At 38.9% G+C, this 230,686-nt stretch carries 227 protein-coding genes, 8 tRNA genes, 3 rRNA genes and 3 pseudogenes (1 of these 241 cut by a window edge); 132 read left to right on the forward strand and 109 right to left on the reverse strand.

The window, feature by feature from the left end:
• The 11 genes from BN2458_RS00300 to BN2458_RS00350 all read right to left on the reverse strand — a co-directional run.
• Nucleotides 1-205, reverse strand: partial view of a DNA-deoxyinosine glycosylase gene (locus BN2458_RS00300; protein WP_034342724.1) — the 5' end (the start) only. The gene continues 401 nt to the left of window position 1, outside the view; 205 of the gene's 606 nt are visible here — the first part of the coding sequence; the start codon lies at nucleotides 203-205; the stop codon falls past the left edge of the window.
• A 19-nt stretch (nucleotides 206-224) separates the two neighbouring features.
• On the reverse strand, nucleotides 225-3,068 hold the full coding sequence (locus tag BN2458_RS00305; RefSeq protein ID WP_034342726.1) for a DEAD/DEAH box helicase family protein: 2,844 nt from the start codon (nucleotides 3,066-3,068) through the stop codon (nucleotides 225-227).
• Complete coding sequence (locus BN2458_RS00310) at nucleotides 3,061-4,062, reverse strand: virulence RhuM family protein (RefSeq protein ID WP_034342729.1); 1,002 nt, start codon at nucleotides 4,060-4,062, stop codon at nucleotides 3,061-3,063. Before BN2458_RS00310 ends, BN2458_RS00305 begins: the two co-directional genes overlap by 8 nt.
• A gap of 9 nt (nucleotides 4,063-4,071) precedes the next feature.
• Nucleotides 4,072-4,629, reverse strand: coding sequence for a DUF1643 domain-containing protein (locus tag BN2458_RS00315; RefSeq protein ID WP_052082101.1), 558 nt, complete (start codon nucleotides 4,627-4,629; stop codon nucleotides 4,072-4,074).
• A 2-nt stretch (nucleotides 4,630-4,631) separates the two neighbouring features.
• Nucleotides 4,632-5,354 carry a DUF4145 domain-containing protein gene (locus tag BN2458_RS00320; protein ID WP_034342732.1) on the reverse strand — a complete coding sequence of 241 codons (723 nt, stop codon included), beginning with the start codon at nucleotides 5,352-5,354 and terminating at the stop codon, nucleotides 4,632-4,634.
• Between the two features lie 3 nt (nucleotides 5,355-5,357).
• The gene (locus BN2458_RS00325) at nucleotides 5,358-8,018 is read right to left on the reverse strand and encodes a site-specific DNA-methyltransferase (RefSeq protein ID WP_034342735.1); all 2,661 of its coding nucleotides are present in this window, start codon (nucleotides 8,016-8,018) and stop codon (nucleotides 5,358-5,360) included.
• Between the two features lie 93 nt (nucleotides 8,019-8,111).
• A complete protein-coding gene (locus BN2458_RS00330) occupies nucleotides 8,112-8,576 on the reverse strand; it encodes a restriction endonuclease (protein ID WP_011115936.1) in 465 nt (154 codons plus the stop codon).
• 56 nt (nucleotides 8,577-8,632) lie between these two features.
• On the reverse strand, nucleotides 8,633-10,216 hold the full coding sequence (locus BN2458_RS00335) for a saccharopine dehydrogenase family protein (protein WP_058122005.1): 1,584 nt from the start codon (nucleotides 10,214-10,216) through the stop codon (nucleotides 8,633-8,635).
• A gap of 262 nt (nucleotides 10,217-10,478) precedes the next feature.
• Nucleotides 10,479-10,934: a thioredoxin-dependent thiol peroxidase gene (gene bcp / locus BN2458_RS00340; protein ID WP_034342099.1), complete on the reverse strand. Its 456-nt coding sequence runs from the start codon at nucleotides 10,932-10,934 to the stop codon at nucleotides 10,479-10,481.
• Between the two features lie 116 nt (nucleotides 10,935-11,050).
• On the reverse strand, nucleotides 11,051-11,992 hold the full coding sequence (locus tag BN2458_RS00345) for a tetraacyldisaccharide 4'-kinase (protein ID WP_052082027.1): 942 nt from the start codon (nucleotides 11,990-11,992) through the stop codon (nucleotides 11,051-11,053).
• 21 nt (nucleotides 11,993-12,013) lie between these two features.
• Nucleotides 12,014-12,862: an NAD+ synthase gene (locus tag BN2458_RS00350; protein WP_034325869.1), complete on the reverse strand. Its 849-nt coding sequence runs from the start codon at nucleotides 12,860-12,862 to the stop codon at nucleotides 12,014-12,016.
• Between the two features lie 200 nt (nucleotides 12,863-13,062).
• Between BN2458_RS00350 and petA the strand changes: the two genes are divergently transcribed.
• From petA to BN2458_RS00365, 3 genes are read left to right on the forward strand one after another with little or no spacing between them, the layout of a single operon-like run.
• Nucleotides 13,063-13,569 (forward strand): ubiquinol-cytochrome c reductase iron-sulfur subunit, encoded by a 507-nt coding sequence (petA, locus tag BN2458_RS00355; RefSeq protein WP_034325870.1) that lies wholly within the window; start codon nucleotides 13,063-13,065, stop codon nucleotides 13,567-13,569.
• A 9-nt stretch (nucleotides 13,570-13,578) separates the two neighbouring features.
• Nucleotides 13,579-14,808 (forward strand): cytochrome b, encoded by a 1,230-nt coding sequence (locus BN2458_RS00360; RefSeq protein ID WP_058122006.1) that lies wholly within the window; start codon nucleotides 13,579-13,581, stop codon nucleotides 14,806-14,808.
• A gap of 1 nt (nucleotide 14,809) precedes the next feature.
• Complete coding sequence (locus BN2458_RS00365) at nucleotides 14,810-15,916, forward strand: c-type cytochrome (protein WP_034325871.1); 1,107 nt, start codon at nucleotides 14,810-14,812, stop codon at nucleotides 15,914-15,916.
• 376 nt (nucleotides 15,917-16,292) lie between these two features.
• Here the strand turns inward: BN2458_RS00365 and flgG are convergent, their stop codons facing one another.
• Nucleotides 16,293-17,081, reverse strand: a complete 789-nt coding sequence (flgG, locus tag BN2458_RS00370) for a flagellar basal-body rod protein FlgG (RefSeq protein ID WP_034325896.1) — start codon at nucleotides 17,079-17,081, stop codon at nucleotides 16,293-16,295.
• Nucleotides 17,082-17,223: 142 nt separating this feature from the next.
• Here flgG and BN2458_RS00375 point away from each other — a divergent pair, with 142 nt between their 5' ends.
• The 11 genes from BN2458_RS00375 to BN2458_RS00420 all read left to right on the forward strand — a co-directional run bounded on the left by BN2458_RS00375 (nucleotide 17,224) and on the right by BN2458_RS00420 (nucleotide 26,119).
• A complete protein-coding gene (locus tag BN2458_RS00375; protein WP_034325872.1) occupies nucleotides 17,224-17,847 on the forward strand; it encodes a trimeric intracellular cation channel family protein in 624 nt (207 codons plus the stop codon).
• Between the two features lie 68 nt (nucleotides 17,848-17,915).
• Complete coding sequence (locus tag BN2458_RS00380; RefSeq protein WP_052082028.1) at nucleotides 17,916-19,703, forward strand: DNA polymerase III subunit gamma/tau; 1,788 nt, start codon at nucleotides 17,916-17,918, stop codon at nucleotides 19,701-19,703.
• Entirely contained in the window at nucleotides 19,696-20,118 is a 423-nt protein-coding gene (tsaE, locus tag BN2458_RS00385) for a tRNA (adenosine(37)-N6)-threonylcarbamoyltransferase complex ATPase subunit type 1 TsaE (RefSeq protein WP_034342105.1), read from the forward strand. Before BN2458_RS00380 ends, tsaE begins: the two co-directional genes overlap by 8 nt.
• On the forward strand, nucleotides 20,115-20,837 hold the full coding sequence (gene lptB / locus BN2458_RS00390) for an LPS export ABC transporter ATP-binding protein (protein ID WP_034325874.1): 723 nt from the start codon (nucleotides 20,115-20,117) through the stop codon (nucleotides 20,835-20,837). Before tsaE ends, lptB begins: the two co-directional genes overlap by 4 nt.
• Nucleotides 20,834-22,129, forward strand: coding sequence for an RNA polymerase factor sigma-54 (locus BN2458_RS00395; RefSeq protein WP_034325875.1), 1,296 nt, complete (start codon nucleotides 20,834-20,836; stop codon nucleotides 22,127-22,129). Before lptB ends, BN2458_RS00395 begins: the two co-directional genes overlap by 4 nt.
• A gap of 40 nt (nucleotides 22,130-22,169) precedes the next feature.
• Nucleotides 22,170-23,240 carry an A/G-specific adenine glycosylase gene (gene mutY / locus BN2458_RS00400; protein WP_034342544.1) on the forward strand — a complete coding sequence of 357 codons (1,071 nt, stop codon included), beginning with the start codon at nucleotides 22,170-22,172 and terminating at the stop codon, nucleotides 23,238-23,240.
• 70 nt (nucleotides 23,241-23,310) lie between these two features.
• Complete coding sequence (locus BN2458_RS10525; RefSeq protein ID WP_268902965.1) at nucleotides 23,311-23,445, forward strand: hypothetical protein; 135 nt, start codon at nucleotides 23,311-23,313, stop codon at nucleotides 23,443-23,445.
• A 171-nt stretch (nucleotides 23,446-23,616) separates the two neighbouring features.
• A complete protein-coding gene (locus BN2458_RS10200; protein ID WP_231944798.1) occupies nucleotides 23,617-24,327 on the forward strand; it encodes a hypothetical protein in 711 nt (236 codons plus the stop codon).
• Nucleotides 24,328-24,340: 13 nt separating this feature from the next.
• Entirely contained in the window at nucleotides 24,341-24,796 is a 456-nt protein-coding gene (locus BN2458_RS00410; protein WP_231944799.1) for a hypothetical protein, read from the forward strand.
• A gap of 29 nt (nucleotides 24,797-24,825) precedes the next feature.
• Nucleotides 24,826-25,608, forward strand: coding sequence for a hypothetical protein (locus tag BN2458_RS00415; RefSeq protein WP_034342109.1), 783 nt, complete (start codon nucleotides 24,826-24,828; stop codon nucleotides 25,606-25,608).
• Nucleotides 25,609-25,738: 130 nt separating this feature from the next.
• On the forward strand, nucleotides 25,739-26,119 hold the full coding sequence (locus BN2458_RS00420) for a toxin-antitoxin system YwqK family antitoxin (protein ID WP_052082029.1): 381 nt from the start codon (nucleotides 25,739-25,741) through the stop codon (nucleotides 26,117-26,119).
• 192 nt (nucleotides 26,120-26,311) lie between these two features.
• On the opposite strand, the gene gdhA is transcribed toward BN2458_RS00420, so the two are convergent.
• The 4 genes from gdhA to BN2458_RS00440 form a co-directional block, all read right to left on the reverse strand.
• Entirely contained in the window at nucleotides 26,312-27,664 is a 1,353-nt protein-coding gene (gene gdhA, locus BN2458_RS00425; RefSeq protein ID WP_034342111.1) for an NADP-specific glutamate dehydrogenase, read from the reverse strand.
• A gap of 99 nt (nucleotides 27,665-27,763) precedes the next feature.
• Nucleotides 27,764-28,384 (reverse strand): recombination protein RecO, encoded by a 621-nt coding sequence (gene recO / locus BN2458_RS00430; RefSeq protein ID WP_034325881.1) that lies wholly within the window; start codon nucleotides 28,382-28,384, stop codon nucleotides 27,764-27,766.
• A 9-nt stretch (nucleotides 28,385-28,393) separates the two neighbouring features.
• The gene (locus BN2458_RS00435; protein WP_034325882.1) at nucleotides 28,394-28,966 is read right to left on the reverse strand and encodes a DedA family protein; all 573 of its coding nucleotides are present in this window, start codon (nucleotides 28,964-28,966) and stop codon (nucleotides 28,394-28,396) included.
• 123 nt (nucleotides 28,967-29,089) lie between these two features.
• Nucleotides 29,090-29,737 (reverse strand): ABC transporter ATP-binding protein, encoded by a 648-nt coding sequence (locus BN2458_RS00440; protein WP_034325904.1) that lies wholly within the window; start codon nucleotides 29,735-29,737, stop codon nucleotides 29,090-29,092.
• 276 nt (nucleotides 29,738-30,013) lie between these two features.
• Between BN2458_RS00440 and BN2458_RS00445 the strand changes: the two genes are divergently transcribed.
• Nucleotides 30,014-30,391, forward strand: a complete 378-nt coding sequence (locus BN2458_RS00445; protein ID WP_197631362.1) for a phosphoribosyltransferase — start codon at nucleotides 30,014-30,016, stop codon at nucleotides 30,389-30,391.
• Between the two features lie 82 nt (nucleotides 30,392-30,473).
• Here BN2458_RS00445 and BN2458_RS00450 read toward each other — a convergent pair whose 3' ends face one another.
• The 3 genes from BN2458_RS00450 to BN2458_RS00460 are packed head-to-tail and all read right to left on the reverse strand — an operon-like array spanning nucleotide 30,474 to nucleotide 34,443.
• A complete protein-coding gene (locus BN2458_RS00450) occupies nucleotides 30,474-31,691 on the reverse strand; it encodes a GDSL-type esterase/lipase family protein (protein ID WP_034325883.1) in 1,218 nt (405 codons plus the stop codon).
• On the reverse strand, nucleotides 31,688-33,031 hold the full coding sequence (locus tag BN2458_RS00455; RefSeq protein WP_064504546.1) for an SGNH/GDSL hydrolase family protein: 1,344 nt from the start codon (nucleotides 33,029-33,031) through the stop codon (nucleotides 31,688-31,690). The genes BN2458_RS00450 and BN2458_RS00455 overlap by 4 nt, the downstream gene beginning before the upstream one ends.
• Nucleotides 33,031-34,443: an MBOAT family O-acyltransferase gene (locus BN2458_RS00460; RefSeq protein WP_034325884.1), complete on the reverse strand. Its 1,413-nt coding sequence runs from the start codon at nucleotides 34,441-34,443 to the stop codon at nucleotides 33,031-33,033. Before BN2458_RS00460 ends, BN2458_RS00455 begins: the two co-directional genes overlap by 1 nt.
• Nucleotides 34,444-34,819: 376 nt before the next feature.
• On the opposite strand from BN2458_RS00460, the gene BN2458_RS00465 reads away from it, so the two are divergent.
• From BN2458_RS00465 to BN2458_RS00490, 6 genes are all read left to right on the forward strand, one after another.
• Nucleotides 34,820-35,647, forward strand: coding sequence for an inositol monophosphatase family protein (locus BN2458_RS00465; protein ID WP_034325885.1), 828 nt, complete (start codon nucleotides 34,820-34,822; stop codon nucleotides 35,645-35,647).
• 3 nt (nucleotides 35,648-35,650) lie between these two features.
• Complete coding sequence (gene accD, locus BN2458_RS00470) at nucleotides 35,651-36,538, forward strand: acetyl-CoA carboxylase, carboxyltransferase subunit beta (protein ID WP_034325886.1); 888 nt, start codon at nucleotides 35,651-35,653, stop codon at nucleotides 36,536-36,538.
• Entirely contained in the window at nucleotides 36,510-36,968 is a 459-nt protein-coding gene (locus tag BN2458_RS00475; RefSeq protein ID WP_034325887.1) for a 23S rRNA (pseudouridine(1915)-N(3))-methyltransferase RlmH, read from the forward strand. Before accD ends, BN2458_RS00475 begins: the two co-directional genes overlap by 29 nt.
• 8 nt (nucleotides 36,969-36,976) lie before the next feature.
• Nucleotides 36,977-37,309 carry a TraR/DksA C4-type zinc finger protein gene (locus BN2458_RS00480; RefSeq protein WP_058122007.1) on the forward strand — a complete coding sequence of 111 codons (333 nt, stop codon included), beginning with the start codon at nucleotides 36,977-36,979 and terminating at the stop codon, nucleotides 37,307-37,309.
• Entirely contained in the window at nucleotides 37,309-38,340 is a 1,032-nt protein-coding gene (locus BN2458_RS00485) for a hypothetical protein (RefSeq protein WP_034325889.1), read from the forward strand. Before BN2458_RS00480 ends, BN2458_RS00485 begins: the two co-directional genes overlap by 1 nt.
• A gap of 149 nt (nucleotides 38,341-38,489) precedes the next feature.
• On the forward strand, nucleotides 38,490-39,380 hold the full coding sequence (locus BN2458_RS00490) for a J domain-containing protein (RefSeq protein ID WP_034325890.1): 891 nt from the start codon (nucleotides 38,490-38,492) through the stop codon (nucleotides 39,378-39,380).
• Nucleotides 39,381-40,372: 992 nt separating this feature from the next.
• Here BN2458_RS00490 and BN2458_RS10205 read toward each other — a convergent pair.
• From BN2458_RS10205 to BN2458_RS00505, 4 genes and pseudogenes are all read right to left on the reverse strand, one after another.
• Nucleotides 40,373-41,374, reverse strand: a pseudogene (locus tag BN2458_RS10205) (methyl-accepting chemotaxis protein); the annotation flags it as partial.
• Nucleotides 41,375-41,621: 247 nt separating this feature from the next.
• Nucleotides 41,622-42,359 (reverse strand): cache domain-containing protein, encoded by a 738-nt coding sequence (locus tag BN2458_RS10210; protein WP_034343742.1) that lies wholly within the window; start codon nucleotides 42,357-42,359, stop codon nucleotides 41,622-41,624.
• Nucleotides 42,360-42,454: 95 nt separating this feature from the next.
• A complete protein-coding gene (locus tag BN2458_RS00500) occupies nucleotides 42,455-43,540 on the reverse strand; it encodes an SAM-dependent methyltransferase (RefSeq protein WP_231944800.1) in 1,086 nt (361 codons plus the stop codon).
• 27 nt (nucleotides 43,541-43,567) lie between these two features.
• Nucleotides 43,568-44,767 (reverse strand): aspartate aminotransferase family protein, encoded by a 1,200-nt coding sequence (locus BN2458_RS00505; protein WP_034328109.1) that lies wholly within the window; start codon nucleotides 44,765-44,767, stop codon nucleotides 43,568-43,570.
• Nucleotides 44,768-44,912: 145 nt separating this feature from the next.
• Here BN2458_RS00505 and BN2458_RS00510 point away from each other — a divergent pair, with 145 nt between their 5' ends.
• From BN2458_RS00510 to BN2458_RS10225, 5 genes are all read left to right on the forward strand, one after another.
• The gene (locus tag BN2458_RS00510) at nucleotides 44,913-45,479 is read left to right on the forward strand and encodes a hypothetical protein (RefSeq protein WP_138109714.1); all 567 of its coding nucleotides are present in this window, start codon (nucleotides 44,913-44,915) and stop codon (nucleotides 45,477-45,479) included.
• A gap of 211 nt (nucleotides 45,480-45,690) precedes the next feature.
• A tRNA-Met gene (locus BN2458_RS00515) sits at nucleotides 45,691-45,767 on the forward strand.
• Nucleotides 45,768-45,787: 20 nt separating this feature from the next.
• Nucleotides 45,788-46,006, forward strand: coding sequence for a glycosyltransferase family 2 protein (locus BN2458_RS10215; protein WP_052099910.1), 219 nt, complete (start codon nucleotides 45,788-45,790; stop codon nucleotides 46,004-46,006).
• Between the two features lie 65 nt (nucleotides 46,007-46,071).
• Nucleotides 46,072-46,245, forward strand: coding sequence for a glycosyltransferase family protein (locus BN2458_RS10220; protein WP_231944801.1), 174 nt, complete (start codon nucleotides 46,072-46,074; stop codon nucleotides 46,243-46,245).
• A gap of 11 nt (nucleotides 46,246-46,256) precedes the next feature.
• Nucleotides 46,257-46,697 (forward strand): hypothetical protein, encoded by a 441-nt coding sequence (locus tag BN2458_RS10225; protein WP_231944802.1) that lies wholly within the window; start codon nucleotides 46,257-46,259, stop codon nucleotides 46,695-46,697.
• A 53-nt stretch (nucleotides 46,698-46,750) separates the two neighbouring features.
• Here BN2458_RS10225 and BN2458_RS00525 read toward each other — a convergent pair whose 3' ends face one another.
• Complete coding sequence (locus BN2458_RS00525) at nucleotides 46,751-46,993, reverse strand: hypothetical protein (RefSeq protein ID WP_231944803.1); 243 nt, start codon at nucleotides 46,991-46,993, stop codon at nucleotides 46,751-46,753.
• A 308-nt stretch (nucleotides 46,994-47,301) separates the two neighbouring features.
• On the opposite strand from BN2458_RS00525, the gene BN2458_RS00530 reads away from it, so the two are divergent.
• From BN2458_RS00530 to BN2458_RS00565, 8 genes are all read left to right on the forward strand, one after another.
• Nucleotides 47,302-48,507 (forward strand): NAD(P)/FAD-dependent oxidoreductase, encoded by a 1,206-nt coding sequence (locus BN2458_RS00530; protein ID WP_034328108.1) that lies wholly within the window; start codon nucleotides 47,302-47,304, stop codon nucleotides 48,505-48,507.
• Between the two features lie 142 nt (nucleotides 48,508-48,649).
• Nucleotides 48,650-49,660 carry a phosphoribosylformylglycinamidine cyclo-ligase gene (gene purM, locus BN2458_RS00535; RefSeq protein WP_231944804.1) on the forward strand — a complete coding sequence of 337 codons (1,011 nt, stop codon included), beginning with the start codon at nucleotides 48,650-48,652 and terminating at the stop codon, nucleotides 49,658-49,660.
• A gap of 27 nt (nucleotides 49,661-49,687) precedes the next feature.
• Complete coding sequence (locus BN2458_RS00540) at nucleotides 49,688-50,515, forward strand: SH3 domain-containing protein (RefSeq protein WP_034343745.1); 828 nt, start codon at nucleotides 49,688-49,690, stop codon at nucleotides 50,513-50,515.
• Nucleotides 50,443-51,351 carry a shikimate dehydrogenase gene (locus BN2458_RS00545; RefSeq protein ID WP_231944805.1) on the forward strand — a complete coding sequence of 303 codons (909 nt, stop codon included), beginning with the start codon at nucleotides 50,443-50,445 and terminating at the stop codon, nucleotides 51,349-51,351. The genes BN2458_RS00540 and BN2458_RS00545 overlap by 73 nt, the downstream gene beginning before the upstream one ends.
• A gap of 114 nt (nucleotides 51,352-51,465) precedes the next feature.
• Nucleotides 51,466-51,744 carry an Asp-tRNA(Asn)/Glu-tRNA(Gln) amidotransferase subunit GatC gene (gatC, locus tag BN2458_RS00550; RefSeq protein ID WP_034328104.1) on the forward strand — a complete coding sequence of 93 codons (279 nt, stop codon included), beginning with the start codon at nucleotides 51,466-51,468 and terminating at the stop codon, nucleotides 51,742-51,744.
• Nucleotides 51,741-52,457: a uracil-DNA glycosylase gene (gene ung, locus BN2458_RS00555; protein WP_034328102.1), complete on the forward strand. Its 717-nt coding sequence runs from the start codon at nucleotides 51,741-51,743 to the stop codon at nucleotides 52,455-52,457. Before gatC ends, ung begins: the two co-directional genes overlap by 4 nt.
• A gap of 1,587 nt (nucleotides 52,458-54,044) precedes the next feature.
• Complete coding sequence (locus BN2458_RS10675) at nucleotides 54,045-54,239, forward strand: hypothetical protein (protein WP_407081059.1); 195 nt, start codon at nucleotides 54,045-54,047, stop codon at nucleotides 54,237-54,239.
• On the forward strand, nucleotides 54,217-55,347 hold the full coding sequence (locus tag BN2458_RS00565; RefSeq protein WP_052082210.1) for a hypothetical protein: 1,131 nt from the start codon (nucleotides 54,217-54,219) through the stop codon (nucleotides 55,345-55,347). The genes BN2458_RS10675 and BN2458_RS00565 overlap by 23 nt, the downstream gene beginning before the upstream one ends.
• A 17-nt stretch (nucleotides 55,348-55,364) precedes the next feature.
• Here the strand turns inward: BN2458_RS00565 and BN2458_RS00570 are convergent, their stop codons facing one another.
• From BN2458_RS00570 to BN2458_RS00585, 4 genes are all read right to left on the reverse strand, one after another.
• Nucleotides 55,365-55,727, reverse strand: a complete 363-nt coding sequence (locus BN2458_RS00570) for a hypothetical protein (RefSeq protein WP_034343749.1) — start codon at nucleotides 55,725-55,727, stop codon at nucleotides 55,365-55,367.
• Nucleotides 55,728-55,749: 22 nt separating this feature from the next.
• On the reverse strand, nucleotides 55,750-56,598 hold the full coding sequence (locus tag BN2458_RS00575; protein WP_034343752.1) for a Fic family protein: 849 nt from the start codon (nucleotides 56,596-56,598) through the stop codon (nucleotides 55,750-55,752).
• A gap of 39 nt (nucleotides 56,599-56,637) precedes the next feature.
• A complete protein-coding gene (locus BN2458_RS00580; RefSeq protein ID WP_034343755.1) occupies nucleotides 56,638-56,874 on the reverse strand; it encodes a hypothetical protein in 237 nt (78 codons plus the stop codon).
• A gap of 70 nt (nucleotides 56,875-56,944) precedes the next feature.
• Nucleotides 56,945-58,654 (reverse strand): cation:proton antiporter domain-containing protein, encoded by a 1,710-nt coding sequence (locus tag BN2458_RS00585; protein ID WP_034328050.1) that lies wholly within the window; start codon nucleotides 58,652-58,654, stop codon nucleotides 56,945-56,947.
• Between the two features lie 171 nt (nucleotides 58,655-58,825).
• Here BN2458_RS00585 and BN2458_RS00590 point away from each other — a divergent pair, with 171 nt between their 5' ends.
• Complete coding sequence (locus BN2458_RS00590; RefSeq protein WP_034328044.1) at nucleotides 58,826-60,136, forward strand: metallophosphoesterase; 1,311 nt, start codon at nucleotides 58,826-58,828, stop codon at nucleotides 60,134-60,136.
• 310 nt (nucleotides 60,137-60,446) lie between these two features.
• Nucleotides 60,447-61,664: a malic enzyme-like NAD(P)-binding protein gene (locus BN2458_RS00595; RefSeq protein ID WP_034328042.1), complete on the forward strand. Its 1,218-nt coding sequence runs from the start codon at nucleotides 60,447-60,449 to the stop codon at nucleotides 61,662-61,664.
• Between the two features lie 233 nt (nucleotides 61,665-61,897).
• Here the strand turns inward: BN2458_RS00595 and BN2458_RS00600 are convergent, their stop codons facing one another.
• The 4 genes from BN2458_RS00600 to rpsB all read right to left on the reverse strand — a co-directional run bounded on the left by BN2458_RS00600 (nucleotide 61,898) and on the right by rpsB (nucleotide 65,558).
• On the reverse strand, nucleotides 61,898-62,797 hold the full coding sequence (locus tag BN2458_RS00600) for a hypothetical protein (protein ID WP_231944806.1): 900 nt from the start codon (nucleotides 62,795-62,797) through the stop codon (nucleotides 61,898-61,900).
• 185 nt (nucleotides 62,798-62,982) lie between these two features.
• A complete protein-coding gene (locus tag BN2458_RS00610) occupies nucleotides 62,983-63,675 on the reverse strand; it encodes a hypothetical protein (protein ID WP_052082211.1) in 693 nt (230 codons plus the stop codon).
• Nucleotides 63,676-63,694: 19 nt separating this feature from the next.
• Nucleotides 63,695-64,762: a translation elongation factor Ts gene (gene tsf / locus BN2458_RS00615; protein ID WP_034328041.1), complete on the reverse strand. Its 1,068-nt coding sequence runs from the start codon at nucleotides 64,760-64,762 to the stop codon at nucleotides 63,695-63,697.
• 1 nt (nucleotide 64,763) lies between these two features.
• Nucleotides 64,764-65,558, reverse strand: coding sequence for a 30S ribosomal protein S2 (rpsB, locus tag BN2458_RS00620; protein WP_034328040.1), 795 nt, complete (start codon nucleotides 65,556-65,558; stop codon nucleotides 64,764-64,766).
• Nucleotides 65,559-65,980: 422 nt separating this feature from the next.
• Between rpsB and flhF the strand changes: the two genes are divergently transcribed.
• Genes flhF through fliY form a run of 6 tightly spaced genes read left to right on the forward strand, consistent with a single transcriptional unit; the run spans nucleotide 65,981 to nucleotide 71,334 of the window.
• On the forward strand, nucleotides 65,981-67,477 hold the full coding sequence (gene flhF, locus BN2458_RS00625) for a flagellar biosynthesis protein FlhF (RefSeq protein WP_034343805.1): 1,497 nt from the start codon (nucleotides 65,981-65,983) through the stop codon (nucleotides 67,475-67,477).
• Nucleotides 67,478-67,494: 17 nt separating this feature from the next.
• Nucleotides 67,495-68,367, forward strand: a complete 873-nt coding sequence (locus tag BN2458_RS00630) for a MinD/ParA family protein (protein ID WP_034328037.1) — start codon at nucleotides 67,495-67,497, stop codon at nucleotides 68,365-68,367.
• A 21-nt stretch (nucleotides 68,368-68,388) separates the two neighbouring features.
• Nucleotides 68,389-68,730: a hypothetical protein gene (locus tag BN2458_RS00635; RefSeq protein ID WP_034328036.1), complete on the forward strand. Its 342-nt coding sequence runs from the start codon at nucleotides 68,389-68,391 to the stop codon at nucleotides 68,728-68,730.
• Nucleotides 68,731-68,739: 9 nt separating this feature from the next.
• Nucleotides 68,740-69,447, forward strand: a complete 708-nt coding sequence (locus tag BN2458_RS00640; RefSeq protein ID WP_034328035.1) for an RNA polymerase sigma factor FliA — start codon at nucleotides 68,740-68,742, stop codon at nucleotides 69,445-69,447.
• On the forward strand, nucleotides 69,440-70,501 hold the full coding sequence (fliM, locus tag BN2458_RS00645; RefSeq protein WP_034343757.1) for a flagellar motor switch protein FliM: 1,062 nt from the start codon (nucleotides 69,440-69,442) through the stop codon (nucleotides 70,499-70,501). The genes BN2458_RS00640 and fliM overlap by 8 nt, the downstream gene beginning before the upstream one ends.
• Nucleotides 70,498-71,334: a flagellar motor switch protein FliY gene (gene fliY / locus BN2458_RS00650; protein WP_034343760.1), complete on the forward strand. Its 837-nt coding sequence runs from the start codon at nucleotides 70,498-70,500 to the stop codon at nucleotides 71,332-71,334. The genes fliM and fliY overlap by 4 nt, the downstream gene beginning before the upstream one ends.
• A 392-nt stretch (nucleotides 71,335-71,726) precedes the next feature.
• Here fliY and BN2458_RS00655 read toward each other — a convergent pair whose 3' ends face one another.
• The gene (locus BN2458_RS00655; RefSeq protein WP_034328519.1) at nucleotides 71,727-71,936 is read right to left on the reverse strand and encodes a YgaP family membrane protein; all 210 of its coding nucleotides are present in this window, start codon (nucleotides 71,934-71,936) and stop codon (nucleotides 71,727-71,729) included.
• Between the two features lie 100 nt (nucleotides 71,937-72,036).
• On the opposite strand from BN2458_RS00655, the gene BN2458_RS00660 reads away from it, so the two are divergent.
• The 3 genes from BN2458_RS00660 to BN2458_RS00670 all read left to right on the forward strand — a co-directional run bounded on the left by BN2458_RS00660 (nucleotide 72,037) and on the right by BN2458_RS00670 (nucleotide 74,363).
• Nucleotides 72,037-72,681 carry a Crp/Fnr family transcriptional regulator gene (locus tag BN2458_RS00660; protein ID WP_034328513.1) on the forward strand — a complete coding sequence of 215 codons (645 nt, stop codon included), beginning with the start codon at nucleotides 72,037-72,039 and terminating at the stop codon, nucleotides 72,679-72,681.
• Complete coding sequence (locus BN2458_RS00665) at nucleotides 72,671-73,414, forward strand: hypothetical protein (RefSeq protein ID WP_034328510.1); 744 nt, start codon at nucleotides 72,671-72,673, stop codon at nucleotides 73,412-73,414. Before BN2458_RS00660 ends, BN2458_RS00665 begins: the two co-directional genes overlap by 11 nt.
• A 373-nt stretch (nucleotides 73,415-73,787) precedes the next feature.
• The gene (locus BN2458_RS00670; RefSeq protein WP_034343762.1) at nucleotides 73,788-74,363 is read left to right on the forward strand and encodes a hypothetical protein; all 576 of its coding nucleotides are present in this window, start codon (nucleotides 73,788-73,790) and stop codon (nucleotides 74,361-74,363) included.
• Here BN2458_RS00670 and BN2458_RS00675 read toward each other — a convergent pair.
• Together BN2458_RS00675 and ccoS are read right to left on the reverse strand one after the other, a co-directional pair.
• Nucleotides 74,360-75,331 carry an NAD(P)-binding domain-containing protein gene (locus BN2458_RS00675; RefSeq protein ID WP_034343765.1) on the reverse strand — a complete coding sequence of 324 codons (972 nt, stop codon included), beginning with the start codon at nucleotides 75,329-75,331 and terminating at the stop codon, nucleotides 74,360-74,362. The genes BN2458_RS00670 and BN2458_RS00675 overlap by 4 nt on opposite strands.
• Nucleotides 75,324-75,548 carry a cbb3-type cytochrome oxidase assembly protein CcoS gene (ccoS, locus tag BN2458_RS00680; protein WP_034343767.1) on the reverse strand — a complete coding sequence of 75 codons (225 nt, stop codon included), beginning with the start codon at nucleotides 75,546-75,548 and terminating at the stop codon, nucleotides 75,324-75,326. Before ccoS ends, BN2458_RS00675 begins: the two co-directional genes overlap by 8 nt.
• 149 nt (nucleotides 75,549-75,697) lie before the next feature.
• Here ccoS and BN2458_RS00685 point away from each other — a divergent pair, with 149 nt between their 5' ends.
• Nucleotides 75,698-77,371, forward strand: coding sequence for a methyl-accepting chemotaxis protein (locus BN2458_RS00685; protein WP_231944807.1), 1,674 nt, complete (start codon nucleotides 75,698-75,700; stop codon nucleotides 77,369-77,371).
• Nucleotides 77,372-77,434: 63 nt separating this feature from the next.
• Nucleotides 77,435-78,049: an ATP-dependent dethiobiotin synthetase BioD gene (bioD, locus tag BN2458_RS00690; RefSeq protein WP_034326665.1), complete on the forward strand. Its 615-nt coding sequence runs from the start codon at nucleotides 77,435-77,437 to the stop codon at nucleotides 78,047-78,049.
• Between the two features lie 9 nt (nucleotides 78,050-78,058).
• Here the strand turns inward: bioD and BN2458_RS09800 are convergent, their stop codons facing one another.
• Nucleotides 78,059-78,208, reverse strand: a complete 150-nt coding sequence (locus tag BN2458_RS09800; protein ID WP_156407266.1) for a hypothetical protein — start codon at nucleotides 78,206-78,208, stop codon at nucleotides 78,059-78,061.
• A 72-nt stretch (nucleotides 78,209-78,280) separates the two neighbouring features.
• Here BN2458_RS09800 and BN2458_RS00695 point away from each other — a divergent pair, with 72 nt between their 5' ends.
• The gene (locus tag BN2458_RS00695) at nucleotides 78,281-80,860 is read left to right on the forward strand and encodes an ATP-dependent Clp protease ATP-binding subunit (RefSeq protein WP_034343771.1); all 2,580 of its coding nucleotides are present in this window, start codon (nucleotides 78,281-78,283) and stop codon (nucleotides 80,858-80,860) included.
• Nucleotides 80,861-80,897: 37 nt separating this feature from the next.
• On the opposite strand, the gene BN2458_RS00700 is transcribed toward BN2458_RS00695, so the two are convergent.
• Nucleotides 80,898-82,214, reverse strand: coding sequence for an adenosylmethionine--8-amino-7-oxononanoate transaminase (locus BN2458_RS00700; protein WP_034326660.1), 1,317 nt, complete (start codon nucleotides 82,212-82,214; stop codon nucleotides 80,898-80,900).
• A gap of 107 nt (nucleotides 82,215-82,321) precedes the next feature.
• Here BN2458_RS00700 and BN2458_RS00705 point away from each other — a divergent pair, with 107 nt between their 5' ends.
• From BN2458_RS00705 to BN2458_RS00715, 3 genes are read left to right on the forward strand one after another with little or no spacing between them, the layout of a single operon-like run.
• The gene (locus BN2458_RS00705; RefSeq protein ID WP_034326658.1) at nucleotides 82,322-83,464 is read left to right on the forward strand and encodes an aminotransferase class I/II-fold pyridoxal phosphate-dependent enzyme; all 1,143 of its coding nucleotides are present in this window, start codon (nucleotides 82,322-82,324) and stop codon (nucleotides 83,462-83,464) included.
• Complete coding sequence (locus tag BN2458_RS00710) at nucleotides 83,461-84,180, forward strand: pimeloyl-ACP methyl esterase BioG family protein (RefSeq protein WP_034326656.1); 720 nt, start codon at nucleotides 83,461-83,463, stop codon at nucleotides 84,178-84,180. Before BN2458_RS00705 ends, BN2458_RS00710 begins: the two co-directional genes overlap by 4 nt.
• The gene (locus BN2458_RS00715; protein ID WP_034326653.1) at nucleotides 84,168-84,890 is read left to right on the forward strand and encodes a methyltransferase; all 723 of its coding nucleotides are present in this window, start codon (nucleotides 84,168-84,170) and stop codon (nucleotides 84,888-84,890) included. The genes BN2458_RS00710 and BN2458_RS00715 overlap by 13 nt, the downstream gene beginning before the upstream one ends.
• Nucleotides 84,891-84,894: 4 nt before the next feature.
• Here the strand turns inward: BN2458_RS00715 and BN2458_RS00720 are convergent, their stop codons facing one another.
• Nucleotides 84,895-86,016, reverse strand: a complete 1,122-nt coding sequence (locus BN2458_RS00720; RefSeq protein ID WP_034326651.1) for an ABC transporter permease — start codon at nucleotides 86,014-86,016, stop codon at nucleotides 84,895-84,897.
• On the reverse strand, nucleotides 86,013-88,088 hold the full coding sequence (gene glyS, locus BN2458_RS00725) for a glycine--tRNA ligase subunit beta (protein WP_034343772.1): 2,076 nt from the start codon (nucleotides 88,086-88,088) through the stop codon (nucleotides 86,013-86,015). Before glyS ends, BN2458_RS00720 begins: the two co-directional genes overlap by 4 nt.
• 99 nt (nucleotides 88,089-88,187) lie before the next feature.
• On the opposite strand from glyS, the gene BN2458_RS00730 reads away from it, so the two are divergent.
• Nucleotides 88,188-88,913 carry a hypothetical protein gene (locus tag BN2458_RS00730; protein WP_231944808.1) on the forward strand — a complete coding sequence of 242 codons (726 nt, stop codon included), beginning with the start codon at nucleotides 88,188-88,190 and terminating at the stop codon, nucleotides 88,911-88,913.
• Nucleotides 88,914-89,148: 235 nt separating this feature from the next.
• On the opposite strand, the gene BN2458_RS00735 is transcribed toward BN2458_RS00730, so the two are convergent.
• The 8 genes from BN2458_RS00735 to hemH are packed head-to-tail and all read right to left on the reverse strand — an operon-like array spanning nucleotide 89,149 to nucleotide 99,465.
• Entirely contained in the window at nucleotides 89,149-89,880 is a 732-nt protein-coding gene (locus BN2458_RS00735; RefSeq protein ID WP_052082213.1) for a di-trans,poly-cis-decaprenylcistransferase, read from the reverse strand.
• Nucleotides 89,877-90,356, reverse strand: coding sequence for an acyltransferase (locus BN2458_RS00740; RefSeq protein ID WP_034326646.1), 480 nt, complete (start codon nucleotides 90,354-90,356; stop codon nucleotides 89,877-89,879). The genes BN2458_RS00735 and BN2458_RS00740 overlap by 4 nt, the downstream gene beginning before the upstream one ends.
• Nucleotide 90,357: 1 nt before the next feature.
• Complete coding sequence (locus tag BN2458_RS00745) at nucleotides 90,358-92,049, reverse strand: N-6 DNA methylase (RefSeq protein WP_034326644.1); 1,692 nt, start codon at nucleotides 92,047-92,049, stop codon at nucleotides 90,358-90,360.
• Nucleotides 92,050-92,077: 28 nt separating this feature from the next.
• Complete coding sequence (locus tag BN2458_RS00750; protein WP_034326642.1) at nucleotides 92,078-92,908, reverse strand: flagellar hook-basal body protein; 831 nt, start codon at nucleotides 92,906-92,908, stop codon at nucleotides 92,078-92,080.
• A gap of 54 nt (nucleotides 92,909-92,962) precedes the next feature.
• The gene (locus BN2458_RS00755; protein WP_034343773.1) at nucleotides 92,963-95,008 is read right to left on the reverse strand and encodes a translocation/assembly module TamB domain-containing protein; all 2,046 of its coding nucleotides are present in this window, start codon (nucleotides 95,006-95,008) and stop codon (nucleotides 92,963-92,965) included.
• 17 nt (nucleotides 95,009-95,025) lie between these two features.
• Nucleotides 95,026-97,950 (reverse strand): cytochrome c biogenesis protein CcsA, encoded by a 2,925-nt coding sequence (gene ccsA, locus BN2458_RS00760; RefSeq protein ID WP_058122008.1) that lies wholly within the window; start codon nucleotides 97,948-97,950, stop codon nucleotides 95,026-95,028.
• Nucleotides 97,950-98,537, reverse strand: a complete 588-nt coding sequence (locus tag BN2458_RS00765; protein WP_034343300.1) for a SoxW family protein — start codon at nucleotides 98,535-98,537, stop codon at nucleotides 97,950-97,952. Before BN2458_RS00765 ends, ccsA begins: the two co-directional genes overlap by 1 nt.
• Entirely contained in the window at nucleotides 98,521-99,465 is a 945-nt protein-coding gene (gene hemH, locus BN2458_RS00770; protein WP_034343400.1) for a ferrochelatase, read from the reverse strand. The genes BN2458_RS00765 and hemH overlap by 17 nt, the downstream gene beginning before the upstream one ends.
• Nucleotides 99,466-99,578: 113 nt before the next feature.
• Between hemH and BN2458_RS00775 the strand changes: the two genes are divergently transcribed.
• The 6 genes from BN2458_RS00775 to BN2458_RS00800 all read left to right on the forward strand — a co-directional run bounded on the left by BN2458_RS00775 (nucleotide 99,579) and on the right by BN2458_RS00800 (nucleotide 106,664).
• Nucleotides 99,579-100,007: a hypothetical protein gene (locus tag BN2458_RS00775; protein ID WP_034326631.1), complete on the forward strand. Its 429-nt coding sequence runs from the start codon at nucleotides 99,579-99,581 to the stop codon at nucleotides 100,005-100,007.
• The gene (locus BN2458_RS00780) at nucleotides 100,007-100,849 is read left to right on the forward strand and encodes a 16S rRNA (uracil(1498)-N(3))-methyltransferase (RefSeq protein ID WP_034326629.1); all 843 of its coding nucleotides are present in this window, start codon (nucleotides 100,007-100,009) and stop codon (nucleotides 100,847-100,849) included. Before BN2458_RS00775 ends, BN2458_RS00780 begins: the two co-directional genes overlap by 1 nt.
• 45 nt (nucleotides 100,850-100,894) lie before the next feature.
• On the forward strand, nucleotides 100,895-101,743 hold the full coding sequence (locus BN2458_RS00785) for a prephenate dehydrogenase (protein WP_034326672.1): 849 nt from the start codon (nucleotides 100,895-100,897) through the stop codon (nucleotides 101,741-101,743).
• A 242-nt stretch (nucleotides 101,744-101,985) separates the two neighbouring features.
• Nucleotides 101,986-104,220, forward strand: coding sequence for an outer membrane protein assembly factor BamA (gene bamA / locus BN2458_RS00790; protein WP_034326626.1), 2,235 nt, complete (start codon nucleotides 101,986-101,988; stop codon nucleotides 104,218-104,220).
• Nucleotides 104,221-104,268: 48 nt separating this feature from the next.
• Nucleotides 104,269-105,333, forward strand: a complete 1,065-nt coding sequence (locus tag BN2458_RS00795; protein WP_034326624.1) for a dehypoxanthine futalosine cyclase — start codon at nucleotides 104,269-104,271, stop codon at nucleotides 105,331-105,333.
• 53 nt (nucleotides 105,334-105,386) lie between these two features.
• On the forward strand, nucleotides 105,387-106,664 hold the full coding sequence (locus BN2458_RS00800) for a M16 family metallopeptidase (RefSeq protein ID WP_052082159.1): 1,278 nt from the start codon (nucleotides 105,387-105,389) through the stop codon (nucleotides 106,662-106,664).
• A gap of 108 nt (nucleotides 106,665-106,772) precedes the next feature.
• Here the strand turns inward: BN2458_RS00800 and BN2458_RS00805 are convergent, their stop codons facing one another.
• Nucleotides 106,773-107,753 carry a Gfo/Idh/MocA family protein gene (locus tag BN2458_RS00805; RefSeq protein ID WP_058122009.1) on the reverse strand — a complete coding sequence of 327 codons (981 nt, stop codon included), beginning with the start codon at nucleotides 107,751-107,753 and terminating at the stop codon, nucleotides 106,773-106,775.
• Nucleotides 107,754-107,793: 40 nt separating this feature from the next.
• Between BN2458_RS00805 and BN2458_RS00810 the strand changes: the two genes are divergently transcribed.
• Entirely contained in the window at nucleotides 107,794-108,003 is a 210-nt protein-coding gene (locus tag BN2458_RS00810) for a hypothetical protein (protein WP_034326620.1), read from the forward strand.
• Nucleotides 108,004-108,142: 139 nt separating this feature from the next.
• Here BN2458_RS00810 and BN2458_RS00815 read toward each other — a convergent pair whose 3' ends face one another.
• Nucleotides 108,143-108,520, reverse strand: coding sequence for a hypothetical protein (locus BN2458_RS00815; protein WP_034343307.1), 378 nt, complete (start codon nucleotides 108,518-108,520; stop codon nucleotides 108,143-108,145).
• Nucleotides 108,521-108,703: 183 nt separating this feature from the next.
• Between BN2458_RS00815 and BN2458_RS00820 the strand changes: the two genes are divergently transcribed.
• The 22 genes from BN2458_RS00820 (at nucleotide 108,704) to BN2458_RS00915 (ending at nucleotide 128,236) form a co-directional block, all read left to right on the forward strand.
• Nucleotides 108,704-108,883 (forward strand): hypothetical protein, encoded by a 180-nt coding sequence (locus tag BN2458_RS00820; RefSeq protein ID WP_034328402.1) that lies wholly within the window; start codon nucleotides 108,704-108,706, stop codon nucleotides 108,881-108,883.
• A gap of 19 nt (nucleotides 108,884-108,902) precedes the next feature.
• The gene (locus BN2458_RS00825; RefSeq protein ID WP_034328400.1) at nucleotides 108,903-109,610 is read left to right on the forward strand and encodes an indole-3-glycerol-phosphate synthase; all 708 of its coding nucleotides are present in this window, start codon (nucleotides 108,903-108,905) and stop codon (nucleotides 109,608-109,610) included.
• A gap of 80 nt (nucleotides 109,611-109,690) precedes the next feature.
• Nucleotides 109,691-109,942, forward strand: coding sequence for a YfhL family 4Fe-4S dicluster ferredoxin (locus tag BN2458_RS00830; protein WP_034328399.1), 252 nt, complete (start codon nucleotides 109,691-109,693; stop codon nucleotides 109,940-109,942).
• 5 nt (nucleotides 109,943-109,947) lie between these two features.
• On the forward strand, nucleotides 109,948-111,420 hold the full coding sequence (locus BN2458_RS00835) for a Ppx/GppA phosphatase family protein (protein WP_034343981.1): 1,473 nt from the start codon (nucleotides 109,948-109,950) through the stop codon (nucleotides 111,418-111,420).
• 9 nt (nucleotides 111,421-111,429) lie between these two features.
• Nucleotides 111,430-112,527: a lipopolysaccharide heptosyltransferase I gene (gene waaC / locus BN2458_RS00840; protein WP_231944809.1), complete on the forward strand. Its 1,098-nt coding sequence runs from the start codon at nucleotides 111,430-111,432 to the stop codon at nucleotides 112,525-112,527.
• Complete coding sequence (locus BN2458_RS00845) at nucleotides 112,524-113,438, forward strand: lipid A biosynthesis lauroyl acyltransferase (RefSeq protein ID WP_034342154.1); 915 nt, start codon at nucleotides 112,524-112,526, stop codon at nucleotides 113,436-113,438. The genes waaC and BN2458_RS00845 overlap by 4 nt, the downstream gene beginning before the upstream one ends.
• A 742-nt stretch (nucleotides 113,439-114,180) precedes the next feature.
• Nucleotides 114,181-115,835 (forward strand): 16S ribosomal RNA (locus tag BN2458_RS00850).
• 126 nt (nucleotides 115,836-115,961) lie between these two features.
• Nucleotides 115,962-116,038, forward strand: a tRNA-Ile gene (locus BN2458_RS00855).
• Between the two features lie 169 nt (nucleotides 116,039-116,207).
• Nucleotides 116,208-116,283: transfer RNA gene (locus tag BN2458_RS00860), tRNA-Ala, on the forward strand.
• Nucleotides 116,284-116,641: 358 nt separating this feature from the next.
• A 23S ribosomal RNA gene (locus tag BN2458_RS00865) occupies nucleotides 116,642-119,524 on the forward strand.
• A gap of 525 nt (nucleotides 119,525-120,049) precedes the next feature.
• Nucleotides 120,050-120,165: ribosomal RNA gene (rrf, locus tag BN2458_RS00870) — 5S ribosomal RNA — on the forward strand.
• The 16S, 23S and 5S rRNA genes sit together here with 2 tRNA genes alongside, the layout of an rRNA operon.
• 576 nt (nucleotides 120,166-120,741) lie before the next feature.
• Complete coding sequence (locus BN2458_RS00875) at nucleotides 120,742-121,776, forward strand: O-antigen ligase family protein (RefSeq protein WP_034342156.1); 1,035 nt, start codon at nucleotides 120,742-120,744, stop codon at nucleotides 121,774-121,776.
• Nucleotides 121,760-122,443 (forward strand): glycosyltransferase, encoded by a 684-nt coding sequence (locus tag BN2458_RS10635; RefSeq protein ID WP_320409762.1) that lies wholly within the window; start codon nucleotides 121,760-121,762, stop codon nucleotides 122,441-122,443. Before BN2458_RS00875 ends, BN2458_RS10635 begins: the two co-directional genes overlap by 17 nt.
• A complete protein-coding gene (locus BN2458_RS10640; protein ID WP_320409763.1) occupies nucleotides 122,349-122,852 on the forward strand; it encodes a glycosyltransferase in 504 nt (167 codons plus the stop codon). The genes BN2458_RS10635 and BN2458_RS10640 overlap by 95 nt, the downstream gene beginning before the upstream one ends.
• Nucleotides 122,842-123,165, forward strand: a complete 324-nt coding sequence (locus BN2458_RS09620; RefSeq protein ID WP_058122010.1) for a glycosyltransferase family 2 protein — start codon at nucleotides 122,842-122,844, stop codon at nucleotides 123,163-123,165. The genes BN2458_RS10640 and BN2458_RS09620 overlap by 11 nt, the downstream gene beginning before the upstream one ends.
• Nucleotides 123,137-123,598, forward strand: a complete 462-nt coding sequence (locus tag BN2458_RS09625) for a hypothetical protein (protein ID WP_156407267.1) — start codon at nucleotides 123,137-123,139, stop codon at nucleotides 123,596-123,598. The genes BN2458_RS09620 and BN2458_RS09625 overlap by 29 nt, the downstream gene beginning before the upstream one ends.
• A gap of 7 nt (nucleotides 123,599-123,605) precedes the next feature.
• Nucleotides 123,606-123,887 carry a hypothetical protein gene (locus BN2458_RS09630; RefSeq protein WP_138117648.1) on the forward strand — a complete coding sequence of 94 codons (282 nt, stop codon included), beginning with the start codon at nucleotides 123,606-123,608 and terminating at the stop codon, nucleotides 123,885-123,887.
• Nucleotides 123,859-124,011: a hypothetical protein gene (locus BN2458_RS10100; RefSeq protein WP_162845599.1), complete on the forward strand. Its 153-nt coding sequence runs from the start codon at nucleotides 123,859-123,861 to the stop codon at nucleotides 124,009-124,011. Before BN2458_RS09630 ends, BN2458_RS10100 begins: the two co-directional genes overlap by 29 nt.
• Nucleotides 124,012-124,020: 9 nt before the next feature.
• Nucleotides 124,021-126,255 (forward strand): DDE-type integrase/transposase/recombinase, encoded by a 2,235-nt coding sequence (locus tag BN2458_RS00900; RefSeq protein WP_052082052.1) that lies wholly within the window; start codon nucleotides 124,021-124,023, stop codon nucleotides 126,253-126,255.
• Between the two features lie 128 nt (nucleotides 126,256-126,383).
• Nucleotides 126,384-126,563 carry a hypothetical protein gene (locus BN2458_RS00905; RefSeq protein WP_034328419.1) on the forward strand — a complete coding sequence of 60 codons (180 nt, stop codon included), beginning with the start codon at nucleotides 126,384-126,386 and terminating at the stop codon, nucleotides 126,561-126,563.
• Nucleotides 126,526-127,677, forward strand: a complete 1,152-nt coding sequence (locus tag BN2458_RS00910) for a phage head morphogenesis protein (protein WP_081951357.1) — start codon at nucleotides 126,526-126,528, stop codon at nucleotides 127,675-127,677. Before BN2458_RS00905 ends, BN2458_RS00910 begins: the two co-directional genes overlap by 38 nt.
• 97 nt (nucleotides 127,678-127,774) lie before the next feature.
• Nucleotides 127,775-128,236 (forward strand): phage virion morphogenesis protein, encoded by a 462-nt coding sequence (locus BN2458_RS00915; RefSeq protein WP_034342240.1) that lies wholly within the window; start codon nucleotides 127,775-127,777, stop codon nucleotides 128,234-128,236.
• 3 nt (nucleotides 128,237-128,239) lie between these two features.
• Here the strand turns inward: BN2458_RS00915 and BN2458_RS00920 are convergent, their stop codons facing one another.
• Together BN2458_RS00920 and BN2458_RS00925 are read right to left on the reverse strand one after the other, a co-directional pair.
• Nucleotides 128,240-128,881, reverse strand: coding sequence for a S24 family peptidase (locus tag BN2458_RS00920; RefSeq protein WP_034342238.1), 642 nt, complete (start codon nucleotides 128,879-128,881; stop codon nucleotides 128,240-128,242).
• A 480-nt stretch (nucleotides 128,882-129,361) separates the two neighbouring features.
• A complete protein-coding gene (locus BN2458_RS00925) occupies nucleotides 129,362-129,541 on the reverse strand; it encodes a hypothetical protein (RefSeq protein ID WP_034328551.1) in 180 nt (59 codons plus the stop codon).
• A gap of 242 nt (nucleotides 129,542-129,783) precedes the next feature.
• On the opposite strand from BN2458_RS00925, the gene BN2458_RS00930 reads away from it, so the two are divergent.
• The 3 genes from BN2458_RS00930 to BN2458_RS00940 all read left to right on the forward strand — a co-directional run bounded on the left by BN2458_RS00930 (nucleotide 129,784) and on the right by BN2458_RS00940 (nucleotide 135,006).
• Nucleotides 129,784-131,961, forward strand: a complete 2,178-nt coding sequence (locus BN2458_RS00930) for a TonB-dependent receptor domain-containing protein (protein WP_231944871.1) — start codon at nucleotides 129,784-129,786, stop codon at nucleotides 131,959-131,961.
• Nucleotides 131,962-132,059: 98 nt separating this feature from the next.
• The gene (gene aspA, locus BN2458_RS00935; RefSeq protein WP_034325964.1) at nucleotides 132,060-133,499 is read left to right on the forward strand and encodes an aspartate ammonia-lyase; all 1,440 of its coding nucleotides are present in this window, start codon (nucleotides 132,060-132,062) and stop codon (nucleotides 133,497-133,499) included.
• A 154-nt stretch (nucleotides 133,500-133,653) separates the two neighbouring features.
• The gene (locus tag BN2458_RS00940; RefSeq protein ID WP_407081053.1) at nucleotides 133,654-135,006 is read left to right on the forward strand and encodes an anaerobic C4-dicarboxylate transporter; all 1,353 of its coding nucleotides are present in this window, start codon (nucleotides 133,654-133,656) and stop codon (nucleotides 135,004-135,006) included.
• 245 nt (nucleotides 135,007-135,251) lie between these two features.
• On the opposite strand, the gene BN2458_RS00945 is transcribed toward BN2458_RS00940, so the two are convergent.
• From BN2458_RS00945 to BN2458_RS01000, 11 genes are all read right to left on the reverse strand, one after another.
• Nucleotides 135,252-136,097 (reverse strand): HDOD domain-containing protein, encoded by an 846-nt coding sequence (locus BN2458_RS00945; protein WP_034325962.1) that lies wholly within the window; start codon nucleotides 136,095-136,097, stop codon nucleotides 135,252-135,254.
• A 124-nt stretch (nucleotides 136,098-136,221) separates the two neighbouring features.
• Complete coding sequence (locus BN2458_RS00950) at nucleotides 136,222-137,523, reverse strand: (Fe-S)-binding protein (protein ID WP_034325961.1); 1,302 nt, start codon at nucleotides 137,521-137,523, stop codon at nucleotides 136,222-136,224.
• 8 nt (nucleotides 137,524-137,531) lie between these two features.
• On the reverse strand, nucleotides 137,532-138,908 hold the full coding sequence (hemN, locus tag BN2458_RS00955) for an oxygen-independent coproporphyrinogen III oxidase (RefSeq protein WP_034325960.1): 1,377 nt from the start codon (nucleotides 138,906-138,908) through the stop codon (nucleotides 137,532-137,534).
• Nucleotides 138,909-138,920: 12 nt separating this feature from the next.
• Nucleotides 138,921-139,352, reverse strand: a complete 432-nt coding sequence (locus BN2458_RS00960; RefSeq protein WP_034325959.1) for a DUF2603 domain-containing protein — start codon at nucleotides 139,350-139,352, stop codon at nucleotides 138,921-138,923.
• Nucleotide 139,353: 1 nt separating this feature from the next.
• Complete coding sequence (gene argF, locus BN2458_RS00965; protein WP_034325958.1) at nucleotides 139,354-140,325, reverse strand: ornithine carbamoyltransferase; 972 nt, start codon at nucleotides 140,323-140,325, stop codon at nucleotides 139,354-139,356.
• 71 nt (nucleotides 140,326-140,396) lie between these two features.
• On the reverse strand, nucleotides 140,397-140,957 hold the full coding sequence (locus BN2458_RS00970) for an HP0838 family lipoprotein (RefSeq protein WP_034325957.1): 561 nt from the start codon (nucleotides 140,955-140,957) through the stop codon (nucleotides 140,397-140,399).
• 15 nt (nucleotides 140,958-140,972) lie between these two features.
• Nucleotides 140,973-141,542: an LPP20 family lipoprotein gene (locus BN2458_RS00975; protein ID WP_320409765.1), complete on the reverse strand. Its 570-nt coding sequence runs from the start codon at nucleotides 141,540-141,542 to the stop codon at nucleotides 140,973-140,975.
• A gap of 1,001 nt (nucleotides 141,543-142,543) precedes the next feature.
• Nucleotides 142,544-143,308: a MotE family protein gene (locus BN2458_RS00985; protein ID WP_034325954.1), complete on the reverse strand. Its 765-nt coding sequence runs from the start codon at nucleotides 143,306-143,308 to the stop codon at nucleotides 142,544-142,546.
• On the reverse strand, nucleotides 143,305-143,733 hold the full coding sequence (locus tag BN2458_RS00990; protein ID WP_034342230.1) for a flagellar export protein FliJ: 429 nt from the start codon (nucleotides 143,731-143,733) through the stop codon (nucleotides 143,305-143,307). Before BN2458_RS00990 ends, BN2458_RS00985 begins: the two co-directional genes overlap by 4 nt.
• 3 nt (nucleotides 143,734-143,736) lie before the next feature.
• Complete coding sequence (locus BN2458_RS00995) at nucleotides 143,737-144,978, reverse strand: adenylosuccinate synthase (protein WP_034342227.1); 1,242 nt, start codon at nucleotides 144,976-144,978, stop codon at nucleotides 143,737-143,739.
• A 32-nt stretch (nucleotides 144,979-145,010) separates the two neighbouring features.
• Nucleotides 145,011-145,850, reverse strand: coding sequence for an ATP phosphoribosyltransferase regulatory subunit (locus BN2458_RS01000; protein ID WP_034342224.1), 840 nt, complete (start codon nucleotides 145,848-145,850; stop codon nucleotides 145,011-145,013).
• A 139-nt stretch (nucleotides 145,851-145,989) separates the two neighbouring features.
• Here BN2458_RS01000 and mnmA point away from each other — a divergent pair, with 139 nt between their 5' ends.
• Nucleotides 145,990-147,027 (forward strand): tRNA 2-thiouridine(34) synthase MnmA, encoded by a 1,038-nt coding sequence (mnmA, locus tag BN2458_RS01005; protein WP_231944810.1) that lies wholly within the window; start codon nucleotides 145,990-145,992, stop codon nucleotides 147,025-147,027.
• Between the two features lie 117 nt (nucleotides 147,028-147,144).
• Here mnmA and BN2458_RS01010 read toward each other — a convergent pair whose 3' ends face one another.
• Nucleotides 147,145-148,206 (reverse strand): ankyrin repeat domain-containing protein, encoded by a 1,062-nt coding sequence (locus BN2458_RS01010; protein WP_231944811.1) that lies wholly within the window; start codon nucleotides 148,204-148,206, stop codon nucleotides 147,145-147,147.
• A 17-nt stretch (nucleotides 148,207-148,223) separates the two neighbouring features.
• Nucleotides 148,224-149,603, reverse strand: a complete 1,380-nt coding sequence (gene gltX, locus BN2458_RS01015; RefSeq protein WP_034342222.1) for a glutamate--tRNA ligase — start codon at nucleotides 149,601-149,603, stop codon at nucleotides 148,224-148,226.
• A 131-nt stretch (nucleotides 149,604-149,734) separates the two neighbouring features.
• Between gltX and murG the strand changes: the two genes are divergently transcribed.
• On the forward strand, nucleotides 149,735-150,790 hold the full coding sequence (murG, locus tag BN2458_RS01020) for an undecaprenyldiphospho-muramoylpentapeptide beta-N-acetylglucosaminyltransferase (RefSeq protein WP_034325949.1): 1,056 nt from the start codon (nucleotides 149,735-149,737) through the stop codon (nucleotides 150,788-150,790).
• A 56-nt stretch (nucleotides 150,791-150,846) separates the two neighbouring features.
• On the opposite strand, the gene BN2458_RS01025 is transcribed toward murG, so the two are convergent.
• Together BN2458_RS01025 and BN2458_RS01030 are read right to left on the reverse strand one after the other, a co-directional pair.
• A complete protein-coding gene (locus BN2458_RS01025; RefSeq protein WP_034325948.1) occupies nucleotides 150,847-151,458 on the reverse strand; it encodes a LysE/ArgO family amino acid transporter in 612 nt (203 codons plus the stop codon).
• A gap of 37 nt (nucleotides 151,459-151,495) precedes the next feature.
• Nucleotides 151,496-152,587 (reverse strand): CapA family protein, encoded by a 1,092-nt coding sequence (locus BN2458_RS01030; RefSeq protein WP_034325947.1) that lies wholly within the window; start codon nucleotides 152,585-152,587, stop codon nucleotides 151,496-151,498.
• A 90-nt stretch (nucleotides 152,588-152,677) separates the two neighbouring features.
• Between BN2458_RS01030 and BN2458_RS09805 the strand changes: the two genes are divergently transcribed.
• From BN2458_RS09805 to BN2458_RS01055, 6 genes are all read left to right on the forward strand, one after another.
• Nucleotides 152,678-152,753, forward strand: a tRNA-Glu gene (locus BN2458_RS09805).
• A gap of 38 nt (nucleotides 152,754-152,791) precedes the next feature.
• Nucleotides 152,792-153,550, forward strand: coding sequence for an exodeoxyribonuclease III (locus BN2458_RS01035; RefSeq protein ID WP_034325946.1), 759 nt, complete (start codon nucleotides 152,792-152,794; stop codon nucleotides 153,548-153,550).
• A 9-nt stretch (nucleotides 153,551-153,559) separates the two neighbouring features.
• A complete protein-coding gene (locus BN2458_RS01040; RefSeq protein ID WP_034325945.1) occupies nucleotides 153,560-154,183 on the forward strand; it encodes a uracil-DNA glycosylase family protein in 624 nt (207 codons plus the stop codon).
• Complete coding sequence (locus tag BN2458_RS01045) at nucleotides 154,180-155,400, forward strand: hypothetical protein (RefSeq protein ID WP_034325944.1); 1,221 nt, start codon at nucleotides 154,180-154,182, stop codon at nucleotides 155,398-155,400. Before BN2458_RS01040 ends, BN2458_RS01045 begins: the two co-directional genes overlap by 4 nt.
• Nucleotides 155,393-155,773 (forward strand): YkgJ family cysteine cluster protein, encoded by a 381-nt coding sequence (locus BN2458_RS01050; RefSeq protein WP_034325943.1) that lies wholly within the window; start codon nucleotides 155,393-155,395, stop codon nucleotides 155,771-155,773. The genes BN2458_RS01045 and BN2458_RS01050 overlap by 8 nt, the downstream gene beginning before the upstream one ends.
• Nucleotides 155,770-157,056, forward strand: a complete 1,287-nt coding sequence (locus BN2458_RS01055) for a tetratricopeptide repeat protein (protein WP_034343867.1) — start codon at nucleotides 155,770-155,772, stop codon at nucleotides 157,054-157,056. The genes BN2458_RS01050 and BN2458_RS01055 overlap by 4 nt, the downstream gene beginning before the upstream one ends.
• Before the next feature lie 134 nt (nucleotides 157,057-157,190).
• On the opposite strand, the gene BN2458_RS01060 is transcribed toward BN2458_RS01055, so the two are convergent.
• From BN2458_RS01060 to BN2458_RS10240, 6 genes are all read right to left on the reverse strand, one after another.
• On the reverse strand, nucleotides 157,191-159,209 hold the full coding sequence (locus BN2458_RS01060; RefSeq protein ID WP_081951513.1) for a 6-hydroxymethylpterin diphosphokinase MptE-like protein: 2,019 nt from the start codon (nucleotides 159,207-159,209) through the stop codon (nucleotides 157,191-157,193).
• Between the two features lie 5 nt (nucleotides 159,210-159,214).
• A complete protein-coding gene (locus BN2458_RS01065; RefSeq protein WP_034343865.1) occupies nucleotides 159,215-160,270 on the reverse strand; it encodes a M24 family metallopeptidase in 1,056 nt (351 codons plus the stop codon).
• A 3-nt stretch (nucleotides 160,271-160,273) separates the two neighbouring features.
• On the reverse strand, nucleotides 160,274-160,750 hold the full coding sequence (aroQ, locus tag BN2458_RS01070) for a type II 3-dehydroquinate dehydratase (RefSeq protein WP_034343864.1): 477 nt from the start codon (nucleotides 160,748-160,750) through the stop codon (nucleotides 160,274-160,276).
• Between the two features lie 119 nt (nucleotides 160,751-160,869).
• Nucleotides 160,870-161,616: a hypothetical protein gene (locus BN2458_RS01075; protein ID WP_034343862.1), complete on the reverse strand. Its 747-nt coding sequence runs from the start codon at nucleotides 161,614-161,616 to the stop codon at nucleotides 160,870-160,872.
• 3 nt (nucleotides 161,617-161,619) lie between these two features.
• Entirely contained in the window at nucleotides 161,620-162,471 is an 852-nt protein-coding gene (locus tag BN2458_RS10235) for a hypothetical protein (RefSeq protein ID WP_034343861.1), read from the reverse strand.
• Entirely contained in the window at nucleotides 162,461-163,384 is a 924-nt protein-coding gene (locus BN2458_RS10240) for a hypothetical protein (RefSeq protein WP_034343860.1), read from the reverse strand. The genes BN2458_RS10235 and BN2458_RS10240 overlap by 11 nt, the downstream gene beginning before the upstream one ends.
• A gap of 96 nt (nucleotides 163,385-163,480) precedes the next feature.
• Between BN2458_RS10240 and BN2458_RS01090 the strand changes: the two genes are divergently transcribed.
• The gene (locus BN2458_RS01090; protein ID WP_034325936.1) at nucleotides 163,481-163,726 is read left to right on the forward strand and encodes a helix-turn-helix domain-containing protein; all 246 of its coding nucleotides are present in this window, start codon (nucleotides 163,481-163,483) and stop codon (nucleotides 163,724-163,726) included.
• Nucleotides 163,727-163,872: 146 nt separating this feature from the next.
• On the opposite strand, the gene BN2458_RS01095 is transcribed toward BN2458_RS01090, so the two are convergent.
• The 8 genes from BN2458_RS01095 to ffh form a co-directional block, all read right to left on the reverse strand.
• Nucleotides 163,873-166,359, reverse strand: coding sequence for a molybdopterin guanine dinucleotide-containing S/N-oxide reductase (locus tag BN2458_RS01095; protein ID WP_034343858.1), 2,487 nt, complete (start codon nucleotides 166,357-166,359; stop codon nucleotides 163,873-163,875).
• A complete protein-coding gene (locus BN2458_RS01100; RefSeq protein WP_034343857.1) occupies nucleotides 166,359-166,952 on the reverse strand; it encodes a heme-binding protein in 594 nt (197 codons plus the stop codon). Before BN2458_RS01100 ends, BN2458_RS01095 begins: the two co-directional genes overlap by 1 nt.
• Nucleotides 166,953-167,443: 491 nt before the next feature.
• On the reverse strand, nucleotides 167,444-167,800 hold the full coding sequence (gene rplS / locus BN2458_RS01105) for a 50S ribosomal protein L19 (protein WP_034325933.1): 357 nt from the start codon (nucleotides 167,798-167,800) through the stop codon (nucleotides 167,444-167,446).
• Nucleotides 167,772-168,521 carry a tRNA (guanosine(37)-N1)-methyltransferase TrmD gene (gene trmD / locus BN2458_RS01110; RefSeq protein WP_034325932.1) on the reverse strand — a complete coding sequence of 250 codons (750 nt, stop codon included), beginning with the start codon at nucleotides 168,519-168,521 and terminating at the stop codon, nucleotides 167,772-167,774. Before trmD ends, rplS begins: the two co-directional genes overlap by 29 nt.
• Nucleotides 168,522-168,525: 4 nt before the next feature.
• Nucleotides 168,526-169,068: a ribosome maturation factor RimM gene (rimM, locus tag BN2458_RS01115; RefSeq protein ID WP_034325930.1), complete on the reverse strand. Its 543-nt coding sequence runs from the start codon at nucleotides 169,066-169,068 to the stop codon at nucleotides 168,526-168,528.
• Between the two features lie 45 nt (nucleotides 169,069-169,113).
• The gene (locus BN2458_RS01120; RefSeq protein ID WP_034325929.1) at nucleotides 169,114-169,353 is read right to left on the reverse strand and encodes a KH domain-containing protein; all 240 of its coding nucleotides are present in this window, start codon (nucleotides 169,351-169,353) and stop codon (nucleotides 169,114-169,116) included.
• 27 nt (nucleotides 169,354-169,380) lie between these two features.
• Nucleotides 169,381-169,611: a 30S ribosomal protein S16 gene (gene rpsP, locus BN2458_RS01125; RefSeq protein WP_034325928.1), complete on the reverse strand. Its 231-nt coding sequence runs from the start codon at nucleotides 169,609-169,611 to the stop codon at nucleotides 169,381-169,383.
• A gap of 66 nt (nucleotides 169,612-169,677) precedes the next feature.
• Nucleotides 169,678-171,021 carry a signal recognition particle protein gene (ffh, locus tag BN2458_RS01130; protein ID WP_034325968.1) on the reverse strand — a complete coding sequence of 448 codons (1,344 nt, stop codon included), beginning with the start codon at nucleotides 171,019-171,021 and terminating at the stop codon, nucleotides 169,678-169,680.
• Nucleotides 171,022-171,169: 148 nt separating this feature from the next.
• Between ffh and BN2458_RS01135 the strand changes: the two genes are divergently transcribed.
• A complete protein-coding gene (locus tag BN2458_RS01135) occupies nucleotides 171,170-171,595 on the forward strand; it encodes a Fur family transcriptional regulator (RefSeq protein WP_034325927.1) in 426 nt (141 codons plus the stop codon).
• Between the two features lie 259 nt (nucleotides 171,596-171,854).
• On the opposite strand, the gene BN2458_RS01140 is transcribed toward BN2458_RS01135, so the two are convergent.
• The 5 genes from BN2458_RS01140 to BN2458_RS01160 all read right to left on the reverse strand — a co-directional run bounded on the left by BN2458_RS01140 (nucleotide 171,855) and on the right by BN2458_RS01160 (nucleotide 174,110).
• Nucleotides 171,855-172,187, reverse strand: a complete 333-nt coding sequence (locus BN2458_RS01140) for a hypothetical protein (RefSeq protein WP_138117646.1) — start codon at nucleotides 172,185-172,187, stop codon at nucleotides 171,855-171,857.
• 117 nt (nucleotides 172,188-172,304) lie between these two features.
• A complete protein-coding gene (locus BN2458_RS01145; protein ID WP_034343854.1) occupies nucleotides 172,305-172,568 on the reverse strand; it encodes a hypothetical protein in 264 nt (87 codons plus the stop codon).
• A gap of 144 nt (nucleotides 172,569-172,712) precedes the next feature.
• A complete protein-coding gene (locus BN2458_RS01150; RefSeq protein WP_034343852.1) occupies nucleotides 172,713-173,105 on the reverse strand; it encodes a hypothetical protein in 393 nt (130 codons plus the stop codon).
• Nucleotides 173,106-173,801 carry an ion transporter gene (locus BN2458_RS01155; RefSeq protein WP_052082222.1) on the reverse strand — a complete coding sequence of 232 codons (696 nt, stop codon included), beginning with the start codon at nucleotides 173,799-173,801 and terminating at the stop codon, nucleotides 173,106-173,108.
• A 12-nt stretch (nucleotides 173,802-173,813) separates the two neighbouring features.
• Nucleotides 173,814-174,110 carry a hypothetical protein gene (locus BN2458_RS01160; RefSeq protein WP_034343850.1) on the reverse strand — a complete coding sequence of 99 codons (297 nt, stop codon included), beginning with the start codon at nucleotides 174,108-174,110 and terminating at the stop codon, nucleotides 173,814-173,816.
• A gap of 135 nt (nucleotides 174,111-174,245) precedes the next feature.
• Between BN2458_RS01160 and BN2458_RS01165 the strand changes: the two genes are divergently transcribed.
• Entirely contained in the window at nucleotides 174,246-174,650 is a 405-nt protein-coding gene (locus tag BN2458_RS01165; protein WP_034343849.1) for a helix-turn-helix domain-containing protein, read from the forward strand.
• A 44-nt stretch (nucleotides 174,651-174,694) separates the two neighbouring features.
• On the opposite strand, the gene BN2458_RS01170 is transcribed toward BN2458_RS01165, so the two are convergent.
• From BN2458_RS01170 to BN2458_RS01190, 5 genes are all read right to left on the reverse strand, one after another.
• Nucleotides 174,695-174,771 (reverse strand) — tRNA-Asp (locus tag BN2458_RS01170).
• A 50-nt stretch (nucleotides 174,772-174,821) separates the two neighbouring features.
• Nucleotides 174,822-174,897, reverse strand: a tRNA-Val gene (locus BN2458_RS01175).
• Between the two features lie 25 nt (nucleotides 174,898-174,922).
• Nucleotides 174,923-174,997, reverse strand: a tRNA-Glu gene (locus BN2458_RS01180).
• Between the two features lie 13 nt (nucleotides 174,998-175,010).
• Nucleotides 175,011-175,086: transfer RNA gene (locus BN2458_RS01185), tRNA-Lys, on the reverse strand.
• A gap of 271 nt (nucleotides 175,087-175,357) precedes the next feature.
• Nucleotides 175,358-175,864 (reverse strand): CinA family protein, encoded by a 507-nt coding sequence (locus BN2458_RS01190; RefSeq protein ID WP_034325922.1) that lies wholly within the window; start codon nucleotides 175,862-175,864, stop codon nucleotides 175,358-175,360.
• Between the two features lie 90 nt (nucleotides 175,865-175,954).
• Here BN2458_RS01190 and ppk2 point away from each other — a divergent pair, with 90 nt between their 5' ends.
• A complete protein-coding gene (ppk2, locus tag BN2458_RS01195) occupies nucleotides 175,955-177,058 on the forward strand; it encodes a polyphosphate kinase 2 (protein WP_034325921.1) in 1,104 nt (367 codons plus the stop codon).
• 193 nt (nucleotides 177,059-177,251) lie between these two features.
• Here ppk2 and BN2458_RS10530 read toward each other — a convergent pair whose 3' ends face one another.
• A complete protein-coding gene (locus BN2458_RS10530) occupies nucleotides 177,252-177,383 on the reverse strand; it encodes a hypothetical protein (RefSeq protein ID WP_268902964.1) in 132 nt (43 codons plus the stop codon).
• Nucleotides 177,384-177,543: 160 nt separating this feature from the next.
• Nucleotides 177,544-178,026, reverse strand: coding sequence for a hypothetical protein (locus tag BN2458_RS01200; protein WP_034325919.1), 483 nt, complete (start codon nucleotides 178,024-178,026; stop codon nucleotides 177,544-177,546).
• A 175-nt stretch (nucleotides 178,027-178,201) separates the two neighbouring features.
• On the opposite strand from BN2458_RS01200, the gene BN2458_RS01205 reads away from it, so the two are divergent.
• The 3 genes from BN2458_RS01205 to BN2458_RS01215 are packed head-to-tail and all read left to right on the forward strand — an operon-like array spanning nucleotide 178,202 to nucleotide 179,631.
• Entirely contained in the window at nucleotides 178,202-178,531 is a 330-nt protein-coding gene (locus tag BN2458_RS01205; RefSeq protein ID WP_034325918.1) for a rhodanese-like domain-containing protein, read from the forward strand.
• A 37-nt stretch (nucleotides 178,532-178,568) separates the two neighbouring features.
• A complete protein-coding gene (gene plsY / locus BN2458_RS01210) occupies nucleotides 178,569-179,243 on the forward strand; it encodes a glycerol-3-phosphate 1-O-acyltransferase PlsY (protein WP_034325917.1) in 675 nt (224 codons plus the stop codon).
• A 46-nt stretch (nucleotides 179,244-179,289) separates the two neighbouring features.
• A complete protein-coding gene (locus BN2458_RS01215; protein WP_034325916.1) occupies nucleotides 179,290-179,631 on the forward strand; it encodes a dihydroneopterin aldolase in 342 nt (113 codons plus the stop codon).
• An 18-nt stretch (nucleotides 179,632-179,649) separates the two neighbouring features.
• Here the strand turns inward: BN2458_RS01215 and BN2458_RS01220 are convergent, their stop codons facing one another.
• From BN2458_RS01220 to BN2458_RS01230, 3 genes are all read right to left on the reverse strand, one after another.
• Nucleotides 179,650-180,669 carry an MBL fold metallo-hydrolase gene (locus BN2458_RS01220; protein ID WP_052082221.1) on the reverse strand — a complete coding sequence of 340 codons (1,020 nt, stop codon included), beginning with the start codon at nucleotides 180,667-180,669 and terminating at the stop codon, nucleotides 179,650-179,652.
• Nucleotides 180,670-180,796: 127 nt separating this feature from the next.
• The gene (locus tag BN2458_RS01225) at nucleotides 180,797-181,456 is read right to left on the reverse strand and encodes a rhodanese-like domain-containing protein (RefSeq protein WP_034325915.1); all 660 of its coding nucleotides are present in this window, start codon (nucleotides 181,454-181,456) and stop codon (nucleotides 180,797-180,799) included.
• A gap of 15 nt (nucleotides 181,457-181,471) precedes the next feature.
• Nucleotides 181,472-184,261: a valine--tRNA ligase gene (locus BN2458_RS01230; RefSeq protein WP_034343847.1), complete on the reverse strand. Its 2,790-nt coding sequence runs from the start codon at nucleotides 184,259-184,261 to the stop codon at nucleotides 181,472-181,474.
• A 71-nt stretch (nucleotides 184,262-184,332) separates the two neighbouring features.
• On the opposite strand from BN2458_RS01230, the gene fliW reads away from it, so the two are divergent.
• The 19 genes from fliW (at nucleotide 184,333) to BN2458_RS01325 (ending at nucleotide 203,958) form a co-directional block, all read left to right on the forward strand.
• Nucleotides 184,333-184,755: a flagellar assembly protein FliW gene (fliW, locus tag BN2458_RS01235; protein ID WP_034325913.1), complete on the forward strand. Its 423-nt coding sequence runs from the start codon at nucleotides 184,333-184,335 to the stop codon at nucleotides 184,753-184,755.
• A 14-nt stretch (nucleotides 184,756-184,769) separates the two neighbouring features.
• On the forward strand, nucleotides 184,770-186,800 hold the full coding sequence (locus tag BN2458_RS01240; RefSeq protein WP_034325912.1) for an ATP-dependent helicase: 2,031 nt from the start codon (nucleotides 184,770-184,772) through the stop codon (nucleotides 186,798-186,800).
• Between the two features lie 93 nt (nucleotides 186,801-186,893).
• Nucleotides 186,894-187,604 (forward strand): UMP kinase, encoded by a 711-nt coding sequence (gene pyrH, locus BN2458_RS01245; protein ID WP_034343844.1) that lies wholly within the window; start codon nucleotides 186,894-186,896, stop codon nucleotides 187,602-187,604.
• Between the two features lie 69 nt (nucleotides 187,605-187,673).
• Nucleotides 187,674-187,898: a DNA-directed RNA polymerase subunit omega gene (locus BN2458_RS01250; protein ID WP_034325910.1), complete on the forward strand. Its 225-nt coding sequence runs from the start codon at nucleotides 187,674-187,676 to the stop codon at nucleotides 187,896-187,898.
• Nucleotides 187,899-187,907: 9 nt separating this feature from the next.
• The gene (locus BN2458_RS01255; protein ID WP_034343842.1) at nucleotides 187,908-190,067 is read left to right on the forward strand and encodes a RelA/SpoT family protein; all 2,160 of its coding nucleotides are present in this window, start codon (nucleotides 187,908-187,910) and stop codon (nucleotides 190,065-190,067) included.
• A gap of 2 nt (nucleotides 190,068-190,069) precedes the next feature.
• Entirely contained in the window at nucleotides 190,070-191,278 is a 1,209-nt protein-coding gene (gene tyrS / locus BN2458_RS01260; protein WP_034343839.1) for a tyrosine--tRNA ligase, read from the forward strand.
• Between the two features lie 9 nt (nucleotides 191,279-191,287).
• Nucleotides 191,288-192,373 (forward strand): nitronate monooxygenase, encoded by a 1,086-nt coding sequence (locus tag BN2458_RS01265; protein WP_034343837.1) that lies wholly within the window; start codon nucleotides 191,288-191,290, stop codon nucleotides 192,371-192,373.
• 8 nt (nucleotides 192,374-192,381) lie between these two features.
• Nucleotides 192,382-193,575: an N-acetylmuramoyl-L-alanine amidase family protein gene (locus BN2458_RS01270; protein ID WP_173644073.1), complete on the forward strand. Its 1,194-nt coding sequence runs from the start codon at nucleotides 192,382-192,384 to the stop codon at nucleotides 193,573-193,575.
• A gap of 17 nt (nucleotides 193,576-193,592) precedes the next feature.
• Nucleotides 193,593-194,447 (forward strand): hypothetical protein, encoded by an 855-nt coding sequence (locus BN2458_RS01275; protein ID WP_034343834.1) that lies wholly within the window; start codon nucleotides 193,593-193,595, stop codon nucleotides 194,445-194,447.
• 2 nt (nucleotides 194,448-194,449) lie between these two features.
• A complete protein-coding gene (gene hisA / locus BN2458_RS01280) occupies nucleotides 194,450-195,166 on the forward strand; it encodes a 1-(5-phosphoribosyl)-5-[(5-phosphoribosylamino)methylideneamino]imidazole-4-carboxamide isomerase (RefSeq protein WP_034328025.1) in 717 nt (238 codons plus the stop codon).
• 104 nt (nucleotides 195,167-195,270) lie between these two features.
• Nucleotides 195,271-195,645, forward strand: a complete 375-nt coding sequence (locus BN2458_RS01285; RefSeq protein ID WP_034328024.1) for a chemotaxis response regulator CheY — start codon at nucleotides 195,271-195,273, stop codon at nucleotides 195,643-195,645.
• Nucleotides 195,646-195,662: 17 nt separating this feature from the next.
• The gene (locus BN2458_RS01290; protein ID WP_173644074.1) at nucleotides 195,663-196,700 is read left to right on the forward strand and encodes a 50S ribosomal protein L11 methyltransferase; all 1,038 of its coding nucleotides are present in this window, start codon (nucleotides 195,663-195,665) and stop codon (nucleotides 196,698-196,700) included.
• A gap of 16 nt (nucleotides 196,701-196,716) precedes the next feature.
• Complete coding sequence (gene ftsH, locus BN2458_RS01295) at nucleotides 196,717-198,621, forward strand: ATP-dependent zinc metalloprotease FtsH (protein ID WP_034328022.1); 1,905 nt, start codon at nucleotides 196,717-196,719, stop codon at nucleotides 198,619-198,621.
• A gap of 17 nt (nucleotides 198,622-198,638) precedes the next feature.
• A complete protein-coding gene (locus tag BN2458_RS01300) occupies nucleotides 198,639-199,277 on the forward strand; it encodes a phosphatidylserine decarboxylase (protein ID WP_034328021.1) in 639 nt (212 codons plus the stop codon).
• Entirely contained in the window at nucleotides 199,267-199,995 is a 729-nt protein-coding gene (gene pssA / locus BN2458_RS01305) for a CDP-diacylglycerol--serine O-phosphatidyltransferase (RefSeq protein WP_034343828.1), read from the forward strand. Before BN2458_RS01300 ends, pssA begins: the two co-directional genes overlap by 11 nt.
• A gap of 58 nt (nucleotides 199,996-200,053) precedes the next feature.
• The gene (locus tag BN2458_RS01310; RefSeq protein ID WP_034328019.1) at nucleotides 200,054-201,019 is read left to right on the forward strand and encodes a chemotaxis protein; all 966 of its coding nucleotides are present in this window, start codon (nucleotides 200,054-200,056) and stop codon (nucleotides 201,017-201,019) included.
• 8 nt (nucleotides 201,020-201,027) lie between these two features.
• The gene (nspC, locus tag BN2458_RS01315; RefSeq protein WP_407081054.1) at nucleotides 201,028-202,239 is read left to right on the forward strand and encodes a carboxynorspermidine decarboxylase; all 1,212 of its coding nucleotides are present in this window, start codon (nucleotides 201,028-201,030) and stop codon (nucleotides 202,237-202,239) included.
• Between the two features lies 1 nt (nucleotide 202,240).
• A complete protein-coding gene (locus BN2458_RS01320; RefSeq protein WP_058122011.1) occupies nucleotides 202,241-203,227 on the forward strand; it encodes a tRNA dihydrouridine synthase in 987 nt (328 codons plus the stop codon).
• Nucleotides 203,227-203,958 carry a tetratricopeptide repeat protein gene (locus BN2458_RS01325; RefSeq protein WP_034328014.1) on the forward strand — a complete coding sequence of 244 codons (732 nt, stop codon included), beginning with the start codon at nucleotides 203,227-203,229 and terminating at the stop codon, nucleotides 203,956-203,958. Before BN2458_RS01320 ends, BN2458_RS01325 begins: the two co-directional genes overlap by 1 nt.
• A gap of 43 nt (nucleotides 203,959-204,001) precedes the next feature.
• On the opposite strand, the gene BN2458_RS01330 is transcribed toward BN2458_RS01325, so the two are convergent.
• Nucleotides 204,002-204,733: an alpha-1,2-fucosyltransferase gene (locus tag BN2458_RS01330; RefSeq protein ID WP_156407268.1), complete on the reverse strand. Its 732-nt coding sequence runs from the start codon at nucleotides 204,731-204,733 to the stop codon at nucleotides 204,002-204,004.
• 49 nt (nucleotides 204,734-204,782) lie between these two features.
• Nucleotides 204,783-204,980 (reverse strand): hypothetical protein, encoded by a 198-nt coding sequence (locus tag BN2458_RS10135; RefSeq protein ID WP_058122012.1) that lies wholly within the window; start codon nucleotides 204,978-204,980, stop codon nucleotides 204,783-204,785.
• Nucleotides 204,981-205,069: 89 nt separating this feature from the next.
• On the opposite strand from BN2458_RS10135, the gene BN2458_RS01340 reads away from it, so the two are divergent.
• Nucleotides 205,070-205,714, forward strand: coding sequence for a hypothetical protein (locus BN2458_RS01340; protein WP_058122013.1), 645 nt, complete (start codon nucleotides 205,070-205,072; stop codon nucleotides 205,712-205,714).
• A gap of 305 nt (nucleotides 205,715-206,019) precedes the next feature.
• Here the strand turns inward: BN2458_RS01340 and BN2458_RS01345 are convergent, their stop codons facing one another.
• Entirely contained in the window at nucleotides 206,020-207,042 is a 1,023-nt protein-coding gene (locus tag BN2458_RS01345) for a cytochrome-c peroxidase (protein ID WP_034342399.1), read from the reverse strand.
• Nucleotides 207,043-207,309: 267 nt separating this feature from the next.
• Complete coding sequence (glmS, locus tag BN2458_RS01350) at nucleotides 207,310-209,106, reverse strand: glutamine--fructose-6-phosphate transaminase (isomerizing) (RefSeq protein ID WP_058122014.1); 1,797 nt, start codon at nucleotides 209,104-209,106, stop codon at nucleotides 207,310-207,312.
• Nucleotides 209,107-209,213: 107 nt separating this feature from the next.
• Here glmS and BN2458_RS01355 point away from each other — a divergent pair, with 107 nt between their 5' ends.
• The 8 genes from BN2458_RS01355 to BN2458_RS01395 all read left to right on the forward strand — a co-directional run bounded on the left by BN2458_RS01355 (nucleotide 209,214) and on the right by BN2458_RS01395 (nucleotide 217,711).
• Nucleotides 209,214-210,059, forward strand: coding sequence for a phospholipase A (locus BN2458_RS01355; RefSeq protein ID WP_034342647.1), 846 nt, complete (start codon nucleotides 209,214-209,216; stop codon nucleotides 210,057-210,059).
• A 226-nt stretch (nucleotides 210,060-210,285) separates the two neighbouring features.
• Nucleotides 210,286-212,553, forward strand: coding sequence for a 5-methyltetrahydropteroyltriglutamate--homocysteine S-methyltransferase (metE, locus tag BN2458_RS01365; protein WP_058122015.1), 2,268 nt, complete (start codon nucleotides 210,286-210,288; stop codon nucleotides 212,551-212,553).
• A gap of 35 nt (nucleotides 212,554-212,588) precedes the next feature.
• Nucleotides 212,589-213,494 carry a methylenetetrahydrofolate reductase gene (locus BN2458_RS01370; protein ID WP_034342717.1) on the forward strand — a complete coding sequence of 302 codons (906 nt, stop codon included), beginning with the start codon at nucleotides 212,589-212,591 and terminating at the stop codon, nucleotides 213,492-213,494.
• A gap of 80 nt (nucleotides 213,495-213,574) precedes the next feature.
• Nucleotides 213,575-215,293, forward strand: a complete 1,719-nt coding sequence (ilvD, locus tag BN2458_RS01375; protein WP_034342714.1) for a dihydroxy-acid dehydratase — start codon at nucleotides 213,575-213,577, stop codon at nucleotides 215,291-215,293.
• Nucleotide 215,294: 1 nt separating this feature from the next.
• Nucleotides 215,295-215,576 (forward strand): hypothetical protein, encoded by a 282-nt coding sequence (locus tag BN2458_RS01380; RefSeq protein ID WP_058122016.1) that lies wholly within the window; start codon nucleotides 215,295-215,297, stop codon nucleotides 215,574-215,576.
• A 68-nt stretch (nucleotides 215,577-215,644) separates the two neighbouring features.
• Nucleotides 215,645-215,893 carry a hypothetical protein gene (locus tag BN2458_RS01385; RefSeq protein ID WP_156407269.1) on the forward strand — a complete coding sequence of 83 codons (249 nt, stop codon included), beginning with the start codon at nucleotides 215,645-215,647 and terminating at the stop codon, nucleotides 215,891-215,893.
• Nucleotides 215,894-215,901: 8 nt separating this feature from the next.
• Complete coding sequence (locus tag BN2458_RS01390) at nucleotides 215,902-216,525, forward strand: hypothetical protein (protein ID WP_034343977.1); 624 nt, start codon at nucleotides 215,902-215,904, stop codon at nucleotides 216,523-216,525.
• The gene (locus BN2458_RS01395) at nucleotides 216,515-217,711 is read left to right on the forward strand and encodes an Eco57I restriction-modification methylase domain-containing protein (RefSeq protein ID WP_034343978.1); all 1,197 of its coding nucleotides are present in this window, start codon (nucleotides 216,515-216,517) and stop codon (nucleotides 217,709-217,711) included. The genes BN2458_RS01390 and BN2458_RS01395 overlap by 11 nt, the downstream gene beginning before the upstream one ends.
• Before the next feature lie 229 nt (nucleotides 217,712-217,940).
• Here BN2458_RS01395 and cysK read toward each other — a convergent pair whose 3' ends face one another.
• Nucleotides 217,941-218,843 carry a cysteine synthase A gene (gene cysK / locus BN2458_RS01400; protein ID WP_011115689.1) on the reverse strand — a complete coding sequence of 301 codons (903 nt, stop codon included), beginning with the start codon at nucleotides 218,841-218,843 and terminating at the stop codon, nucleotides 217,941-217,943.
• Nucleotides 218,844-218,930: 87 nt separating this feature from the next.
• On the opposite strand from cysK, the gene BN2458_RS01405 reads away from it, so the two are divergent.
• Nucleotides 218,931-219,248: a TonB family protein gene (locus tag BN2458_RS01405; RefSeq protein ID WP_034343979.1), complete on the forward strand. Its 318-nt coding sequence runs from the start codon at nucleotides 218,931-218,933 to the stop codon at nucleotides 219,246-219,248.
• A 255-nt stretch (nucleotides 219,249-219,503) separates the two neighbouring features.
• The gene (locus tag BN2458_RS01410) at nucleotides 219,504-220,526 is read left to right on the forward strand and encodes a BspA family leucine-rich repeat surface protein (RefSeq protein ID WP_052082048.1); all 1,023 of its coding nucleotides are present in this window, start codon (nucleotides 219,504-219,506) and stop codon (nucleotides 220,524-220,526) included.
• Nucleotides 220,527-220,965: 439 nt separating this feature from the next.
• Here BN2458_RS01410 and BN2458_RS01415 read toward each other — a convergent pair.
• The 3 genes and pseudogenes from BN2458_RS01415 to BN2458_RS10680 all read right to left on the reverse strand — a co-directional run.
• A pseudogene (locus BN2458_RS01415) lies at nucleotides 220,966-221,292 on the reverse strand (dihydroxy-acid dehydratase); the annotation flags it as partial.
• Nucleotides 221,293-221,347: 55 nt separating this feature from the next.
• Nucleotides 221,348-222,739, reverse strand: coding sequence for a sodium-dependent transporter (locus BN2458_RS01420; protein ID WP_058122018.1), 1,392 nt, complete (start codon nucleotides 222,737-222,739; stop codon nucleotides 221,348-221,350).
• A gap of 87 nt (nucleotides 222,740-222,826) precedes the next feature.
• A pseudogene (locus BN2458_RS10680) lies at nucleotides 222,827-223,137 on the reverse strand (GtrA family protein).
• A gap of 123 nt (nucleotides 223,138-223,260) precedes the next feature.
• Here BN2458_RS10680 and BN2458_RS01425 point away from each other — a divergent pair.
• Genes BN2458_RS01425 through BN2458_RS01435 form a run of 3 tightly spaced genes read left to right on the forward strand, consistent with a single transcriptional unit; the run spans nucleotide 223,261 to nucleotide 227,982 of the window.
• Nucleotides 223,261-224,154: a BspA family leucine-rich repeat surface protein gene (locus BN2458_RS01425; RefSeq protein WP_161594474.1), complete on the forward strand. Its 894-nt coding sequence runs from the start codon at nucleotides 223,261-223,263 to the stop codon at nucleotides 224,152-224,154.
• Complete coding sequence (locus BN2458_RS01430; protein ID WP_058122019.1) at nucleotides 224,155-225,945, forward strand: BspA family leucine-rich repeat surface protein; 1,791 nt, start codon at nucleotides 224,155-224,157, stop codon at nucleotides 225,943-225,945.
• A complete protein-coding gene (locus BN2458_RS01435; protein WP_052082185.1) occupies nucleotides 225,946-227,982 on the forward strand; it encodes a BspA family leucine-rich repeat surface protein in 2,037 nt (678 codons plus the stop codon). It begins immediately after the preceding gene.
• Here the strand turns inward: BN2458_RS01435 and BN2458_RS01440 are convergent.
• From BN2458_RS01440 to hypA, 6 genes are all read right to left on the reverse strand, one after another.
• Complete coding sequence (locus BN2458_RS01440) at nucleotides 227,971-228,156, reverse strand: hypothetical protein (protein WP_034343508.1); 186 nt, start codon at nucleotides 228,154-228,156, stop codon at nucleotides 227,971-227,973. The genes BN2458_RS01435 and BN2458_RS01440 overlap by 12 nt on opposite strands.
• A gap of 164 nt (nucleotides 228,157-228,320) precedes the next feature.
• Nucleotides 228,321-228,482, reverse strand: coding sequence for a glycosyltransferase (locus BN2458_RS10685; RefSeq protein ID WP_082628724.1), 162 nt, complete (start codon nucleotides 228,480-228,482; stop codon nucleotides 228,321-228,323).
• A complete protein-coding gene (locus BN2458_RS09815; RefSeq protein WP_156407270.1) occupies nucleotides 228,457-228,600 on the reverse strand; it encodes a hypothetical protein in 144 nt (47 codons plus the stop codon). Before BN2458_RS09815 ends, BN2458_RS10685 begins: the two co-directional genes overlap by 26 nt.
• 36 nt (nucleotides 228,601-228,636) lie before the next feature.
• A complete protein-coding gene (gene lpxB, locus BN2458_RS01445) occupies nucleotides 228,637-229,782 on the reverse strand; it encodes a lipid-A-disaccharide synthase (RefSeq protein ID WP_034343498.1) in 1,146 nt (381 codons plus the stop codon).
• Entirely contained in the window at nucleotides 229,775-230,266 is a 492-nt protein-coding gene (locus BN2458_RS01450; protein WP_064504548.1) for a hypothetical protein, read from the reverse strand. Before BN2458_RS01450 ends, lpxB begins: the two co-directional genes overlap by 8 nt.
• Before the next feature lie 13 nt (nucleotides 230,267-230,279).
• Nucleotides 230,280-230,684 (reverse strand): hydrogenase/urease nickel incorporation protein HypA, encoded by a 405-nt coding sequence (hypA, locus tag BN2458_RS01455; RefSeq protein ID WP_052082182.1) that lies wholly within the window; start codon nucleotides 230,682-230,684, stop codon nucleotides 230,280-230,282.
• Nucleotides 230,685-230,686: the final 2 nt, after the last annotated feature.

Here is a 230,686-nt window from a genome sequence, read left to right on the forward strand (position 1 = left end):
GCCGATATTGTTCTTCGCTTGGTTTTGTAGATTTTAAATATATCGCCTCATCATCAAACAATGCTCCCAAAACCTTCCAAAAGCGATTCTGTGGGTGCGCATAATAGAATCCCATTTCCCGCGAAGCAACAGAGGGAAAAGAACCGAGAATGAGAACTTTAGAATCTCTATCGATAGTGCTAGGCGCGAAAGGGTGGAGGAGCATTCGGGCATTCCTAATATTATTATATAAACAATTCCGCAATAGTAGATTTGATATGATTTTGCATATTTGAAATAGGGTAATTTTGTTTATTATAGTAAAACAAAAATACTTCAATAGGAAGATTATCAAAATGAAGCGAATTTTTCTCAAAAATATCTTTAAAGCCACGCAGCTTATAGCGCGCATTTGCCTCAAGCCTCAATCCTTTTGGGTCTATAAAAATAATTTTATATTCCTTGCTTTGCTTATGCCTTAGCCAAAAGATAAAATCAGGATAAAACTTCCTATACGCTTGATTTTGTGAATCAAAATAAGGAATGTAAATAGAATCTACATTTTCTACAATCTTGCTAAAGCACCATTCATATTGCTTTAATGCGTTATTATTTTCTTGCAAATATTTTTGTAAATCTTGCAAAAATTCTCTCTCGCTTGGCTCTCTAATAGCATAAACAATTCTGCTATCATTGTTGTTATCAATCACTAAAGGACTATAATAATGCTCTTGCAAACTAGAATCTAAAACATATCCATAGACTTCGGCTCTTTTTTCATTCTGTTGTGCTTGCAAGATTGTCTCTATGTATTCTTTTGGCACTCCCTTAGATTCTAAATCCTCTCTTTCCTCCATAGTTTTTGCTTCTACAATCTCTTTTATTTTTGCATTCATCTCTTCTACAATACTAAAATCAAGCGTGGAGCTAAACTTTTCAAAATGGCAAATTTCATCTTGTAAGCTTTCAAATCTATCAAATTTTTGTTGTGCAGAATGAAAGAAAGTATCCAAAGTCCTTAAGACATTTTTCGCCTCAAGCTGCTTGGTATCTCCGATAATTTTAATAGAATCTTCTTGTGTTTTATCATTCATTTTTTCCTGTATTTTCCTAAGCGTAGAATATCCTAAGTCCCTCGCTTTAAGATTTGTCTGCAATAACAAAACATCTACATCAAAGGATTCTATATAATCTTGGATGGCATTAAAGTCGCTTTGGGAGATATGGTAGATTCTCTGCATTTCTCCAGAATCTCTATATTTTGGCACAAGGAGAGGTTGAAAGGTTTTGTTTCTTTTAAAGCCATTTAGGGGGTGATTTTGAATAAATTCTTCAATCCCCTCTAAAATCCCCTTAATCGCTTCTTTTTGGCTTGCCATAATAAAGAGTGTTTCGATACCCAAACTTCCCTTACACAGACTCTCTTTTTGGTGATAGTCTAACACATCACATTTTGCAAGCCTTTTTCTCACTCCCTTGAAAGGCTCAATTCGCACACCTCTACCAATAGTTTGCAAAACATATTTCTTTGCATTTTTGCTACCAATATTAACAAAGCAAATCATATTCACGCGGTTACTATCCCAACCCTCACTAAAAACTTTACTCCCCATCATAATTTGTATGGGCGAGTCGCTATGATTAATATCTTGAAAATATCCATTGGTAATATCTTCTCCACTCTCAATACCCAAGTTACTTAGATATTGCTTCTCCCATTCTCGAATACTTCCAATATTTAAAAGTAAAAAGGGCTCTTTAGCATTTTTGGACTTAAAGACAATTTCTTTGGTATTGCCCTTTATCCTACACGCCTCAATCATAGAACTTTGCGAGGCATAAAACATTTCTTTCCTTAAAGTCTTAGAATCCATTGTTAGAATAAGCTCTAAAAATTCCTCATCTAAGCTTAGATTTTTATCAAAATACAAGTTTTGATTTTGTGAAAGATTCTCATAGAGATTTTGTGCTAAAGGCGTAATGTCTCTATCTTCTTTTAAAATCTGTAAAATCGCCTCAAAGTAAAGCTTTATCCCCGCATCTTGCGTATTGACTTTATCCGCAACAGCAATAATTAGCGGTTGATGATAGGCAAGTTTTAAGTTCTTGCTAAACTCTTGCATTATGTTTTCTCTATGCTTTTTCATCGCACAAAAGAGTATAAAACTCTCTAAGATTTTTACGATTTGCTCCTCATTTTTTTCTTTATCCCTAAAGGATTTTAAATCAGAATCCAACACCGCGATATTTTTGCCATAGCCTTGAAGATTAAATCGTTCTAAATTATAATTAAACGCACAAGTTTGCAAATCAAAATTATCACTAAAGGTTGCAGAGAAATTAAAAATAAAGCCCTTGTTAGATTCGCCATTACCCTCTGCAAGCTCTCTTATATAGCCTTTGCGCACAGAATCTTTACTATCGCCCTTATGCGCCTCATCAAGTAGCACGATCCACCCCTCATCTCTTAAAAAGTTCTTATAATTTAATCTCTTCGCCTTAGAATCCTTGCCGACATTTTCGCTCGTATCTAGTAAATCACTGCGTCCGATAAAGACGATATTCTCATCAAAGAGTGAAGTGCCATAATTCACGCTTTCATAGTCTTTTAAATCCTTATAAGCAATCGTTTTGCTCTGATATGCGTTATATTCTTTGATATGCGCCTTAAACTGCTCTAAAATCTTATCATTTGGCACAAGCAACATTATGGGTTTGGCAGGCAAAGTTTTCAGCGCAAACAAATCGTGCAAAAGCGCGATAAACTTTATCATCACGATACTTTTGCCGCTCCCCGTTGCCATCCAAAAACTTGCTGTGTTGATTTGCTCTTTTGTTATGCCCTCTAATCCACACTCTAAATAATTTTGGTAAAGAGAATCGGGGCTTTGTGTATAGAGGCTTAAAGCAGCAATTGCGCTTTTAAGGGCTGCGATTTGATATTCTTGCAAAGAAATGCTATGAGAAAAGCTACCAAATTCAAGGGAGGCAAAAAGGGATTCAAAGTTTTGAATCTTTGGCGCAAGGATTTCTTTAAGAATCAATTTTTTCTCTAAAGTTGCTTTTTGTGCGGATTTTGTTTTACTCATTTGCTTTTCCTTTTCTCAAGGCTTTTGTTTGTGCATTAAATTCCTCATAGGCGATTTCTATTTCTTCTTTTGTTTTTTGTTTGTAAAGATTGTATTCTTTATGTGCCTTTTCTAGGGCTTTTTGATGAGAGATTTTCCCCGCACCTTGCAACACTTCCCGCCCACTAAATTTTAAAAACTCATTGAGTTTTTCTAAATGCTCTTGCATACTTTTTTGCTCACGATTGAGCGCACTAAGCTCTGCAAATTCAAAATACGCTGTAACGATTCTATTTAATGCCTCTAATTCCTCTTGATTTAAATAATTTTTAGCAATCTCGCTTTCTTTTTTGGTAGGCATTTTGCCCTTAAAATTTGTAAGCCCCATATTAATTTTATCAGAATCTGCCCTTTGAAAGATAATCTCACTCGCTGTCCGTCCGTGTGCGGAATAATGCAGTTTGTTTTGAATAGTTTTAAAAAGCTCTTGGACTTGCGAAGAATCTTTATCGTAATCTACGGCAGTGCTAAAAATCTTTAACACTTGGGCGTGCATTCTTGCTTCACTAGAGCGAATATCTCTAAGTCGCTCTAAAAGCTCATCAAAATAATCTTGTTTTTGCCCCTTTAACCGCTCATCATCAAGCACAAAGCCCTTGACAAGGTATTCTTTTAAGATTTTACTTGCCCATTGGCGAAACTGCGTGGCTCTTTTGGAATTGACGCGATAGCCCACAGAGATAATCATATCAAGGTTGTAATACAATGTCTCATAAGTTTTGCCATCATTTGCAGTATGTGCAATTTTTGCACATACTGAATTTTCCACTAATTCACCCTCTTCAAAAATATTTTTGATATGCTTAGTAATCACACTTCTATCTTTATCAAAAAGCTCGGCAATCTGCCTTTGCGTAAGCCATAAGGTTTCATTTTCTAATCTTATGTTAATAGCGGGATTATTTGCACTATCTTGATAGATAATGATTGGATTTGTTTGCTTATCTTGTTTCATTGCGTGCCTTTATTTTGTATGGCATGAAAGAGATTTAACATATTGATTCTTTGCGATATAAGAATGAATGTCAAAAATTTTTAATTCAGAATTAAATGGTATATATCTTGCTAATGGGTGTCTTGGATTTCCTTTTTTCGTCAAATCCTTTAAATAAAACCATTTTCTATGCTTACCTAATTTATTTACAATATCTAATAATATTTGCGGTAGATATTCCCTCATATAAAAACTATTCCCCCAACAAGCAAGGACATCGCTATTAGGATATTTTTTAGAAACATTTTCTATATGTCGCAGATTTTCATTATGATAACAATCTGCCAACTTATAAGGAATATCTTTTGGATATGGTGAAATTTTAGAGCAAAGATTTATCATCATAAAACCATCATAGCCATTGTATTGAATGATTTTTTGAATTTTTGCTATTGTTTTATCGCTTCTTTGATTTGTTGCATTACTAGGATTTATGCCAATACAGATTAAAGGATTCTTACCATTATTTCCTAGCACAAACCTACATTTATCATTATATTCATAAGTATCAAATAGTATTTTTTGCATGGTTATTTCTCCCTATTTTCTCTTTTTGAACTTTCAGGTAAAAGGCTATAAATTTCCTCAATTTCTTTTTTATCGCTTAAAATATTTTTAGCAATATAATTAACAATTTTAAATAAAGCTATGGCTATCTCATGATTATCTTTTAGGACAAGTTCATTAGGGTGAACGGCATTGTTACCAATCACTCGTACAGAATCTAAAGCCTTTTGCAGAGTTTCATCAATTTTTTTATTATCAATCAAACTTTTAATTGCCTTATCAAGATTCTTATCCTCCCCTAAATGTATCATTAATTTTTGCAAAGCTAAACGCAACAAAGCACAAGCCCCTCGTGGAGAATCTTGCACAATATTTGAAGCCTCTTCATAATCTACTTTTATCTCATCGGGCAAGTCTTTGTTTGGTGGAGGCGTTAAATGAGCTTTGGGATATACCATTTTTTCATTTATCCAAATACTGATTTCATTGCAACTTTGGCAGATTGCAAATGAATTTCCATATGTTGCATAAATATTCATAATTTCTTGTATATTTTCTATATATCCTGCATAATATTCAGAATATTTTTCAAAATATTCTTTTAAATTATTTAGGGCAGTTTTCGTAATATCTGTTTTCTCTTTAAGCACACTAGGAATAACAAAAACCATTTGTGCTAACACTCCACAATGCGGACAAGTAAATGATGATTCGTTAAATTTTGGTTCTTTAAATATAGTATTCATTCCCTACTCCCACCATATTAGGTTTTTTAGTTTTGGGTATTTTGCCAAATCAATAGAATCTAGGTTTAGAATCTCGCCATTATCAAACTCGCAAGATTCTATGCCCTTAGAATCTAAAAATAATCGCTTGATTTTCCACCCCATTAAATTTGCCATAGTGTGAAAAATATCAAACTCCTCTCTATACTCTGTGTGCATATCAAGGCACACACTCTCGCCCTTATGTAGCTTATCAATGAGTTTGCGGGATTTGCGATAGTCGAGTATCGATTCGGCTTTGGCATAGTCTTTACCTTTGTAGTTATTTTTGTTTTCTACCTTTTGAGGCTCTTTACACTCAAGCACATATTCACAATGGCTCAAAGCCTCTTCATAGGATTCTAATTCATAGTAGCGAAATGCAATATTTAAAGGCTTTACTTGCTTATCATCTTTTAATTTTCCATTTTTCCATTCGCTACTAAAGGCTACTTTTTTAATGCGTGGGAGTATCACATTATAGAAATGCTCCCCTTGCTCTACTAGCACAAATTTACGATTTGTACCCTCACGATTAAGCTCTAAAACTGCGTGAGCAGTAGTGCCACTCCCACCAAAAAAATCTAAAATTACAGAATCTTCCTTACTTGCCAAATAAATAGAATCTTTTACGGTGTGAATGGATTTTGGGTAGTCAAATTCGTTGTTTGGGAGGATATTTGTAAGAATTTTTGAACCATAATCCCCAGCAATATAAGTAGATTCATCCCAAATGGTTTTAAATCTTACTTCAACAATAGGCTTTTTAATGCTTATTATCCCATCTTTATCTCTTTCAATTTTTAAATTTTTCCATATGGATTCTATACTCTGTCTCGCATAAGTCCATTTTCTCTCTATACCATTAGAATCTATTGGATAAACTTCAATTATTCCATCATCTCTAGCAACATTTGCGGTTGGGTGAAAATCATCTTTACACACTTCACCAAAACCGATAATTTTAGAATCTTTTACATAGATAGGGTAAAAACAATTTTTAGCAGTATGTCTTTCAGACTCTCCGCCCCAATTTCTCAAATGGTCGTATTTCCATTTATTTTTTGGAATAGGCTTATTATTAGAAACCATTTTTTCGGGCGATAAAAAATAGGCAAATTCATTATTTTGAGCAATAAAACCACCTTGAATACCCTTTGGGTTATGCATAACGCTCACACAAGTTTTTTCATATTCATAAAAAATATCACTTAAGAGTAATCCTAAATTTTCTTGCTCATTTTCATCAATAGCACAAGTGAGAATCCCTCTTTGACTTAAAAATTCCTTACCTAATCTTAAACGATTTTCCATCATACTAAGCCAAGTAGAATCTTTAAAATTATTTTTATAAATAATTTCACTTGCAGGAGCATTATAAGGCGGGTCAATATAGATTAAATCCACTTTGCCTTGATATTTTGGCATTAGGGAATTGAGAGCTTGAAAATTATCCGCTTTAATCAGTTCGCCATTCAACACAGATTCTAAATCTTCAAAACTGCTTAGAATCTTGTATTTTGTCTCTTTGGTAAAGTGCTTTGTATCAAGGGGGAGATAGCGGTATTTGTCATTACTCAATAAATCTTCTTTGTTAAAATCCTCATCAACGAGATTTAATTCTTGCCATTCTTTGATTTGAGCCTCAAAGCCTTTGTCGTTTATTATGGAATCCATAAGATTTGGATTAAGCTTATCCACACTAAAAACATACTCTGTCTTTTTTGCAAATTTGGGCTTTAGCCATACAGCCTTTAGCTCATTTTCAAAATCACCTATAAGCTTAATCACCTCATAAGCGATATTTTTAATGCGTTGCAAATGTGCGATAATCTCTGGATTCCACTCTTGAATTGCACTTTCTTTATAAAGATAGCCAAACATCCACAAATCAAACTGCTCTTTTAAAAAGGCAGTCGCATTTTTATGGATAAAGAAATCTATTTCGCTTTGCTTTTTATAGCTTCTAAAGATTTTTTTCAATTCCTCTTCATTGATTTTGATTTTAGAATCTTTAAGGATTGTATTTTGTTTTAAAGTCTTTAAAAACTCCTCGCTAAACTCATTAGAATTTTGTTTAAAGACATTATTGAGATTTGGGAATAAGTCTTTTTGGTTGCTTACCTTGATAAGAATCTGTGCTTTGTCCTCATCATTTATTTCAACATTTACAAATTTAAAAATAATTTTGTTTTTCGTGTTATCGGCGTTTTGCTTATATTCACTCGCATCAAATATGACTTCATAACTTTGCTTTTCATTGCTTAAGGTAAGGCTTTGGTAAAGCGTGTCGGATTTGACATAATAGAGATTTTGTGTTTTGTAGAATAGGCTTGTGTCTTTGGAGTTGCTATATACTTTGGCGTAGATGTTTTTATAAGCAGGAGTATCACTAAAAAATGGTGTGCCGCTCTCATTTAAATAGCTATCAAAGAAAGTATAGAGTTTGTTATAAATATCGTGAGATTGTAGCTCTCCCTCAATTTGTGAATCTAAGTAGGCTTTGATATGGGCGAAATACTGCTCTTTGATTTTTAGCAGATTGCTAAAGCCACTTTTAGCAATATTCCCTTGATGAAAATCCTTGATTTTCACGCCCAAATAGCAATCCTCTAGCTTGCTGTAAAATGCTTTTTTGTAATCCATATATAACACTCCCTTATGCCTTTACTTTGCTGTATTTTAGCGATATTGGGCTTAATTTCTTATTGGATTGTTTTTTGAATTTGAGTGCAAGTTTTACGCAAAATAAGGAATAATCTTATACTCCATATCGTTTTCTTCCAAAAATTTTTTTACCCCATAATCCACATTTTCACAACTCGTTACAAACACTCGGCGAACACTTCTTTTAGCAAAAATCTTTTGATTTTGCTCTAAGTATGCTGTACAATCGCCTAAAAAGATTCTTAAATGCTCCTGCTTCACTTGCGAACGCTCCCAATTCTTGCACTGAATCAAAAGTGCCTCTTTACCTTTATATGCAATGATGTCAATGCCTTTATCGCGCCGACCCTCCTTAAGTCCTTTAGGATATACCTTGTAACCCTGCTGTTTATAATGCCTAACAATTTGCAATTCGTATTTATCGCCTTTTTGTTTATTATGTCGTGCATTATTAGAATCTTTATTCTCTCTGTAAGCATACATCGTGCGCTTTTTAGAAAAGAACACATAACGTAATAATTTAAACAATACACCCACAAATGTCTCCTTATTCCTCTAAATACTCAAATGCCACAAACACCATTAAGTAAGTTTCACCCTCTCCCATCTTCTAGCACTTTTGCTTCTCCATTAGATTCTATTTCCAACACGACATAAGGCAGCCCTTGCTTGTTTAGCTCACTCATAAAGAAGTCGGGGTCGTTTTGTTCCATATTCCACACACCACTGCCATTTTGAGAATCCACACCTTGCGCCTCACCGCCCTGTGGCATATCCTTGTTTGCCTCCAAACGCTCGGCATTGTAAGATCCCTTTAAATCCGCAAATTCTAGGGTTGTAGATGAATTTTTGAGGTTGTGCGAGGTAAGCGAATGAGGTGTATTAGACATACTCCGCAATGAAGTGTCCGATGCACTCCTCAAAAAGTCGCTACAAACCGAATTTGCTCCTACGCCCCATTTGCCCTCGCATATCAACTTCGCCCCAATCATCGCAGGCACACCTGTCGTATAGCTCACACCTTGCGCATTTACCTCCGCATAGCATTTCTCGTGCTCACATACATTATAGATATAAATCGTGCGCTCCTTGCCCTCTTTCACGCCCTTAATGTAGCAGCCGATATTTGTCTTGCCCTTTGTGCGTGAAGCTAGACTTGCAGGGTCGGGCAAAAGTGTCTTTAACACTTCTATTGGCACGATTTTTTGCCCCTTGTGTTCCACAGAATCCACGCGCAAAAGCCCTACATTCTCCAAACACTTCATATGCGTGAGGTAACTCTCGCCAAAAGTCATAAAAAAGCGGATTCTTTTTAAGCCCCTAATATTACGCACAAGCGATTCTAGCTCCTCGTGATAAAGCAAATAGCTGTTTTTCACACCCACTTCGGGATAATCCCACTCTTTCATCAGCGCAAGGGGTGGAATATCGCGCCACTCACCATTAAAATATGGCTCATTTTTCAAATCTTGCGTGTTAGATTCCAATTTAAAATGCTTCTCTTTAGCCTCAAATTTGCGATAAATGCTATCGTGCGAGAGGTCAAAGTTTTGTGCATATTGACTTTGAGAATCTTTCACCCAAAATCGTGCTTTAGAGCTGACTTCACGCAAGTTTATCTCGGGATTAAAATTTGTCGCAAAGGCGTATCCGTGGTCTCCTGCGTTGCAATCCAAAATATCAATGCTATGAATCTCATCAAAATAATGCTTCTGCGCATACGCACAAAAGACATTCGTAACACCCGGGTCAAAGCCACTGCCAAGCAGTGCGTAAATCCCCGCTTCTTTGTAGCGCGTGTCATACGCCCACTGCTCTTTATACTCAAAATGCGCGGAATCGGGGTGTTCGTAGTTTGCAGTGTCTAAATAATGCGTCTTTGTGCGCAAACACGCCTCCATAATGCTCAAGTCCTGATAGGGAAGCGCGACATTCACCACGACTTTTGGGCGGTATTTATTAATCAAAGCCACAAGGGATTCCACATTATCTGCATCAACTGCATCAATCTCAATTTCGCCTAAACCCTTAGCGCGGATAGAATCTGCGATTGCCTTGCATTTACTAAGTGTGCGTGAAGCCAAAATAATGCGTGAAAACACTTCGCGATTTTGCGCCATTTTGTGCGCGACAACACCCCCTACACCACCTGCTCCGATTTGTAAAACAACTGCCATAATTAACTCCTAGATAACCCCACGCTCCTAGCCCAAGCGCGAAAGCTTCAAGCTAGATAGGTAGGCAAAATAAGCACCATTATAACATTTATCTTAAGATTTGTGGTATCGCTGATTGTCTTAAGCCACAAATGCTAAGCGCGTTTAGATTCTATAAAATGCATTCAAAAAGCCGAGTAGATAGAAACACAAATACACGCCACACACCCATTGGCTAGAGCTTGTCACATAGATTCTATAAATTTCGCAAAATTTATAGAATCTAAAGTCCCTCAAGCACTTTTTGGGCGTGTCCTTTGGCGCGGACATTATAAAAGCTTTGCGCTATAAGTCCATTTTCATCAATCACAAATGTGCTGCGAATAATGCCCTGCACCTCCTTGCCATACATCATTTTTGTGCCATACACACCATAGGCACTTGCCACGCTTTTATCGCTATCGCTTAGGAGTAGAATCTTAAGATTTTGCTTACTGATAAAATTTTGGTGGCATTTGGGGCTATCAGGGCTTATGCCAACCACCACTGCACCCTTGGCACCAAACTCATCAAGCAACGCACTAAACTCTTGCGCCTCAATCGTGCAGCCGGGCGTATTGTCCTTAGGGTAGAAATACACAATCACCTTTTTACCCAGCAAATCGCATAAAGCTATTTCTGTCTCATCAGCACCTTTTAGCCTAAATTGTGGTGCTTTATCGCCTTTTTGTAGTTGCATTATCACTCCTTAAATTTATGATGAAATTGCGCTTAGATTCTAGCATTATGAAATCCATTTTAAGAATCTTAAGGGCGATTTTGGATTAAAATCAAATCCTTTACAAATGCGAGATTTTATAGAATCTGCCCTCGAGTCTTTTTCTCATCAGCATTGCTCTTAAAGTCGCGCACATAGCTTTTTATACGCTCCATAATATCCTCTGCAATCACGAGCCTTAGCCTCATCACGCTTAGGTTGAAGCCAGATTCTAAAAGTTTTACCTCATCTTTGCTCGTTACAAGTAAAGAAGTGGCATTGTATTTCTCTATCATTTGTGATAAAAATGCCTTATCAAAAGTTGAATGATCCCTCAATGTGATTTTACCCACGACAGAGGGCAAAAATTCATCAAGCCTTGCGGGATTGGCAATAGCTGTCAAAAGGAGCATTCTCTCGCTTGGATTTTCTATATGCACCTCACGCGTGTAGTCTATGCCCTCACGCACAAGCAAATCCGCCTCTTTGTAGGCACTAGGTAGCTCACGATACATACCGCTTGGCAGACAGAGCTTAAAATAGGGCTGCAAAAGTGGCACGAGCGCAATATTGAGCTTACTAAACTTAAAACGGAATCCATCGTCTAAAAACACCACTTTCGCACCCATTGCTATGGCTTTCTCTATGGCTTCGCGCCTATCTTTACTCACAATCACACTCGCGTTTTTAAGCTCCCGCGCTAAAAGATAGGGTTCATCGCCAGATTCTGTTTGTGAGGCGCGTATTTCGCCCCATTCACTCACTACGACAAGCCCCTTTGAATCGCGTTTATAGCCTCTTGAGACAATCGCCACCTTTTCAAAATGCCTCGCCACCTCGATGATAAAGGGCGTCTTGCCACTGCCCCCTACAATGAGATTCCCAACGCTCACTATTGGCAAAGGGAAGTGATGAAATCGGGCAAATTTTCTTCTCGCATATGCCCCTATACCATAGAGCAAAGAAATGGGTAAAAGCAGTATCGCTAGGGTTTTTTGCCATATATTTGGCTGATAAAAATACACATCAATCCACCGCATTGTTTTTCCTTGTTTTAGATTCTATATTTGCGCTTTAGAATCTACTTCAAAATCGCCGCTAAAGATAAGAGGCATAGCGCGTTTAAAGGCATTGTTCCATACACGCGCACTTAAAGCTTCTACCATTTCTTTTTCAAAACCCTCTTCACAAAGTCTATTTTTCACGCGCTCTTGCGCCTCTTTGTCTCCTGCTGCCTCTAGCCCACCGCGACTCACAAATGCACGCAAAAAGCTATCTATGCGCTCATAGCTGTATCCTAAATCCCCCTCATCACTTTGGTTAGAGTAAAGGTCGGCACTTGGCTTCTTGCATATGATATGCTCTGGCACATTAAGGAAACGCGAGAGGGCAAAAACCTGCGTCTTGTAGAGATTCCCAATGGGATTTATGGCGGAGGCTAAATCGCCAAATATCGTGCCATAGCCTAGTAAAATCTCGCTTTTATTGCTCGTGCCAAGCACGAGGGCATTATCCGCACTCGCGCAATCATAAAGCAATGCCATACGCATTCGAGCGCAAAAATTTCCCATTCTTTGTTTTTGTGTGTTGTTAAGATTTATTGAATCTGCGCCTAAGTCCATACCCTCCTGCTTTGCAAAGTCTTTTTGAAAGGGTGCGAGGCGGCAGATTCTATATTCTATATCTAAATGTCGGGTGAGTAAAAGTGCATCGTCAAAATGCGTTTGGCTTGAGCTAAGAGAGGGCATAAGCAAGGCACGGACATTATCCTTACCCAAAGCTAAAACGCCCAAAGTCGCCACAAGAGCAGAATCTAATCCACCGCTTAAGCCTAAAACTGCTCTTTTGAAACCGCGTTTGTCAAACTCATCTTTCAAAAAATACGAGCACTTACGTACAAATTTATCCATTTTCACTCCTAAGTTATTGCCAAATCTCAATGTAAGAAAGGTTCATAGTGATGTTTTCTATCGTAGCGTTACAAATGTCGCACATTATAACACACTATAAAAATAAACAAAAAAAGCTTCATAAAATAAACAATATTTAAGGCTTTTTTGCATAGGATATTTGGTTTTATATTTCAAGGACAAAAAAGAAAGGAGAAAAGATGCAAGACACAAAAAGACGCGATTTTCTAGGAATGGCTCTAGGTGGTGTCGCTGCTGTGGGTGGTATCGCTTCGCTCTATGCAATGAAGCGTTCTTGGGACCCGCTGCCTAGCGTTGTTTCGGCTGGTTTTACAACATTTGATTTAAGTGCGTTGCAAGAAGGAGTGCTTCAAACGGTGGAATGGAGGGGGAAACCCGTGTATATCCTCAAAAAGTTACCTAATAGCAAGAAAATAGAGGGACGAGATTTTGAACTCAATGGTGCGCTTTATACGGTTGGGATTCAAATCTGCACACACTTGGGTTGTATCCCTAGCTTCAACCAAGCAAATCAAGAGTTTGCGTGTGCGTGCCACGGCGGACGATTTGACGCTTCTGGGGTAAATGAGGCTGGCACACCACCACCTCGTCCTATGGATATTCCACCATTTAAGATTGATGGGACAAAAATGGTGCTAGGCGAAGAGGGGCAAGAGTATAAAGCCCTACTTGAAGCAAACGCATAAGGAGGCGATATGGAAGTTAAAAAAGCTGGAGGCTTGGTGGATTGGCTCGACCAACGCCTTGCTGTTAAAAAATTAGTAGAAGTGTTGATGACAAAATATTGGATTCCAAAAAACATCAACTTCTTATGGGCTATGGGTGTTGTGCTACTCACATTGTTTTCGCTACTTGTAGTGTCTGGATTCTTTCTTTTGATGTATTATAAGCCTGATGTGAATCTTGCTTTTGATAGTGTCAATCATACGATTATGACAGAGGTGGCGTTTGGTTGGCTATGGCGACATATCCACGCAGTAGCTGCAAGTATGATATTCCTCATTATCTATATCCATATGTTCGTGGCTATTTATTATGGTTCTTTCAAAAAGGGACGCGAAATGGTGTGGATTGGTGGTATGCTTATTTTCGTGCTTTTCTCTGCCGAAGCGTTTAGTGGGTATATGTTGCCTTGGGGGCAAATGAGTTATTGGGCTGCTGCTGTGATTACAAATCTTTTTGGCGGTATTCCTGTAATTGGACCTGATGTAGTTGAATGGGTGCGTGGTAATTTTGTTGTAGCAGATTCTACATTGACAAGATTCTTTATGCTTCACGTGTGCTTGTTGCCCATCGTTATTCTTGGTGTTATCGGGCTACACTTCTATACATTGAGAATGCCTCATGTAAATAACGAAGATGGCGAACATATTGATTATGAAGCGGAAGCCAAAAAATATGAAGAAGGCAAGAAAAAAGAATCTAAGGTTATTCCTTTTTGGCCTGTATTCCTTTCAAAAGACATTTTTGTAGTGTGCTTGTTTATGATCGGTTTCTTCTATCTTGTATGCTTCCACTTTGATTTTGCAATGGATCCAATCAACTTTGAACCAGCAAACAATCTCAAAACTCCAGCACATATTTACCCTGAATGGTATTTCTTGTGGAGTTATGAAGTGTTAAGAGGCTTCTTCTTTAGCGCGGATTTGGGCTTAATAGCATTTGGTATCGCACAAGTAGCATTTTTGTTCTTGCCTTGGCTTGATAGAAGCTCTGTTGTTGCTCCAGCGCACAGACGCCCAGGTTATCTTTTGTGGTTTTGTCTTCTCATAGTGGATATGATAGTGCTTACTATCTTTGGTAAGCTCCCACCTGAAGGAGCAAACAACTTCATTGGTTTTGTAGCTTCTATTGGATTCTTATTCCTTGTGTTTGTTGCATTACCAGTAGTAACAATACTTGAACAAAAGAAAGGAGCGCACTAAAATGAAAGAGATAAAAATTTTAGCGATTATTGTAATCATTGTGGGTGTGCTGTATTGGGGTGTTGAGCCTCTCGCTCACAAAACTTTTCATCCAGAGGTAGCAAAGGCTGATTTTGCATTTAATGACTTGCAAGATATTGACTTAAGTAAGGGTGATGCGGCTCGAGGTAAAGAATATGTAGAAAAAAACTGCGTTGCTTGTCACACTGTTAATAGCGTAGGAATTGCTGGTGGAGAGATGACTATGTATTTCCGCGATAATAAGGAAGCTACTATCTTTACACCGGATTTGTCTGTTGCGGGTGCAATCTATGATGAGAAGTTTTTGGCTAATCTCATTCTTGATCCTGCAAATGCGCTCCACCTTACACATAAGTTCCCAAATGGCGATTTCCCAATGACGCAGTATTTTGGAATGACCGATGATACAAAACAAGAAGTATCAGACATCGTGGCTTATCTTAAGTCAATCGGCTCTATCTCGCTTAAAAAGCAAGTGCTAGAATCTCAAGAGTTTGCGGCTAAAAAAGAGGCGATTGAAAAGGCGGGACACTCTAGTGAGCAAACACAAAGCCAAATTGCAACGCTTGAAGAAAACCTCACAAACAAGGCTGTTTTCTTGAATGCTTGCTCTCGTTGCCATACGATGAAGTATGATAATGTGGCATCTCGCACTTCACCTGAAAGTCTTGATGCGTATCTTGGCTCTCCTGCGCCTGATTTGTCAATGATGATTCGTGCTAAGGGCAAACATTATTTGGAGCATTTCATCAACGACCCACAAAATGTATCGTTTAAATCCATACAAGATGCGATTATTCAAAAAGAGGGCTCACTTCCTGCAAATGATAAAAAGAGTCCTTGGCAAGATGATAGAGATTATAGCAATCTTGCTAAAGAGCTCGGCGTAATGCCGGTTGGACTTTCTATGCCACGTGTGGGGCTAACAGAAGAAGCACAAGAACGCGTTGTAGCTTATTTAGAATCTGTTGGCGATGCGAAAAAAGAGCAAAGAGAAAGTTTAGGTATTTATATAATGATTTTCTTTGGTGTGATGAGTATCCTCGCATACCTATGGAAAAAACGCATTTGGAGCGAAGTGCATTAATTGCCAAAGCACCTGCTTAATGGGTAGGTGCGCTTTTTGCGCGATTGCATAGGAGGGACAAAACTCCATATAAAACAAAACATAAATATATCAAATAGAATCTGTATAGAATCCCCCAAAGCACATATTAGATTCTAAATAAAGTCAGCAGAATAAAATATATATTATTAGGCTAGGTGCTAACAATAAGCACAAAATACAAGCGTTTTATTTTCTTAAATTAAAAAGTAGAGTAGGGAGAATAGAGCATTTTGCGGCAGATTTAGACAAAAATGAATGCAAAAGCTCAAGCCTTATTCTTGCCTCAAGCCCTTTAGATTCTACATTTCGAGGCTAGGTATCAGTCTTGCCTCTACGCACTATGGATTCTATATCTTTATCGCTTTAGCCCATTGACCGTTTGGAGCATAGAATCTGCGGTTTGAATCGTCTTAGAATTCGCCTCATATGCCCTTTGTCCTGTGATAAGGTCTGTCATTTCCTCAACTAATTTTACATTGCTTAGCTCCAAAAAACCTTGTCGTAACTGCCCAAAACCATCAAGTCCGGGCACACCAGCCACTGGGTCGCCCGAAGCATTGGTATTGATAAATAGATTGTCACCCAAAGAATGTAACCCCGCAGGATTAATAAAAGTTACAATCTCAATCTGTCCTAACACATTGACTTCTGTTTGGTTGCCTTCAATCACGCTTACCGTGCCGTCTGTGCCGATATTGATTTGTGTAGCACCCTCTGGAATGGTAAGCTCTGGGATAAGGCGATAACCCTCTGCATTGACGACATTGCCATTATTATCGAGCTTGAAGCTCCCTGCGCGAGTATAAGCGATATTGCCATCAGGCAACTCAATTTGAAAGAATCCATTCCCCGTAATAGCAACATCAAGATTATTCTCGGTTTCTTTTGGGTGTCCTTGTGAAAACATTTTTTGTATCGCCACAGGACGCACCCCGATACCTACTTCAATACCTGTGGGCGAGATAGTTGTTTCACTCGTGCTTGTTCCAGCATATTGTAGCACTTGATAAAACAAATCCGCAAACTCTGCCCTTTGTTTCTTATAGCCTGTGGTATTGACATTTGCGATATTGTTTGAGGTATTATCAATATGGAGTTGCTGCCCTAGCATACCGGTAGTGGCAGTGTAAAGAGATCTCATCATAGCCTTATCCTTTGAGGTATAATCGCAGCCTGTGCGCTTTATGCACAAACCAAGCAAAAGTAATTCCATAAATGCGGCTTTTTAGATTCTATAAGCTCATTCAAGCTACAATGAGATTCACTTTATAACCTTAAGGCATACAATGCTCCTTACTATACTCTATATCATTGCTATCACAGCCGAGGGAATGACCGGTGCGCTCGCCGCAGGTAAGCACAAAATGGACCTTTTTGGTGTGATATTTATCGCACTTGTTACTGCCATTGGAGGGGGTTCTATCCGTGATATTTTATTGGAGCATTATCCGCTTACTTGGGTAGCACACCCCAGCTACATTGTGATTGTGTGTGTTGCGGCATTATTGACGACAAGAGTGCCTCGCGTGGTGGCACGAAGCGAGGGTGTATTTTTGACCCTTGATGCCATTGGGCTTGTTGTATTTAGTATTTTGGGCGCACAGGTGGCGATTGATAAGGGTTATGGATTCATTATCGCTGTGAGTGCAGCAGTCATCACGGGGGTATTTGGTGGTATTTTGCGTGATATTTTGTGTATGCGTATTCCGCTTGTGTTTCAAAAGGAGATTTACGCAGGTATCGCGCTCCTTGCCGGTGCGATTTATTACTCATTGCTTGAATATGCGCATTTAGACATTATGCTTGTAACGCTAATTACTCTAGTTATCGGTGTGGTTGCAAGGCTTCTAGCGATTTTTTATAAACTCTCCCTACCTGTTTTTACCTACGAAGAGGAAAAGAAAGAGTAGGTTTGTATGCAAGTTTTAGATTATTTTTTATACAATGGCACTTTTAGTTTGCTTTGCAAGGATACGCAATGAGTAATTCCATAGCCCTAGCTTTGAAGTATCGCCCAACCTGTTTTAGCGATTTAGTAGGGCAAAGTGCCATATCACAAACTCTCTCTTTAGCACTAGATTCTAAACATCTCTCCCATGCCTACCTTTTCAGCGGATTGCGCGGGAGTGGGAAGACAAGCTCGGCTAGAATATTTGCTCGTGCCTTACAGTGTGAGAGAGGACCAACAAGCACGCCTTGTGATACTTGCGCGAGTTGTGTGGCGGCATTGCAAAATAAGCATATGGATATTATCGAAATGGACGCGGCGAGTTCGCGAGGGATAGATGATATTAAGCGCGTGATTGAGCAGACAAAATACAGCCCGAGCTTTGCGCGATACAAGATTTTTATTATCGATGAGGTGCATATGCTAAGTAAAGAGGCTTTTAATGCCCTGCTTAAGACGCTTGAGGAGCCGCCGGAGTTTGTGAAGTTTATCCTCGCTACCACCGACCCATTGAAGCTTCCAGCGACTATTTTAAGCCGCACACAGCATTTTAGATTCAAGCAAATCTCCCATAGGCTTGTCGTGGAACATATTAGCAATATTCTTAATAAAGAGGGTGTGAGTTATGAGGCACAAGCCCTTGATATTATCGCGCGGAGCGGTGCAGGGAGTTTGCGCGATACACTTACTTTGCTCGATCAAGCGATTATTTTTTGTAAAAATCATATTGAGGTTGGGGCTGTAAGTGATATGCTCGGTGTGGTTGATCCACAGGTATTGAGTGATTATTTTCGTAGTATCGTGCATAAGGATTCACAAAAGACGCAAGGGATTTTGGAGCTACTTTTTGAATATGAATGCGAGATGATACTCGATGAAATGATGCTTTTTTTGAAAGATAGATTGTTGCAAAAAGATAGCGATTTTCCGCCATTATTGCTTGATAGATTCGCACGGATTTTGAGTGAATCTAAAAGTGTGCTAAATCTCAATACTGATGGCAATTTCGTGCTTCTCCTCTGCACTCTCAAAATGCAAGAAGCCACAAAGGTAAAGGATATAGAATCGATGATAGAAGAGCTTGAAAACGAGCTTTTCACACCTCAAAATTCACTTAGCATACAGAATCTGCAAGACGCGATACCCGCACAGAATCTTACAAATCCAATGCAGCAACAAAAACAAGATTCACAAAATGCGCAAACCTTACAGAATCCCCAAAGCGTACAAGCTCCAAATGCTTCGCTCAATGCTAAAATACAATTTAGCACTCTCATCACAAAAATTAAAGATAGAAATGCCCAGCTAGGCATTATCTTTGAACGTAATGTGTCTTTTGTAGATTTTTTGCCACAGAGTCATACATTGCGGTGGCAGAGCGTGGCGCAAGGTGCAGATAGGGATATGCTTAAAGAATATAGCAAAGTCATTCGTACTTTGGTTTGCTCTGTCTTTGGTGATGAGGTGCATATTGAGCAGATAAGCCCAGCACAAGGCGCACATACGCCACCAAATGCGGCACAGAGCAAGGGAGATTCTATAAAAACGCCTCCATTAGAATCCACCCCTCAAGCGAGTTTAGATACTCATACAGAATTTGACACATCAAGTGTAGAATCCATCGCGCAGGTTTCTAGCCCTAAGGTTTCACAAGATTCTAATGTAGCACAGAATGCTAATGCTACCGCGCACCCTAGCACACCAGAACAGGAATTTTTGGAACAAAATAAAGATTTGCTAAGAGCCATTCACGAGAGTATTGGTATTAAGGAAGTGCGCACAAGCCATACAAGCGCAAATGGTGGCGACAATGGATAGATTCGTATTGCAAGAAAACGAGCTCAATACCCTATGTGAGCTACTCAAAAAAACATTACACATCGGCTCTATCGTGCTTTTGCAGGGTGATATAGGTAGTGGAAAAACAACACTTGTGCGTAGCTTTATAGAATCTTTTGGGACAGATTCTATTGTTGGCTCACCTACCTTTAGTCTTGTGTTGTCTTATGAAAATGCGCAATATGGTAGCATTTACCACTATGATATGTATAGAAAAAACCTGCAAGATATGCTTGAGCTTGGATTGCTTGATATGCTTATGAATGAGGGAGTGCATTTTGTGGAATGGGGGGAGGAAAACTTGCATCAACTTTTAGCGCAAAATGGATTTAGTGTCTCTCGTATTGCTATTACATCAAATGAAAATAACAGAATCTATGAGGTTAGCCTATGAATAAACTTAAAGCAGAGCATTTAAGTAAGCATATTAAAAAGACAAAAATTGTAGAAGATGTGTCGCTTGAAGTCAATAGCGGCGAGGTTGTGGGGCTTTTGGGACCAAATGGTGCGGGGAAGACGACTACATTTTATATGATATGCGGGTTATTGCACCCCAGCGATGGAAATGTGTTTTTAAATCACACAAATATTACAAAACTCCCTTTACACAAGCGTTCAAATCTTGGCATCGGCTACCTGCCTCAAGAATCGAGTATTTTTAAGAATCTTAGTGTGGAAGAGAATCTTATGCTTGCAGCGGAGATTAGTATTAAAAATGTTAAGGATAGGCACATAAGAATTGAAAATATGCTTTCAGAATTTAATATCGAGCCTATCCGCGCGAGAAAAGGCATTAGTCTAAGCGGTGGGGAGCGGAGACGCGTTGAAATTGCTCGAGCTTTGATAAAAGACCCAAAGTTTGTGCTGCTTGATGAGCCTTTTGCAGGAGTAGATCCGCGCGCTGTCAATGATATACAAAATATCATTTTGAAACTCACCGAGCTTGATATTGGTGTGCTTATCACAGACCATAATGTGCGCGAAACACTTTCTGTGTGCTCCCGCACTTATGTAATTAAGAGCGGCGCACTTCTTGCTAGTGGCAACGCAGAGGAGATTTATGCAAATGAGCTTGTGAGAAAATACTACTTAGGAGAGCATTTTAAAGTATGAGTGTTGGTGGCAAATTAAAAAGCAATCTCAATGTCAAGGCGAGACTTTCTACAACATTAAAAAGTTGGCTGCCTATTTTACAAAGCGGATTGACCGAGCTTGAAGAGACACTAAATACCATAGCAGAGGAGAATCCATATGCGAATGTGCAAAGCCAAATGCTTAATAATTTTTCGGCTAAAAGCTATAAGAGGTCTAGCCCACAGCTAAACGAGGGTTTTGAATCCCAGCATATTAGTGAGAAAAGCCTCTATGAAGTGCTTGAAGAACAAATAGATTCTAAACTTTTTCCTACGCAAAATTCGAGAGACATTGCATTTAAAATCGTAGAGAATCTTAACGATGAGGGATTCTTAGATGTCGCAGTGGGCGAAATTGCGCTAGAAATGGGTGTAGATGAAGATGAAATTGAGCGCGTGAGGAAGCGATTTGCTTATTTAGAGCCTTATGGCGTGGGTGCAAAGGATATTATAGAATCTTTTCTTTTTCAGCTTGATAATACTGATTTGGATGGGCAGAGTTATGAGCTTGCTACGCGCATTATCCGCGACTTGCATCGCCACAGCAAATATAAAAATCACCCAGCGTATAATGAGGTGATGAAAGCGATTAAGACTTTTAAAAATCCCCCCGCGATTGACTTTAGTGCGCGTGAAAGTGAGGTTATACCTGATATTTTTATTTTCGAGCGCGCAAAAAGCGATAGCCTCAAAAATAGCACTTATGAGCTTGAAGTCTCTGTCAATGATAGCTATTATCCCAAGATTCTCATTCAAGAGCAGCTGAATGTGAAAGATAAGGACAGTATGGAGTTTCTCAAAACCAAGCTGAAAGAGGCAAAGGATTTAGTCGATGCGCTTGATATGCGTAAGGCGACAATTCTAAAAATTGCCATTGCGTTGCGCGAAAATCAATATGACTTTTTTATGGGCGGGGAGATTCGCCCGATGAAGCTAAAAGACATAGCCCAAGACTTAGGCTATGCGCCAAGCACCATTTCACGCGCTATTGCCAATAAATACCTTGAATGCGATAGAGGCATTTTCCCTATTAAAAGCTTCTTTACCGCTGCGATTGATGGCGATACATCTAATGCCTCGATTAAGGATTTTATTTTGAATCTTGTTAAGAATGAAGACAAAAAGAAGCCTTTGAGTGATTTAAGGATTCTAAAAATCGTGGAGGAGAAGTTCGCACTCAAAATGGTGCGCCGCACAATCACAAAATACCGCCAACAGCTTAATATCGCAAGTTCAAACGAGCGTAAAAGGCTTTATGAAATGAGCGTGTAATTACGCAAAGCTTATTTTGTATTTTAACTACCTCACATTTATGAAAGATTCACTTTTGCAACAAGCAGCTTTTATTGTACCTTTGTGGCATAAGCAGATTCTTAATTGGTATCAACAATATGGTAGAAGCACTCTGCCTTGGCGCAATCTTAAGGGCGAAAATGCACCCTATGGCGTGTATGTGAGCGAAATAATGCTGCAACAAACGCAAGTGAAAAGAGTGCTAGAATCCTACTATGCACCTTTTTTGAGAGCTTTCCCTACGCTTGAAGCCCTCGCTCTTGCTAAGAGTGAATCTGTGCTGAAAATGTGGGAGGGGCTTGGCTATTATTCTCGTGCAAGAAATATGCAAAAATGCGCTCAAATTTGCTGTGAAAAGTTTAATGCTGCTTTGCCGCGCACTTATGCGGAGCTTATAAGCCTGCCGGGCATTGGCGCATATACTGCGGGAGCGATTTTGTGCTTTGGCTTTGGGCAGAGTGTGAGCTTTGTTGATGGCAATATTCGGCGCGTGTTATGTAGAATCTTCGCCCTTGAAAGCCCAAAAGAGCCACTTTTAGACGAGCTTGCCGCGCTCCTTTTAGATTCCACAAGGAGCTTTGATTATAATCAAGCCCTGCTTGATGTGGGGGCGATGATTTGCACACCCAAAAATCCTGCTTGTCTGCTCTGCCCAGTGCGCAATGTTTGCAAGGGACAGACAAATCCCACCCTCTACCCAACGCCAAAAAAATCCATTTTAGAGTCGCTTACACTTCATCTTGTCATCTGTGTGGATAAAAAGGGCAAAATCGCCTTTATATATGAGGATAAAAAAGGGAGCAAAAATGCTTTGTATCAAGGTTTATACAATCTCCCAAACCTTGCGCTAGAGGACATTGCAAACGATGAAAAATACTATAAAAAATGCGGAAACTTTAAGCACCACTACACAAAATACGCTATTACCGCAAATGTATATAAACTTGATTCTAAGAATCTTGATACATTAAAGCAGTCTATGCCGCATACAAAGCTTTATTTTTTCTCCTTAGAAGAGCTAGATTCTAAACCGCTTTCATCGCTGTGTAAAAAGGCGTTGCAGTTAGCGGGATTTTCAAGAGAGATTTAAGAATCTAAGGCAAAGGATTCTATCACAGACAAATAAGTGAGAATCTCGCATTAATTCCTTAGTCTATACTTTGGATAATAAACAACAAATACAAAAGCTTAAAGACAATGCAGAATTAGCACAAGCAAGTTATGAGCATTATGATTTGTTGGCAAATAATTGTGGGGATTCTATTATCAAGCTTAAAGATATTCATACTTCCTAGTGCAAGGGGATTAAAAAGCATTAAGAATATAGACAAAGAAGCTTTAAAGCATTTTGGATACATTCATAATTCAAGCTTATCATCGGAGTAGAGAGAATAAAAAATGCAGTAAAAGGACATAAAATCAAATATATTCTCTTAGGCATATTTGGAATTTTAATAACATTTTTTATGATGAAAGGTTGTTCTTATCCTACAAGTTATCGTGCCTTTATCCCTAAGGCTTTAGATTCTGAATATAAGGAATATGAGAGATTATGCGAAATTTCCCAAAAAGGCATTGTTTATTCTCGCCCTTTACCACAATATATGCAAGATTATTATACTCTGCAAGAAAAAAAGACCTTGAGGCAAGATGTTCGTGTTAAATCGTTTTGGCATAGTGTCACTCAAGATATGGTAACTGATACTTTTGTCGAAGGTAATAGTAGCCAAATAGCATTAGCTGTTGAAAAAATAAATAAAAAAGATGATTTAAGTATCAAAAAAGATTTTATATTACTAAAGCCTTATATTTATCAATTATCATTCACCATACAACTTGGCAATACTTATGCTCTCATATCTTCTCTTGTGGATTCTCAAAATAGAACAATATATGTCTATAAGATAAGTGAAGTATTTTATTATACAAATTGGAGGCAAAACCCATTAACAACTTGGGGTTATCCAAGTAAGTATAATATTTATTGTCAAGCAGGTGAGGAGGAAACTATTTTATCCTATAATAATCCTATACAATATCTACATACACTCAAAACAAAAGGTAATGAGCAAGACATATTGTTTATTGAAAAAATTAAAAAGCACTTTGAGGCAAAAAAGATAAAATTGCAAGATTTGCTTGTCCAAGACAAATTAAATAAAGAAATCAACTCATAAAAAAGGATAGAGTATGCAAAAGAATAACCCCAAATTCACAAATACACTCTCAAATACTCTTTTAAACTACTCTCTCTTAGATTCTACTCTAAATATTAAACTCACATTATCACATAAAGAATCTAAAGAAAAACAAGATAAAGCTATCATACAAAGAGAACAAAAACAACACAAAGAACAATTAAAACCTTTAAGCATTGCAATGCTTCACCCTATACTAGAAGATAATGAGATGAAATGCTCTCACGGAGGAGTAGTGCAATTAAAATCTAATCTAGGCAAAAGCATTCAAGATAAGAATATCCCTTTTATATTAGAAACTGATTTACTCTATAGCTCTATTGTAGGTTGTCCTAATCCACCTATAAGTGGAGGACCTTGCACACAAGTAGCACTCATACTTCCTAGTTCTCGTGGATTAAAAAAGCATAATGAAGATTATCCTATAATGCAAGATTTAATTATATAATTACAGAAAATGTAAAAGAGGTATCAACAATGCAAAAATTTCTACAATGGTATCACAAAAGCACAAGAAATAAAATTATTCTCTTTAGTGTTATCTTTATCCTTGCTTTGGGCTATTCGTTCTTGCATAGACCTTTGGGGTTGATAATGTGGTATCATCTTAACTTTATAGAAGAAAAAGAACAAGTAGAAACGACAAGAATTTATATGGACAATAAAGAGAAATTTTTAGACCTTTACAGGCAGTATGATATTACACATAACTTTCGCAAAAGCCAAAAAGAGCTTTTTAAATATATTGATGATTTTGAGATTGATTTGCTTGTAAGTTCTTTTGTGGGACTAAGTGAATGGTATTTGCAATCTTTTTTATCAAAAAGCAGAATCTATGTTGAATATTTTAATATTTATATAGGCTATCAGGAATATCACGAAAACACCTATACGCCAGAAAATACTAATATGTTTATGGAGTTTTTGGACAAGAATCAAAAAATATCTTTTTTTATTGATAGATTGGCACTTAAAGATGAGGACTTTGAAAGATATATGTTTCAACAAAATGCAATTTTAATAATGTTTATTTTTCCTTATATTTATTTTCTTTCTGGAGAGCAAGTCTGTGCTTTGCCTAATAAAGAAAAAATTTCAAATGTTTTAATGCAATTTTTTGATGTCTATCAAAAATTACAAGGCGAAAATAAAACATATAAAATAGGAAAAGAGAGACAGGGCGATACTTTTGATAAGAATTTGCAAGGCTTACTCAATTTACACAACCTAATCAAGGATAAACTCAATGAATGTCAATGAGTGAGGACATACAAGCAACACTATGGAATAGTAAGACTACAAAGTCAAGCGGAATGGAAAAAGTAAGGCTAGAGGTGGGATAAAAAAGATAGAATAAGATATAATGAGAATCAATAAATAAGGAGAGAATATGTTAAAGAAAATAGTCAATGCTGCTATGCTGCTGTCAGCCTGTTTATTTGTGGGATATGCAAATCCCTTGCCCGAGTGCGAGAAACATCAAGATTGGATAAATGGTTGTGTTGAGAAAGAGTATGTTTATCCATCTGGACAGGTTTCTGCAGAAACTCCATACAAAGATTTTAAGAAAAATGGTGTTAAGAAAGAGTATTATGAATCTGGAAAGCTTAAAATTGAAACTCCATACGAAAATGGTGAGGAAAATGGCATTTCGAAAGGATATTATGAATCGGGGAAGCTTAGTTATGAGGCTTTGTGGGAAAATAATGAAGAAATTTCTTATAAAAAGTATGATGAACAAGGGAAGCTTATCAATCAACGAAAGAAATAAGCATATAGATACCTTATTTTTGTGAGAGCTGAATGGATTATAATTCTAGGAAATACAAGTAAGATGAATAGAGTGGGGCATCCTCTAGGCGGGTTATCACTCAAATGTTTGCATTGTCTTTCTCTACTGATAAAGATTCTAGAATCTAAGCAGATTCTAGAATCCAAAAATCGCAAGTCGTATTTTAAATTTTTAAATCACACCTTGGTCTATCATTGCTCCAGCAACCTTGCGGAATCCTGCAATATTTGCACCAAGCACGAGGTTGGTAGGATCGCCAAATTCTTTTGCAGTTTCACTTGCATTTGCATAAATGCTTTCCATAATGCTATGTAAGCGTTTATCCACAACTTCAAAAGTCCAAGGATTCATACTTGCATTTTGTGCCATTTCCAAACCACTGACTGCTACACCACCTGCATTTGCAGCCTTACCTGGTCCATAGCAGATTTTCGCATCAAGGAATTGATGCACGGCTTCAATAGTTGAAGGCATATTTGCACCCTCGCTCACGCATTTGCAGCCATTGCTAAGCAAAGTTTTAGCATCATTGCCATTTAGCTCATTTTGTGTAGCACTTGGGAATGCCGCAAAACAAGGGATAGCCCACACAGGATTGCTATCTTTTGGATAATCAGCTACTTTTGTATAAACCGCTTGTGGTCGTGCTTTTGCATATTCAGCAAGTGTTTGACGCTTCACTTCTTTGATTTCTTTAAGGAGAGCTAAATCAATGCCTTCTTTATCATAAATCATACCTTGAGAATCACTTGCAGTAACAGGAATCGCGCCAAGTTGTTGGAGCTTTTCAATCGTATAAATAGCGACATTTCCAGCACCAGAGACGCTGCAGATTTTGCCTTCCAAGATCTCGCCTCTTGCTTTTAGCATTTCTTGTGCAAAATACACGCAACCATAGCCGGTAGCTTCTGTGCGCACAAGGCTACCACCCCAAGGAATTGCCTTACCTGTAAAGACACCTTCAAAGCAGTTTGTCAATTTGCGATATTGTCCAAAAAGATAGCCGATTTCTCTGCCACCTACGCCAATATCACCTGCTGGGACATCGGTAGTCGCGCCAATGTGGCGATATAGCTCATTCATAAATGCTTGACAAAAGCGCATAATTTCACCCTCGCTCTTGCCCTTAGGATCAAAGTCGCTGCCGCCTTTGCCTCCACCCATTGCGAGTGTAGTAAGAGAATTTTTAAGAATCTGTTCAAAGCCTAAAAATTTGATAATACCCTCATTTACACTTGGGTGGAAACGCAAACCACCTTTATATGGTCCAATCGCAGAGTTAAACTCAATACGATAAGCTCTGTTTGTTTGGATTTTGCCATTATCATCTACCCAACTTACGCGGAAGTGAATCTCTCTATCAGGGATAGTCAAACGCTCTAATATAGCGTAATTTTCGTATCTTTTATCCTTTTGGAGTGCGGGTTCTAGGGATTCAAAAACCTCCTCTACGGCTTGGTGAAAAAGTACTTGTGAAGGATATTGTTCTTTGAGTCTATTGAGGACATTGCGTGCGTATGACATTTGGGTCTCCTTTGAATGTGAATTAGCGTTAAACGCTTGAGTATTTTATGTCATTTATATTTAAAATTTTCTTAATTAAGTTTAAATTAAAGTTAATTTCTACAATCCAAGTCCCAAAATTTCCCATAGTTCATTAACCTGCGTATCATCGAGTAGAATGCTACTCTGTGTGTGTAAAAATTGCATAATATCGCTCATAGCAAATCTATGTCCGCCGATACAAAAGTTATGAGCAAACAAAAAACCACGCGCTAGACTTACCATATCACCTAGTGCCTCCTCACATACGAAGCAAAGCCCGTTTTCCTCATCATGTGCTCTCCCCTCAAAATGCAGTATTTTGGCATACATTTCAAGCACCACGCGTTTAGGATTCTGTAAGTGCAATTTTTGCGCCCCCTCTTCTAAAAGCCTAAAATAAAATTCATCAATTTCATACACATCAATTAAATGTTTATAAAAAAGCTTAATAAAATGTTGCCACACATAATAACGCGCACTATCGGATTCCCATTTAAATCCAAGATGCAAGATGTGCTTGAGCTTGGGTAAAAAGGTCATACTTGGTTCTTCTTCAAAGTCGATTTTGCGCCCGATATTGATAATGCTATGCCTTGTGCCATAGAATCTATACAGGGTCTTTATATACATTGGTGTGAGAATCTTCACAATCATATCTTCGTTGCGTGTTTTTTGCATAGACAAGATATAGCCTTGCATAACCCCTCTTTATAAGCTTTTTCTAGCCCTTTTTGATACAAAAGAGATAATGAGATATAAAATTATACCAATACACAAAAGTACGATAGGCATTACATAAGAATGTGCGTTAATCTCCTCAAGCACAGATATAACGCCGCTACTTGCATAATATCCGCATATTCCTACAACCACTGCCCAAATAGCACAACTCATAGCATTGAATATAAAAAAGGTTTTTATGCTAAAACGCGAGAATCCAATAGCAAGTGGCACGATTGTTTTAATGCCATATAAGTATTTACTAAAGAATATAAGCCATACCCCATATTTTTTAAGCCATACTTGAGAGAGGGCAATTTTGCGCCTGTGATTACTAAGATAAGCCATTAAATCATTTTTTTGGTAGCGTGCCAAATAAGCTAAAAGTGAGCTACCAATGATGTTTCCCACACCTGCAGTGAGTATTGAAATGATAATATCCATTTTGCCTAGTGCGCTCATCACTCCCGCCGTGAGTAGCCCCACATATCCCCCGCCTAGCGAAAAGAGAAACAAAAGCATATAACCCCATTTCTCTAGCGAAACTATAATATCTTGCATTGTATTCCTTTGTTTTTCTACGCCCTTTGGGTGCTTTACTCCACACGCACTTTGTAGTTTGTGAGGATTCTAAAAGATTCTAAAAAACTATAAGGCATTTGCTGTATCTCCTTGATATGCAATTTATGATGTATGCACTTCACACAGAGTCTTATCATAGAGGTTGTAGATTCTATTACACGCATAGGCTATGTCTTTATCGTGTGTGGCGAGTATGAGTGCGGCTTTGTGTTCGCGGATATAAGAGAATAGAATCTCCATTACCTGTGTAGCTGTTTGCTTATCAAGATTCCCGGTTGGTTCATCGGCAAAAATAATCTTTGGCTTCTTTGTCAAAACCCGCGCAATTGATAGCCTTTGCTGTTGTCCGCCGCTAAGCTCACCAATTTGCTGATGAATTACCTTATCGATACCAAAAGATTCTAAAAGCGCGTTGTCTATACTTTTATTTGAGAGAATCGAAGCGACTTTGAGATTCTCTACACCGCTAAATCCTCGAAAAAGATAATGCGCTTGAAACACGATACCTATGTGTAGCCTACGCAACAAGAGCTGCTCCTTAGGGCTTAGTGCGTAAATATCATCTTTATCCAAAAGCCCCACTCGCCCAACTTTTGGCTTTAAGAGTGTGGAGAGATTATTTAATATCGTGGATTTACCGCTACCGCTCACGCCCAAAATTGCTATACTTTCCCCCTCGCCAACTTGCAGATTAATATCTGTATAAAGCGTGGTTTCAAAGCTATGAGAGAGATTATAGGCGCGAAGCAAATGGCTCATTAATAATCCTTATATTAAAAGTGGGTGCTATTATGCCACAGCTTATAAAATATATTAAATCTCATTGAATCTTGGTAAGATTTACTCGTAACAATAGGGCGCATATTTTAAAATAGAATACGCTTTAAAAGAGCTTATTTTGGAGCAGGATATCGCACAAAGGGTTGCGGATATGGCGCAAGATATTTCGCGTGATTTTAGAGGAATGGAGCTTGTTATTGTCTCCGTATTAAAAGGGAGCTTTGTATTTACCGCGGATTTGGTGCGTTGTATCGATATGCCTTTAGAAATCTGTTTATTGGTGCTTCGAGTTATGGTGCAGGGACTACTTCAAGCGGGAAACTTGATATTTACCACGATATAGACATATCTCTTAAAGGCAAGTCGGCACTGCTCGTGGAGGACATTATCGATAGTGGCTTGACAATCGCCACTCTTAAGGCGCTTGTGTATGATAAGGGCGCAAGAGATGTGAAAATATGCACGATGTTTAATAAGCCAAGTCGGCGAAAAGTGCAGGTAGAGATAGAATATAAAGGCTTTGATGTGCCAGATACCTTTGTCGTGGGTTATGGACTAGACTTTGACAATAAATATAGAAATTTAAAAAATCTATGTGAGATTGTAGGTGTGAGTGAAGATTAAAGCGAGATTGTATTTGATATTTGTTCTATTAGGCAGATTTATGCTTCAAGCAATTTAATCCAAAATGTCCTAGATCTCAAACTTATTCCAATTTTCTTAACTCATAATATAGCTTATCCGCAATGAGTTTGTATCCATTTGGTAGTAAATGCACATCGGGCTTTGCTAGATTTGCCCTCTCCCATTGTGCCTTTCCACCGCTTTGGTTTATAAAATCCTCCATACTAAAAAGCAAGGTGTGTTTTTGTATAGCGAGTTTGCTAATCGCCGCACTCACTGCTTTAGCATTTTTAGTCGTTCTATATACCGCCTTTTTGCGCTTCGTGGCGTTTGATACTTTCTTTACCACAGGCGGTGGTGCGAGGAGTAGAATCTGTGCCTGTGGGTTTGCTTCCCTGATGCTATCAATCAAATTGCCATAGTTTTTCATAAATGTATTTTCATCAAAATTATCATACAGCGCGTCATTTGAGCCATAGCATAGCACATACAAATCTGCCGGAAGTATCCGCATTTGCTGCATCAAAAGTTCTTTGTCCCATTTGAGCCACAAATCCGAGCGCGCACCATTTATGCCAAGATTCTCAACAATATTATCCTGCCCCTCATCGTGTATGATAGCAAATCCACCCAAAAGCACATTTTCATTAAGTGCGTGTAAGGTTACAGGATATTGCAAGTTGAGGCTAATCATCTGCCACGCATTAGGATTCTTAGCATTAATGACAAACTTTTGATTCGCGCTATCTTCAATCATCAGTGCTTTTTTCTTATTTGGAGCTGCAAAAATAATTTTGCTTAGACTCGCATTTGCATTGTTTTTTGGCGTTAGTTTTATGGATGCCGGAAGTGTAGTGGGTTTTGCCATAATGCCACCTAGCGGATATTCGCTAGATTCATTTAGATGTGAGTTGAGAATCTCGAAGTTTTCACTTTCATATTGTAGCCCAATATGCTGATGATACTTAGGATAGAGTGGATAGACAAAGCCAAAGCTATATTGCAAAAACAATAGCCCACGCAGTCTGTGCGACATAAAATCCCCCGCAATATGTGAATCTCCTAAGATTCTTATTGTAAGATCCTGTTTTGTTTTAAGCTTTGATTTGAATGTCGGCGAGAGATTTTCGCCATAGTTTTTAATCCCGCTTGTTGAAGATAAGAGTTTCTTGCTTTCGTTTGGAATGGTAGTTTGTTTAGGGTTGCCAAGTGCGATACCGATTGCTTTGAGCGGATAGTCCGCACCATTGGCAAAAACGACTCCGGCGAGTAATATGACAAAGAGTGTTGAAGTTTTCATTGTGCCTCTTTTATAGAATCTTGTGGTGTTTGTGCCACCTGTGTAGTTTGTATATCATTTATTGCAGCCTCTGTGGTGCGTTCAAAACTAAGTGCAGATTCTGTAGATTCTGAATCTTGTAAGGTTTCTTGGGGTGAGACTACAAGGGTATTGAGAAAGATATTTGCCATTATTTGATAGCCCCGTGATGTAAAATGCACCCCGTCATCAATACGCACCTGTATGCTCTTGCCATTTTTGTTTTTAATAAACGCCGAATACGCGCCGCCTTGCGTAACAATACCATTGCTTTGCAAGAAAAACTCCCCACTAGCACGCACTTCGCGCTCATAGAGGCTATTGAGATAGAGAATCTTATCATTAAGCGACTTTTCGCGCACAGAGGGCACTTCATACCATACTACGCGCGCACCATTAGATTGTGCGATAGTAATGATGTCATTAATGCGTTGGGTGTAAATTTCCTCCCATTTTTGAGATTTAAAGGCAATGTTTTTCTTCATACTCCACGGGTCGTTTGCGCCTAGTATCACGACAACAATAGCGATATTGTCATAAGTGGCGAAAGCTTGAGTAATAGCCTCTGCCCAATTAAAATAATGTGGATAGGTTAAGCCTGTGCTGTGTTTGCTCAAATTTATACCCTTGAGATTGAGTTTCTTAAAGGTTTTTAGCATATATGGCGCAATGCCCTGCATCATAGAATCCCCCACGAGTAAGACTTTATCGTTTTCATCGATTTCTATACGAGGATTATGCACTTTTTTAATCGGTGTGTAGCTCTCTGTGAAGTTTGGCTCTGCAGGTGGCGTTGATGAGCTAGCAGATTCTATATTTTCATCTCCTGCTTTTTCCTCTGCATTCTTTATATCCTGCGTGGGAAGTGGTTCATTTGGCAGAATCTGTGCTTCTTGTGGGCTACTTGTGCGCTCTTGCTGTGCTTGGCTTTGAATCTCTGCTGGTATCTCCGCGCTTGAAATGTGAGATTCTATAACCTCTTGCGTTGGTTTAAAATCTGTGTGCTTCTGGGGCTTTTCTGTGCTAGATTCAATCTTTGTCTCACTCACTAATGAAACATCTAGGAGTGCTAGGACATCATTCGCCACATTGTTAAAGGCTTGCTCCAAATGCGCCATAGCACTATCTGCGTATGTGAAAATGGCATAATCTTGCAACATCGTGGCTTGATATATCGTGCCTAAAAACTGCGTGAATGGATTGCTCGATTCTGTAAAATTATGATATTGCTGCTCGACATAAGTGGTGATTTGACTATGCAAAATCACTATGAGTTGCACGAGTGTGGCAAAGATAATAAATGCAAATTTCGCCTGTTTCATCAAAAACTCGCATAAATAAAATGTGGTATGCCAGCAGGCATTATGACTATAAGCAAGGCGATGATTATAGTGAGGATAAAAGGCTTGATGAGGTAGGGGATAAAACTTAGGCATTTTTGCGTGAATGTAAGAGAGCCACGCATAAGTGGATAGCATAAAAAACATACCAAAAATGTGCCAAGCAGCCACCAAGTATAAAGTGGCGCAGATGTGGCAAAGCCTTGATAAAACGCTATAAAAAAGCCTCGCACCTCATCAAGAGAATGATAATAAAAGAAAATCCAACAAAAACTTACATAAATAAAAGTGATAAATGCTCCAACAAATGGAAAATCTTGCAAGTCAATTTCTAAGATTTTTAGCATATTGAGCCAAATAACACCCACTCCGTGCAAAAGCCCCCAAATCAAAAAGCTTAGGGTGTTGCCGTGCCACAAGCCAGAAAGCCCGAATGCGATAAGCACGAAAACCTGTGTATAAAATACCCCCCTTTTGTTCCCACCTAGCGGGATATAGATATAATCGCGTATAAAGGTGGAGAGGCTAATATGCCACCTGTTCCAAAAATCTTTGAGGTTTTTTGCCATATAGGGCATATTGAAATTTGGCGGTAATGTGAATCCTAGCATAAGCCCAAAGGCGCACACGAGATTCACATATCCGCTAAAATCGCAATAGAGCTGCACACTATAAGCAAAAGCTGCACATAAAAGCTCTAACGCGTGGTAGTCAAAGGGTGCGTTGAGAATGGGTGCGGAGTAGATGCCTAAATAATTTGCAATCAGCACCTTTTTGACAAGTCCAAAAAGCAGGAGTGCTAGAATCAAGTCAATGTTACCAAAAACGCGCTGCGAGTGGTATTGTGTAAAAAAATCTTTGCTCCTCATAATAGGACCGGCAACAAAGGTAGCAAAAAATGACAAATAAGTGGCGAGGGTAAAAAAGCCCTCCAGTGCAGGATTTTCCTCTTGATAGTATTTATCCTGTGCGAGTTTTTTCGCCTCCTCATACACCGCGCGTAAATAAGTAATAGAAGCAAATGTGTAAAAGCTAATCCCCATAGGAAAAATAATATCAATATCAAAAAAATCAAGCCCAAGAAGTGTTAGTAGGGCGTCAAAGTCATCTTTGATATAGGCATAATATTTGAAAAAACACAAAAACAAGAGTGCTAAAAACACGCAGGATAAAAATGCAAATTTTGTGCGCATCGTGTCGATAAAGAATGCCAAAACATACACAAAACAGGTATAAATAAATACGATAAGTGCGAAATATGGGCTAAAAAGATAGATAATGAGGTAGTTAAAGCACAAAAGTGCAAAATTACGCATAGTGAGTGATTTTATCGACCAATACACAATAAAAAATAAAAGCAATATCACACTAAATTCAAAGCAAAAAAAGCTCAAATTTGAATCCTTAAGTAAAAATGCTAATAGCTTATGTAAAAAGCGCGTTTTTGCGCGTGAGCTTCACATTATAGCGCAAATTTAGAATCTAGATACTAAATTTGTAAATTCTTTTTATTAAGGAAGAGGGGCGGGCGGTATATTCTAAGTAGTGAAAAATAAAGATTCTAAAAATTATAGAAAAAGTATCGTATAAGATTATATTTTTACAAATCTTAAGAAACTTGCAAACTTAAAAAATTTGTTTTTAAAAGCATTTTGAATCTCCTAGATTCTGCTTTGTCTTTTTAAAATCCTTTTATAAAACCCGCACGAATCAAGCTTTAAGAAAATCTAGCGCATAATTATGCTTTTATTTTTGAGCTTAAGGATATATGTGAGCGCATTTTTACACCAAGCGGTTCTTGCCACACGAGAGATTATTAATGTTTTGCAACAAAACGAGCATTCGCTCTATGCCCTCCATAATGTCGGTGCAGGGGGCGATGTAAGTATTGGTGCGGATTTATTGAGTGAGCGTATTTATGCGGAGCATTTGCTCCCACTAGCGAGTATAGATTCCGAAGAAAGTGGGTTTTTGCAGGGTAATGGGAGCGATACAATCGTGCTTGACCCGCTTGATGGGAGTGATAATTTTCTCTCTCATATTCCCTATTATGGTTCATCTCTCGCGCTCTATGATGCCTCCGGTGAAGTCAAAGAAGCGGTGATTTTTAATTTTTGCACCAAAGAGGCTTTTGCGCGTATTCGCACAGATGAAAACACCATAGCGATACATTTCCACATAGAATCTTATTTAGATGAGATACAAGCAAAATTGCATAAAAATCTCTCATTTATAGAATCTAGGGGCAGTGTAATCGCTAACGCACACGATATAAAGGCATTTCGTTTGTTACAAAGCACTTCTGTAAGCAAATGTGGGTTATTTGAAAAAGCTTACTGCAATCCAAAAATCGCAGAATCTTTATATGAAAAGCGCTTGAAGTTCCGCTCTCTAGGTGCGAGTGCTCTCTCTATGGCAAAAGCGTATGAAGTGAATTTTATGCTTTTTGTTGGTAAAATACGTGATTTTGATAGTAAGGCGGGGCTATTTTTGTGTGAGCCACTGCATTGTATTAGTACGGATAAATTTACGCTTATAAGCAAAGATAAGCATATTTTTGATACAATCTCGCACATTTTTATGGAGCATAAAGGATAGAAAATGGGTTTAGGCGATTTGTTTAAAGGCAAAAAAGAGGAAACAAAAGAAGAAAGTGCGGCACACAAGGCTGACGCTCGTCCTAATCATTGGCTAAAATGTCCTAGCTGCAATGCTTTGATGTATTACAAAGAAGTTTTTTCACAATCACATATTTGCCCAAAATGTAGTTATCACTTTAGAATCACCGCCAAAGAGCGCATTGAAATGTTGTGTGATAATGGTAGCTTTGTCGAATATGATAAGGATTTACGCCCTATTGACCCACTGGAGTTTGTCGATAAAAAAAGCTACAAAAAACGTATTCAAGAGGGTGAGGAAAAAGCAGGTAGGGCGAGTTCTGCTATTGCGGGCGAGGCTCTCATTGGTGGCGTAGGAATGCAGTTTGTGCTTTTTGATTTTGCATTCATGGCAGGTTCTTTGGGCTCGGTGGAGGGCGAAAAAATCGTACGTGCCATTGATAGAGCTGTGGCAAAAAAACAAACTCTTGTGATTTTCTCTACAAGCGGTGGCGCGAGAATGCAAGAATCTACTTTTTCGCTTATGCAAATGGCAAAGACTTCGTGCGCGTTGAATAAACTCACTGATGCGGGATTGCCATTTATTTCTGTGTTGCTCGACCCTACTTTTGGCGGGGTGAGTGCGTCTTTTGCGTTTTTGGGAGATATTATCATTGCCGAGCCGGGTGCGATTATTGGTTTTGCTGGTCCGCGCGTCATTAAGCAAACCATAGGTGCAGACTTACCCGAAGGATTCCAAACTGCAGAATTTTTGCTCGAACACGGGCTCATTGATATGGTCGTTCATCGCAAAGATTTGAAACAAACATTGAGTGATATTAGCAAAATGCTTAACCCAAACTATGCAAATCAACATATATTCTATAACTAAAAAAGATATTTTGTATCAAAAGTTGCAAGAGGAGCTATGTATGCAGTGTAAGCAATTTGGCGCACAAATTACACATTTTGATTTGTTTCCTAAAGTCGTCAAAAATGCGCAAAAGATTTCATCGAGCAAAGCCCAGCAGTCCTATACACAGGTTTTTTTGCCATATCTTAATAGTGCGGGGCTCAATATCGCGCTCACTCCACAGGGCAAAAGCTATGATTCAGTGCAGTTTGCACATTGTTTGCAATCTTATAAACTCGTGCAGTTTTTTATCGGTGGTTCGTATGGACTTGAGCAAAGTTTTATCGCACTCACACAGGCAATTAGCCTAAGTGCTATGACCTTTAGCCATAAAATCGCTAAAATCGTGCTATGTGAGCAAATCTACCGCGCGTTAAGTATTCTATCATCTCACCCGTATCACAAATAGGGAATATTATGATTGATTATACTTTTTTTGAAAAATTGCTTAGCGAGCGATTGAATAAGCTGTGTGAGAGTATCGAGCATAAAAATACACATCATAAAGATAATGGCGATATTGTGGGTGCAGGTTTGCAAGGAAACTTAGAAATGGGTATGATTGATTTGTATCAGCAGGAGATAAATGATATTCGCAACTCGCTACAAAAGATCAAAGATGGCGTGTTTGGGATATGTGAAATGTGCGATGATGATATTGATGTGGAACGACTTAAGGCAAAACCTCACGCGAAATATTGTATCAACTGCCGCGAACTTTTTGAAAAAACACAAAAAAAGGAGAGATAATGAAACTCAAGTATTATGTAGTGTTTGCTGCCATTTTTATGCTTATTGTGGGCGTGTATGTGTATGATTTAGAATCTGCAAGTTATACTTACCATTTGCCCTTTAGTCAAATGTCTATCACATTGCCTGTGGCATTGTGGGTAGTGCTGATTGTGGCATTATTTTTCGTGGCGACTTTGGTTGTTTTTGCCTCCGCGTGGGCGAAAGATTTGCTTGAGAATTATCATCGCAAAAATGACTATAACAAGTTGCTTTCACAAATTAATGAACAAGCATTAAACCAAGATATTAAAAATCGCGTGTTTAAGCGTAAGGCTTTTGGGGATTTATCCAAAATATTACAAAGATTCTATCTCAAGCCACGATTAGATTCTGTGGAAAGCTTCAATCGCAAAATCGATACGCTTTTTGAAAATTACAAGGATGTGATGAGTGGCAAGGTTGTGGATTTGAAGAGTTATCACCTTAGCCGAGATAATAAGTTTAATATGCAGAATATCAAAAACAAGATTCAAGCAAACTATGAAAAAGGCTTTAAGATTCTAGAGGAAAATTATCCCGATGAGCTGAAACGTTTTGCCGCGACAGAGATTATTAAAAATGCCAAACTTAAGGAAATTGAAAGTATTGCTCCACTGCTTAATGGCGATAATGTCGATAAACCAATCGCACAAGAGATTTTTAAGCTCTATCTCAAAAACACCAAAGATATTAAGCCTGCAAATATATATGCTTTGATGAAAAAGACAAATACGAGTGCTATGGACTATGTGCGGTATGCGATTAGCTCAAAGGGTGAGCTTGCTCCTGATGAGTGGATACGATTTTTCGAGGGTTGTGCGGATAATGATGAAAATGCCGAAATGGCATTTTTCTATGTATTATTCGAGCTCGAAATGATAGACAAGGCGAAAGAGCGTCATCGTTCGCATAGCAAGGGCGAATACAAGATTATTGATGCATATTTGGATTTGCGCTCACTCGGCAAACATTATCCATTTGATATTTTTCTTTTGCAACCGCAGGTGTAGATTCTATAATGAACAGATTCTGAATCTTGTCGTTTTGGGCTGTATGATAAAGTCTTTTGAAAAGTGGCGCACGCGGCAAATATCCTTAGTGGAACTTTCTTTGCTTACAATCAATAGAAGACAGGGGTGAGCAAAGGATATTATGGGCAATGGATATTACACTAACGCAGAATTTCATTCAAATAACGGTTGATGAGGACAGCGATTTCCTCCGCAAAGCCCTCGCCTATGCAGAAAAATATTTCTCAAAGAGCTATCGATTATCACGTACAATTTTAATCCTCGATGATGGGGAGAGATTTAAAAAAGATTATCTTGTGAATTGGGCATATCACGCTTTTGGGCAAGATGAAAAACACCAAAAAATCCACAATCTCGTGGATAATTTAGATAATCCACAGCCCCAGGAATCTAATGATGATGAGGTAGATACCCTAGAAAAGCCTATAGAAGAACCTTTACAGGATTTAAAATATCTGCTTGATTTTACCTATCTGCCAATACGTATTAAAATAGTCAATAAAAATGCAATGATTGAGCGCGTGAAAATCGGGTTAAGGCTGCTGAATACAAAGCGCGTAATGCTGAAAATGGATAAGGTAAACAATGTCGCAAGACGTTATATCGCGCATATATTTGAGGATTATTATGTGGGCTGCGATAGAGATGAGATATATTTAGATAGCACGAAGCCTTACTTTTGGGAGAGCATTATGAATCTTATTAGCTTTAAGGTAATTCATAATGTGATTTTGGATTTTGATTATGATAGCTTTGCTAACCGCGGGGGCTTAGGCAGCTTTGAATCTTCTTTTCTTACCGATGAAGAACGTGTGCTGCGTGGCTGTTATATGACTTTGGAGTGCCATTACCAAGATGATTTTGAAAAAGTAAAGAAAAATTACCTCAAACTTGCAAAAGAATATCACCCAGATAATGTATTTGGGCAAGATGATGAGATTGTGGAGAGCTACAGCGATAGATTTCGCAAGATTCAAGAAGCATATGAGAAAATCAAACGTTACCTACGCGCCTCATAAATATTAGAATCCAAATTTACTCCATCATAAAATGATAGCAAATCTGCAGAGTATTTTTAAGCCCAGTCTCTAAACATTTCATTTAAAACTCATTTTTAACGAAGTAGATTTTGAGTTGTGTGAATTCTAAATATTAAGGATAAAAGCATTTGTGGAGTAGTTTTATAATATAACAAGTTTATATAAAAACAAAGTCAAAGTGAAGTAAGGTAAGGAAAAAAAGGTAGGTAAAGCAAATAAGTAGCATTTACTTATTTGCTTTAATGTCTTTCTTATCTAATATACTTTGGCAAAGTTTCTAAAAGAAGTGAGATTTGATAAATCTTATAAGAATCTTTAAATAAGGAGCATTTTCAAAGAGCCAAGCTCATAGCACACAAATTCCATTTTGAGTAAGTAGCATTATTTATTCATCTTAATATATGGAGTGGCATTTCTCAAAGAAGCCCAAGAGTCTTGAAGCATCATAAAAACCCTTTAGGAATTATTTTAGTTATAGTTTTTATGGGATACATCGTTATTTTAGCCTTTATGAGTTTTGGGAAGCTTAACAATCTTATCTTATTACTTTGGTTTATGGCTAATGATGTTTGGGGAATTGAGATAATCTTTTGTGTGTTTTATAATAAAGCCTCTTTTGGTTAGATTGCTCTTTTCTTTCTACCCTAAAGAATATTAAATCTTTATAGAATCTCGCAAGAGCTATGGCTAGTGCTCTTTCTATCTTAGGCACAATCCCTATTTTAATGAGTTAAGCATTTCTTTTATCCAATAGCATACTTACTAGGGCAAGAGTAGTCTTTGGGATTTAAAGCAAATTGGTTGCTTTAAATTTTTCTATCATAGAGGACATAAGAGCCACTAGAGACTTTTAGTCTAAAACTTCATCTATTAGCTCATAGCCCATAGAGCTAAAGTCTTTAGATAAAGCCCTAGTTTTTGATGACTCTTAGCTACTAGAGCCAAGCAAACTTTTAAGCCCTACTTAGAGCTTAGAACTTCTTCTTATTCACATCATCTAGAATATCTTTAGCTACTTTATCTACTCTTTCACTAATCTCTGAGCTTGCATTAGCAATCTCAACATTCTCTTGTGTTACAGATTCTAAATGTGATATAGCATCATTAATTTGAGTAACACCAGTTGTTTGCTCTCTAATAGATTCACCCATATCATTAATAGATTGAACCAAGAGATTTGTATTGGCTTCAATCTCACCTAGAGATTTTTGAGTGCGCTCTGCTAGTTTTCTTACTTCATCAGCAACAACAGCAAATCCTCTTCCGTGCTCTCCTGCACGTGCAGCTTCTATTGCTGCATTAAGAGCAAGTAAGTTTGTTTGGTCTGCAATGTCTCTAATAATGCCAATGACATTTTTAATATCTTCACTTTGTTGAATGACTTCACTTGTCTTACTGCTTACATTTTGCATAGATGAAGTAATTTCTTCTACTGCTTGAGCTGTTTGTTCTAAGCTACTTGCTTGAGAGTTTGTAAGATTTGTGAGTTTATTCACTGCTTCTTGTAAGCCTTGTGCTTCATTACCTAATGTTTGAGCAAAGGCAGCACTTGTAGAGAGCATTTTTCTAATTTCTTCGCCTAGAGTATTTGTAACAACTTCTACTCTACCACTTGCATCTTTTACTTCTGTGGTGAAGTCTAGTTTAGTATAGCTATCGAATACACGAACAATCTCTGGGAGATTCTTTCCTACCGCATTTTGGAGAAGTTCTAAAAGGTCATTCATAGAATCTCGTAATTTATTCAATTCGGGATTATGTCCTTTAAGTTCAATAAGCGTGTCAGCATATCCTTGTTTTGCCCTTTCAATAACCTGCAAAGACTGCTTTACAAGCTTTTGGTCTTGCTCTAAGCCCTCTTGCGTCTTTTTGACATTGTTATTAATAGCTTGTGCCATTTCGCCTAGTTCATCTTGTGATGAAACCTTAAGCACTGGCGCGGTGTTTGTTTCATAATTGAGAAAGGCAAAAAATGTAAGTAAGCCATCTTTGATTGTCTTAACAGGTGCGATTAGAATCTTAATGATAACAAAAAGCACAACTACGCCAATGACAAGCAGGACTAAAGACAAGACAATGGTAAAGATAAAGTTTTTATTTGTTGCTTCCTGATAGTCGCTTTTGTTCGCTGCGACAACGATAGTCCAACCAAAAGGAAATTGCTTGTAGTAGGCTATGCGTTTCGTGCCGAAGTTGTCAAATTCAATTTCGCCCGTTGAATTACTCTTTAATGCTTGCAACAGAGCATCTTCTAAATGTAGGCTTGCCGTTCGTATTTTCGATTGGGTGTTCTCTAGAAAATATATAGCCCGTATTATCGGCAATAAATACTTCCATACTCGGCAACTCAGGGCGCTTGAAGTTTTTGAATCTCTCTTGAAATCCATCGACAAAAATATCTACCGCAATAACGCCAGCAAACTTGCCATTCTTATAAAATGGTATTGCTGCCGTAGATAAAATTTTGCCCTTGTTTGCGCCTACTTGTGAAACATAGCTTGGCGTTACAAGCAGTCCATTCGCATTTTTGGTAGCAACATACCAATTACGTCCCCTTAAGTCTGGCTTATCGTCCCATTGCCTAGAAAGAGGTGTTTTTCTATGTGGTACAAAATCCTCTGTCAAGGTTTTGCCTGTTTCTTCATAGGTGATATATACAGAGGGATATTGCACAAGTTCGGCTATGTGAAAAAGCATTTCGCGTTGCGCAATAATATCATTTTCATCAAGCTGCCCGATGTATTCTGCCAACATATCCAAATGCTGCTTTGCCTCAATATTCATAGTGATATTAATGGTCGTATATGAGGAGCTAAGTGCCAATTGTTGTAGTCCCTTATATATATTGCTCACATCATTTGATGTATTTTTGTAGTTAAAAAAGCTAAGTGTTGCAATGAGAATTATAAAAATGCCAACAACAACGCCTATGAGCTTAGTTACCAAAGATTTACCCATAATCCGCCCCTTCATTTGTGAATTAAGATTAACCTAGGATTATATCTCTAAAATACTTTACATAATTCTGGGACGCGTTTTTTTCTAGCGTAAAGTTACATTTTGTAGCATACACTTTTAAACCGCTCACCCATTGTGTGAAGTAGGGTTTTGATCTTGTGAATCTCCCTAAAATACGCGCTAAATCCCTTTTGTGTGCTAAAAGATTCTAAAAGCTCTAGAATCCGCATTTGCTCAATAAGTGCTTGAGCCTGTGAAGTGCAAAATACAGATATGAATCCGGCTTGACGCAAAAGTCTATCAAGGAGTATAAAATCCACATCATAGGTAATATCTGCTTGTTGATAAAGCGTGTGAAAGTTGCCCTCTTGCGCGAGGAAAGATTCTAGATTCTCTACTTGATGTGATTTATAGAATCTAGGATTTGTCTTGAGCGTAGCAGGTGCAAAATCTCCATAGTCAAAGCTCAAAAAATAGCTATGTTTGTAGGCTCTAGCGCAGTGAGTGAGGGAAGTGATGAAATCTTGCCATAGGGGTATAATGCCACTCATTTGGGTGAAGTTTGCAATGTCCGCGCTGTCTATATAGTGTCGCAAAATATCGTGCAACAAATTGCTTTGGTTACTTTGCGCTATGTCTTGCCAAATGCCACGCCACATATTAGAATCTTGCACGATGTGAAGTATCTTGCCATTATTAATTACCTCGCAAGGAAAGCTATCAAAAAGTTCGTTGGCTATGACAAAGAGGCTTGTTGGCTCATCTGGCGCAGGATAGGATTTGAAATCTGCAAAGGTGGCAAAGTGTAGCGGGGCAGAGCAGGGAAGTGATGAAAAATAATCTTTTTGAATCTGTGCGAGTGGAGGCAATGGTTCTATGGTGGTAAAGGCGCAGTGTTGTAGGATATTATCGCCAAGTGCGTCAAGGAAAAGCGCAATATCGCCAAGCAAATGCCCCTTGTCTGCGCCAACCTCTGCAATGTGCAAAGGCAGGGATAAATCGCCATTTTCAAGCAAAGAGAGAATATAAGAGGCAATGCTCCCGCCAAAAAATTTACTCACGCTCACAGAGGTGTAAAAATCTCCCTTTGTGCCTACTCGATGAGGATTCACATAGTAGCCATTCTGCTTATCATAGAGACTAGCAGACATATATGCGCTAAAGGGAATGGTGGGATTCACAAGTCTGCCTAGTGATAGAAATTCAACCTACAAGTTTTTTAGTGCGTTTGTAAATCGTCTAAAGCCCTCGTCTATCTCGTCTTTTGTGATTGTGAGTGCGGGGAGGAAGCGCACCACACCTTTACCGGATTTAAGCACGATGACACCAGATTCTAAAGCTGTGCTGATAATGCGCCCCTGCATCGCGCTATCCTTGGTGCATAGTCCGCACATTAGTCCTAGCCCGACTTTGTGCGTGAAAATATGAGGAAAATTTGCTACAATTTCATCAAGCGCTTTATGAAAAGATTCTATTGTTTGTGCTAATACCCCATTTGTGTGTAATTGGCTTAGAATCTTAAGCACTTCAAGCCCTGCTGCACAGCTTAGAGGATTGCCCCCAAAGGTGCTTCCGTGGTCGCTTGGTTCAAAAATATCGACAAGCGAGGTCATGACTGCACCAATAGGCACGCCACCGGCTAAACCTTTTGCGGTGCTTATCACATCGGGCGTGATACCATATACCTTAGAGGCGAAAATCTCCCCACAGCGGTAGATTCCGGTTTGCACTTCATCAACCATTAATAAAATCCCTTTTGCCCTTAAATGTGTGCCTAGTGCGATGATTTTCTCCCTATCCATAGGGCAAATGCCCCCCTCGCCTTGCACGAGTTCGAGCAAAACCGCGCAAGTGTGGCTATCGAGATGATTATACACATCATCAAGGTCTTTTGCATATATGAATCCATCAGGATATGGTCCAAAATCTGCGTGCATTTTCTCCTGCGCAGTGGCTTTGAGTGAAGCGATAGTGCGTCCGTGAAAGCTTGAATCGAGCGTGATAATCTTGTAAGCATTTTTGCTTTTTCCATATTTTCGTGCAATTTTTATGGCGCACTCATTTGCTTCCGCGCCAGAGTTGCAAAAAAACGCGCGCATTTGCTTTTTTTCGGGCATTTTGTCAAGATAAAGCGTGATAAGGCTTTGCGCTAATGCTGCTTGATTTTGTATGTAGTAGAGGTTTGAAGTATGCAGGAGATTCTGTGCTTGGGTGGCTATGGCAGAAGCTAATTGTTTATTTGCGTGTCCCACGCTACACACGGCAATCCCTGCACCAAAATCGATATAGTCCTTGCCTTGTGTGTCAAATAATTTTGCATTCTCGCCGCGCACAAATGCCACAGGCAAACGCGCATAAGTGTGTAAAATAAACTCTTCATCAAGTTTTTGAATCTTTGCTAAATCCATTTTTTAACCTCCATAAAGATGCAAAGGCAGCTAGTATTTAAGTCGCGTATTGTATCCCAAAAAGTAAAATGTAGCAATTTTGGAGCATTTTTTGCTAGAGCAGACGCAAAAATACAATTTTATTGGGATAAATAAGGAGTGTGATTTGCGTATAGAATCAAGTATGCCTCAAATATCAAATCCGACAAATTACGCTAAGGGCGGCGAAAACGCGCAAAATGTGATACAAAACAATAAACAGCAGAGTGCAGATTCACAAAAAAGCACACAAAATGCGGAGAATCGGGCACAAGGCAAACAAGATATAGGTGGCAGAGAGGATATAGATTCAGCGGATGAGATTAGCGGTGTGCATTCTGCTGGGGCAGTGGATAGATTAGAATCTTCTACACGTATTACGCATTTAGAGGGTGATAAAACTCGCATTACTTATGGGCTAAAAGTCATTGAGCTAATGAGCGACCAAGAGTATCAAGCATTTTTGTGGGCTACGCAGGATTTGAGTGAGAGTGAAAAAATCCTTATGGCGCAGAGTTTATACCGCTTCACTGCGTTTTATCAGGGTAAAGATTCTGCAGATGATACACAACTTGATGTGCAAAAACTCAACGCGCACAAGGCTTTTGGCGTGGAGCATTCGATGATAGAGGATTTTATTCAGCGCTATAAAAACGCGTATGGCAAGCTTATGCAGACGCAGTTTGAGGGCTAAAGTGGCGCATAGGCTAAGATTCTAAAATGATTATTGTGTATAAAATCTGCAAAAGCACGGATTTTATACACTAAAAAAGCAAAATGGATTTTGCAAGCAAATTTGTAAGATTTGTAGGCTAAAACGAGGCAAACTTGACTTTTTAGTGCTTTTTGCATAAAATTGCGGGCTTTATTTGCTTCGCTAGATTCACGAGTTTTAGCTTCAATAAGTCAGGGTAGCTCAGCTGGTTAGAGCGCTGGTCTCATAAGCCGGAGGTCGGGAGTTCAAGTCTCCCCTTTGACACCATATCTAAAAGGCTTTCTATAATGTTATACACTCCTCCTAAACTCTATGTTGTCGTCCCTTGTTTTAATGAAGAAGATGTGATTACGCAGACTTTAAATCGACTTTTACATAAACTTCATACAATGATAGAATCTACTTTGATTGCGCCCCAAAGTGCGATAGTGTGTATCGATGATGGCAGTAGCGATGGCACTTGGCAACAAATAAATCAATTTTCACCCCCCCCCCACTTGCGCTAAAAGCAAAGAATCTTCTTTATCTCTTATCTCTCTTAAACTTTCACGCAATTTTGGACATTAAAAATATGTTTGATGAGTTTATTGCAAAATATAAGGCAGGTAACGACATTGTGCTAGGTATTCGCAACAATCGCAACACAGATTCTTTATTTAAAAAATATAGTGCCTCTTTGTTCTATGATTTTATGAATCTTATGGGGACAAAGGTTATTAAAATCACGCTGATTATCGGTTGTTGAGCACTCGGGCATTGCAGTTATTAACCCAATACAAAGAAAGCAATTTATTTTTACGCGGTGTGATTATGGATATGGGGTTAAAAATTGATAAAGTATATTTTGATGTGAAACCTCGCAGCGGTGGCGAAAGTAAATATACATTGAAAAAAATGTGCTCCTTTGCGCTTAATAGCATTACAAGTTTTTCTGTTGCACCCTTGCGGCTAGTTAGCACTATGGGAATTACTTTTTTCTGTCTTGCTTTTCTTTTTCTAGGCTATGTGCTGTATGCGAAATTTTGGGCAAATCAAGCGATTGTGGGCTGGGCTTCTACGGCGATATTGCTTTGTTTCTTTAGCGGGATTCAGCTTTTAAGCCTTGGCATTATCGGGGAGTATATTGGCAAGATTTATGCCGAATCTAAAAGGTGTCCGCGTTATGTGATTGAAGAAGTGCAAACAAAACAAACTTAGCGCATTGGTTTGGGGCAAAGACAAGTTTTGCCGTGTTTGGGAAAGCTCTTACACTAAATGCTTAAATACACTGCAAGTGTGGTGATAATAAACCCTGCTCCCAAAACACCAAAGGCAGACTTGCGTTTGCCTTTGCAAAATGAAGTAATAATCAAGCCAGAGAGATAAAAAAGTAGCATTGAGATACCAAAGCCAATGGCAATCATATCAAAAAAAGAGAACTTGAAACCCCTAGCTCGTATTTTGTGCATAAGCATTAAGATTCCATATAAACCCCTATCTACTACGCGTATCATTGCTACACCAAAAGTGTGAAATATATATGAAATGCTCTATTTTCACATCTATTTGAGATTTATTTTAAGTGGATTTGATAACATCATCAAAATTATATACTCTAACAATAAGAAGTGTTTGCAAAATAAAATCTATGCAAGAAACTATATGGCACAGATGCTATTGTGATAAGTGTAGCAAGATAGGCAAGGTATTGAGTAAAAGAGTAAAAAATAAATTATTTTTTTACTTTTTTATCTATGCCCTATGAGTTTTATGCAAAAAACGATATAATTCCACTTCTAAATCTTTACAAAAGAGGATAGGAATGAATCCCAAGATTTTGATTGTTGGTGGTGGATATGGAGGCTTACGCACGGCTATGACGCTTCAGGAGAAGCTTGATGTTGAGGCAAATATCACACTTATTAGCAAGCACGACTATCATTACCAGACCACACTTTTGCACAAAGTTGCTATTGGCACACTTAGTGCGCGCAAATCACGCGTGTATTTTCGTAAGGTTTTGAATCTCAAAAAAGTGCATTTTATCAAAGATAAGATTTTGTCCTTTGAGCCAGAAAAAAATCGCGTAATAGGTAATGGTGGGGCGTATGAGTATGATTATCTTGTTATCGCGCTTGGGTTTAAACCCGATGATTTTGGCATTAAGGGCGTGGATAAATATGCGCACAAGCTCTCTTCGCTCAATGCTGCACTTAAACTTGATAAAGAGATTGAATATAAATTTAAGGAGTATTGCCACACAAAAAACGCCGATGATTTAAGCATTATCGTTTGTGGCACGGGCTTTACAGGGATTGAGTTTTCTGCAGAACTCGGCTCGAGGCTTGATGAGCTGTGCCTCATTAGTGGGATCCCACGTGATGTGCCTAAAATTACCTGTATTGGTAGAAGCGATAGAATCTTACCGATGTTTAGCAAAAAGGGTAGTGCATTGGCAAAAAAGAAACTTGAGGCTTTTGGTGTAGAGGTTATTTGTGGTGGCGAAGTGCAGGAGTGCCTAAAAAATGGCGTAATGATTAAGCATAATGGCGAGACAAAGCATATTAAGGGTAATACGATTTTGTGGAGTGCTGGTGTGAAGGGCAATGATAGCGTGGAAAACTCCTGTTTAGAGAATAAAAAAGGACGCATTAGAGTTGATGAATATTTGCGATGTCCGCAGTATCAAAATATTTATGTGGTTGGGGATTGTGCCTTGGCGGCTTCACGCGATGTGATACACGCGCCAACTGCGCAGTTAGCAGCGCAAATGGGGGATTATGTGGGCAAGAGTCTTGTTAAGATTCTTAATGGCAAGACACAAAAAAAAGTATTTTCATTTAAGCATCGTGGGACGGTTTGCTCTATCGGGCATACTGATGGCGTGGGTGTTGTTTATAAAAAGAATATTAGCGGTGAGATTGCGGCATTTTTGAAAAACTTCATTGAAAATAAGTGGCTTTTTGGTATTGGTGGTGCAAAACTTGTATTTAAGAAGGGGCAATTCCGCTATCGCACGAGCAATTAGAAAATGCTAAGTATCAATGCGATAAATAATTTATGCTTAAAAAACTAAAAGATTCATAATATTTGGCATAGCAAGTAACGAAAATACGCAGCTTATGATATAATCAAAGCCTTTGTTGCATAATGATGTATTTAAGGAAGCTGTGATGATAAGTTATAAAGATTCTGGTGTGGATATTGATGAAGGAAATGCGCTTGTAGAGGGATTGAAAGGGATTGTAAAATCGACTTTTGATAGCAATGTGATTGGTGGGATTGGCTCGTTTGCTGGGGCGTATGCAATGCCCCCTCATTATAAGAATCCCGTGATTTTAGGTGCGACCGATGGTGTTGGCACAAAGCTAAGACTCGCCATAGATTCACAAAAGTTTGACACGATTGGCATTGACTTGGTAGCAATGTGCGTGAATGATTTGATTTGTAACTTTGCCGCCCCTATATTTTTTCTCGACTATTACGCGACCGGGAAACTTGATAAGAGTATTGCTCTTAAAGTAATAGAATCTATTGCGCAGGGTTGTAAAATCGCCGAGTGCGCCCTCATTGGTGGAGAGAGTGCGGAAATGCCCGGAATGTATGCAAAAGATGATTTTGATTTGGCTGGATTTGCGGTGGGCATTGCCGAGAGGGAGGATATACAAACGCAGCGTGTGAAAGTTGGAGATGTGCTGATTGCCCTAAAGAGTAGCGGGATTCACAGCAATGGCTATTCGCTAGTAAGAAAGGTGCTTTTTGAGCATTTGAAAATGTCTTTTACAGAATCTTTTGAAGGACAGAGTCTTATTGAAACATTACTCGCGCCTACACGCATTTATGTGCCTCTTTTTAGGGAGATTTGCTCATCGAGTTTGCGTCCATATTTGCACGGCTTGGCTCATATCACAGGGGGCGGCATAGTCGAAAATCTCCCTCGCATACTCCCTACTGGGCTTGGTGCTAAGATTGATGAAGCATCACTACAGAGTTTGCCAATTTTTACGCTCCTTGGCAAATATGTAGAAAAAAATGAGATGTATCGTACTTTCAATATGGGAGTTGGTATGATTCTTGCTGTAGATAGCAACAAGGCTGATGAGATGCTCCGTGCTTCAAGGCCGTTTGATGGGTATATCATCGGTGAAGTGGGTACCCAAAATAGCATTGCTTTTATGTAGATTTCATACAACAAATAGGGGCTACAAGTGAGTATAAGGGATTTTTTTAAAGTTTATTTATTTCCATTCCTAATTGTTTTGAGTGGGCTTGTCGTATATGCTTTCATAGTGATTTTTATGGATAAAGATAATCTTGTTCTAAGTCAAGATAATTTACGGAAACTTCAATGGCACACAGATGCACACACCGCACAGAATGGAAATATGGGCGATGTGAATGAGGGAGCTTCTAAGCCAATAGATACAAATACTATCGCCGCCATAGAAACAAATGAGACAAATACGCACATAGATGCGGCAGAAACGCCTTTAGGTACTGATACGACACAAGTTGCCGAGGTGGATATACCACAAATGCCGCAAGTTGAGACGATACAGCCAATACCTGCACCAGAGGTTGAGCAACAACCACAACTTGAGCCTGTGCAGGAGGTTTATTACGCCAAACATCGTGCAAATATTCGTAATGCCCCATCTTCTGAATCTGTCGTCATCGCGGGTGTGGCAAAGGGAGAAATGCTAGAACTTTTGTCAAATCAAGGTGAGTGGAGCAAGATAAGGCGGCAAAATGGTGCGGAGGGATATATCGCCTCGCGTCTTATAGACAAAGGAAGTGCAAATACGCAGACTACACACACAAGCAATGAGAATGCGGCACATAAAGAACTTTATGTAGTCTTGGTGGATTCACTCAATGTGCGTGCGGAGCCTGATAGACGCTCGGATGTGGTTGGTAAGCTGAACCACAATGAGCGTGTGTATGTGATTGATATACAAGGCGAATGGGCGAAAATCTCACTTGCGAATGGGCGATATGCTTATACCGCGCTACGATTTATCACAAAAGCGCAGTAATGCTTAGATTCTTTGCTGTGTATGGCAATCCCATAGCCCATTCCAAATCCCCGCTTTTACATAATCACGTTTTTACAAAATATGGACTAAGTGCGTGTTATGGGAGAATCTTGCTTGAAAATGGCGAGGCATTACGCAAAAATTTTGATACATTTGGTTTAAGTGGTGCAAACATCACAATTCCCTTTAAAGAAAACGCCTATACTCTTTGCGATGAGGTGCGCGGTATTGCACAGGAGATTGGCGCGTGTAATACTTGGGTGCGCGAGAATGAAAGGGTGATTGGCTACAACACAGATGCGCAGGGATTTTATGAATGTATCAAGGATTATCATATTAAAAATGCGCTAGTTATTGGTGCGGGAGGTGCGGCAAAGGCAGTGGCAATAGCCCTTAAGGCGCATAATATTCATACAAGCATTATCAATCGCTCTGCGCAAAAACTCACATTTTTTGCTGATAAGGGCTTTGTTTGCTATGTGAGCGATGAATTTAAACCCAAAGATTCTTATGATATAATCATTAACACCACGAGTGCCGGGCTTGGCGATACGCATTTGCCTTGCCCGAAGCCACTTTTAGAATCTCTTTTTGCAAATGCCTCTTACGCCTTTGACCTCATCTATGGCAAACAAACGCCTTTTCTCGCCTTGGCGGCAGATTCTCACCTTATTTGTGATGACGGCAAGGATATGCTGATTTATCAAGCCGCTATCGCTTTTAAACTCTTTTGCCAAAATATGAGTAGTGCAAATGATGCGAGGGTAAGTGGGACGTACATAGCAGGTTTAGAATCCACACAAATTGCACAAATTATGAGAGAAGCACTGCTTTAGCTGAATAATTATTGATTTTTAGCGCCACAAAGCGCACAATGCTGCAAAATAGAAACTTTAGATTCTAATCCACGGATAAGATTATGCTATAATTACCATTTTTAAGGAGAGAATATGCAAATTGATGATGCTCTTTTAAGTAAGCTTGAGCGACTTTCTATGATTCGCATTGATGATAAGAAACGCACACAGACGCAGGAGCAGCTCACAGAAATTGTGGGCTTTGTAGAGAATCTAAGTGCAATAGAAGTTCCACAGGATTGCTTTAGTGAAGAGTTAAAAACGCCCTTAAGAGAAGATATTCCAAAGGATTCACAAATCGCTAAAGATGTCTTATCTCACGCACCAAAGGCGCAAGATAACTTTTTTATTGTGCCTAAAATCATCGAATGATAATTTCGCTTGATAAGATAAAAATACCAAATGATTGGAAAGAACTCCTTAAAGATGAGTTTCTAAGTCCATATTTCGCGCAGATAAAGGCGCATTATATGGAGGCTCTACAAAAGGGTGAGGTCGTGTATCCTAAACCCTCACAACTCTTTGCTGCCTTTGCTTTAACACCCTTAGATGCGCTTAAAGTCGTCATACTCGGGCAAGACCCATATCACGGCAGTGAGATGATAAATGGAATCCTCATGCCTCAAGCTATGGGCTTAAGCTTTAGTGTGCCTTGTGGTGTGAGAATCCCGCCCTCATTACAAAATATTTACAAGGAATTAGCCCTTAGTCTTCATATTACACCACCCACACACGGGGATTTGAGCGGCTGGGCGAAACAAGGTGTTTTACTCCTTAATAGCATTTTATCGGTTAGGGCAAATGCACCCGCTTCACATAAGTATTTTGGCTGGGAGATTTTTACCGATGGCGTGATTAAAGCATTATCCGCACATAAGGAACATTTGGTATTTATGTTGTGGGGAAATTATGCAAAGAAAAAGGCAGTATTCATTGACAACACGAAGCACAAAATCATCACTGCACCGCACCCAAGCCCTCTTGCGCAGGGTTTTGTGGGGAGCAATGTATTTGTAGAGGCAAATGAGTATCTCTTGGCACACGCAAAAGAGCCTATTGCGTGGGAGGCTTTGGATAGAAACTAAAAATCTCTAAAATTATGCCACCAATAAATCGTGCTTTTGCCACAAATAAGACAGATTCTAAAGTTTTTATTATCGTTAGAATTTGCACTTTATGTAAAATCAGATTCTAAAGCTTTTTTAAAGGAATGGGAGTAAAAATATTTTGGGAATCTACACGCATTAACCTTAAAAAATCATTAAACACACTCTCACACACTTTTCTTTTTTATCCCTTAAAAACATTTTATCTTGTCTCTAGTCTTTGTCTATCATTTCTCTATTCATTGCTTTTGCTTAGAGCTTTTTTAAAACTTTGGAAATTAATTTCCACACATATTAGATTCTAATATAAGGGAAAAGGTAATATAAGATTCTCTTTATAGTAATTTTATTTGTAATAGAATCTGTGTTATTATATTTCAGCTAGAATATTTTATAAAGCTTAAAAAAACTTTTTGCCTTGAAGTATAAAATTTATAATGCTTTTAAGTATGTGCCAAAGTGGCATAAGATTTAAGAAAAATTTTGATATGAAGTTTCTTTAATTTTGTATTGAAGTATGAAGCTTGAAATGCTCTTAAGTTTGTGGCAAAGTTGTATTCAATTTAAGTGAAATTGTTAGTCTATGATTTTGTATTGAATTTGAAGCAAAGTTGATATGAAATTATAGATTCTTTTTGCACTTTAAGTTTATAAATTTTGCTATGAAGTTAAGAGATGATTTTGTTCTATGATATGTGATTACTTTTTTATCATTTTTGCAAAAATTTAAGCTCAAATTCTTGCAAAAAATGACTTTTTGGCATTTTACCTATCTCAAAGCCCCTTGCATAAGGCATTCTTTATCTTTTTATGCACATAAAAAGGGTTATCCTGCACATTTGCATTTTTTCTTATTTTTGAAGCATATTTAAGGGATATTTTTTTATGATTTTTTGCAGAAAAAAAGTCAAAAGTCTTTATAAAATTTTGCTAGAATCCTTTGAGTGAAGTTTTGTATTTTTGTAGTTTTCTTTGGTTAGAACCAAAGGATTTTTTTATGAATGATATTGTTATTGATGTGCCTTTAGAAAAGATAAAAGAAGGTGAAAAACTTTTTGAATATATTTCTTTTAAAAAAGCCAGAAAAACTCCTGAAGTTTATCAAGCTAAAGTGCATAATGCTTTTATAAATTATTTCACTCAATCTAGTAGTCATTCTTCTACTTCTCACACTCATCATAGAAATAAGATTATCATCAAAAATATTGGCAATATGAAAAGAACACACTTGCATAATGCTCTAAGTTATACCATTGAAAAGAGCTATCAAGAATCTATGAATATTTTTGATGATATGGACTTTCATACAGAGCTTTTATCACAGCATAAAAAATGTGCGATTGATTATCTTGGTAACTTTGTAGGAGTATATGAGATTCTAAAAGATTGGCAAAAAGATTTTTCATCAAACAAAAACACAAATGAAGCCTTGCATTTAGTCTTTTCTCTCAATGAAATACACTCTCCTACCATTATGGAAATACTCTTACAATCTGCTCAAAATACTTTGCAGAGTATAAATATATTCTTGTCCCTCACGCTCATCAAAACAAGCCACATATTCATATCATCATTAATAAGACAAACATCTTTTCAAAGAAAAAACTTCACTTCAACTCTAAGCAAGAATGTGCAGCATTTTATGATAGTTTGCGTGAGGATTTTAAACAAAACTTGTTTGTTCTTTCAAATGGAAAGTTAGATTATAGCAACGATGTCAAGGTAAATAGAGATTTTTTTGCGCCAACATTTAGATGCTAAACTTGAAAACTTAGATAAATTTAACACAAGTAATGCTAATAAAGATGATAGTATAGAGCAAGATGTAAGATTCTTTGCTACTTATAAAAAAGCTATTAATAGCCTTAATGCTAAAATCAAATCTCTTTATTCTGCTAATGAAATCTTAAAGCAAGAAATGTGGCAAACTTCAAGACATTTAAAGAATGTAGAAAAAAAGATTAAAGAGCTAGAATCTAAAGGCATTAATCCTACTCAACTTAAAGAAAAAAGATTACTCCTCTTTGATGAACTTTCTCACGCAAAAAATCAAATGAATAAAAATGAGCGCAAAGCTAATGTTTTAAGGGAACATATGAAAAGATTTTTAGATTGGGAGGATACTTATAAAAGCTTTTCACATCATTTTACTTTGCTTAACAAAAAGAAGTCTATTCTTAGTTCGTTTAAGTCATATGAGCGATACTTGCCTCTTGATGTGATAGATACACTCAAACACTTTAAAAGAGATATAGCACAATTTGAACATACTCTAGGAGAAAATATAGAGAAAATGAGCAGTGGAATTATTGCAGAAGCTACAAACTACAATCATAAAAGCAATGCCTTTGCTTTAAGCAAAAAGCTATCACATCTCTTGCATTATAAGCATATTGTCTCTACACTTACTTTTCCACAAAACAATGCCTTAGAATCTAAGAAGAAAGAGTGCATAGATGCTCTTGAATGTAACGCGCAAAGCTTACTCCAAGCCATAAAGCAAAGAATGATAGATATTAATGCACATTTAGCCCTTACAAAAGAGGATTTAGAGCAGTCTTTAGCGATTGAACATAAAGATATAAAGCGTATAGCCTATCTGCATAAAAAATGTAGCTTTCTTTTAAAAGAACAACAAGTGTGTGAAAGGACTTTACACAAGCATAATATTGCTTTAAATCCTATTCCAAATACGCAACAATCACAATTTAGCAAATCTATTGTAACTACTCTCAATCTCGCACATAAAGCTATACAAGATAATAGAGATTCTTATACTACTAAAGCACAATCACATAAACTTGTGATATTAGAATCTGCAATAGAAACTAAAGCAAAATTGACAATAGAATCTAAAAAGAAAAGATAAAGCTATGCAAGGAGATTTTAAGACTTTTGAGTGCTGGATTTATTTTTTAGTTTCTTAAGTTTATCTTCTAGCTCTTTGGCTAAAAGCTCTTGTTTGTAGGATAGATAAAATCTTAAAGAATCCTCAATGAGTGAGCCTTTTGTTTCACCTCTTACGCCAAATTCATTTAAAAATGTCTCTACTTCTTGTAAAAGCGATTGACTAAGATAAAATGTGTAATATTTTTTATCCTTTGGTTTGACATTGTGATTCTTTTGTAGGGTAAGCTCTTGTGCGTGAGTAAGATTGACATTTGAAGCAGATTCTACAAAGTCTTTTGCCTTTGTGCTTGATTCTAAGCTATTTATTTGTGCAAGTTTATTTTTTACATTGTATTTCATTAATATGCCTTTATGAAATTATCTATCGCCTTTTGCTTTTTGTGGGCTTTGGTGATGTGTTGGTGTTTTTGTGTATGAGAGGTGTGCTTATCTGCTTTATAGCTTGTAAGGTCTTAGTATATTCACTTACAAAAAAGCTAACATAAGGCTTACTATCGCCACTTTCATAATAGGCAATCATAGCGTCTTTATATTGTGCTTTTATCTCTGTTTGCGCCCTTGAAGCATTGAGAGAAAGAAAAGGCATATTGTCATTTATAAGGCTTAGATTCTGTAAAATCCTTGCTAATCTTTTATTGCAGTCTTGGAAATACTGCAAGTAAGCCGTATTATTATGGATATAAATAGCCTTATTAAAGGGATTATCTATCTTTTGGTAATAAGAAATCATACGCTCCATTTGCAACTCTAGCTCTAATGGATTGCTTAATGGCACATACTCACTATTGCCTATTGTTACAGCTAACTCTCTCACCCCACCTTGCGCCTTTTTTGGTAATAATCCTTGAGATAGGATTTGATGTATTTCTCTTATGCTATGCTTTGTAATCGTAGGCTTTTCTTGCAAAATATAATCAAGGGCGTATTTGATGTTGAGTAGCATATTTGCATCATCTACACTCTTTGAGCTTATTGGGAGGCGCGTTTCAAATAATGTCTCCGCCTCTCCTCTTGTATAGGTGTTGCCCTCGATAATAGCAGAAGTGTATATAAAATCAAAGCATAGTTTATGGGCGATAGATTTGCGGTTCTCTATATTTGCAATAATCTCGTTTAAGTCTATGTCTGCACATATGGCGCGTAAATTATCACTTTGGGCTTTGCCTAAGAAGCTTGTTTTCTCCAAAAATTCAGGATTGTATTCAATCATCATTTATCCTTAAAGTTATAAAATTGCAAAACTTATACCTTAGGCTATCTCTGTGCTTGAGGCTACTTGTAATATCTCGTCTTTGATATTTAAAAACTCTATTTGGGCTTTTGTATCATTATATTCATTAATACCTAAGCCCTCACTAATAGCTCTTTTGTATGAGATTCTATCATAAAGAATAGATTGAAGTAAATACAAATGCTCATAGCTTTGCTGTGCTTCTTTAATTGCGTTACATAAGTCTTGTAGCTCTTTATGCAAAAGCACAAACAATTTTACTCTTTAGAATCTATGCCATTTATAATCGTACATCTAAAAGCTTTTATGTCTCAATTCTACTTGCCTAATCCTCGTGAGTTATTGCTTTTTGCTCATTGACTGCTTGAATGGCTAAGTCGCTTAATGTCTTTGCAAGCTCACGGCGTTCATGCACTACGCCATATACGCCATTAGCTTTCATTTGGGATTCAATGGCGCTACTCTTTGTTTTGAGTATGACTTTACACATAGGCGCGATAGATATAATGTTATGGTAGAGGTGCTGCACCACCTCAATCGAATCTATGGCAATAATCACTGCCGCACATTTTTTTATGCCTAAAAATTCAAGCATACTTCTATGTGTTACATCGCCATATATAATATGCTCGTCTTTTTTTATACCCTTTTCGACTTTGGCGTGATTTTTATCCACAGCGATATAGCTTACCTCGCACCCTTTGAAATATTCTAAAATCTTGACGCCAAGCTCACCATATCCACATACAATGATATGCCCCTCAAGCTCCTCTCCTTCCTCTTTGGTTTCGTGTGTTTGCTCATTTTTGTGAGTTTGTTTATTTTTGCGGAATAGATTCAAAGGGCGCATATAGCGCAAGAAAAAGTCTGTTACTTTATCTAATCTATCAAGTATAAAAGGCGTGGCAATCATAGAGAAAATTACCATTAGCGTGAGGAATTGATAAATTTCTTCAGGTGTAATTGCGGCAAAAAATGCTTCGCCAAAAATGAGTTTCAAAATCCCACCATCAAGGGTGAGATTTAAAATCTTATATTGACTTGCAAGGAGGAAAATAGCAAAAGAAAATTCCCCGATTTGCGCGAGAGACAATGCTATACGCATACCAATTCTCTGCCCTTGAAAAAAGAATAAAAACAAATACATAAGGAGTGTTTTTGCGCCCATCATCAAAGCCACAAGCAAAATCACCACGATAAAATGTTTAAGCAAAAATATAATATCCACTTGCATTCCCACGGTGATAAAAAATACGCCAAGGAGTATGTCGCGGAAATGCACAAGGACAGAGGCGACTTGGTATTTATATGGGGTATTTGATATAATCATACCAGCCAAAAACGCGCCAAGCGTGAGTGAAAAGCCAAAGACTTTACTTATATACGCTGAACCTAGCACAACAAGAAACACTGCTCCCACAAAAATTTCATCAGTTTTCATAGTGGCAGAAAAGCGCAAGGCTATTTTTGCAATAAATCGCCCCGGTAGCACGAGCACGGCTAAGAGAATGAGCGCGGAAAAGAGGGTTGTGAGAATAAGCACCCATAGATTGGAATCTTTGTCGCTCAAAAGCTTAATCATAAGCAAAATAGGGATAACCGCAATGTCTTGAAAGATAAGAATCCCTACTGCCGCCTTGCCATAGGGCGTTTTCGCTTGATTGCTTTCGTTGAGGAATTTTAGCACAATGGCAGTTGAGGAGAGGCTTACCGCACTTGCTACGATAATAGAGGTATCAAAATTGAATCCTAAGAAAAAATAGAACGCCACAAAGAAAAACGCCACAGAAAGCCCGATTTGTAGCCCACCAAACACGAGCACATCTTGTTTCATCGCACTAAGGGTTTTGAAGCTAAAATCTAGCCCAATCATAAACATCAAAAATACAATGCCAAGTTCAGCTATGTCGTTTATGCTCTCTGAATCTTCAAGCCGAAAGCCAAAAATATATGTCGTTAGCACACCTGTGATGATATAACCAATTATTGTTGGAATCTTCAATCGATTGAGGATTACTCCAAATACGACAGCCATTCCCAACACACATAAAATAATCAAATACGGGTCGATAGTACACCTCACATAAAAATAAAGTGACAGATTCTATTTGGTATAATATTGCATATTGCAAAAAAAGTTCATATTCTATCTCAAAGATGCTTAAGATATGTCAAATTTGTGTGTATTTATAGTAAGGTTAAAGTAATGGAAGGCGGTGTTTACATATTTGTGGGTATTATATTTTTAGTCCTAAGCGCGATGAAATGCTATGTGTATCTGCGCTTTTTACGGCACAATAGATTTATTCATAGGTATATTTCACTTGGTTTTCTCATTGTTTTGGCAATAGGGGAGGTTTTGCCTTGGCAATACTTTCTTGTTGGTTCTTGTGTAGTGCTTGATTATACACTTTTTATCGCGTGTGTATGTGTGGATATTGCAAGATTCTGTTTTAATCTTGCGCGGAAAATTGTCGCGAAAAAGAGACGGGTGGAAGTTTTGGAATCTAGCGCGCAAAGTTTGCAAAGCACGCCTTTAAACACAGCAGATTCTAAAATTTCTAAGGCGCAAGAGAGATTATCTTATGAATCTTCACAATTTTTATCATCTCTTAGCACATCTCCCATTATAGAATCTCCTTGCCCCGCGCCATATCCATCTATGTGTTCTCAACCTATTTCTGCCCCTCGCCGTGCATTTTTGCACATCATTGTTGATGTAATGGTGGGTATTTTGTTTGTGTGTTTTAGCATAATAGGCTTTGTCAGTGCCCTAAGTGTGCCACCTGTGAAACGCGTATCTGTGCGCCTCCCTAAGCTCAAAAGGGCTTTGCGTGTGGCGATGATTACTGATGTGCATATTGGTAAAACTTTGAAGGGTGCATTTCTAGCAAAAGTTGTAGAGAGGATTAATGCCCTTGATGCTGATTTTGTCGTCATTGTGGGTGATTTGGTCGATGATAAGATTCATAAAATTAAAGATGATTTAGAGCCATTGCGAGAACTCAAAAGTCGGCAAGGTGTGTATTATGTCGCGGGAAATCACGAGTATTATCACGGATTAGACCCTATTCTTGCTCATCTTAAAACGCTCAATGTGCGTATTTTGCATAATACACATATCGAGCTAGATGAACTCAATCTCGCAGGGGTGAGTGATTTGGCGGGATTGCGTTTTAACTATTTGCCACCAGATATAGAATCTGCCAAAAAGGATTTGAATCTACTTAAGCCGAGTGTGCTTCTCGCGCATCAGCCTAAATTTGTGCGCTCAAATGATGTAAGCGAGTTTGATTTGGTTTTATGCGGACATACACACGCCGGGCAGGTCTTTCCACTCTCATTTTTCGTATGGCTCGATCAAAAATACATACACGGGTTATATAATGTGCCTTCAAAAATGCCAAAAAATTTGCCAACACAGCTTTATGTAAGCAGTGGCGTTGGTTTTTGGGGTCCCGCAGTGCGCTTTCTGGCACAGAATGAAATCGTGCTTTTAGAATTAGAGGGCGTATAGGATTTGGCAAACAGATTCTATTGCCAAATCTAAAAGCCTTAAATATTTGTTTGATTCTAGGATTTGTCAAAACGAACGCATTTTTATGAGAATCTAGAATCTTTGTGTCTAAAGATTCTAAGGCATTGAGCCACAAAAGTAATGAAAAATTTTAACTTTAAAGAGGCTTTGAAAGCTTAAAATAGGGATTTACACGATTTATCAAAAGTTTTTCATAAATTGTGTTTTGTTTGTAAAAAAGTGCTAAAAATTCTTTTTTATTTGTCGCCCTGCAAAATTATGTAGCACATAAGCATTTTAAGGAGAAATGATGATAAGTTTAGAAAGTCTCAAAGCTGCCTATCCAGAAGCCCTCAAGTATCATATTGGTGGCAAGGTGGGGATTGTCCCTCGCAAACGATTGCGTTCCATTAATGAATTAGGCTTGGCTTACACTCCTGGCGTGGCTGTGCCTTGCAAACAGATTGAAGCTAATCCTTTAAGCGCATATGACTACACTTCTAAAAGTAATCTTGTGGCGGTTATTAGCAATGGCACAGCTGTGCTTGGACTTGGCGATATTGGCGCAATGGCGAGTAAGCCGGTAATGGAGGGCAAGGCGATTTTGTTTAAGACTTTTGCCGATGTCGATGCTTTTGATATTGAAGTTAATGAGAAAGATGTGGATAAGTTTGTTGCTGTTGTTAAGGCGATTGCACCGACTTTTGGGGGCATTAATTTGGAGGATATTAAGGCTCCAGAATGCTTTGAGATTGAAAGGCGACTTATCGAGGAGCTTGATATACCGGTAATGCACGATGACCAGCACGGCACAGCGATTATTTCTACTGCAGCAATTATGAATGCCTTACATCTTGTGGGCAAGGAGGCAAAAGATATTAAGGTAGTCGTGTGTGGTGCGGGAGCGGCGGCTATGGCGTGTGCGAAGATGTATCTTGCACTTGGTGTAAAAAATCTTGTGATGTTTGATTCTAAAGGGGCGATTAGTGCGGATAGGACGGATTTAAATGAGTTGAAAAAGGCGTTTGTATGCAAGGAGAAGTATCACTCTATAAAAGACGCGCTCAATGGTGCAGATGTGTTGCTTGGGCTATCAAAGGGTGATTTGCTTACAGGAGATGATATTAAGGGAATGAACGAATCTCCTCTTATTTTTGCTCTAAGCAATCCAACACCAGAGATTATGCCAGATGTCGCTAAAAAGGCGCGACCCGATGCGATAGTAGCCACAGGACGAAGCGACTTCCCAAATCAAGTGAATAATGTGCTTGGATTTCCTTATATCTTTAAAGGTGCGCTTAGGGTGCGTGCGAGTAAGATTAATGAAGAGATGAAGTTTGCTGCGGCAAAGGCGATAGCCGAGCTTGCGCGTGAGCCAATTACTGACAAGCTAGAACAGCTTTTGCAGCATAAGGTAAGCTTTGGCAAGGAGTATATTATCCCTTCGGCATTTGATGAGCGACTGATTGATGTCGTCTCAAATGCAGTTGCAGAGGCGGCGATAAAAAGTGGCGTGGCGAGGGTGTAGCAAGGGTAGTTTTATCTTAAAAGGCTTTATGCACTAAAGCGAGGGCATAAAGTTTTACTGCATAGATTCTAAGGCAATGAGTTCTTTTATAAAAGTAGAATCTATTAAAGAGGAGCAAACAAGAGTATTGTTCGTATCAAATTGCTTTTGCAAATCATAAGGTAAAGAATTTATATCTATGCCTTACAATAACATTTTTAAAATTATCTGCTAGTAACATCTTACTCCTTGTTCTATGGCAAATTTGGTAATTCTTGTTCTAAAAGATTAAGGGCATTTTGTGTGCGTATTTCAAAGGTATCATAGTAATCTTGCATTTGCTTTTGTGTGAGTTTGTGTTCTTGTGCTGTATATCGTGCCAAATCGTCAAAAATTTGCATATAAAGATTGCAAGTAGCTTCAAACTCCAAACCATCAAGGCGATGACATACATTGATAACATCTTGCAAGTAGTAAGCCACTTCAAAGCCTAGCACATTATGCAAGGCTTGTATATTTTCGGTGCTTAAAAAAGCAATGATTTTATAATGCAGAATAGAATCTAGTGAATGTATATCAGTGTTTATATGTTTTTTTGTTATAAGCTCTGCAACCTTAGTCCTAAGACTATGTATTGCTGCATAATAACAACTCTGCTCTTCACGATAAGCCTCATTGTCATTTTGTGAATCTTGTAGGTTTGTGCTATATGCGTGTTGTAGCTTTTTGCATTCCTCTTGTGTCAAACTATTTAGGGAATCAAGTTTAGCTACATTGATAAGATTTTCTAATACAGAATCTAATGACTGAATAGTTTGTGTTACAGATTTTGTGCTTTGCATACCCTGATTGTTTGATATGCCCCAAGCATAACATACAATACCACATAGCAACAAGCCTAAAACTTTCATTCCCTTATTTCCTTTTTGCTTCTCTCTCCATTTGCTTTCTCGCTCCGACTTAATCTCCCCACCTTTAACTAATAATCCTTTAGAATCTATGACTACTTCTATTCCACCAGCTTTAATAATAACACAATCTCCCTTAGCAGTAATTGAAGTGTCTCCTACTTGGTGAAGGATAGTGTTATCTGTATTGACACTATAATTAGTTTGAATCTCACTAAATTTAGAAATTGCGGTTTCTGTATTCAAAGCGGATATACTCGATAATTTCTATTTTATCGCCGAGTTCTTTGCCCTTTGATTCTATACTCGCAATGCGGCGCACAACGATGTTCCCGCCGATTTTGGTATGCTGCTTACAAAAAATAATGTAGAATCCTGTCTCTCTTTATTAAGCGCACAGATTAAAAACTATCGCATACAATCTAAATAAATTAAAAATTAACCCCTTTAACTTTAGCATTTGTTATGAGCCCTCCCATAACAACCCCAAAAGGTATAACTAGAGGCGCACCCCAAACATATATAGGCATACGAATAGAGAGCATAAGACTATCTTGAGATGGGTAATGCGAAGTGTAATCTGTGCGATGTGTGAGTGCAAGATATATCGGTGAGCTTGGCAAAATCAAAATACCCTTATCAAAATACGCTCCATTTATCGCACTATCCCTATATCCACCACCTACATATAAACTCAGAATCTGCCACCCACGAATATTAAAAAATGTAGGATGCCAATAACCCTCAACCCCAAACCGATGAGAAGTTTGCTCATTAAAGCCATATTCATAGCGAAATTTTGCTCCAAAAAATTGAGGAAATCTTTGCCCAACACCACCAAAAGAAAGTGTGCCAAAGTCAAAGGCAATATGCTTTTGTGAGAGTTGCTCTAAGCTGTTATGAGCAAGGGGAGATTCATTGAATACAAACCCATATTCAGTGCCAAGCACATTCATTATTATGCTAAAATGCGATATATCTCCGCCAAATGTTGGTTGTTCTCCCAGCTCTTTATCATAATAAAAAGTCTTAGAATAAGTAATCCTCTCATCAGAAGCAAAATCCCAAAAGCTATATCCATAGGCATTTACTACAAACAAAATACCTAAACCAAATCGTAACATATAACTTATGCTTAATCTACTATTGCATTTGTGCAGCAACTTCTGCGGCAAAATCCTCTACTTTTTTCTCAATACCCTCGCCTAATTCAAAGCGGATATACTCGACAATCTCTATTTCATCGCTGAGTTCTTTGCCCTTAGATTCTAAAACTTGAGCAATTGTTTTCTTATCGTCCATTACATAAAATTGCCCCAAAAGTGTCATTCTTTGGTCGAGCAATGTGCTATCAGCGACAAATCGCTCCATTTGTCCGGGTAGAATCTTATCCCAAATCTGCTCTGGTTTCCCTTGAGCTTTCAAGTCCTCTCGTAATTTTTGCTCTTGCGCTTTAAGCACAGATTCGCTAAGTTCGTTGCGGCTGATGTATTGTGGAATCTTATGAAGAGGTTTGCCAAGCCTTTTAAGCTCCTCATTTTCTTTCTGCAATTCGGCAATGATAGCAACCTTTTCTTTTTGGATAAAGTCATTATCAAGCTCTGTATAGCTTAAAACTTGAGGTTTCATCGCTGCTGCGTGCATACAGATATTTTTCGCAAGTTCTACACAAGCAGCCTTTGAAGATTCTTTGCTATATTTCATTGCGATAAGCACACCTACGCGTCCATTTGAATGCACATAACCATTAACGATGCCGTTGCCCTTTGATTCTATACTCGCAATGCGGCGCACAACGATGTTTTCACCAATTTTTGCAATGTTTTGTTGCAAATATTCCTCAAACTTCGTGTTACCAACATTCATCGAGTGAAGCTCTCGGGTGCAAGAGAGAGAGTTTTCATAAACGATTTTTGCGGTATTTGCCACAAGCTCTTTAAAGGTATCGTTTTTAGCTACAAAGTCTGTCTCGGAGTTGATTTCAATAATACTTGCCTTGCTAAAATCACTTGCTACCTCTACACTCACAATACCTTCGCTTGCTACTCTATCAGCCTTTTTAGCAGCTTTGCTTAAGCCTTTTTCACGGAGATATTCTACCGCTTTATCAATATCGCCATTGGTTTCTACAAGTGCCTTTTTGCAGTCCATCATACCTGCGTCTGTCATTTCGCGGAGTTGTTTCACAAGCTGTGCTGGAATATCTGCCATATTATGCCTCCTCTTGCATTTGTGTAGCAACTTCAGCAGTTACTTCATCAAGAATCTCTTGCTTTTCTTCATTAGTGACTGGAGCAATTTGCTCTCCTTGCTCATTCTGCTCATCTTTATTTTCAGATCGTCCCTCTAAAATTGCCTCACTAATCTCCTTACAGAAAAGTTGAATAGAGCGGATAGCATCATCATTTCCCGGAATTGGATAATCCACCATATCAGGGTCGCAGTTCGTATCAAGCGGTGCGACTACGGGAATACCAAGTCTTCGTGCTTCGGCTACTGCGATTTTTTCTTTCACTGTGTCAATCACAAACACCATATCAGGGGCTTTTTTCATATGGCGCACACCACCGAGATATTTATTGAGCTTTTCTTTTTTGCGCTGCAACATTAGCTTTTCTTTTTTAGTCAGCAAGTCAATTTGTCCGCTATTTTCCATTTCTTCGATGATTTCAAGCTTACGCACAGATTTTTTAATTGTGCTGAAGTTTGTGAGCATTCCGCCTAGCCAACGATAATTGACATAGGGTGCATTCACAGATTCTGCGTATTGTTTGAGTGTTTCACTCGCTTGTTTTTTTGTGCCTACAAACATAATTACTTTGCCTTCACTCGCGGCTTCTTTAACGATATTATAAGTGAAGCGGAAGTATCGCAAAGTCTTTTGCAAGTCAATAATGTGGATATTCTTTCTCACGCCAAAAATGAATCTTTGCATTTTTGGATTCCAGCGGCGCGTTTGATGCCCAAAATGCACACCGCACTCGAGTAGGTCTTTCATTGTTGCCATAGTGTCTCCTTGTAGTTATGTGGTTTATCCTCCATACCCATTAACAACCCCAGACTAAGTAATTTCAGGGGTTTGCAACCTAAAAAGGATTGGTATGTGTGAATTTGAATGATAAATGCTCAAATCCTTGAGCCAACAAGGGTTTGGAGCATTTTGCAAACAAAGGGTGCGATTGTATCTTTTCTTTACTAAAGTTTTGCTTATGCGTGAAATTTGCTGAAGTCTTCGCACCTACTCATAAAAACTGCCAAACAAAATGGAATCTTGCCTACTCAAAAATCACTTATCATTTTTATGTTTCTTAATAGAATCTTTAGTGCTTTATTTGTTTAAGCTCTCACAAATATAATAAAACTTAAGCCCTAAAAAGCTACAATATGCCTCTTGTTTTATTATTTCACATTTTTAAAGAGGCGGATACAATGGCAAAAAAACTGCATACTTTTATGGGAGATACCCCAGCCCAAGCTCTCAAAAAAGCGCAAGATACTTTTGGAGGCGATGTTTTGCTTGTGGAAAATAAAGAGATACGCAAAAAATCGCTCACACAGCCAGGTTTGTATGAGATTGTCATTGCTGTTGATGGTGATGTGCAGCCTGCCACACCAATTGAATCTAGTCCAGCGACCTTTCAACAAGATGCAAAGCAAGAGGAAGTGCTGTCTGCGCCAAATAGCGTGCAAAAAAGGCTTGATGAGATTGCGGACAAAAAAATAAAAAAGCGCAAAGAAGCCCAAAAGCCTAGAATCTACGATGAGGTAACGCTCCAGCTTTCTGATGCGGTGAAGCAGATTTCAAAAATTGCAAATGTTCCAAGCAATATGCCCGAAAATCCACAGATTCAGCCCGCAACTCGTCCTTTCCCAAGTGCCACTCCTGCGCCAAAATCTCAAGCTAAGGCATTTGCGCCAACTATGATAAGTCAAAGTATCGATGAACGTGCTAATGAGAAGATTCAGGATTTGCAACAAACGCGCTTAGAGCAGCACCTCAATGATAAAATGGAACTTAAAAGCATAAAAGCCGAGCTAAATGAGCTAAATGATAAATTAAAAATTATTCAAAATATGCTGTGGGACGAGAAAAGCCCTAAAAATGAGGGGCTCAATATCCCACAAGAGTTTGCTGAAATTTATAGAATTGCAAAAACGAGTGGTATGAAAAGGGAGCATTTGGATACAATAATGCAGCTTTCTTTGGAGCTTATGCCTCTAAAAATGCGCTCAAATTCTACGACAATCAAACGTTATTTTCGTGAGGTTTTGCGTAAGATGATTTATTGTCGGGGTGAGAATCTACAAAATAATGCAAAGAAAATTCTAATGCTTGTAGGACCCACAGGTGTGGGCAAGACAACGACTTTAGCAAAACTTGCCGCGCGATACTCTTTAATGCTTAATGCACGCTATCGTGTGGGTGTGATCACGCTTGATACCTATCGTTTGGCGGCAGTAGATCAGCTGATGGCGTATGCGCGTATGATGAAGCTAAGCATTGACACGGTGGTAGAGCCTGAGGAGTTTGGTAAAGCCATAGATTCACTTAAGCATTGTGATTATATCCTTATCGACACAGCGGGGCATTCACAGCACGACCACAAAAAACTACAAACGCTTAAAACCTATCTCAATAGCGACTATAAGATTGATATAAATTTAGTCTTGTCAGTAAATACCAAATACGAGGATTTGCGCGATACCTATAATGCTTTTAGTGAGCTTGACATTGACACGCTTATTTTTAGCAAACTTGATGAAAGTCGTTATTTTGGGAATATTTTCTCACTCGTGTATGAGACAAAAAAACCCATTTCCTATCTCTCAATCGGGCAGGGAGTACCTAATGATTTAGTTTTAGCAAGTAATGACTATTTGGTGGATTGTCTGCTTGATGGATTTAGGCGACCAGAACCAAAATAGCCATAAAAAGGCACACAATGATACACAATCAAGCATACGAACTGCAGTCTATAATCAAAAGCCAAGATAAGCGCAACTTCAGCTCCACACGATTTGTGGCGGTTACTTCAGGTAAGGGCGGAGTGGGTAAATCAAGTATAAGCGCAAATCTTGCCTATTGTCTATGGAAGCAAAAAAAGCGAGTGGCGGTTTTTGATGCGGATATTGGTTTGGCAAATTTAGACCTCATCTTTGGTGTGCGCACACAGAAAAATATCCTTCACGCATTGCGTGGGGAGGTGGGTTTTCAAGAGATTATTCATACCATTGAAGAGGGCTTGTATCTTATTCCCGGTGATAATGGTGAGGAGATTCTAAAATATGCTAATAGCGGGGTGTTTGAGCGATTTTTGCAAGAAAGCGATATTTTAAATGATATTGATTATATGATTATCGACACAGGCGCGGGGATTGGTGGTGTTACGCAGGATTTTTTAAACGCAAGTGATGTTGTGATAGTGGTTACTATGCCAGATCCTTCCGCGCTCACTGACGCATACGCGACAATTAAGCTAAATAGCAAAATACATAGTGATATACTTATGATTCTTAATATGGTGAAAAATGCTAGAGAATCCCAGCTTGTCTTTGAACGCGTCCTTTCCCTCGCGCAAAAAAATATCCCCTCTTTGAAGCTACGCCTTTTAGGATATATCGAGCAAAGCCAAGTCGTGGCAAAGGCGGTGCGCCAGAGGGAACTTTTTGTTAAGGCAGAACCTATAAGTGCAGTAAGTGGGCAGATAGAGATTATTGCTAAAAATCTACTTGCTAATGTGGAACACAATATGCTTGCTTCACCTCAAAAGCAGCATTTTGCCGATTTCTTTAGGCGTGTGTTTGGCTATTTTTAGGGCTTAGAGTAGAGGTAGGATATGAAACCAGATAATTATATGAGTTTTAGCATTGTCGCAGGGTTTTTTGTTGGACTTGCTTTTTCTATTAGCAAGTTTGATGAGCCTGAAATTATGGTGTTATGGACGATTATAACGACAATGGGTGTATATCTTATTGTGGCGGTGAGTGTGTCGCTCTATTTTTGGTTTTTGGATTTTGAACGTTCAAAATTAAAAAAGTCTAAGTTTGAGAATAATTTAGAATTTTATCGCACTGAATTTGACAAACGAGAAAAAGAGTCCGCCAAGATTCGCAATTTCATTAGAAGTATAGAATCTGATGACGAGGAAATGGTGCAACAAAATGAAGATTCACATTAGGAGCAGTGTGTGAAGAGCATAAACAAAGGCAATGGGTATAATCAAACACTAAAATACGCGCAAGATGAGCTTGCTCTGCAGTATCTTCCAGCTGTTAAGGCAATGGCATTTCGGCTTAAGGAGCGTTTGCCTAGTTCGATTGAAATGGCAGATCTTGTGTCTATTGGCACAGAAGAGCTTATTAAACTTGCAAGACGTTATGATAGTAGCATCAATGATTCTTTTTGGGGATATGCGAAAACGCGCGTAAATGGGGCAATGCTTGATTATTTGCGTAGCCTTGATGTGCTTTCTCGCTCTAATCGCAAACTTGTAAAATCCATTGACTATGAAGTATCAAAATATTTTAACGAGCATCAAGAAGAGCCAACTGATGAATATCTTGCGCAGATTCTAAATGAGGATATAGCAAAGATTAAGGAAGCACGAGTGGCTTCGGATATATACGCACTTGTGCCTATTGATGAGCAATACAATGCCATTTGCGAGGGCAATATCGTAGAAGATGTGCAGAAAGAGGAGCTTATGGAGATTATTCATAATATCCTTAAAAAGCTTAGTAAGAGGGAACAAATGGTGATTCAGCTCTACTATTTTGAGGAGCTAAGCCTCAAAGAAATTAGCGAGATTTTAGATATTACTGAATCTCGTATTTCGCAGATTTCAAAAGAGGTGATTAAAAAAATTCGACAAGGACTAGGAGATATAAATGGCTGATATATTAAGTCAAGAAGAAATTGATGCCCTCTTAGAGGTTGTCGATGATGACGGCGATGCCTCCGATATTGATGAGCAGGATTTAGCCCACCAAAAGCAAGTTACGCTCTATGACTTTAAGCGTCCAAATCGTGTGAGTAAGGAGCAGCTACGCGCCTTTAAGTCTATACACGACAAAATGGCAAGAAGCTTGTCTTCGCAAGTCTCTGCGGTAATGAGAAGTATCGTGGAGATTCAGCTCCATAGTGTGGATCAAATGACTTATGGTGAGTTTTTAATGAGTTTGCCCTCTCCTACAAGCTTTAATATCTTTTCAATGAAGCCCCTTGAAGGTGCGGCGATTTTAGAAATTAACCCAAGTATCGCCTTTCCTATGATTGATAGACTTTTGGGAGGGAAAGGCGACCCTTATGAAAGCTCAAGGGAGTTTAGTGATATTGAGCTTAACTTGCTTGATACACTTTTGCGACAGATTATGCAAAATCTTAAGGAGGCGTGGAGCTCTATCACAGAGATTTTTCCAAGTGTTGATGCTAAGGAATCTTCTCCTAATGTTGTGCAAATCGTGGCACAAAATGAAATTGTTATTATGGTAGTTATGGAGATTATTATTGGGCATAGTAGCGGTATGATGAGTATTTGTTACCCTGTTATTTCGCTTGAAACAGTGCTTTCGCGTTTGGCAAGTCGTGATTTAATGTTGAGTGATACAAGCTCTAAAAAATCTCGTAACAAAGAGCTTCAGGCACTCGTATCTGGTGCGAATGTCGTAGTAAATGGCTATTTGGGAGATGCTACCCTGACGCTCAAAGAGGTGCTTGATTTACAAGTGGGTGATATTGTGCGGCTTGATACCGTGGCTGATGATACTATCATTGTATCTGTCGATGGTAGGGAAAAATTTGTCGCCACAATCGGTTTGCAAAGATATCGTAAGACTTTACAGATTAAAGAAGTGATTAAAACCGAAAAAGACCAAGTCAAAGAAGTGCTTGAAATGCTTGAAGCGCAGCGTAAAAATAAAATTGCTGATATTTCGGAGGATGGAGAATGAAAGCCTTTATAGATTTGATTGTTGCTGAAACCATAGCTACTTTAGAAGGATTAATGGGTAAAACGCCTAGTGTAACACATACCAGCGATACCGATGTGAGTCTTGAAAACCTCCCTGTGCCTTATTCAATTAGCTATATTGTTGCAAGTGGCGATGGGAGCGGTGAGCTTGCTATGGTAATTCCTGTGGCTATGGGGACAGCTCTTGCTGATATGATGCTTGGCGGAGATGGTGAAAGCAAAGATGATATGAGCGATGATGATTTAGATGCGATAAAGGAGATTAGCTCTAATATTTTTGGAGCGGTTTCTACCTCACTCAATGCGCAAAAAGAATTACCAAAACTCAATTTTAGCTGCACCAATATTGAATTTGTAAAAAACGAGATTGATTTGTCTCGATTCAGCAAGGCGTATCTTTTCAATTTTTCGTTAGATTCTATTCAAGCAACCTTTGTTGTTTTGGCTAATGCGAGTTTCGCAGGGCTATTTGAGCAAAATGCCCAACCTCAAGGCGTTGCGGTAGGGACTGCGAATACTGCTCCCGCTCACGCACTCTCTCCCGTGGAGTTTAAAAATATTAATATGATTCTTGATGTGCGCCTCAATGTCAAGGTACGTATCGGGCAAAAGAGAATGCTCTTAAAAGATGTCATTGCGATGGATATTGGGAGCGTGATAGAGCTTAATCAGCTCGCTAACGACCCGCTTGAAATACTTGTTGATGATAAGGTAATTGCTAAGGGCGAAGTTGTGATTGTTGATGGGAACTTTGGGATTCAAATCACAGATATTGGCACGAAACGCGATAGGCTAGAGCAGCTTAGAGGCTAATTTATTGCTTTTTGGTTCCCTAGAGGGCTTAGATTCTTAAAAGTATGGTGTAAGCACTTCTTGCATATATTCAATCAATATGTCTGCTTGATTTCTAAAGGAGTGGATTAGTTCATCTTCTCTTTGCTGCACTATTTGAAAAATACATTCTTGTTTGTCCTGATATCTTTCGTGTTTTTTTAAATGTGTCCTCTGCATCTGCAAAAACTTTTTTATCGTTGTCGTTTTGAGAATCCCCAATTCTTGTTGCAGCTTAATCTTTAACTTTATTATGAGATGAGTAAAATTAAAATGTAAGTCGCCTAAAAAATGAGCGAAGCAAAACCTAAGGTGTGTGGATTGTAATGATTTGGGCTTATTTTATTTGGATAAGCCCAAATGGGCGTGGTGCTTTATTCTTGCTCTTTGTCTTTTTTAGAGATAGGGCAAGCGCCAAGTGGACAAGCCTGTCTCCCTGTCCATACATACAGAGGACAAAAACCAAATGCACCTGTGAGTAAAGGGATAAGCCCCACAAGTCCCCACCAAGATTCAAAATAAAATCCAGCAGCAAAAATCACAAAGGCAAGCACGACTCTTATAATTCGTTCTGTTGTTTTCATATAAGCTCCTTTTTTGCAAAATGTGTGAGGGAGTATAGGGTAAAAAAATAATGATGTCTGTGATAAAATCACATTTTAATGACAAAGCAAGGAGGGTGAAGTGAGCAAAGAGCGACTGAAAGCTATTTTTGCCCCGCTAGGCTTAGCACAGCAAGATATTGAAAGCATAGTCCAACAAGCATATTTTAAAAGTTTTGCGCCAAATACACTTATTAATCAAAATGAGAATTGCTTGGGCTTTATTTATGTGTTTTCAGGGGCTTTACGCGTTTATATTATGGGTGAGAATGCTAAAGAAATTACACTTTTTAATCTTAAAGAGAATGATTATTGTCTTCTTTGCTCGCATTGTGCGCTGCATTCTATACATTATGATATTTTACTTGAGAGCAGCCAAAACACAGAAGTGCTTATTGTGCCCCATCAGTTATTTTCTAGGCTTAAAGATACTTATCCTACGCTTTCAAATTTCACACTCACGCTTATTTCTAAGCGACTAAGCCAAACCATATCCACACTTGAGCAAGCATTATTTAAGCCGCTTGTTGAACGAATCCGTGAATTTTTGTATGAAAATGCGCATAATGGGGAGATTCTCATAAGCCACGAAGAAATTGCTAATCATCTAGGGAGTTCGCGTGAAGTCATCTCACGAATCCTCAAAGAAATGGAAAATAAAGGCGAAATTAAACGCGCTTACAAAAAGATTATTCTGTTAAAGATAAAGGGACAAAATGTTTTTTAAATGGTGTCTTAAAATCGGTGGTGCATTAGCTGTGGGCTCACCTGTGCTTTTTGCTATGATTGCAATTATGATTGAGCCTGTGGGGATTGGATTTGCTATTGGCTATGCTCTTGCCTTTGCACCTTTTATATTCCTTGCATTTTGTGTATTGGGTGTTATTTTAGAGGGTATTTATACTTTTTGCACGCGCAAACTCCTTTTGCCCAAACTCAAAGAATTTACTATTTTTCGTGCCCGAAATGGACATTTTCTCATCTCTTTTAAAAGGCAAAATATTTTTCATAAGCTAGAAATTAAGCTTTTAGGGGATATGCGATGTCAAGTGTGGCATAGCACGAGGCAGAGTGTGAATCAAGAGTGGCGTGAGCAATCTTCACAACAAAGCCTTATCAATGAATTTTGCAATAAAAATCTGCCTTTGGTTGGCAATCTCCCAGCACTTTTTACCTTTCTTGATTTTTGTGCAAAAGTGCCTTTAGTAGGGGATAAAGATGCAATCCTGCTTCATCGGGGTATGTCTATCTATTGGGATTTTCCGCTTTTAAATGATGAGCCACTTCCGCAAGAAATTCAATCTCTGCACAAGCGAGAGAAAAAAGTCATCATCAAAAGATTTTTCGCATTATGCTTGTTGATTATCACGCCTATATTTGCTCTGTGGTTGTATTTACAGAGTGCTTTTTATCCTTGTAGTATTTATTATGCCGTGCAAGAGGGCGATATAAAAAAGTAGGGAATCTTTTAAAAAATGGAGCAAATCCAAATGTGTTATGTTGGAAAAGCAAACTTGCTGCATTTTTATCTGCGATATTGAATATAAATTGGGCAATCTCCGCTCCAAAAAGCGATTGAGGATAATGAAAAATACATTGAGCAAGAGCGCACATATCGTAATAATAGTGAAATAATCAAGCTCCTTATAGAATTTGGAGCAAAATAGAAAATCCTCTCTTCAATAGCAAAGAATCTTGATTGTCTTGTTGCTATAAGATAGAAAAATAAAGAGCAGAATTGAAACCTTGCGTCTACAATTACAAAAAAAAAAAAAACGATATTTTTGCAGATGAATGTGCTAGAATGCAGAAATTTGTTCTTTGGGGGTGGCTATGAATCTTAAAGATATGCAGAGGAGAGAAATTGAATCTTTAAAGAAAATTGGTTTATATTCTAGTGTAAGCTTAAGCACAATGCAAAAAATATGCAAATATGTATCGGCTATCATTGTGTTTGTGTATCTTGTTTTTGTTCAGGTGAAAACACCTTTTCTTTCACATACTTTTATTAATGTATTTACAGGAGCGGGTTTTGCTTTTTACCTCTTTAAAAAAGACTATTTTAAAGTTGGGTTGCTTACGCTCTATATCGCTTTTGGCGGTATATGCCTTCTTGGTGTGCTCTTTTATCAAGGAATTTTTGGAGTAGAACATTTTAAATTACAAGAAATACTTGAAATTATCGCATCAAACAATGAGGATCTACACTCTCCTTATCAAGCAGGTTTATTGATGACTTGGAGTTTTGTGCCGCCACTCCTTTTTACACTATTAGCAGCCTTAAGCGTCTTTATGCGGCGATTTGAAAGCAAACTCCCTGCTTTATTTTTACTCTATTTACTTCTTTTGCCTTTTGTATGGTTAATTGGCTGTATAATTGTGGGTGTATTTATAATTGATGATATTTAATTCTTTGCTCTTTTTGCAATCTCTTTGGCAATATCATATCCATACTTGATAGCAGCAGCGATTGAGCCACCATTTTTAAGCGCAATATCCCCCGCTACAAAGATATTTTTCACACTGCTTTCCCATAAAGGAGAGCAAAGCGGCACACCCTTTTCATCTGTGGTAATAGAGCATTTTTTCAAAAAATCAATAGGTGAAGCACCACCAATAGCATAAATCACCCTATCAAATACATCTTTACTCCCATCGCTAAAATGCACTCCTACCTTTCCGTTATCATCACTTAGCTCTGTAATATCAATGCCAAGCTTTGTGTGAAGTGAGCCATTTGCAATCACATTTTTAAGTGCAGCCGCATTTGTATCATTAATGCGTGAAAACTCACTTCGGCGGTAATTAAGCGTTACGCTCCCACCATTGTCTGCACTTTGGGCTAAATCATACGCATATTCCACAGCAGAGTTTCCTCCACCTACAACGAGAATCTTTTCATTTTTTTGCGCATCATTGGCATTGAAATTAATATATTTACGAATTGTCGGTGGCAAAGTATAGCTTGGTTTATTGGGTTGTCCCATTTTCCCTATACAGATAACGACAAAACACGCCTTATAGCTGCGATTATCTGTTGTAGTAATCACAAAGCCTTCACTATCTTTGCAAGGCACAACAGATTCCACATCGCTTTGATAAGTTACTTCAACAGGAGAGAGAATCTCATCAAAAAGTGCTAATGTGCTTTCTCTATCGCCATCTTTAAAGTCAATCTTTCCTTCTAATTGCACAACTTGCCCTTTGTAGTCTTTATCCACGCGTTTGCCTTCTTTGTAAAACTTGCGAATACTCATATTGTGCGAATCACCTTTTTCAAGTGCTATCACACTTAAATTGCGTGCTTGAGATTCTATGATAGCACTAATCCCGGCAGGTCCGCAGCCTACTACGGCTACATCATATATTTTATTCATCATTGCCTCCTTTATTTTGTATGGCAGGTTTATTTTGTTTTTTATCAGTTTTTGCAGCAAGGTTTAAGTCTTCCACAGAATCAAAAAGCACACCCTGCATCATTTTGTTTGCATCATCAAATTGTCCATTTTTTAAGCCCCATATAAATGCAAGCAATCCAAATAAGCCTAGCACAAGCGATACAGCAAGCATAATCGCAACCATTTCAACATTCATTTTATGCCTTTGGTAGTGATTTAAGATGCACGGATTTTAGCATATTTTGGTAGGTTAAGTTAAATGAATCTATAAGGATTTTATATTTACTAAATTGTAGCTACAATAATTGTAGTATTAGCAAAGTCATAACTATATTTAGGAGGTATATGATGTCAAAGGAACAGCAAATATTAAAACCAAAGAAAAAGATGGGTGTGGTGCTTCTGCTAAGCATAGGCTTTTGTATGCTAATGCTTTTTTCGTGTGTTATCGTGTTTTTAAGTCTTAATCGCGTGGGTAATATCAACTCGGCACTCACTCAAATCAATGATGAAAATGCTCTTGCTCAACGTTATGCGATTAATTTCCGCGGCAGTGTGCATGATAGAGCTATTGCCATTCGTGATGTAGTGTTGATTGATGGTGAAGACAAAAAGGGCTTACAAGACCTTTTGGGGCAGATTAACTCATTGGAGCAATTCTACAAAGAAGCCGAAGATAATATGAAAAATATCTTTATTAATACAAATAGGCTTAGTCAAGAAGAACTTGCTATACTCCGCAATATTGATGAGATACAATCAAAGGCTATTCCGCTTATCGTGCAAATCACTCAAGCAAAACTTGCTGGAGATTCTAATAAAGCCTATGTTTTACTTAAGAATGTCTCGCCATATTTTACACAATGGCTCAAAGAAATAAATGTGTTTATCGACCACAAGGAAGAGCTGAACGGGAAACTAACGCAAAAGTTAAGGAGTGATGTTGATAGCTTTAGAATTGAGCTTTTGGTTATTTTGGCACTCAGTATTGTTTTTGGTGTGATTGTGGCGGTTGTTATTGTGCGCACATTGCATAGTTTGCTTGGTGGTGAGCCTTATATCGCTTCACAGATTGTGGCAAAAATTGCAAATGGTAATCTCATTGATCCTGTAGGATATAAAGGTGAGGATTCAATGTTGGCTTCCATTGCAATGATGCAGCATAAACTTAGAGAAATTGTGGAGTTTATCATACACTCTTCAAATAAAATTAATGATGCAGCTATACAAGTGGCGGATACTTCACACAAAGCTCAAGATGCTGCTCATACACAAATGAAAAGTTCAATTGATGTAGCAGATAAGATAGGACAAATGAATCAATCTGTCATTGAGGTGTCAAATATTGCCAAACAAACAGAGGAAAACTCTATGAAGAGCGTAGAAGTTTCTACAAAAGGTGTGGAGATTATTAATATCACAGCTCAAGAAATTGGTAAAATTACAGAAATGATTAGCTCTTCAGCAGATAAGATTCGTAGCTTACAGCAGCAATCTGTGGAGGTTGGCGGAAGCGCCGAGCTGATTGCAGAGATTGCCGATCAAACAAATCTTTTAGCCCTTAATGCAGCTATTGAAGCAGCAAGAGCAGGAGAACACGGAAGAGGATTTGCTGTTGTTGCAGATGAGGTGAGAAAGTTAGCAGAACGCACTGCTTCTACAACGACAGAAATTGCAAATATGATAACACTTATTCAAGAAAATATAGGCTCTTCTGTTAGCTCAATAGAGGCTATTGTGCCACAAATTGATAAAGGACAAAAGCTTATTTTAGATTCTGTGCAAACACTAGAAGAAATCCAATCTCAAGCCCAAGATTCTCTCCAAAAAGCCCAAGTGGTAGCTTCTTCTTCAAGTAAGCAGGAATATACTATGGAGAGTATTTCACAAGATATACAAGACATCACAACGCTTTCACAAGAAACACGCACTGCTTTAGAAAATGCAGCTCAGACAATTGAAGAGCTTCAGCACATCTCTGATTCACTCAAAAACTATATGGCATACTTTAAAGTATGAGAAAGCCCCACAATTTATGAGAATGTAGCCTTTTAGATTCTCATAAATTTTTAAGGAAAAGATATGCAAATTTATGTGCTTGGTGTGCATACGGATACAGGTAAGACGCATTTTAGCGCAGCATTTTGTAAGGCTTTTTCTTATGATTATTTTAAGCTCATTCAGGCAGGGGTGCCAACTGATAGTGATTTTGTGAAGACATTAAGTCCTACAACACATATATTTGAATCTGGTATATTTTTACAGACCCCCGCCTCTCCTCATCTTGGAAAAAAAATAGAACATTTGCATTACAAAGCTTTTGATATTGCTTTGCCTCAAAGCAAAAACCTTCTTATAGAAACTGCGGGTGGGCTTTTTACACCTATTGATGAAACTTACACGATGGTTGATTATGTGCAAAGATTCAAACACCCTTGCTTCTTGGTGGCAAAGTATTATCTTGGTGTGATTAATCATATCTTGCTTTCACTTGAAGCTTTAAAGCAAAGGCAGATTCCAATCCTTGCCTTGCTTTTAATGGGTGAAGAAGATATTTCAATCGATGAATTCATCACTTCATATACAGGAGCGAGAATATTCCATTTACCTTTTTTTACACCTCAAGACTTTGAAGCAAAAACTCAACTCCTCAAAACTCAAATGCAGGAATTGATGCAAAATCTATCTTTTTTATAAAATTTTGCACTATGCAAAGATTCTCAAGGTAAGCCAAGTTTCAAATATCAATTCAAACATTACAAAATTAAATAGAGTATTGTGATTAAGATTCAAATATACTTGATTGCACGATGAATGTATGCCAACACTGCCAATTTTATAAAACTTATCAGTCATTTTATAAATAAACTTGACATTAAATGACTAAACTTATATAATGCTATCTATATAAAATTTAAGGAGTTTATTATGAATTTATTTGAAAAATTAACAAATCAAATGAAAGAAGCACTTGATAGCGCAGCTTCACTCGCTTTGCATTCTAAAAACCAAGAAATTACCCCCGCACATATGTATTGGGCGCTTTTAAGCAATCATCAATCCGTGCTTAATCAAGCCCTTAATAAAATGAATATCCGAAAAGAAGCCATAGAACTTCAAGCAAGAAGCGAGATTGATAAGCTTCCTAAAAGTTCAAATGTTGCAAAAGAGAATCTAAGTTTGAGTAAAGATTTATCCTCTGCGCTCAATCTTGCTCAAGGCGAGGCAACTAAGAATGGTGATAGTTTCATTGCGGTAGATATGTTTTTAATTGCCAATATCAAAGAAAGTGTTTTTGTAGCGATATTTAAGCCTTTTATGGATATTACAGAGTTAAAAAAGACATTATTAAGCCTAAGAGGAGAAAGCAAGATAGAATCTCAAAGTGGTGATGATAATTTAGAATCTTTAAGCAAATTTGGTATTGATTTGACCCAAAAAGCTTTAGAGAATACGCTTGATCCTGTGATAGGACGCGATGATGAAGTAAATGCAATGATGCAGATTCTTATACGCAAGAGTAAAAATAATCCTATTTTGCTCGGCGAACCCGGTGTGGGTAAAACTGCTGTTGTAGAGGGACTAGCCCAAAAAATTGTGGCGAAATCTGTCCCCATAAGCCTACAAAATAAAAAATTAATTGCCCTTGATATGAGCGCACTTATCGCTGGAGCAAAGTATCGTGGGGAATTTGAAGAGCGATTAAAAAATGTTGTTGATGAGGTGAAAAAAGCTGGAAATGTGATTTTATTTATTGATGAGATACATACGATTGTAGGTGCAGGAGCGAGTGAGGGCAGTATGGACGCGGCAAATATCCTTAAGCCTGCTCTTGCACGAGGCGAACTTCATACCATTGGAGCAACTACATTAAAAGAATATCGCAAATATTTTGAAAAAGATGCTGCGCTTACACGGCGATTTCAGCCTATAAGTGTGAATGAGCCAAGCATTAATGAAACATTGCAAATTTTGCGCGGGATTAAGCCAAATTTGGAAGCTCATCATAATGTAAGTATTACAGATAGCGCACTTGTGGCTGCAGCAAAGCTTTCAAGTCGTTATATTGCTGATAGATTCTTACCTGATAAGGCAATTGATTTAATTGATGAAGCGGCAGCAGAATTAAAAATGCAAATAGAATCCGAACCTTTAGAATTGAGTAAAATTAAGAAACATATTGCGAATTTGCAGGTAGAAAAACAAGCTTTAAATATGGAAAAAAATAATGCCAATGATGTGCGTATAGGGGAGATTGATAAAGAATTGGAGAATTTGCGCGAAGAGAGAGTGGCATTGGAGGGGAAATTTGAGCAAGAAAAACAAGTTTTTACAAATATAGCATCGCTTAAATCAAATCTCGATAGTTTAAAAAGAGAATCCGAACTTGCCAAAAGAAGCGGGGATTATAATAAGGCTGCAGAAATTGACTATGGCAAGATTCCCCAAATTGAGGCACAAGAGAAGGCATTGCAAGAGCAATGGGAGCAAATGCAGCAAAATGGCACTTTGCTTAAAAATGCTGTTACACAAGAGAGTATCGCAGGAGTTGTTAGTCGCTGGAGTGGCATACCGATTAAAAAAATGCTCCAAAGTCAAAAGGAGCGTATTTTGGGTATAGAATCCGAGCTAGAAAAAAGCGTAGTGGGGCAAGATGATGCGATTAAAGCGATTGCTCGGGCGATTAAACGCAATAAGGCGGGATTAAGCGATGTAAATAAGCCTATTGGAAGCTTTTTATTTTTAGGACCAACAGGCGTTGGTAAAACACAATGTGCGAAAACTTTAGCAGAATTTTTATTTGATAGTGCCAAAAGTCTTGTGCGCATTGATATGAGCGAATATATGGAAAAACACGCGGTGAGTAGGCTCGTGGGCGCACCCCCGGGCTATGTGGGCTATGAAGAGGGTGGTGTGCTGACTGAAGCTATAAGGAGAAAGCCTTATAGTATCGTGCTTTTTGATGAAGTGGAAAAGGCGCACCCTGATGTGTTTAATATCCTTTTGCAAGTGCTTGATGATGGGCGACTGACTGATAGCAAGGGTATTGTTGTGGATTTTAGCAATACGATTATTATCTTAACAAGCAATATTGCAAGTGATAAGATTATAGAGATTGAGGATAAGCAAGAGAGACAAAAGGCTGTTAAAGAGGCATTAAAGATGTATTTCAAGCCAGAGTTTTTAAATCGCCTTGATGATGTGGTGGTGTTTAATCCATTGGGAATAGAGGAGATTACAAAAATTGTAGATATTATGTTTGAATCTTTAGCAAAAAGGGCGCAGGAGCGAGGCATAAATATTTCTTTAAGCAAAGAAGCAAAAGAGCATATAGCAGCGATTGGTTTTGATAGTATTTATGGTGCGCGTCCGCTAAAAAGGGCATTGTATGAGGAGATTGAGGATAGGTTAGCAGATTTAATTTTGCGCGATGAGGTGAGTGAGGGTACTAAGGTGCGCTTTGTGTATGAGAATGAAAGTATTGGCACACAGATTGAAAATGCGTAAGAGTAAGCAGTAAAGTATCTGTGGAATTTGCTAGATTCTAAAACTCCCTAAAAATTGCCTCTAAGCTTTCTTTTACATAGCGCACTTCATCATAGCTCACAATGTAGGGGGGCATAAAGTAGATTGTATGACCAAGTGGGCGTAAAAGTAAGCCTTTTTGCAAGGCTTTTTGAAATACCCAAAGCCCGGCGCGTGCTCGTTTTTGACTTAGAATATCAAAGGCATAAATCATACCTTTTTGCCGAAAATTCCCCAAAAATGTAAATTGTTTTAAAGATTCAAATTCTTTGGCAATATACGCACTTAAAATGCGATTTTTTTCTATAATATTATCTTTTTCAAAAATATCAAGCACTGCATTTGCTGCCGCACACGCTAGAGCATTGCCTGTGTATGAATGAGAATGTAAAAATGCCCTTTGAGTTTCATATTCTGCATAAAAAGCATTATAAATTTCATCATTTGTTACGACCACAGATAAGGGCAAGAATCCACCGGTAATACCTTTTGAGAGGCAGACAAAATCGGGTTTTTCCTTGCATTGCTCCATTGCAAAGAGTGTGCCACTGCGCCCAAAGCCCACAGCAATTTCATCAAAAATGATTTGCACGCCAAATGCACGACAAAGCCTTATGGCTTCATCGATAAATTTTGCGCTATACATATTCATATTACCCGCACATTGAATGAGCGGCTCGAGGATAAAGGCGCAAATATGCTTCCCTTGTGCGGTAAGAATGTGCTCTAAAGATTCTAATTCTTTGTGAAAATTGGCATTTTCAAAATCACTCACACTCTCTTGTGTATTTGCTATTGGCACGGGAGTGATGAGACAATCAAGCAGCAGTGGCTCATAAGTGCGCTTATAGAGTGCCACATCACCCACGCTCAAAGCCCCGAGTGTTTCACCGTGATAGGAGTTGCTTAAAGATAAAAATCTGTCGCGTTTTTGCCCGAGATTAAGATGATAATGAAAGCTCATCTTTAGGGCTACTTCAATCGCACTTGAGCCATTATCTGCATAGAAGCATTTACTGAATCTCCCTCCCAAAAGGGTGCAAAGTCTTTGTGAGAGTGTAATAATTTGCTCGTGTGAAAAACCTGCCAAAATGATATGGGCTAGTTCATCAGCTTGGGATTTTATCGCATTTGCGATATATTCATTACAATGCCCGAAAAGATTTACCCACCACGAGCTGACACAATCCATATATTTTGCATTATCAAAATCATAAAGATACATACCATTTGCTTTTTTTATGGGGATTAATGGCACATTTTCGTGGTCTTTCATCTGTGTGCAGGGGTGCCAAATATGTGCTAAATCAAGAGCCTTTAACTCGTTTGCATTCATCTCTAAGCCTTTTTTGTAGGAAAAATTGGCACAATAATACTTCAATTTTTCATAAATGAGGCTAAAATGCTACCAAAGCCTTAGAATCTAAAAAGCAGGGGCGAGATATGGATATTAAGCGGATTTTGTTGCAGTTAAAGAACAATGATAATTTTCGTTTCTTTGCACCCTTGAAGCATCACGACATATTTGTGTATGAAAATAACCAAAAGCTGCTTAATCTCGCGAGTAATGATTATCTCGGCTTAAGTGCTAATCACACATTGAAGCGGGAATTTTTAGAATCTGTGCGCACAGAGGATATGCTCTTTTCAAGTAGCTCCTCGCGCCTTTTGAGTGGGAATTTTGAGATTTATGAAAAATGCGAATCATTGCTTCATAGCCTCTACCATAAACACACCTTACTTTTTAATAGTGGCTATCACGCGAATATCTCCTGTATTCAGGCACTCTCCACCATTCCTCATACGCTTTTTGTCATCGATAGATTTATTCACGCAAGTGTAATTGATGGACTTCGTTTAGGCAAGGCACGATTTAAGAGTTTTGAGCATAACAATATGCACGAGTTGGAGCAGATTCTTAATGACAATACGAAATCTTATGAGAATATCATTATCATAAGTGAGGGTGTTTTTAGTATGGAGGGGGATTTTGCGCCATTAGATAAGATTGTGCGTCTCAAAAAGCAATTTGATAATGTTTTTATTTACCTCGATGAAGCCCACAGCGTAGGCATTATAGGTGAGAATGGTTTGGGCTTAGCGGCTTACTTGCACCTTTTAGAATCTATTGACTTTGCGATACTTACCTTTGGCAAGGCAATCGCCTCTGTGGGTGCGTGTATGCTATGCAGTGAGGATTTGCGGACATTTTTTATCAATTTTGCGCGTGGGCTTATTTTTTCTACCGCCCTACCTCCTATTAATGTTGCTTTTAGTTATTTTGTTTTCAGCAAGATTCACAGCTTTTGCAAAGAACGTGAATATATGAAAAATATATCTTCATATATCAAGGAGGATTTGCAAAAAAAGGGCTATAAAGTGCTAGGAGAAAATCACATTTTGTCCGTGCTTTGTGGTGAGAATACACAGGCTTTGGCACTTTCCTCTCGTTTAAAGGAGCGCGGGATTTTTGCTCCAGCTATTAAATATCCTAGCGTGGCAAAGCACAGCGCAAGGGTGAGATTCTCTTTAAATAGCGCACTTACACAGGAACATATAGAATCTTTACTCAAGGCATTTGAATGAAATATATGTTTTTGCATACACACGCCCAAAGCCCGAAGTGCATTGTGTTTTTTGGCGGATTTGGGAGCAGGGCGGAGCATTTTAGGCATTTAGAGGCGCAGTGCAGTGTGATTTTGGTATATGATTACAAGGATTTTATGCTTCATCATACTTTTTTACAAGATATGAAGCGTTTTAGTGAAGTTATTCTTATTGCCTTTTCAATGGGTGTAAGTATTGCGCCATTATTTGTCTCTCATCTCCCATTTGTAAAAAAAATAGCCATTAATGGCACAAATGTTGGCATTGATAGAGTGTTTGGCATACACCCCTCTATTTTTAAAAAAACCATAACGCATTTTGAAAATAAGCTTTTTTGTAAGGCACTTTTAGGAGAGAAAGATAATACCCTTATTCTTGCACCTAAAGAAGAATTACAAGCAGAATTGCAAAGTATTTTTGATTTTCTTTTATCCCAAAATCAAGCTAAAAATATAGAATCTGCAAAAGATGAGCAAGTTTCTAAAAATTCACTTGATTCACAAAAAATACAGGAAAGACAAATACATTTTCATTATGATACTGCACTTTTATCACAATCTGATGCGATTTTTCCTTTTAATGCCGCTAAAAGTTTTTTTGCCTCTTTAAGTCCTTTGACACATATTACGATAACACATAGCCCACATTTTGTATTTTTTGATTTTAGCTCGTGGGAGGAATTGTGCTCTATTTAAAGCGATTTCTTAAGGCAAAAGATACTTACACACAAAATGCTATCGTGCAAAAATATATGCGTGATAAATTATTAGAGATATTGCGCGCGCAGCATAGAGTGGATTTTAAGTATATTTTTGAATTTGGAGCGGGTAATGGTGAGCTAAGCGCACTTCTTTGCAAAATGCTCACTTTTACCTCATATGTATGCAATGATATTAATGACTATAAAGTGCATTTTGATGATACGCGTATGCGCTATGAATGTTTTGATATGAAAGAGCTTTTAAAACAGAAAATATGTCAAATGCAATTTGAACTTATCGTATCAAATGCCACTTTGCAATGGCTTGATTTTGAGCAAACACTTTGTGATATAAAGCAGATTCTCTCCCCTAATGGCTATTGTCTTTTAAGCACATTTGGGGAGCAAAACTGCTATGAGGTAAAAGCCATTACAGATTATGGTTTGAGCTATATTTCACTTGAGTGTATGCGAGAGATTCTTACAAAGCATTTTACTATTATATTGCTTGAGGAAGAAATTATGAATCTAGATTTCCCTACGCCGCTTGATGTGTTTAGGCATTTGCGCCTAAGTGGAGTAAATGCCTTAAGCCAAAATGGATTTATCGGTAAAAATATGCTTTGTGAATATGAGCGGAGATTCAAAAATCGCCTTACTTATCACCCAATTTATATGCTTTTGCGTCATAAAGAGAATCTTTAAGCATTTACCACCGCAAAGTCTTTTTATAAATCATCAGCACGCTTGCAATAATATACAAAATGCCTAAAAAACATAAATTTATAAAATATTCCCACACACTGCCAAAGCTTGCTCCCATTTGATTGAGCTGCAAAAGCCCATTTATGCCGTGATATGCGGGGAGAAGGCTTACAATAGCACTCGCCCAAGGGGCGATTTGTGTTTCTTGCCACATAAAACCGAGCAAAAAAACCACCGGCATAGAGGCGAGCATAATGATTTGCGTAGAAAGGGCGCGTTTGGGTAAAAGTGTGCCAAAAAACACGCCAAAAGCAGCAGTTGAGAGGATAAAGGCAATACTAAAAAGCCAAAAGTCAAGGATATGTGCCCCCACATACACGCCATAAAACTCATAGGCGAAACCAAAATAAAACGCAAAAAGCACCATATAAATGCAAAAAAACACCAATATTTTTGAGATAACAAGCAGTAATGGATTGGATTGTGCATAATAGTTGCGCACATCTTGTGAAAACTGCTGATTTTGTGTGCCACCGATAATTCCCGCCCCTGCAACAAGTGTTTGATGAAGTATAAAAATCAATATGGGTGCTAGAGTGTAATTAATATAGCCCATTGAGGGGTTAAAAAGTGGTGTAAATTTGGGTTCTAAAAGCTCTTTTTGTTGCGTATTAAATGTGATTTTTATATGTTCGTTAAAAGATTCTATACACTCTGCTGCCGCGTTAGCTATCGTGCCATAAATGAGCAAATACGAGGCATTTCCCATAATCGCCACGACAGGTGGAATGTGTTGATAGAGATGCTTTTCAAAGTCGCGCGGAATGCTTATTACGCCATATATTTGGCTGGATTCTATAAGCTCTTGCACCCTATTTGCATTATGCAAAATCTCCACAATTTCCAAATGCGGCGAGGCGCGCACAAAGCCGATAAGTTCCCTTGAAGAGTGGGTATTGTCATAATCGATAATGGCGATTTTTTGCGCACTTACCACATCGGCATAATAGGGCGTGGGATACAAAAAAAGATAAAAAAGTGAGCCGCCAAAGATAATAATCATCGCCGACACAGAGGTAAAAATATTCTTTGCTTCTAGGATAAAGGTGGAAAATAAAGCCTTCACAATGTGATATCCTTAATATCGCCAATGCGTAAAAATTCGTTATACACGTCCAAAATGAGCATTTGGCGATTAGTTTTTAATGCAGGGTTGCTGTCATTAACGAGTACAGATTCAAAGAATAGCTCAAGTGGGGCTTTGAGTGCAAACAGAGATTCTATATGTTCTTGCGTATTTGTGAATCTATGCTTCTTCAGCTCTATAAGCGCGTTGTAGAGGGATTTTTCTGCCTCAATATGAAGCAAAGATTCATTAATTGGTGCTAATTTTATATCGTCCTCTAAAATATTTGCCACCCTTTTAAAGAGCCCCACCAACGCTTCTTTATTGCTTTTTTCAAAGAATGTGCTTAGGCTTTTGGTGTTTTCTATAATTGTATGGAGATTACGCACCTTTTGATTATCTACACGCGCATTAAGCACGCAACGCACAAGTGAGGGATTAACTTGCAAGAATCCTTCAAGCCGCTCTAAGAAAAAAGATTCTATATGTGCGAGGTTGCTTTGCTTATAGCCCACTGCTTGATAAATGTGAGGTATATCACTGCTTAAATCAAAATCCAACCCATAATGCGTAATAATCTTTAGCACACCATTTGCTGCGCGTCTTAGGGCAAATGGATCTTTTGAGCCAGTAGGAATCTTGTTGATACTAAAAAGGGCAAAAATATTATCAAGCTTTATGCTAAGTGCCACAATAGCACTTAAAATATTGCTAGGCAATGGGGAAACTTCACCTGTGGGGAGATACTGCTCTTTTATACTTAAAGCGACAAGCGGGTGCATATCAAATTTTTGTGCATAGTAATAACCCATAATACCCTGCAACTCTGTAAATTCATATACCATTTGCGTGAGTAAATCCGCCTTTGCGTAAGTGATAGCTTCTTTTAGAATCTGCTTTGCTTCGTTTTTATCCAAAGTGAGTTTGTGGCTAAAAGATTCTAAGAGAATCTGCGCGATAACGCTCTCTCTATGCGATTTATCAAGCATAGAACCAAGAGATTCAACAAATACAATTTGGGAGAGTTTTTCGGGTTTAAAGCTATTTTTTATGTCATTTTCATAGAAAAATACCGCATCGCTTAATCGCGCTTTAAGCACCTTTTGATTACCTTGCACGATAGGCGCTAAATCCTTTGCTGTGCTATTTGCCACAAGCACAAAGCCATTATGTAGGGCATTGTTGGCATAGGTAGCAAAGTATCGCTGATTTTCTTTCATTGAGGTAATAATCACTTCAGGGGGCAGGGCTAGAAAATCTTTTTCAAAGCTCCCATATGCCGCGCGTGGATATTCAGTAATCGCCACGATTTCATTCAGTAAATCCTCATCAATTTCTACCTTTATATTTTGGGTAGATTCTATATCTGCGATTTGTTTTAGAATCTGCTCTTTACGCTCGTTTTGGTCTAAAATGACCTTGCCATTTTTGAGAATCTCAAAATAATCTTGAGCTGATTTTACCGCCATAGGTGCAAAACTCACATCTCTATGAACGAAAGTCTGCGCCTTGCTTGTGATATTAAAGGCATTTACTGCTATTTCTTCATTACCCAAAAGGACGCAAATATTACGCACCGGGCGGATAAAGGGTTGTTTCACATTGCCCCAAAGCATACTTTTGCCAAAATGCAAAGATTCTAACCATTGTGTGATAATCTCATTAAGCAAAGTGCTTGTTGCCACACCTTTTTTTGTGTAGGCATAATACAGCACTTCTTTGTTGTCCTTAAGCTTTGTTTGTAGTGGCGCATCAAGGCTAAGATTGTTTTTTTTATAGAAGCTCTCTCCTGCCTTGCTTAAGCCCTGTGTCTTATCGCTATTATTAAAGGCAATGCTAAGGGGAGGACCATAAGCTTCTATGAGTGTATCTTGCGTAAAAGTAGGGAAGTTCTCCTCATAAAGCGTGATTCGTCTAGGTGTGTAATAGAGTGTAGGTGTGGAGGTAATATTTACATTTTGCGCACTTTTTTGCCATTTTGCTATGATATTTGGTAGCTCCTTTAGCAGCGGCAGGGCGGGAAGCTCCTCGGTTACAATCTCAACGAGCAAGGGTAAATGTGGCTCTTTCAAGTATATTCCTTTAAAATTAGATATGATTGCGTGATTGTAACGCAAGTGTTATTAAAAGTGATTTATATAGCCTAGATTTGATGATTTTAGGAGGAGTAAATGCTGAAAAGATTCATAAAATGTATGTGTGCGATGATGATATTGGCGGTGATTATGCCTATTTTTGCCCTGCCATTGTATAAGGTTGAGGGCAAATGCGTGCAGCCTAAAGATTTTAACAAAAATCAAAAGCAGGTGATTCTCAAAGCCTTTAAATATGGTGCAAAAAGTGGCTTTGGCTATACAATGGCAGCGATTGCGTGGAAAGAATCTTGTGCTGGGGAATATCGTGTAAATTTTGCCGACCCATCTGCTGGAATCTATCACGCACATATTCCGGGTGTTATCAAAAAGCATAAGCAAAAGGATACTAACTTTATGCGCAATATGGTGGGAGAACTTTTGATGCGCGATGATGATTTTGCCTCGCAAACCGCGCTAGAAGAGTTAAGCTATTGGCATAAGGTGAGAAAGGGAAATTGGTATGAAGTGATAAAGTCCTACAATAAAGGCTTTAGCTGGGAAAAGGATAGAGAGCGCAATAAAATGGCGCAGGAGTATTTTGAGGATATTTTTACGCGTGTGAAAGCCCTGCAAAACTATATCCCTAAGCTAAGCCCTGCCACTGCAAAACTTGCCAAAAAAGATTATGCACTAAACTTTGCCAAAAATGCACAGCTACAAACGCAAAATTTGCAGATTCAAAACACTATAAACAATACAAAAAGGGCAAATACAAAACCACAGCCAAAGCAAAAAGATAGTTTTGTGATTTTAGAGGAGTGATGTGAAATTTTATATTTGATAAAAGAAGTTGTAATGTAACCCACTCCTCTCGCAAGGGAGGGGCAACACCATCGTAAGGGACGCACTATGAAGCAATAAGTAAAAGGTGTCCCACAAGAGCGTTATGCTTCAATTTTTCCATTTTTGGGTTTAAATTTGAGATGCTACTCAAGCGGTAGCTTTGGGGGAGTATTCCCTGCGGTGATTGAAGCACTGCATTTTTAGAAACTAGATTTTATTCCAATCCACCAAAGCGTCTCTTGCGCTGTGAAAATTCATTTAGCATAGTATCTAGCTCATCGGTGCGCAAATCTGGCCACAAAGTATGTGTAAAAAATAGCTCCGCATAGCTTAACTGCCAAAGCAAAAAATTCGATATGCGCTTCTCGCCCCCTGTGCGGATAAGCATATCCACATCAGGTAAAGTAGCGGTATCAAGATGCGTGTTAATTAGAGCGCAAACCTGCTTTGAGTTAAGGTTATTGATTTTATCGGGGCTAAGCGTATGGGCGATTTTGATAAAAGTGCGCGCAATTTCATCGTGTGCGCCATAATTAAGCGCGAGAATCTGCGTGATATTTGTGTGATTTTGCGTGATGTGTTCTAGCTCTAAAATCGCATTTTGCAACGCACTACTAAAAACGCTAATATCCCCTATTGTGCGGAATCTAATGCTATTTTTCATATATAGAGATTTTTCGTTGTGGAGATATTTTTCTAAAAGACGCATAAGGAAATCTACCTCCACTTTCGGGCGCTTCCAATTTTCGGTAGAGAAAGCATAAAGTGTGAGGTAGGGAATATGCTTATTTACACACCACTGCGTGATATCCCGCACGATTTTTGCACCCTCTTTGTGCCCTTGTGTGCGCTTTTTGTCTTGATTTTTTGCCCAGCGCCCATTGCCGTCCATTATCATTGCGATATGCTGTGGATACGCGGGATTTGTGGAAATATGTTGCTTCATAATTTTTCTTTGCGTGGATTATTGGGCAAGGGGCGTAAGAATCGCGCGGGATTGCCGACATAGAATCCGCTTTGTGTAATATCTTTTGTAACCACTGCCCCCGCGCCAATCACCACATCATCGCAAATGGATACGGGTAAGATTGTCGCATTTGAGCCAATACATACGCGATTGCCAATGTGTGTAGATTCCCATATGTCGCTTGTTGGTGCGGGCGCACCGATGCTAAATTTATCATTGATAAACATTACATTATGCCCGATGAAGCAATCCTCACCAATACTTACGCGTGAGCAAATGAAGCTGTGCGATTGCACCCGCGTGCGTTTGCCAATATGCGCATCGCATTGAATCTCGCAAAATGGTCCCACAAACACATCATCATCTAGCGTGCAACCATAGAGATTGCTTGGCGTTATGACTTTGACATTTACACCTTCTTTGACATTGATAACTTTAGATTCTATAAGTTGCATTTTAGCCCCGCAGTTTTTGTAGCTTATCTTGTAGGGATTTGAGCTCGAATGCGTAATTTTGAATCTTGTCAAAAGTTTCTTTCGCGTTTTTGCTAAAGTTATTAGGAATAGGTAGCTGCTCTAAATCTGTAGGATTGAGATTGCCGAGATTCTTTTCATAGAGCACGGCGAGCGCGTTTTGCCCCTGTGTAGAAAATAAATAGCAGTAAATGCCTATGGCTGTTTGGGGATTTTTCGCACGAAGGATAATGATACCCGCGTTTGGCACGACTTTAGATCCTTTGATATCCGGGCTTAAGATGGTGAATTTTGGTGTTGTGCCACGAATGGAAATAGCGATGTCATAGGGCAGAAGGCTGTATTTGTGAATCTTATGCACATCGCCCTTAAACCTCTGTGTAGAAAACTCATAGCAGAATCCAAAGTCGGTAAAATCGGCAATGCCCAAGTCGAAATAAGCAATTTTTTCATCTTTGCTCCCGCCATATACGCGTTGTCCGCGAAAGATTTGAATGCCAAGTGTGCTAAGTGGCGAGTGATTCTGCGCTTTTTGTATAGGTTTTTGCACATAGGCAGCGGCGGTAAGGTCGTGGGGATTAATATCTCGCATAGGTGTGAGGCAAGAATGTTCGCTCGTGCGCTTATTGCGATAAATATCGAGCAAATCATCAAGGTTAATGAGGCGATTATATTTGCCGTCTTTGTGATAAAAATGTGATGTGTTGGCGTTGATATGCAAAATAGCGTCATTGTTTTGTGAAAGCACAATGATAGAAAAATCGTGTGTTTGGTGTGGAAAAAGATTCTTTGGTAGCTCGATAATCGCCTCTATCAGCCCCTCCTCGCAAAGCCTCTCGCGCAGTTTGCCTTCAAGGGAGGATTTAAGCAAAGTTTGTGTGCGCAAAATAAACACACCCTTGTCTTTGAGATAAAATAGAGAATGGATAAGAAAAAGTAGCTCCGGATAGGTTTTGATGAGGGATTCATAAGTAGCAAATCGCTTGTCCTCTTTTAAAAACTGCGCACCGATGTGGCTATTAAGCGGTGGGTTGCAAATGATTTTATCAAATTTTTGGTGCTTGAAACTCTCATTTGTTAGGATATTATTCAAAAGCAAATGGCTTGAATCTAAATCCAAAATCTTGCAAATAATCTTGGCAATGCGCGAGAGCGAAGATTCTAACTCTTCACCATAAAGTTCAAATTGATGTGTGTTGTTTGCGATTGCAAAAAATAGGCTTCCCATACCATAGCAGGGGTTATATACGCTTTGATTCTGTTTAATATCAAGTAGCCCCACGAGCAGTTCATTGACTTCAAGTGGTGTGGAGTATGAAAAAAGTTTGTGCGTAGTCTTTTTTTGCGTGATGATATGCAAAAATTCCTCAATAGTGTAGTTTGAAGCATCATTTGCAATGATGACTTTTAGAATCTTAAGCAGATTTGAATGTGGATTCAGTGGGATATAGAGCTCCTCACCAAGTGCATTTTTTAGGGTGCTGGTGCATTCCTCGTAGATAGGTTTGCGCTTTGCCGCTAGGGTAATGAGGGTCTCTATAAACTCGGGGAAATGCCGCTTGAGCCAAAACATTTCAAGTATAATGCCTATGCACTCGAGCATATCGGTGTGGTAGCATTTGATATATTCAAAGCAGTTTAGCAATTCTTTCAAATTTTGCTCGCGCTCTCCCATTCTGTTCCTTGTATTGCTTTTTTGTGTTCTATGCACGCACGGCAAGTTTTGTGATAGCTTCTATATTGAGGTCGTCCATATGGCTTTTCATCACTTTAGAGTACATATCCACGAGGCGGTTTGTCTCGATAAGCGAACTCATCTCACGCACCGCATTAACATTACTTTTTTCGATAAAACCCTGCGCAAGTATGGCATTATGCACGAGATCTCTCTCATCTTCTCTTTGTGTTGGAAATTCATATAGATTCTGTCCCACTTTTTTCAAATAACGTGGATTCTCAAAGCTTACTATGGCAAGTGAGCCGATGTTGATTTGCTCGGCTATAGCGTCATTATTGAGATTTCTCACATAGAGATTACCAAATGTATCGGCTTCGAGATTTAAACCCACAGAAATATGAATTCCTTCTTGTGAATCTAGCCCATCGCGACTTATTACCAAATGTCCGCTTTTATTGACTAAATACCCATTGCTATCAATACTAAAGCTACCATCTCGCGTATAGCGGATTCCATCGGGAGTTTTAATGGCAAAAAAAGCATTTTCTTTTTGCAGGGCAAAATCAAGTGGATTGTCTGTCTGGGCGAGATTCCCTACGCTCCTATCAGTGTATTCCTCGCTAATAATTGGCACACGATTCATCGTGCGATTGATAAATTTAGCTGCTTTGCGCGTGTGGTCTTCAATGGGTAGTTGTTCCTTGTGCGTTTCAAAAAGGCGCAAATAATCGCCAATTACCACATCATCACGTTTAAAGCCCGTGGTGTTGAGGTTGGCTAGATTATTTGAGATGAGGTCAAGGCGGTTAAACTGCGTAACCATACCGCCTGTGGTGTTATAATATCCGCTTTGCATAAGCTTCCTTTACATCAGTATGTAAGCCTAAAAAGCAAAAGATATTCCTAAAACCTACTTGAAAATACTATTGAGGAGTTTTTGCGCACCCTCTTTTGCCTTGTCATCTTTGATGTATTTATCTATCGCCTTTTCTGCACCCTTTGAAATTGCCTTAGTCGCTTCAGCTTTGATTAAATCACTCGCATCAATGTTAATATCGGGCGAGGAGAGCTTGTTGCGCGCTTTGAGATAAATATATTTATCTTTGATTTGGAACTTCAAATCTGCGTTGATTGTGTTTTTATCCATATCAATACTTGCGCCTTTTGCTGCAATAATCGTATTATGGCTTTTTAATCCAATATCTGCGATTATAAGGTTTTTATCAATATTCGCATTTAGCCCTGCGTCCTCATAAGTCTCTTTAGTAATATCAGTCTTAAGATATTGCTGTGCGAGGTCTGTAATTTTATTTGGCATTAGCTTACCATTGCTTAGCACCGCCTTGAGTGTACCTTTTTCTGTCAATGTATCATATTGCAAGTTACCATTCATATTTGAGCTAAAGACTTCAGGGAGCTGTGCCATTGTGAAAAGTTTAAGTGTATTGACATCTTTGAGTGAGGCATTGAGTTTAGAATTATCAAGCACCGCGTCTATATTGCCCCCGAGTGATTGCGTATGAAAATCTGCATAGAGCGTTTCAGCGAGCTTTGCTATACCTGTGGCTTTAAAGTCTCCGGCAAGTTCTATGCCCGTGGTAAATTTAAGCTTTTTAAGATTTGGAATTACCGCTTCGTAAGGGACATTCACAGCAAAGTCATTAAGATTAATGCTCGTTTTGGTGAGTTTAAGTGTAGCAATATCAGAATCGAGCCTAGAATCTGCGTTGCCTATGCCCTTATCAAGCATTATATTCGAGGCAAGGTTGAAATTTGTATTTGGCATATCTAAATCCATTTCTTTTTTCATTACCGCGTTGTTTGTTATACCCTTGAGATTAAGAGTCGTTTTTGTAGAAATACCTTTATCAAAATCGCTTAACACAGCATCGAGATTAAGCTTCATATTTGCATAGCGCGGCATATATATCATCCACAAGAGTGTATCAAGGGACATATTTTTTACCTGCACTTGCGCACTATGAGGCGCAAGGTCTCTAAGTTCCGCATTAAAGGTTGTCTGTGAATCTGCCACATTCGTGCTACCCCTTACCTCTAAAGATTCCATTCCGCCTATAATATCAGCTTTTGTCGCGTAGCTCCCGCGTATAGGCATACCTGCAAGTGGTGTGAAAGCCGATAAATCGCTCAAATTCACATCAATATGCGTTTTGGTTGTGAGATTACTAATGAGCGTTTCCCCTGTGGAATGGATATTGCCGACATTTGAGTTAAAGTTAAAGTCGTGGTTGAGTTTATCCATATCAAAAAGCGCATTAAGCACGATAGCAAAGGTTGTTTTTGGCACTTCTATTTCAAAGTCTTTTTTAATTAATGTGCTATCGACCAAGCCTTGAGTAATGTTTAAAAGCGCGTTGCCATTGAAATTCATATCCTTATCGCCCTTAATATCAGCATTGAGATTAAGGGCACCGTTTGCGTAGGGCTTCATACCTACCATAGCCAAAACCTCTTTGATTTGCAAGTCTTTGATGTGGGCGATGATTGAAGTAGGCGTGTAGTCTTGCAAAATTACAGCAATATCGGTAAAGGACTTTGCTATATCGCTTGTTGTATTGATTGCGAGATTATTGAACGCACCTTTTGCGGTGGTATTGATAATAAATCCTCCTTGCAATGGCGTATCCACAAGCTCACCAAGTGCTGAAATATCTCTTGCATCGACCTTGAGAGCGATATCAAGTGTTTGTGAGAGGAGTGAGAAATCCCCGCCAAGTGTGATAATAATCTTGTTGCTGTGCGTAATTAAAACATCAATGCTTGAGAATCCTAGCGAAAACTTATCCACATCAAGCTTGAGTGGCGCATACTTATCAATTTGAGATTGCAAAATGCTTTTTACGAGCATATTGCCCGGTGGCGTGAAGAGCACTATAATCACAAGCAATACTAACGCGCAAATAATCCCAAGAAACCACAATAAAACCTTCTTCATTTTTCCCCTCCAATTTTTTATGAAAGTTTAGGCATATTAAGTTGCCTATTTCTGCTCGCGATAATAACGAGCACAAAAATGCTTACGATGATGAGTTTAAACCATAGTGGTAGCGGTTCAGATTCACCCGCAGCATAGCTATGCATACCGGTAAGATAATAATTCACACCAAAATAAGTCATAAGCACCGAGAAAAAGCCAAGCACCGAGGCACTCGCAAAGACAAAAGGTAGATTTGTTTTGCATATGAGTCGCAGGTGCAAGATAATAGCATACACACCAATGCTAATAAGCGCCCAAGTCTCTTTAGAATCCCAGCCCCAGTATCGCCCCCAAGATTCATTTGCCCATACACCACCGAGAAAATTTCCCACACTTAGCAGAAATAGCCCTAAAATCATCGACATTTCATTGAGTGCAGTGAGGGAGAAAATCGAGCTTGTGATATTTTCCCGAGATTGTGTTTTGAGTGTGATTTTAGGGTGGCTAATGATAAACATTAAAAGCGTGATGAGCCCTAGCACAAAGCATAATCCTAAGAATCCATAACTTGCTGTAATCACAGACACGTGGATATTGAGCCAATAAGATTTAAGCACGGGCATAAGATTGCCAATTTGCGGGTCCATATCGCCAAGATAAGCGACAAAGAGCGTAACTCCAGCCAAAAAGCTTGACGCGCACAAAGCAAGGTTTGATTTTCTAAAAAATACCACGCCAGAGAGCATAGCAGCCCACGCAATGTATATCATTGATTCATAAGCATTGCTCCACGGGGCGTGTCCTCCCACATACCAGCGTAACGCCAAGGCACAAGTATGAATGATGAAAAGTAGAAGCAAAATAAGATAGAACGCATTATGTAGGAGTTTATGCAGAGGCTTATTGCGAACAATCGCGCTAAGCACAATGATAAAAAATACCACGCTTATAAGAATATATGGCAGGGTGAGTTGATAGAAAGGATTGTAAGTATTGAGGAAAATTTCTGAATCCACCTTTGCCTGTGATATTAATGTATCCTGCGCGTTTGCTTGTTGATACTCACGCATAGCCCCTATGGCTTTTATCGCCTCGTCCCACTTGCCCGCTTCTAATCCATTTTGGATACCAATGCCTAGCTGCTTATATATTTCTAAAAGCTTCGTTGCCTTTGCCATATCCTCTTGTGCCACAGCGGAGGATATCGCATCAAGCGGAGAGAACCATTGGTTATTTTCAGCCTTGCTATCGGGGAAGATTCTAAGTGCCTCTCCGGTGTAGATAAGATATGCGTAATTAACGCGCTTATCAACATTGATAACATCTTTTTCAAAGGCATTGCGTGAAGCGGGGCTTTTGAGATTTGCCTCCTCGACATAGTTTTGTAAGAGATATTGTCCATCTGCCAAAACATCAGCAAAAGAAATATATTTTTGTTTCTCATCAAGCCCTAGAATCTGACGTAATTGAGGGGTTTCTGTCGCTATCATTTTTACGCCCTGCATTGCATCGGGCAAAAAGGTCATTGTCAAAAATATTTGAGTGGAATCCATTCCTAGAAATTTTGTTTTTTTGGTGATTTGGTGGATATATTCATTTGCAAGTGTGTGAATGGGCTTCGTGCGTCCGCCAAAATCTTGCATTAGCACCTTGTCAAATTCCTTGCTAATCGCACCAAAGCTTTGTATTGCAAGCTTGAGTTGCTCCTCTGTGGCGACATTTAGGAGCGAAGAGGTATTATCCATTTTTTCCATTCTTGCGTGAGGATTTATAGAATCTCTCTCCTGTGTTGCCTCCTGCTGTAATATAGAATCTGCTTCATCTAGTGCCTCTTGCGTCATCTCCTGCGTGTTTGAATATGTTTGCAAATTTGTGGAATCTGTCTGTGCGTGGAGGGTATATGGCAAAAGAGCCGCGCTAAAGGCTAAGGCAATACAAAAGTTTTTTTGTGTTTTGAGGAATCTGCTAAGAGTTCGAAAGCGTCCATTTTTATCAAAAAGTAGCCAAATCACGCCAAGCACGAGCAGAGTATAGCCAATGTAAGTTGGTGTTTTGCCCGGGTCCCTATTCACAGAGATATGCGAACCTTTTTCGTCCGTATCATAGGAGGATTGGAAGAATCTATACCCGCCATAATCAAGCACATTGTTCATAAAGATTCTATATGGCATAGGCGGATTTGCGCCATCTAGCACCTCTACTTGCGAGGCATACGAGGCGGGGGAGTTTGAGCCCGGATATCGTTCAAGCTCAAATTTTTCTAGTTTTAGCTTAAAGGGAAGCGGGACTTGATCCACACCCCACGCGAGAAAAATCATATATTCATCGCTTGTAAGCAGAGTGATGCTTTCTTTTGTGGGTGTGAGATTCCCTTGTCTTAGAATCTGCGTGTCAGTGCTTTGCCCCGCAAAGTCTATCTTTGCATCAAGCACATATATGCCATTTTGTGGGATATGAACCTCGCCTGTGCTGATATGCAAAGGCTTGTCAAAAAATTTTATCGTGCGCTCTATTTTGCTATTGAGTTTTTCATCAATATGCGTTTGAATCTGCGCGTATTGCACATTATTTTGCAAATCCTTGACTTGTATAAAAATATAATGTTCGTTTGTTGTAATAAGATTTGTGCTTTCTCCCTCACGCAAATTCATCATACCCTCAAAACCAAAGTATCGCGTAATCCCCGCACCGAGTATGATAACGATAAAAGAAAAATGTAGGAGCAAGGAGGCATATTTCTTTCTTTGCCACGCCTGTGAAGTAATGAAACAGCCAATGAGTGCAACTACAAGCCATATATGCAGCACATCAAACCAAAATGCGCCATACACATAATATCGTGCCGCCATAGTGCCATCATATTTTTCAATAAATGTTGCAATCCCGCAGCCAATCGCATACACAGCCATTAGCACGAGGGCTACTCGCAAGTCGCAAAAAAGGCTTTTAATAATCTTCATTATATCTCCTCGTTGATTTCTCTATTGATTTGTTGTAAATTTTTTCCAGCCCACGCGCCACTTGCCATATACTCATAGAGTTTTAGCATCTTATCCTGTGGTAAGTAGCCGGGTAACTCATAAATAGCCTCGCCACTTTTGTCTATAAATACAAGCGTGGGTGTGGGGCGCATAGGGGATTTTACATAAGATTCCATAAGGTTATAGGTAGGGATTTTTTGCTCCTTTTCACCAAAATGCAAAATATGTGTTTTTGTGTAGCTTACATTGACATAATAGGGCAGGAAGTGTGCTTTTAGCATCTCTTTGAGCGCGGGATTTTTTGCAATATCATCTTTTAGTTTATCGCAATAGGTGCAATTATTTTTGCTAAAAATAAGAAGCGTGAGTTTGTTTTCATCAGTATTGATATGCTTTGTGTCTAAAAACACATCTTCTAGTCCTGCATAGCTTGATTTATCTCTATTTTCGGCTTGTTTTAGAATCTCGCTTTTATCCTGCGCAGTAGAGATTTTTACCTGTTCGTCCTCACAGCCTACAATACTCAGCATACAGAGCAAAAGAGATATTTTAAAGATTTTTTTCATTCCACAATCCTTCCTTGCTTTCTTTGATGATTTGCATAATGGCATTGGCAAATTGTGTATTATCATTAAAGCAACTACACACGCGATATTCAGGCATTCCTAGCTCCTTTGCTACTCCCGCATATAGAATCTTTAGCTCATACTCTGTTTCGGAATTATCAAGGGTGAATGATGGCGGATAGACTATCATCTTATGCTTTTTGTATTTGCGTATAGTGTCTTTGGTGCTAGGTTCTAGCCATTTCATACGTCCAACTTTTGATTGATAGCTTAGAGCAATTTTTTTAAAGACTATGCCCTTTTGTGCGAGGGCAGATTCTAAAGCCTCCTTGTTTTGATTACAATGCTTTTCATAGGGGTCGCCCTCGTCAATTCGCGCTTGTGGGAGACTATGCGCGGAGAGTAATAGCACAAAATCCTGTGCATTATCCGCCCCAAGAGTTTCCTCTATGCTTTTAACGATACAATCAATATAAAGCGGGTGAGTATGAAAATGTGCGACCTCTGTGATATGTGGCGTGTAATTTAGTCTTTGTAGTGCTTCCCTCGCATCAAGTAAAGATGATTTTGCCGTAGAAAATGAATACTGCGGATAAAGACTAAAAAGCACTATGGATTCTATATTTTGTCGTTGCAAATCCGCTAACACATCATAGGTAAAAGGCGGTGTGTAGCGCATAGCGTAAGTGTAAAGATTTGTAGAATCTAGCTCGTTTAGTTTATTTACAAGATTGAAAGTGTGGGCTGTAAGTGGAGATTTGCCCCCTATTAGCTCATAATTTTTTTTTGTATCTTCCACGCGCCTATGGGTGATGAAATTTGCCAACATTTTACGCATAAAATTGTTTTTTATCCCTAAAATCAAGGGATCGTTAAACACATTTTTTAGGAAACCTTCCACTTCGTAAATACTATTTGGTGCGCCCATATTGAGCAAGACAGCAGCTTGAGATTTGATGATAGATCCTTCATATTATACTTTGGGTTAAAAATTTTAAGTGATAATAAACTACTAAGGTTAATCATTAATAAGGAGAAGCTATGCAAGAATTTGACACCCTCACATTACAAGAAACCTATATGAGCCTTTTGCTGTATCATAAAATCTTTGCCTATTTTTTCGCACTCCCTTTTGTTTTGAATCTGCTCGTTTTGTTTTTTGGCTCTCATAACCTCGTTAAGATGAATAAAAAAATATACTTCATCGCGCCTATCACCTTTTTCCTCCTCTCTGTGGCGGTGCTTAGCGGTGTGAATCTCTGGGTGTTTGGGCATATTGAGTTAGGGCTTAATCTCATTGTGATGATTACATTTTGCCTTTTTGTATTTGTGGGGGAAATATTTCGTATGAAGATTCTCAAAGTCGCTAGACGCACGAGCTTTGAGGCGATGCAAAGCTATATAAGATTTTCAAAGGTGCTTTATGTGCTTGATTTAGTCTTTTTCGCTCTTATCTTGTGGTTTGCCTAATGCAGTTTTTATATCATCAAAATGCTGGAGAATCCCCACTTACACTTAGCGATGAAACCTTTCATTATCTTTTTAAGGTGCGCCGCATTGCGCCAAATGAGCATATCAAAATGCGGAACCTGCGCGATAAAAATCTCTATATCTATGCCATAGCACAGGTGCAAAAAAAATCCGCGCTTATAGAGATTGTTGGTTTAGAATCTACAAATCCCGCAGATTCTAAACATTCAAATGAGGAGGATTTTACACTTTCAAATACTACACAAGATTTTAGAGCTAGTGTGTGTCAATCCCCAGCCTTACATTTATTGTGGGCGATAATTGAACCAAAAGTTATTGAAAAAACACTTCCATTTTTAAATGAACTTGATGTGGCGCGTATAAGCTTTTTTTACGCGCAATTTTCGCAGCGGCAGTTTGCACCCTCTTTAGAGCGATTAAACAAGATTCTTATCCAATCTTGCCAACAATGCGGACGCACCAATCTTATGGATTTAGAAATTTTCAAAAGTTTTGATGAGGTATGCACTGCATATACACCTTTTTACGCCTTTGACTTTGGCGGTGAGGACATACGCGCCTTTATGCCATATAGAGAATCTACACAATCAAATGCCACGCGAGATTTAGAATCTACACGATTAAAATTTGCACAAGATTCTAAAATCATCCCTCAAGATTCCCAAACTCTTCGTATAATGGTGGGGGCTGAAGGGGGTTTTAGCGATGCAGAAAGAGCGCGATTTGATAAGATTGTAAGCCTCAAAGAAGGCACGATTTTACGCAGTGAAAGTGCGTGTGTATTTCTAGCGAGTATTGCTAAACTTTGGCAGAAGCCATAATTACAAGGAGCGCAAATGCAAATGGAACAAATGAATATAGAGCAGATCAAAGTTGGGATTGTGGGTTTGGGCCTTATGGGCGGCTCTATGGGCTTGGCACTCAAGGCTTTGGGGCAGATTCAAAGTCGCCATATTAGCCGAATTTTAGGCTATGATAATAATCCCATTCACGCGCAACAAGCTTTGAATCTTGGGCTTGTTGATGAATGTGTAGAATTAGATGAGATTTGGCAATGTGATGTAATTTTTCTTAGCACACCGCTTGAAAGCATTGTTGCGCTCATTACATCGCTCACGCCCGATATGATAGGGCAAAAAACTACGATTATTGATGTGGGTGGGGCAAAGGTGGAGATTCTCTTACATATCCCATCGTGGCTTCGGCATAATTTTGTTGGCGCACACCCGATGTGCGGGACAGAGTTTTTTGGTCCAAAAGCAGCTTTTGGTGAGTTATATAAAAATGGCATTGTGATTCTTGCTGATGTGGAACAAAGTGGGGCATATCAAGTCGAGATAGCAAAGGATATTTTTATTGGCATTGGTATGAAGATTCTTAAAATGTCTGCAAAGGAGCACGACAAGCATATCGCGCTTATCTCACATATGCCTCATATTATGAGCTATGCTCTCGCAAATGCAACTTTGTCTCAAGAAGACCCTCAAACGATTCTCGCGCTTGTAGGTGGTGGATTTCGCTCAATGAGTAGGCTATCTAAAAGTTCCCCGTTGATGTGGAAAGATGTGTTTAAGCAAAATAAGGCAAATGTGCTTAAGGCTATGGCGCATTTTCAAGAGGCATTTGATGTGGCGCGAGAAATGCTAGAAAATGAGGATTGGAAGGGATTAGAGTGCTTTATGGCAAGGGCGAATACATTGCAAAAATTTATGTAAAGGGGTTTAGGATTCTAAAACCTTAATAAATTAAAAACAGAATCTTCAAAAAGATTTTCTCTATTGATGTTAAAATCCTATGTGTAAATTAAAGTATGGCAAGAAAATAAAGCCAAACAATCTTGCTCTATATTTAAAGAGAATATGGGAATGGGAGCAATTTTGGCTTTATTGTGCTTTGTATTTAAGTTTATTATAAAAAATCTAATATAATCACGCTTACGCAAAATTCAAGGGATTTAATGAATAGAATCTTTATATGTGCTCTTTTGTGTCTTAGTGCGCTATGGGCTAGAAATATTGATGAGATACGATATCAGGGCTTGAGTGCCATTTCTAATGTCCTTGCCGATGAGATTGTAAATATCAAGCCCGGAGATAGTCTAGATATTGCTAAGGTCGATAAAGCTGTCGTAGCGTTGTATTCGCAGGGATTTTTTGAGGATATTTATGCGAGTTATGAAGGGGGTGTGCTGACTTTTCACCTTACACAGAAGCCAAAGGTGGCGAGTGTGGAGATAAAAGGATATGGGAGTGAGCAGGAGAAAGAGACGTTATATTCGCAGATTGGCATTAAAAAGGGCGATAGTTATGATGAGACAAAACTTGCGCGTGCAAAGATCATTATCCGCACGATTTTAGAATATCAGGGGTATTATGGGACGGTGGTGGAGAGTGAGATAGCCAAAGTGGGCGATGATAGTGCATATGCGATTACTTTCAGTGTAAATCAGGGGGAAAATATCGTTATCAAAAATGCCATTTATGATGGGCGCGAGAAGCTTAAGGTAAAGGAGCTAGAGGAGTTAAGCGCAAATAGGCAAAAGCAATTTATGGGGTGGCTGTGGGGGCGTAATAATGGTAAGCTCAAACTTGCTGATTTGGAATACGACCACGCAAGGATTCAAGATGTATATATGCGTAAAGGATTTTTAGACGCGAGTGTCTCTCAAGCGTTTTTAGATGCAAACTTTAATGATTATAGCGCGAACTTGTATTATAAAATCAATGAGGGGGAGCGGTATAAGGTTACAGGCGTGAGGATTGTCCTGCAAGTCCCAGTGATTGAAGAAGAAGAGTTACGCAAGATTCTCAAAGTCAAAAAGGATACATATTTTAACATTGAGGAAGTGCGCGAGGATGTAGAAAAACTGCGACAAAAAATCGCAAACTTGGGTTATGCGTTTGCACGGGTTAGCCCGGATTTGGATAAAGATAGTGAAAATGCAGAAGTGAAAGTGTTGTATCTCATACAAGTGGGGCAAAAGGTAAAAATCAATGATGTGCTTATCTCTGGGAACACGCGCACTGCGGATAGAATCATACGGCGTGAGCTACTTTTAGCCCCGGGGGATACCTATAATTTTACCGAACTCAAAGAATCTGAAAACACATTAAGAAGGCTTGGCTATTTTGGCAAGGTGCAGATTAATGAACGGCGCGTGAGTGAAGATTCTATGGATTTGCTTGTGAATGTCGAGGAGACGCGCACGGGCGAGTTGATGTTTGGTTTAGGCTATGGAAGCTACGATAAGCTTATGATAAATGCTTCTATACGAGAGCGGAATCTTTTCGGGACAGGGCAGAGCGGGCAGCTTTATGCGGATTGGAGTTATCGCCGACAATTAGTCAATCTCACATTAAGCAATCCTCGTGTGCTTGATTCTAAATATAGCACTTCTTTTAGTGTATTTCACTCTTTATATTGGAATTGGGATTATAGGGAGCAAACCACCGGTGGCACAATCACCGCTGGAAAGCTCCTCACACATACTTTGAGAGCATCTCTTGGATATACACTCTCTACCACGCGAGTAGTGGATTTTTATGATACAAGCTTGGAGCAAATCTATAAAACTTATCTTACTATCGATAGACCGCTTAAATCTGCCATTAGCCCAAGTCTTTATTTTGACAACACAGATGACTACTATTTTCCTAAAAATGGTGCAATTATCTCGGCATATGTAGAGTATGCAGGGCTTGGTGGAGATGAAAAATATACAAAATTTTATGGCAAAATGGCACTTTATTATCATCTTAAATCACTTATGGGGATTGATTTGATTGCGCGCTATAAAACTCAAGCTGGGGCAATGCTAAACCACGGCTATGTGCCCATCACCTCTAAATTTTATATGGGGGGGATTTCGAGCGTGAGGGGCTATCAAATAAGCTCACTCACGCCACGCGACCCGAGCGGGAGGATTCGTGTTGGTGGGAATTATATGATGACACATTCCGCGGAGCTTAGCTATGGAATCTTAGAGAAAGCACAAATGCGTTTGGCACTTTTTGTGGATTATGGAATGATAGGCGTAGATAGCCTTAGCGAGACTACTCGCGCATCTTGGGGTGCGGCGATAGAATGGATAAGCCCTATGGGTCCTATTGTGCTTGTATTCCCACAACCTATCAATCCACAACCCGGCGATAGAACATCACGCTTTGAATTTACAATGGGAACGAGATTCTAAAGTATGCTAGGGATTTTAGGTTAGGACTTGAAAAAGTAAGGAGTAAAAATGAGTGAGACACCACAAACAAAGCGCGTAAGCGATGAGGAGATTTTGTATCTAATGAAAAATGCCTCTTTGCGTGAGCTAGGGGAGAGAGCGAGTGCAATAAAGGCGCGGTTGCACCCGGAGAACATTACAACTTTTGTTGTGGATAGAAATATTAATTATACAAATATTTGTTGGGTTGATTGTAAATTTTGTGCCTTTAAACGCAAGGTGGGCGAAGATGGTGTGTATATTTTAAGCTTTGAAGAGATTGATAAAAAGATTGATGAGCTTTTAGCTATTGGTGGCACGCAGATTCTCTTTCAAGGTGGCGTGCATCCAAAGCTTAAAATTGAGTGGTATGAGGAGCTTGTGAGCCATATCGCGCAAAAATATCCTATGATTACCATTCACGGATTTTCGGCTATTGAAGTCAATTACATCGCTCAAATTTCTAAAATCTCAATTCCTGAAGTGCTTAAACGACTACAAAAGGCTGGGCTATCATCAATCCCGGGTGCTGGGGCGGAAATCTTAAGCGATAGGGTTCGGGATATTATCGCACCCAAAAAGCTTGATACAAAAGAATGGCTAGAGGTGCATAGAGAGGCACATAGAATCGGTATGAAAAGCACAGCTACGATGATGTTTGGCAGTGTGGAAAATGATGAAGATATAGTCGCGCATTGGCGTGTTTTGCGTGAATTACAAGATGAATTTAGCGGATTTAGGGCGTTTATTTTGTGGAGCTTTCAGCCAGATAATACGCCTTTGCAAAAAGAAATGCCACAGATTCACAAGGCTTCATCAAATCGATATTTGCGACTTTTAGCGTGCAGTAGAATCTACCTTGATAATTTTAAAAATATCCAAAGCAGCTGGGTTACGCAAGGCTCGTATATCGGGCAACTCGCACTGCTTTTTGGAGCAAATGATTTAGGAAGCACGATGATGGAGGAAAATGTCGTATCAAGCGCAGGTGTGTGTAACTCGATGAACGCGCAGGAGATGATAGCCCTCATCAAAGATATTGGCTCATTCCCTGCTAAGCGCAATACGGCGTATGAAATTTTGGAGCGGTATTGATGAAATATATTTATGCATTTTTGATGATTTTCACAATATGTATAGGAGGCTGTATGAGTAAGGAGAAAGAGGCGGATATACAAAAACAGGGGCAAAAAAGCAAGGTTTCTAGCGCGGTAGATTCTATTCATATTAATGGTGTGAAAGTGCCATTTATTTTTGAAGGAAGCGCAAATTTGCCGGTGGGGAGCTTGCAGCTTGTGTTTATGGGTGGGAGCGCGGATAGCGATATACCCGGACTTGCCTCTATGAGTGCTAAGATTCTAAACGAGGGGACAAAGGCATTAGGAAATGTGGGCTTTGCAAATGAGCTAGAGAGTAAAGCAATCGATTTATACGCAAGTGCTGGATTCCAAACTTTGAGCTTCAATATTTCTTATTTGAAGGAATTTGAGGACGAGAGCCTAAGGCTGTTTGCAATGCTTTTAAAAGACCCAAACCTTACGCAATCAAGCCTTAATAAACTCAAAGATTTGACTTTAAGCAAACTCGCGCGAGATGAAAGCGATTTTGATGAAGTGGCGAGTAAGAATCTTAATAAGATTCTATTCAAAGGCACACCTTTGGCTATCCCTGTGATTGGTGAGAGGGAGAGTATAGAATCTATGACATTAAAGGATATAGAAGCATTTTTGGCGCGCAATCTTGTTTTGAATCGTCTCATTATTGTCGCTGGGGGCGATATGCAAGAAGCAGAGATTAAATCAAAGCTTGGCACACTTTTGGAATCCTTGCCAAAGGGCGAAGCAAAGCAGAGATTGCATTTTAAAGTGTCAAAAGAGATAGATTCTATAATTGAGAAAAAGCCAACAGAACAGGCTTTTATATATTTTGGCGCACCTTTTGATGTGGCGGATAAAGAAAAAAACTATATCGCTAAAGTGATGAGTTTTATACTCGGGGGGAGCGGTTTTGGTTCGCGTATAATGGAGGAAGTGCGTGTAAAAAGAGGACTTGCTTATTCCGCTTCTTTATCTATAAGCGTGGGTGGTATAGCAGATTATGCAAGCGGACATTTACAGACAAAGCTTGAAAACAAAGATGAAGCGATACAAGTTGTCAAAGAAGTGTTGAATGATTTTATCACAAATGGTGCGACACAAGAGGAGCTTGATGCGGCTAAGGCATTTTTGCAAGGCAGTGAGCCGCTACGTGAGGAGAGATTATCCCAAAGACTAAATGTGGCATTTATGAACTATTTTAAAGGGCTACCTTTAGATTATCATAAACAAGAATTGCAACGCATTAATAATTTAAGTCTTGAAGAGCTAAATAGCTACATCAAATCACATAAAGAAATACTACAAATGAGTTTTAGCATAGTAGAGTAGGTTTTAGAATCTAAGTTTGATGAGATTGTATATTTGCATAGAATCCAAAAAGTTGTATGCGTTGTGATTGTAAAGATTTGTGTAAATGGTGATTGAGATAAAGAGAGCTTAAGATTGTGATTCTTGAATTATCTCAATAGCTTTAATCACCCTTAGCACGTGGGCTTTGTCATTTTTAGATTCTGTATTTTTGTTAAGAATAAGCTTTGCAAAATGTGCTATGGAATTATCAAGGGGCATACTTTGTGGCAAAGTAGGGCTAAACTGCTCTCCTAGCTTGTATTCAATCATTTTTTTATAGAGACTATTTGTATCAAAGGTATCTTTTATCACCACGCCTGTATCAAAAAGTGCGATTTTATCCCGCTTGGTTTCATCATAAATTGCACTTTTTTTGCTTCCGCCAATAATCATCTCACGCACTTTAACGGGGCTTAACCAAGAGAGATTGAGGGTAATAATAATGCCGGATTCTAGCCGTATATTGATATTGGCAAGAGCGTCATTGGGATAGTCAAGATATTTCGCGCTAAATGTGGAAACCTCTTTAATATGAAGTCCAACAAGATAATCAATAATGCTTAAATCGTGGATTGCTAAATCCCAAATCACATCTACATTGCTTTGAAATAATCCCAAATTAATGCGCCTTGCGTTAATATAGACAATTTCACCAAAACTCTCTATATGTTCTTTGAGGTATTGCACTGCCGGGGAGTGCAAAAAAATATGGTCGCAGTAAAGTTTCACATTATGTGAATCTGCTAAATCATACAAGATTTTAGCTTGCGTGCTTTGTGTGGTAAGAGGCTTTTCTACAAAGGTATGTTTGCCTTGTTTTAAAGCAGATTCTGCTAGGGCAAAATGTGTGTGCGGTGGTGTGATGATGAATACTGCTTGAATATGAGAATCTGCTAAAATTAGCTCATAATTCGCATAAGGAGTAAAGGCGTAGCTTTGGAGAGCTTCATCTTGGGCTTGTTTATCATTATCAAAAATTGTTGTAAGATGAAAATGTGGGCTATCGTGTAGAGCCTTAGCGACATTGCGTCCCCAGTAGCCATAGCCGATAAGCGCACATTCTATCACTCAAATCCTTTTTTAGCATTATTCATACTCTGCTTTTTCAATGCTTTTTGCGGGGCGATTTGCCTTTTATAACACAAACAAGCAGGATTTAGCACAGAGCTTAAAACCTTGCGTATGCTCTAGCACAAGTGTTTGTGTGATTATAAGTGATTATATTAAATGGGCTTTGTGGTGGCGCAGTGTTGTGTGCGGTGGTGTTGCGAAATGTCTTGTTTTACAAATCGCGCTTTATGTGGGAATAAAATCGTAATAATTTGTGTAGGTTTTGGATTAGGCTGGGTGATTTTTGCGTGAGTAGTGCCACAAAAGGTTTTAGCCAAGTAATAAATACCTAATCATAGGAGAAAATAAGGAAAATATTGTAATGAGATGTTTAAAAATGAGGAAACTTATTTGATTTGTGTTTTAAATTTTTTTGTTTTGAAGCTAATGAAGCCGCAATGTTTGCAGATAAAATAATCTCTTTCCTCTCCAATTTGAAAAACTTTTGTATGCACACGGCTATTAGAATCTTTTTTTTGCAAAGAGATAGTGTATGCAGAGCGAGTATCTGTATCTACAAATTTTAATCCAAAGCTTTTACCACAATTTTGACACAGAGTTTTTTGTTTGGTATAAAGATACATTATTAGTGCTATTATGAAAGGCACAGGAGCAAGAATATAAATAACAGAATCATTTTGCATACAAATGCCAACAAATCCCATTACGCAAATAAGAATCACAGCTAATGACAATAAGATTCGCTCTTTTGCTTCCTTATGCATAGAATTCTCCAAAAGTTAATTTATCTTTTACTTTTTTATCCAAAAAAACCAAAATATTTTTATAATATCCCCCCCCCCCCATTAAAATCTACTTAAAAAGATTCTTGGTGTGTTATAATGAAGCAAAAATTTGGCTAAAAATACAAAATTTTGCAAACACCATTAAGATTTAGGATAAGATAAATGAAAATATTTTTTACTTTTCTTTGCACTCTTTCATTATGCTTTTGTGATAGCCCACAACAAGCCTTTGAGCTTTTGTTATTTGCATTTTTTCTTGTTGCACTTTTTGAAAAAAATAAAAGGGATATAGAATCTGTATATCGCACTCCAAAAATTATGAATATTTTGGCAAGATTTTAAAAAATGACAAAGGTGAATGATGAAACAAAATGCAGCGCAATCACACATCACAAAGGAGCAGATTCAAAACGCAAAGGTAATGATACACGCTCGTAAAAGTGTGATTGATTTTGACACGCTCGGGCGCACACTTGCTTATAGTCCTTATTTGTCGCGCTTTGAGGTGGAGGCATTTACCCGCAAGGGAGATGATAAGCCAAAAATCGCTAAAAGATTCTCTATACAAGCCCATTTTGATGAAGTCTTGTTTCTACAGGAGGCGAGTGATTATGCGCAGAGCAAAGATAATGATGCGTTTTTGCTTGATTTGAGGGCGCAATATGAGAAGATTCAATCAAGTGAGAATGGGCTAGATACAGCTTTAGAATCTATCTCGCTTTTGCGCCGCCATAGCACTTTGCCAATCATTCACGCAGATATATTCCTAGAGCCATATCAAATTTTAGAATCTGCGCTTTTTGGTGCGGATAATGTGCTTATTCCTTGCGCGATACACTCTAAAGATTCTTTAAGCGATTTGTTGCATTTTGCGAGGAAGCTGGGATTTGAGCCTTGTATTGAGGTGAGTGATAAAGCCGAGCTAAAAAAGGCAATTTTTAGTGGCGCGAGTATGCTTTATATCCCACAAAATGCGCTTGATGAGCTTTTGAGCCTCGTGCCAAATACGCAGATGATTATGAGTGATCATTCTAGTGATTATGGTGTTGATATAGTGATTATTAATTAAAATTAGGCTAAATTAAGTTAGCTTTAAAGTGAATTTAGTTAAAAAACACGATTTTTTATCATAAGAAATGGGAGCAAAAAATGGCTTTGATGATTAATGATGAGTGTATTGCGTGCGATTCTTGTGCTGAAGAATGTCCAAATGGCGCGATTGAGGAGGGAGATCCTATTTATAGTATTGATCCAGATGTTTGCACGGAGTGCGTGGGAAGCTATGATGAGCCAAGTTGCCTTAGCGTATGCCCGGTAGATGCGATTGCGCCAGATCCTGATAATGTAGAAACCATTGAGGAGCTACGATATAAGTTTGAGACTTTACAAAAGGGTGAATAGCACATATGGCAAAAATTACTTCTGTTATTGATATTGGCTCAAACTCTGCGCGTATGGCGATATACCGCCGCACTTCGCGCTTTGCTTTTCATTTGATTTATGAGACTAAGAGCAAGGTGCGCATTTCGGAGGGTTGCTATGAATCCGGCGGTGTTTTGGGTAAAGTGCCAATGGAGCGTGCCATTAGTGCGTTAAAAGAGTTTGTTCAAATCGCAAAAGCGCATAAAAGTCGCAAGATTTTTTGCGTGGCGACTTCTGCCCTGCGCGATGCGCCAAATGCGGGTGTGTTTATAGATAGGGCTAGACGAGAATGCGCCCTCTCAATCAAGGTGATTGATGGGAAAAAGGAGGCTCTTTATGGGGGCATAGCTTGTGCTAATCTCTCTCATTATAAAGATGGAATCACAATAGATATAGGGGGAGGAAGCACGGAGTGCGCACTTATAAAAGATGGCAAGATTACGGATTTGATTTCGCTTGATATAGGGACAATTCGCCTTAAAGAGCTTTTTTTTGATAAAAAGGAAAACATAAAAGGTGCGATTGAGTTCATACAAAAACAGCTAAAAGACATACCCGAGCATTTTAGGCACGAGCGTGTCTTTGGTGTTGGTGGCACGATACGCGCCTTAGCAAAAATCATTATGAAAAATAAAAAATATGCCATTGAAGAGGTGCACGGCTATGAGATTGATGCGATACAGAATCTCAAGTTTTTTGAGAAAATTTCGCACACACCCTTGGATAAACTAGCAGACCTTGGTGTGCCACCGGATAGAATCGACAATATCCGCAGTGGTGCGCTTATTTTGCACCTCTTCCTTATGCGTTTTCAAACTAAGCAAGTTGTGGCAAGTGGTGTGGGTGTGCGCGAGGGCGTGTATTTGAGCGATTTATTACGTGGGCATAAAAATGCCTTTCCAAAGGGAATTAATCCCTCTATTGGCGCGATAGAGGATAGATTTATGCTCGATAAAAAATATGCGGAGATGACACGTAAAGAATCTTTAAAGATTTTTGACGCGCTTTTTCCCTTGCATAAACTTGATGAGCAGTGCAAGAAACTTCTTCATATCGCCTCATATCTTTCAAGCGTTGGGCGGATTCTAAATTTTTATAATGCTGGACATCACGGCTCATATTTTTTGCTTAACGCCCTAGAATATGGTTTTTCGCATAGCGAGAGAATGAGTGTGTGCTTACTTGTGGAGTATAGTGGCAAAAAGATTCCTCAAGATGAAAATATTAGACATATAAGCGATATGATGCCCAAACTCCTTAGCCTGCAATGGCTTAGCTTTATGCTTGCTCTTGCAGAGACAATTTGTAGGAGTGAGGGAAATATGCAGATTAGCTATGAGTATGTGAAGCCTAAGATTTTAAAGATTCATACTTCGGCAGATTTGTATCTCGCAAAGGAGAATATTAACAATCTCCACCAACCAGAGCCTTTGTGTATTGAGTTTGTGAAATCTTAGGGGAAATGAGTGAAAGCACAAAATGCGTCTATAAACATCGCGATTTTACGACTTTCTAGCCTCGGCGATGTGATAGTTGGTGCGTGTGTATTGCCCTTTGTGAGGGCGCATTTGAGTGAGAAATATCCACAAGGTGTGCGTTTGCATTGGATTGTTGATAGCACTTTTGGTGCAGTTTTGGAGGATAGCCCTTGTATTGATAATTTGATTAGCATACCTCTTAAAAATGGCGGTATAAAGGCGATTCCACACATTATGGCGCAATTACAGAATCTAGAACCTTTTGATATACTCATTGATATGCAGGGTTTAATCAAATCTGCACTTTGTGGAATGATGAGTAAAAAAAGCGCGTTTTGGGGTTTTGCGTGGGATTCTATAAAAGAGCCTTTGGCAAGTCTATGTTACACGCACAAGGTGCATATCTCTTATAGTGAGCATATTTTAAAACGTAATCTCACGCTTGTAAATGCCGCGCTTGAAATAAAAGAGGAAAGTAAGGATATATTTTATGCTAATCGTGCTCAAGCTTTTGGTGTGAGTAAGCAAGCACGGGAGCAGGTGGAGAGTATTTTGGCAGAAGCTAGTGTGCAAAATGGCGTAAATGGTGCGAATAAAGGGGATTGTATAAATATCCTACTCGTGCTTGAGGCGAGTTTAGAATCTAAAAGTTACCCGGTGGATTTATTTATAGAGGTGATACGAGAGTTTTTAGAATCTCACCCACTCGCGCGTATCTTGCTTATTCAGCACGGCACGGACAAGGCACAGCGTATAAAGGAGCATTTCAAGGCGGACAATCAAGTAGTGCTGTTGCCACCCATTAGTATGGGGGCTTTAAAGGCACTTATGCAAGAGGTGAATTTGGTCATTGGCGGGGATACGGGTGTTACGCATTTGGCATGGGCGATGCAGAGGGCTTCACTTACGCTTTATGGCAATACCCCACCGCAGAGATTCGCGCTCAATAGCCCCATCAATCGCTTTTTGTGCGGTAGTGAGAATCCAAATTATAAAAAAGATGATTTTTCCATTGCACGCATAGCCCCGCATACGATTTGTGCGTGTGCTAGGGAGATACTAGACACAGCTAGGATAACAAAATGAATGTGTTGGCAAAGATCTTAAGATATGTAGCCGATGGGCTTGGTTTTTTTCTAGCGCATATCCCACATAGGCTTTTTGTGTGGCACATCAAGTCTTTGGCTTTTATGATGAGAATCTTCGATAGGCGGAGATTCAAAGATGCTAAGGCGAATTTGGATTTTGTCTATGGGGAGGAGATGAGTGAGGAACAAAAGCGTGCGCTCATCAAAAAATGTTACGAAAATTTTGCTTTTGTGCTATTAGAGACCATACGCGTGCCATTTATCTCCACAGAAGCTTATGCGCGGTATTTTACATTTATCGATGAACATTATATTTTAGAATCCCTACAGAAAGACAAGGGTGCGGTGCTTGTGTCTGCTCACTATGGGTATTGGGAGGCAATGGCGAGCGTGCTGCCACCTCGCTATGCTTGGTGCAATATGGCTTCTTTGGGGCGTTTGACGCCATTTGATGCGATTAATCAAATGATTATCTCAAGGCGAGAGTTACAGAAGGTAAAATTTATTGATAAAAAGGGTGCGTTTAAGCATTTGCTGAAGCTTTATGGCGGTGGTAATGCTCTCGTTGGTATTCTCATCGACCAAAATATTTCTGAAAGCGAGGGCGTGTGGATTGAGTTTTTTGGCAAGAGGGCTACACACACGACTATCGCCTCTGTACTTTCTCGCCGCTTTAATGTGGGAATTGTGCCTGTGATGATTAGTATTAACGAGGATTATAGGAGATTTGAGGTGCGATTCTACCCGCCCATTTACTGCAAGAAAAGCGAGGATAGCAATGCGGATATTTTAGAAGCTACACAATCTCAAGCAGATACGATTGAAGGGGCGATTAGGGCAAAACCTCAAGATTGGTTTTGGTTTCATAAGCGCTGGAAATCGGCTTATAGGGAGATTTACAATTCTTAAGGTGTTAGGATTTTGGAATCTATTGCGGAGCTGTCTCTTTCTCTGTCATTTTTTAACAAAATAGAGAAGATAAAGATTTTATAATTTACCAAAACAAAGTATAAAACCCTATACATGATGAAGATTCTAAAACCTAAAAGAATCGGTATAGAATAGTCTGCGTAGCGTAAGCAGTGGGGTTGGTTAATTTTTTATAAAAACTGCTATTTTTAGCATTTCTATTAAGCCCACTTTAAGCCTCGCTTTTGTAATATTTCACTCCCATTTGATTGAGCTTCTGTCTCTTCTTGTAGGTTTAGCAAATGTATGAGCTTTTTTGTTTATCATAAACATTGAGAGCATAGACTTATGTTTAAAAACTGCATCAAAGATACTAAGGGTTATTTCTTATGGTTGTTCTTTATCAATATAATCAATGTTTGCATTAGCTTTTAAGATGAGCTTAAAGCTGTTTTTGCTGGTTATATTTGGTATGATCTTTGACATCTAAGCAAGAAAATGAAGTATTTTATTTCTTAATCTTTTAATAAGAGTAAAGACAATAAAAACTTGTATTTCTTAGTTCAATTCTTAATAACTCAAATATGACTTTGAGAGATTTTAGAATCTATTTTTACTTTAATAAAGCAAAAATAGCATAATAGAATCTATAAACTCTAGTCTTTGTGATAAAGAAACACTAAGAGATGAAGGACAAACTTATCAAAGCAATCACATTTATTTAGTGATTAATGTGAAGCATTTTATGGAGAGTTTGATCCTGGCTCAGAGTGAACGCTGGCGGCGTGCCTAATACATGCAAGTCGAACGATGAAGCTTTTAGCTTGCTAGAAGTGGATTAGTGGCGCACGGGTGAGTAATGCATAGGTTATGTGCCCTTTAGTCTGGGATAGCCACTGGAAACGGTGATTAATACTGGATACTCCCTACGGGGGAAAGGGACTCTTAAATATGCTCCTAGAGTATTTTTAAAACAAGAAGTCGCGTGAGTGAAAAGGAAAATTGTAGAAGGCTTATAAAAATAAGTCAAAACAATTTGACGCATTCAAACACGATGAATTTTTTGAATTTAAAGATATTCTAGGGGTATATTTAAGAGTCTCCGCTAAAGGATCAGCCTATGTCCTATCAGCTTGTTGGTGAGGTAATGGCTCACCAAGGCTATGACGGGTATCCGGCCTGAGAGGGTGATCGGACACACTGGAACTGAGACACGGTCCAGACTCCTACGGGAGGCAGCAGTAGGGAATATTGCTCAATGGGGGAAACCCTGAAGCAGCAACGCCGCGTGGAGGATGAAGGTTTTAGGATTGTAAACTCCTTTTGTGAGAGAAGATTATGACGGTATCTCACGAATAAGCACCGGCTAACTCCGTGCCAGCAGCCGCGGTAATACGGAGGGTGCAAGCGTTACTCGGAATCACTGGGCGTAAAGAGTGCGCAGGCGGGGTGGTAAGTCAGATGTGAAATCCTGTAGCTTAACTACAGAACTGCATTTGAAACTATCACTCTAGAGTATGGGAGAGGTAGGTGGAATTCTTGGTGTAGGGGTAAAATCCGTAGAGATCAAGAGGAATACTCATTGCGAAGGCGACCTACTGGAACATTACTGACGCTCATGCACGAAAGCGTGGGGAGCAAACAGGATTAGATACCCTGGTAGTCCACGCCCTAAACGATGAATGCTAGTTGTTGCCCTGCTTGTCAGGGCAGTAATGCAGCTAACGCATTAAGCATTCCGCCTGGGGAGTACGGTCGCAAGATTAAAACTCAAAGGAATAGACGGGGACCCGCACAAGCGGTGGAGCATGTGGTTTAATTCGAAGATACGCGAAGAACCTTACCTAGGCTTGACATTGATAGAATCCTATAGAGATATGGGAGTGCCCTTCGGGGAGCTTGAAAACAGGTGCTGCACGGCTGTCGTCAGCTCGTGTCGTGAGATGTTGGGTTAAGTCCCGCAACGAGCGCAACCCTCGTCCTTAGTTGCTAGCAGCTCGGCTGAGCACTCTAAGGAGACTGCCTTCGTAAGGAGGAGGAAGGTGAGGACGACGTCAAGTCATCATGGCCCTTACGCCTAGGGCTACACACGTGCTACAATGGGGCATACAATGAGGAGCAATACCGCGAGGTGGAGCAAATCTCTAAAATGTCTCTCAGTTCGGATTGTAGTCTGCAACTCGACTACATGAAGCTGGAATCGCTAGTAATCGCAAATCAGCAATGTTGCGGTGAATACGTTCCCGGGTCTTGTACTCACCGCCCGTCACACCATGGGAGTTGTATTCGCCTTAAGTCGGGATACTAAATTGGTTACCGCCCACGGCGGATGCAGCGACTGGGGTGAAGTCGTAACAAGGTAACCGTAGGTGAACCTGCGGTTGGATCACCTCCTTTCTAGAGATATGTTAAAACATTCGCTTGTTTTAACCAACTCTGTATTTGAAGAGAGAATAAAATACTCAATGGACTTGCTTAGTTTTCAGGGATCTCCAAAATAGCAGTTTAAATAGTAAGCTTAAGGGGCTTATAGCTCAGGTGGTTAGAGCGCACCCCTGATAAGGGTGAGGTCGGAGGTTCAAGTCCTCCTAAGCCCACCAAAATTGTTCTTTTTGCGATAAAGCACTGATTCCTCATTGTTTTTTTAGTCATTACTTACTTGGTAATCCCTTTCAAAGACAATAAAATCAGCACTTTTTCATCAAAGATAACTAATTTTAAAATTATCAAACTATTAGAGAGATTAGATTCTAATTTAATAGTTCTCTTGGGGAATTAGCTCAGCTGGGAGAGCGCCTGCTTTGCACGCAGGAGGTCAGCGGTTCGATCCCGCTATTCTCCACCACTTGTAGAATCTTAAGTTGCAATGTGAGAGATTGATATAAATCCATAAAGTCTTATACAGAGATTGCATAAGTTTTTTATGAAGTTATAGAATCTAAGGATTTATCTTTCATATTTAGCTTTATGTATGCGATTGTGTGATGATGAGAGACAAAAAAGTTTAATGCAAGGCTTAAAGCTTGTAAGCTTAGAAACAAGGAATTAAGCAGAAGCAAAAAGGTTCTTAAACTTTGCATTAGACTTTAGTCTAAGTGTTATTTGAAAACTTATTGTTAAAGCCTAAAATAGTAATTAACTACAATTACGCGATATATTGTTTTATTGTTTGTCATACATTCAATAAGGCAGTATCCTTAGAAGTAAAAGCTTGTAAGGGCAAATGGTGGATGCCTTGGGTGATAGAGGCGATGAAGGACGTACTAGACTGCGATAAGCTACGGGGAGCTGTCAAGAAGCTTTGATCCGTAGATTTCCGAATGGGGCAACCCAATACCTAGAGATAGGTATTACCTTTAATGGAGCGAACCTAGCGAAGTGAAACATCTCAGTAGCTAGAGGAAAAGAAATCAAACGAGATTCTCTTAGTAGCGGCGAGCGAACGGGGAAGAGGGCAAACCCAATGCTTGCATTGGGGGTTGAGGACTGCAATATCCACTGCAATCTTTTAGCAGAATATTCTGGAAAGGATAATCATAGAGGGTGATAGTCCCGTATGCGAAAAGAGATTGCTAGGTAGCAGTATCCAGAGTAGGTCAGGACACGTGAAATCCGGGCTGAAGCAGGGGAGACCACTCTCCAACCCTAAATACTCCTATCACACCGATAGCGAACAAGTACCGTGAGGGAAAGGTGAAAAGAACCGCAGTGAGCGGAGTGAAATAGAACCTGAAACCATTTGCCTACAATCATTCAGAGCCCTATGATTTATCAGGGTGATGGACTGCCTTTTGCATAATGATCCTGCGAGTTGTGGTATCTGGCGAGGTTAAGCAAACGCGAAGCCGTAGCGAAAGCGAGTCTGAAAGGGCGTTTAGTCAGATGCTGCAGACCCGAAGCCAAGTGATCTATCCATGGCCAAGTTGAAGTAAGTGTAATAGCTTATGGAGGACTGAACTCGTGCCCATTGAAACGGGCTGGGATGAGCTGTGGATAGGGGTGAAAGGCCAAACAAACTTGGTGATAGCTGGTTCTCTTCGAAATATATTTAGGTATAGCCTCAAGTGATAGTAATAGGGGGTAGAGCTCTGATTGGGCTAGGGCTGCTCACCGCGGTACCAACCCCTGTCAAACTACGAATACCTATTACCGTATCTTGGGAGTCAGGCGGTGGGTGATAAAATCAATCGTCAAGAGGGAAACAACCCAGACTACCAACTAAGGTCCCAAAGTTCTATTCTAAGTGGAAAATGATGTGAAGTTACTTAGACAACCAGGAGGTTGGCTTAGAAGCAGCCATCCTTTAAAGAAAGCGTAACAGCTCACTGGTCTAGTGATTTTGCGCAGAAAATATAACGGGGCTAAGATAGACACCGAAGTTGTAGATTGTGCTGATGCACAGTGGTAGAAGAGCGTTCGTATCAGCGTTGAAGGCATACCGGTAAGGAGTGCTGGAGCGATGCGAAGTGAGCATGCAGGAATGAGTAGCGATAAAAGTGGTGAGAATCCACTTCGCCGAAAATCTAAGGTTTCCTACGCGATGCTCGTCATCGTAGGGTTAGTCGGGTCCTAAGACAAGTCCGAAAGGGGTAGTCGATGGCAAATGGGTTAATATTCCCATACCAACATAAGTGTGCGATGGGGGGACGCATAGGGCTAAGTAGCGTTAGCTGATGGAAGTGCTAACTTAAGAGTGTAGATTGGAGGATTGGCAAATCCGCCTCTGTATTTGAAACTCCAATAGCTTCAAGCGATCTTCGGATCAATTGGAGTGCTACTGACGCCGTCGTGCCAAGAAAAGCCTCTAAGTTTAGCTTATGTTGCCCGTACCGCAAACCGACACAGGTAGATGAGATGAGTATTCTAAGGCGCGTGAAAGAACTCTGGTTAAGGAACTCTGCAAACTAGCACCGTAAGTTCGCGATAAGGTGTGCCACAGCAATGTGGTCTCAGCAAAGAGTCCCTCCCGACTGTTTACCAAAAACACAGCACTTTGCAAACTCGTAAGAGGAAGTATAAGGTGTGACGCCTGCCCGGTGCTCGAAGGTTAAGAGGATCCGTTAGCAGCAATGCGAAGCGTTGAATTGAAGCCCGAGTAAACGGCGGCCGTAACTATAACGGTCCTAAGGTAGCGAAATTCCTTGTCGGTTAAATACCGACCTGCATGAATGGCGTAACGAGATGGGAGCTGTCTCAACCAGGGATTCAGTGAAATTGTAGTGGAGGTGAAAATTCCTCCTACCCGCGGCAAGACGGAAAGACCCCGTGGACCTTTACTACAGCTTGGCACTGCCGATGGGAGCATTATGCGCAGGATAGGTGGGAGGCTTTGAAGTCTTCACTCTGGTGGAGATAGAGCCATCGTTGAGATACCACCCTTAATGTTTCTGTCTGCTAACTAGCTTGAGTTATCCTCAAGTAGGACAATGCCTGGTGGGTAGTTTGACTGGGGCGGTCGCCTCCTAAAAAGTAACGGAGGCTTACAAAGGTTGGCTCATTGCGGTTGGAAATCGCAAGAAGAGTGTAATGGCATAAGCCAGCCTGACTGCAAGACAAACAAGTCAAGCAGAGACGAAAGTCGGTCATAGTGATCCGGTGATTCTGTGTGGAAGGGTCATCGCTCAAAGGATAAAAGGTACCCCGGGGATAACAGGCTGATCTCCCCCAAGAGCTCACATCGACGGGGAGGTTTGGCACCTCGATGTCGGCTCATCGCATCCTGGGGCTGGAGCAGGTCCCAAGGGTATGGCTGTTCGCCATTTAAAGCGGTACGCGAGCTGGGTTCAGAACGTCGTGAGACAGTTCGGTCCCTATCTGCCGTGGGCGTAGGAAAGTTGAGGAGAGCTGTCCCTAGTACGAGAGGACCGGGATGGACACGCCACTGGTGTACCAGTTGTTCTGCCAAGAGCATCGCTGGGTAGCTACGCGTGGATGTGATAACCGCTGAAAGCATCTAAGCGGGAAGCCAACTCCAAGATGAACTTTCCCTGAAGGTCGCAGCAAGACTAGCTGCTTGATAGGGTAGATGTGTAAGCATAGTAATGTGTTTAGCTGACTACTACTAATAGACCGTTTGGCTTTTTTCTAAGATACTGCCTTATTGAGTGTATGGGAGTCTTAAGTCTTAAAGAGATGAGATTCTAAACATAAGATAAAAGCGTGGTTGTAGAGATTACTAAGGCTTTACAATACTTTACATAAAGCGAGCTTTGAAGGATTCTAGCAATGTTTAGAATCTAAAAAGAGAGTATAAAACAGCAAATATTATAATTTCTCTCTTTACTTTAAAGCAAGTCGTAAAGAAAAATGGAAATAAGGATAAGCAGAGCTTAATGCAATGATAGCTTTACATCTTATGATTTAAAAACATTGCATAAAAAGAATAATAAAGAGACTAGGCAAGAAAAATGTTAAGTCTCTAAGCTTTACAAGCTTAGCATCTTAGCTTATGAATAAACTAATAAACAAGAGATTGTCTAGAAGGGGCTTATTGCTTGCTAGGGTAATGAGGCTAAAGGCATAAGCTTTTTAGAGAGTTAATGCTTTAGACTTTAAGCCTTAGATTCTTAAAGTTTTTAGAATCTAGCCTATCTTATCTTTATTTCCCTTTTTCTTGTGTCTATAGAGAGAAGGCAACACCCAGCTCCATTCCGAACCTGGCAGTTAAGCTTCTCTTCGCCGATGATACTGCACTTTTCAAGTGTGGGAATGTAGGTCGATGCAGGGATAGGGAACTTCCTTTGTCTTACAGATTTTATCATTCACTTTTATGCGATAATGAGATATTGGTGATGAAAAATACATTATTATTGAATTACCAAGATTTAGTGTAGTATTAAATGTCTCTTAACTTCATATATGTTAGAATTAGCTTTTTTGAGCTAAAATATTATAAGGGAGCAAATGCGTTTAGTGAATGTTATAAAAACTTACAACCAAGAAATTACTTTTATTTTGTTTTGTGCAGGTATAATCTTTTATGGATTAGGAGGTTCTATTGGCAAGAATTTTAATGCGCAAACTTTTTTTATATTGGTGGATTGATTTTCTTTATATGTAACTATAAAAAACTATCTTGGAATGATTTAAAAAATATCAAAATCCCTCTTATTTGTTTTGCTCTTGTTTTACTTCTTGGTTTATGCACTTTATTTGATACGATTACACCAAATACAATGTCTCAAATGTTCAAAAAGATTAATAGTCATATTTTAGGCTGGATTGCTTTATTTTTTATTATGTTTTTTATGTCATACATACATCAAAAAATAAAGTCAATATTTTATTACTATTATTTGGATTAATGTGTGCAATTGATGTGATAGCCACAATTTATGTCTGGGTAAGTAATCATTTTCAAACTCATATGACACCGCTTTTTTTCTTTCATATTATAGCTCTTAATGTGTGGCTTCTTGGGGCAAGTGCGATTTGTGTTGTAGGTATGGCTACAACACACAATATAAAGATTAAGCTCCTTTTTGCTTTGGGATTACTTTTTTGTTTTATGGCGATTATAGGCAATGGGGAACGTTCCTTTTTGTTGGGGTTTTTTGCGCTACTTTTGTCTCCATTTTTTATATGGCATTACAAATATAAAATTTATGTTGTTTTTCTTATTTTGCTTATCAGCATACCTTCTATTTATGGAATCTACACTTACAGCAAGACATTATCCGATAGGTATAATTTTGGACATATGATAGATAATGTTTCTACTATATGGCAGAGTGCTCCCATAGAAATGGGGCAATATGATGCTTATTGTTTTGATGATACACAAAAATGGTTGCAATGCTCATCTCAAAGTCTAGCATTTGGCAAAAATGAGATTATCTTAGAGCATTCAGCAATCACAAGACTTGCGATGTATAAATCAGCACTTCATCTTATTATGAAAGAACCTTTTAAGCCACATATTGCTGGTGCAACAAGTGTAGGAGAATATTTGCGCTCCTATTATGGCAAAGACAATCCTTACAGAATCTATATTGATACTTCTGTATATAGTAACGCAGAAAATGTATATGGTTTTGGGCATATACATTCTACGCCCCTATCTATTCTCATAGAATATGGTGTCTTTGGTTTTTTGACTATTGTATTTTTCAATTTTTATATATTGTATATAGCACTTAAAACTTCATATAAGGAGACACATACTCAACTTAGCTTTGTGTCAAAATGTGTGAGTGTTTTTTTAATTGGATTATGGGTGCAAGTGCAGTTTGATGTGATGCACCCCGTTATGTTAAAATCTTTTTTCTTGGTTTTTGCTCTTTATTTTGCCCTTATTCATCGGTCTATGTGTAATGAAGATTTTGCTCACAATAAATGACATAAGTATATTTGGTGGGGCGGAGCGAGTAGTGGTAAATCTCGCCAATGCTTTAAGTGAAGTAGGACATCAAGTGGAAATTTTGAGTTTTTACAAAGCAAATGAGACTTTGCCCTATCAAGTCAATACAAACATAAAGATTCACTTTTGGCATACTCTTTCAGAATCTGCTTTTAAAGCACAAATATGTCGTAATGTTTTCTCTAAAATCTATTATAAAAATTGCTATAAATTTATTCTTAATGCACAAGTGCATTTTGATTTTAGAGATTTTGATGTAGTCATTGCAAATGACAGCACTTATATACCTTTTCTTAAGCACAAGTTCACACGATATATAAGACTTATTCATTTAAATTTTAGTATATATAATACACGAAATAATTTTTTCCACACTCTTGTTGTCCTTTCTTCTAAAGAGCTTTCTATTTGGGGGCAATACCACAAAGATATTAGGGTTATTCCTAATTTTTTACCCATTATTTCTACAGAACAAACAGATTTGAAGCAAAAAAGTATCATATCAGTTGGGCGTATGGATAGAGGTGATCAAAAAGGCTTTTTGCGCCTCATTGATATTTGGGCTCTGCTTCAACAGAGCCTTCAATCATCTGTGCCCCCCCCCCCAATTACATTCTTGGCAGCTTGTTATCGTAGGCGATGGTGATATAAAGAGTGAGATAGAAACTAAAATTAAAGATTTAGGATTGCAAGATTCCATAATTCTCAAGCCATTTACCAAAGATATAGAATCTGAATATCTTAATGCGAGTATTTATGCTATGAGTAGCTATTATGAGGGTTTTCCTATGGTGCTTTTAGAATCTTGCTCCTATGGATTGTGTCCTATCTCTTTTGATATTAAAACAGGTCCAAGTGATATTATAGAAAATAACAAAAGTGGCTATTTAATACAAGATAATGATTTACATACTTATGCACATAAGCTTATAGAATTAATGAGTGATGAAAATAAGCGCAAAACTATGGGCGAGGCAGCAAAAGCAAGAGTAGCACAAAAGTTTAGTAAAGAGGCTATTATGCCATTGTGGGAGGAGGTGCTAGGTGGCAAATGAGCAAATAATGTTTTATATCATCGTGCCAATTTTTAATGTGGAGAGGTATTTAAGAAAATGCCTAGATTCACTTCTTTCACAGAGCTATACTCAATGGAAGGCGATTTTAGTGAATGATGGTAGCACAGATTCTAGTGGAGAAATCGCTCAAGAATATGCCAATAAAGATGCTAGATTTGTAACTTTAAATCAAGAAAATCAAGGGCAATCAATGGCTCGTAATGCGGGATTAGAATATGTAAAGAATCTTATCATCTCTACTAATCCCCCCCCCCCAACAATATTTGAATTATATTCGTTTTTTAGATTCTGATGATTATTTGCAGAGTTATGCACTAGAGCACTCCTATCATATATTGACACAATATGATGTAGATGTGCTTATGTATAGCATATATATCGCAAGAGAGCCTACCACATATACGCAAGTAGAGTTTGATTGGCAAGTGTTTCCTTCTCATATTGAGGGCTTATATACTCCCACAGATTTGATTTTATCACTTGGAGGGTATGCTATGATAACTTCAGCGGGAAGTTTTGTCAGCAAGGCTTCTTTAATATTTGAAAACAATATTACTTTTATCCCTCATATCATCTATGAAGACATTGCATTTTGCACAAAATCAGTAAGCAAATGTAAAAATATTTATATAAGCCACGAGCAAGTTTATAATTATACACTTGTTCCTAGCTCTATTATGAATTCATTTGTTACAAGAGATAATGCGGATAAAAATTACTTATAGCTATTTTATGATTTTGCATTCTTTTAGGGAGGAAGAGAATCCTGTAATGAAGGAGTATTATTATCGTGCTTGTTTGGATAATGTGAAAAAGTTAACGCAATCTTTACAGCTTGTGGGCTATGTCGAGGAGCTTGGCTTTAGTAAAAAAGACTTGCTTTTATCTTTGTCTCAACTCAATATAAAAGGTAAAAGATATTTTTGCTGCCTTTTCCCTAGAGTCTATGGATTTCCCAAAAGAATGCGTTTAGCATTGCGAATGTATGAAATTACGCACTTGGGCAAAGTCTAAGGGCTTAAGTGAAAGGGACATAGGGCTTTTAAATCAAATCTCTTATGGACTTACAAAAGGTAAGCGTGGGAGAGCTAAGGAGCTGAAAGAAATGCTTGAGGCTGATGGATTTAGAATCGCGTAGGTAGCAAAAATGGGACAATGGGTAAGTAGCAGGGAGTTTGCCACTCTACATAAATTCAATATTGAAGGTATATTAAAGGCGGCAAAGAGGGCAGATTCTTTATCTAAAAAATTTTGCTTATATAAAGGTAAATTTTTACCTTTTAGTTATGGAAATGGTATAGGTCGTGGGGGTAAAGTCCTTCGCATTTGGAGTGAGCCTTTTGCTACACAAGCAGAGGCAGAAGCGTTTATGGAATCTTGCACACAAGAGCGAGTAGCATATCTTTCAAACACAGATTCTCATAAAACGCAATCTAGAGCGCTTACATTCGTCCAATCTCAACACGCTACAACTTTAGAGCCAATATCACAAACTCAAGTTACAACACCTACAACACTAACAACACCGCATAAAATAGGCACTTCTAGCGTTTTAGCACAAGAGCAAGCAAAAGCCTTGAGCTGTCCATCACACTTTATACAAAGCGCACAATCTAAGACTATGTTTGATAATAAAGATGATGATGGGCAGTTGAGGGCTTTAGATGCTTTTAGCAAAGCTTCGCAAAAAGATAAGAATCTCGCCCTAGAGAAAAAATCCATTATCAAAGAATGGGAAGCATATAAGACAAAAGGTGTGAATGCAAAAGATTTTATCGCGCTGCTGAATGCAGGTGGGCAATACTCCATAGCTTTAAGCGAAAATAAGCTCTATGCGTGGCAGAGGGCATATAAGAGAGGCGGACTTGAGCTATTACTTGATGAGCGAGGTAAAAATAGAAAAGAGCAAAGCAAGATTAAAGAGCTTGGATTAGAGGAGCTCACAAACAAGCTTATTTTGGCAAGTCGTGGGAGGGTGAATATCTCCTCATTACATAGAATGCTGCATATCCACCTTGATAGTGTGGGCAAGGCGGATTTGGCGGATTTTTTAGCCAAAAGGAGCGAGGTAATAAGCTATTGTGTGCTTGAGCGATATGTCAAGGCTTACTTAAAAGCCCACCCCATAGAAGCAAAAATTATTTATCGCGGCGAAGATGCGGCAGTGGGGAATTTCCTCCCTGCACTTGGGCAAAGCAACTATGCAGTGGATTCTATTAATCAAATCGTGGAGATTGATGCCACAAGCATTGATGCGATTATTGATACAAGCGAGATAGCGCGCGCTCTAGGGCTTGAGGTAGAGAACATAGAATCTTGGCAAAAGCGATTTGTGCTTATTTCACTCATTGATACTTATAGTGGCGTGTGTAGCTTCCATATAAGCGATACCGAAAATGCGCTCGGTGTCTCTCGCGCCATTGCAAAATATATCACTACCTATGGCAAACCAAAGTGCATTAAAAGCGACAACGGCAGCGCATTTGTGAGTAAATATATCAAAGAAGTGCTTATGCGCCTTGATATAGAGCATATCAAAGCTAAGGCGTATGCTGGGTGGTGTAAGCCCTATGTAGAGCGCAACTTCGCGCGTTTGCAAAATCACCTTATGGAGTGGATTAAAGGCTATATCGGGCATAGCGTGAGCCAAAGACAGGCTATTGAGTTTTTCTTCTCTCGCGCACAAAGGCGATTAAAACGAGGGCAAAAGAGCAATCAAACCAATCTCCACACATTACAAGAGCTAGGGCAGATGATAGATACCTACACACACGCTTTTATGAATAATGCGTATTTGGAACGTTTAAATGCCACGCCTGCAGAGGCATATAATGCAAAAGTGAGTGAGGCAAGCAGAATCCACGAATATGAGCTTATCGCGCGACTAGCTCCGCTTGAGAGGCGCGCTGTGAATAAAAAAGGTATCGCTTATGGTGGGCTGTGGTATCAAAGTGCCGCTATGTTCGCGCATACAAGCGTGTATGTCGCTGTGAATATCAATAACACCAAAGAGCTTTTTATGTATGACGAGCAGCACCGCTTCATCGGCGTAGCGTCAAATCTTGATAGCGAGGAGATGAGTGCGGAAATGGCGCGGAATGCGCAAAAAATCTTTTATAAAGAGCTTAAAACGCGCAAGATCAAAATGCAAGAGGCACGCGCAGAAGTCGAGGCACAATTCCCACAAATGCTTTTACAAGCGTACAAGAAAATGCCAAAAACGCATATGCCCACACTCAAAGCCATTAATGATAGCAATCTCTATCAAGCAAAGCTCTTAGATGAGGCAAAGCAAAAGGCAGTGGGCAGTGATGTTTTAGATTCTATAAAGGAGGTGAAGCAAGAAAAGAAAAGGGATTTAAGCTTTGAAGCAGCGGTTTAGAGAAAACCTTTAAAATCTCGCATTTAAGCTATGCAGATTCTACGCAAACTTCTCACAATTTATCATTCAACAAAGCTCAAGACTTACTCACAGGGCAAGAACTAGAGATTGATAAAGCCTTGCAAGATGTGAATCCTAAGAGCGAGTTTGATTTGGGAGCATTTTTAAAAGATTGCAAGAGTTATGAGCAGGCAGCACAAAAGATTGCTTTGAGTTTTAAGGGAGAGGATTTGCTTTTAAAAGAGCAAGAGCTAATGAGGCTTTTTCTTAATGGCGCACTCTTTGGGGCAGATGATGTTACACTTTGATTTCAATCTACCACCAAGCGAGGCTATCGCTTATTTGCAAAGCAAAAAGCCTGAAGTGCTTAATGAGCTTTCCACCCTAAAACATAATATTTATAATCGTGTTTTTACTATTAAAGGCATTGCCAATGTAGATTTATTAAGCGATATGCAAAAGTCCCTAAGCCTAGCATTGCTTCAGGGACAGGAGTTTAAAGAGTGGAAGCAAAACGTGCAAAGTTTGCTTACCCAAAGTAATACCCCCCTTAACCCAAAAAGACTAAAGCAAATTTATCATCAAAATATCCTTAACTCTTATAATCAAGGGCGTAAAATGACACAAGATAATCTCAAAGGTGAGATATATTATCGCTATGTAGCTATAAATGATTCGCGCACGAGGCTTTCACATAAGCTTTTGCATAATACTATCTTGCCCCGTGAGCATAGCTTTTGGGAGAAGCATTATCCTGGGGCTGATTTTGGGTGTAGATGCAGAGTAGAAGCTTATACAAAAAGACAGCTTGATAGATTTGGCTTAAAGGTAAGTAATATAAGTGATATGCCAAATGTGCAAGAAGCAACATTTGATATAAGCGATAATAATGCGGCTCTTGCTCACATTCTTAATCAAAAACTTAAAATCCACGCGAATAATCCAAATGCTATCACAAGGCTAAAAGCCATAGCAGCATTTATACAGCAAAGAAATGTAAGGTTTAAGGAGATAAATGAGCTATGGCGCACATCGGACTTACAAAAAACTGCCTCTATTTGCAAAATACCAAAGCAACTACAAAAGATATTTGCTAATGAGGCAGAACATATCCGCATAAGCGCGAGTGTTATAAATGACCATAAAAGCAGACACCCAGAAATTGATGCTTTTGATTATACGCTTATAGCGGATATGATAGAGCATATAGATTCTATATATCAAGATGAGAAATCTAGCGTGAAATATATCTTGCTGAACAAACTTGATAGGTGGTATAGATTAAGTCTCAAAAGCTTAAGTGATAAAAAGGAAGTTTGGGTGGAGAGCTTACTAGCAGTAGATAATAAAGAAGTCTTGCTTAAAAATCTCAAAAATAAAAAAGTGATTTATTCACAGCCACAAAACGCAAGAAAGCTCTAGACTTGCACACTACTTTTCAAGTGGAATGGGATACTCCAGCTTATTTTCTTTTGTGGCAGAAGCAATTATACCATATCTTTACAAAAAAGGAGAGGCTATGCCAAAATATATGAGTTTTGATGAGCTAAGAGGACAAATGCAAAGCTTAGAGTTAAGGCTCAAAGACACAGAGCCACTAATGGCACATATTGCTAATACTCTAGCTCTCTTTACCTCACAATCTTTTGAAAAAGAGACCTCACCCTTTGGGGAAAAGTGGAAGCCTTTATCATCTGTTACACTTAAAAAGAGCAAGGGCTTAAAGAAAAAGCTTGTAGATAAAGGAAAGCTAGTAAATTCTATTCACACTTCACATACTACCAAGAGTGCAAGTATAGGCACAAGTGTAGTGTATGCGAGGATTCATCAATTTGGTGGCAAAGCAGGGAGAAATCATAAAGTCATTATCCCTGCCCGCCCTTTTATACCCATTAGCAAAGAGGATAAAATCCCAAAAGCTTTACAAGAGGAGATACAAGAGCTAGCAATGGAGCATATTTTAGGGGTATTTCTTAAGTAATCATCACACAGGAGCAATCACCCCTCGTATCCGTCCTATAACTTCTACCTCATTAAGACTATAACTTATTGGCTCATAGTTAAGATTTGCAGAGATAAGCTCTAGGCTTTTATCTTTGATAAAACAATGCTTGATAAAAAGTCCATCATTTGTCCTTATCGCATAAATCTTGCCATTTTTGACTTCACGTTCTTTATAGCTTACAAGGCATAAGCTCCTATCGGTGATAATGCTCTCCATACTCTCGCCAAGTGCGAGTATAAGCTCACAATCTCTAACCTTTAAATGTGCCAAAATGCGCTCATCAAATATCACTTCTTGTGATTGTATGCTTTCATTGATACAGCCTCCACCCAAAGAGGCATTAGCACTATAAAGTTTTAAAATCTTGTAATGCTCGAAAGTATGAACACTCTCTTTTGGTGCACTCCCATAGAAAAAGGTATTGATACAGATGTGCTTAGATTCTAAAAAATCCATAATGGCTTTGTAAGGAATAGAGTTTTTAAACTTTGCTTGAGCGAGGGTATTTGGCGACATATTAAGAGCTTTTGCCACATCGATGTCTTTAGGCTTTAGGATAGAATCTGTGGCAAGTATGTCTTTAATGCGCTCTATGATTTCTCTAAAGGTGAGCTGTGGCATTGTGAATCCTTATAATAAATAAGTGATTGTAACAAATGTGATGAGAGTAAGATATGAAAGATGAGAAAAAATAATGAAGTGTGAGGGAATGGGATTTTAAGGGGCTTTAAAAGGGTTTTTAATATCTTTTTAAAATGCGTATGGTGGGTGTTTAAAAGATTTAATGGTTTTTTGAATGAGTAGTATATGATGGGGCTAATGGCTGGGAGATAAGATAAGGCAAGAGAACATAAGAGAGATTATGGAGCTTTTTAAAGGTTGGGAATAAGAGGCTTAAAGGGCTAGTTTTACTGCTCGGGATTATTTACTTAAATTTAATTGTTTGAAATCAAAGTAAAATCCCTCACTTTGATTTCAAACGCGAAATGACTTTGATTTTACGCGAGGGGTTACAGATAGATTATACCAAAGCAGCGCAAGTTTTACTATAAAATAATTTAATAAGCGGCTAAAACCAAAGGGCGCATTCTTTGCTTGGAGCTAATCTCTTCTATATCCTGCCTCACTCTCTGAACCAAAGGCATTTTTATATGGTGCGTCCCACCAACTACAAAAATCAAGTGCGTGTGTCTTCCTACAATCTGCCGATGGCTCACGAGCAGGTGTTAGCCCACAACTACAAAATAAAAGAGGAATAAACAAAAGCAATATTATTTTCAAATATCCTCCTATGCGCTAGACACAATACTTATACAAGAAAAAATGCAATAAATATTAAAGCATTTTGATATTTATAGAATCTAGCAAAAAATAATCAAAATTTCTAAACAAAAATCACTCTTTACATTTTAGTAATTATTCCTATAATAAATTTTATTTTAAGTTTTGTATGCTAAAATCTCACCTCACAAAAAATAATTTACATAAAAGGAGACAAAATAATAACGATAAGTAGAATATTAATATGTGGAGGGGTAACCTGCTGTCTATGTCTTTTTGGATATGCCGATGAGATAGGCAATGAAACTTTTTCGGATACGACAGAATCTACAAAAGAAAAGTCATCTTCAAGTGCAACGCGCAATGTCAAATTACAAGAATCTATCGTTACTGCCGCTTCAGGGAGTGAAAAAAATGTAGTTGATGCTCCTGCTTCTGTTAATATTGTTACCAAGGAAGAATTAGAGCAAAAACCTTTTAGGGATTTGGGCGAGGCACTCAAAGAAGTGCCCGGCGTGAGCCTTGATGAAACCTCCAACAAACTCGGTGCTTCTGCTATTTCTATTCGCGGTATGCCATCAGGTTATACACTTTTTTTGGTTGATGGTTTAAGGCAGAATCCTAGTGGCGATGTCGCCACTGCAAATTTAGGTGCTGGTGTGTATAATACTTTTATCCCTCCAATGGGTGCGATTGAGCGTATTGAAGTTATCAAGGGACCTATGAGCACACTCTATGGAAGTGATGCGATAGGGGGTGTTGTCAATATCGTTACTAGACCTATTACAGATAAATGGCACACTTCTTTTCAATCTCAAATCATTGTGCCTGAATCTTCTACTTTTGGCAACACTTATCAAAACTCACTTTGGACGCAAGGCAAACTTACAGAACATTTAGGATTGACTTTAAGAATGCGTCAGATTCATAGAAATCCAAGTGATAGACCTAAAAATGACTTAGGGCAAGATGTCAATACTTTTTTTGGCACAAAATTTTCATTACTCAATGTCGGCACAAGGCTCACTTGGCTACCTGATAGTAAAAATATGCTCTATGCCGATGTGGATTATACAACCTCAACTTATGATAATCGTAAGGGCGAGATAGGAACACTTGGTGTAAATTCTAGTAATGGGAGAGGAGGCTATGAAAAAGATGTAGGTGTGGATAAGATTCTTGGGGCTATTGGGCATAAGGGTTCTTATGATTTTGGGACTTGGAAAAATACCTTGCAATTTATGCGGACAAATAATACAGGGCGACTTGTAGCAGGAAATACTAGCTCTCCAAATCTTGGTAAAAACAGAGATATTGCCTCTAATGATGTGATCGCCGATACGCGACTTTTGCTTCCTTTAGGAGAAAGCAATATTTTAAATGTCGGCGCAGAATATCGCTTTGAGAATTATTACGATTTAGCTGCTACTCCTGCAAGTCATAATCGCCATACTTTCGCACTTTTTGCTGAAGATGAATATAATATCTTTGAGCCACTTACATTCACACTCGGAGCAAGATACAACTATAATGACAAATTTGGTTCAAATGTGAGTCCTCGTGCCTATCTTGTATATGAGATTCTTGATGGCTTTGCTTTGAAAGGTGGGGTAGCCACAGGATACAAAGCTCCTTATGCAAATCAGCTCATTGATGCTGTATATGGATATGGGAGTCAAGGCACACTTGCTTTTTTAGGTAATCCAAACCTTAAGCCAGAAACTTCAGTGAGTTATGAAATAGGCACAATCTTTGATGGACAATATTTTGATTTTTCTTTAATGTTTTTCCGCTCAAATTTTAAAGACAAAATTGAAAGCACAAGGGTGAGTAAAAATGCAAATGGTGCTTTTTATGAAATTACTTGCCAAAATTACGGAGGGAACAGTCAACAATGTAGTCTCGCTATTAATGCAGATAGTGCATTTTCTCAAGGTATAGAATCTAGCTTTGGCATAAAACCCATTTATGGTGTAGGATTTGATGTGGCTTATACCTTCGTAGATTCCGAAATTACTTCAGGAAACAATAAGGGCAGACCGCTTTCAAGCGTGGCAAAGCACAATATCGTTTCTAAGCTTTCTTACACGCATAATAAATTTAATATCTACCTGCAAGGACAACACAAAGCAGGTTTGCTTAATACAAGCGCATTAGGCGATACTGCCGCCGCAATAGCGATTAGAAATACGCTTGGAGGCACATATTATAAACCATACACGATTGTCAACCTTGGTTTAGGTTATAAAATTACAGAATCTATCCGCTTAAATGGTGGTGTGTATAATCTCTTTGATACAAATTTTATTGATTTTAGAAATTATACATATGGTAATAATCAAAATGGCAATGTCAATATGCACGGAGCGTATATTCAAGAGGGGCGCAGATATTGGGCAAATATCACACTTGATTTTTAAACTATTCAAGTTTAGTTTAATCTTTGAGAATATATAATTCTTGTAAATTATCTAATGATTCGTGATAATTTACCTAATAATACTTACAGGAGTTTAAAATGGGCAAACGAGTAGAACACGATTTCATCGGTGAGCTAGAAATAACTGATGATGTATATTATGGGGTGCAGACTTTTAGGGCATTGCAAAATTTCAACATCACAGGGGACAAGCTAAGTAGCTATCCTAGCTTTATTAAGGCGTTCGCGCAAGTAAAAAAAGCTGCTTGTTTGGCAAATTATGAACTTAAATTGCTTGATGAGCAAAAAAAAGATGCTATTTGTAAAGCTTGTGATAGGCTTATTGCAGGCGAGCTAAGGGAGCAATTTGTAGTAGATATGCTTCAAGGTGGAGCTGGAACAAGCACAAATATGAATGCAAATGAAGTGATAGCAAATCTTGCCTTGGAGATTATGGGGCACAAAAAAGGCGAATATCAATACTGCCATCCAAATGACCACGTCAATCTCTCACAATCTACAAATGATTCATATCCCACTGCTATCCACGTGGCACTATATGCGGAACTTTCAGCTCTTGCAAAAGATATGGGCGTGCTTAAAGATTCTTTTGAGAAAAAGGCAAAAGAGTTTAAGGATGTGCTTAAAATGGGGCGCACTCAACTTCAAGATGCTGTGCCTATGACTTTAGGACAAGAGTTTCACACTTTTGCAGTGATGATGGGAGAAGATATTGCGCGTGTGCTTGAAGCAAGAAACCTTGTAACTGAAATCAATATGGGCGGGACCGCAATTGGGACAGGCATAAACTCACACCCTGATTACCCAAAAATCGTTAAAGACAAGCTATGCGAAGTTACGGGGAATCCATTCAAAACCGCTGATGATTTGATTGAGGCTACACAAGATACAGGTGCGTATGTGCAAGTGAGTGGTGTGCTTAAAAGAGTGGCAGTTAAGCTTTCAAAAATGTGTAATGACCTGCGCCTTTTGAGTTCTGGTCCTCGCGCTGGACTTAACGAAATCAACCTCCCCAAAATGCAGCCCGGAAGCTCGATTATGCCCGGAAAAGTGAATCCTGTAATCCCCGAAGTTGCAAATCAAGTGTGTTATGCGGTGATTGGAAACGATGTAACCGTAAGTTTTGCGAGCGAGGGAGGACAACTTCAACTCAATGTGTTTGAGCCTGTTATTGCATATGGATTGTTTAATTCTATCTCTATGATGAGAAATGCTATGCTCACTCTTGCTAGTAAGTGTGTCGATGGCATTACTGCAAATGAAAAAGTATGTAGTGATTTCGTGTATAACAGCATTGGTATTGTTACCGCACTTAATCCTTACATCGGCTATGAGAACTCCGCGTCAATCGCTAAAGAATCTTTACAAACAGGTAAGCCTGTGAAAGCAATTGCACTTGAACGAGGACTTTTAAGTGAGGCACAACTCAATGAGATTTTCCAACCACAAAATATGCTTAATCCTCATATGAGTGCTGAAGATAAGGCGAAATTCCAAAAAAATTCGCCTTTTGCATAATCTCTTTGTAAAGTGTTTTTAGAGGAGTAGCCAAAGGCACTTCTTTAAAACTTACAATTTCATTTTTTAAGGATTTTTTATGGAAATAATATTACTGGTTTTACAAGTAGCAGTGCTACTTGGTGCGATTTTCTTAGGTATCCGACTAGGAGGTATGGCGATAGGTTATGCTGGAGGATTCGGTGTTGTAGTGCTTTGTCTCGTGCTCGGTATGAAACCCGGAGATATTCCTTGGGACGTGATTTTAATCATTATGTCTGTGATTGCAGCGATTGCGGCAATGCAACTTGCTGGTGGGCTAGACTATATGGTGCAAGTGGCAGAAAAAATCTTGCGCAAGAATCCAAAATACATTAACTACCTTGCTCCAACGGTTACATATTTCCTTACATTCTTAGCTGGCACTGGGCATACAGCATTTTCAATGATACCTGTGATTGTAGAAGTGGCAAAAGAGCAAAACATTAAACCTTCCGCACCTCTTTCAATCGCCGTTGTCGCTTCACAAATTGCCATTACGGCAAGTCCTGTGAGCGCGGCGGTGGTGTATATGAGTGGAGCACTTGAGCCATTTGGGTGGAGCTACCCTACATTGCTTCTTGTGTGGTTGATTACGACTTTTAGTGCGTGTATGCTGACAGCACTTGTTGTAAGCAAGTTTTTTCCGCTTGATTTGAGTAAAGACCCTGTGTATCAAGAGCGTCTTAAGGCTGGGCTTGTCAAACCTTCTATGGGTGCGCAGCACATCGAACTCAAAAAGGGTGCAAAATTGAGTGTGGCGATTTTCCTCATCGGTGTTTTGTGTGTGGTGATTTATGCGACTTCAATTTCTGATGTTGTGCGTAAGCCTTTCTTGGATATCCTAAATGGTGTGATTGTAAGCAATAATGGACAAGGGCTTATGGCAGGTATTGCTGAATTTATGAGAGGCTACATTGACCCAGTGAGATTACCACGCGATGGAGCGATTATGGCATTTATGTTAGCTATTGCTACTTGTATTACGATTTTTTGCAAGATAGATACAGGCAAACTTCTTGAAGCCAGCACTTTTAAGGCAGGTATGACAGCTTGTATTTGTGTGCTAGGCGTTGCTTGGCTTGGCAATACCTTTGTTGCCGGATACAAAAAAGAAATTGGAGATTTAGCAAGCAACCTTGTAGGTGATTATCCTGCACTTTTAGCAGTGGCACTTTTCTTTGCAAGTATGTTGCTTTACTCTCAGGCAGCAACAGCAAAGGCTATTATGCCTGTGGTCATTGGTGCGCTTGGTATCACTGCGGTTGCTCCAGAATCTTCTTATATTTTGGTGGCAAGTTTTGCAGCGGTTTCAGCACTCTTTGTGTTGCCAACATACCCAACCTTGCTTGGCGCAGTGCAAATGGACGATACTGGCTCAACACGCATTGGCAAATATGTCTTTAATCACAGCTTCATTGTGCCGGGCACACTCGCAATCATCTTTGCGGTGATACTTGGCTTTGCCGTAGCTCCTATATTTGCCTAAAATGTTTTCTCTTGCGTTTGGGGGGTTCTTCCCCGCGCAATAAGGCTTCTTATTTTATTATCTTGCTATCGTATTTTTTAAGCAGTTTTCTTGGTCTATGTTGCTAGATTCTGGGTCATAAAACTTGTATTACTAGGTGTAGTAGAGGGATTATTTTAAGCAAGAAAGCTCTTCTTGGCATAGCGACAAAGTATTGTGAATTGATAAGAGTATATTCAACATTCTTTAGCAAAGCCCAAAAGTTTTTAGCGCTTTACATTCGCCTTTGCATTAGGTGGTAAAATTTCCAAAAATCTATCTATATCAAAGTCAATGCCTTGTGATTTTGCTTCTTTAATGAGTGCGATGGCATCTTCCATATTGTACTCACTACCACCATTATATGGGTCAAAAACCCTCGTCACAATCGCCAAAGCATAGGAGTTTTTCTTCACCTCATCCGAAGCAGCGTGTGGCATAGTGATATAGGCAGTGGTTTGTATCAAGACTTCATCAAAACACCAGTGGTTAAACAAATATCCTAAAAAGGTCAAATGATCCAAGCCGTAAAACTCTGTCTCTACTGCGCTTATATCGCTAAAGTTAGTTTCCTTGAGTGCTGCTAAAAAATCTTTATCTTTGCCATTTTTGATAAGTGTATCTGCATAGAGCATCATACCTAGGCGTAGGAGCATAGCACAAGGAGCTAGAATCTGCGAAAGTTTCTTGTCATTTTCAGCAAACCATTCTGATATGAAATCAACTTCCCTACTGCAATTCCCCAAAAATTCCTTTGTATCCAAGCCATAGGGTGATACATCAATCTTAAAACCATCGCGCAATGAGTTTGCAATGGCAATATTTTTTACATTATTTATACCGAGTAAAGATACCACTTGATTGAGCGTAGAAATCTCGCGCGAAAATCCATAATATGGCGAGTTTGCTAAACGAAGCAAATCTCCCGTTAAAAGCGGGTCTTTTGAAATGATATCTACCACGCCTTGCACCTGCACGCTAGAGCCAGACGAGTCGATATACTGCTGCAGTTTCATTATCGTTTCTGGCAATGGGGGGAGATTATCAATCGTCTTAAGTAAAAGCTCATTCATTTTCTATCCTTTGAGAGTAGAATCCTTGCGCTAAAAATTACCAAGCGGCTAATTATAGCAAAATCCTTTGTAAAAGATGTGCTTTATTCAACTTTTTTATCCAAATGTGGCAAAAACGCAAATTTTAAGCCCGAGACCCCCTCAAGGCTTTGGCTATAAGCTCCAATGGGTGCGCAAACTCCACAGGGGAGTTAATTTGCACCAATGAATTATCAATTTGCATACGACACGCGCCACACTCCGCACTGACAATATTTGCGCCGCTAGATTCTATCATTTCTGCTTTTGGCTTCCCGGCTTTAAGCGTTAAGTTATACTTAGAACTTTGCATACTGATGCCACCAAAGCCACAGCATCGCGAAGGATCGCTCATTTCTTTGAGTGCAAAACTACGTGATAAAAGCGCACGAGGCTCTTTGTGAATCCCTAGCACCTTTCTCGCGTGGCAAGGGTCGTGATAGGTAATGGTTTGTGAGCTAAGGTTGCGTGGCAAAATCTCCTGCAAAGATGTGTGGTGAAAGAGCCACGCACTCGCCATATCAATTTTTGGTAGCAACTTATTAAGTCTTTCTATCCACTCTGGCTCATCACTTAGCGCGTGAATCCAATCCTTTTTAATCATCGCCGCGCAAGTTGCCTCCGGGATAATCATTGCATCAATGCTTTCCCAAAAGCTCTCAAAATACTCAATGTTTTTCTTTGCGAGATAGGCTACACTTTTCACATCACCGGTAAAGAATGCCGGTGCGCCACAGCATTCTTGCAAATGTGGCACAAACGCGGTAATGCCTAAATGGCTTAGAATCTCAAGCAGACTTTTGCCGACATTGACATAATTATAATTACTCAAGCACCCAATGAATATTGCTACACGTTTGTGTGTAAGCGTATTTTGCGGAGGTGTTGGATTATGCGGGGTAATATCGCCTTGATAAGTTTGTAAAAACGATTTGCGCCATACGGGGAAGATTGAGCGTCTTGCTTGTTTAGAATCCGCATTTTTAAAAAGTTTAAGACGCGAGATAAGTCGCCCATTTTCTTGCTTAAATGCGCAGGGTATTATAAAATGCACGAAACTAAAGACAATATCCGCAATTTTGCGATGTCGCAGGAGGAAAAAATACGCCCTCTTATACCAAGCTATACCATATTTTTGCGCTATATCCACGCGCACGGATTCTATTGCCACATCAACAGGCAAACTTGAGGGGCAATGTGTAACGCAAGTTGTGCATAAAAAGCAGGATTCAAAAATATTGCGACTTGTGCTATCAAGTGCTAAATCCCCGCGCTTATATGCACCGAGTAAATCTAAGAATCCGCGCGGAGAGGTAGCTTCATCGCGATTTACCATATAAATCGTGCAGTGAGGGATACATTTGCCGCATTTTACACACGCACTCGATACGCTTTGTAAATCAAACATACACACTCCTAGATCGTCTTACTGAATCTTTTGGCATTCTTATCAGTAAAAGAATGCGTATCAAAACACATAGCGATATTGCGTATAATCATACCGCCTGTTGGCGAAGTGTAAATGCCCTCGTTTGTAACATTAATAAGCCCCACTTCCTCATATTCCTTCAAAGATTCAAGTTCTGTCGCAAAATGCACTTTAAAATCGATATTAAACTTAGATTCTATATGTGCAAAATCAAGACAGAGATTATTCATAAGTCCCATAATCACTTCTTTACGTAAAACATCTTCCGGCGTGAGCGCGACACCGCGTTCTACTGGTAATTTACCACTATCAAGTGCTGCCTCATATTCGTTCATATCCTTAAAATTTTGTGAATAATAATCCAGTCCCTCGCTAATGCTTGTAAGTCCTATGCCAATAGTCTGTGAGAATCCGCGCGTAGTGTAGCCCTGAAAATTACGGCGTAATTCCTTGTTTTGCTTTGCCCTATAAAGTTCATCACTCTTTTTAGCAAAATGATCCATTCCAATCATCGCATAATCGTGCTGCTGCAAAAATGTAATGGTATTTTTTAGAATCTCAAGCTTTTGTGCGGGATTAGGCAAAGTAGTTTCATCAATCTTACGCATTGTTTTTTTCATCCAAGGTAAATGCGCGTAGTTAAAAATCGCTAACCTATCCGGCTTAAGATTCACCACCTGTGCGAGCGTATGCGCGAAGCTCTGCTCGTTTTGAAAAGGTAGCCCATAAATCAAATCAAAATTCACGGATTTAATGCCAAACTCACGCGCTAGGGCTATGGCATTTTGCACGATTGCAACTTCTTGCTTTCTGTGTATGGCTTCTTGCACCTTGGGGTCGAAGTCTTGCACACCAAAACTTAGGCGATTAAATCCATTCTCTTTAAGCACCGCCATTTGCTCACGTGAGAAAAAACGTGGGTCTATCTCGCAACTCACCTCTGCGTGAGGGACAAAATTACTAAAGGTATCGCGCACAAGGCTAATTACCTCTTGCAACTCCTGTGCGTTAAAAAAAGTCGGTGTGCCCCCGCCAAAATGAAACTGCACGACCTCGCGTTGGGTATTCATAGTATTTTTTAGAATCTCAAGCTCTTTTTTGAGGTAGGTGATGTAGTGTTGTTTTCTTTCTTCTTTGCTTGTATAGACAACATTGCAGCCACAGAAATAGCACGCAGAGCGGCAAAATGGCAAATGCACATAAAGTGAAAGTGGCAGCGAGGTAGAATCTGCATTTTTGAGTGCTTGTGTATAGGAGGATTCATTCCAAGAGGGCTTAAATTCCACCGCAGTAGGGTAACTCGTGTATCGTGGAGCTGATTTTGAATACTTCACAAATGCACTAAAATCAATTTTTTCGCTCATAATCCCCACTCCTCATTTTGACTTACGCAAGAAATCAATATCAAAAAATAAATTAGGGTATTCTTTTTTAATATTCTTGGCAAGATTTGCGGTATTTATCTCTGGCAAGTTGCCATCACTACGGCGTAAAGATTCTAAAGCATTTTTTGCTACTGCCATAGCATCGTCAAAGTCAATAGGCATTTGTGAAATGACATCTTTTTCAAGATTCATCATCAGTTTTTCCTCTTGTATGTGCTTAATGCGCCTAATGAGCTGCAAAAAAAGCTTTTGTGGAAAAACGACATATTCCTCGCCCTCATCATCTTTCAAAAACCATAAATCTTCTTTTGAAAATTCACCGCTTTGCATCGCTAGGAGCATTGTGCTATCCGAAGTCTTATGTAGCACACCGAGATTCTCACTCGAATTATCTAGCCATTTGTCTTGTGGCAAAGATTTCATTTTACGCACCCAAGCTTATGTTGTTGATTTGAGCAAGATAGAGCATTATGCCTTTTTGCGCGTGAAGGCGGTTTTGAGCTTCTTCAAATACACGCGATTGTGCACCTTCTAGCACTTCCTCACTTACTTCCTGTCCGCGATAGGCAGGGAGACAATGCAAGAAAATCGCATTGTCCTGCGCAAGATTCATAAGTGCGCTATCCACACAGAATCCTTGAAAGGCTATCTCGCGTTCCTTTTTTTGCTCCTCTTGTCCCATAGACGCCCAAGTATCTGTTACTATAACATTTGCACCGCGCACTGCCTTTTGTGGATTTGTGCTAAGCAAAATCTTGCCACCGCTTTTGGCACAAAGGTTTTGTGCATTTGCGACTACATCGGCTTTTGGGGCGTAATTTGGGGGGGTTGCGATACGAAGTTCAAAGCCTAGAATACTCGCAAGGTTAATCCAAGAATGCGACATATTGTTGCCATCGCCCACATATGCCACGATAGGTTCTTGTCTATTTTGTGGATAGAATCTACTCGCACTATGCTCGGCGATGTATATGCCATTTTCTATCATTGTAAGATAATCCGCGATGAGTTGGACTGGGTGAAAATCATCGCTTAGTCCATTGATGAGTGGCACAGAGGAGTATCTGGCAAATTCTTCAAGCCTCTTGTGTTCGCCTGTCCTCATCATTACCATATCTACCATTGAGCTAATTACGCGTGCAGTGTCTTTTATGGGCTCGCCGCGCCCAAGTTGTATATCTTTGTGAGAGAGGAATATGCCTTGTCCCCCTAGTTGATACATACCACTTTCAAAACTTACCCTCGTGCGTGTGGAGCTTTTCTCAAAAATCATAGCTAATACTTTGCCCTTGAAATAAGGCGGATTATCATCCCTAGACTTGAGTTCTAAAATCACATCAAGCATTTTTAGAATCTCATCTTTGGAAAAATCGTTTAAAGTAAGAAAATGTCTCATTGTCTGTCCCATACGCAAAGGAGATAAAAAGCGCGATTGTATCTAAAAAACGCTAAGAAAACTTTAATGCCTTAATTTTTTGGCAGAATATAGTCCTCGACACCTATGGTGATATTCATAGTAAGATTCTTAAAAAGCACCTTGTTTTTACTGCGCTCATAATAAAATTCCTGTCCTCCGCGCACAAACCATTGCACGAATGCACCTTCATTAGTTACGCGCTTACCCTCGCCATCAAATATATCATGCCCTGCTAAAATATCATTAAACAAGTTAGGATAGCTTACTTCGCCAAAAAATGCTCTTGCAGCAATCCACTTTGAAGTGCAGTCTTTTTTTATGCAAATGTCTTTTTTATTTATGACAATCTGGCTCATAGGTTTGCCAAGCTTGTATAAATCGATAGTAAGGACTTTTGACTTGCTGTATTTGAGTGAAGCAAAATCATAGAATTTTACACGCGGTGTGTCTATGAGTAGAATCTTAAATTTTGTAGGCTCTAGCACAGCGGCTTCGTTGGGATTGGTATCTGGGTGCTGAAAATTATCTTCTAGCCACGCACACGAGACAAACAAAAATGGAAGCAGCAGAGCGCTGCTCCTCAAAAATAATTGCTTAAAAATACCAAACATTACGCTTTTATCCTACTAAGCGCGTGCATTGGATAGAATCCTATGCCAGATTCTACCATCAAGCTTGAGTTCCATATTGACTTGACACAAGCCGTCTTTATAAACGGTTTCAAGCACTTCTGCATTACGGATGAGTGCTTGAACCTTTGTTTTAACTGTCGAGCTTTGTAGCATCATATCACGCACGGTATCTTGGGCATTTACTCTGATACCATACATTTTTTCACCGATTTGGCGATACGCATCGACAATTGCCGCTCGCTTTGCCATAGCAAAAGCTTGTGATGGCGAGAGTGAATTCTCGGGCGATACACCTATGCCTACCGCACTAAGAGTGATTTCATTTTCAGGCGTAAGCATTGGAGAATTAGGGATATTCGCGCTTGAGCCTTTGTTGATATAGTCATTGTCTCTATCAAATTTTGGCTCTAGATTATCTTTATTCACGCCGGGAAGCTCCACTTTATCCACTACGAGCGTGCCAATTTTATTAGGAATACCCGCATTTTGCTTAGGTAGAATGTTTGGATTTGTGTTGTACCCGGGCATTGGCGGATAAGTAGGAGCTTGGATAGGCGCATACATAGGTTGATTATTTGCACTTGGAGGCACTAATCCATTTGCTGTCCCACCAGCACCCTCGCCTGTATCAAACAAACCTCCACAACCGCAGAGTGCGAATGCAGCAAAACCTGTAACAATTGAACTTTTAAGCACATTACTTTTCATATTCAGTCCTTTGAATTAAATTTCAAAGAGCTAAAAGCAAGAAGTATTCCATAACCTATGAAGCATTGTTTTGATTTTCTGCCGATAGGTTTTTGTGCAGCAGAGACTAGGATAAGATTTATCCACCATTCCTAGGGTATTAGGGCTTCTTTGCCAAAATTTTGTGCTACTTGTGATTAGGATTCTCTTCGTATATATACCTATGAATAAGGGCAAAAAATAAGAAAAAGGTTTTGAGCATAACGGGGTGCATTACATCAAATTGCACTTGCTCCAAGAAGCCATACATTGAGGGCTATAATATGAAAAAAAAGTGGTTTTATATGGCTTTGGAAATTATTACTCACCCATACATAAATCGTAGCTATAACATCAACACACATTAATGCAAATAATAAAAACAAGAAATAAAGTTTTTCGCGATATTTGCATTGCATAAAAAAAAGACAACAAAAAAGATAACAAACCAACCCAAAATATGGCTATTTATTTTTTGAGATATGGTAATCGTATCAAATAAAGTGCAAAAACCAAAAAGTAGCACGATAGCAAAACAAATAAGAGGGAGTTTTATATGTTTTAAATCTACCAAAGATATGCTTTTATAATTAAAAATAAAGAAAATTAATCCACCAATATGAAAAAAAGTTTGGGCATTAAAATCTTGCTTATAGAACCGCCTATCCCATAAAATATAATACTTGCGCAAAATAAGCCAAAAGTAATTTTTTGATTGCTTTTTGTTTTGTTTGCCTCTAAGATTTAATTGCTTGTGGGCTTAAGGGTATTCATAAAATGCCCGTAGGTTAAATAGGGACAAAGTATTTATCTATGCTTTATGCAAAATCAATCAAATATCATTGCGTAGGGCTATCTATGCCCTCTTGAGTGGATTCTATAGATTCTAAAGCATCATTAGAATCTGCCGTCTCATCTTCTTGTGTGGGATTTGGTATGTCTTGATTAGAACTTGTGTCTATATCGGGATTTGTATTTTTAGAATCCTTGCTAGATTCTACATTTGGTAGATTTTGTGGTAGGCGGTTTGGCTCTACCGCGCGTATTGATGAGGTAATGCGTGCGGCTTTTTGATTATCCATTTTGCCGAGGATTTTTACTATATCCCTTACTTCCATCTGCGAGAGGATTTCTACCGCCTCTGATTCTGGCAAGTCCGCAAGTATCGCAGCGGCTTTAGCTTCTTTTAGCCCCTTATAGGCTTGGATAATCTTATCATCTTTTTGCGCCTTAATCTTTGATAGAATCTCCTCATTATAGGCGATGAGCTGCTCTAGCTCTTGGGTTTTTTGCTCTATTTCTGCAAGATTATTTTTGTGTGTTTGTTCTTCTTGTTCTTTGGATTTTTCTTGCTCTTGTGCAAAAACGACAATTTTTTGATTAATTTCTTGCTCTTTTGCGTTGAGCTGCCGTTCCTTTTCATCAAGTAGCACCTGCGTGGCGTTTTGTAGCACCTGTAAGGCTTGTTGTCGCTCATCTATCTCATCAAGTTGCGCTTTGATTTCATCTTTGCGCGCTTCAAAAATGATACTGCAATCAAGCAGTTGAGATTGTGCGAAGCTACTCGCGCATAAGGCGCATAGAATCCCTAACTTAGCTTTCATATAACTTTACCATCAACATTATTATAAAGCATCATAGCAATCTCATCAACCTCTTTTTTCTCCTGCATTTTGATGGCTTGGAGTATATTTTCTTGCTCTCTTTTGTCTAAAAACGCCATTTTTTCATATTCGATGTGGCACTTTTTGTATTGTGCTTGTAAAATCGCCTTGTTGGCTTGCAATTCATCTAGCTCACTTTGTGCTACACTCATACGATAAAAAAGCATTTTTTTGACCTCATCATACGCTTTAAAAGCATAAAATGTCCCACTACGAGGCATTTCAAGCTTTACAACTTCGTCTGCAATAGCATCAATTTGCATTTGCTTATTTGCAATTCTGTTTTCGTTTTGCATAATCACGCGTTCGCACTCTTGCATATCTTTTTTGCGCAAACTCACGATTGAGCTAAATTTTGTTTTCATTGCTTAGCGCCTAATAGTATCATCACGTTCTGGGCTTGTAGAAATCATAGCAATTTTTGTGCCAGTGAGCTTTTCGAGCTCGTTAATATAGGTTTGTGCTGCTTTTGGCAAGTCGTTAAAGTGGCGGATTTTCGCACTTTTATTCCAGCCCTCAAACTCTCTATAAACAGGGCGCACACATTCATAATCAGTAGGAATATAATCAATTACCTTGCCCTCATATTCATAACCTACGCATACTTTAATAGACGAGAATCCATCAAGCACATCAAGTTTCATAATATTGAGAGAATCACAGCCATTTAGTCGCGCCGCGTATCGCACCGCCACCGCGTCAAACCAGCCACATCGCCTTGCACGTCCTGTTGTCGTGCCAAACTCTCCCCCAGCTTCGCGCAACTTTTCGCCTATTGTGCCATTTTCTTCAGTGGGGAATACACCATTTCCCACCCTCGTGCAGTAAGCCTTGGCAATTCCTATAATTTGTTTAATATCCCTTGGGGCTAATCCGCTCCCGCTACACGCACCTGCAGCGATTGTTGTCGAGCTTGTTACAAAAGGATAAGTGCCGTGATCTACATCAAGCATACTGCCCTGTGCGCCCTCAAGCAGAATGCGTTTGCCACTATCTTGTGCTTCCCATAGAATCTGTGTTGTGTTGGTTACAAAAGGCAAAATCTGCTCTTTCATAGATTCTATTTTTGCTACCACATTTTCTATGTTTGGGAGCTCCACATCATAGGCTTTCGCCACATATTGTGCTTGCTCATAAATGGAGGCAATTTTTTCTTTTAATCGTGCTGAATTTGTTAAATCCATAATGCGCACGCCATTGCGTGAGATTTTATCCGTATAGCAGGGTCCTATACCCTTGCCTGTCGTGCCAATGGCTTTGTTCTTATTCTTTTCTTTGGCTTTGTCTAGAAGCTCGTGGTATGGCAGGATAATATGCGCCTTATCGCTTATAAAAAGTCTCCCTTGCAGATTAGGAAAAGCCGCCATTTCTTGTATGAGTGCCTCAAGGCTAATTACCACACCATTGCCGATAATGTTTTTGCAAGATTCATACAAAATGCCAGAGGGTAGCAGGTGCAGAGCTACTTTGCGTCCATTTACCACAATCGTATGCCCAGCATTATGTCCGCCCTGATAGCGCACGATGTAGTCGTAGTCTCCTGCCATTTTATCAACTATCTTGCCTTTGCCCTCATCACCCCATTGAATCCCCACGATCAAATCAGCCATAACCTCTCCTAATTAGTTTCTATACATTTGTGCTAAATAAGGCATTCTACCACTTCATCAGTGTAGATTGCAAACCCACACGAGCTTTGGTCGCCCACGATGTATTTGCCACCTTGCAATAAAGTTGCATTTCCAAGAAACATTCTAAAAAACAAGTCTTTATAATACGAGGTGGGCGAGGAAGCAAGGGGTGAGAAAATACTCTTTTCATACTCGCAGTAACTTGCACATTCAAGTAACCTCTCCAGCTCACCGCGTAAAAATACAGGTGCATTATTGATTGCATTTTGCACATCTTCTTTTGTTTTAATATGCACTAAATCCGCCACATAGCCTTCCATTTGCAGTAGTTTGCCCACATCTTGTGAGGCAAAGACTTCTATATCTACGCCACTATGCTTGGCACAGAGCAATGGAATCTTCATATTAGAGATTTGCACATACGGCTTTAGCCCTAGCTCTTGCAAAATATGCACGCCTAGGCACATCACGGGTGCGAGGCTTTCACCCCCCAAATGCTCCGCACCAATTTGATGAATTTCTGTCGTGGGGTAGCTAAACACAGGTTGAATATAAAACCATTTTTTATGCTCACTGGTATGCGCAATATGTTTTGTAACAATACGCATCGCTTCAAAGGTCGTATCATAGCGCAAACCAATCTGGTGATTGCTTTCACTATTTAAACGCACAAGCCCACGATTTAAAATATCATCTTGATGTTCCAAAAATGTAAAAGTGGGCGTTACAATTTCTTTGTAGTCATTCTCATAAAACGCATTAATTGCGCAAGATTCTATATCTCGCTTGAGTTTGGCTGATGTATCAAAATATAATTTGCTCCCTTGGGGTAGTTCGTGCTCTAAAATCACAATGTTCTCCAAAATAAAATATAATGCTTAGGTTTTAGCACAAAGCCAAATTATACCACAAAATCGCTTTTATAGACATTTACGCGCAACTTACTTCAAAATGCTACACTCTAGGCTTTATTTTTTACAAAGGATTATAGTGAAAGTAGCACTTCTTATGAGTGGTGGCGTGGATAGTTCGTATTGTGCGCATTTGTTGTTAGAGCAGGGCTATGAGGTAATAGGGTTTTATCTCAAATTACATAATAAAGAGCAAAAACATCAAATATATATACAAAACTGCCATAAAGTAGCAGAACATTTGGGTATTGAGTTTATGGTGCTTGATTTGCAAGAGGCATTTAAGCATAATGTGTATGATGAGTTTGTGCGTTCATACAAAGAGGGGCTAACGCCCAATCCTTGCGCGATTTGCAATCCTCTAATGAAATTTGGCTTAGGCTTGCAAAAAGCCGATGAATTGGGCTGCGATTATATCGCCACGGGGCATTATGCTCAGATTCAAGAGATTGAGGGTATAAAGCGCATAGCAAAAGCAGTAGATGAAAGCAAAGACCAAAGCTACTTCCTCTATGCTCTGCCTCAAAATGCCATTGATAGAATCCTCTTTCCATTGGGCGCGATACATAAAAGCGAAGTGAAGCAAACCGCTCTTGCACTCTTGCCATTTTTGGGGACATTACAGACCTATAAAGAATCACAAGAAATTTGTTTTGTGGAGGAGAGCTATATTGATATTTTGCGTCTTTATGAAGATGTGGATAAAGTAGGTATTGTGCGCGATAGTAGCGGCAAGGTAGTGGGCTCACACAAAGGTTATATGCACTATACGATTGGCAAACGCAAGGGGTTTAGTGTATTTGGCTCACACGAGCCACACTATGTCAAGGCGATAAATCCGCGAGACAATGAAATTGTCGTGGGATTAAAGGAGGAATTGGCGGTAGATTCTATACGAGCATTAAACAAAAGCTTACCACAAACCTTTAATGGCGGCGTGTATGATGTGAAAGTGCGTTATCGCTCTACTCCGCTTAAGGCGCGTATTGATATAGAGGGCGAGTATATCCACGCGAAACTTTTAGAATCTGCCTATGGCGTAGCACAAGGACAGGCACTTGTCGTGTATCAGGGCGATTGTGTGCTAGGCGGGGGAGTAATTACGCAGGCGCAATAGGAAGCTTAGCATTGTGGATTCTTGCAAGTTTAAGCAAGATTCTAAATGCCTTTAAGGTTAGGGTTTGGCTAAGGCAAATGATAAGATTTAAAAACTTTTAAAACACATTCTGTATCTTTATTGCTTATCTTTTTGGTGGGTAAGCTTATGAATGCGATGTGCATTTGCCTCACTTACTTTTGCACCTAATTCTATAAGTTTTTGCGCTGCTTCTAGTTGTGGCTTATGCTGAAAATTTTTAGCATTAAGTGCCGCATCAAGCGGTGTTTCACCGGCTCTTAGCGTATCAATAGGCATATTTTTATCTACGATGAGGTATTCTAAAAGCTCCACATTGCCATCACGCGCAAGAAAATGCAAGATATGTCCCCCGCCAAAATGTTCTAAAAACTCCTTGTCAAATTGCAACATAAGCTCTAAAATATATCTATCACCAAAGGCAATAATACCATTTGTTAGGGGGTATTTTGGATTATTGTATTCCGCGCCTTTATTGAGTAACGCCCAAAACATATCATACCTGCGATACATTGCCGCTAAATCAAGTGCATTCACGCCATAGGCATCGTAGATTCCATTTCCTAGTCTAAAGGCACCTATATGCCTTTGCTCATCACTCATCACGCGATTAATATCATAAAGCGGCTTTTTGGTGGAGAATCGTTTTGATTTTGCAGAATCTGCTAGAATGAGATTAAACACTCTTGTGGAGTTGAGGGCAATAGCAGCCATAAGGGGCGTGATTTCAAGTCTCGGGGAATGCGTGGTATAAAACGAGAAATACTCATTTCCCTCGCCATTTTTCATTATAGATTGATAGGTTTGTGTATCGTCATTGGCAATAGCGAGTAAAAATTTTTGCTCCTTTTTGCACTGCTCTATTGCCTTTTTGCCCTTGTGTGGCTTTGTAGTGCCTTTTATCATATCTACTTGTGAGCAGTTTAGAGCAAGTAGGGATTTGAGACTTTGTTCAAGGCTTGGCGGATTTTGTGTGTCCCAGCCATTCATAAACCAATTCCCAAAGGCAAAGGAACACATACACATACTTATAAGTGCGTATTTTAGGGTGTTTTTGCATACATCTATGCGCGTTATCATTTGCCAAGCGCGTTTTTGCGCGAGTGAATCTCTAGCTGATATGTGGCTACACTCACTCTCTTCATTTGTATTTGATTTCATATCGCCTCTTTTGTATTTTAGCTACGCAAAAATGCGTTAATGCGTTCCAAACTTTCTTTTTGCCCGAGTATAATAAGCGCCTCGCACACGCCAATGCCTCCGCTCTTGCCGAGCAAGGCACAGCGCAGAGTTGGCATAAGTTTGCCTATTTTGATATTGCGCTGTGTAGCGAGGTCGTGCAGGTAGGATTCCATATTGTGCGCGCTTTCCCATATTTGTGAATCTGCTCCATTAAAAAGAGATTCTAAATTTGCCACTGCTACTTCATCAAGCTTTGAGCGCATTTTTTCATCATAGCTTTGAGGTGCATTCATCACTTCAAAAAAGCCTTGTGCGAAGTTTGCAAGAGTATTACATCTGTCTTTAAGTGCAGGATAGAGAATCTCACGCTTTCCCGCTTCTATGCAAGGCACATTAAATGCGCTTAAAAGCGTTTCAAGTGTGGCATTATCGGTATTTTTAATATAATGTGCGTTGAGCCATAAAAATTTATCCTCATTGTATGCGCTAGGGGAGCTATTTAGTTCGAATGGGTTAAAGAGTTCGCACATTTCTTTGAGAGAGAAAATCTCCTTATCGCCATAACTCCAGCCCAAACGCACGAGGAAGTTGAGAATCGCTTCGGGCAGATAGCCCATTTTTTTGTAGTCCATCACTCCCATTGCACCATCGCGTTTGCTAAGTTTGCGCCCTTGAGGGTTAAGAATCATCGGCACGTGAAAAAATCGCGGTATTGCAAAGCCCAATGCATTATACACGATAATCTGTTTTGGTGTATTGCTCAAGTGGTCATCACCTCGTATCACATTTGTAACGCCCATAAGCGCATCATCAATAGCAACGACAAAATTATAAGTGGGTGTGCCATCGCTTCGTGCGATAATAAAATCATCAAGTTCTTTAGCTTGGATTCTCATCTCGCCTTTCACGCCGTCCTTAAAGCATATTTCGCCTTCAAGCGGGGCTTTAATCCTTACCACAGGCTCTCTATCGCTCGGTGGCGTGCCAGTAAAATCGCGGTAGCGATTATCATAACGCGGTGTTTGCTTGTTTGCTTCTTGTTGCGCCCTTAGCTCGTCTAGTTCCTCTTTACTCATATAGCAGTAATATGCTTTTTTAGAATCGAGTAACTGCTGAATATATTGCTTGTAGAGGGGAAACCTTTGGCTTTGATAGATGACCTCGCCATCATATTCTAATCCCACCCAATTAAAAGCTTCTATAATCGCCTTTGTCGCATCAAGTGAGTTTCGCGCCAAATCCGTATCCTCGATACGAAGCAAAAATTTACCACCATTTGCTCTTGCATAGAGATAGTTAAATAATGCCGTGCGCAATCCCCCGATATGCAAATATCCTGTGGGCGAGGGCGCAAAGCGCGTGATAATTTGAGCCATTGTGTGCCTTTAAAGAAAATTTGCGTGAGTATATAGAATCTTAACTTAATACCCTTTTACACATTACTAAAATATCATTTTCGCACATTACAATACAGGCATTATTTCGTATTTTTACATAAAGGATTTAAATGAAGTTTGCGATTACAGGTGGAGGCACAGGAGGGCATTTGGCCATTGCTAAAGCTTTGGCAGAAGCTATACAAAAGAGCGGGGAGGAAGCTATTTATATCGGCTCGACTTTAGGGCAGGATAGGGCTTGGTTTGAATCTTCCTCACTTTTTACGCAATGCTATTTTTTAGATTCAGTAGGTGTAGTTAATAAGCGGGGTTTGGGTAAGCTCAAGGCACTTTTTAAACAAGCCCAATGCGTGGCACGCTCACGCAAGATTCTTAAATCTCATAAAATCGAATGTGTGATAAGTGTAGGTGGGTTTAGCGCAGGTGGCGCGAGTATCGCTAGTCTTTTATGTGCTATTCCGCTTTTTATCCACGAGCAAAATGCGATTAAGGGTAAGCTTAATGAGATTCTAACCCCTTTTGCAAAGGCGGTTTTTGGGAGCTTTGAATCAGATTCTAAAAATTTTATCCGCACTTCTTATCCGGTACGTGATGAGTTTTTCACAAAGGCGCGTGTGCGCGAGAGTGTGCGCGAGATATTATTTTTGGGTGGCTCACAAGGGGCAAAGGGTATTAATGACTTTGCGCTAACGCTTGTGCCCGAGCTTTTACAAAGGGGCATAAAGGTGGCTCATCAATGTGGGGAGCGGGACTTTGAGCGTATGAAGGAGGCATATGAGAAACTTGGGATTGTAAATGATATTGATGTATTCGCCTTTGATACAAAGCTTGTTGAGCGGCTGTGGGCGGCGGATTTGTGTATTGGACGCTCTGGTGCTTCAAGCTTATGGGAGATGAGTGCGAATGGGCTAATTGGTATTTTTGTGCCTTATCCTTATGCGGCAAAAGACCATCAATATTTTAATGCGCTGTATTTTGCCAAAGAGGACTTAGGAGAGGTGATAAGGGAATCCGAGCTAAGTGCTCAAGCAGTGCTGAAATTTATAGAATCTTTGCAGGGTGAGAAACTCACGCAAAAATCACAGCAGGTAATGAGCAAGATTAAGCCCTATGGCGCACAGGAGATTTTGAAGCATATTCAAAGGATTTGTGGAGATAAAGGATAAGGTGGGGCTTTTGTGCTTAAGATTCTAAAAAAATCATATTTTATTGGGAAATGGGGCTAAATCCCCGCCACATACATCGCAAGGCTAAAGGCAATCGCAAACATCACACACGCTATAAATCCATCTAAGATTCTCCACGCGGTGGGTGAGGCAAAGTAGGGCGATAGTGCATTTGCGCCAAATCCAAGCAGAGAAAACCACGTACCAGAAGCACTAATACAGCCTAAAAGAAAGGCAATTTTAGAATCTGTGCTTATGCTGATACTCCCTAGCAAGATAAAGGTATCCAAATACATATGTGGATTTAAAAGTGTAATGCTTAATGTGGCTAAAAGTGTGCTTTTCATCGATAAATGCGTGTTGTCTTGCTCTAAGCGAATACTTTGGTTTGATTGAAAAGCGGCTTTAAGTGAGCGCAATCCATACACGCATAAAAATAAAATGCCACCATAGGCTAGAATCTTGCTCCATATGACAGAATCTGCAAGCATTGTGCCAACGCCCAACACACCAAGACTCATAAAAATGACATCACATAGCACACACACGAAGCATACAAAGAATGTATGCTCCTTTTTGATAGCACTTTTGATGACAAAGGCATTTTGTGCGCCAATGGCAGAAATGAGCCCAAATGCCACTAAGAATCCTTGTATAAAATCCTGCATAGGTATCCTAGTTTATTTAAGATTCTTAAAAATCGCACTAGTTTAATGGTGCGCTATAAGTATTCATTCTTTTAATAATACGCTCTTTGTCTGCTTCTTGCGCAATTATAGGTTGATAGTTATTATATGTCTTTGCCCCGCTAATCATTACAGGCACAAAGCTATGCAGTTCGCTCCATTGTTGCATTTTAGCGATTTTTTGCACTTTTTTGTTATTGATATAAATCAGCTCATCACTCATTTTTTCAAGTTGATTTTGCTTCGCGCCAAAGGCAAAACGCACTTGATAAATCACGCTATCTTTATCGGCTGGATTTTTCGCCCCACCATAGACGAAGTTTCCAAGGCTATATACAATTTTTTTGCCCTTATACTCCTCTATGCCCTGCAACACGTGCGGGTGATGCCCGATGACTAAATCCGCTCCATTATCAATAGCAAACCGCCCGATGTCTTTTTGAATCTTGTTTGGGTAATTCTCCCTCTCCTCTCCCCAATGGAAAGTGAAAATAACAATATCCGCGCCCATATTACGCAAAGATTCTATTTCTTTTTTTACTTGCGTTTTTATCGCTGGATTCCACCCGCGATGTCCCGCCATACCAATTTTTTTGCCTTTCACCTCATAAATGCTTAATACGCCCTCGCCGCTGTAATGAATCTTTGCGTTTTTGAGGTGCGTTTGGGTATCTTTGAATCCTTGCATTCCATAATCGCGCGTGTGATTATTAGCGATATTTACCGCCTCCACACTACCACTTTTAAGAATCTCTACATAGCTTGGGTCGCCTTTAAAGGCAAAGGGCTTAATCATTCTATCCCCATTATGTGTAGTGAGCGGTCCTTCGAGATTCCCCAAAGTCATATCATCGCTTTGCAAAATGGGCTTAACTTTTGCAAAGAAATAGCTATAATCCTTGCCTATTTTGTGATTAAAATACCAATTAAGCGTCTCGCCATTGCTCCCATAGTAGTCGCCAAGCACATTATCGCCAATAAAGCTAAGCGTGATAATATCGCTTTTTGCAGTAGAATCTTGTGAAGTTTGCGCGGTAGGCGTTATACTACACCCCGCTAACAACAAAAGCAGTGAACCATAGATTCCCAAAAGTTTTATAGAGTTACGCATATTTATCCTTTGTGCTGTTTTGTGGTAAGGTTCATTATTGCAAAAATCGCATTGTAGCAAATCTTAAATAAAGTTTGCTATACTTTCGCCGACCCTTTCATCTAGAGGCCAAGGATACCGCCCTTTCTCGGCGGGAACGGAAGTTCAAATCTTCCAAGGGTCGCCACACTTATTCTTTTTTAGATTCAGCATTGAAGGGGCTTAATGAAACTTATCTCGTGGAATGTCAATGGGTTGCGTGCGTGTATAAATAAGGGATTTATGGATTTTTTTAGAGAAATTGATGCCGATGTGTTTTGTATTCAAGAATCTAAAATGTATAAGGAACAAGCAGATTTTAGCTTTGAGGGCTATCATAACTTTTGGAATAGTGCGGAAAAAAAGGGCTATTCTGGCGTAGTGGTGCTAAGCAAAAATGAGCCTTTAAAGGTAGAATATGATATGGGTATTGCTCATCACGACAAGGAGGGGCGTATTATTCGTGCAGAATATCCGCATTTTCATCTTGTCAATGTCTATACGCCAAATGCCAAGCGAGAGCTAGAGCGGCTGGAGTATAGAATGGAGTGGGAAGATGACTTTCGCGCTTTTGTTGTGAATCTCTCCAAAAGTAAGCCTGTGGTGATTTGCGGGGATTTGAATGTCGCCCACAAAGAGATTGATTTGAAAAACCCAAAGACTAATCGCAGAAATGCGGGATTCACAGATGAGGAGCGAGGCAAGATGAGTGAGCTTTTAGAATCTGGCTTTGTGGATACTTTTAGGTATTTATACCCCGAGCGCGAGGGCGCATACAGCTGGTGGAGCTATATGGGAAAGGCGCGAGAGAATAACACGGGTTGGCGCATTGATTATTTCTTATGTTCTCAAAATCTGCAATCACATATTAAAGAAGCGAGTATTTATCCTCATATTTTTGGGAGCGACCACTGCCCAGTGGGCTTAGAGCTTGATTTAGTTTAGGGCTTAATGATGAAGGCACAGATTCTTAAAATGCTTCAACTTAAACTGCTGTATGGGCAGTATGCTTGTGGGGAACGATATGTGATGCCCTTGCACCACCCCACCCCTTATCAGCCCTTGCATAATGATTTAGAATCCGTTATCAAAAACTGCTCCTTGTGTAATCGCATTAAGCATTGCAAAGAACCGATTGTGGGGCTTTGTAACCCACAATCACAACTTTGTTTTATTAGTGAAACCCCACTTGTTGATGAAAATGGCATATTCGTGCAAAATAAAAGTGCCATAATGCTAGAAAATATCATCACACGCGTTTTTGGACTTTCAAAACATCAGGTATCGATTTTATCACTCATAAAATGTAGCGGGAATCCATACATAGAAAAGAGCGAAATTCTATCCTGTATGGGCTTTTGCCTCTCTCAACTCCAAAAAATCACACCAAAAGTATGTATATTGCTTGGAAATCAGGTCGTTGAGCATATTTTGGGGGTGCATTTAGAAGCTGGTAGAATTTTATGGCACAATAACAGAATTTTTTTGATGACTTATTCACTTAATGAGCTTGTGCGTAATCCCTCCTTGAAAAAAGAGGCGCACACGCATTTTTTACTTGCAAAAGGACAAATATGAGACTATTTAGAATCTTTGCATTCATCTGTGTGCTATGTGCGTCAAATGTGGCTGCAAAAAGCTATATTATCTCGCCACTCCCACTCCCACAGCAAGAGGTACTCAATGTCAGCACTGCTAAATGTTCTAACTCGTGCTTGGTTGATTATTTTCTCAAGGGGCAGTTTTTTTCATTTATTGCGTTTTTTGACCCGAGTATAGATGATGTTGAGTTGCGTTCTAAGCTCTCAAGCGCACTTGCGGATTTGGGTATTATGGATTATCTAGCGCCTACAAATTTTCAAGGTGGTGCGAAAGTAAAGCTTGCCCTTTTAATGCCTAAAAAGGTGATTGGACGCTATTCTGCGAGCAGTATTGATACGATTTTGGCTTATTTAATGATGCGGGGAAATGACTTTGTGTTTGAGATTTTTGACACTGGCGATGAAAGCACGGCAAATTTGCGTAATACCTATGCAAAAATCGTGCAAAATGATTATGATTCTGTGATTGCTATCCTTACTACAAAGGGCGCACAGGAGTTTGTGAATCTTAATATCAGTCTCCCTACCTATCTTCCCACAATCAATAAAAAACAAATCAAAACAGACTCTACACCAAAGAATCTTATCTTTGGCGGGATTGACTATGAGGCGCAGATTGAGCTACTCTTATCAATGGTGGGGAGTAAGTCCATTGTCGCCTATAATGATAATGGCGTTATTGGACGCAATCTTGGTGCGATGTTACAGGAAAAAAGCAACCGCGTAGTGTTTCAAGAAGTAATAGATTCAAAATCTGCTACGACTTTTTCACAAAAGCTTAGAACCTATGAGCGGCATATTGCCGGAAATGTTGTGTTTTTTAACACGCCTTGGGTGAAAACGGGGCTTATCGCCTCGCAACTTGCTCTCTCTGCCAGAAAGCCCGATAAAATGCTTTCTACACAAATCAACTTCAATCCCGCGCTTTTACTAATGATACAAAGAAATGATAGAAGGAATCTTTTTATAGCAAATGTGATTAATAGACCAAATCAGTACCTTGTTGAGTATGCTTCGCTTTTGGGCGGGGATTTGCGCTATGATTGGGTGAATTATTCTACTGCTATTGGCGTGGAGCAGCTTATTTTGACACAGCTGAATGGGCGGAGAGTTTTTAATGAACGCGTGAAAGATTCGCAAGTTGAGTATGTCAATAGAATCTACAAAACCGATACAAAAAGATTCTATGAGTGATTATCCATTTAGCTTTGATGCGAGTAAATGTGAGGGCTGTGGGGGCAAGTGCTGCATAGGAGAGAGCGGATATGTATTTGCAAGTATCAAGGAAATGCAAGAAATTGCCGCGTTTTTAGCCCTAAGCTTTGAATCTTTTTGTATGCAGTATGTGCGCAAAGTCGGGTATAGATTTTCATTCCTTGAAAAGCCATATCAAAATGGCTTGGCGTGTGTATTTTTTGATGATGGAAAATGTGGTATTTACGCGCTTCGCCCGGCGCAATGTCGCAATTTTCCATTTTGGGAATCTCATAAAAGTTTGAGCGGGGACGATTTTGTGTCCCTTACGCATATGTGTGCTGGTATAAGAGCAAAAAAGGAACAAAAATGAAATGGCTAGTGAGTTTGCTTTGCTGTGCGTGTTTGTGCTATGGTGCATTTGACGAGGAGAGCTATCTCTTTGAAGCACTCGATTATGAGACACAATCACGATTTGATAAGGCGCGGGATTTATATCTCGTGCTCTATGAGGAGACACATAAGCTTGAATATCTCAAAGAAGCCGTTGTGCTCTCCTCCGCGCTTAATAATCCTAACGCTACACTTGGCTTTGCAAATGAGTATCTCGCACTAGGTGGCACAAAGGACATAATGCTACATAAAGTATTTTTGGATTCCTATCTCAAGCTTGAAAAGACAGATGAAGCGATAAAAGAGGCACTCATCATTTATAAAAGTGAGCCTAGTGTGATGTTAAGCGATATTTTAGGCTCACTTTATGCTACAAAGGGCGCGTATAAAGAGGCTTTAGAGTATTTGTATGATGCGTATAATACGAGTAAGAGCGCGGATATAGCGCAAAAAATTATCACCATAGAATTATCCCTTTCGCACCAAAAAAAAGCCTTAGAATTGCTTGATAATCATATACAAAATTATGGCTGCGAGGGGAAATTCTGTCAATTTGGCATAGCTATTTATGCGAAATTCCCGGAGTTTGACAAGATAGAATATCTCTTTAAACGCGCTTTTGATGAGAATCCTACGATTGAAAATGCGCGTAATTTAATTTTGGCTTACACGCACCGCAAGAAGTTTAAAGAAGCCTCCGAGATTGCCGCGCAATTTCCATTTAAGGGTGAGATATTACTCGAGCTATACGCAGCACAGGGGGATTATTACAACGCTTCTTTGCAGGCAAAATATCTCTATGAGAAAAATAAAAATCCCTATTTTTTGGCACTTGAGCAGGTGTATAGTTTTGAATCTTTAAAAGACAAGAAAAACATTGCACAAGTGCGCATTATTGCTACAAAGCTGAAAAGTGCTATAAAACTTATGCAAACTACCGACAAACCCGCTTCAAAAGATGAAATGATTAATGCGTCTTTGCAGCTAAATAGCGCACAAATGGGATTTTTTCTCAATTTTTTGGGATATTTAATGATTGATTATGAAATTAATGTGGTTGAGGGCGTGGGACATATTAAAAAGGCATTAGAGATTTCCCCGCTCAATCCGGCGTATTTAGATTCTCTAGCGTGGGGGTATTATAAGCTCAAGGATTGTGTCAATGCCCAGAAAACCTTTGGGCTTATCCCAAAAGAGGAGGTTTTAAAAGAGCCCGAGCTCAAAGAACATAAGGCTTTGATTGATAAATGTGCGGTGCGCTAGGCTTTTGTAGTTTAGAATCTTTGTCGCGCAAAAAGCTTTTTTGACTTTGCTTGGTAAGTTAAATCTATATCACATTTTTTATTGATTGCATAGAGAAATGATAATCGTAAGCCTTAAACAACTCTTTTAGAATCTTATGAGCGCATATTTGCAAGATAAAGGATTTTATAACTCATTATCATTTTGTTAAGGGCGGTTTCTATCATCTCTACACATCGTGCATAAAAGGGCATAATATCATCGCTAGGGATATGCAGCGCACAGAGCATCATCGTATGGAGCATATGTGCTACGCTCCCTTCAAACATCACGCCCACAAATGGGATTTTTGCGGAGTATTTGAGGGTTAGGGCGTGAATAGAATCAATGCGTAAAAAAAGCTCTTTTTTGTTTGCTATCGGGCGATTTTGCCCATTTACTTCGCTTTTGAGTGCTTTGAGAATTTCATTTTTATAGGCGTCTAGCTCTGCTGTGTAAGATTGCTCGTGCGAGAAAACTGCGCTTTTATCTGCACACATAAAGCTTTTTATTGTCTGTATATGCGTGTTTTTATCGATTTCGCGCAAGGTAAATTCATCGGGATGAGTGGAGCGACTCCCCTGAATGTATGCACCATCGCCAATATTCATTACAAGTTTTGGGGCAAAAACCCTAATCGCTTTGCTCATCATCGCACTAGAGAGGCTAAATAGCGCGTCTGCATACACTTCATAGTCGCTATTTCCTTGCACGAGATAGGCATTTTTAGGTATCGTATTCTCCTCATCGCCATAATATGAGCCCTGCGCGTGTTTTGCCTTACCTTTGATGTAGCCACAATCAAGCCCACACATTATCACTTCCTCACTTAATAAACAAGCAAGGGCGAATCCTGCATTACCTACATAGGGTGCGGCGAATTCAACTACACTTTTTACCCCACCAAAATACGCACTCGCACTTCCACCGCGCATAAATATATATGCCTCTTCAGCAAGAGCGAGTGCGTCAGGTTGCACCATATTGCCGCATAAAAGCGTAGTTTTACCCAAAGGGGCGGATTGTAAAACATCTTTAAGATAAGATATACGCTCAATCTCAATCTGAAAATCAGGCTCAATACCTGCATTCTTAAGCGGCTTGAGCGCGGTGCCACAACTAAAAATAATCATATTAGGCGCATTAGCTTTGATAAAAGGCAGTAACATATCAAGACTTGGTCCATTTCCTACAACACATATAGGCGCATTAACACGCTGTGGTAGGTGCAAAATAGGATAAGCTAGATGCGCTTTATTTGTGCCCAAATTGATAAATGTATTTTTTACGCCTATCATCTCATCATCAAAGCTCCCCCAACCCCTAGAATTTATTGCATAAGCTTCTGCGACACTCTCTTGCACAGCTTGTAATTTAGGACTATCATACAGGCATAATTCAAGGCGCAAAAAGTTATTTGTAATTCTTCTTTGTGCAAAATAATTTTGGACAAATTCTTTATGCAATAAATCCTTGACAAATACATAACACGAGCGCTCACTCACACGCTCAAATAACAAAGGGTAATCTACAAAATAAAGTGAGATTCTAAAAAAATCTATATGCTCTTCAAAAAGCAATAAGGAATGAAAATAGTAGCCCTGCTCAATCAAAAACTGCAAAAACATACCACCAAGTAACCCAAAAAGCGTCATATTCGGCAAAAAATGTGAGGGGAGATGAAAGCGATTTGCTCCCCCAAACTCATTTAACATCATATCAATCATAGGATTACAAATCCCTGCGGTGAGAGGTAATTTCTCTTCGTCAAGTTTATGGAGGGCTAGACGATTTGTATGCAGAGTATAGGCTGAATTATTCAATGGATTTGAAGATAGAGCGAAATTTTGCTCTATCATTGTATGTTTAAGCTTCTTGCCCTTTTTGCGCGTAGGATAGACAAAATTTTTAGTATGCACATCAATGATGTTTAAATCCTCCCCATTGCAATACACATTATACTGCGCAGGAGGAGATTTAAGCTCTTCAAAAAGCTTAGGGTTGATTGAAGCAAAAAAATTCATATTGAGTGCATATCGTTTTGCAGTATAAGATTCTAAAAGATGTAACGCGCCACTTTGACAAATAGCCCGAAGACTTGTAGGCTGCATTTGTGTTTGATGTGCGTTATCCATATATGTTATAGCACCTCTGCGCGTCCATTTTTCATCACCACTAAATCCTCAATTCGCACACCAAATTCCTGTGGGAGATAAATACCGGGCTCAACAGAAAATACCATACCATCCTCTACACATTCCTCACTTAGGCGTGAAATACGCGGCAACTCGTGTATATCAAGCCCCACGCCGTGTCCTGTGCTATGCACGAAATATGCGCCATAGCCACTTTTTTCAATGATATTACGCGCTAGAGCGTCTATCTGCTTGCCACTCATACCACTTCTTGCCTTTGAAATGGCTTCTTCTTGGGCTTTTAAAACAATATCATAGATTTTTTGATACTTTGGATTTTTAAATTTTTGCTTCTTGCCAAAATGTATCTCACCTTTAATAGCAGCTGTGCGCGTCATATCTGAACAATATCTTTTATATTTTATTCCAGCATCAAAAAGCAAAATATCATTTTTTGCCAAATAACACTTTGCATTGGGCAAAGCGTGGGGCTTTGCTCCATTAGCATTAATGCCAACAATTGGTTCAAAGCTTAGTTCATACTCCCCAAAATGGCTCAAAAACTGCATAGCCTGATAATGTAGTGCTTTTTCACTTGGAGATTTTTTAACAATCTTATTTAAATGCATGCCAAATCGTTTAAATGCCTTTTTGTTAAGCTTTTGTGATGTTTTAATAAGGGCAATCTCTTGCTCGCTTTTGCAGATTCTAAGCTTTTGATGAAAATTCTCTTGTGGAATAATCTCACATTTGTGCTTCTCAAGCGCATTTTTAAGCTTTTCATACATCTGCACACTTAGCTCTTGGGGGTTAAACACTATTTTATGTATATGGAGCTTTTGTAGCACTTCTTGCACGCTTTGTATAAAATTCGCAGATTCTATCACTTCGGTGCGTGGTTTGCATAATTCTTTGGCTTCAAGGGTATAACGAGAATCTGTAATAAAAAATCTGCTCTCCTCCACGCGCACGACAACTGCATTATCGCAGCTAAAGCCACATTCGTAATACTGCGCATTCTCATCAAGGCTAAGATAAGGCAGAGAGTGAGAGTTTCTCATAGTTTAGGCGTTTTGGTTATTTTGCTGTGCTTTGAGGGCGGCAATTTCATTTGCAATTTGTAAGATTCCCATAAGAGCTAAATGATAGCCAAATGCACCAAAACCTGTAATTACACCCGCGCTCACTGCACCTGTGTAGCTTTTGGAGCGAAAATCCTCTCTAGCGTGGATATTACTAATATGCACTTCAATCACTGGCACACCGCAGCTTGCAATCGCATCAGCAATGGCAATAGAAGTGTGCGTAAAGGCAGCAGGATTGATAATCACACCCGCATATTCTCCACCGATACACTCTTGGAGTTTATCAATGATTTCACCCTCAAAATTGCTTTGAAAAAACTCTAGCTCTGCATTATTTTGTTTGGCTTGGGCTTGAAGATTAGTGTGAATTTGCTCTAGTGTGAAATTCCCATAGATATGTGGCTCGCGATGCCCTAAAATATTGAGATTTGGTCCTTGAATGATAAGAAACTTCATTTATGCTCCTTAAGTTATAGAATCTACTTAGATTCCTTTAAAGCGCACATTATAGCGAAATTTGTGAAATAAAGCATTTCTTCGTGATCATTCAATCTAAATTGCGCAATCTTGGATTATTATATAAAATGCAAAGCTATACTTGCTCCACTTATAATCAAGGCGACAATAGAAACAATAGTAGCTAATGAATTATTCTTCGCCTTTAAAGCTTCTAAAGCTTCTTTATTTTGGGCAATGAGCTCTCTATTTTGATTAATAACTTGCTGATTTTTTAAAATATTTTCTCTATTTTGGCTAATATCTTGACTTTGTTGTTCATCAAGGGAATCTTTCTCGCGCATATCTCCTTGCAATGTTTTAATATCAATTTCTTGCTTTTCTTGTCGTGCCTCATATTCAGTTTGATGCTCTACAAAGTTTTTGGCTTGCTGTAAGATAACTTGGGCATGTTTTTGCTGCTCATCACTCAATATTGTTGTGTTCCCATCAACATCTTTAAAGCCACCAACCATCATAACCGACATTGTCTCAATCATACTTTTTGCGAAAAATATACTACAACAAGTAAGCGTAACACTTTCTTTGATAAGTACATTTATTTCCACTAGTGCTTCATTTTGTTGAGAAATAGCTTTAGTATTGAGCTCTGTTCTTTTAGCTGTTTTACCAAAACCAAGAAAATTACCTTTGGCATTTTCAGCGTCTTTTACTAATTGCTTTGATTTTTCTATTTTTTCTGTAATTCGGACAATATTTGAAAAAATATTTTCTGTTGTTTTCTCAACAAGAACTTTGAGTTGTTCCTCATCGTTTTGTGCTAATGCCTTTTGCACATCATCTATGCTTATGAGTTGTGTGTCCATAATTTACCCCCTATTATTTCTTATTTTATTCATATCTTGCTGATACATAAATTCTAAAAGCTCGTTAGTGGCATTTTTTGCTTCATTTATAGAATCCTTTGCCATTGTGCTGCTTAATTCAATCTGCTCTTTAGCATTTTCTAGCATTATCGTGCTCTCCTGCACTGCCTTATTAAAATAAGCATACGCATCATAGAAGCAAAACCAAGTTTGTGCAATATTATATTGCACTACTACACCACTTTGTGCCATTATCTGAATCTGTATCCTCCGCTCCTTTTCCTTGCTCGCATATTTATCCATATAATAAATTGCAATCGTGCTTAATACTACTCCCATTGCCGCACTGATACAGAGCGAAAGGGCGTCGCCTATCGTTTCATCTGTAAATGGAACAGGCAATATCAACACAGCATTAAGCCCGGGTATGCTTAAAAGCCAAGTTTTTATTGCTTCACTTGATAGCATAGCAATCGCACCAATAAGACCTGATACAAAAACCTTAGAAGCCTCAAACATTACATCTTCTTTTGGCATATCTTTGGGAGGATTCACAATAATCTTTACCGCCTGATAGAGTGAAGTAAATCCTGCTCTAATAATACGCACAATGCTTTTAAGTGTAGTAAAGATTATATTCACTACAAATATAATGAAATTAGAAAAAAATGCCATAATGGCTGATTCTAAAGAGCCAGCGATAATCTCTTTCCATTTTGATTGAATATCTGCCCAAATTTTAGAGATTCTCTGTTTAAATCGCTTGAAAATATCCTTGAGGCTTTCATTGCCAAATTCTTTGAAAAGAATCTTTAGCTCTATGTTTATGCCTTCTATTAATTCTTTAAAAACCATACCAATAGCAGAGTGTATCGCTATATTTTTTGCATCGTTTAAGCCTGTCTTTAGAGCTTCTTTGTAAGGCTTGGAGCTTCCATAAATATGCCTTATCCACCTTCTTATCTATCTGTTTTTTTGAATCGCCATATTCTTTAGATAGCTTCTCATCATCTATTTCTTTTTGCTTTTGCAATTTGTTCATTTCGTTTTGTTCGGATTCTGTAAGATAGCCTCTTTTAGCTTCTAACGCTTCAAGCTTGGCTATATTTTCATCCCGTCTTTGGAGAAACTCTTGCGCACTTTTATCTTTTTTAGAGCGATTTAAAGTACTATCTGTCATTTTGAGATTGGATTCTGTGTTAGCTAGTTTAGTGCCATCGACTTCAGCTAAAACCCTTGCTGGGTCATCGTGAATAGTTTTTGCAGCAACAATATGGTCTAAATCTGTGTTGTCGTTTGGCTTGATTTTTTTGCCTGTCATATAATCTGTAAGCTTACCCTCTTTTTTTAATGCACTTTGTCTTTTGTTGATTTCTTTATATGCAGAATCTTGATGATATTTATCCGAATCATATTCTCCGCGATTCTCATATCTTTGCCTTTCTGTATCGTTCGCATAAATGCCCTTTCTTACATTGTGCGTTGTATGGACATTCCCTCCATCTTTGGCATTTAGCACCACTGCACCCAATCCAAAATGCCCCACAATCGCATTAAGTGCATTTTCTGTGCATTGGTCAAAAAGTGCAACATTTTGCTCCTTTGGAAGCTGGGCTTTCAAATCTTCTAAACCTTTGAGTGCTTCATCTAAGCCTTCATCAATTTGTAATCTGAAGATTTTTACGCAATCTTGCTCTGTGCAAACTTGCCTTTCTACTTGCTCTAGTTCTGTCTCAATTATTTCAAAATCTTGCCTTAACTTTGTCATTATTTATCCTTCCAATTTTTCACCTTGTAATATCAAGTTGAAAAACGCATTCTATCAAATTAAAATAAAATCTACCTTACTATAACAAGTTAAAAAATGCAAAAGATACAAGATGAATTTATAGACAATGCGTATAGAATCATAGGTTTAAATGTCAAAAAAGCAAGGGAATTAAAAGGTTTAACCCAGCTTGAACTTTCCTTAGCTATAGGGCACAAATCAGTAAGCGTTGTGTCCTGTGCTGAAATCTACCACAAGAAGCAGCATTTTAATATAGAGCATTTGCTTAAAATCGCTCAAGTTTTAGAAGTAAATATACAAAATTTTTTTGAGGGTTTATAGGAGATTGTAAATCTTTTTATGCTAGACACACTTAATCATCACAAGAAAATATAAAAATAAATAAAAAACTTAAGCAGATTCTATAAATATATTCCTATTCTTTATAAAGAATAGGAATGCAAAAATAAAGAATTTATAAGCGATATTTACACACCTTGTGGAGATTCAAAAACACTTAGAGGTTTTACCTCTCCCTCATATTTTTTAATATTTACAAGTGCCGTGTGAGCAATGTTGCCATTAGCAAGAGGAGATGTGGGCATATCAAGTGTAAGGACATTAGATGAGCCATTTTTGCACACACTGCCAATTTTGCCCGGCTCTTGTGGGTCATACCACGCTCCCTCACATAATCGCACAACGCCTTGCTTAATCGCATCTGTTACAAAAGCACCAGCTAAAACTTCGCCCCTTTGATTACTCACACTCACAATATCGCCTGTTTTAATACCTTTATCCGCCGCATCTTTAGTATTAATCCAAATTGGCTCTTTATCGGCAATCGCATAATCTTTTCGCAAAGAAGTATTTGCGCATTGAGAATGCAATCGTAACTCGGGGTGAGAGGTGATGAGTGCAAATTCTGCAGGTTTGTTATCCATTCCTAGCCACTCAATAGGCTCAAGCCAAGTGGGGTGTGGAGGGCATTGTGTATAACCAAATTTTTCTATGCTTTTAGAATAAATTTCAATCAAACCAGATTCTGTTCCAAGCGGGTTAAGAATAGGATCTTCGCGAAATTCTGCATAGCGCACGAAACTTTCAGATTCGGCTGGAATTTCAAACCTCAATGGCTCATTTGCCTCCCAAAATTCTTTAAAGCTAGGCATAGTGAGCATAAGCCCCTCGGCTTGTTTTAGGGCTTGATTGTAGAATTCCTCAATCCATTGCATTTCATTTTTACCCTCGTTAAATGTGTCATACACGCCAAAAGCTTTAGCCAAATCACAAAACACTTGATAATCATCGCGTGCTTCAAATTGCTTCTCTACAAGCTGCTTCATTGGCACAATATGCAAATTTGAGTAATCTCCACTCATTGAAATATCATTGCGCTCATAACTCGTAGTAATAGGCATTACGATATCAGCAAATCGTGCGGTTGGCGTCCAATAAATCTCATTGACAACAATCGTGCGCGGCTTTTGCCAAGCTTTGATAAGAGTATTTGTGTCTTGATGATGCACAAGCGGATTGCCTCCAGCCCAATAAATAAAATCAATATCGGTATAAGTGATTTTCTTGCCATTATGCTCAATGCTCTTGCCCGGATTAAGTAGTGCATCAGAAATGCGCGCAAGAGGGAAATTATTATCACTCCCTTGCATAAGCCATTCTGCACCGCCACTTCCTACATTACCAAGATTAATCCCGCCAACCACAGGTGCAGTCGCTGTAGGAGAACCACCATTGCTGTAATGATAAGACAAGCCAAATCCGCCGCCTGGTAATCCAATTTGTCCTATCATACACGCTAGAGTTACTAAGCTCCAATGTGGCTGCTCTCCGTGGTGAGCGCGTTGCATACCCCAGCCAGACATAAGCATAGTGCGGTTATTAAAGAAAAGTTGCGCAAGAGATTCAATTTTTTGAGCAGAAATGCCACAGATTTTAGATGCCCATAAAGCATCTTTGGCAACACCATCAGCCTCACCTAAAAGATAAGATTTAAACTGCTCAAATCCTGTTGTATAGTTTTCTAAAAACTCTTTATCGTATTGATTACTCTTAAACATTGTGTGCATTATGCCAAGCATTAAGGCTACATCTGTATTTGGTAAAGGAGCTAACCACTCCGCGCCCAAATAATCACAAGTCATATTTCGCACTGGATCAATGCTAATAATATGCTTGCCAGACTTTTTAAGCTGATCAAAAAAATCAAGCCCTGTGCCTTCATTGAGTGTCCAAGCATTGCGTAAAGTAGCCATAGGGTCAGCACCCCAAATCACTACCACTTGGCTATTATCTAACACGCTAGAAAAAGAGGTTTGTTGTTCATATACTTCAATACTTCCCACCACATAAGGCATAATCACCTGTGAAGCACCTGTGGAATAATCTCCACTCACACCTACATAGCCACCTGCCATACCCATAAATCGCTGTAACAAGATTCTCGCATTATGTAAATTCCCACTGCTTTTCCAGCCATAGCTTCCAGCGAAAACGCCCTCTTTACCCTTTTGCTTATAAGTAGCTTTAAGCTCTTTGGCAATAAGTGCAATAGCCTCATCATAGCTCACTCTCACCCATTCATCAGCCCCGCGTAATTCAGGTTTTGGATTTGCAGGGTTTTCTAAATAAGATTTCCTTACCATAGGATATTGAATACGCGTAGGTGAATAAATTAAATCAGGTATTGTGCTATGGAGCGGGTTAGATACATTATTTTTAAGCGCATTAGTGCTTGAAATAACCTTACCATCTTTTATTTTTGCCTTAAGAACCCCCCAATGAGCCCCCGTAATAACCTCACCATCAAGCACAAGATTCTCACTAAAGCTTTTTACTCCAGATTCTATAACTGCCTTTTTACTCTCCGTATCACAGCCCACAAAAGGCACAAGAGCAAATACGGCTAAACCTTTCCCCATTGCTTGAAGCACTTGTCGTCTACTTAATACATTCATTATTTCTCCTTTGGCATATCTTTAGCATTTTTTTGCAGGTATTGAGACACCAAGTATTCTTGGTCATTATCAAAGCCTACACGCGTTTTCATTGACTTAATCACACTTGGCCACGCATTAGCATTAAATTCTTTAGGTGGATGCAAAGCGTGGCAAATAGAACAATTCGCAAAAAGCTCGTTTGCCTCTTTATAAAGTTGTTCAACGCTTTCAACCAAATGTGCATCATCACTCCATAAATCTACACTTGCAAGCTCCCATTCTTGCTTACTTTCGCTTTCTTTAAAAGTTTCTATACTTTTAAAAGCCACATCTACATTTTTAGAAAATCCCACATTCAAAATCCGCCGATTAGGTGCAAAATACAAAGCCGCTTGATTGCCTACTTGCTTATAGCCTTGAATACGCAAAAGCACTTTATTCCCTTTATGCTCTAGCACATCAACCTTAGCTGTTGGTAAAAGCCTCCCTACAACCTTATTATCACCTTCTTTGTAGAGTGATTTTACCTTCGAGGCATAAAGTATCTCGCCTGCTTGGGTGCATACAAATGTCAAGGACATAAGCAAAACCGCTTTTGCACATAATTTCATTTTTCCTCCTGTGACTTAAGATTGCTAAAAAGCTAATGAAATTGTAAGGGGAAAATATTTAAGAATAGGTTAAAGCACCCAAAGTAAGAGCATATAGCTTTTTAAGATATAACGATTTTATTAAAACTTGCGAGAGTTTGTAGAAAAATCTGAGCAAAAGAGGTATATTGATGAAACGGATAATTTTTGGTAATTTAAGAGGAGATTCTGTAAAAAATTGAGTGTGTAAAATATGTGGCAAAAAGCACAAGTTGAGCTATTTAAACAAAGGGGGCGACATAGTGAAATGATAAATATGAATTATTTGAAACATTATGTAGATTCTAAGTTGTGTTTTAAGGGTAAATAACTGAATCTGTATCCACAGCGCGTGAAAGCGCATTATACGGATATTAGAGAGATTGCAGGGGCAGAACCTAGTTTTATAATCTTGTGAGTAATTATAGAGGTCTAAAGAAGCATAAACCTCTAAACTTAGAGGACAAAATGGATTACTTGCGTAGCTCTTTGATACGAGCTGCTTTACCTCTTCTGTTGCGTAGGTAGTAGAGCTTAGCTCGTCTCACACGTCCAACGCGTAGCACCTCAATACTTTCCAAACTCGCACTATAAAGAGGGAATGTTTTTTCTACACCGACATTGTTCGCACCCATTTTTCTTGTTGTAAATGTCCTATCTACACCATTTCCGCGGATTGCGATGCACACGCCTTCAAAATATTGCGTCCTACTTTTGTCGCCTTCTTGAATCTTAATACCAAGTCTAAGGGTATCACCCGCCTTGAATTGCGGAACTTTCTTGTCGCCAATTTGTGCGTCATTAAAGCTTTGTATATAACGATTTCTCATAGTCTTTCCTTTCTGTTTGGTCTCGCCTAATCTCGCGCCTTGATGTATTATGATATGTTTGATACAAATCCGGTCTAAAATACTTTGTCTTACATATCGCCAAGCGTTTTTTTAAGTCGGCGATTCTACTATGATTTCCCTTTAAATATACTGAAGGCACAGCAGAATATAAAGCATTATGAGAAATTTTAGCAAATTGCGGTGCTTCGAGCAGATGAGATTCAAAACTCTCTTCGCGTAGAGAATCTGCATTGCCAAGCACGCCATCAATAAAGCGCGAAATGCTATCGCACAACATAAGCGCAGGTAACTCACCGCCAGTGAGGATAAAATCTCCCACGCTAAAAATCTCATCGGCAAATGCCTCAATAACACGTTCATCAAAACCCTCATATCGCCCACACACAAAGCTTATATGGGATTTTTTACTTAGTCTTAAAGCATCATTGCTTTCAAAGCTTTTGCCGCAAGGGCTTAGAAAAATAATGTGTGAATCTTGCACAGATTCTAGGGCGCGAGAGAGCACATCGGCTTTTATTACTTGTCCGGCACCGCCACTTATAGGTGGCTCATCGACTTTTTTATATTTATCAAGGGCGTAATCGCGAATGTTGATTGTCTCTACATTAATAAGGTGATTATCTATCGCACGTTTGAGTATAGAATCTGTGAAATAAGATTCAATAAGTGCGGGGAAAAGCGTAAGAAAGGAGAATTTCATTGTCTTAGCTTTGCTCTAATATAGCAAGGGCATTATGTGTGAAAATGCCCTGTGGTGAGAGGCAAGAGATGAATTGCTCAATATTTGGAACAAGAAATTGTTTTTTGAATCCTTGCTTGACAAGTGCGGTGTCTGTACGCACAAATAGATAATCAAGTGTGCCAATACGTTCAATATCCGTTACTAAGCCAAGCTCCAATTCTGTATTTTCACATTTTTCTATGACTTTAGCCCCTATTATCTCCTCCCACAAAAATTCCCCTTCTTTAAGATCACACATTGCCTTGCTCTCGTCAAGTGTAGAGTAAAGCTCACAATTTACCAGCCTAGCGGCACTCTCGCGTGAGGTATGCTCTTTAAAGCGCACAAGATTATATTTAGAATCAAAAGATTCAATACAAAGTTCACCAAATGAGCGGGTGTGAAAAATGGCTTTAGGAATAAATATAGAAGGAAAATCGCTAATGATGTGGAGCTTTAAATCCCCACGCACACCGATACATCGACCGATTTTAGCGACTAAAAGAAGTGGGGAGTTGTGCTTCATTTTAGATTCTATTAGTTTAAAATTCTATAATCTCGGCTTTGGCGATTAATGCGCTTGCACGGCGATTCTGTAATTTTTGCCGTCTTTTGCTTTTGTGCCAGAGATAAAAGTTTTAAGTGAGCCGACCATTTTGCCATCACGCCCTATGAGACGCCCCACATCTTGTGAATCTGCAAGTATGAGAATCTCGCGGGTATTATCCTCGGTATCTTGAACTTGTATATCTATCGCTTCAGGTTTATTGACAATTTTTTTTGCATATTCCTTAATGAAATCTTCAACCATAATTGCTTCTTTGAAAATGATTTTGGACTATTTTGAGGTAAGCTTACTTACTCTTTCGCTCATTTTTGCGCCTACGCTTTTCCAGTATTCTAGTCTTTGTGCATCGTATTTTATAAGTGCTGGTTCTACCAAAGGATTATAATATCCTAAAGATTCTATCCAGCCACCATCGCGCTTCTTTCGAGAGTCTGTTACTACAATACGATAAAAAGGTTTTTTCTTGCGTCCCATTTTTGTTAGTCTAATTACTGTTGCCATTGCTTCTCCTTGAAGTTTAACATTTTTTTAAGTGCTACATTATAGTGTTTTTTGCTTAAATCCTTATTATTTTGGCATTCGCATATTACCCATAAGGCTTAGAAGCTCCTGCATACCGCCTTTTTGCGACATTTTTTTGGCTAATTTTGCCGCTTGGTCAAATTGCTTGATAATGCGATTTATATCGCTCACTTCCAGCCCACTTCCCTGTGCTATGCGTTTGCGCCTTGAGCCATTAAGAAGCGATGGGTCTTCACGCTCCTTTTTTGTCATAGAATTTACCATTGCGCGGATATTTTTTACCTCGCTTGATTTATCTAAATCCACATCTTTAAGCGCACTTGCCATATTGCCAAGTCCGGGTATCATAGAGGCGATTTGCCCTAGAGAGCCGAGTTTTTTCACATTTTCGATTTGATTGATAAAATCCTCAAATCCAAACTGCCCCTTCTTAATTTTTTTTGCGATATTTTTTGCTTCATCTTGGCTTATCACATTTGCGCTTTTTTCCGCTAGAGTGGCGATGTCTCCTGCTCCCATAAGACGCGAGATGATTCTATCAGGGAGAAAAATATCAAAATCAGCTACCTTTTCCCCACTCCCTATGAATTTGAGCGGAATACCAATTTGGTAGGCAATTGATAAGGCTATGCCGCCTTTACTATCGCTATCAAACTTAGAGAGTATCACGCCATCAATGCCAATTTTTTCATTGAAACTTTCAGCGGAACGGATACCATCTTGCCCACTAAGAGAATCTGCCACATAGATACATTCCGTGGTATTTATGGTTTTTTTAATCTGTTTAAGTTCATTCATCAGAGATTCATCTATACTTAGTCGTCCTGCACTATCGATAATCATCACATCATAATGCTCCGCACTCGCCTTTTGCTTTGCTTCTTTGGCAACGATTATGGCGTCCTCTGGCTTACTCGCAAGCTCTGGTGTGAAAATATCCACCTCAATGCTTTGGGCGAGTGTGCGTAGCTGATCTATGGCTGCTAGGCGGTGCAAATCACACGCAACAAGGAGTATTTTTTTGCCCTTTTGTTTGAGATATAGCGCGAGTTTAGCACTAGAAGTTGTCTTTCCGCTTCCTTGCAAGCCCATCATTAAAATAACACTAGGTGGTGTTGGCGAAAAGCTAATGCCATAGCCCTTTGATGAGTGAAGAATCTCTGCTAAGGCGTATTGTAGGGAAGAACTGAAGCTTTGTTTGCCTATACCCTCTTGTTTTGTGCGCTCCTGCACGATTTGCACGATGTGTTTTGTCGCTTTGTGATACACATCATTTTTAAGCAATGTCTTTTTTAGCTCATCACACGCCCTTTGTAACGCTTTTTCATCATCGCTAAAGCGAATTTTATTCATAATCCCTTTAAATGAACTTGTCAAGGTATCAAACATAATACACGCTCCATTATTGAAAAACTTTGAATGATTTAAAGTTGCATTGTATGCAAAAATCACTTTCATTATGCTTTTATTTGCTTCAAGCCTATAAGATTCTTTTTTTATTGACAATTTTTATCTTTGGCAAAACAAGGATTGACCTATGATGAGTTTTGAACAACATTTGAGAGAGAAACATTTAAAAATCACGCCTCAACGCATAGCTATGCTGAATAAAATCCACGATAATGGGCATATGAATGTAGAGGAAATTTATGAACAAATCAAATCTATTTATCCTTCAATCTCACTTGCAACAATTTATAAGAATGTCAATGCACTTTGTGAGGCAAATATCCTGCGTGAGATTAAAGCCCCTAAGGACAAGCAGAGATATGAGCTAAGTAGCGATAAGCATCTGCACGTGTATTGTGAATCCTGCGGAAAACTCGAGGATATTAAGTTAGAAACAGGCTATTTAGAAAATGACTGCGGCACAAAAACCGGCTATGATGTGTATGATATTTCAGCGGTGCTTATCGGGGTATGCCCTACTTGCAAGATAACAAAAGAGAGTAGGGCGAGGTAGAGACTACAAAGGTTTTGAATACTTTGCAAGGAGGGGATTCTAAAGCTACAAGGCTACAAGCAAGTTTTGTGTCGCTTTTTATACTCTGTTTAAGCAAGAATCTTTGCAACAAAAAAGCGATTAAAAATAGGGATTGAAAGTGTTTATAGAAAAATAGCTTAGATTCTAAGAATCTAAGCCCCTCGTGCGAAACAATAGCGACAAATGGCATTAAAGAGCATTCCAAGAGATACCAAAAAGCTATAATGTAACAAGCGTTTTAGTCAAAGCTCACTTTCTTGCAAAGTTTATGTTTAAAAAAGGCTTCAAGCATTTTGTCTCTTTGTGCTACTTTGAGCGCACAGGCTTCACGAATAGTAGCAACCCAAGCATCTACTTCCTCTTGAGAAGTAACCTTGATTCCACCCTCACCAAGAATACCATAAGGTGCGTGAATGCTCCATTCATTATTATAAAAAGACACATCTGCTTCACAGCTGATTTCAGTATTAAGACTCTTAAATGGATATTTATTATCCCCATTCTTACACATTATGCTGTTGTCATCATAAGGTGCTTTGCTGCTAAAGTCATAGTTGCTTTCCGCCCTCACCACAGCTACAAACGCACATAACGCTCATAGTTATGATAAGCCACGCGTTTATTGTTTTGCTCTTATATGCTATTTTCATTATCTCTCCTTTTCGTATGAAATTCTACGTATAGAATCTTAGGGTAGCACGATTGCGCCAAGCAGCACATAGGGGAGATATTCCGCACCATAAATATGATAAGTGTCTTGCTTATCTGTCTTAATGCTCGGGCGTAAGTCAAGTGCGCCTACAAGCACGCCCACATCTTGTTTGAGATATTCTCTCGCCTCATATTCTAGCATTTTAGCCACATCTCGTGGGATAAAATCTAACTCACTCAAATCATCTGCAGTCTGCTCCCTTTTGCAAAAGACATTGATACTCATAAGTGCGACTTTCACGCCATAAGTAGCCTTGCCATTTTTTATTAAACCCTCAATGTCGCGAATCTGCTTTAACGCACCTTGTATGCGCTTTTTGCTCCCTGTATCAAATTCCCATTTAGCCCCTTTGCCGACATTAAACCAACAATGCTTGGATTCTATCTACATTTCAAGCTTGAAATCCTCTGTCGCACACCAAAAGTCAATAAAGCGTCTCTGCTGTTCTCGTGTGTCATCGGTATCATCGTGCCGATTCTCATCTTTACAGCCAATTCCATACTCACTAATGACATAAGGTGTCTGTAAAGAGAGTGCCATAGCGATAGCCGCTGAATTGCTACGCTCGTTTCTCACAATAGGGTAAAACTCATTTGCTTTTTCTCTAATCTCAAGGTTAATGTCAAAAATATGCTGTGCAAGGGTATTATAGAATCTCTTAAATGTCCTGCCACCCTCTTTCATCAGCCTATCACTTTTATAGCACGAATCCTCAAGCCAATAATCATAAAGCTTCTTGCCATTAAATCGTTTGTCAATGTCATAAGTGTATTTCATTTACCCCTTTGATGTAGCTTTGTCATTACTTTGCTTTATCTCATTGATACTATCAACAATAATACCAATAACTAGATTAAGCACAATAAAGGTTACAATAACAATAAAGCTCACAAAATATATCCACGAATATGGATATACTGCCATTGTAGGACGAGCAACCCCCTCACTCCAGCTATCTCCTGTCATTATTTGAAAAAGAGTAAAAAAACTTTTACCCAAATCGCCAAAATAATCAGGTATTACTTCTGCAAAAAGCTGTGTGCCAAGCACAGCATAAATGTAATACACAAGCAAAAGCAAAAATCCAATACATACTACACTAGGAATACTTTTTGAGATAACAGCAATAACAAATCGCAGCTGTGGAAAGATAGAAAAAAGACGAAACATCTTTAGGATTCTAAACAATCTTAAGACTGAAATATTACCCAATAAAGGTAATGCCGATAGAGTAATTATGATTAAATCAAAAATATTCCAATTTTCTTTAAAGAACTCTTTGCGAAGTATGATAATTTTCACACACACCTCAAAAATGAAAAAATAGAGACAAATTTCATCAACTTGTTTAAGGAATGTATTGTCAAAAAAATATGGCAGACTAAGCAAACCAAGCACAAAAGCATTTAAACAAACGATTCCTAAAACAAAGTTTTGAAATAATGAAGATTCTGCAAAACCTCTAAGTCTCATTACGCAAAATTCCTAACAACTCCTAACAAAGCTGCCACTAGAAGCCTTATATTCTTTAGTTGTGCCATTAGCATAGGAAATAAATATAGAATCTCCATTAACCTGTGCTGACACTGCATTTGATTCTCCTATTGAGCGTTTGAAGCTTCCTGTCTTTGTAGTATATAGCTTAGCAAGACCTTTTTCTATACAAATTGTCCATTCATCACTGCAATTTGCACTAGAGACATTGCTTCCTACACTGCGCTTGTAAGAGCCATTTTCATACAATTTTGCCTGATTATTTTCTAACTTAACGATATAAGCCATTTTGCACTCCTTTACTTTATTGTTTGGCGGTGATTATTAGGTATATTATCATTAAACAATACTTAAATTATACTTTTTCTATAATTTACTGACTAAAATTTACATCTTTAATAAACCCTTACAAAAGAAAGCGGAATGAAAGTTATTGACAAAATAAATGAGATTCTAAAAGCAAAAAATCTAAGCAAAAAAGAGCTTGCTAATCGCCTTATAGACTTAGGCTTGCGTGCAAATAAAACGGGTGAGACACCCACAATCTCTAGCATTTATGCCTATCTTAATGGCAATATTGAACTCAAAGCCGATATGATTCCATTTATTGCTGATGCTTTGAGCGTGTATGAGCAGGAGCTGTTTAGCGCGAATGCACAAAAAATGCTACGAAAAATCGCTACACATAATCCCACCTATATGAAGTATCATCATATTATAGAACTCCTTGAATACATCTCACCCAAATCGCTTGAAACACTTGAGCAAACGCTGCTTAATCACAAGGCAAAAACCATAGAGCTTAATGCTATTATTGAAAAAATATAAAAGAAGAAAGTAAAACCTAAGAATCTTAGGAATAGAAGTAAAGGTGGCGGAGCGGACGGGGCTCGAACCCGCGACCCCCTGCGTGACAGGCAGGTATTCTAACCAGCTGAACTACCGCTCCAAAGAAAGAACTTGTATAAAAGTCTCATACAATCCACAAAAATGCAAAAATGGTGGTCGCTACAAGGCTCGAACTTGTGACATCCACCTTGTAAGGGTGGCGCTCTACCAACTGAGCTAAGCGACCAAAATAATGAAAGAACCAAGTAAAGTGGTGACCCCTAGGGGATTCGAACCCCTGTAGCCACCGTGAAAGGGTGGTATCCTAACCGTTAGATGAAGGGGCCACTTTAACTTTGGTGGTGACCCGTGTTGGATTCGAACCAACGGCCCATTCCTTAAAAGGGAATTGCTCTACCAACTGAGCTAACGGGTCATCATTGCCCTTACATCTTTAGTATCTTTTGTCCCGCTGCCCATAACCAAACTGCCTCAAAACAGCCTATCTCATAATGAACCCTAGGACACAAAAGAGCGGAATTATAGTGAGTTTAGCCTAATTTGTCAAGAGTGCGTCCATAAGCAACTTAAGAAATAAAACCATAGAATCTCAAAGCATATAAACACTTTGCGCTGCTTAAACTTGTAAGCTGATACCACAGATTTTAGCTCGCTGCCTTATCTCAAGCTTTATGTGGATCTAAATTTTATGAATCTAAAAGCGCAAGGAGCATTTCAAGTGCTTTAGCGCAAGTTTGGGACTGCACCTCTATGCGCCCTCCGTCAAAATGACAAAGTTCTATATGCGCACGCTCTCCTTTGTGCTGCACACCAATATATACGCTCCCCACGGGCTTACTCTCACTTCCTCCAGTGGGACCAGCGATTCCACTTGTGGCTAGTGCCACATCTGCGCCACTTTGCTTGAGAATCCCCTCACACATTGCCCTAACCACAGGTTCACTCACTGCACCAAAACGAGTAAGATTCTCCTCGCTTACATTGAGCCAAGAAGCTTTAATCGCATTGGCATAACTTATCATCGCCCCATCAAGAATCTCACTCGCACCACTAAGCATTGTAAAATGATAGCTTAAAAGCCCACCAGTGCAGCTTTCAGCTATGCCGACTTTCATTCCCCTTTGAGCTAAAATCTCGCTTACTCTCTGTGCCAAATCACTATGTAATATGACAAAATCGTTATTCGGCTTCATTTTGCAACCCCTTTACTATAGTTTAAGCTTGCTTTTTGTTCAAAAATAATACAATTTAGAGCATAAATTTTGCCTAAAAAGGAGGAAAAGATGGGAAAGCAAGAAAGACAAATTGTCATTAGACCAGAGAATGAGGGCAATATTCGGGAGATTTATAAGTCTAAAAACGGGCGTATGAAAGAGGATTTTTACCTTGAGGAGCTTACAAAACTGCAAATTGAACTTTTAAAACTGCAAAATTGGGTGAAAAAAACCAATCAAAAAATCGTCATCATTATGGAGGGACGCGATGCAGCAGGTAAGGGTGGCACAATTAAAGCTCTTACAAGCCATATGAATCCACGAGGTTGCCGTGTAGTGGCACTAAATAAACCTACTGAAACAGAAAAAACAGAATGGTATTTCAAACGCTACATTAGCACATTGCCAAGCGGAGGGGAGATTGTCTTTTATGATCGCAGCTGGTATAACAGAGCAGGAGTAGAAAAAGTAATGGAGTTTTGCTCTCAAGATCAATATAGAGAGTTTATTACTCAAGTTTCAAATCTTGAGCAAATGCTGATTTCAAGCGGCACAATGATTTTCAAATATTTTCTTGATGTGGGCAGAGAGGAGCAAAAGCGTAGAATCTTACGCCGCAAAACTGATCCACTTAGAATGTGGAAACTAAGCCCCATTGATGGCAAGTCACTTGATTTGTGGAATGAATACACCGAAGCGTTTGAAAAAATGTTTGCACGCACACATACGCACATATGCCCTTGGACGATTGTTAATACCAATGATAAAAAGCGCGCGAGACTCAATATTGCACGTGATATTTTGAGTAAAATTGACTATGAGGGCAAAGATCAAACTGCCGTGTGCTTACTACCTGATCCTAGCATTGTGTGGGTGTATTCTCAATATCAAACCGCACATCTTGATCCGACAAAAGAGGTTCAAAAGCAGCTCAAAGAGCTTAAAGAAATAAAAGAGGCGGAAAAAAAGGAAAGAAAAGCACAAAAAGCACTAGCAGAAAAGGTGGAAAAAGCCGAGAAAGAAAGGACAAAAGAGGAGAAGCAAAAGACTAAGCAAGAAGCCAACAAGGAAAAGGAAGTTAAGGCTGAAAGCAAACCCAAAAATGAGCCCAAAGCTAAAAGTGCTACCAAAGCAGAATCTGCTAAAGCTGATACTACGCCCACAAAATCATAAATTTCTCTTTTAATCCTCCTTAAACCAAAAGAGGGCTTAACCCAAAGCCCTCTAAAACCTCCTTTATCCATTTTCGAAATGAAACAGGATATTCTGTAATATCAAGCTTTTGAAGCAATTTTAGAGAGAAAATAAATAACAATACCTTTGAAAATTTTAAGCAACTTTATAGGGAATTTGGAATTGATAGGGTTCATTGCGTATATTGCATTATGCTTTGAGCGATTGATCTTACATCAATCACAGGAAAGTTTGCTTGAGTGCAGCTAAAGCCTATGCTTAAGCAAAAAACAATCTTAAGTAGTCTTAGTCGTGGTGCTTTCATCTTTTCTCCTTAGAATATAAGAGTAAAGATGAGTTATCTCTTTTAATGTCGCTTATGATTATAGCGTAAAAGATTTAAGAAGTTAAGTAAAGGAAGTAAATCAGCTTAGGCATTACATTATAGAGATGTAATGCCTAAGCGTGAGTTAAAAAGTTATTTCTTATCGTATTTTTTGTTTCTTCTGCAAACTTAGAAGAATCATTTGTTGTAAATGTTTTTGATTTGCTAAAAATAAATTTACATAGTGCGTGATTATCAACACTTTTTTTGAATGTTTAGATATATCAAAATCTTGCTTTTCAAGCTTTTTAACAGCCTTTTTATATAATTCTACCAAAGCACCAATCTCTTTTCTATCGTAATTGATTTTGTTAGATTCGTCTCTTGTGCTACTTGGGTCGAGTATATCATTACTACCATAATAAGCAATCTTATTTTTATGATAATATTGCTTACACGCTTCTATGTTTTTCTTATCATTGACATTATCTTTAACAATATCATCTGGAGACTTTACTACTCCTACCTTTTTTCCTGCTTCTAAAGTCTTTCCTAGTCCTTTTGTAACACCTCCTAAGTCAAAAGCACTTACTCCTGTAAGTAAAACACTCAATGCAATTACTCCAACTACACTCTTTTTCATTTTTTCTCCTTATGATAAAAGCAAAATTTAAGCCTCCGCTATAACAAAAAAACAAATAAAAACTTTATTTTGTTTCATTCTTTCATATTACGATATAAGCACTCTGCAATCTTTTGTATATTTTTAATAAAGATTCTTATGTTACAATACACACAAATGTTTTTTAAGGAATCTTATGGAATTTAAAGGAAAGAATAACCCAAGCCTTGCCAATCCACTTTATGCCGAGGATTTGGACGAGAGCTTTTGTATTATTGATATTCGCTACCCCGAGGATTACGCGCTTTGCCATATTAAAGATTCTCTGCAGCTGAATAATCCTTATGATGTGTATGCACATATCAAAAAAAATCCAAACCAAAAATACGCCCTTGTGTGCTACTCGGGACATACCGCGAGTATTTTAGGCAGTGAGCTTGTGGAGGAGGGCTTAGAGAATATTTATTATTATGATGATGAGTTTAGCACACTTGCAAACGCGCATATTCAACTCATCAGCAAATAATGCTATAATCGCACATTACATTAACAAAGGATTATAAATGAGTGTCTTATCAAGTCTGCTCTATGTCTTTTCAAATATCAATGTGATTTTTTATGTCCTTGCCTTTATTGTGGGTGGGATTCCATTCGGGTGGCTATTGCTTAAGGTGCTTTATAAGACTGATATTCGCCAAATTGGCTCGGGCAGTATCGGCGCGACAAATGTCTATCGCACCCTCAAAGAACGAGATGAAAAAAAGGCAAAGCCCCTCTCTATCCTCACTATTGTGCTTGATGCGAGCAAGGGTTTGATAATGGTCGCACTCGCAAAGGCAGTAGGACTAAGCTATGAAACACAATGGGCAATCGCGCTCTTAGCTATTATAGGACATTGTTATAGCCCTTATCTTGGATTTAAAGGAGGCAAGGGCGTGGCTACCGCTATTGGTTCGGTGCTGTTGCTTATTCCTGTGGAGGGGATTTGTGGGTTGATTGTGTGGGGGATTGTGGGCAAAGTGTTTAAAATCTCCTCGCTCTCCTCGCTCATTGGCGTTCTAAGCGGTATCGTGCTTACTTTTGTTATCCCTTATATTTTGCCCCTGCCAGATAGTATTTCTATTGTCGCACAGATTCACACGCACACGCCTGTGGTGCTTATCGGGCTATTTATCCTTTATACGCATATTCCTAACATCAAGCGACTTTTTAGCGGACAAGAAGGTAAGGTGCTGTGAGTTTGCGTTCTAGTGAAAGCATATCGCAATAAAGGTGTGAGATTCTATGAATACGGAATCTATCACGCTTCATATTGAGAATCTCTCCCTTGAGACGATTATTGGCGTGTTGCCTAAGGAGCGCATCGCAGCTCAAAGGCTTCTTATAGAGGCGCATATTACCTATGAATATAGCGGTGAATATCTCAATTATGTGCATATTTGTGAATCTATTACCCAATGCCTACAAAATGGCGCATACGAACTTTTAGAATCCGCCCTTACAGACATAGCAAATGAGCTTAAAAAGCATTTTGTGTGTATCACACATCTCACACTTTGTATCAAAAAGCCCGATATTCTCGCTCCTTGTGTCGTTGGCGCAAGTATTTCACGCGATTTCACTTAAGATTCATAACCATAGAATCTAAGTAAGTTGTCCCCACCAACGCATAGTGTTTATATTTTCCCAAAGCGGCAAAATTTCACCAATACGAGGCGTCAAAAGCAAGAATGGGTAATCTTTGTTTCCTAAATCATAGAGTGCGCAAAGAGATTCTAAAGGTTGTGTAAAATGATGAGGAGCAAGGGCAAACTTGCTATTATGAATAGGCATAAGCCTTTTGCATTTGATGTCAATAGCCGCCTGTAAGGTTTCGTGTGGGAAGAGATGATTTTGCGCCCAGCGCATATTGTATTGCCCATTTTCGATAAAGGCAAAATCAAAGCCTCCAAAACGCTCACCAAATACCCTAAAATGTTCGCCATAGCCACTATCGCCACTGCAAAAGATATTTTTACCCCTGCTTTGTAGCACAAAACACGCCCATAAACTCATATTTTTATCAAACAACGAACGTGTAGAATAATGCCTTGTAGGCAGGGCGTGAATTGTGAGATTCTCAATTTCAATATTTTGCCCCCATTCTAACTCAATAATGGATTTTATCCCCCATTTGTGCAATATTTTCCCTATGCCAAGCGGAACAATAGCACATTTTATTTTATCCTTGAGGGCAAGAATACTTGCCTTGCTCAAATGGTCATAGTGATTATGTGTGATAATAAGATAATCAATACTGCTAAAATCACTTGCACTAAAAATATCAGCTCCATTAAATGCGCGAAACATATATGGCAGGGGTGAGGCATTATCCCCGATTAATGGGTCAAAAAGTATGCTTTTACTATCAAGCCACAGCATATAAGAGGAATGCCCAAACCACACAAAACTATCCTGTGCGGGCATATTGTAAAGATTGCTTTTTATGCTCGGTATGGTAATATGCTTATGGGGGAGAAAAGATTTAAATAAAAATCGCATTATAGAATCTTCATAATGGCTGTAAGATTCTATAATGTGCTGCTCCTTAGCACCAACAGGCTTAAGCGTTTGAGTAGGATATACGATAGGGTCATTTTCGAATCTGCGCGAATGCTTCAGCATATCTCCCTCTCGTATCAAGTGTGTAAAAATTTAGAAAAACAACCTCTTTAAACTCAAAGGCAAGATTCACTTCACAACCTTTGCACCCTCATTTTTAAGCATTATGGATTGAATAAACCCTTTTATCCTACATCTCGCAGCAGTGAGGTTTTTCTGTGGTGATAGGCAATCCTAAATCTTTCCACGCATTAAATCCTCCCACGAGACGATAAAGCTGCGTGTAGCCAAGATGTTTAGCCCACATAATGCCTATGTGCGCACTTCCCATAGGCGCATAGATATGCTCCCCGCTGTCATAAAAGACGATTTTTGCGTCTTTATTTTCTCCAAGTAGATGGATAAATTCTTCTTGTGGGCGCGAAAGCGCATCAGCTTCCCAATTCCACTCGCTCCCATTGTCATTAAGCGTTGGGCTAATGGCAAATTCAAAATGCTTTGCATTAGGGATTAGCCCTAGATTATAAATACCGCGAGGCAGGGTAGAGATAATCACAAATTCACCATTATGCGCGTTTAGCTCATTTGGTGTGATGAGTGTATAGCCACTCGTTGCGGCACGAGAAATGAGCGAAGCGGTATCCTCGATGAGATTGTGCGCTATGCCACTTTGCAGGAGTGAATCCTGTATCATTTTTGCGCCCGCCTCATCACCAGCCGCCCTTTTCTCTGTGAGTGCCACTACCTGCGGATAAATATCGACAAACTTAGCACTAGTATTCTTTTCATCTTTTGAATCTGCACAGCCCCAAAACATTAGGCATAGTGCAAACATAAGCATTTTTTTCATTTTTTCTCCTTAATTTTATGGGTGTAAAAGCGCATCAAGTTCGGCGCAAATTTTATCATATTTTTCTTGTGTGTTCTGTAAGTTCGCGCGATTTTGTTCTAGCACGGCTTTTGGGGCGTTTTGGACAAATTTTTCATTACTAAGCATAGATTGTAGTTTTTGTAATTCTTTCTCGCACTTGCCCTTTTGGTTTGTAAGACGCGAGATAATGCCACTCAAATCAATACCTCGTAACTGGATAAAGCACTCGCAAAATTCCCCTACATCGCCCACGCTTGATTCAGGTTTGCTATCTATAAGTGTGAGTGTGCCGACTTTTGCGAGTTTGCATACAAATTGTTCTAAAAGTGCATTATCAATAGAATCTTTTATTTTGATAAACACCTGTTCAATGGGTGCTAAGCCAAGCTCAAGCATAGCCCTAAGGCGGCGAATGGAGACAATTACATCTTGTATGATGTAAAACTGCCTCTGCAATGCCTCATCTTTCGCATTTTGTGCTTGTGCCTTGGGATAGGGCGCAATCATAATAGAATCTGCAGAATCAATTTCGCTCTTACTAAGACTATGCCATAGAAAGTCTGTAATAAAAGGCATATAGGGGTGTAAAAGTAGAAGTGCGCTCTTAAATATTGCTCCTAGCTCATAAATAGAATCCTTACTTGCCTTTGCAAGTTCAATCCCCCAATCGCAAAATTCTCCCCACAAAAAGCGATATAAAATACTCGCCCCCTGCTCAAATCGATACTCTTCTAGGGCGTTTCTTACCTCGTTTGTTGCGACATTAAAGCGCATTAGCATATAAGCACCGAGCGCACTTTGAATCTGAATCTCGCTCAAATTTGCAAAGCCCTTTTGTTTTGCCTCCTCGCCACCGAGTTGCTCCAAATACATATTTAAAAACTGCGTGGCGTTATAAAGCTTGTTTGTGAAGTTTTTTGTGTTATCTAGTGTTTGGGTGGAGAGCTTCACATCGCGCCCCTGTGCGCAAAGTATAGCGAGGCTAAAGCGTAAAACATCAGCACCATAGGTTTCTATCATCTCTAGTGGGTCAATCACATTTCCCTTAGATTTACTCATTTTTTGCCCAAACTCATCACGCACTAGCGCGTGGAGATAGACATTTTTAAAGGGGAGTTTGCCCAGCAGCGATTCCCCGCTTAAAAGCATACGCGCCACCCAGAAAAACAAAATATCAAAGCCTGTGATAAGCAAAGTATTTGGATAAAACTTGCTCAAATCAGAATCCGCATAGAGGGCTTTTTGTGAATCTTGCGCGTTGCTTATAGAATCTTTAAAAGATTGAGGAGTATTTGTATCTTGCTCCTTTTCATTTCCCCAACCCAATGTGCTAAACGCCCATAAGCCAGCGCTAAACCAAGTATCTAGCACATCATCATCTTGCTTTGTGATATTTTTATGGCATTTGGGGCAGGTAGGATTGTCATTTATTGAGGCAACTTTTTGCCCACATTCGCAATACCACATGGGGATTCTATGTCCCCACCACAGCTGCCGAGAAATACACCAATCCTTAAGCTCCCTCATCCACGCGTTGTAGTTATTCAGCCATTGCGGTGGAAAAAAATGTAGCTCTTTATCATTTACTTTTCTTATAGCATTTGTTGCAACTTCTTTTTTGACAAACCATTGCTTTGAAACATAGGGTTCTACGACATTACCGCAGCGGTAGCATTTGCCGACTTGATTTGTATAATCCTCGATTTTTTCGATAAAGCCAAGTTCCTCTAGCTTTTGCACGATCAGAGGACGCGCTACCAGCCTATCTTGCCCTTCAAATTCCCCAGCCTCTGCGTTTAAAATGCCTTTTTGGTTGAAAATCACGATTGATTGGAGATTGTGCCTCTTGCCTACCTCGTAGTCATTCACATCGTGCGCGGGAGTTACTTTTACACAGCCAGTTCCAAACTCCATATCCACGTGTGAATCCGCAATAATAGTAATAGGGCGATTAAGAAGTGGTAAAATCACACTTTTGCCGATAAAGTGCTTGTATCGCTCATCGTTTGGATTTACCATAACCGCGCTATCGCCAAAGAAAGTCTCTGGTCGCGTGGTAGCGACAATGATGTATTGCCTAGATTCTAAAGCTCTCTGTGCGTTTATAGAATCCACATTTGTAGAATCTTCTAAGATAGGGTAGCGCAGGTAGTAGAGCTTGCCTTGATTTTCCTCATACTCTACTTCAATATCAGAGAGTGCGCCGTCTTGCACACACCAATTTACCATATAGTAGTCCTGCACGATGAGTCCTTGATTATACCACTGCACAAATGCCTTTTTTACCGCATTTTGTAAGCCTTTATCCATAGTAAAGCGCAGACGCGACCACGCAGGGGTAATGCCTAAATGGCGCATTTGGTTTAAAATCATTCCCCCGCTTTGTTCTTTCCATTCCCACACTTTAGCAATAAATGCTTCCCTGCCTAGACTCTCCTTTGTCAAACCTTGTGTTGCAAGTTGCCTTTGCACGACATTTTGCGTAGCAATTCCTGCGTGGTCGAGTCCGGGCTGATAGAGCGTCTTAAAGCCGTCCATTCGTTTAAAGCGCGTGATAATATCTTGCAATGTGAAAGTGAGCGCGTGCCCTATGTGCAGTGTGCCTGTAACATTTGGCGGAGGCATCATAATACAAAAATGCTGCTGTGCATCTTGCCAAAGAGATTTATTCCCCTCAACCTCGAAGTATCCTCGCTCCTCGCATAGTTTATAAAAATGAGATTCTATCTCTTTTGGCTGATAACCTTTTTTTGTTTCTTGTGTGTTTTGTCCTGCAGGATTCATAAAACGCCTTTTGGTATTTAATTTGCTTTTGTTATAATACCACAATGCTAAAAACAAAATGGAGGTTAATTATGACTTATGAGCTAAAGATGGATATTTTGGGCTTTGAGGGCACTAAGAAAGTGGAGCTTGAAAAGATTGATGATACTTTTAGCAAAATCCGCGCATTAGACGGAGATAAGCCCTTTGAAATCACACTTGTGAATCCTTTTTCTTTGTGTGATTATAGTTTCACTATCCCCACTGCTGATGAAAAGCTACTTGATTTGGACGAAAAGAGGGGCGATAAAGTAGAGGTGTATTGCGTTGTTGTCGTGCAAAATCCTATCGAAAATTCTATTGTGAATCTTATGGCACCTTTTGTGTTTAATCCAGCAAATGCCTCTTGTTTGCAAGTTACGACTTTGCCGGTAGCGGAATATCCTCAATTTAGCAAGGTGCAACCTTTAAAAGAGTTTTTATCAACAGAGATTCTGCAAACTCTTAGCAAATAGTTTTTGCCTGCCTTATGCCACTCTCCTCACTCAATGCAGAACAAGCAGAGGCAGCAAAAGCACCCAGTGGACATAATCTCATCATCGCTTCGGCAGGGACAGGTAAGACGGCTACGATTGTCGGGCGCATAGCTTATCTTTTACAAAGCGGCTATGATCCTAGCGATATTTTGCTTCTCACTTTTACAAACAAGGCGAGTAGCGAGATGATTGCGCGTGTGGCGAAAATTTTTGGCGAGAAAATAGCAAAAAATATAGAATCTGGCACATTTCACGCTGTGGCATATCGCTATTTGCGAGAGAATTATCATATCCACCTTAAGCAACCAAAAGAACTTCTTACGCTTTTTAAAAGTATTTATGATAAGCGCGTTTTTATGCAAGAGGATTCTAAACCCTATGCCGCGCGTTATTTGTATGAGTGCTACTCGCTTTTTATAAACTCCGCCCCAAAACAAACTTTCAGCGTGTGGCTTACTGAAAAGAATCCCCAGCAAGAATCTTATGTGGAGATTTATGAGGATATTTTTGCGGAATTTAGCGAACTCAAAAAAACTCATCATTATGCGGATTATAACGATTTGCTTATACTTTATAGAAAATCTTTGCTCCAACTTAAAGAGCCACTTTTCCAAGAGGTGCTCTGTGATGAATACCAAGATACAAACCCCCTGCAGGATTGCATACTTGATGCGCTCTCCCCTCCCAGCCTTTTTTGCGTGGGGGACTATGACCAAAGTATTTATGCCTTTAATGGTGCGGATATTAGTATTATTAGCGGATTTAGACAAAAGTATGCAGATGCACGGGTTTTAACATTGAGTAAAAATTATCGCTCAAGTAAGCATATACTTGATCTTGCAAATCGGGTGATTGAAAAGAATGAGCGCATTTATCCAAAGCATTTAGAAGTGATTAAACAGGGGGATTTCGCCCCGCCAAAGCTTTTGGTGTATGATGAGCTTTTTTTGCAGTATCAGGGCATCGCAAAATATATCGCACTAAGCAATCGCCCCTATGAGGATACAGCGATTATTTTTCGTAATAATTCAAGTGCAGATGGGCTCGAGGCAAGCTTGAGAGAGCTCAATATCCCTTCAAAGCGCAAAGGAAGTATGAGTTTTTTTGATACTAAGGAAGTAAGTCTCTTGCTCGATATTTGCTCTATTGTGCATAATCCGCGTGATATGATGGCATATATCCACACTCTAAGCTATGGAAAAGGCATAGGCGAAGCGATTGCAAAGGATATTTATGAGGCACTCTCTGTGTTAGGAGAGGGGGATTGTATCAAAGGAATGTTTCAGCCAAAGCAGAGTGCAAGAGTCTATAAGCAGAGGCATAAAAATACACAACTTGGGCTTTTTGATGATTTTTTTACCTTAGAATCTCAAGGGCGATTTGATGAGTTTATCGCCTCATCTTTTGCTTCTCACCCTATTTTGCAACATCCTAAGATTCATAAGGAGGGTGCGATATTTCTAAGCAATTTTTATGAAATGCTCCACGAGATTCACACAATGAGAAATCCAAAGGTGCTTGTTAGCCACATCGCCAGTTCTCAATTTTTTATGCAAATTGCGCATATGCTTGCTATGATTCGTGCGAAAAACAAAGACGGCATAGTCGATAGTGAGCGATTTGAGAATGTTTTAGAATCTATTAAGCGTAAATGCTCACTTTTGTATGATTTATCAAGGAATCACACCGATTTAGGCAAGTTTCTCAATGCGATGATACTTGGCTCAAGCGAGGCGGTGGAGGGAAGCGGAGTACATTTGCTTAGCATACACGCCGCAAAGGGCTTGGAGTTTCAAAATGTGTATATCGTGGATTTAATGGACGGGAGATTTCCAAATCGAAAGCTAATGAGTAAGAGCGGGAGCTTAGAAGAGGAGCGTAGGCTTTTTTATGTGGCGATTACTCGTGCAAAAGAGAATCTTGTCTTATCCTTTGCTAAAAAGGACGCGCTGAAAAATATCAACTATGCGCCTTCAACCTTTCTTTACGAAGGTGAGCTACTTCATAAAGATAGCGTCATCTAAGATATTGGAATCTTGCAAGATGATATTCTAATATCTTTAATATTATTTAAGCTTTTAGGCTAGAATGGCAAACTTAAATTCAAAGGATAGGCTATGGGCTATAAGCGTGTGTTGGTGAAATTTTCGGGTGAGGCATTATCGGGCGATAGTGGATTTGGCATTGATGTGAAGATTCTAGAATATATCGCGGGTGAGATTAAGACGCTTGTAGATAATGGTGTTGAGGTTGGCATAGTGATTGGCGGAGGGAATATTATACGAGGTGTGTCCGCCGCACAAGGGGGTATTATCCGTCGCACGAGTGGGGACTATATGGGAATGCTCGCGACCATTATCAACGCGGTGGCTATGCAGGAGGCTTTGGAATATTTGGGAATTGATGTGCGTGTGCAGAGTGCGCTAGAGATTAAGGAAGTGTGTGAAAGTTATATCTACCGCCGAGCGATTAGGCATTTGGAAAAGGCGCGAGTGGTGATTTTTGGCGCGGGGACAGGAAATCCATTTTTTACAACAGATAGTGCGGCTACTTTGCGTGCGGTGGAAATCGGCGCAGATGTGATTATCAAGGCGACAAAAGTTGATGGTGTGTATGATAAAGATCCTCATAAGTTTAGCGATGCAAAAATGCTTGATACAATCAGTTATGATGAGGCTTTGAGGGATCATATCAAGGTAATGGACGATACCGCAATCGCCCTTGCCAAGGATAATAAGCTACCTATTTTGGTATGCAATATGTTTAAAAAAGGCAATCTGCTTGACCTCGTGAAGTTTGATAAGGGTATTTGCTCAATTGTTAAATAAAAAGATAAGGCTAAAACAAAGCAAAAAACGATACAATTTCGCGAAATAAAACTTTTCAAAGGATAGTATATGGATACATTACGGACAGAAGAAATTGCTGCAAAAGCACTAAAGCGCGTAAATGATGATAGATATGTGCTTGCAAGTCTCATATTTGAGCGTGTGAAAGAATTGGGAGAGGGTGCAAAACCTCTTATAGATGCAGATGTAAAAAAGGACAAGTTACCAGATATTGCTATGCGCGAGATTGCCGAGGGTAAGATAGAGCTTACCTCTATTGAGGATAAAGAATAGGAATATATTTTGGACTTTTTCGCTCAGATTGCTCAAATCAACGATATAGAATCTGCTGTTGCTAAGCTTCAAACATTAGCAGAGATTACCCCAAAGGTGCAAAAGGCTATTGATGTATCAATGGACGCCCATAACGGACAGCTCCGCAGGAGTGGTATACCTTATGTAGTGCATCCACTTTGCGTGGCGTGTATCGTGGCGTTTTATGGTGGCGATGAAACAATGCTTTGTGCGGCATTATTGCACGATGTGGTAGAGGATACATTTTATTCGCTTGAAGATGTGCAGAAAGAGTTTGACTGGGATGTGGGGCATTTAGTCGATGCGCTAACAAAAATCGTGGAGATTCGCAATGAGGAGTTAAGTAGTAGCCCAGATGATAAGCTCACAGCCTCCGCTTTGAGTTTTAGAAAAATGCTCCTTGCCTCTATTAAGGATATTCGTGCTCTTGTGATTAAAATCAGTGATAGAATGCATAATATGCTAACGCTTAATGCACTCCCCCCACACAAGCAAAAGCGCATTTCCGAAGAAACGCTCATGGTATATGCGCCAATCGCTCATAGGCTTGGTATCTCATCACTCAAAAACGAGTTAGAAGATAGGAGTTTTTTTTATATTTTTCCCCAAGAATATGAGAAAATCGCAGATTACATCAGTGAAAACAATCAATCCATTACATTAAAACTCAATGAATTTATACAAAAGGTTACCACTATACTTTTACAAAATGGATTCACACAAAAAGATTTTGTTGTAGAAAGTCGTGTAAAGCGGTTTTATTCGATTTATCTCAAAATGCAGCGCAAGGGCGTGAGTATTGATGAAATCCTTGATTTATTAGCGGTGCGCATCATCGTGCCTACGAGCTTAGAGTGTTATAAGGTGCTTGGACTCTTGCATTTACAGCTTACGCCTGTAATTTCGCGCTTGAAAGACTATATCGCCATTCCTAAAGAAAATGGTTATCAAACAATCCATACGACCATATTTGAGGGTGCGAGCATCTATGAAGTTCAGATTCGCACTTTTGATATGCATAAGTCTGCGCAGTATGGCGTGGCAGCGCATTGGAAATATAAAAGTGGAGGGCGAGAGCCAAATTTAGAATGGCTCAATAATTTGCAGTATCAAAATGATACCATTGAGGAGTTTTATGAATTAGCTAAAAATGACTTATATAAAGAAGATATGGTGGTTTTCTCTCCTGCTGGAGATATTTATAGTCTCCCTGTGGGTGCCGTGGCACTTGATTTTGCCTATGCAGTGCATAGTGATATAGGCGATAATGCCAAAGAGGTTTTTATTAATCATCAAAAAGCTTCGTTGCTTCAGCCACTCAAAAATGGTGATATTGTGCGCGTGGTGGTATCACAAAGTGGTGAAAAGATCCCCCCGCGCTGCACTTGGCTTGATGCAGTAAAAACCTCTAGGGCAAAGAATCATATTAGAATCCAGTGTCAAACGAAGCTCAAGGAGATTGATAAAAAGGTGGCATTGCATATTTTGCAAACAATTTTTGATAGTTCCACATATACGATTATGAGCTATTTGAAAGAAAATAGACTAGATTCTAATATCCATAAAGCTGCCTGTGATGTGTCGTTTCTCAAAGAAGTAAAAAATAGCATTAGGGGTAATTTTGCGCGTGAGGCAAATTTTTTAGGCAAGATTAAAATTAATATGCTTAAGCTTAAAGAGCTTTCGTTTGATAATATCATCGTGCATACAAATCGCAATATTAACGAGGTCATTTTTGATTATTGTTGCCACCCCAAGTATGGTGACAATATTTTGGCGATTAAAAGTGCGCAGAAGGCATATATTCATCACAAAATGTGTGAGCGGGCGTTAGGCGAGATAGACCAAGGTAGCGAAATGCTTTTCGTGCAGTGGGCGAGTGAGCAAAAGACAAGCTATAAAATGATTATTGCGCTTGAAAATCAAAGGGGCGTTTTGGCAAATTTGTGTGGCATACTTGCAAGAAACAATTGCAATATTTTGAGTGTGGATTATGATGTGCTAAAAAGGCAGTTTTCGGCATATTGCGAGATATGTTTTGAAAGCAAGACGATTGATGTTAAGGCATTACGAGATATGCTCAATAAAAAATACAAAATTATTGAGCTAAGCAATCTTAAAGATGCGTATTTAGGGCAGAAAGGATAGGTATGGATATACAGACACAAGAGGTTATGCGGGAGATTTCGCGTGGCTGTGTGGAGTTTATAGGGCAAGAATATATTGCTACTTTAGTGGAGCGTTTTTTGAGCACAGGGCAAAGATTTTGTGTGAAGGCTGGATTTGATCCTACTGCTCCAGATTTGCATTTGGGGCACACTGTGCTTTTGCAAAAACTCGCCATTTTTCAGCAGTATGGTGGAGATGTGAAGTTTCTCATCGGTGATTTTACGGCGACTATTGGCGACCCAAGTGGCAAGAGTGAGACGAGGAAGCCTCTAACTAGGGAGCAAGTAGAAGCAAATGCGCTCACTTATAAAGAGCAGGTTTTTAAGGTGTTAAATCCTGCATACACACAGGTTTGTTTCAACTCTAAGTGGCTTAGTGAGTTGGGGGCAGCTGGTATGATTACGCTCACTTCTAAGTTTTCTGTCGCGCGTATGCTTGAGCGTGATGATTTTACCAAACGTTACAATAATAATCAACCCATTTCTATGGTGGAGTTTATGTATCCGCTTTTGCAAGGTTATGATTCTGTTGCTTTAAATTGTGATATTGAGCTAGGGGGCAATGACCAGAAGTTTAATCTTTTGGTTGGACGGCATTTGCAGAGGGCGTATGGCTTAGACAAAGAACAATCCGTAATGACAATGCCACTCCTTGAGGGGCTTGATGGTGTGCAAAAAATGAGTAAGTCTCTGCAAAATTATATCGGTGTTACAGAATCTGCCAATACGATGTATGCGAAGATTCTAAGCATTAGTGATACAATGATGTGGCGCTATTATGAGCTGCTTTCAACGCTTTCTTTACAAGAGATTGAGAGGCTAAAAGGGGAGGTCGATGCGGGTAAAATACACCCAAAAGTTGCAAAAGAGAATCTTGCTTTAGAAATAACTGCGCGCTACCACAGCGCAGATTTAGCAAAAAAAGCTAAAATAGAGTTTGATAATGTATTCAGTAAAGATGAAATCCCCACAGATTTGGCTGTATTTACTTGCAGCGAAGGCGAATGGATAGCTAAGGTGCTTGTAAGCGCAAAGCTATGTGAATCTAGCTCTCAAGCAATGAGGGATATTCGTTCCGGGGCATTGAAAATCAATAAGGAAAAGGTTGTAGATTCTAATCTCAAGCTTTCAAAAGGCGAATACATTGTGCAAATTGGCAAGAGACGCTTTGCAAAAGTGATTATTGTATAAGGGGAGATGATGGGATTAAAACCACTTAAAATAGGCAAACACACGATTAAATATCCAATTTTTCAAGGCGGTATGGGTGTTGGTATTAGCTGGGATAGGCTCGCTGGAAATGTGTCTAAAGAGGGCGCACTTGGCATTATTAGTGCGGTAGGCACTGGCTATTATCAAAAAATGCAATTTGTTGAGAAAATCACTAATTCTAAGCCCTTTGAAGCAATTAATTTTTATTCTAAACAGGCTTTAAATGAAATTTTTAAGAATGCGCGTAAAATTTGTGGCAACAATCCTCTGGGGGTAAATATTCTCTATGCCATTAATGAATATGGTCGTGTGGTGCGTGATGCGTGCGAGGCAGGGGCAAATGTGATTGTAACAGGAGCTGGGCTTCCCACAAATATGCCAGAATTTACAAAAAATTTTCCCGATGTCGCACTCGTGCCTATTGTGTCCTCTGCTAAAGCACTAAAAATTATTTGCAAGAGGTGGGTAGATAGATACAAGAGAATGCCTGATGCAGTCGTGGTTGAGGGTCCCCTAAGTGGAGGACATCAAGGATTTAGCTATGAGGACTGCTTCAAGGAAGAATATCAGCTCGAAAATGTGCTGCCGCAAGTTGTGAGTGAGGCAAAAAAATGGGGCAATATTCCAGTTATTGCCGCTGGCGGTATTTGGGATAGAAGTGATATTGATAGAATGCTCGCCTTAGGAGCGAGTGGTGTGCAAATGGGGACAAAGTGGCTTGGTTCTTTAGAATGCGACGCCCTTGCATATAGGGACTTAATGCCACATATCACCAAAGATGATATTGAGCTTATCAAGTCTCCAGTGGGTTATCCTGCTCGCGCAGTGAAAACAGGTGTGCTTGAGGCAATGGCAAGAGGCGATGCACCGAAGATTCGATGCATTAGTAACTGCGTAACACCTTGTCATAGAGGTATAGAGGCAAAAAAAGTAGGTTATTGCATAGCAGATTCTTTGGGACGTGCCCATAATGGCGATAGGGAATATGGCTTATATTTTACGGGAGCAAATGGATATAGAATTGAAAAGATTCAACCAGTGAAAGAAATCATCGCTGAATTAGTCCAAAACTAGGGGTGTGAATGTTGCGGATTGTGGCAAGTTTATGCCTTATATTTTTGTGCCTGTATGGTGAGCATCGCATTGTAAGAATGGTGCCTTTTGGCGATAACAATGTAAAAATTGTCTTTGCAAATGATATTAGCAACCTCACTTGGCAAGTCAAAAAACTACAAGAGAATAAGAGTTTTATCGATTTTGAGGCAAATCTCACTATTCCGCGCCGCAATTTTATTTTTAAAGACAATTCTGCCTTGCAAGTAGCGCAAAATACACCAAAGATTGTCCGTGTAGTGATTGCCACCCAACCCAAATCAACCTATGAAATTGCGAAAGAAAAAGAGAATCTCTATATCTTTATCAAAAAAGAAAGTGAAGTAGCAAAAAAAGACAAATCCGCGCAATCGGCGAATCAACCCATAAAGAATCCAACCAATTCAACGAGTCAAGAGACAAATAAATCCAACCAAAATGTGCAGAGTCAACAAACATCAAAGCCAATAAATACGGCAGCGACTTCACCAAAAAATATAAAAAAGTCTAATAAAAAAATAGTGATTGACGCGGGACACGGAGGTAAAGATTGCGGCACAAAGAGTGTTGAAGATGTATGTGAAAAGGTGATTGTGCTAAATGTAGCTAAGATTCTAAAAGATGAGTTAAAAAGTCGTGGCTATGTCGTGTATATGACGCGTGATAGTGATATGTATATTGACTTGCGTAAGCGCACGGAATTTGCAAATGCTAAAAATGCGGATTTATTTGTTTCTATACACGCAAACTCTATACCCAAAGATTCTGCGAAAACTCCTAATGGTGTGGAGACTTATTTCCTTTCTCCCGCGCGGAGTGAGCGCGCCGAACAAGTGGCAAAGGCAGAAAACCAAGGTGATATTGAGACAATGAGTCATTTTGCCACAAAGTCGTTTTTAAATACGATTAGTACCTTTCATCTTGTCGCCTCTCACAAACTTGCCATTGAGATTCAATCAGGTATTTTGAATGAGGTGCGCACACAGCATAATACTCACGATGGCGCAGTGAGAGAAGGTCCTTTTTGGGTGTTAGCCGGTGCGCTTATGCCTTCAGTGCTTATTGAGATTGGCTATGCCTCGCATAAGAGTGAGGGCAAACTTATCGCAAAAAAAGACTATCAAAAGCTACTTGCTAAAGGTATAGCTAATGGTGTAGATGGATATTTTTTAAGAAATTATTAGAACCCTAAGGAGTGAGAATGAAACAACCTACGCGCATTACGATCATTTTTTCATCATTTTTTTTCTCTCTTTTTGTTTTTACTAGCCTTACGCTCTTTATTTCACAATTTTCACATTCTTTTTCGTATTTGTTTTTGATTTTTATGCGCGAGGACCAGCTCTTTGATCATTTAATTACATTTTTGTTTTTCTGTACCTTTGTGTTTTGTAGCGTATTCTTAATTCTTTCAAGTTGGCGTGAGGTGGGAGATTCGCTTAAGCATATTATTATGCTCATCATTGGAGTTATAAGCGTTTATATTGTGATACTAAAACTTGCCTATGTGCCAAAGCCAGAGGATATTATGGATATGTTTGCTATTGAGGGGAGTATTTATCATCGTGGGTTTCTTGAGCTTTTGGCGGATTATTTGCCTCACATTATGATTGTCTCTTGCGTATATATATTTTTTGTGTATCTGCCACTTTTATTTGAGATTTTTGCCCTGCGCCCTAACCGACATAGCAAGCTAGGCAGTGTGCTTGATAGTATGCGCCCCTCGATAAATATAGTCATAGTAATGCTTTTTGGGCTCTCCGTGCAGCCTTATTATTTCCGCGATAATATATATGCGTATATCGATATTTTGGCATTTATTATTGGCTTAATTTTACTTGTGTGGGTAATGATAAAACATAAGAAACCCTTTTCATTCTACGAATATATGAATTTTGCTCTGCTCATACTTGGCATCATTATGTGTTTTATTTGCACCTCTATGCTTTCTATTTCGGACAACTATTTGAATGCTCGTTATGCATTTTTGGTATTTGCTTTTGTAGGTTGGTGTGCCGAGTGGATGTATGAAGATACTAAACCAATTGAGGAGTAGCAATGGCGCTTGATATTTATCCCGCGATTGATTTAAAAGAGGGTAAGGCGGTTAGGCTTTTTAAGGGAGATATGCAGAGTGCTACTATCTATGGCGAGGCATTGGATTTTGCTAAAAAATTTGAAGATATGGGTGCGAAATATTTACATATTGTAGATTTAAATGGGGCATTTGCCGGAAAACCACAGAATTTGAAGGTGATTGAGCAGATTCTGTATTCTACATCGTTAAAAGTGCAGCTTGGCGGTGGGATTCGCAATGAGGAGAGTATTAGGACTTATACGCAAATGGGTGTATCAAGGGTGATACTCGGCTCTGTGGCGATGAAAGATTGGAATTTTACGAAGCGAATGGCGCAGGTTTATCCCATAGCTGTGGGGATTGACGCGCGTGATGGTAAGGTAGCAACACAAGGTTGGGCGCAAGAAAGCAGTATGGATTCAAATGAATTAGCAAAAAAATTTGCAGGAAGCGCAGTAGAGGCGATTATTTGCACTGATATTAATCGCGATGGTGCGCTAAGCGGTATCAATGTATCTTTTACGGAAAATATTGCTTCAAATAGCGGAATCTATACGATTGCGAGCGGTGGATTTGCAAGTATAGATGAACTAAATGCACTGAGTAAGAATCCACACATTAGTGGCGTTATCATAGGCAAGGCATTTTATGAGGGGAAAATAGACATTAAACAGGCTTTGAGGCTTTATGCTCACTAAAAATAATGTAAATTTCAAAAAATATATATGTGATTGTATGGATTTATACAAAAATATGCTAAAATGCCCCTTTTGTTTGTCTGTATTTAAACTAAGGAGATAACTTGAAACTACTAGTTGTTGATGATAGCTCCACAATGAGAAGAATCATAAAAAACACACTTCAACGTTTGGGATATGAAGATATTTTGGAGGCTGAACACGGCGTAGAAGCGTGGCAAATTATGGATACTACCGAAGGGATACAAGTGCTTATTACCGATTGGAATATGCCTGAAATGAATGGACTTGAGCTTGTCAAAAAAGTGCGTGCTGATGAGCGATATACATCTATCCCTATTATTATGGTTACAACAGAAGGTGGTAAGGCAGAGGTAATTACTGCGCTTAAAGCCGGAGTGAATAATTATATTGTGAAACCTTTTACACCGCAAGTGCTAAAAGAAAAGCTCGAAGTTGTGCTAGGTGTGAGTGAATAAACTACAAGCTTTTTATGGTGGATAAGCAGACATACTTTGAGATTATTATCCACCCAAATGATTTTTTGGAACAATTTGCTGAGTTTGTTATCAGTACGACCTCCGTTGCTATAGAATACCTCGACATCTCTCTTGTATCAAACCCTTTTGCTATCACTTACGAAGACTGCTCTTGGCAGAGTGCGGGGTTTAGTATTACAGAGGCAAAAGCCTCAAAACAAAACACACAGATTATTACCCGCTTAGATTACTTAGATGTGGAGGGCATACAGGCATTTTTGCAAACATTACGTGAGTTTAGCTCTATGCTTGCTCACAATACGCAGCAGGATATAGGCTTTTGCTATCATATAGAGGAAAAATCAAATTGTGATTGGATTAAGGCATATGAAGATTCTATTGAGCCAGTGATTTGTGGGGGATTTTATATTCGTCCATTATGGAAAGAATCTATTATTCAAGATGCTAAAAACATAAATATTGATGAAATACTGAAAGATCATATCGCACACACTACAGGTGTTGTAGATTCTCACCAAAACCTACGCGAGATTATCATTAATCCCGCCCTTGCCTTTGGCTCAGGACATCACGCAAGCACGGCGATGTGCCTTGAGTTTTTGAGTGAAATGGATTTGGAGGGCAAAACCTTGCTTGATGTTGGCTGCGGTAGTGGAATCTTGAGTATCGCAGCTTGTAAGCTCGGTGCGAAAGTCTATGCCTGCGATACTGATGAGTTTGCTACGCAGGAGTGCCATAAAAATGCCACGCTCAATGATGTAGCACTTCAGGGCTTATGGCAGGGGAGCATAGCTCAAGCCCCACTTCACACACCTAAGCAATATGATGTGATTGTGGCAAATATTGTTGCTTTTATTGTGAAGCTTTTACACAACGACTTTAAAGCAAAATGTGCTAAAAATGGAGTTTTAATACTCTCTGGCATACTTGATGAATATAAATTTGATATAATAGACTCGTTTAGTAGCTTTGAAGTATTGGAAGTCCGCTCCAAGGATGGGTGGATAGCCTTGAAATTAACTTGTAATAATTAAATAATAAGGACAAAATATGGAAAATCCAAATGAAAAAAAACCACCTTTTAAACAGAATCCTTTTCTTGTTTTTGCTATCTTTGTAATTCTTGCCTTGCTTTTATTTAAGGTTTTTTCGCCAAGCGGGGGAGATTCGCTCACAGATAAATTTTTGGGAGGGAGTATTACAAAAGAGATTAGTTATAATGAGCTAAAAGAACTCATTTCAAAGGGTGAGATAGGCTCTGTAAGTATCGGGCAGACTTATATTAAAGCCTACTCTATCAACACATCGCCTCGAATTTTATATACGACTAAGAAAGTCGCTGATTTAGGGCTTGTGCCGCTGCTTGATGAAAAAAAGATAGAGTATAGTGGCTTTAGTGAAGGTAGCTTTTTGGGCGATTTAGTCAATATGCTTTTGCCTATTTTTATTATTCTTGCCCTATGGATGTTCCTTACTGCGCGTATGCAAAAGAGTATGGGCGGGGGCATTTTTGGTATGGGGAATGCCAAAAAACTTGTCAATGCCGAAAAACCTAATGTGCGCTTTGATGATATGGCAGGGAATGCGGAGGCAAAAGAAGAGGTTGTAGAAATTGTAGATTTCTTAAAATACCCCGAGCGCTATGCGGCAGTCGGTGCCAAGATTCCAAGAGGTGTGCTTTTGGTAGGACCTCCCGGGACAGGAAAAACGCTCCTTGCTAAAGCCGTAGCGGGCGAAGCAAATGTGCCATTTTTTTCAATGAGTGGAAGCAGCTTTATTGAAATGTTTGTGGGCTTAGGGGCTAGTCGCGTAAGAGATTTGTTTGAAATGGCGAAAAAGGACGCACCTAGCATTATTTTTATTGATGAAATTGATGCCATTGGGAAAAGTCGTGCCGCTGGAAGTATGGTGGGTGGCAACGATGAGCGAGAGCAAACACTCAATCAGCTTTTAGCCGAAATGGATGGATTTGGTTCTGAATCTGCTCCCGTGATTGTCCTTGCCGCGACAAACCGCCCGGAGATTCTAGACCCTGCGTTATTGCGTCCGGGGCGATTTGATAGGCAGGTGCTTGTGGATAAACCTGATTTTGAAGGGCGCTTGGAGATTCTCAAAGTGCATATCAAAGATGTTGCTTTGGCACGTGATGTGGATTTGCACGAGATTGCAAAATTTACTGCTGGACTTGCTGGAGCGGATTTAGCAAATATTATTAACGAAGCTGCTCTCCTTGCAGGACGTGAGAATCAAAAAGAAGTAAGCCAAAAGCATCTCAAAGAAGCGGTTGAGCGAGGCATTGCTGGATTAGAGAAAAAATCACGGCGCATTTCGCCAAAAGAGAAGAAGATTGTCGCCTATCACGAAAGCGGACATGCTGTGGTATCTGAAATGACAAAGGGTGCGGATAGGGTAAATAAAGTCTCCATTATCCCGCGCGGTATGGCGGCACTTGGCTATACGCTCCACACACCTGAAGAAAATCGCTATCTTATGCAAAAGCACGAACTTATGGCAGAAGTCGATGTGCTTTTAGGCGGACGTGCTGCTGAAGAAGTCTTTTTGGACGAAATTTCAACCGGAGCGAGTAATGACTTAGAGCGCGCAACAGGAATCCTCAAATCAATGATTAGTTATTATGGAATGACTGATGTGAGTGGGCTTATGGTGCTTGAAAAACAACGCAATACCTTTCTAGGCGGTGGCGGAGCAAGCAGAGAATTTAGTGAGCAACTTGCTCAAGAGATTGATACACATATCAAAAATACGCTTGATGAGAGATATACCTATGTAAAAAATCTATTACGCGATTATAAAGATGCCATTGAAAGTATGGTAAAAGAGCTTTTTGATAAAGAAGTGATTGATGGCGCACGCGTGCGGGAGATTATAGAAGAGTATGAGAAAGCGAATAATCTGCAATCACGCCTTATTCCCATTGAGGAAGAAGAAGTATAAAAAGATAAGGAGAGCAAATGACTACTACGCAAATTATTGCAAAACAAGGCTGGGTAGGGGCATTGGTGCTTCTGGTGGCATTTGTGCTGACATTGTGGCTTGATTGGAACGTGTGCGCATTTGTATTGTGCGTAATGCTTGTTTTGTGGCTTGCGATGTTTCGCAATCCTGAGAGGATTCCAAACGCGAGTGAGAGCAATGTCTTTGTATCGCCTGTCGATGGTATTGTGAGGGATATTGATGCGAATGAGGAACGCATAAGTATTCTTATTGAGACAAGATTTATCGATGTAGGTGTAATACGCTCCCCTTGCGATGTTGTAGAGGGTAAGATGAGCGAAAAGAAAGGTTTAAATCTTACTTGGTGCAGTAAGGAAAAGCGTAATACACTCAACGCAACTATGCGCTTTGAAAGCTTGCAAGAGAGGACATTTTCTATAGATTTTTATCCTATATTCTTTTCATCTCAAGAGCTTTTTGCTTCGAGTAATTTAGATGTTGGTGAGCGTATGGGGTTTATGAAAGCTGGTATGACACGCATTATTATCCCACAAAAGCGACAAAAGGGCGTAGATTCTGATATTGAACTTAAGGTAAGCATTGGTGACAGGGTGAAGGCACTTCAAAGCGTAATAGGATATTTTTATGAAGTTTAATCCACTCTTTATTTTACCTAATCTCTTTACTGCTGGGAGTATTTTTTTAGGTGTTTTGAGTGTTATTTTTTCATCAAAAGGGCATTTTGAATCTGCTTGTTGGTTAATTTTGCTCTCAATGATTCTTGATGGGCTTGATGGGCGAGTTGCTCGGCTCACAAATACTGCGAGTAAGTTTGGTGTGGAGTTTGATTCTCTAGCTGATGTCGTGGCTTTTGGTGTTGCTCCAGCTTTTTTGCTGTATTTTTATGTGGGCATTGATTATGGGCGAGTGGGTATGAGTGTACCCGCTATTTTTGTGATACTTGGTGCAGTGCGTTTGGCTCGTTTTAATATTACTTCAAGTTCTGAGCCAAATTTTTTTATCGGTCTGCCTATCCCCTCCGCGGCGGTCGTGCTAATGTTATGGGTGCTTGTGGATTTAGAATATGATTTCATCAAATCCTATGGCTATGAATACGCCATACTTGGCGGTAGCTTTATTCTTAGTATCCTTATGGTAAGCAATATCCGCTATCCTAGTTTTAAGAAAATGCAGTGGAATTTTAAATCTTTCATAGCAGTCATTCTGCTTCTTGGTGTGATATATGTGAATCCTCAAGTGATGTTGTGTGCTTTAATGAGTGGTTATGTCGTGTATGGTATTGTGCGCTGGATTGTGATTGTGCTAAAAATGCGTTTTGGCACAAAATCTAACCAAAGAAGCGGTGGTGTATAAAGTTATATTTAGTGATTTTGTGCTAGGATATAAGTATTTTTGAAAATGAGGTGCGATTATGTCTAAAACAAGTATGTCAAACATCGATCAGGTAACGAGTCTTCATAAAAATAATGAGTTACAGCTCCTTTGTTTTCGTTTGGAAAAAGGTAAAGATTTATACGCGGTGAATGTGTTTAAGATTCGTGAGGTTATAAAGTATAGGGGCGCACTCACGGTTGTTACACACGAGAATAATAGCCTTGTAGAGGGACTTATTACTATTCGTGAATTGACCGTTCCCCTCATTGATATGCGTAAGTGGTTTTTTTACGATAGCAATAATAAAGGCAAAAATTTGCGTGATTGTGGCGTGAAAAGAGCTTCTGGCGAGGAAGATATTATTATGATTTGCGAGTTTTCTCGCTGGACTATTGGGGTGAGAATCTATGAGGCAGATAGAATATTAAACAAAAAATGGACAGAAATAGAACAGGGCGTGGGCATAGGTGGTGGCGGACACAATGGTAAGCTTGTAAGCCGCACACGTTATTTTGATGGACGCTTAGTGCAAGTAGTGGATATTGAAAAAATGCTCATTGATGTGTTTCCGTGGATTGAAAAAGATAAAGAAGATGGGATTGCAAAGATTTCTCAAGTGGATACGACAAAAAGCATTCTTTTGGCTGATGATAGCCCCACCGTGCTTCGCACAATGCAGCTTATCCTCAATAAACTCGGTGTCGTTCACCACGATTTTATCAATGGCAAACACTTGCTTGACTACCTTTTTGCTCCTACGACTGATATTAGTGCGGTGGGTATGATTATTACAGACCTTGAAATGCCTGAAGCGAGTGGGTTTGAGGTGATTAAGCAAGTCAAGGCAAATCCTGCAACTGCACACTTGCCTATTGTCGTAAATTCCTCTATGAGCGGCAGCAGTAATGAGGATATGGCGCGCTCACTCAATGCGAGTGAATTCATCTCTAAATCCAATCCAGTAGAAATTGAAGCTGCAGTAAGAAAATTTATCCTTAAATAATGCGTGATATTTCTACACTTCTCACACTCCCTTCTCCTTGCTATGTGCTTGAGGAGGAGAGGCTAAATAATAATCTCGCTATTTTAGAATCTGTGCAAAAACAAAGCGGCGCGAAGATTCTATTAGCTCTTAAAGGTTATGCGTTTTGGCGTGTGTTTGAGAATCTTAGAAAAACTTTGAATGGTAGCACCGCAAGTGGATTATATGAGGCAAGGCTTGGCTTTGAGGAGATAGGTGGGGCGGCGCAGGGCAAGGAAGTGTGTGTGTTTTCCCCCGCGTATAAAGAACAAGAAATGCTCCATATCATAGAATACGCAACGCATATTATTTTTAATTCTTTTGCGCAATGGCAGACTTTTAAGCCGCTTATAGAATCTAAAAATCAGCAACTCAAGATTCAAAATCTTGCTCCTATTGAAGTGGGTTTGCGTGTGAATCCGCTGTATAGCGAGGTAGAGCCACCTATTTATAATCCTTGTATCGCTGGTTCTCGTTTGGGAATTACACCAAGTGCATTTCAAAAGGGCGTAGCACAATATGGCTTAGAGGATGTTTCAGGGCTACATTTTCACACACATTGCGAGCAAGATTCTACTGCACTGAAACGCACTTTGCCGCACTTTGAAAAGCATTTCGGTGCTTATATTCGCTCAATGAAATGGATAAATTTTGGCGGCGGACATCACATCACAAGGGCAGATTATCATCGCGATTTACTCGTTTTACTTATCAAGGATTTTAAGGCGAGGCACAATGATGTAGAGGTGTTTTTAGAGCCGGGTGAGGCGGTGGGATGGCAGGTTGGATTCTTAATTGGCGAGGTAGTGGATATTGTGGAGAATGGTATGCCTATCGCGATACTTGATGTAAGTGCGAGTTGTCATATGCCTGATTGCCTTGAAATGCCCTATCGTCCAGCACTCACAAAGCTTTCATCGGCTAATGGTTTAGAATCTGATAAGGGTGAGGGAGTGGGCGCGTATAAGTATCGTTTAGGCGGACCTACTTGCCTAGCAGGTGATGTCATAGGGGATTATAGCTTTGATACGCCTTTGTGTATAGGGGATAGAGTGATTTTTGAGGATATGTTGCATTACACGATTGTGAAAAATACCACCTTTAATGGCGTGGGGCTTCCCTCACTTGGCGTGATTGATACGCAAGGTGTGTGGCGACTTTTAAAAAGCTTTGACTACAATGACTATAAGCAAAGAAACTAGAATGATACGATTTGATAACCTCCTTATGTTAGCCCCCCTTGCAGGATATACTGATTTGCCCTTTCGCAGCGTGGTAAAGGGCTTTGGCGTGGATATTACCGTGAGTGAGATGATAAGCTCCCACGCCCTTGTGTATAACAACACCCGCACACTTAAAATGATTGAAAAATCCCAAGAAGAGCAGCCATATAGCGTGCAGATTTCGGGTTCAAAAGAGGAGATTATCAAAAAAGCGGTGGAGATTCTAAACGAGCAAGAGGGCATTGATATTATTGATTTAAATTGTGGTTGCCCTGCACCAAAGGTAGCAAATCACGGCAATGGCAGCGGACTACTCAAAGATTTGAATCTGCTTGTAAAAATTGCAAATCTCATTAAGGAGAATGCTAAAACTCCCTATACGAGCCTCAAGGTAAGGCTTGGTTTTGATAAAAAAATCCTTCACGAAATCGCTCAGGCATTAAAAGATGTCAAGAGTGATTTTGTGGTGATTCACGGGCGCACAAGAGCTGATGGCTATAAAAAAGAGAGAATAGATTATGACGCGATTGCCTCTATCAAGGCGCAGGTGGATTTGCCTGTAATTGCTAATGGCGAGATTGATAGCGCAAGTAAGGCGCGAGAGGTGCTAGAGCGCACGGGTGCAAATGGTGTGATGATAGGTAGGGCAGCGCTTAGTGCGCCATGGATTTTTTGGCAGATTAAGCACAATACGCAGGAGATTCCGCCAATCATCAAGCAGGAGCTTGTATTGCAGCATTTTAAAAAAATGATTGATTTTTATGGGGAGCGTGGGGCGATTATGTTTCGCAAGAATCTTCACGCGTATGCAAAGGGGCATCAGGGTGCGAGTGAGTTCCGCGACCTTGTCAATCGACTAGAAGATGTGAAAATAATAGAGACGCATATTGAGCAGTTTTTTTCAAATAATCAAATGGTGATGAATGCCTTTCCCCAACTTGTGCATCTCAACAAAAGGACGAGCTAATGCGAAAATTCCTAAAGTATGTTGTGATTTTTGTGGCTACTCTAATGTTTGCAAATGATGTAGAAAATACGCAAGAGACTTTGCTAGAGAGTGAATTGCTTAAAGATATAGAGAGCGCAGATTCTCTTTTTTATCAAGCTGTGGCGATGTGGGTAAAAAATGCCGATGAGGCGAGTAAGAATTTGCAAAAGGCTTGTGATAGGAAGCACCCGGGCGCGTGTTTGTATCTAGGGAGTTACTATGATACGAAGTCGAGGGATAAGAAGGATTCAAAAGAGAATCTTGAAAAGTCAAAGCAATACTATCAGCTTGGTTATGATTATAGTTTGCAGGCGTGTAAGGAGGGCGGGGCGCAGTGGTGTGCTATACAAGCGGTGGCACTCATTGATGGACTAGGTGCGCCAAAAGATGTGGAAAAGGGCTTATCTTACCTTGATGTGATGTGTGAGAATGAGATAGAAAATGCGTGTTTCGTGCTGGGGTCGTATTATTTTTATGGCGTGAATGTGGATAAGGACTTGCAAAGGGCGAGTGGGCTTCATCATAAGGCTTTGGAGCTAGATTCTAAAAAATGTGATGAGAGGTTAAAATACGCCTGTGTAATTAGTGCCGAGATTTATCAGCAGGGATTAAGTGTGGCGAGTGATTTGACAAAGGCAAAGGATTTTTACAATCGTGCGTGCAGCCTTGATAATCAATTTGCGTGTGATTATGTAGGTAGGCTTAAGTAGATTCTGAATCTATCCTCATTCCCCAAATATGCTCGTATCTCTGCTAAGAATGCGGGAGGTGGGTTGTTACATTACGATGTGGCTCATAAAAATTATACGCAGGCGCATAAATGAGCTTTGAGGGGTTGTCTATAAGATATGCTGCCCAATAACTAAAAGTGGAGTTTGCCATAATACCATTTTGACAACTTCGCATAAGCGTGAGGTCTTCTATTGCATTACCCTCACCATTACCTTCCATAAATACAAATTCTACTTGGCGATAAAGCATAGAATCTAAGTATTGTGTAAAATGTTCCTTGCACCATAATATATCATCGCTAAAAACAAATACCACAGGATTTTTTGACTTTTTTATAAGTGCTTTGAGTGCAGCATTATAATACGCACTGCCAAGCTTTATAAAACGCCAATGTTTATCTATAAGATAATCTCCCCTGCGAATATGCAAAAAGGCGGTTTTTGGTGTGGCAGTGATTTGTTGGGCGAGAGACTGCGTGTGTAAAGAAATAGTGCGTGGCACAAATTCTTTTCTTAATATAGAATCTACCTCTTCAAAATATTTGAGATTTGTAAAATGACCTATAAAATAGCTGTGTGGGCGAAAGGTTTTGCGCGATAGAAATGTGTCGAGCAGAGATTGAGATTCATAGGTAAAAAATGGATAAATGAGGCGATTTGCAGGGGAATAGAAAGGACATAGACGCGTCATCATTTTTGTAGCGATAAGATTGTAAAAATCCTTGCTATGTGGCTTTGGTGGGTTGAAGCGCACGATTGGTAGAGAGATTGCAAATTGTTGTAATTCAAGGTTGCGGATATGTTCAGTTTCTTGCTTTATCCCCCCCCCCCATTAATTTCTTTCTTGTTAGGCTAAAAATAGAATTTGGATAGAAATGAGAATATTTTGTGTATCCCCACGCCGCATCAAGGGCGACTTTATAGCCTCTATGCGCTAAGGCTCTAGCAAATGCGTATTGAAACATTTGATTTCCCAATCCTCCTTGTAGCAATACTTTCACAATCTATCTCCTTTGGCTTATTATAGGGGCAAATTATAACAAACCCACCCAAATGGTATAAAAATCTCGTAGGGCAAAAGAGAGAATAAATGAAAAAGCTTTTATATATGACAATGTGTGCCATAATGAGCGTGTTTATAAGCAGCTGCGGGGATTCTAAAGGAGATTCTCAAAAGATAACATATAAATACCACCCAAAGGATAGGGCGGAACTTGTCAAACTTATCAATGATGAAAATGTGAATCTAAGCGAAATTGATACAAGCAAGGTTACAGACTTTAGTTTTTTGTTTGCGCGTTTGGGTGAGGAATGCGATGACACACTTGGGTGGCATAGAGAGGATTTACTCACTCCACATTTAGAAAAATGCAAAAATACAGGCATAAAGCGATTGGATAGCATTCACGCAATTAAGAAACAAATTTCAGACATTGATTCACAGATTCGCAAGATAGAATCTGCGCTTGAAAAAGAGGAGCAGTGCAGGAGTGATTTTGAATCTTTTATCGCTCCTAAGATTCAAGCGAAGATTAAATCCAAAGAGGGATTTTTTGATGAGCATAAAAGAGAGTATGTCAAAAGAAAAACTTTAAATGACAAGGAGAGAGCGCAAGTGCGCGATGAGGTTATTAAAGAAAATAAATCGTGTATTTTGATGGTATATATCGTGCTACCCATATTGGAGAATGTGATATTTTGGAGTTTAAGTAAAATTATTACTCACATATTCTAAAAATATCAAAGGATTTTATAGGGCAAGGATTCTAAGATTTTTGTTTTTTAGAATAGCGTTATTAAAGTGCTTTTTGTGAATCTAGCCTGTTTAGAATGTGTTTTGTTTGCAAAAATGAGTGTTTGTTTTGAATCTACTTTTGCTTGTGCTTTGATGAGGGTTTTGACTTATTTTATTATATGAGATTTACACAATTTTAGCATTCAAATTGTGATTGTAATTTGCCTATAAAAATGCTTGTGTAAGGATTATCGCCTCTCCCTAAGCCCTAAGGAGATTAGGGCTATAAGGTTAAGCGTTAAAGATTAGAGTTCAGGTTTTGGTGTTTTTTCTGTTGATACAGGAAGTTGAGGATAAGCAATGTTTGGTTTCTTGCCTGTAAGTGAGTGCAAAAACACCTCTATGCTTTGAGATTCTTTGTCAGATATCTCAATGCCTAGCTGTGTGCTTCCCATTTCTTTGATAGCATCTGTGAGCGACCAAATCGCACCATTATGGAAATATGGAGCAGTTTCTGCAATATTTCTCAATGTAGGAGTTTTAACCATACCATTCTTATCGCCTTTAAAACCACCGAGTTTTGCGAATTTGTATTTTCCTGCTACCTCAAAAGCTTGCATTGAGCCACCGAGATTCACACCATTATGGCAAGCAGCACAACCCTTATCGATAAAGGTTTTAAGACCTGCTTGCTCCGCTTTATTGAGAGCTTGTCCATTCCCCTCTAAAAAGCTATCAAAGCGAGAAGGTGTAAGCAATGTGCGTTCAAAGTTTGCAATTGCATCAGCGATATTATCAAAAGTTACGCCACCATAAATTTTCTTAAACTCATTCACATATTCTGGCAAAGAAGAAACTTTCTCTACTGCTACTTTTGCAGGAGTTGCCATTTCTGGTTCTGCCTCAATTGGACCTTTTGCTTGGTCTGCTAAGTTTCCTGAGCGTCCGTCCCAAAATTGTGCTGTATTCAATACCGAGTTATACACGGTTGGTGAATTTAAATGTTTAGGATTAGCCTTCCATTTATGCCCCACAGCAGCTGCGATTCCATCAGCTCCACCTAAACCGAGATTATGGCAAGTATTACAAGAGATAATACCGCTTTTTGAAAGTCGTGGGTCAAAATAAAGCTTTTTGCCAAGCTCTGCTTTAGCTTGAGAAAAGGCACTTGCTTTGACTTTATTTTGCGCAAGGATTCTATCCACACCTTTTTGATCTTTTGGCAAAGGTGCTAGTCCTGCTTTTTTTGCCTCATTGATTAGGGGATTAGCACTAAGGGCAGATACAAGTAGAAACGAAGATGCTATAAACAATGCTGAAATTTTCATCTTGACTCCTTTTTTGTAGTTTTATTGCGAATGCCTTACAATGCTAGGACTATTCGACTTATTTTAAGCTTAAACTAATGGATAAAAAATATCAAAATATAAAACAAATACAATTTTACAATATTGAGATGTGATTAGCAGCGGATTGCAAAATATTGCGGCGCGGTGGGGTGAGCTTTAACATCTTATGTGTTTTTTGGGGCTCACACGCGCCTTTAAATTTTTACTAAAAGTGAGCGGGGGACTTTTTAAGCGAAATTTTAGAATCTACTCCACGGTTACGCTTTTAGCAAGATTACGTGGCATATCTACATCATTTCCTAATCTGATTGCCACTTCAAGTGCAAAAAGTTGAAGCACTACCATCATCGCAAAAAACTCCTCCATATAGCTTTGGCAAGGTGAGATAAGAATCATATCATCAACGCCTTTAATGGGTTGCGCACTTACTGCACAAATAGTTGCATCACGCGCACTTAGCTCTTCTACATTGCTTTTAATTTTATCAAAAAGTAAATGTGTAGGCATAAGAGCAAGGGTAAAAAGCTCAGAATCTGCTAGTGCAATAGGTCCGTGCTTCATTTCTCCGCTTGGGTAGCCTTCAGCGTGAAGATAGCTAATCTCTTTGAGCTTAAGCGCACCCTCAAGTGCGAGAGGATAAAACACATCTCGCCCGATAAAGAAAAATCCGTGTCCGTGTAAATATCGCTTTGATAGACGTTTAATGTGTTCGTGCATATCGGATTCTATATAAGTTTTTTTTGCCGAAGCTACCATTTGTGCGATATGAGTTTCTAGCTCTTTTTGTGCGATATGTCCGCGTATTTTGCCTATATACACGCTTAGAATCCACAGCAACATCATTTGCGTTGCAAATGCTTTTGTGCTTGCCACGCCTTTTTCAATTCCTGCACGAGTGAGGAGCGAGACATCGGCTTCACGCACAATAGAGCTATTATCCACATTGCAAATAGCGAGGCTTTTTAAGCCATTTTTTTTGGCAAGCTTGAGGGCTTCAAGCGTATCAGCAGTTTCACCACTTTGGGAGATGACAATAAAAAGCTCACTTTTATTCATCACAGGTTGAGAATAGCGAAATTCGCTTGCAATGAGCACATTTGTTTTTATTTTTGCCAAACGTTCAAAGAGGTATTTTGCACTTAATCCCGCGTGATAGCTTGTCCCACACGCACAAATGCTAATACTTTGTATATCATTAAAAAAGTGAGATTCTATTTCATTGAGGATAATATCTCCCTCACTCACGCGTCCCATCATAGTTTCAAGGAGAACTTTGTGTTGCTCATAGATTTCTTTCTCCATAAAGTAGCGATACCCTTCTTTTTGTGCGTAGCCTTTGGTGCTATTTAGTTTTTTTGCACCTTTGAGTGTGTCAAATGCGCCAAGTTTCATCACGCCTATATCGCCATCTTGCAAATATACTACACTCTCTACAAGCCCAATGAGAGGCGCATCAGAGCTTGCAAAATAAATTTCATCTTGCTTTGTCGCGCTTTTGCCAATGATAAGCGGTGAGCCATTTTTGGCATAAAAAATACAATCGGGTGCTTTTTTGGTAATAAGCAAAATGGCAAAAGCACCTTTGAGCTCGGCAATAGTCGCTTTAAAGGCTTGGAGAGCATCTGCAAAAGTCTTTGTATATTCTTCAAATAAATGCACAATCACTTCGGTATCAGTTTGCGAGAGAAAAGTATGTCCTTTTTGTTCCAAAGCGTGTTTAATTTCTTGATAATTTTCAATAATGCCATTATGCACAACATTGCTAAAAGCGGCGATATGAGGGTGGGCATTTGCTTCGGTAGGTTTGCCGTGCGTAGCCCAACGCGTATGCCCGATACTCACGCCAAAATCTGTGGAGCTAAAATTTTTGCATTTAGATTCTAAATTGCTTAATTTTCCAACAGAGCGAAAAGTTTGCAATTCATTTTTGCTTAATACCGCAATTCCTGCACTATCGTAACCACGATATTCTAGCTCCTTTAAGCCATTTAAAAGAATCTCTTTTTTTTCATCTCGACCAATATAGCCTACAATACCGCACATTAGCTCTCCTTTGAAAATTAATATATTTTTTGCATATTTTACTATAAAATTATTCACGCGTTATCACACGATTTAGAATCTATGCTATATTGAGGAGAGGAATGATTATGAATAAATGGTGTATGTTGTATTTATCTGTGGGATTAAGCGGTGTGTTTGCAGATTCACTGCCTAATTTACCCGAAGAGAAACAAAACAAAAAACCTTATCTTTTGCTCTATCCGCATAAAGCAGTATATATTTTGCCTTTTTATCATAGTTTGAGTGAGCCTACTCCTAGTGAATCTAGTTTGCCAAATAAAGATACAGAAACCAAATTTCAATTTAGCTTTAAGCTTGCTGTGTTTAATGAGCTTTTCTCACCTTATGGGACATTTTATTTTGGCTATACGCAAACAGCGTGGTTTCAAAATTATAATCAAGCAGATTCGCGTCCTTTTAGAGATATAGATTATCAACCTGAATTATTTTATAGCTATGAGCGTCCTATAAGCTTTTTGGGCGGTGCTTTTAAGGATATTTCTTTTGGATACAATCATATTTCAAATGGTGAGAGAGCATTGCGCTCACGCACCCAAAATCGTCTTTTACTCAATATGCGATGGGAGTATGACATAGCACCACAAAGTGTATTTGGTATTAAGCTAGGTGCGTGGGTGTATATAGGCAAACATCTTGATGGTTTTATGGCAGATAATCCTGATTTAGCCCTTTATCGTGGGTATAATGATATAGGATTGTATTACAAGAGTAATCGTAATTTGCTTGAATTATATATGCGTCCGCCTATTGCACGGAGGTATTATCCTTATTTTGAGTTGGGCTATACACTGCGTGTGAGTGATAATATAGGGATTTATGTTCAATATATAAATGGATATGGGGATAATATGTTTGAGTATAAAATGCGCAGTGAACGCATAGGTGTAGGATTTCGCTTGTGGAATAAGTGATAGGTAAAATATAGAATTTCATTCATTTTTCAACAAAAAAATAAAATTACATATTGTATTTGTTACTTTTTGTATCTTTTGTAAAATGCTTATATCAAGGGCTTTGGAGCAGTTTTGGCACATTAGATTCTCTAAAAATCTCAACAAAAAAATAAAATTACATATTGTATTTATAAATTTATGCAAAAATACTGAAATTTTAACCAAAACATACAAAGGAGATGTGATGAGTAGCATTTTAGGATTCCCACGCATTGGGCAAAATAGAGAGTTGAAAAAGTCCCTTGAGGCTTTTTGGGGCGGTAAATGTAGTCAGAGCGAGCTAGAGGGCGTTGCTAAGGATTTACGTAAAAAGCATTGGAATATGCAAAAATCCCTTGATTATGTGTGCGTGAATGACTTTAGCTACTATGATAATGTGCTTGATCTTGCCTATGCACTTGGCTGCAAACCCGCTAGATTCAAGCATTTAAGTGGCTTAGATGGGTATTTTGCAATGGCGAGAGGACATCAAAAGGGTGTGGCTTGTGAGATGACAAAATGGTTTAATACTAACTATCATTATGTAGTGCCAGAGCTTAGTATCGATGATGAGTATAAGGCTGATGCGAATGGTATTATCGCGCAATACAATGAGGCAAAGGCACTTGGCTTTAAGCCAAAGATTCAGTTAATCGGCGTTTTCACGCTCTTTGCGTTGAGTAAGGTTATTAAGGGAGAGCCAAAGGAGGTTTTTCACAAGCTTAAGAGTGCGTATTTTGACTTAATCGAGCAAATCGCAAAGATAGATTCAGAAGTGCTTGTAGAATTTAGTGAGCCTATTTTTGTGCGTGGATTCAATGCAGATATCTTTGGGCTAGAATGTCAGCAGGGTGGAAGTGCGATTGAGTGTGTTTATAATAACATCGCTAAAAAGGGCATTAAAGCTATTGTAAGCACATTTTTTGAGCATAGTAATGAGCTTACAGAAATTTTATTAAAAACTGATATTTATGGCATAGGGCTTGATTTTGTCGCTGGGGCAAAGAATAAAGAGGTTTTGGAATCTATTGCAAAAAGTGATAAAGTGCTGTATGCAGGGGTGATTGATGGACGTAATATTTGGGTGGCGGATTTAGAATCTAAACTCGCGCTTTTAGAATCTATCGCGGATATTGTGCCTAAAAATCGTATTGTGGTAACTAGCTCCTGTTCGCTTTTGCATACGCCCTTTAGCAAGGAGGGAGAGGATAAAATAGATTCTCAAATCCTTTCTTGGCTAAGTTTTGCAAAAGAAAAAATCGATGAATTGCTCGTGCTTGAGCACATTTTTCAAGGCACACAAAGTGCGAGTGATAGTGCATTTTTGGAGCGAAATAAGTCCATTAATATTTCGCGTAAAACTTCGAGCAAGACGAATAACAAGGCTGTGAGAGAGCGTGTCCAAAATCACACACAAAATCAAAGAAGTGTGCCATTTGCGCAGCGCATTAAGCTTCAAAAAGAGCAGTTTAATTTTCCTATCCTACCTACAACTACAATTGGTTCTTTTCCTCAAACACCTGAACTTAGAGCATTGCGTCTTAATTACAAAAAAGGCGAGATAAATAAGGTGCAATATGAAGAGGGTATAAAAACTTATATTAGAGATTGTGTGAAGTTCCAAGAAGAAATTGGCATTGATGTGCTTGTGCACGGAGAGCCGGAGCGAAATGATATGGTGGAGTATTTTGGCGAGCAATTAGAAGGATTTGTGTTTAGTCAAAATGCGTGGGTGCAAAGCTATGGCAGTCGCTGTGTAAAACCACCGATTATTTTTGGTGATGTGGCTCGTCCAAAGCCTATGACATTAGAGTGGAGTAAATTTGCGCAAAGCCTTACACAAAAGGTGATGAAAGGAATGCTCACAGGTCCTGTTACAATTTTAAATTGGAGTTTTGTGCGAGATGACTTAGAGAGAAGTGCGGTGTGTAGGCAAATATCTCTAGCTATTGCTGATGAAATTGATGATTTGCAAAAGGGTGGAATTAAAATCATTCAAGTTGATGAAGCTGCTTTCAAAGAGGGGTATCCATTGCGTAGCGAAAATATCAAAGCGTATGAGACTTGGGCATTAGAGTGCTTTAAGATTTCTACCGCAGTAGCACTTCCTCAAACCCAGATTCATACCCATATGTGTTATAGTGAGTTTAATGATATTATTAAAACCATTGAAGCCCTTGATGCTGATGTGATAAGCATTGAAACAGCAAGAAGTGGCAATGAGCTATTAAAAGTCTTTAAACAAGTGGGTTATACACACGAAGTAGGACCGGGTGTATATGATATACATAGTCCTAGAATCCCAAGTGTGGAGGAACTTAATGTGCAAATTAAGGCTTTGCTTGAAGTATTGCCTAAAGAGCAGCTATGGATTAATCCAGATTGTGGGCTTAAAACGCGCAAATGGGAAGAAGTAAAGCCAAGTTTGAAAAACATTGTAGAAGCTGTTAAGAGTGTGCGAGCAGCTTTATAAGTGTGAAATAGATTCTATGATAATGGTAAATAGATATGTATGACATAGAATCCCTCATAGAGCAACTTCACTCTACAGAGCCTTTTTTGAGTGTAGAGATTGCTCCAAGTATAAGTGGTAGGCTTGATGAGAATTTACTAGAAGATTTAAAAACACTTAAACTTGCTCATGCTTTTGTTTGCACAGATTCGCCTTTAGCTCGTTTTAAACCTTCATCAATCTTAAGTTCTCTTAAGTTTCAAAATGCACTCCAAAAGCCTGTTATTTGCACAATTTCAATGAGAGATAGGAACTCTATCGCTTTATGTGGCGATATTTTAAGTGTTAATGAGTTAGGATTGCGCACTTTTTTGACACTCACAGGCGATAGCATTAAAAATGGAGATTGCCTACAATCAAAGGGTGTGTTTGAGGATAATTCTCTTAAACTCGGACATATCATTGATGAGTTAAATTGTGGTAGAGCACTCAATGGCAAGTCTCTTAAAGAAAATATTAAAAGAATCTATAATTTTCAAGTGATAAATGCGTATGCGAATAATCCTTTATCGCTAAAAAATAAAATGCGTAAAAAATTAAGCAGTTGCGAGATTCACGCTCTTTTTACACAGCCTGTTTATTCTCTTAATGCAGCGGAATTTTTACTCCAAAGCCTTGAAGAGATTAAGAGTGAATGCAATATCAAAAGCGCACTTGTACTTGGATTTTTTCCTGTTTTAAGCTACAAAACGGCACTTTTTTTGCGCGATAAGCTTCCGGGTGTATATATACCAAATGAATGGGTGCAAAAACTAGAAAAAGCTCATAATAAAGGCAAAGATGAGGAAAAGAAGGTAGGGCTAGAGATTTCTCATTCTTTGTTTATGGAACTTAAAAGTGTGCATAATAAATTTCACTTTATGAGTGCAAATAAGCCAAGCTTGGTAAAAGAATTTGCATAAACCTTTGATTCCTTATTGATTTATGATATTTTCAAAGATTTCACTTATAATGGCATTTTAGAAAACTCTAAAGGAGATTTATGCGAAGCGACATTGTGAAAAAGGGCTATCAAAGAGCCCCTCATAGAAGTTTATTGCGTGCCACAGGGCTAAAAGATGAAGATTTTAATAAACCCTTTATCGGCATTGCAAATAGTTATATTGACATTATTCCCGGGCATTTTTTCTTAAACCGCTATGCGCAGATTATCAAAGAGGAGATTCGCGCTGCTGGGGGCGTGCCTTTTGAATTTAATACCATTGGCGTAGATGATGGCATCGCAATGGGGCATAGCGGTATGCTCTACTCTTTGCCTAGTCGTGAGCTGATTGCAGATTCTATTGAAACAATGATGAACGCGCACTCGCTAGATGCGATGATTTGTATCCCAAATTGCGATAAAATCGTGCCCGGAATGCTTATGGGTGCGTTGCGCGTGAATGTGCCAACTATCTTTGTGAGTGGTGGTCCAATGAAAGCCGGGAAGCTAGAGGACGGCACAATTTTGGATTTAAATTCTGCTTTTGAAGCGGTGGGAGCATTCGCAGAGGGTAAGATTAGCGAAAAAAGGCTACACGAGATAGAATGCAATGCGTGTCCGGGCGGTGGGAGCTGTAGTGGAATGTTTACTGCAAACTCTATGAATACGCTTTGTGAGGCGATGGGGGTTGCGCTGCCGGGAAATGGCACGATTTTAGCCTTAAGCAAGGAGCGTGAGGAGCTTTTACGCAAAGCGGCGCGTAGAATTGTAGAGATTGCGCTAGATGAGCAAAAAAGCGAGCAGTTTAGATTCCGAAATATTTTAAATAAAAAAGCCGTGCATAACGCGTTTGTCGTGGATATGGCAATGGGCGGCAGCACAAACACAATCTTGCATATGTTAGCTATTGCTAAAGAGGCGGAGGTGGATTTCAACCTAGATTCTATCAATGCCATTGCTTCAAAAGTCGCACATATTACTAAAATCGCTCCGGCATTAAGCACAATCCATATGGAAGACATCAATCGCGCGGGGGGTGTGTCGGCAGTAATGAATGAAGTTGCAAAAAGAAATACGTCTTTGGGCAGTCATTCCGCAGATTCTATTCTCTATTTAGACGCACTCACAATTACAGGCGAGACTTTGGGAGAACGCATTGCAAACGCACAGATTGTAGATTCTAGCGTTATCCGACACAATGAAAACGCGTATTCGCCGGTAGGTGGGCTAAAGATTCTTTATGGTAATTTAGCGCGTGAAGGAGCGGTGCTCAAGGTCGCCGCAGTGGCAGAATCTATGAAAGAATTTGAGGGAAGTGCGGTGTGCTTTAATTCGCAAGAGGAAGCGATTAAAGGCATTGCGGGAGGCAAGGTAAAAGCGGGGAATGTCGTAGTAATCCGCTATGAGGGACCCAAAGGTGGACCGGGAATGCAAGAAATGCTCACTCCCACAAGCCTCATTATGGGAATGGGACTTGGTGAATCTGTCGCACTCATTACCGATGGACGCTTTAGTGGTGCGACAAGGGGAGGCTGTATCGGGCATATTAGCCCAGAAGCAGCAGAAGGAGGATTAATCGCGCTGATTGAAGACGGAGATAGAATTGCGATTTCTGTTTCAAAAGGCACTTTAGAATTGCTCGTGGATTCCGCTGTTTTAGAATCTCGCCGTGCAAAATGGAAGCCTATCAAAAAGGAGATTCCAAGCAAATGGTTGCGCCGCTATGCGCTGCTTGTGAGCAATGCGGCAAATGGCGCAGTATTAAAAACAGAGCTGTAAAATGGCAACAAACAAAAATTCAAAAGAAACAGTTAGAAAATTTGAAAGATGCGAAGAATATGATTATATAACTTCATATGAAAGTGCAAAATGTTTGTGGTTTCTGGCTAGTATTCACCCTAAAAAATATGAGACAACACGAAGTTTAACCGCTTACGAACTTTTTGCGTCAGCCACCAATTACGGTTTGGCTATTGAGCTACTCCTAAAAACTATTATTTCTGGAGAAAGCGGAAAAAGCCAGATAAAATACATAATTTATATAAGCTGTTTGAAAAAATAAATGAAGACACCCGAGATATGATTTGCAACAGATATGACAATTACATTTCTCATAATAAACCGCTAGAATTGTTTATTAGAGGAGCTACTCCTAAAAACCAAAAAGAAAAATTTGAGAATTCTAAATCACCTAATAAAAAAAGAAACAAAGATGTAAAAAGTCTTTTAGAAAACAATCAAGATATTTTTACTCAGTTTAGGTATATGGGTGAAAAAGCACGAACAGAGGAAGTGGAGTATTTTTACTATGAATATGGTTATTTTGATGCATTATGCAAATCTCTAATTGATGTTATACAAGAAAAATTAAAGGGTTAAGGAATCAAATGAGTCAAGTTATACCACATTTGCTTATTCAAATTGTAGATTTTTTGAAAAAGTCTCCTGTTGCCTTAAGCAAACAAAGCCGAGATGGTAGGATAAATTCTGCCTTTAATGAAGATGAAATTTTTAAATGCTTAGAAACAAATTTTGCAATAAATCGCCCAAATATGCGCGATTGGGTAGATTTTAGCTTTGAGGAAAATAATATTTTTTATCCTGTCAACATCAAAGTAAGCACAACAAAAACCACTGATAATCTTAATTGCAAACTTGGAATCTATTATGCCTTAACAGGCAAGATTCCACCTTTTGGTAATGGTGTAAGCTGGGATTGCTACTTCAAAAGTCTTAAAGAAAATATACAGCAAAATTCAAAAGATTATTATTTTTTGATTATCAATAAAGATAATTCTAGTGATGTATTTGCTACTTCTTTAAAAAACTTAGAATCTATCTTGCCAAATGGCAATAATCTCCCCTTTCAAGCAAAATGGAACAATAATCGCAAACTGATAAATAGAGATTTTGAAAGTGCAAAAGCCTTTTTGCTTGGAACTTTTGAAGAATCTTTAAAATTAAGAGCTGATGCTTACCTCCATTTTAAGAAGTATTTTTATGAATCTTGATGTAGTAAATTTGGGACAAGTTTTCACCCCGCCGCATATCGTAAGTGATATGTTAAATCTTATCCAAAGCACTACAAGGCTAGAAAATCCGCGATTCTTAGAGCCAAGTTGTGGAAATGGAGCATTTTTTAAAAATTTACCCAGCAATAAAGTAGGCATAGAGTTAGATTCTAAAGTAGTTTGTGATAAATCTGTATTGAAAGTTGATTTTTTTAGTTATCCTGTGAGTGAAAAATTTGATTGTATTATTGGCAACCCTCCTTATGTGCGTTATCAAGATATTTTAGATTCTACGAAATTCCTTTTAAATGCTTATAAGAATATCTTTGATTCTCGTTCGAATTTGTATTTATTTTTTATCTATAAATGTATCTTGCATTTAAAAGATAAGGGGGAGCTAATTTTTATCACGCCTAGAGATTTTCTAAAAAGCACTGCAAGCATAAAACTCAATGAGTTTTTATTCTCGCAAGGTAGCATAACAAATTTTATAGATTTGGGAGATAAAAAGATTTTTAACAAGGCTCAACCAAATTGTGCGATATGGAGGTTTGAAAAAGGTAATTTTGGGAGAAAAACCCAATGTTTGAGGGAATTTAGTTGTATCAATGGACAGATTCTTTTTACTAAAAAATCTTATAGTATTCCTTTTAGCTCATTGTTTTTTGTGAAAGTTGGAGCAGTAAGTGGGGCAGATACTATTTTTGCAAATCAACAATGGGGTAATGTAGAATTTGTGAACTCTACCACTGCAAAAAGTGGTAAAACAAAAAGAATGATTTATGGAGAACGCGCAAAAGATTGTGTGTATTTGCAAGAATTTAAGCAAAAATTATTGCAAAGAAAAATTAAAAAATTTGATGAAAGTAATTGGTGGCAATGGGGCAGAGATTATTATAAGAGTGATATACCACGCATTTATGTTAATACCAAAACTCGCAATAAAAAACCTTTTTTTATCCATTCCTGTAATGCTTATGATGGCTCTATTTTGGCGATTTTTCCAAAATTTGAAGTGGATTCTAAGAATTTACAAGATTTGTGCGAGAGGCTCAATAATATAGATTGGGAGGAGCTAGGATTTGTATGTGATGGACGATTTTTATTTTCCCAAAGAAGCCTAGAGAATTGTATGTTAGATTCTAGCTTTCAGGATATTGGCAGTAAAGTTAGACAAAGGATTTAATAATGAAATGGACTTTAGTTTTAGAATCTTGCAAGGCAAAATAGCAATCAGTAAAAAAGAGATTCTAAGCAAGTGGTTACGCTGCTTGTGAGCAACGCCGCAAATGGCGCGGTTTTAAAGACGGAGATATGAGAGTGAGAATGCGGTTTTCAAACTCTTGTTACTTTGCTTGTATCAAGGAAGCATTGCCAAAGTCTCATTATCCACCGCTTTTAGTAGCATTCAAGGTTTAAAGCGTATTAAATAAATCCGTTGAAAGGTATCGCTCCGCTGTGTCATTAAGCATAGTAAGCACTTTTTTATTTGGATTGTTTTTGGCAATTTCAAGTGCAGCTGCGACATTTGCGCCACTAGAAATTCCAACCATTACGCCGATTTTGCCTAAATTTTGAGCCATTTTAATAGCGACTTCATTTTCTACAACTTCAATAGAATCTATCACATCGCGATTAAGGATTTTAGGGATAAAGTTCGCGCCAATGCCTTGAATCTTATGTGGTCCCGCTTGTCCTTTGCTAAGCAGTGGTGAAGCAGCAGGCTCTACACCAATAATTTTAATAGATGGAATCTTCTCTTTAAGCACTTCGCCTACACCGCTAATTGTCCCACCTGTGCCAAATCCTGCCACAAAATAATCCAAACTTCCCTCAAAGCTTTTATAAATCTCTAGTGCGGTAGTGCGTTTGTGCATTTCTTTGTTAGCGAGATTATCAAATTGACTTGGCATAAATGAGTTTGGTGTGGAATCTAAAATTTCTTGAGCCTTATTGAGCGCACCTTGCATACCCTCACTTGCAGGAGTAAGCACAAGATTCGCACCAAACAAAGCTATCATCTTGCGTCTTTCTATGCTCATAGATTCTGGCATAGTGATGATGATTTTTAATCCAAGAGAAGCACAAATCATAGCGAGAGATATGCCCATATTGCCGCTTGTGCATTCTACAATAGTTGTATCTTTTGTGATTTTGCCTGTCTTTAGAGCCTCATCTATCATTGCATATGCGGGGCGGTCTTTAACAGAATGGCTTGGGTTTAAAAACTCGCATTTGCCATAAAGATTTGGAGCAAATTGCTGAAGTTGTAAAATCGGAGTGTTGCCAATGAGTTCGGTAATATTTTGAGCTATCATTGAAAATCCTTTGTGCGCATTTAAGCGTGAATTTGGTATTTAAAGCTTAGAATCTAGCAATTTTTTATAAAAAAATCAAGGAAAATAATGCAAATTTTCTTCTCTTATTTTTTTGTTATTTATGTGATATATCAATTCTTTACTCCGCTTCAAGCAGCAGATTCTTATATGCAAGTAAATAATTTCAGCGAGGAAGCATTAGGTCAAAAAAGCAGAGGTTGCATTATGCAACATTTGCTTTATCCTAAAGAAGCTAAAATCAATAAGATTGAGGGTGTTGCAAAAATAATGATAAGTCTTAAAAATAATCAAATACATAAATTCCAAATCATACAAAGCAGTGGTTATAAAATCTTTGATATAGCAGCTTTAAGGGCGGTTGAAAAATCCAAAATATGTTTGTAAAATGTATTTGATGCTTATTTTGATAAGATAATCTTTGAATATGCTTTCATAGTGCCAATAGAATTTAGATTTGCAGATTCTAAAAAACAAGATATTGAAGTGCAAAAAATGAATATCTAAAAAGATTTAAATGGTGAATTTAGCACTTTGAGTTAATACAATTTATTATGATTGAATATACAATCTTGCTTTACAAAAAAAAAAAAAAACAATATAATGCGCGGACACAAAGGATTTGTCATAGGAGGAATAATAATGGAAAATAAAAAGGAGAGTAAAGAACTTACACCTCAAGAAAAACGCAATAAAGAATTATATGATGTGCTTTCTAGCTGTCTGGACGCACCAAAAGAGGAATTAGAATCTTTAAAAGCAAAAGTCCTTGCACTTATTGAAAAAGGTGCGGTGATAGATAAAGAAAAAATCAGCGAGCTAGAAGCTTATGTCAGCGATTTAGAGCAGGAGTATTGGGATGATAGTGCCGTGTATGCGGGGCGAAGTGCCAAAGACACTGAAGAATATGCTCTTTTGCAGATTCTAAAAAAGCTCACAAAGGCAAAAGACAAGGCAAAGGCATTTGATTCACTTTTCACGCCTAAAACCTCCCAAAGCAAAGGTGTAACTTATCAGCCAAAGACAAAGGCAGCACTCAAAAAGCTTATCAAAGATGAAAGCATTTATCTAGGTGATATTGATGTCAGCGGAGTGAGCGACTTTACAAATCTCTTTGATAAATCCAAGAGAAAAGATTTTAGCGGGATAGAAAAGTGGAATGTCTCGCATATCAAGGATATGTCATTTTGCTTTGTGGAGGCAAGGCATTTCAATCACGATATTGGCTCGTGGGATGTGAGCAATGTAGAAGATATGCGTTTTATGTTTCATTGTGCCATTAGATTCAATCAACCTTTAGAATCTTGGAATGTCTCAAAGGTAAAAGATATGTGGGGAATGTTTGAAGGTGCCAGTCAGTTTAATCAGCCCTTAGAAAAATGGGATGTGAGCAATGTAGAATATGCAGCCAATATGTTTGCCCACGCTAAAAAATTCAATCAACCCTTAGATAAATGGAATTTATGCAAGGCAAAAAAAATATATCAGATGTTTTGGAACGCTAAAAAATTTAATCAAAATCTAGATTCGTGGGGAGACAAATTGCCAGAGGGATGTAAGATAGGCTATTGGTTCAAATTTGTTGCTTTTTCGCCTATTGATGGTGAAGATAAGAAACCAAAATGGTTTGTTACCACAGAAGATGGCTTACTCAAAAAAAATTAGTGGCACACATCAGCCAAGATAGAAAAAGATTTTTGGTATCTCACCAGAGATAAAAACCTTGATAAATGGCAGGTGAAAAGTGATTGCCGTGGTGTAGAGGGTATGTTTGAGGGAACGCCTTTAGAAGAGAATCCGCCCAAGTGGTATAAGAAAATAGCAGATAAGAACTAAGTATAATCCCTTTGCAAAAAGTGGGTTTAGCCCATCAAAGGAAAAATACGCGTTTTATTATGGCAAATGATATGAGAATCTGCCAATGTCATTTACTCCTAATCTTTAGAATCTTGGCAGGTATCAAAAATTGCAAACACAGCTTGTATGTTTGATAATGCTTTAAGCCTTAAAACACTCCCGAGTTGGTATTGAAGACAAATGATAAAAATTTCATAGCAAATAAAGCAGAATCAACAAAGGTTTGAGAATTTTGTATTCTCAAACTTTACAGCTCTGTTTTTAATACTGCGCCATTTGCCGCGTTGCTTACAAGCAAAGAGTATCTTTTAAGCCATTTGCTTTTTATCTCTTTTTTTATAGGTTTCCATTTGGTGCGGCGAGATTCTATAATCTTAGAATCTACAAGCAATTCTAAAGTGCCTTTTGAAACCGAAATCGCGATTTTGTCTCCGTCCTCAATGAGTGCGATTAATCCTCCTTCCGCTGCTTCTGGGCTTATATGCCCGATACAGCCTCCCCTTGTCGCCCCGCTAAAGCGTCCATCGGTGATAAGCGCGACAGATTCACCTAGTCCCATTCCCATAATGGGGCTTTTAGCCCGCTTTGATAATGTCGCTTCGCATAGGATTCCTTTATGTTTGATGCCATTACTCGCTAAAGAGAAAGGTTGCAATATTTTTTCCTGTGAAAAATTCCACACTCACCGCTACAAGTATCATAATAGTAATAAGTGGCGCAATGTAGCGCATAATGATATACCAAAGAGTAAAAGTGAGTTTATTAAAAAAATGCGCGGTATATGCTTGTAATTGATTTTTTGGCACAGCCCAACCAATAAAAATAACTGCTAAAAGTCCCCCAAGTGTCATAATTACATTTGCAGAGAGAAATTCAACGCTATCCATAAGTGTTTTGCCACCAATAGTAAGATAATCCGCCATAGGCGTGCAAATGGAGCAAATGATAAGCATACCAAGTGCGCTAATTGCTCCAGCAATGCTCCAAGTCGCCTTTGCTCTGCTCCAATGGTAAGTTTCGCATACATACATAACGGCGGGTTCAAGGAGTGAAATCGCAGAGGTAATGCCTGCAAAACTAAAGGCAATGAGGAATAAAAATGCGATGACATTGCCCCATATACCAAGATGAGAGAGCATAACAGGTAAAGTTATAAAGATAAGTCCAGCATCCCCTCCTACTTCACCATTATATTCATATACAAATGTAAAAATCATAAGTCCAGCCATAATAGCGATTAAAATTCCAGATAGCACTACCCAAAGTGCGCTTTTAAGGAGATTTTGATTGCTTTGTGAGGAAGCGGCATAAGTGATGATGATACCTACCCCGAGTGAAAGCGAGAAAAACACCTGCCCTAGAGAATCAATAAATACATTAAGCGTGAGGGCTTTTTTTGCTTCATTTATATCAAAGCTCAACATAAAATGTAATGCTTTGCTAAAAGAATCCATACTCATAGCATAGAGCAATAAGCCAAAAAATATAATGAAAAGAAGCGGTGTGAGGATAAGATTCAAAGCTTCAATACCTTTTTTAACACCGCGAGAGATAACTAATGCAGTGATTCCCATTACAAAAAGCAAACCAAGCGTTTGGGGCACAAAACCATTTGTATAGAGAGTATTAAAAATTGTTTGTGAATCTTGCATATTTTCAGGGAGATTAAAACTCACCATAAAGAGATAGTAAAACACCCAGCCTAGCACGATAGCATAAAAGGATAGGATAATAGGACCACCAATAAGCGTAAAACCAGCTAAACGCCATTTTTTACTTGAGCTCACATCAAGATTTTCATAGCTTTTGACAGCATTAGCGCCCCCCCCCCCCCTGTTCCCAATAAGCATTTCGCCAATAAGCATTGCAATGCCAAGTGAGAGTGCCAAAACCAAATACAAAAGCACGAATGCACCGCCGCCATTTGTCCCTGCCACATAAGGAAAACGCCAAATATGCCCTAAGCCGATAGAGCTTCCAAGTGCGGCGAGAATAAAACCAATTTTGCTAAAATTATTCATTAGTAGCCTTTGTTGTTGTATGTGAGTCAATGTTATCCGCATTCTACTTGTTTTTTTGTTAAATATGGTTGAATGGGGGGTTTAAAATCAGCGATAGATAATAAATTGCCGCATACCAAAATTAAATACAAAAGCTATACCTGTGGCTAGAATCTTGCTTATTATTTCATAGAATCCAAGCCATTGCACGCATACATAAAGCACAGCTAGATTAATGACTAAGCCCCCAAAACTAACAGGTATATAAGAGAGCTTTCTTTAAGCAATGAGTGAGGGGAGTGATGAAAAATAAATTTTTTTGCAAAAAGAAAATTCCATAGGGTAGCGATGACAAAACTTATCGCTCCTGCGAAAAGATAATATATGCCAAAATAATAAAAGCACAGAAAAAATATCAACCAATTTTAGCATTCGTTTATGAATCTGCCTTAAAGTGCGTTTGAGGGCAGAATATGCCAAAACTATTTTTTGATATAATCAAGCATAAAAAGTGCGCAATTACCAAAATAAAGGAGGGCAAAATGAAAAGATTATTGTTTATGGTGATGTTTGTAATAACGAGTGTATTTATATGGATTGGCTGCGAGGATTCTCAAAAACAAAGTATTAAGTATCACCCAAAAGATAGAGCGGAGCTTGTCAAACTTATCAATGATGAAAATGTGAATCTAAGTGAAATTGATACAAGTGCTATTACTGATATGAGCTATCTTTTTGCTCGTTTTAGCACAGAACAATGTTATGACGTATTTGCAGAGTTTTTTAAACATATAGAATCTTTTGTGATTGTCGCTACTATGGAAAAAGCTGCACAAAAAGGGGATAAGTGGATTCCCACAGAAGCGGATAAGCAGACTATCAAAGATAATCTTATAGTGCAATGGGAGACAGAGAGGGAGAAGTGCATTCATAATGCGAGAGAAAGAGTAGATTTTAGCGGGATAGAATCGTGGAATGTAGCTAATGTCAAAGATATGAGCTATATGTTTGGTGGTGTAGAGAACTTTAATGAGCCTTTAGGCAAGTGGAATGTGAGCAGAGTGCAAAATATGCGCGGTATGTTTGGTAAAACTGCATTTAATCAAAATATACAATCGTGGAATACTGCAAGTGTGGAAAGTATGAACGCGATGTTTGCTAGAAGCACGTTTAATCAGCCACTTAATAGCTGGAATGTGAGTAAAGTTAAGGATATGTCTTTAATGTTTTTTGAAACATCACATTTCAATCAACCTTTGAATGATTGGGATATTTCGCAAGTAGAGGATATGAATTTTATGTTTCAAAAGGCTAAGAGCTTTAGTCAAAACCTTGAGAGTTGGGGCGAGAGGCTTAATCCTCAAGTGCGAACATATTTGATGTTTGAAGATTCATTTTTGCAATCAAACCCACCCAAATGGTATAAGGAGGATTAAATGAAAACATATCAATTCTTATGCGCTCTAGCGACATTAGGTGCATTATTGTGGAGTGGCTGTGAGGATAAATATCGCCCACAAAATGAAGAGGAACTCTTAAAGCTTGTGCGCGATAAAAATGTAAAGCTCAATAAAATTGATACAAGTGCTATTACAGATATGAGTTTGCTTTTTGCTCAGCTTAGCCCTGCTGTATGTAAAGGAATCCAGCAAGAGCAAGAGTTATCAGAGCTAGATAAAAGAATTTTGCTTGTATGTCGCTATCCTTATGTAGAACGTGATTTTAGCGGAATTGATACTTGGGATACGAGTAATGTAGAGAATATGCAAGGTTTGTTTTTGAATAATCAAAGCTTTAATGAATCTCTTAATGCTTGGAATGTGAGTAAGGTTAAAGATATGCTCGGTATGTTTCAAGGGGCAAAAAATTTCAATCAGCCTTTGAATACTTGGAATGTCTCACAAGTGCAACATTTTGATTATATGTTTGCAGACACGCGAGCTTTCAGCCAACCATTGGACAAATGGGATTTAAAGAGTGCAAAATCTTTGGAGGATATGTTTTCTTTTGCTGCGAGTTTTAGTCAAAATTTAGATTCGTGGCAGGTTGAGCATATAGAGGCATTTCATAATAATCGTTTTGGCTTTGATAAATATTATGCACGAGAGGTTATTTTTTGGGACTCACCTATGGTGGCAAACTTGCCTATTTGGGCAAAAGAGCCTAAGCCTCCTTATCCTCACACACATAAGCCTAAAGATAGAGCCGAGCTTGTAGCGATTTTGAGCAAAAAGTATGAAGTCAATGGTGAGTTTTATGAAGTCCCTTTGAGTGCGATTGATACGAGCGCTATCACAGATATGAGCTTTCTTTTTGCAAATTATGAAGGTTGTGATTTTTTCTTAACATTACTTAAGGATTCTAAGGCAGTTGAGAATTGCGAAAGTAGTATCAAATATAGAAAGGATTTTGAGGGCATAGAACAATGGGATACCTCAAAGGTGATAGATATGAAATATATGTTTTATGGCAGTGAGAGGTTTAATCATTCCATACAATCGTGGAATGTTTCTAAGGTAGAAAATATGCGCTCAATGTTTCAAGGGGCAAAAAATTTCAATCAACCACTAAATGCTTGGCACACAGCGAGTTTAAAAGAAATGGTATATTTATTTAGAGATGCAGAGCAGTTTAATCAGCCCTTGGATAAGTGGGATATTTCTCAAGTAGAATCTTTAAATAGTGTATTTGCTTATGCTAAAAATTTTAATCAAAATATACAATCTTGGGATACTTCAAAGGTGATAAATATGGAAGATTTATTCGAAGGTGCGCAAGCTTTCAACCAACCATTAAATAATTGGAATGTAAGCAAAGTGCTTAATATGGAGGCAATGTTTGCCGATGCTAAAAGCTTTAATCAACCCCTTGATAAATGGGACACAAGTAGCGTCAAAGATATGAGCAGTATGTTTAGCGGGGCGGAATCTTTTAATCAACCTTTGAATACTTGGCAGGTAGGGAATGTCTATGATATGCGCTCAATGTTTGAGCGGGCAACAAAATTCAATCAGCCTTTAGTCAAGTGGAATGTCAGCAATGTTTATAAAATAAATTATATGTTTGTAGAAGCAAGTCATTTTAAGCAAGATTTAAATATGTGGAATATAAATATATGGAATATATTGGAGCTAGAGGGGATACCCTCTTATGTTTTTGAGGGTTCGCCTTTGCAATCAAACCCACCCAAATGGTATAAAAATCTCGTAGGGCAAAAGAGAGAATAAATGAAAAAGCTTTTATATATGACAATGTGTGCCATAATGAGCGTGTTTATAAGCAGCTGCGGGGATTCTAAAGGAGATTCTCAAAAGATAACATATAAATACCACCCAAAGGATAGGGCGGAACTTGTCAAACTTATCAATGATGAAAATGTGAATCTAAGCGAAATTGATACAAGCAAGGTTACAGACTTTAGTTTTTTGTTTGCGCGTTTGGGTGAGGAATGCGATGACACACTTGGGTGGCATAGAGAGGATTTACTCACTCCACATTTAGAAAAATGCAAAAATACAGGCATAAAGCGATTGGATAGCATTCACGCAATTAAGAAACAAATTTCAGACATTGATTCACAGATTCGCAAGATAGAATCTGCGCTTGAAAAAGAGGAGCAGTGCAGGAGTGATTTTGAATCTTTTATCGCTCCTAAGATTCAAGCGAAGATTAAATCCAAAGAGGGATTTTTTGATGAGCATAAAAGAGAGTATGTCAAAAGAAAAACTTTAAATGACAAGGAGAGAGCGCAAGTGCGCGATGAGGTTATTAAAGAAAATAAATCGTGCATTTTTTTAAAAAATGTGGAGGATAAAGAAAGGATTTCTTCGCTTAAGGAGCAACAGGTCAATTTGGAGGAGCAATTAAGTCATTTAATGGAGAAGCTAGGCACGATTACGCATTGGGATACGCGTAATGTCAAGGATATGAGTTTTGTTTTTGCCGGTGGATTTGCGTGGGAATTACTAAGGGATAAAGAGCAGAGTAAGGTAGAGTTATACTGGGATACGCACAGTGTGGAGAATATGCAGGGAATGTTTTTTGAAAATTACGCGTTGAGCGAGGAATTACAAGAGTGGGTTACACATTTTGATGTGAGTAATGTCAAAGATATGAGCTATATGTTTTATCGTAGCAATTTTAATAAAAATATTAATGCGTGGAATGTCAGCAGGGTAGAGAGTATGGAGGCGATGTTTGCGCAAAATTTTAGCTTTAATCAGCCCCTTGATAAATGGAATACAAGTCGTGTAAAAAATATGGCAGAGATGTTTGTATGTGCGCTTAGTTTTAACCAAAATATACAATCGTGGAATGTGGGCAATGTGGAGAATATGAGCTATCTTTTTGGGGGATTGTGCGCAGTGGATTCTACTTGCGCTTTCAATCAGCCCTTAAATGCGTGGAATGTCTCTAAAGTGCGCGATATGAGCGGTATGTTTATTTTTTTGCGTCAATTTAATCAACCCTTAGACAAATGGGACACGCGTAATGTGGAGAATATGAGTGGTATGTTTAAAGAAGCAAGTAGCTTTAATCAACCCCTTAATACTTGGAATGTGAGTAATGTCAAAGATATGAGTTATATGTTTGAGTATGCGGAATCTTTCAATCAACCATTAGATAAGTGGAATGTCGGTAATGTAGAAAATATGCAAGGAATGTTTGCGGATTCAGCCTTTAATCAGCCTATCAATAATTGGAATGTGCAAAAGGTAGAGGATATGAGTAAAATGTTTCATTCACGAGTTTTCAATCAACCTCTTGATAAATGGCAGGTAAAAAGCCTTAAAAATATGCAAGGAATGTTTAGCGAATACTTTTTGCAAAATATTGATTCTTGGGAGATTGATAGGACTAAAGTGAAAACCGCAGATGCGTTTTCTCCAAACTCTGCCTTTGTGCCAAAGTGGTATGGAGAGGATATTATAAATGATGAGGAATTGGCAGATGAGGTTTCTTCTTGCTTTGAATTCGGGGTAGGGTGTGAGGTGGATAAAGTGAGCTTTGAGCTGCCTTTTAAGGAGAATAGTATAAAGTTTTTTAAGGGAGACAAACAAGGCAATTTTGCGCGTATTTGCCTGCCCTATGCGGAATATAGCGATGAGAAGCGCGCAAAGGATATTTATGAACATATCTCTATGTGTTTAGATTCTATAAAAGTGCGAGAATCTAAGATGATGACACTGCATTTTGATGGTATATATCGTGCTACCCATATTGGAGAATGCGAAACTTTAGATTTTCCTCACTCACAGCCCTAAAGATGTAAAAATAAAATCTACCGCGTCCTCTCCTGTGAAAAACTTTATACTTACCGCTACAAGTATCATAATAGTAATAAGTGGCGAGACAAAGCGCATAATAATATACCAAAACGCAAAGGCAATATCATTAAAAAAATGTGCAGTGTATTGTCGTAATTGAACTTTTGGCACAGCCCAGCCGATAAAAGTAACTGCTAAAAGTTTTGGGTATTCATTGGGATCATATTCTAAAACCGAATCTTAAGTAAGTAGGATATCGCCACTAGCCACTGTAATATCTGTGCGTAGGGCTGCACCTTTGCCTTGATTGTGTGAGTGATATAAGATTTTAAGGTTTAGGCATGCGGTATATTGTTTTGATTAGATTCAGTAGATTTTAAATCTTGAAGTATTTCTATTGTGCCATCAGTGCTACAATCATCAATAATAACAATTTCTTTATGATAGGCAATAGTAACATTTTTACACGTTCTAAAATATATGTAATGGTGCGAGATTCATAAAATAAGGAATAATAATTGAGAGTGTAGGAAGATGTGAATCTTCTACATTACCATTGGGGGCTAGAGAGATTGTGTGTATCCCCCCCCCCCCATTGTCTAAAAGCAAAGACATAAAAACTCCTTATTGTTTAGTGTGATTTATATTCCCTCACAGCTCGGGTTTATCCCCTTTCAAAAGGCACGTGATGAGGGCGGATACTTTCTCTGCACTGCCGTGTTTTAGATACTCCCTAAGCTCCTTTACCTTAGCAAAAAATGTTCCGGTATGTGTATCACCATACGCCTTAAGGAGATTAAGTGCGGTAAGGTTGCTTTGGATAAGTTCTGGGTGGATTTGCTTCGTGCCAATGTGCGAGTCGCCATCAGTATAGTGCAAGGCATTGTAAAGGATATTAGCAATCCCTATGTGCTGCAATCGCACAAATGCCTTAGCAAACATTATATCCGTGCCTCGTGTCTTATATCCAAGCACAAGAGGAGTGCCAATGAGTGTGGCTTGAAGCGTGGCAGTGCCCGAGCAAATAAAGGCAAAGCTAGATTCATAAAGTGCGGCATTGGCATCAAAGCTAATCTCAAAAATATGTATATCGCTACCATAAATCTGTGTTAGGGCTTGTTGGTTAAGATTCTTAAAATGTTCAGGGATAATAAGCACCTTAGGATTTGGAAGCTGCTTTGCAACTTTGGCAAAAGTAGGGAAGATTCTTTGAATCTCGCTCTTGCGACTGCCGGGCATAAAGGCAATCTTGCCATCTTCTAGTGGTAGTGGCTTATCTTTGAATTGTGGAATCTCATCAATCAGTGGGTGTCCCACATACTGCGCTCTTTTCTCTTCTAGCGCGTGCGGATACATAGCGAGTTCAAAAGGCAAAATAGCACAGAGATAATCACACACTTTTTCTATGTGCTTTGCTCTCCAAGGCTTCCACGCCCATACTTGTGGCAAAGTATAATACACGATAGGCACTTTTGAGCCATTTTTCTTTAAAGCTTTTGCGATTGGGAGATTGAAGCTTGAGCTATCCATAAGCAAAATGACATCGCAACTTTCTGCAAGTCTTGTCATTTTGTGAATGGCTTCCTTAAAAAATGCGATTTTTTTCATCACATCTAAAAAACCCATAACCGCGAAGTCCTTCAAAGTGTATGTAGGCTTTGCGTCATTAAATCTTTCAAATACGCTTGGTTCAAATATCCCGCACACCCGCACAGAAGTATTGAGCTTTTTAGCTAGGACTTGCAAATGGATATTTGCACTTGGCTCACACGCACTGACAAAAAGCTTCTTATTCATATTTACTCTTTGGTGTAGATTCTATAGAATCTGTAGTGTCTGTTTGTGGGCTACTAGCAGGGTGGGTGGATTCTGTATAATACTCTTGCGTGATGAGTTCGAGTTGATATTCACTTTTTAAATCGCGTAATTCAACGCGCAGTTTAGAATTTTCTAATTCAAGTTCATTGATTTGTGCCTGAAGTGCGTTTTGCACTTCATTATTAGAATCTTGTGAATCTTTGGACACTTGGGCTTGTTGTTGCTCCAATGTGCGGATTGCATTTTGTGCTAGGGTAATATGCTCTCTTAATTCTTTGAGCTTGGCTTTAGAAGTTTTAATCTCTTCGTGATATTGTGCGACTTCAAGGCGCATTTTTTCTCGCTCATTTTCAAAAAATCCTACAATATCCCAAAGGTTTTGTGTTTGTGGATTGTATTTAAGAAGTTTTTCAAATGCTTGTTCATCAATTTTTTGAGCTAATGGCTTATCTTGTGCATACATAAAAATCCTTATTCTAAGATGATGACATCATATAAGATTCTTGAGTTTGTATAGAATCTTGTATATCTTCTATGTCAAGTTCAAGGTTAAGAAGATGTAATTCTCTGCCTTGCGTGATGATTACCTGCTGACTTCGACAAAAAGGACAAGTGCTATATGTGAGATTTTCTCCACTAAAGTCGCGTTCGCAAGATTGACAATGTAAGACAACAGGTTGATATTCTATCTCAATATTCGCATTTTTACAAAGCGGAGATTCTAATCTAAAAGTCTCAAATGCACTTTTTACAAGCGCACTATCTACGCCACTACGCTCACCAATGGCAATACGGACTTTCGCAACAGAAGTAGCATTATGCTCTTTTGCGTGAGTTTCACATATTTGTATGAGTGAGGCGACAATAGAATATTCGTGCATTT

Origin of the sequence: Helicobacter typhlonius (assembly GCF_001460635.1) — a bacterium.
Classification (GTDB): domain Bacteria; phylum Campylobacterota; class Campylobacteria; order Campylobacterales; family Helicobacteraceae; genus Helicobacter_C; species Helicobacter_C typhlonius.

Bases quoted from the DNA above. Each gene is read 5' to 3' on its own strand.
- BN2458_RS00585 (WP_034328050.1), bottom strand. From the start codon at position 58,654: ATGGCTGTCGTATTTGGAGTAATCCTCAATCGATTGAAGATTCCAACA.
- ppk2 (WP_034325921.1), top strand. From the start codon at position 175,955: ATGGGAAAGCAAGAAAGACAAATTGTCATTAGACCAGAGAATGAGGGC.
- BN2458_RS00940 (WP_407081053.1), top strand. From the start codon at position 133,654: ATGGCGATAGGTTATGCTGGAGGATTCGGTGTTGTAGTGCTTTGTCTC.
- rimM (WP_034325930.1), bottom strand. From the start codon at position 169,068: ATGAAGCACAACTCCCCACTTCTTTTAGTCGCTAAAATCGGTCGATGT.
- BN2458_RS01045 (WP_034325944.1), top strand. From the start codon at position 154,180: ATGAGACTATTTAGAATCTTTGCATTCATCTGTGTGCTATGTGCGTCA.
- BN2458_RS00795 (WP_034326624.1), top strand. From the start codon at position 104,269: ATGAGTGAGACACCACAAACAAAGCGCGTAAGCGATGAGGAGATTTTG.
- BN2458_RS00305 (WP_034342726.1), bottom strand. From the start codon at position 3,068: ATGAGTAAAACAAAATCCGCACAAAAAGCAACTTTAGAGAAAAAATTG.
- BN2458_RS01300 (WP_034328021.1), top strand. From the start codon at position 198,639: ATGACTACTACGCAAATTATTGCAAAACAAGGCTGGGTAGGGGCATTG.
- rplS (WP_034325933.1), bottom strand. From the start codon at position 167,800: ATGAGAAATCGTTATATACAAAGCTTTAATGACGCACAAATTGGCGAC.
- BN2458_RS01320 (WP_058122011.1), top strand. From the start codon at position 202,241: ATGATACGATTTGATAACCTCCTTATGTTAGCCCCCCTTGCAGGATAT.
- BN2458_RS01090 (WP_034325936.1), top strand. From the start codon at position 163,481: ATGCAAAAGATACAAGATGAATTTATAGACAATGCGTATAGAATCATA.
- BN2458_RS00730 (WP_231944808.1), top strand. From the start codon at position 88,188: ATGCTGAAAAGATTCATAAAATGTATGTGTGCGATGATGATATTGGCG.
- BN2458_RS00575 (WP_034343752.1), bottom strand. From the start codon at position 56,598: ATGATTGAATACAATCCTGAATTTTTGGAGAAAACAAGCTTCTTAGGC.
- BN2458_RS00635 (WP_034328036.1), top strand. From the start codon at position 68,389: ATGAAACCAGATAATTATATGAGTTTTAGCATTGTCGCAGGGTTTTTT.
- BN2458_RS00350 (WP_034325869.1), bottom strand. From the start codon at position 12,862: ATGGATAAATTTGTACGTAAGTGCTCGTATTTTTTGAAAGATGAGTTT.
- BN2458_RS00960 (WP_034325959.1), bottom strand. From the start codon at position 139,352: ATGAAATCTTTGCCACAAGACAAATGGCTAGATAATTCGAGTGAGAAT.
- BN2458_RS01265 (WP_034343837.1), top strand. From the start codon at position 191,288: ATGGGATTAAAACCACTTAAAATAGGCAAACACACGATTAAATATCCA.
- BN2458_RS09800 (WP_156407266.1), bottom strand. From the start codon at position 78,208: ATGACTGATAAGTTTTATAAAATTGGCAGTGTTGGCATACATTCATCG.
- BN2458_RS01165 (WP_034343849.1), top strand. From the start codon at position 174,246: ATGAAAGTTATTGACAAAATAAATGAGATTCTAAAAGCAAAAAATCTA.
- BN2458_RS00455 (WP_064504546.1), bottom strand. From the start codon at position 33,031: ATGAAACAGGCGAAATTTGCATTTATTATCTTTGCCACACTCGTGCAA.
- BN2458_RS01355 (WP_034342647.1), top strand. From the start codon at position 209,214: ATGAATAAATGGTGTATGTTGTATTTATCTGTGGGATTAAGCGGTGTG.
- BN2458_RS01275 (WP_034343834.1), top strand. From the start codon at position 193,593: ATGAAACAACCTACGCGCATTACGATCATTTTTTCATCATTTTTTTTC.
- BN2458_RS01425 (WP_161594474.1), top strand. From the start codon at position 223,261: ATGAAAAGATTATTGTTTATGGTGATGTTTGTAATAACGAGTGTATTT.
- BN2458_RS01390 (WP_034343977.1), top strand. From the start codon at position 215,902: ATGAGTCAAGTTATACCACATTTGCTTATTCAAATTGTAGATTTTTTG.
- BN2458_RS01050 (WP_034325943.1), top strand. From the start codon at position 155,393: ATGAGTGATTATCCATTTAGCTTTGATGCGAGTAAATGTGAGGGCTGT.
- lpxB (WP_034343498.1), bottom strand. From the start codon at position 229,782: ATGAATAAGAAGCTTTTTGTCAGTGCGTGTGAGCCAAGTGCAAATATC.
- BN2458_RS00740 (WP_034326646.1), bottom strand. From the start codon at position 90,356: ATGCAACTTATAGAATCTAAAGTTATCAATGTCAAAGAAGGTGTAAAT.
- BN2458_RS01435 (WP_052082185.1), top strand. From the start codon at position 225,946: ATGAAAAAGCTTTTATATATGACAATGTGTGCCATAATGAGCGTGTTT.
- BN2458_RS00315 (WP_052082101.1), bottom strand. From the start codon at position 4,629: ATGCAAAAAATACTATTTGATACTTATGAATATAATGATAAATGTAGG.
- flgG (WP_034325896.1), bottom strand. From the start codon at position 17,081: ATGATGAGATCTCTTTACACTGCCACTACCGGTATGCTAGGGCAGCAA.
- BN2458_RS00505 (WP_034328109.1), bottom strand. From the start codon at position 44,767: ATGGATTTAGCAAAGATTCAAAAACTTGATGAAGAGTTTATTTTACAC.
- BN2458_RS09815 (WP_156407270.1), bottom strand. From the start codon at position 228,600: ATGTCTTTGCTTTTAGACAATGGGGGGGGGGGGATACACACAATCTCT.
- BN2458_RS00700 (WP_034326660.1), bottom strand. From the start codon at position 82,214: ATGAATGCAAACGAGTTAAAGGCTCTTGATTTAGCACATATTTGGCAC.
- BN2458_RS01060 (WP_081951513.1), bottom strand. From the start codon at position 159,209: ATGGATAACGCACATCAAACACAAATGCAGCCTACAAGTCTTCGGGCT.
- BN2458_RS00630 (WP_034328037.1), top strand. From the start codon at position 67,495: ATGATACACAATCAAGCATACGAACTGCAGTCTATAATCAAAAGCCAA.
- BN2458_RS00420 (WP_052082029.1), top strand. From the start codon at position 25,739: ATGTTAAAGAAAATAGTCAATGCTGCTATGCTGCTGTCAGCCTGTTTA.
- bioD (WP_034326665.1), top strand. From the start codon at position 77,435: ATGCAAATTTATGTGCTTGGTGTGCATACGGATACAGGTAAGACGCAT.
- hisA (WP_034328025.1), top strand. From the start codon at position 194,450: ATGGCGCTTGATATTTATCCCGCGATTGATTTAAAAGAGGGTAAGGCG.
- flhF (WP_034343805.1), top strand. From the start codon at position 65,981: ATGGCAAAAAAACTGCATACTTTTATGGGAGATACCCCAGCCCAAGCT.
- BN2458_RS00375 (WP_034325872.1), top strand. From the start codon at position 17,224: ATGCTCCTTACTATACTCTATATCATTGCTATCACAGCCGAGGGAATG.
- BN2458_RS00435 (WP_034325882.1), bottom strand. From the start codon at position 28,966: ATGCAAGATATTATAGTTTCGCTAGAGAAATGGGGTTATATGCTTTTG.
- BN2458_RS01220 (WP_052082221.1), bottom strand. From the start codon at position 180,669: ATGCTGAAGCATTCGCGCAGATTCGAAAATGACCCTATCGTATATCCT.
- BN2458_RS00845 (WP_034342154.1), top strand. From the start codon at position 112,524: ATGAATGTGTTGGCAAAGATCTTAAGATATGTAGCCGATGGGCTTGGT.
- BN2458_RS00945 (WP_034325962.1), bottom strand. From the start codon at position 136,097: ATGAATGAGCTTTTACTTAAGACGATTGATAATCTCCCCCCATTGCCA.
- BN2458_RS00710 (WP_034326656.1), top strand. From the start codon at position 83,461: ATGAAATATATGTTTTTGCATACACACGCCCAAAGCCCGAAGTGCATT.
- BN2458_RS01190 (WP_034325922.1), bottom strand. From the start codon at position 175,864: ATGAAGCCGAATAACGATTTTGTCATATTACATAGTGATTTGGCACAG.
- BN2458_RS00545 (WP_231944805.1), top strand. From the start codon at position 50,443: ATGGGCGAAAATCTCACTTGCGAATGGGCGATATGCTTATACCGCGCT.
- fliW (WP_034325913.1), top strand. From the start codon at position 184,333: ATGACTTATGAGCTAAAGATGGATATTTTGGGCTTTGAGGGCACTAAG.
- fliY (WP_034343760.1), top strand. From the start codon at position 70,498: ATGAAAGCCTTTATAGATTTGATTGTTGCTGAAACCATAGCTACTTTA.
- BN2458_RS00705 (WP_034326658.1), top strand. From the start codon at position 82,322: ATGGATATTAAGCGGATTTTGTTGCAGTTAAAGAACAATGATAATTTT.
- ftsH (WP_034328022.1), top strand. From the start codon at position 196,717: ATGGAAAATCCAAATGAAAAAAAACCACCTTTTAAACAGAATCCTTTT.
- BN2458_RS01240 (WP_034325912.1), top strand. From the start codon at position 184,770: ATGCCACTCTCCTCACTCAATGCAGAACAAGCAGAGGCAGCAAAAGCA.
- BN2458_RS00310 (WP_034342729.1), bottom strand. From the start codon at position 4,062: ATGAAACAAGATAAGCAAACAAATCCAATCATTATCTATCAAGATAGT.
- BN2458_RS00335 (WP_058122005.1), bottom strand. From the start codon at position 10,216: ATGGCAGTTGTTTTACAAATCGGAGCAGGTGGTGTAGGGGGTGTTGTC.
- ung (WP_034328102.1), top strand. From the start codon at position 51,741: ATGATAATTTCGCTTGATAAGATAAAAATACCAAATGATTGGAAAGAA.
- BN2458_RS01095 (WP_034343858.1), bottom strand. From the start codon at position 166,359: ATGAATGTATTAAGTAGACGACAAGTGCTTCAAGCAATGGGGAAAGGT.
- BN2458_RS00745 (WP_034326644.1), bottom strand. From the start codon at position 92,049: ATGGGAGAGCGCGAGCAAAATTTGAAAGAATTGCTAAACTGCTTTGAA.
- BN2458_RS01150 (WP_034343852.1), bottom strand. From the start codon at position 173,105: ATGAAATACACTTATGACATTGACAAACGATTTAATGGCAAGAAGCTT.
- BN2458_RS10530 (WP_268902964.1), bottom strand. From the start codon at position 177,383: ATGAAAGCACCACGACTAAGACTACTTAAGATTGTTTTTTGCTTAAGC.
- ilvD (WP_034342714.1), top strand. From the start codon at position 213,575: ATGCGAAGCGACATTGTGAAAAAGGGCTATCAAAGAGCCCCTCATAGA.
- hemH (WP_034343400.1), bottom strand. From the start codon at position 99,465: ATGGGCGCACCAAATAGTATTTACGAAGTGGAAGGTTTCCTAAAAAAT.
- BN2458_RS01395 (WP_034343978.1), top strand. From the start codon at position 216,515: ATGAATCTTGATGTAGTAAATTTGGGACAAGTTTTCACCCCGCCGCAT.
- BN2458_RS00610 (WP_052082211.1), bottom strand. From the start codon at position 63,675: ATGTTACGATTTGGTTTAGGTATTTTGTTTGTAGTAAATGCCTATGGA.
- BN2458_RS01035 (WP_034325946.1), top strand. From the start codon at position 152,792: ATGAAACTTATCTCGTGGAATGTCAATGGGTTGCGTGCGTGTATAAAT.
- BN2458_RS01160 (WP_034343850.1), bottom strand. From the start codon at position 174,110: ATGGCTTATATCGTTAAGTTAGAAAATAATCAGGCAAAATTGTATGAA.
- BN2458_RS00410 (WP_231944799.1), top strand. From the start codon at position 24,341: ATGCAAAAGAATAACCCCAAATTCACAAATACACTCTCAAATACTCTT.
- tyrS (WP_034343839.1), top strand. From the start codon at position 190,070: ATGGATATACAGACACAAGAGGTTATGCGGGAGATTTCGCGTGGCTGT.
- BN2458_RS10215 (WP_052099910.1), top strand. From the start codon at position 45,788: ATGTTATACACTCCTCCTAAACTCTATGTTGTCGTCCCTTGTTTTAAT.
- BN2458_RS00750 (WP_034326642.1), bottom strand. From the start codon at position 92,908: ATGCAAAGCGGATATTATAACACCACAGGCGGTATGGTTACGCAGTTT.
- glmS (WP_058122014.1), bottom strand. From the start codon at position 209,106: ATGTGCGGTATTGTAGGCTATATTGGTCGAGATGAAAAAAAAGAGATT.
- fliM (WP_034343757.1), top strand. From the start codon at position 69,440: ATGGCTGATATATTAAGTCAAGAAGAAATTGATGCCCTCTTAGAGGTT.
- BN2458_RS00800 (WP_052082159.1), top strand. From the start codon at position 105,387: ATGAGTAAGGAGAAAGAGGCGGATATACAAAAACAGGGGCAAAAAAGC.
- ccoS (WP_034343767.1), bottom strand. From the start codon at position 75,548: ATGAATGTTGAAATGGTTGCGATTATGCTTGCTGTATCGCTTGTGCTA.
- rpsP (WP_034325928.1), bottom strand. From the start codon at position 169,611: ATGGCAACAGTAATTAGACTAACAAAAATGGGACGCAAGAAAAAACCT.
- BN2458_RS01310 (WP_034328019.1), top strand. From the start codon at position 200,054: ATGTCTAAAACAAGTATGTCAAACATCGATCAGGTAACGAGTCTTCAT.
- BN2458_RS00365 (WP_034325871.1), top strand. From the start codon at position 14,810: ATGAAAGAGATAAAAATTTTAGCGATTATTGTAATCATTGTGGGTGTG.
- BN2458_RS00595 (WP_034328042.1), top strand. From the start codon at position 60,447: ATGATAAGTTTAGAAAGTCTCAAAGCTGCCTATCCAGAAGCCCTCAAG.
- BN2458_RS01250 (WP_034325910.1), top strand. From the start codon at position 187,674: ATGGATACATTACGGACAGAAGAAATTGCTGCAAAAGCACTAAAGCGC.
- BN2458_RS00780 (WP_034326629.1), top strand. From the start codon at position 100,007: ATGCAGTTTTTATATCATCAAAATGCTGGAGAATCCCCACTTACACTT.
- BN2458_RS01370 (WP_034342717.1), top strand. From the start codon at position 212,589: ATGTATGACATAGAATCCCTCATAGAGCAACTTCACTCTACAGAGCCT.
- metE (WP_058122015.1), top strand. From the start codon at position 210,286: ATGAGTAGCATTTTAGGATTCCCACGCATTGGGCAAAATAGAGAGTTG.
- BN2458_RS00475 (WP_034325887.1), top strand. From the start codon at position 36,510: ATGCAAATCAACATATATTCTATAACTAAAAAAGATATTTTGTATCAA.
- BN2458_RS09630 (WP_138117648.1), top strand. From the start codon at position 123,606: ATGATTTTGCATTCTTTTAGGGAGGAAGAGAATCCTGTAATGAAGGAG.
- argF (WP_034325958.1), bottom strand. From the start codon at position 140,325: ATGAGACATTTTCTTACTTTAAACGATTTTTCCAAAGATGAGATTCTA.
- BN2458_RS01420 (WP_058122018.1), bottom strand. From the start codon at position 222,739: ATGAATAATTTTAGCAAAATTGGTTTTATTCTCGCCGCACTTGGAAGC.
- cysK (WP_011115689.1), bottom strand. From the start codon at position 218,843: ATGATAGCTCAAAATATTACCGAACTCATTGGCAACACTCCGATTTTA.
- tsaE (WP_034342105.1), top strand. From the start codon at position 19,696: ATGGATAGATTCGTATTGCAAGAAAACGAGCTCAATACCCTATGTGAG.
- BN2458_RS00970 (WP_034325957.1), bottom strand. From the start codon at position 140,957: ATGTTTGGTATTTTTAAGCAATTATTTTTGAGGAGCAGCGCTCTGCTG.
- BN2458_RS00655 (WP_034328519.1), bottom strand. From the start codon at position 71,936: ATGAAAACAACAGAACGAATTATAAGAGTCGTGCTTGCCTTTGTGATT.
- trmD (WP_034325932.1), bottom strand. From the start codon at position 168,521: ATGAAATTCTCCTTTCTTACGCTTTTCCCCGCACTTATTGAATCTTAT.
- BN2458_RS00415 (WP_034342109.1), top strand. From the start codon at position 24,826: ATGCAAAAATTTCTACAATGGTATCACAAAAGCACAAGAAATAAAATT.
- BN2458_RS10235 (WP_034343861.1), bottom strand. From the start codon at position 162,471: ATGGTTTTTAAAGAATTAATAGAAGGCATAAACATAGAGCTAAAGATT.
- BN2458_RS00395 (WP_034325875.1), top strand. From the start codon at position 20,834: ATGAGTGTTGGTGGCAAATTAAAAAGCAATCTCAATGTCAAGGCGAGA.
- BN2458_RS00900 (WP_052082052.1), top strand. From the start codon at position 124,021: ATGGGACAATGGGTAAGTAGCAGGGAGTTTGCCACTCTACATAAATTC.
- BN2458_RS01200 (WP_034325919.1), bottom strand. From the start codon at position 178,026: ATGAAAAAGAGTGTAGTTGGAGTAATTGCATTGAGTGTTTTACTTACA.
- BN2458_RS00735 (WP_052082213.1), bottom strand. From the start codon at position 89,880: ATGAAGCAACATATTTCCACAAATCCCGCGTATCCACAGCATATCGCA.
- gltX (WP_034342222.1), bottom strand. From the start codon at position 149,603: ATGGCTCAAATTATCACGCGCTTTGCGCCCTCGCCCACAGGATATTTG.
- BN2458_RS00765 (WP_034343300.1), bottom strand. From the start codon at position 98,537: ATGAAAAAAATCTTTAAAATATCTCTTTTGCTCTGTATGCTGAGTATT.
- BN2458_RS10240 (WP_034343860.1), bottom strand. From the start codon at position 163,384: ATGACAAAGTTAAGGCAAGATTTTGAAATAATTGAGACAGAACTAGAG.
- petA (WP_034325870.1), top strand. From the start codon at position 13,063: ATGCAAGACACAAAAAGACGCGATTTTCTAGGAATGGCTCTAGGTGGT.
- BN2458_RS00810 (WP_034326620.1), top strand. From the start codon at position 107,794: ATGCTTTTTGCGGGGCGATTTGCCTTTTATAACACAAACAAGCAGGAT.
- BN2458_RS01410 (WP_052082048.1), top strand. From the start codon at position 219,504: ATGGAAAATAAAAAGGAGAGTAAAGAACTTACACCTCAAGAAAAACGC.
- BN2458_RS00915 (WP_034342240.1), top strand. From the start codon at position 127,775: ATGCCAAAATATATGAGTTTTGATGAGCTAAGAGGACAAATGCAAAGC.
- BN2458_RS00380 (WP_052082028.1), top strand. From the start codon at position 17,916: ATGAGTAATTCCATAGCCCTAGCTTTGAAGTATCGCCCAACCTGTTTT.
- BN2458_RS00485 (WP_034325889.1), top strand. From the start codon at position 37,309: ATGAAACTCAAGTATTATGTAGTGTTTGCTGCCATTTTTATGCTTATT.
- BN2458_RS01230 (WP_034343847.1), bottom strand. From the start codon at position 184,261: ATGAATCCTGCAGGACAAAACACACAAGAAACAAAAAAAGGTTATCAG.
- hypA (WP_052082182.1), bottom strand. From the start codon at position 230,684: ATGCACGAATATTCTATTGTCGCCTCACTCATACAAATATGTGAAACT.
- lptB (WP_034325874.1), top strand. From the start codon at position 20,115: ATGAATAAACTTAAAGCAGAGCATTTAAGTAAGCATATTAAAAAGACA.
- BN2458_RS00990 (WP_034342230.1), bottom strand. From the start codon at position 143,733: ATGAAAACAAAATTTAGCTCAATCGTGAGTTTGCGCAAAAAAGATATG.
- ccsA (WP_058122008.1), bottom strand. From the start codon at position 97,950: ATGAAGATTATTAAAAGCCTTTTTTGCGACTTGCGAGTAGCCCTCGTG.
- BN2458_RS00950 (WP_034325961.1), bottom strand. From the start codon at position 137,523: ATGTTTGATTTACAAAGCGTATCGAGTGCGTGTGTAAAATGCGGCAAA.
- BN2458_RS01405 (WP_034343979.1), top strand. From the start codon at position 218,931: ATGCAAATTTTCTTCTCTTATTTTTTTGTTATTTATGTGATATATCAA.
- gatC (WP_034328104.1), top strand. From the start codon at position 51,466: ATGCAAATTGATGATGCTCTTTTAAGTAAGCTTGAGCGACTTTCTATG.
- BN2458_RS01075 (WP_034343862.1), bottom strand. From the start codon at position 161,616: ATGGACACACAACTCATAAGCATAGATGATGTGCAAAAGGCATTAGCA.
- gdhA (WP_034342111.1), bottom strand. From the start codon at position 27,664: ATGTCATACGCACGCAATGTCCTCAATAGACTCAAAGAACAATATCCT.
- BN2458_RS00360 (WP_058122006.1), top strand. From the start codon at position 13,579: ATGGAAGTTAAAAAAGCTGGAGGCTTGGTGGATTGGCTCGACCAACGC.
- mutY (WP_034342544.1), top strand. From the start codon at position 22,170: ATGAAAGATTCACTTTTGCAACAAGCAGCTTTTATTGTACCTTTGTGG.
- BN2458_RS00480 (WP_058122007.1), top strand. From the start codon at position 36,977: ATGATTGATTATACTTTTTTTGAAAAATTGCTTAGCGAGCGATTGAAT.
- rpsB (WP_034328040.1), bottom strand. From the start codon at position 65,558: ATGGCAACAATGAAAGACCTACTCGAGTGCGGTGTGCATTTTGGGCAT.
- BN2458_RS00525 (WP_231944803.1), bottom strand. From the start codon at position 46,993: ATGATACGCGTAGTAGATAGGGGTTTATATGGAATCTTAATGCTTATG.
- BN2458_RS00825 (WP_034328400.1), top strand. From the start codon at position 108,903: ATGAAACAAAATGCAGCGCAATCACACATCACAAAGGAGCAGATTCAA.
- BN2458_RS00985 (WP_034325954.1), bottom strand. From the start codon at position 143,308: ATGAAAGCTAAGTTAGGGATTCTATGCGCCTTATGCGCGAGTAGCTTC.
- BN2458_RS01030 (WP_034325947.1), bottom strand. From the start codon at position 152,587: ATGCGTAACTCTATAAAACTTTTGGGAATCTATGGTTCACTGCTTTTG.
- BN2458_RS00975 (WP_320409765.1), bottom strand. From the start codon at position 141,542: ATGTATGCGCCTATCCAAGCTCCTACTTATCCGCCAATGCCCGGGTAC.
- plsY (WP_034325917.1), top strand. From the start codon at position 178,569: ATGAGTGTCTTATCAAGTCTGCTCTATGTCTTTTCAAATATCAATGTG.
- tsf (WP_034328041.1), bottom strand. From the start codon at position 64,762: ATGGCAGATATTCCAGCACAGCTTGTGAAACAACTCCGCGAAATGACA.
- BN2458_RS00590 (WP_034328044.1), top strand. From the start codon at position 58,826: ATGGAAGGCGGTGTTTACATATTTGTGGGTATTATATTTTTAGTCCTA.
- BN2458_RS00755 (WP_034343773.1), bottom strand. From the start codon at position 95,008: ATGAAGAAGGTTTTATTGTGGTTTCTTGGGATTATTTGCGCGTTAGTA.
- pyrH (WP_034343844.1), top strand. From the start codon at position 186,894: ATGGGCTATAAGCGTGTGTTGGTGAAATTTTCGGGTGAGGCATTATCG.
- BN2458_RS00995 (WP_034342227.1), bottom strand. From the start codon at position 144,978: ATGGCTGATTTGATCGTGGGGATTCAATGGGGTGATGAGGGCAAAGGC.
- bamA (WP_034326626.1), top strand. From the start codon at position 101,986: ATGAATAGAATCTTTATATGTGCTCTTTTGTGTCTTAGTGCGCTATGG.
- BN2458_RS00695 (WP_034343771.1), top strand. From the start codon at position 78,281: ATGAATTTATTTGAAAAATTAACAAATCAAATGAAAGAAGCACTTGAT.
- BN2458_RS01155 (WP_052082222.1), bottom strand. From the start codon at position 173,801: ATGAGACTTAGAGGTTTTGCAGAATCTTCATTATTTCAAAACTTTGTT.
- BN2458_RS01025 (WP_034325948.1), bottom strand. From the start codon at position 151,458: ATGCAGGATTTTATACAAGGATTCTTAGTGGCATTTGGGCTCATTTCT.
- BN2458_RS10100 (WP_162845599.1), top strand. From the start codon at position 123,859: ATGAAATTACGCACTTGGGCAAAGTCTAAGGGCTTAAGTGAAAGGGAC.
- accD (WP_034325886.1), top strand. From the start codon at position 35,651: ATGGGTTTAGGCGATTTGTTTAAAGGCAAAAAAGAGGAAACAAAAGAA.
- aspA (WP_034325964.1), top strand. From the start codon at position 132,060: ATGGGCAAACGAGTAGAACACGATTTCATCGGTGAGCTAGAAATAACT.
- BN2458_RS00675 (WP_034343765.1), bottom strand. From the start codon at position 75,331: ATGAATAAAATATATGATGTAGCCGTAGTAGGCTGCGGACCTGCCGGG.
- BN2458_RS00530 (WP_034328108.1), top strand. From the start codon at position 47,302: ATGAATCCCAAGATTTTGATTGTTGGTGGTGGATATGGAGGCTTACGC.
- BN2458_RS00345 (WP_052082027.1), bottom strand. From the start codon at position 11,992: ATGCGGTGGATTGATGTGTATTTTTATCAGCCAAATATATGGCAAAAA.
- BN2458_RS00830 (WP_034328399.1), top strand. From the start codon at position 109,691: ATGGCTTTGATGATTAATGATGAGTGTATTGCGTGCGATTCTTGTGCT.
- BN2458_RS00320 (WP_034342732.1), bottom strand. From the start codon at position 5,354: ATGAATACTATATTTAAAGAACCAAAATTTAACGAATCATCATTTACT.
- BN2458_RS00815 (WP_034343307.1), bottom strand. From the start codon at position 108,520: ATGCATAAGGAAGCAAAAGAGCGAATCTTATTGTCATTAGCTGTGATT.
- BN2458_RS00875 (WP_034342156.1), top strand. From the start codon at position 120,742: ATGTGTGCAATTGATGTGATAGCCACAATTTATGTCTGGGTAAGTAAT.
- hemN (WP_034325960.1), bottom strand. From the start codon at position 138,908: ATGAGCGAAAAAATTGATTTTAGTGCATTTGTGAAGTATTCAAAATCA.
- BN2458_RS01100 (WP_034343857.1), bottom strand. From the start codon at position 166,952: ATGAAATTATGTGCAAAAGCGGTTTTGCTTATGTCCTTGACATTTGTA.
- BN2458_RS01215 (WP_034325916.1), top strand. From the start codon at position 179,290: ATGAATACGGAATCTATCACGCTTCATATTGAGAATCTCTCCCTTGAG.
- BN2458_RS01225 (WP_034325915.1), bottom strand. From the start codon at position 181,456: ATGAAAAAAATGCTTATGTTTGCACTATGCCTAATGTTTTGGGGCTGT.
- BN2458_RS01340 (WP_058122013.1), top strand. From the start codon at position 205,070: ATGAAAAAGCTTTTATATATGACAATGTGTGCCATAATGAGCGTGTTT.
- BN2458_RS10210 (WP_034343742.1), bottom strand. From the start codon at position 42,359: ATGGGTAAATCTTTGGTAACTAAGCTCATAGGCGTTGTTGTTGGCATT.
- BN2458_RS00820 (WP_034328402.1), top strand. From the start codon at position 108,704: ATGAAAATATTTTTTACTTTTCTTTGCACTCTTTCATTATGCTTTTGT.
- BN2458_RS00775 (WP_034326631.1), top strand. From the start codon at position 99,579: ATGCAAGAATTTGACACCCTCACATTACAAGAAACCTATATGAGCCTT.
- ffh (WP_034325968.1), bottom strand. From the start codon at position 171,021: ATGTTTGATACCTTGACAAGTTCATTTAAAGGGATTATGAATAAAATT.
- BN2458_RS00835 (WP_034343981.1), top strand. From the start codon at position 109,948: ATGGCAAAAATTACTTCTGTTATTGATATTGGCTCAAACTCTGCGCGT.
- BN2458_RS10220 (WP_231944801.1), top strand. From the start codon at position 46,072: ATGTTTGATGAGTTTATTGCAAAATATAAGGCAGGTAACGACATTGTG.
- bcp (WP_034342099.1), bottom strand. From the start codon at position 10,934: ATGCAACTACAAAAAGGCGATAAAGCACCACAATTTAGGCTAAAAGGT.
- recO (WP_034325881.1), bottom strand. From the start codon at position 28,384: ATGCAAGGCTATATCTTGTCTATGCAAAAAACACGCAACGAAGATATG.
- BN2458_RS01450 (WP_064504548.1), bottom strand. From the start codon at position 230,266: ATGTATGCACAAGATAAGCCATTAGCTCAAAAAATTGATGAACAAGCA.
- BN2458_RS01380 (WP_058122016.1), top strand. From the start codon at position 215,295: ATGGCAACAAACAAAAATTCAAAAGAAACAGTTAGAAAATTTGAAAGA.
- BN2458_RS01055 (WP_034343867.1), top strand. From the start codon at position 155,770: ATGAAATGGCTAGTGAGTTTGCTTTGCTGTGCGTGTTTGTGCTATGGT.
- BN2458_RS00665 (WP_034328510.1), top strand. From the start codon at position 72,671: ATGTTTTTTAAATGGTGTCTTAAAATCGGTGGTGCATTAGCTGTGGGC.
- BN2458_RS01325 (WP_034328014.1), top strand. From the start codon at position 203,227: ATGCGAAAATTCCTAAAGTATGTTGTGATTTTTGTGGCTACTCTAATG.
- BN2458_RS01345 (WP_034342399.1), bottom strand. From the start codon at position 207,042: ATGAAAATTTCAGCATTGTTTATAGCATCTTCGTTTCTACTTGTATCT.
- BN2458_RS00490 (WP_034325890.1), top strand. From the start codon at position 38,490: ATGGATATTACACTAACGCAGAATTTCATTCAAATAACGGTTGATGAG.
- pssA (WP_034343828.1), top strand. From the start codon at position 199,267: ATGAAGTTTAATCCACTCTTTATTTTACCTAATCTCTTTACTGCTGGG.
- BN2458_RS00450 (WP_034325883.1), bottom strand. From the start codon at position 31,691: ATGAAAACTTCAACACTCTTTGTCATATTACTCGCCGGAGTCGTTTTT.
- BN2458_RS00325 (WP_034342735.1), bottom strand. From the start codon at position 8,018: ATGGATTACAAAAAAGCATTTTACAGCAAGCTAGAGGATTGCTATTTG.
- BN2458_RS00685 (WP_231944807.1), top strand. From the start codon at position 75,698: ATGATGTCAAAGGAACAGCAAATATTAAAACCAAAGAAAAAGATGGGT.
- BN2458_RS01205 (WP_034325918.1), top strand. From the start codon at position 178,202: ATGGAATTTAAAGGAAAGAATAACCCAAGCCTTGCCAATCCACTTTAT.
- BN2458_RS00920 (WP_034342238.1), bottom strand. From the start codon at position 128,881: ATGCCACAGCTCACCTTTAGAGAAATCATAGAGCGCATTAAAGACATA.
- BN2458_RS01135 (WP_034325927.1), top strand. From the start codon at position 171,170: ATGATGAGTTTTGAACAACATTTGAGAGAGAAACATTTAAAAATCACG.
- BN2458_RS01065 (WP_034343865.1), bottom strand. From the start codon at position 160,270: ATGAGAAACTCTCACTCTCTGCCTTATCTTAGCCTTGATGAGAATGCG.
- murG (WP_034325949.1), top strand. From the start codon at position 149,735: ATGAAGTTTGCGATTACAGGTGGAGGCACAGGAGGGCATTTGGCCATT.
- BN2458_RS01430 (WP_058122019.1), top strand. From the start codon at position 224,155: ATGAAAACATATCAATTCTTATGCGCTCTAGCGACATTAGGTGCATTA.
- BN2458_RS01010 (WP_231944811.1), bottom strand. From the start codon at position 148,206: ATGAAATCAAATACAAATGAAGAGAGTGAGTGTAGCCACATATCAGCT.
- BN2458_RS00910 (WP_081951357.1), top strand. From the start codon at position 126,526: ATGGCGCACTCTTTGGGGCAGATGATGTTACACTTTGATTTCAATCTA.
- BN2458_RS00570 (WP_034343749.1), bottom strand. From the start codon at position 55,727: ATGAAATACAATGTAAAAAATAAACTTGCACAAATAAATAGCTTAGAA.
- BN2458_RS01040 (WP_034325945.1), top strand. From the start codon at position 153,560: ATGAAGGCACAGATTCTTAAAATGCTTCAACTTAAACTGCTGTATGGG.
- aroQ (WP_034343864.1), bottom strand. From the start codon at position 160,750: ATGAAGTTTCTTATCATTCAAGGACCAAATCTCAATATTTTAGGGCAT.
- BN2458_RS01120 (WP_034325929.1), bottom strand. From the start codon at position 169,353: ATGGTTGAAGATTTCATTAAGGAATATGCAAAAAAAATTGTCAATAAA.
- BN2458_RS01270 (WP_173644073.1), top strand. From the start codon at position 192,382: ATGTTGCGGATTGTGGCAAGTTTATGCCTTATATTTTTGTGCCTGTAT.
- BN2458_RS00670 (WP_034343762.1), top strand. From the start codon at position 73,788: ATGAATCTTAAAGATATGCAGAGGAGAGAAATTGAATCTTTAAAGAAA.
- BN2458_RS10200 (WP_231944798.1), top strand. From the start codon at position 23,617: ATGATGAAAGGTTGTTCTTATCCTACAAGTTATCGTGCCTTTATCCCT.